The 230,686-nt window shown below is 39.9% G+C and carries 213 protein-coding genes, 1 tRNA gene and 1 pseudogene (2 of these 215 cut by a window edge); 74 read left to right on the plus strand and 141 right to left on the minus strand.

The annotated features are described in order from the left end of the window. From AC4CU0_RS09170 to AC4CU0_RS09210, 9 genes are all read right to left on the minus strand, one after another. On the minus strand, positions 1-1,207 hold the 5' portion of the coding sequence (locus AC4CU0_RS09170; RefSeq protein ID WP_490742992.1) for a M48 family metalloprotease. 683 nt of this gene lie to the left of the window's left edge; 1,207 of the gene's 1,890 nt are visible here — the first part of the coding sequence; the start codon lies at positions 1,205-1,207; its stop codon lies off the left edge, out of view. A gap of 91 nt (positions 1,208-1,298) precedes the next feature. After that, positions 1,299-2,837 carry an amidophosphoribosyltransferase gene (purF, locus tag AC4CU0_RS09175; RefSeq protein WP_078188865.1) on the minus strand — a complete coding sequence of 513 codons (1,539 nt, stop codon included), beginning with the start codon at positions 2,835-2,837 and terminating at the stop codon, positions 1,299-1,301. Between the two features lie 24 nt (positions 2,838-2,861). Next, positions 2,862-3,449, minus strand: a complete 588-nt coding sequence (locus AC4CU0_RS09180) for a CvpA family protein (protein ID WP_078188866.1) — start codon at positions 3,447-3,449, stop codon at positions 2,862-2,864. Between the two features lie 5 nt (positions 3,450-3,454). After that, positions 3,455-4,456 (minus strand): quinone-dependent dihydroorotate dehydrogenase, encoded by a 1,002-nt coding sequence (locus AC4CU0_RS09185; RefSeq protein WP_180003012.1) that lies wholly within the window; start codon positions 4,454-4,456, stop codon positions 3,455-3,457. Between the two features lie 90 nt (positions 4,457-4,546). After that, positions 4,547-5,026 (minus strand): type II secretion system protein M, encoded by a 480-nt coding sequence (locus AC4CU0_RS09190; RefSeq protein WP_078188869.1) that lies wholly within the window; start codon positions 5,024-5,026, stop codon positions 4,547-4,549. Continuing rightward, positions 5,026-6,165: a type II secretion system protein GspL gene (gspL, locus tag AC4CU0_RS09195; protein ID WP_490742993.1), complete on the minus strand. Its 1,140-nt coding sequence runs from the start codon at positions 6,163-6,165 to the stop codon at positions 5,026-5,028. Before gspL ends, AC4CU0_RS09190 begins: the two co-directional genes overlap by 1 nt. Before the next feature lie 27 nt (positions 6,166-6,192). Continuing rightward, positions 6,193-6,648: a SixA phosphatase family protein gene (locus AC4CU0_RS09200; RefSeq protein ID WP_490742994.1), complete on the minus strand. Its 456-nt coding sequence runs from the start codon at positions 6,646-6,648 to the stop codon at positions 6,193-6,195. 79 nt (positions 6,649-6,727) lie between these two features. Continuing rightward, positions 6,728-7,801 carry an NAD(P)H-dependent glycerol-3-phosphate dehydrogenase gene (locus AC4CU0_RS09205; protein ID WP_180023883.1) on the minus strand — a complete coding sequence of 358 codons (1,074 nt, stop codon included), beginning with the start codon at positions 7,799-7,801 and terminating at the stop codon, positions 6,728-6,730. 60 nt (positions 7,802-7,861) lie between these two features. Then, positions 7,862-8,452, minus strand: coding sequence for a nitroreductase family protein (locus tag AC4CU0_RS09210; RefSeq protein WP_171525909.1), 591 nt, complete (start codon positions 8,450-8,452; stop codon positions 7,862-7,864). A 212-nt stretch (positions 8,453-8,664) separates the two neighbouring features. On the opposite strand from AC4CU0_RS09210, the gene AC4CU0_RS09215 reads away from it, so the two are divergent. After that, positions 8,665-9,054 (plus strand): hypothetical protein, encoded by a 390-nt coding sequence (locus AC4CU0_RS09215; protein ID WP_078188876.1) that lies wholly within the window; start codon positions 8,665-8,667, stop codon positions 9,052-9,054. A 98-nt stretch (positions 9,055-9,152) separates the two neighbouring features. Here AC4CU0_RS09215 and rhlB read toward each other — a convergent pair whose 3' ends face one another. Both rhlB and AC4CU0_RS09225 read right to left on the minus strand, forming a co-directional pair. After that, on the minus strand, positions 9,153-10,304 hold the full coding sequence (gene rhlB, locus AC4CU0_RS09220) for an ATP-dependent RNA helicase RhlB (RefSeq protein ID WP_180003018.1): 1,152 nt from the start codon (positions 10,302-10,304) through the stop codon (positions 9,153-9,155). 99 nt (positions 10,305-10,403) lie between these two features. Beyond that, on the minus strand, positions 10,404-10,616 hold the full coding sequence (locus tag AC4CU0_RS09225) for a cold-shock protein (RefSeq protein WP_005014923.1): 213 nt from the start codon (positions 10,614-10,616) through the stop codon (positions 10,404-10,406). Between the two features lie 415 nt (positions 10,617-11,031). Between AC4CU0_RS09225 and AC4CU0_RS09230 the strand changes: the two genes are divergently transcribed. The 6 genes from AC4CU0_RS09230 to AC4CU0_RS09255 all read left to right on the plus strand — a co-directional run bounded on the left by AC4CU0_RS09230 (position 11,032) and on the right by AC4CU0_RS09255 (position 14,583). Next, positions 11,032-11,226: a sulfurtransferase TusA family protein gene (locus AC4CU0_RS09230; protein WP_078189214.1), complete on the plus strand. Its 195-nt coding sequence runs from the start codon at positions 11,032-11,034 to the stop codon at positions 11,224-11,226. 143 nt (positions 11,227-11,369) lie between these two features. After that, positions 11,370-12,239 carry an RNA polymerase sigma factor RpoH gene (rpoH, locus tag AC4CU0_RS09235; RefSeq protein WP_078188879.1) on the plus strand — a complete coding sequence of 290 codons (870 nt, stop codon included), beginning with the start codon at positions 11,370-11,372 and terminating at the stop codon, positions 12,237-12,239. 171 nt (positions 12,240-12,410) lie between these two features. Beyond that, on the plus strand, positions 12,411-12,776 hold the full coding sequence (locus AC4CU0_RS09240; protein ID WP_180010328.1) for a DUF423 domain-containing protein: 366 nt from the start codon (positions 12,411-12,413) through the stop codon (positions 12,774-12,776). A gap of 57 nt (positions 12,777-12,833) precedes the next feature. Beyond that, positions 12,834-13,031, plus strand: coding sequence for a sulfur carrier protein ThiS (gene thiS / locus AC4CU0_RS09245; protein ID WP_180007313.1), 198 nt, complete (start codon positions 12,834-12,836; stop codon positions 13,029-13,031). Positions 13,032-13,043: 12 nt separating this feature from the next. Next, positions 13,044-13,829 carry a thiazole synthase gene (locus tag AC4CU0_RS09250; RefSeq protein ID WP_490742995.1) on the plus strand — a complete coding sequence of 262 codons (786 nt, stop codon included), beginning with the start codon at positions 13,044-13,046 and terminating at the stop codon, positions 13,827-13,829. A 67-nt stretch (positions 13,830-13,896) separates the two neighbouring features. Next, positions 13,897-14,583, plus strand: a complete 687-nt coding sequence (locus tag AC4CU0_RS09255) for a hypothetical protein (protein WP_490742996.1) — start codon at positions 13,897-13,899, stop codon at positions 14,581-14,583. An 80-nt stretch (positions 14,584-14,663) separates the two neighbouring features. Here AC4CU0_RS09255 and AC4CU0_RS09260 read toward each other — a convergent pair whose 3' ends face one another. Further along, positions 14,664-15,275: a glutathione binding-like protein gene (locus AC4CU0_RS09260; RefSeq protein WP_490742997.1), complete on the minus strand. Its 612-nt coding sequence runs from the start codon at positions 15,273-15,275 to the stop codon at positions 14,664-14,666. A 215-nt stretch (positions 15,276-15,490) separates the two neighbouring features. Here AC4CU0_RS09260 and AC4CU0_RS09265 point away from each other — a divergent pair, with 215 nt between their 5' ends. The 3 genes from AC4CU0_RS09265 to trmB all read left to right on the plus strand — a co-directional run bounded on the left by AC4CU0_RS09265 (position 15,491) and on the right by trmB (position 20,055). Further along, positions 15,491-16,933, plus strand: a complete 1,443-nt coding sequence (locus AC4CU0_RS09265) for a SulP family inorganic anion transporter (protein ID WP_490742998.1) — start codon at positions 15,491-15,493, stop codon at positions 16,931-16,933. A gap of 289 nt (positions 16,934-17,222) precedes the next feature. Further along, complete coding sequence (locus tag AC4CU0_RS09270) at positions 17,223-19,163, plus strand: sensor histidine kinase (RefSeq protein ID WP_490742999.1); 1,941 nt, start codon at positions 17,223-17,225, stop codon at positions 19,161-19,163. A gap of 175 nt (positions 19,164-19,338) precedes the next feature. Further along, positions 19,339-20,055, plus strand: coding sequence for a tRNA (guanosine(46)-N7)-methyltransferase TrmB (trmB, locus tag AC4CU0_RS09275; RefSeq protein WP_490743000.1), 717 nt, complete (start codon positions 19,339-19,341; stop codon positions 20,053-20,055). A gap of 104 nt (positions 20,056-20,159) precedes the next feature. On the opposite strand, the pseudogene AC4CU0_RS09280 reads toward trmB, so the two are convergent. The 6 genes and pseudogenes from AC4CU0_RS09280 to AC4CU0_RS09305 form a co-directional block, all read right to left on the minus strand. Further along, a pseudogene (locus AC4CU0_RS09280) lies at positions 20,160-21,762 on the minus strand (GMC family oxidoreductase). Between the two features lie 215 nt (positions 21,763-21,977). After that, complete coding sequence (locus AC4CU0_RS09285; RefSeq protein ID WP_490743001.1) at positions 21,978-22,661, minus strand: class I SAM-dependent methyltransferase; 684 nt, start codon at positions 22,659-22,661, stop codon at positions 21,978-21,980. A gap of 63 nt (positions 22,662-22,724) precedes the next feature. Then, positions 22,725-23,501 carry a Rossmann-like and DUF2520 domain-containing protein gene (locus AC4CU0_RS09290; protein ID WP_490743002.1) on the minus strand — a complete coding sequence of 259 codons (777 nt, stop codon included), beginning with the start codon at positions 23,499-23,501 and terminating at the stop codon, positions 22,725-22,727. A gap of 227 nt (positions 23,502-23,728) precedes the next feature. Continuing rightward, a complete protein-coding gene (locus AC4CU0_RS09295) occupies positions 23,729-23,941 on the minus strand; it encodes a hypothetical protein (RefSeq protein WP_078193638.1) in 213 nt (70 codons plus the stop codon). Between the two features lie 331 nt (positions 23,942-24,272). Beyond that, positions 24,273-26,882 carry an aminopeptidase N gene (gene pepN / locus AC4CU0_RS09300; protein ID WP_490743003.1) on the minus strand — a complete coding sequence of 870 codons (2,610 nt, stop codon included), beginning with the start codon at positions 26,880-26,882 and terminating at the stop codon, positions 24,273-24,275. 354 nt (positions 26,883-27,236) lie between these two features. Further along, a complete protein-coding gene (locus AC4CU0_RS09305) occupies positions 27,237-27,512 on the minus strand; it encodes a hypothetical protein (RefSeq protein ID WP_490743004.1) in 276 nt (91 codons plus the stop codon). Between the two features lie 492 nt (positions 27,513-28,004). Between AC4CU0_RS09305 and AC4CU0_RS09310 the strand changes: the two genes are divergently transcribed. From AC4CU0_RS09310 to thiM, 3 genes are all read left to right on the plus strand, one after another. Next, on the plus strand, positions 28,005-28,268 hold the full coding sequence (locus AC4CU0_RS09310; protein WP_078193641.1) for a hypothetical protein: 264 nt from the start codon (positions 28,005-28,007) through the stop codon (positions 28,266-28,268). 149 nt (positions 28,269-28,417) lie between these two features. Further along, positions 28,418-29,575 carry a hypothetical protein gene (locus AC4CU0_RS09315; protein ID WP_490743005.1) on the plus strand — a complete coding sequence of 386 codons (1,158 nt, stop codon included), beginning with the start codon at positions 28,418-28,420 and terminating at the stop codon, positions 29,573-29,575. Between the two features lie 11 nt (positions 29,576-29,586). Further along, positions 29,587-30,456, plus strand: coding sequence for a hydroxyethylthiazole kinase (gene thiM, locus AC4CU0_RS09320; RefSeq protein ID WP_490743006.1), 870 nt, complete (start codon positions 29,587-29,589; stop codon positions 30,454-30,456). Between the two features lie 100 nt (positions 30,457-30,556). On the opposite strand, the gene AC4CU0_RS09325 is transcribed toward thiM, so the two are convergent. The 3 genes from AC4CU0_RS09325 to AC4CU0_RS09335 all read right to left on the minus strand — a co-directional run bounded on the left by AC4CU0_RS09325 (position 30,557) and on the right by AC4CU0_RS09335 (position 33,758). Then, entirely contained in the window at positions 30,557-31,108 is a 552-nt protein-coding gene (locus tag AC4CU0_RS09325) for a hypothetical protein (protein WP_490743007.1), read from the minus strand. 19 nt (positions 31,109-31,127) lie between these two features. Further along, positions 31,128-31,856, minus strand: coding sequence for a hypothetical protein (locus AC4CU0_RS09330; protein WP_490743008.1), 729 nt, complete (start codon positions 31,854-31,856; stop codon positions 31,128-31,130). Positions 31,857-32,237: 381 nt separating this feature from the next. Then, positions 32,238-33,758, minus strand: a complete 1,521-nt coding sequence (locus AC4CU0_RS09335; protein ID WP_180102689.1) for a TerC family protein — start codon at positions 33,756-33,758, stop codon at positions 32,238-32,240. Positions 33,759-34,375: 617 nt separating this feature from the next. Between AC4CU0_RS09335 and AC4CU0_RS09340 the strand changes: the two genes are divergently transcribed. Then, positions 34,376-34,840, plus strand: coding sequence for a MarR family winged helix-turn-helix transcriptional regulator (locus AC4CU0_RS09340; RefSeq protein ID WP_078193646.1), 465 nt, complete (start codon positions 34,376-34,378; stop codon positions 34,838-34,840). Positions 34,841-34,860: 20 nt separating this feature from the next. On the opposite strand, the gene AC4CU0_RS09345 is transcribed toward AC4CU0_RS09340, so the two are convergent. Next, the gene (locus AC4CU0_RS09345; protein WP_490743009.1) at positions 34,861-35,520 is read right to left on the minus strand and encodes an SOS response-associated peptidase family protein; all 660 of its coding nucleotides are present in this window, start codon (positions 35,518-35,520) and stop codon (positions 34,861-34,863) included. Positions 35,521-35,558: 38 nt separating this feature from the next. Between AC4CU0_RS09345 and AC4CU0_RS09350 the strand changes: the two genes are divergently transcribed. Next, positions 35,559-36,545: a hypothetical protein gene (locus AC4CU0_RS09350; protein ID WP_490743010.1), complete on the plus strand. Its 987-nt coding sequence runs from the start codon at positions 35,559-35,561 to the stop codon at positions 36,543-36,545. Positions 36,546-36,621: 76 nt separating this feature from the next. Here AC4CU0_RS09350 and AC4CU0_RS09355 read toward each other — a convergent pair whose 3' ends face one another. From AC4CU0_RS09355 to AC4CU0_RS09375, 5 genes are all read right to left on the minus strand, one after another. After that, on the minus strand, positions 36,622-38,064 hold the full coding sequence (locus tag AC4CU0_RS09355; protein ID WP_490743491.1) for an aldehyde dehydrogenase family protein: 1,443 nt from the start codon (positions 38,062-38,064) through the stop codon (positions 36,622-36,624). Positions 38,065-38,174: 110 nt separating this feature from the next. After that, positions 38,175-38,651, minus strand: a complete 477-nt coding sequence (locus AC4CU0_RS09360; RefSeq protein ID WP_490743011.1) for a hypothetical protein — start codon at positions 38,649-38,651, stop codon at positions 38,175-38,177. An 88-nt stretch (positions 38,652-38,739) separates the two neighbouring features. Further along, positions 38,740-40,902: a malate synthase G gene (locus AC4CU0_RS09365; RefSeq protein WP_490743012.1), complete on the minus strand. Its 2,163-nt coding sequence runs from the start codon at positions 40,900-40,902 to the stop codon at positions 38,740-38,742. Between the two features lie 525 nt (positions 40,903-41,427). Continuing rightward, positions 41,428-42,579, minus strand: a complete 1,152-nt coding sequence (gene zapE / locus AC4CU0_RS09370) for a cell division protein ZapE (RefSeq protein WP_111885050.1) — start codon at positions 42,577-42,579, stop codon at positions 41,428-41,430. An 84-nt stretch (positions 42,580-42,663) separates the two neighbouring features. Next, positions 42,664-43,671 carry an AraC family transcriptional regulator gene (locus AC4CU0_RS09375; protein WP_111885051.1) on the minus strand — a complete coding sequence of 336 codons (1,008 nt, stop codon included), beginning with the start codon at positions 43,669-43,671 and terminating at the stop codon, positions 42,664-42,666. 157 nt (positions 43,672-43,828) lie between these two features. Here AC4CU0_RS09375 and AC4CU0_RS09380 point away from each other — a divergent pair, with 157 nt between their 5' ends. Both AC4CU0_RS09380 and AC4CU0_RS09385 read left to right on the plus strand, forming a co-directional pair. Next, positions 43,829-45,358, plus strand: coding sequence for a flavin-containing monooxygenase (locus AC4CU0_RS09380; protein ID WP_490743492.1), 1,530 nt, complete (start codon positions 43,829-43,831; stop codon positions 45,356-45,358). Positions 45,359-45,407: 49 nt separating this feature from the next. Further along, complete coding sequence (locus tag AC4CU0_RS09385; RefSeq protein WP_180102906.1) at positions 45,408-46,316, plus strand: LysO family transporter; 909 nt, start codon at positions 45,408-45,410, stop codon at positions 46,314-46,316. A gap of 80 nt (positions 46,317-46,396) precedes the next feature. On the opposite strand, the gene pyrF is transcribed toward AC4CU0_RS09385, so the two are convergent. From pyrF to AC4CU0_RS09525, 28 genes are all read right to left on the minus strand, one after another. Beyond that, entirely contained in the window at positions 46,397-47,077 is a 681-nt protein-coding gene (gene pyrF, locus AC4CU0_RS09390) for an orotidine-5'-phosphate decarboxylase (protein ID WP_180171544.1), read from the minus strand. A 241-nt stretch (positions 47,078-47,318) separates the two neighbouring features. After that, the gene (locus AC4CU0_RS09395) at positions 47,319-47,684 is read right to left on the minus strand and encodes a lipopolysaccharide assembly protein LapA domain-containing protein (RefSeq protein WP_078188931.1); all 366 of its coding nucleotides are present in this window, start codon (positions 47,682-47,684) and stop codon (positions 47,319-47,321) included. Positions 47,685-47,708: 24 nt separating this feature from the next. Then, positions 47,709-48,011, minus strand: coding sequence for an integration host factor subunit beta (locus AC4CU0_RS09400; protein ID WP_067767464.1), 303 nt, complete (start codon positions 48,009-48,011; stop codon positions 47,709-47,711). A 162-nt stretch (positions 48,012-48,173) separates the two neighbouring features. Beyond that, on the minus strand, positions 48,174-49,853 hold the full coding sequence (gene rpsA / locus AC4CU0_RS09405; protein ID WP_168378903.1) for a 30S ribosomal protein S1: 1,680 nt from the start codon (positions 49,851-49,853) through the stop codon (positions 48,174-48,176). Between the two features lie 107 nt (positions 49,854-49,960). Further along, positions 49,961-50,644 (minus strand): (d)CMP kinase, encoded by a 684-nt coding sequence (gene cmk, locus AC4CU0_RS09410; protein ID WP_078193656.1) that lies wholly within the window; start codon positions 50,642-50,644, stop codon positions 49,961-49,963. Positions 50,645-50,661: 17 nt separating this feature from the next. After that, positions 50,662-51,093 carry an SRPBCC family protein gene (locus AC4CU0_RS09415; protein ID WP_249706655.1) on the minus strand — a complete coding sequence of 144 codons (432 nt, stop codon included), beginning with the start codon at positions 51,091-51,093 and terminating at the stop codon, positions 50,662-50,664. Positions 51,094-51,119: 26 nt separating this feature from the next. Next, positions 51,120-51,671 carry a tRNA adenosine(34) deaminase TadA gene (gene tadA / locus AC4CU0_RS09420; RefSeq protein WP_078188939.1) on the minus strand — a complete coding sequence of 184 codons (552 nt, stop codon included), beginning with the start codon at positions 51,669-51,671 and terminating at the stop codon, positions 51,120-51,122. Positions 51,672-51,678: 7 nt separating this feature from the next. Beyond that, complete coding sequence (locus AC4CU0_RS09425; RefSeq protein WP_078188941.1) at positions 51,679-52,800, minus strand: enoyl-CoA hydratase/isomerase family protein; 1,122 nt, start codon at positions 52,798-52,800, stop codon at positions 51,679-51,681. Continuing rightward, positions 52,797-53,510, minus strand: coding sequence for a uracil-DNA glycosylase (gene ung, locus AC4CU0_RS09430; protein WP_490743013.1), 714 nt, complete (start codon positions 53,508-53,510; stop codon positions 52,797-52,799). Before ung ends, AC4CU0_RS09425 begins: the two co-directional genes overlap by 4 nt. 36 nt (positions 53,511-53,546) lie before the next feature. Then, on the minus strand, positions 53,547-54,143 hold the full coding sequence (locus AC4CU0_RS09435; RefSeq protein WP_168378899.1) for a 6-pyruvoyl trahydropterin synthase family protein: 597 nt from the start codon (positions 54,141-54,143) through the stop codon (positions 53,547-53,549). Positions 54,144-54,273: 130 nt separating this feature from the next. Then, entirely contained in the window at positions 54,274-55,221 is a 948-nt protein-coding gene (gene gspK, locus AC4CU0_RS09440) for a type II secretion system minor pseudopilin GspK (protein WP_078193662.1), read from the minus strand. A 39-nt stretch (positions 55,222-55,260) separates the two neighbouring features. Then, complete coding sequence (gene gspJ / locus AC4CU0_RS09445) at positions 55,261-55,890, minus strand: type II secretion system minor pseudopilin GspJ (RefSeq protein WP_180003180.1); 630 nt, start codon at positions 55,888-55,890, stop codon at positions 55,261-55,263. 46 nt (positions 55,891-55,936) lie between these two features. Next, entirely contained in the window at positions 55,937-56,329 is a 393-nt protein-coding gene (gene gspI / locus AC4CU0_RS09450) for a type II secretion system minor pseudopilin GspI (RefSeq protein ID WP_078188947.1), read from the minus strand. Beyond that, the gene (locus tag AC4CU0_RS09455; protein WP_490743014.1) at positions 56,319-56,876 is read right to left on the minus strand and encodes a prepilin-type N-terminal cleavage/methylation domain-containing protein; all 558 of its coding nucleotides are present in this window, start codon (positions 56,874-56,876) and stop codon (positions 56,319-56,321) included. Before AC4CU0_RS09455 ends, gspI begins: the two co-directional genes overlap by 11 nt. Before the next feature lie 18 nt (positions 56,877-56,894). Continuing rightward, positions 56,895-57,500, minus strand: coding sequence for a TetR/AcrR family transcriptional regulator (locus AC4CU0_RS09460; protein ID WP_490743015.1), 606 nt, complete (start codon positions 57,498-57,500; stop codon positions 56,895-56,897). A 42-nt stretch (positions 57,501-57,542) separates the two neighbouring features. Next, positions 57,543-58,316, minus strand: coding sequence for a TatD family hydrolase (locus AC4CU0_RS09465; protein WP_490743016.1), 774 nt, complete (start codon positions 58,314-58,316; stop codon positions 57,543-57,545). A gap of 31 nt (positions 58,317-58,347) precedes the next feature. Further along, positions 58,348-58,689 carry a PilZ domain-containing protein gene (locus AC4CU0_RS09470; RefSeq protein ID WP_111885061.1) on the minus strand — a complete coding sequence of 114 codons (342 nt, stop codon included), beginning with the start codon at positions 58,687-58,689 and terminating at the stop codon, positions 58,348-58,350. Positions 58,690-58,704: 15 nt separating this feature from the next. Next, entirely contained in the window at positions 58,705-59,688 is a 984-nt protein-coding gene (locus AC4CU0_RS09475; RefSeq protein WP_180170781.1) for a DNA polymerase III delta subunit-related protein, read from the minus strand. A 13-nt stretch (positions 59,689-59,701) separates the two neighbouring features. After that, positions 59,702-60,463: a 3-deoxy-manno-octulosonate cytidylyltransferase gene (kdsB, locus tag AC4CU0_RS09480; protein WP_490743017.1), complete on the minus strand. Its 762-nt coding sequence runs from the start codon at positions 60,461-60,463 to the stop codon at positions 59,702-59,704. Between the two features lie 3 nt (positions 60,464-60,466). Next, positions 60,467-61,480: a tetraacyldisaccharide 4'-kinase gene (lpxK, locus tag AC4CU0_RS09485; RefSeq protein WP_490743018.1), complete on the minus strand. Its 1,014-nt coding sequence runs from the start codon at positions 61,478-61,480 to the stop codon at positions 60,467-60,469. Between the two features lie 3 nt (positions 61,481-61,483). Next, on the minus strand, positions 61,484-63,211 hold the full coding sequence (msbA, locus tag AC4CU0_RS09490; protein WP_490743019.1) for a lipid A export permease/ATP-binding protein MsbA: 1,728 nt from the start codon (positions 63,209-63,211) through the stop codon (positions 61,484-61,486). Beyond that, complete coding sequence (locus AC4CU0_RS09495) at positions 63,211-63,633, minus strand: ExbD/TolR family protein (protein WP_078193671.1); 423 nt, start codon at positions 63,631-63,633, stop codon at positions 63,211-63,213. The genes msbA and AC4CU0_RS09495 overlap by 1 nt, the downstream gene beginning before the upstream one ends. A gap of 13 nt (positions 63,634-63,646) precedes the next feature. Continuing rightward, positions 63,647-64,288, minus strand: coding sequence for a MotA/TolQ/ExbB proton channel family protein (locus tag AC4CU0_RS09500; protein WP_078188956.1), 642 nt, complete (start codon positions 64,286-64,288; stop codon positions 63,647-63,649). A gap of 31 nt (positions 64,289-64,319) precedes the next feature. Continuing rightward, positions 64,320-65,207, minus strand: a complete 888-nt coding sequence (locus AC4CU0_RS09505; RefSeq protein ID WP_111885065.1) for a ParB/RepB/Spo0J family partition protein — start codon at positions 65,205-65,207, stop codon at positions 64,320-64,322. Further along, positions 65,204-65,986, minus strand: coding sequence for a ParA family protein (locus AC4CU0_RS09510; RefSeq protein WP_078188958.1), 783 nt, complete (start codon positions 65,984-65,986; stop codon positions 65,204-65,206). Before AC4CU0_RS09510 ends, AC4CU0_RS09505 begins: the two co-directional genes overlap by 4 nt. Positions 65,987-66,010: 24 nt before the next feature. Then, entirely contained in the window at positions 66,011-66,643 is a 633-nt protein-coding gene (gene rsmG, locus AC4CU0_RS09515; RefSeq protein ID WP_168378887.1) for a 16S rRNA (guanine(527)-N(7))-methyltransferase RsmG, read from the minus strand. 84 nt (positions 66,644-66,727) lie between these two features. Continuing rightward, on the minus strand, positions 66,728-67,417 hold the full coding sequence (murU, locus tag AC4CU0_RS09520; protein WP_180054586.1) for an N-acetylmuramate alpha-1-phosphate uridylyltransferase MurU: 690 nt from the start codon (positions 67,415-67,417) through the stop codon (positions 66,728-66,730). Continuing rightward, positions 67,417-68,430: an aminoglycoside phosphotransferase family protein gene (locus AC4CU0_RS09525; protein WP_490743020.1), complete on the minus strand. Its 1,014-nt coding sequence runs from the start codon at positions 68,428-68,430 to the stop codon at positions 67,417-67,419. The genes murU and AC4CU0_RS09525 overlap by 1 nt, the downstream gene beginning before the upstream one ends. Positions 68,431-68,550: 120 nt before the next feature. Here AC4CU0_RS09525 and AC4CU0_RS09530 point away from each other — a divergent pair, with 120 nt between their 5' ends. Both AC4CU0_RS09530 and AC4CU0_RS09535 read left to right on the plus strand, forming a co-directional pair. Beyond that, positions 68,551-71,031, plus strand: coding sequence for an LPS-assembly protein LptD (locus tag AC4CU0_RS09530; RefSeq protein WP_490743021.1), 2,481 nt, complete (start codon positions 68,551-68,553; stop codon positions 71,029-71,031). After that, entirely contained in the window at positions 71,031-72,338 is a 1,308-nt protein-coding gene (locus AC4CU0_RS09535; protein ID WP_180163012.1) for a peptidylprolyl isomerase, read from the plus strand. The genes AC4CU0_RS09530 and AC4CU0_RS09535 overlap by 1 nt, the downstream gene beginning before the upstream one ends. A 154-nt stretch (positions 72,339-72,492) precedes the next feature. On the opposite strand, the gene hfq is transcribed toward AC4CU0_RS09535, so the two are convergent. The 4 genes from hfq to tsaE form a co-directional block, all read right to left on the minus strand. After that, positions 72,493-73,002 (minus strand): RNA chaperone Hfq, encoded by a 510-nt coding sequence (gene hfq, locus AC4CU0_RS09540; protein WP_168378882.1) that lies wholly within the window; start codon positions 73,000-73,002, stop codon positions 72,493-72,495. A gap of 92 nt (positions 73,003-73,094) precedes the next feature. After that, the gene (miaA, locus tag AC4CU0_RS09545) at positions 73,095-74,039 is read right to left on the minus strand and encodes a tRNA (adenosine(37)-N6)-dimethylallyltransferase MiaA (protein ID WP_180007346.1); all 945 of its coding nucleotides are present in this window, start codon (positions 74,037-74,039) and stop codon (positions 73,095-73,097) included. 6 nt (positions 74,040-74,045) lie between these two features. After that, positions 74,046-76,058, minus strand: a complete 2,013-nt coding sequence (mutL, locus tag AC4CU0_RS09550) for a DNA mismatch repair endonuclease MutL (protein ID WP_180026933.1) — start codon at positions 76,056-76,058, stop codon at positions 74,046-74,048. Next, positions 76,048-76,527: a tRNA (adenosine(37)-N6)-threonylcarbamoyltransferase complex ATPase subunit type 1 TsaE gene (tsaE, locus tag AC4CU0_RS09555; protein WP_180007348.1), complete on the minus strand. Its 480-nt coding sequence runs from the start codon at positions 76,525-76,527 to the stop codon at positions 76,048-76,050. The genes mutL and tsaE overlap by 11 nt, the downstream gene beginning before the upstream one ends. 135 nt (positions 76,528-76,662) lie before the next feature. On the opposite strand from tsaE, the gene AC4CU0_RS09560 reads away from it, so the two are divergent. The 3 genes from AC4CU0_RS09560 (at position 76,663) to AC4CU0_RS09570 (ending at position 78,569) form a co-directional block, all read left to right on the plus strand. Continuing rightward, positions 76,663-77,568 carry a pseudouridine synthase gene (locus AC4CU0_RS09560; RefSeq protein WP_490743022.1) on the plus strand — a complete coding sequence of 302 codons (906 nt, stop codon included), beginning with the start codon at positions 76,663-76,665 and terminating at the stop codon, positions 77,566-77,568. A 112-nt stretch (positions 77,569-77,680) separates the two neighbouring features. Then, on the plus strand, positions 77,681-78,028 hold the full coding sequence (locus tag AC4CU0_RS09565; RefSeq protein ID WP_078193683.1) for a type II toxin-antitoxin system RelB/DinJ family antitoxin: 348 nt from the start codon (positions 77,681-77,683) through the stop codon (positions 78,026-78,028). 97 nt (positions 78,029-78,125) lie between these two features. After that, positions 78,126-78,569: a GNAT family N-acetyltransferase gene (locus tag AC4CU0_RS09570; protein WP_490743023.1), complete on the plus strand. Its 444-nt coding sequence runs from the start codon at positions 78,126-78,128 to the stop codon at positions 78,567-78,569. A 139-nt stretch (positions 78,570-78,708) separates the two neighbouring features. On the opposite strand, the gene AC4CU0_RS09575 is transcribed toward AC4CU0_RS09570, so the two are convergent. After that, a complete protein-coding gene (locus AC4CU0_RS09575; protein ID WP_180063144.1) occupies positions 78,709-79,428 on the minus strand; it encodes a pseudouridine synthase in 720 nt (239 codons plus the stop codon). Between the two features lie 151 nt (positions 79,429-79,579). Here AC4CU0_RS09575 and AC4CU0_RS09580 point away from each other — a divergent pair, with 151 nt between their 5' ends. After that, positions 79,580-80,035, plus strand: coding sequence for a DUF441 domain-containing protein (locus AC4CU0_RS09580; RefSeq protein ID WP_180003104.1), 456 nt, complete (start codon positions 79,580-79,582; stop codon positions 80,033-80,035). 32 nt (positions 80,036-80,067) lie between these two features. On the opposite strand, the gene AC4CU0_RS09585 is transcribed toward AC4CU0_RS09580, so the two are convergent. From AC4CU0_RS09585 to hrpA, 9 genes are all read right to left on the minus strand, one after another. Beyond that, complete coding sequence (locus AC4CU0_RS09585) at positions 80,068-81,243, minus strand: MFS transporter (protein ID WP_490747077.1); 1,176 nt, start codon at positions 81,241-81,243, stop codon at positions 80,068-80,070. Positions 81,244-81,539: 296 nt separating this feature from the next. Continuing rightward, positions 81,540-82,550 carry a diguanylate cyclase domain-containing protein gene (locus tag AC4CU0_RS09590; RefSeq protein ID WP_490743025.1) on the minus strand — a complete coding sequence of 337 codons (1,011 nt, stop codon included), beginning with the start codon at positions 82,548-82,550 and terminating at the stop codon, positions 81,540-81,542. Positions 82,551-82,802: 252 nt separating this feature from the next. After that, the gene (locus tag AC4CU0_RS09595; protein WP_180003110.1) at positions 82,803-83,129 is read right to left on the minus strand and encodes a gamma-glutamylcyclotransferase family protein; all 327 of its coding nucleotides are present in this window, start codon (positions 83,127-83,129) and stop codon (positions 82,803-82,805) included. Positions 83,130-83,138: 9 nt separating this feature from the next. Then, entirely contained in the window at positions 83,139-84,059 is a 921-nt protein-coding gene (locus AC4CU0_RS09600) for a LysR family transcriptional regulator (protein WP_078189020.1), read from the minus strand. Between the two features lie 243 nt (positions 84,060-84,302). Then, entirely contained in the window at positions 84,303-86,018 is a 1,716-nt protein-coding gene (locus AC4CU0_RS09605; protein ID WP_111885078.1) for an AAA family ATPase, read from the minus strand. A 96-nt stretch (positions 86,019-86,114) separates the two neighbouring features. Next, on the minus strand, positions 86,115-88,130 hold the full coding sequence (locus AC4CU0_RS09610) for a hypothetical protein (RefSeq protein WP_490743026.1): 2,016 nt from the start codon (positions 88,128-88,130) through the stop codon (positions 86,115-86,117). A 213-nt stretch (positions 88,131-88,343) separates the two neighbouring features. After that, positions 88,344-89,111 (minus strand): 1-acyl-sn-glycerol-3-phosphate acyltransferase, encoded by a 768-nt coding sequence (locus AC4CU0_RS09615; RefSeq protein ID WP_490743027.1) that lies wholly within the window; start codon positions 89,109-89,111, stop codon positions 88,344-88,346. An 11-nt stretch (positions 89,112-89,122) separates the two neighbouring features. After that, positions 89,123-90,238, minus strand: coding sequence for a beta-ketoacyl-ACP synthase III (locus tag AC4CU0_RS09620; protein WP_180026928.1), 1,116 nt, complete (start codon positions 90,236-90,238; stop codon positions 89,123-89,125). 30 nt (positions 90,239-90,268) lie between these two features. After that, a complete protein-coding gene (gene hrpA, locus AC4CU0_RS09625; protein WP_218955630.1) occupies positions 90,269-94,156 on the minus strand; it encodes an ATP-dependent RNA helicase HrpA in 3,888 nt (1,295 codons plus the stop codon). 1,335 nt (positions 94,157-95,491) lie between these two features. Between hrpA and ahpC the strand changes: the two genes are divergently transcribed. The 3 genes from ahpC (at position 95,492) to AC4CU0_RS09640 (ending at position 97,247) form a co-directional block, all read left to right on the plus strand. Then, the gene (gene ahpC, locus AC4CU0_RS09630; RefSeq protein WP_078193727.1) at positions 95,492-96,055 is read left to right on the plus strand and encodes an alkyl hydroperoxide reductase subunit C; all 564 of its coding nucleotides are present in this window, start codon (positions 95,492-95,494) and stop codon (positions 96,053-96,055) included. A gap of 291 nt (positions 96,056-96,346) precedes the next feature. Further along, positions 96,347-96,823, plus strand: a complete 477-nt coding sequence (locus tag AC4CU0_RS09635; RefSeq protein WP_180163000.1) for a hypothetical protein — start codon at positions 96,347-96,349, stop codon at positions 96,821-96,823. 217 nt (positions 96,824-97,040) lie between these two features. Then, complete coding sequence (locus AC4CU0_RS09640) at positions 97,041-97,247, plus strand: KTSC domain-containing protein (protein ID WP_078189026.1); 207 nt, start codon at positions 97,041-97,043, stop codon at positions 97,245-97,247. 84 nt (positions 97,248-97,331) lie between these two features. Here AC4CU0_RS09640 and AC4CU0_RS09645 read toward each other — a convergent pair whose 3' ends face one another. Together AC4CU0_RS09645 and AC4CU0_RS09650 are read right to left on the minus strand one after the other, a co-directional pair. Beyond that, a complete protein-coding gene (locus AC4CU0_RS09645; RefSeq protein WP_180007359.1) occupies positions 97,332-97,925 on the minus strand; it encodes an O-methyltransferase in 594 nt (197 codons plus the stop codon). Between the two features lie 57 nt (positions 97,926-97,982). Then, the gene (locus tag AC4CU0_RS09650; RefSeq protein ID WP_168378866.1) at positions 97,983-98,201 is read right to left on the minus strand and encodes a DUF1653 domain-containing protein; all 219 of its coding nucleotides are present in this window, start codon (positions 98,199-98,201) and stop codon (positions 97,983-97,985) included. Positions 98,202-98,484: 283 nt separating this feature from the next. On the opposite strand from AC4CU0_RS09650, the gene ahpF (AC4CU0_RS09655) reads away from it, so the two are divergent. The 3 genes from ahpF (AC4CU0_RS09655) to AC4CU0_RS09665 all read left to right on the plus strand — a co-directional run bounded on the left by ahpF (AC4CU0_RS09655) (position 98,485) and on the right by AC4CU0_RS09665 (position 100,989). Beyond that, on the plus strand, positions 98,485-100,050 hold the full coding sequence (ahpF, locus tag AC4CU0_RS09655) for an alkyl hydroperoxide reductase subunit F (protein WP_490743028.1): 1,566 nt from the start codon (positions 98,485-98,487) through the stop codon (positions 100,048-100,050). A gap of 266 nt (positions 100,051-100,316) precedes the next feature. Continuing rightward, positions 100,317-100,559, plus strand: a complete 243-nt coding sequence (locus tag AC4CU0_RS09660; RefSeq protein WP_078192893.1) for a hypothetical protein — start codon at positions 100,317-100,319, stop codon at positions 100,557-100,559. A 235-nt stretch (positions 100,560-100,794) separates the two neighbouring features. Then, positions 100,795-100,989 (plus strand): hypothetical protein, encoded by a 195-nt coding sequence (locus tag AC4CU0_RS09665; RefSeq protein WP_180162997.1) that lies wholly within the window; start codon positions 100,795-100,797, stop codon positions 100,987-100,989. Positions 100,990-101,058: 69 nt separating this feature from the next. Here the strand turns inward: AC4CU0_RS09665 and AC4CU0_RS09670 are convergent, their stop codons facing one another. Together AC4CU0_RS09670 and AC4CU0_RS09675 are read right to left on the minus strand one after the other, a co-directional pair. Then, the gene (locus AC4CU0_RS09670; protein WP_490743029.1) at positions 101,059-101,706 is read right to left on the minus strand and encodes a LysE family transporter; all 648 of its coding nucleotides are present in this window, start codon (positions 101,704-101,706) and stop codon (positions 101,059-101,061) included. 144 nt (positions 101,707-101,850) lie between these two features. After that, positions 101,851-102,423, minus strand: coding sequence for an FxsA family protein (locus tag AC4CU0_RS09675; protein ID WP_078192890.1), 573 nt, complete (start codon positions 102,421-102,423; stop codon positions 101,851-101,853). Positions 102,424-102,554: 131 nt separating this feature from the next. Between AC4CU0_RS09675 and ruvC the strand changes: the two genes are divergently transcribed. Beyond that, positions 102,555-103,100: a crossover junction endodeoxyribonuclease RuvC gene (ruvC, locus tag AC4CU0_RS09680; RefSeq protein ID WP_078189034.1), complete on the plus strand. Its 546-nt coding sequence runs from the start codon at positions 102,555-102,557 to the stop codon at positions 103,098-103,100. 70 nt (positions 103,101-103,170) lie between these two features. On the opposite strand, the gene AC4CU0_RS09685 is transcribed toward ruvC, so the two are convergent. Together AC4CU0_RS09685 and AC4CU0_RS09690 are read right to left on the minus strand one after the other, a co-directional pair. Continuing rightward, on the minus strand, positions 103,171-103,446 hold the full coding sequence (locus tag AC4CU0_RS09685) for an acylphosphatase (protein ID WP_078192889.1): 276 nt from the start codon (positions 103,444-103,446) through the stop codon (positions 103,171-103,173). A gap of 1 nt (position 103,447) precedes the next feature. Further along, positions 103,448-104,935: an NAD(P)H-hydrate dehydratase gene (locus AC4CU0_RS09690; RefSeq protein ID WP_180177482.1), complete on the minus strand. Its 1,488-nt coding sequence runs from the start codon at positions 104,933-104,935 to the stop codon at positions 103,448-103,450. Positions 104,936-104,955: 20 nt separating this feature from the next. Between AC4CU0_RS09690 and queG the strand changes: the two genes are divergently transcribed. Together queG and bioB are read left to right on the plus strand one after the other, a co-directional pair. Beyond that, the gene (gene queG / locus AC4CU0_RS09695; RefSeq protein ID WP_111885754.1) at positions 104,956-106,050 is read left to right on the plus strand and encodes a tRNA epoxyqueuosine(34) reductase QueG; all 1,095 of its coding nucleotides are present in this window, start codon (positions 104,956-104,958) and stop codon (positions 106,048-106,050) included. 277 nt (positions 106,051-106,327) lie between these two features. After that, the gene (gene bioB / locus AC4CU0_RS09700) at positions 106,328-107,320 is read left to right on the plus strand and encodes a biotin synthase BioB (protein WP_180077588.1); all 993 of its coding nucleotides are present in this window, start codon (positions 106,328-106,330) and stop codon (positions 107,318-107,320) included. Between the two features lie 125 nt (positions 107,321-107,445). On the opposite strand, the gene AC4CU0_RS09705 is transcribed toward bioB, so the two are convergent. Continuing rightward, entirely contained in the window at positions 107,446-107,670 is a 225-nt protein-coding gene (locus AC4CU0_RS09705; RefSeq protein WP_180007368.1) for a hypothetical protein, read from the minus strand. A gap of 535 nt (positions 107,671-108,205) precedes the next feature. Further along, positions 108,206-110,410, minus strand: coding sequence for an OsmC domain/YcaO domain-containing protein (locus tag AC4CU0_RS09710; RefSeq protein ID WP_490743030.1), 2,205 nt, complete (start codon positions 110,408-110,410; stop codon positions 108,206-108,208). 368 nt (positions 110,411-110,778) lie between these two features. Between AC4CU0_RS09710 and AC4CU0_RS09715 the strand changes: the two genes are divergently transcribed. Next, positions 110,779-110,855 (plus strand) — tRNA-Ile (locus tag AC4CU0_RS09715). A 377-nt stretch (positions 110,856-111,232) separates the two neighbouring features. Here the strand turns inward: AC4CU0_RS09715 and AC4CU0_RS09720 are convergent. The 5 genes from AC4CU0_RS09720 to AC4CU0_RS09740 form a co-directional block, all read right to left on the minus strand. Continuing rightward, positions 111,233-112,165 (minus strand): IS5 family transposase, encoded by a 933-nt coding sequence (locus AC4CU0_RS09720; protein ID WP_490743031.1) that lies wholly within the window; start codon positions 112,163-112,165, stop codon positions 111,233-111,235. A gap of 234 nt (positions 112,166-112,399) precedes the next feature. Continuing rightward, complete coding sequence (locus tag AC4CU0_RS09725) at positions 112,400-113,143, minus strand: tetratricopeptide repeat protein (protein WP_490743032.1); 744 nt, start codon at positions 113,141-113,143, stop codon at positions 112,400-112,402. A gap of 43 nt (positions 113,144-113,186) precedes the next feature. Beyond that, positions 113,187-114,065, minus strand: coding sequence for a tetratricopeptide repeat protein (locus tag AC4CU0_RS09730; RefSeq protein WP_163146125.1), 879 nt, complete (start codon positions 114,063-114,065; stop codon positions 113,187-113,189). 15 nt (positions 114,066-114,080) lie between these two features. After that, complete coding sequence (locus tag AC4CU0_RS09735; protein ID WP_490743033.1) at positions 114,081-118,868, minus strand: RHS repeat-associated core domain-containing protein; 4,788 nt, start codon at positions 118,866-118,868, stop codon at positions 114,081-114,083. Between the two features lie 65 nt (positions 118,869-118,933). Continuing rightward, positions 118,934-122,350 carry a type VI secretion system Vgr family protein gene (locus AC4CU0_RS09740; protein ID WP_490743034.1) on the minus strand — a complete coding sequence of 1,139 codons (3,417 nt, stop codon included), beginning with the start codon at positions 122,348-122,350 and terminating at the stop codon, positions 118,934-118,936. Positions 122,351-123,191: 841 nt separating this feature from the next. Here AC4CU0_RS09740 and AC4CU0_RS09745 point away from each other — a divergent pair. Both AC4CU0_RS09745 and AC4CU0_RS09750 read left to right on the plus strand, forming a co-directional pair. Continuing rightward, a complete protein-coding gene (locus AC4CU0_RS09745) occupies positions 123,192-123,761 on the plus strand; it encodes a 1-acyl-sn-glycerol-3-phosphate acyltransferase (RefSeq protein ID WP_180063164.1) in 570 nt (189 codons plus the stop codon). A gap of 300 nt (positions 123,762-124,061) precedes the next feature. Beyond that, positions 124,062-124,814: a YebC/PmpR family DNA-binding transcriptional regulator gene (locus tag AC4CU0_RS09750; protein ID WP_490743035.1), complete on the plus strand. Its 753-nt coding sequence runs from the start codon at positions 124,062-124,064 to the stop codon at positions 124,812-124,814. Between the two features lie 89 nt (positions 124,815-124,903). Here the strand turns inward: AC4CU0_RS09750 and AC4CU0_RS09755 are convergent, their stop codons facing one another. Beyond that, positions 124,904-125,374 (minus strand): Lrp/AsnC family transcriptional regulator, encoded by a 471-nt coding sequence (locus AC4CU0_RS09755; protein WP_111885999.1) that lies wholly within the window; start codon positions 125,372-125,374, stop codon positions 124,904-124,906. A gap of 482 nt (positions 125,375-125,856) precedes the next feature. On the opposite strand from AC4CU0_RS09755, the gene AC4CU0_RS09760 reads away from it, so the two are divergent. Further along, positions 125,857-127,185: a hypothetical protein gene (locus tag AC4CU0_RS09760; RefSeq protein ID WP_490743036.1), complete on the plus strand. Its 1,329-nt coding sequence runs from the start codon at positions 125,857-125,859 to the stop codon at positions 127,183-127,185. A gap of 81 nt (positions 127,186-127,266) precedes the next feature. On the opposite strand, the gene AC4CU0_RS09765 is transcribed toward AC4CU0_RS09760, so the two are convergent. Continuing rightward, complete coding sequence (locus AC4CU0_RS09765) at positions 127,267-128,031, minus strand: glutathione S-transferase family protein (protein WP_180012150.1); 765 nt, start codon at positions 128,029-128,031, stop codon at positions 127,267-127,269. Positions 128,032-128,300: 269 nt separating this feature from the next. On the opposite strand from AC4CU0_RS09765, the gene ychF reads away from it, so the two are divergent. After that, positions 128,301-129,392, plus strand: a complete 1,092-nt coding sequence (gene ychF / locus AC4CU0_RS09770) for a redox-regulated ATPase YchF (RefSeq protein WP_490743037.1) — start codon at positions 128,301-128,303, stop codon at positions 129,390-129,392. Positions 129,393-129,623: 231 nt separating this feature from the next. Continuing rightward, positions 129,624-130,058: a hypothetical protein gene (locus AC4CU0_RS09775; RefSeq protein WP_490743038.1), complete on the plus strand. Its 435-nt coding sequence runs from the start codon at positions 129,624-129,626 to the stop codon at positions 130,056-130,058. Positions 130,059-130,123: 65 nt separating this feature from the next. Here AC4CU0_RS09775 and AC4CU0_RS09780 read toward each other — a convergent pair whose 3' ends face one another. Beyond that, on the minus strand, positions 130,124-130,663 hold the full coding sequence (locus tag AC4CU0_RS09780; RefSeq protein ID WP_180022557.1) for an Mpo1 family 2-hydroxy fatty acid dioxygenase: 540 nt from the start codon (positions 130,661-130,663) through the stop codon (positions 130,124-130,126). A 100-nt stretch (positions 130,664-130,763) separates the two neighbouring features. On the opposite strand from AC4CU0_RS09780, the gene AC4CU0_RS09785 reads away from it, so the two are divergent. Further along, positions 130,764-131,471, plus strand: coding sequence for a Crp/Fnr family transcriptional regulator (locus tag AC4CU0_RS09785; protein WP_180050076.1), 708 nt, complete (start codon positions 130,764-130,766; stop codon positions 131,469-131,471). Between the two features lie 96 nt (positions 131,472-131,567). On the opposite strand, the gene AC4CU0_RS09790 is transcribed toward AC4CU0_RS09785, so the two are convergent. Further along, positions 131,568-131,726 (minus strand): hypothetical protein, encoded by a 159-nt coding sequence (locus AC4CU0_RS09790; RefSeq protein WP_227591814.1) that lies wholly within the window; start codon positions 131,724-131,726, stop codon positions 131,568-131,570. Positions 131,727-132,161: 435 nt separating this feature from the next. Then, positions 132,162-132,641, minus strand: a complete 480-nt coding sequence (locus AC4CU0_RS09795; RefSeq protein ID WP_078189048.1) for a hypothetical protein — start codon at positions 132,639-132,641, stop codon at positions 132,162-132,164. 103 nt (positions 132,642-132,744) lie between these two features. On the opposite strand from AC4CU0_RS09795, the gene AC4CU0_RS09800 reads away from it, so the two are divergent. The 5 genes from AC4CU0_RS09800 to dapC all read left to right on the plus strand — a co-directional run bounded on the left by AC4CU0_RS09800 (position 132,745) and on the right by dapC (position 139,847). Next, on the plus strand, positions 132,745-133,497 hold the full coding sequence (locus AC4CU0_RS09800) for an AzlC family ABC transporter permease (RefSeq protein ID WP_490743039.1): 753 nt from the start codon (positions 132,745-132,747) through the stop codon (positions 133,495-133,497). Further along, a complete protein-coding gene (gene ygaH, locus AC4CU0_RS09805; RefSeq protein WP_180004109.1) occupies positions 133,494-133,841 on the plus strand; it encodes an L-valine transporter subunit YgaH in 348 nt (115 codons plus the stop codon). Before AC4CU0_RS09800 ends, ygaH begins: the two co-directional genes overlap by 4 nt. Before the next feature lie 901 nt (positions 133,842-134,742). Beyond that, the gene (gene purT / locus AC4CU0_RS09810; protein WP_171263820.1) at positions 134,743-135,957 is read left to right on the plus strand and encodes a formate-dependent phosphoribosylglycinamide formyltransferase; all 1,215 of its coding nucleotides are present in this window, start codon (positions 134,743-134,745) and stop codon (positions 135,955-135,957) included. Positions 135,958-135,986: 29 nt separating this feature from the next. Continuing rightward, the gene (gene glnD / locus AC4CU0_RS09815; protein WP_180027234.1) at positions 135,987-138,653 is read left to right on the plus strand and encodes a [protein-PII] uridylyltransferase; all 2,667 of its coding nucleotides are present in this window, start codon (positions 135,987-135,989) and stop codon (positions 138,651-138,653) included. A gap of 24 nt (positions 138,654-138,677) precedes the next feature. After that, entirely contained in the window at positions 138,678-139,847 is a 1,170-nt protein-coding gene (gene dapC / locus AC4CU0_RS09820) for a succinyldiaminopimelate transaminase (RefSeq protein WP_490743040.1), read from the plus strand. Between the two features lie 142 nt (positions 139,848-139,989). On the opposite strand, the gene AC4CU0_RS09825 is transcribed toward dapC, so the two are convergent. The 4 genes from AC4CU0_RS09825 to msrB all read right to left on the minus strand — a co-directional run bounded on the left by AC4CU0_RS09825 (position 139,990) and on the right by msrB (position 144,026). Next, on the minus strand, positions 139,990-142,179 hold the full coding sequence (locus AC4CU0_RS09825) for a TonB-dependent receptor (RefSeq protein ID WP_490743041.1): 2,190 nt from the start codon (positions 142,177-142,179) through the stop codon (positions 139,990-139,992). Between the two features lie 320 nt (positions 142,180-142,499). Beyond that, on the minus strand, positions 142,500-143,009 hold the full coding sequence (locus AC4CU0_RS09830) for an energy transducer TonB family protein (RefSeq protein ID WP_490743042.1): 510 nt from the start codon (positions 143,007-143,009) through the stop codon (positions 142,500-142,502). Between the two features lie 112 nt (positions 143,010-143,121). Next, positions 143,122-143,610, minus strand: a complete 489-nt coding sequence (locus tag AC4CU0_RS09835) for a glutathione peroxidase (protein WP_490743043.1) — start codon at positions 143,608-143,610, stop codon at positions 143,122-143,124. Continuing rightward, a complete protein-coding gene (msrB, locus tag AC4CU0_RS09840; protein ID WP_078189058.1) occupies positions 143,607-144,026 on the minus strand; it encodes a peptide-methionine (R)-S-oxide reductase MsrB in 420 nt (139 codons plus the stop codon). Before msrB ends, AC4CU0_RS09835 begins: the two co-directional genes overlap by 4 nt. A gap of 228 nt (positions 144,027-144,254) precedes the next feature. Here msrB and AC4CU0_RS09845 point away from each other — a divergent pair, with 228 nt between their 5' ends. Both AC4CU0_RS09845 and AC4CU0_RS09850 read left to right on the plus strand, forming a co-directional pair. After that, positions 144,255-145,685, plus strand: a complete 1,431-nt coding sequence (locus tag AC4CU0_RS09845; protein WP_078189059.1) for a pyridoxal phosphate-dependent aminotransferase — start codon at positions 144,255-144,257, stop codon at positions 145,683-145,685. A 230-nt stretch (positions 145,686-145,915) separates the two neighbouring features. Then, complete coding sequence (locus tag AC4CU0_RS09850; protein WP_490743044.1) at positions 145,916-147,091, plus strand: YbfB/YjiJ family MFS transporter; 1,176 nt, start codon at positions 145,916-145,918, stop codon at positions 147,089-147,091. A gap of 301 nt (positions 147,092-147,392) precedes the next feature. On the opposite strand, the gene AC4CU0_RS09855 is transcribed toward AC4CU0_RS09850, so the two are convergent. Beyond that, a complete protein-coding gene (locus AC4CU0_RS09855) occupies positions 147,393-147,551 on the minus strand; it encodes a hypothetical protein (RefSeq protein ID WP_439736182.1) in 159 nt (52 codons plus the stop codon). A gap of 406 nt (positions 147,552-147,957) precedes the next feature. Continuing rightward, on the minus strand, positions 147,958-149,211 hold the full coding sequence (gene icd, locus AC4CU0_RS09860) for an NADP-dependent isocitrate dehydrogenase (RefSeq protein WP_078189061.1): 1,254 nt from the start codon (positions 149,209-149,211) through the stop codon (positions 147,958-147,960). Positions 149,212-149,399: 188 nt separating this feature from the next. Here icd and AC4CU0_RS09865 point away from each other — a divergent pair, with 188 nt between their 5' ends. Further along, the gene (locus AC4CU0_RS09865; protein ID WP_078194376.1) at positions 149,400-150,188 is read left to right on the plus strand and encodes an rRNA large subunit pseudouridine synthase E; all 789 of its coding nucleotides are present in this window, start codon (positions 149,400-149,402) and stop codon (positions 150,186-150,188) included. An 81-nt stretch (positions 150,189-150,269) separates the two neighbouring features. On the opposite strand, the gene AC4CU0_RS09870 is transcribed toward AC4CU0_RS09865, so the two are convergent. Together AC4CU0_RS09870 and AC4CU0_RS09875 are read right to left on the minus strand one after the other, a co-directional pair. After that, positions 150,270-151,028: a hypothetical protein gene (locus AC4CU0_RS09870; RefSeq protein ID WP_490743045.1), complete on the minus strand. Its 759-nt coding sequence runs from the start codon at positions 151,026-151,028 to the stop codon at positions 150,270-150,272. 61 nt (positions 151,029-151,089) lie between these two features. Continuing rightward, positions 151,090-152,793 (minus strand): M61 family metallopeptidase, encoded by a 1,704-nt coding sequence (locus AC4CU0_RS09875; RefSeq protein WP_490743046.1) that lies wholly within the window; start codon positions 152,791-152,793, stop codon positions 151,090-151,092. A 180-nt stretch (positions 152,794-152,973) separates the two neighbouring features. On the opposite strand from AC4CU0_RS09875, the gene AC4CU0_RS09880 reads away from it, so the two are divergent. The 3 genes from AC4CU0_RS09880 to AC4CU0_RS09890 all read left to right on the plus strand — a co-directional run bounded on the left by AC4CU0_RS09880 (position 152,974) and on the right by AC4CU0_RS09890 (position 156,311). Next, on the plus strand, positions 152,974-154,287 hold the full coding sequence (locus AC4CU0_RS09880) for a D-alanyl-D-alanine carboxypeptidase PBP6B (protein ID WP_490743047.1): 1,314 nt from the start codon (positions 152,974-152,976) through the stop codon (positions 154,285-154,287). Positions 154,288-154,390: 103 nt separating this feature from the next. Further along, positions 154,391-155,692 carry an NAD(P)/FAD-dependent oxidoreductase gene (locus AC4CU0_RS09885; protein WP_490743048.1) on the plus strand — a complete coding sequence of 434 codons (1,302 nt, stop codon included), beginning with the start codon at positions 154,391-154,393 and terminating at the stop codon, positions 155,690-155,692. Positions 155,693-155,828: 136 nt separating this feature from the next. Next, on the plus strand, positions 155,829-156,311 hold the full coding sequence (locus tag AC4CU0_RS09890) for an FKBP-type peptidyl-prolyl cis-trans isomerase (RefSeq protein ID WP_078194383.1): 483 nt from the start codon (positions 155,829-155,831) through the stop codon (positions 156,309-156,311). 156 nt (positions 156,312-156,467) lie between these two features. On the opposite strand, the gene AC4CU0_RS09895 is transcribed toward AC4CU0_RS09890, so the two are convergent. The 6 genes from AC4CU0_RS09895 to AC4CU0_RS09920 form a co-directional block, all read right to left on the minus strand. Then, on the minus strand, positions 156,468-157,247 hold the full coding sequence (locus AC4CU0_RS09895; protein ID WP_111885895.1) for a M48 family metallopeptidase: 780 nt from the start codon (positions 157,245-157,247) through the stop codon (positions 156,468-156,470). Between the two features lie 112 nt (positions 157,248-157,359). Continuing rightward, on the minus strand, positions 157,360-157,668 hold the full coding sequence (locus tag AC4CU0_RS09900) for a hypothetical protein (RefSeq protein ID WP_078194385.1): 309 nt from the start codon (positions 157,666-157,668) through the stop codon (positions 157,360-157,362). A 97-nt stretch (positions 157,669-157,765) separates the two neighbouring features. Then, positions 157,766-158,569 carry a M48 family metallopeptidase gene (locus AC4CU0_RS09905; protein ID WP_180103165.1) on the minus strand — a complete coding sequence of 268 codons (804 nt, stop codon included), beginning with the start codon at positions 158,567-158,569 and terminating at the stop codon, positions 157,766-157,768. A 562-nt stretch (positions 158,570-159,131) separates the two neighbouring features. Beyond that, entirely contained in the window at positions 159,132-160,451 is a 1,320-nt protein-coding gene (locus AC4CU0_RS09910) for an adenylosuccinate synthase (protein WP_490743049.1), read from the minus strand. Between the two features lie 64 nt (positions 160,452-160,515). Continuing rightward, positions 160,516-161,682 carry an ATP phosphoribosyltransferase regulatory subunit gene (locus AC4CU0_RS09915; protein WP_490743050.1) on the minus strand — a complete coding sequence of 389 codons (1,167 nt, stop codon included), beginning with the start codon at positions 161,680-161,682 and terminating at the stop codon, positions 160,516-160,518. 321 nt (positions 161,683-162,003) lie between these two features. Further along, entirely contained in the window at positions 162,004-162,459 is a 456-nt protein-coding gene (locus tag AC4CU0_RS09920) for an Lrp/AsnC family transcriptional regulator (protein ID WP_490743051.1), read from the minus strand. Between the two features lie 142 nt (positions 162,460-162,601). On the opposite strand from AC4CU0_RS09920, the gene AC4CU0_RS09925 reads away from it, so the two are divergent. After that, complete coding sequence (locus tag AC4CU0_RS09925; RefSeq protein ID WP_490743052.1) at positions 162,602-163,348, plus strand: AzlC family ABC transporter permease; 747 nt, start codon at positions 162,602-162,604, stop codon at positions 163,346-163,348. Then, a complete protein-coding gene (locus tag AC4CU0_RS09930; protein ID WP_180012238.1) occupies positions 163,345-163,644 on the plus strand; it encodes an AzlD family protein in 300 nt (99 codons plus the stop codon). The genes AC4CU0_RS09925 and AC4CU0_RS09930 overlap by 4 nt, the downstream gene beginning before the upstream one ends. 163 nt (positions 163,645-163,807) lie before the next feature. On the opposite strand, the gene AC4CU0_RS09935 is transcribed toward AC4CU0_RS09930, so the two are convergent. Together AC4CU0_RS09935 and AC4CU0_RS09940 are read right to left on the minus strand one after the other, a co-directional pair. Beyond that, on the minus strand, positions 163,808-164,110 hold the full coding sequence (locus AC4CU0_RS09935; protein WP_490743493.1) for a hypothetical protein: 303 nt from the start codon (positions 164,108-164,110) through the stop codon (positions 163,808-163,810). A 199-nt stretch (positions 164,111-164,309) separates the two neighbouring features. Then, positions 164,310-165,338: a type I glyceraldehyde-3-phosphate dehydrogenase gene (locus AC4CU0_RS09940; protein ID WP_180023959.1), complete on the minus strand. Its 1,029-nt coding sequence runs from the start codon at positions 165,336-165,338 to the stop codon at positions 164,310-164,312. A 575-nt stretch (positions 165,339-165,913) separates the two neighbouring features. Here AC4CU0_RS09940 and alaS point away from each other — a divergent pair. From alaS to csrA, 3 genes are all read left to right on the plus strand, one after another. After that, a complete protein-coding gene (alaS, locus tag AC4CU0_RS09945) occupies positions 165,914-168,607 on the plus strand; it encodes an alanine--tRNA ligase (RefSeq protein WP_490743053.1) in 2,694 nt (897 codons plus the stop codon). A gap of 346 nt (positions 168,608-168,953) precedes the next feature. Beyond that, a complete protein-coding gene (locus AC4CU0_RS09950; RefSeq protein ID WP_078189079.1) occupies positions 168,954-170,234 on the plus strand; it encodes an aspartate kinase in 1,281 nt (426 codons plus the stop codon). Positions 170,235-170,483: 249 nt separating this feature from the next. Further along, complete coding sequence (csrA, locus tag AC4CU0_RS09955) at positions 170,484-170,738, plus strand: carbon storage regulator CsrA (protein ID WP_078189080.1); 255 nt, start codon at positions 170,484-170,486, stop codon at positions 170,736-170,738. 91 nt (positions 170,739-170,829) lie between these two features. Here csrA and rnhB read toward each other — a convergent pair whose 3' ends face one another. Both rnhB and AC4CU0_RS09965 read right to left on the minus strand, forming a co-directional pair. Beyond that, on the minus strand, positions 170,830-171,399 hold the full coding sequence (gene rnhB / locus AC4CU0_RS09960; RefSeq protein WP_168379347.1) for a ribonuclease HII: 570 nt from the start codon (positions 171,397-171,399) through the stop codon (positions 170,830-170,832). A gap of 93 nt (positions 171,400-171,492) precedes the next feature. Next, positions 171,493-171,882, minus strand: coding sequence for a hypothetical protein (locus tag AC4CU0_RS09965; RefSeq protein WP_078189082.1), 390 nt, complete (start codon positions 171,880-171,882; stop codon positions 171,493-171,495). Between the two features lie 212 nt (positions 171,883-172,094). Here AC4CU0_RS09965 and AC4CU0_RS09970 point away from each other — a divergent pair, with 212 nt between their 5' ends. Beyond that, the gene (locus AC4CU0_RS09970) at positions 172,095-172,652 is read left to right on the plus strand and encodes a cytochrome b (protein ID WP_180042035.1); all 558 of its coding nucleotides are present in this window, start codon (positions 172,095-172,097) and stop codon (positions 172,650-172,652) included. Between the two features lie 50 nt (positions 172,653-172,702). Here the strand turns inward: AC4CU0_RS09970 and AC4CU0_RS09975 are convergent, their stop codons facing one another. From AC4CU0_RS09975 to yaaA, 4 genes are all read right to left on the minus strand, one after another. After that, complete coding sequence (locus AC4CU0_RS09975; protein ID WP_180074068.1) at positions 172,703-173,077, minus strand: hypothetical protein; 375 nt, start codon at positions 173,075-173,077, stop codon at positions 172,703-172,705. A gap of 56 nt (positions 173,078-173,133) precedes the next feature. After that, entirely contained in the window at positions 173,134-174,135 is a 1,002-nt protein-coding gene (locus tag AC4CU0_RS09980) for an adenosine deaminase (protein WP_180113967.1), read from the minus strand. Between the two features lie 66 nt (positions 174,136-174,201). Then, complete coding sequence (locus AC4CU0_RS09985) at positions 174,202-175,524, minus strand: NCS2 family permease (protein ID WP_078189086.1); 1,323 nt, start codon at positions 175,522-175,524, stop codon at positions 174,202-174,204. Between the two features lie 969 nt (positions 175,525-176,493). Further along, positions 176,494-177,264 (minus strand): peroxide stress protein YaaA, encoded by a 771-nt coding sequence (yaaA, locus tag AC4CU0_RS09990; RefSeq protein WP_490743054.1) that lies wholly within the window; start codon positions 177,262-177,264, stop codon positions 176,494-176,496. A gap of 125 nt (positions 177,265-177,389) precedes the next feature. Between yaaA and AC4CU0_RS09995 the strand changes: the two genes are divergently transcribed. Both AC4CU0_RS09995 and AC4CU0_RS10000 read left to right on the plus strand, forming a co-directional pair. Further along, positions 177,390-178,016, plus strand: coding sequence for an alpha/beta hydrolase (locus AC4CU0_RS09995; protein ID WP_111885325.1), 627 nt, complete (start codon positions 177,390-177,392; stop codon positions 178,014-178,016). Between the two features lie 285 nt (positions 178,017-178,301). Next, positions 178,302-178,826, plus strand: coding sequence for a hypothetical protein (locus tag AC4CU0_RS10000; protein WP_180155134.1), 525 nt, complete (start codon positions 178,302-178,304; stop codon positions 178,824-178,826). Between the two features lie 84 nt (positions 178,827-178,910). On the opposite strand, the gene AC4CU0_RS10005 is transcribed toward AC4CU0_RS10000, so the two are convergent. The 4 genes from AC4CU0_RS10005 to pheA all read right to left on the minus strand — a co-directional run bounded on the left by AC4CU0_RS10005 (position 178,911) and on the right by pheA (position 183,918). After that, on the minus strand, positions 178,911-179,282 hold the full coding sequence (locus AC4CU0_RS10005; RefSeq protein ID WP_249683196.1) for a hypothetical protein: 372 nt from the start codon (positions 179,280-179,282) through the stop codon (positions 178,911-178,913). Positions 179,283-179,394: 112 nt separating this feature from the next. Next, on the minus strand, positions 179,395-181,644 hold the full coding sequence (locus tag AC4CU0_RS10010; RefSeq protein ID WP_490743055.1) for a bifunctional prephenate dehydrogenase/3-phosphoshikimate 1-carboxyvinyltransferase: 2,250 nt from the start codon (positions 181,642-181,644) through the stop codon (positions 179,395-179,397). Between the two features lie 3 nt (positions 181,645-181,647). Beyond that, positions 181,648-182,739 (minus strand): histidinol-phosphate transaminase, encoded by a 1,092-nt coding sequence (gene hisC, locus AC4CU0_RS10015; RefSeq protein ID WP_078189092.1) that lies wholly within the window; start codon positions 182,737-182,739, stop codon positions 181,648-181,650. 69 nt (positions 182,740-182,808) lie between these two features. Further along, on the minus strand, positions 182,809-183,918 hold the full coding sequence (gene pheA, locus AC4CU0_RS10020) for a prephenate dehydratase (protein ID WP_180077541.1): 1,110 nt from the start codon (positions 183,916-183,918) through the stop codon (positions 182,809-182,811). Between the two features lie 572 nt (positions 183,919-184,490). On the opposite strand from pheA, the gene AC4CU0_RS10025 reads away from it, so the two are divergent. Then, positions 184,491-185,021, plus strand: coding sequence for a DJ-1/PfpI family protein (locus tag AC4CU0_RS10025; RefSeq protein ID WP_490743056.1), 531 nt, complete (start codon positions 184,491-184,493; stop codon positions 185,019-185,021). A 144-nt stretch (positions 185,022-185,165) separates the two neighbouring features. Here the strand turns inward: AC4CU0_RS10025 and AC4CU0_RS10030 are convergent, their stop codons facing one another. Next, a complete protein-coding gene (locus AC4CU0_RS10030) occupies positions 185,166-186,308 on the minus strand; it encodes an acyl-CoA dehydrogenase family protein (protein ID WP_490743057.1) in 1,143 nt (380 codons plus the stop codon). A 170-nt stretch (positions 186,309-186,478) separates the two neighbouring features. Beyond that, the gene (locus tag AC4CU0_RS10035; RefSeq protein WP_180005246.1) at positions 186,479-187,825 is read right to left on the minus strand and encodes a dicarboxylate/amino acid:cation symporter; all 1,347 of its coding nucleotides are present in this window, start codon (positions 187,823-187,825) and stop codon (positions 186,479-186,481) included. A 408-nt stretch (positions 187,826-188,233) separates the two neighbouring features. Between AC4CU0_RS10035 and AC4CU0_RS10040 the strand changes: the two genes are divergently transcribed. Beyond that, positions 188,234-189,232: a glycosyl transferase family protein gene (locus AC4CU0_RS10040; RefSeq protein ID WP_490743058.1), complete on the plus strand. Its 999-nt coding sequence runs from the start codon at positions 188,234-188,236 to the stop codon at positions 189,230-189,232. A gap of 90 nt (positions 189,233-189,322) precedes the next feature. On the opposite strand, the gene AC4CU0_RS10045 is transcribed toward AC4CU0_RS10040, so the two are convergent. Together AC4CU0_RS10045 and AC4CU0_RS10050 are read right to left on the minus strand one after the other, a co-directional pair. Next, a complete protein-coding gene (locus tag AC4CU0_RS10045) occupies positions 189,323-189,589 on the minus strand; it encodes a YeaC family protein (RefSeq protein ID WP_078189099.1) in 267 nt (88 codons plus the stop codon). A 2-nt stretch (positions 189,590-189,591) separates the two neighbouring features. Next, on the minus strand, positions 189,592-190,530 hold the full coding sequence (locus tag AC4CU0_RS10050) for an NAD(+) kinase (RefSeq protein WP_490743059.1): 939 nt from the start codon (positions 190,528-190,530) through the stop codon (positions 189,592-189,594). Positions 190,531-190,682: 152 nt separating this feature from the next. On the opposite strand from AC4CU0_RS10050, the gene mrcB reads away from it, so the two are divergent. Then, positions 190,683-193,076: a penicillin-binding protein 1B gene (gene mrcB / locus AC4CU0_RS10055; protein ID WP_180005249.1), complete on the plus strand. Its 2,394-nt coding sequence runs from the start codon at positions 190,683-190,685 to the stop codon at positions 193,074-193,076. 37 nt (positions 193,077-193,113) lie between these two features. Beyond that, a complete protein-coding gene (locus tag AC4CU0_RS10060; protein WP_257224301.1) occupies positions 193,114-193,635 on the plus strand; it encodes a tetratricopeptide repeat protein in 522 nt (173 codons plus the stop codon). Positions 193,636-193,776: 141 nt separating this feature from the next. Here the strand turns inward: AC4CU0_RS10060 and AC4CU0_RS10065 are convergent, their stop codons facing one another. Beyond that, complete coding sequence (locus AC4CU0_RS10065) at positions 193,777-194,676, minus strand: NUDIX domain-containing protein (RefSeq protein ID WP_180009489.1); 900 nt, start codon at positions 194,674-194,676, stop codon at positions 193,777-193,779. Between the two features lie 147 nt (positions 194,677-194,823). On the opposite strand from AC4CU0_RS10065, the gene hemP reads away from it, so the two are divergent. Beyond that, entirely contained in the window at positions 194,824-194,994 is a 171-nt protein-coding gene (gene hemP, locus AC4CU0_RS10070; protein WP_078189103.1) for a hemin uptake protein HemP, read from the plus strand. A gap of 197 nt (positions 194,995-195,191) precedes the next feature. Here hemP and AC4CU0_RS10075 read toward each other — a convergent pair whose 3' ends face one another. The 4 genes from AC4CU0_RS10075 to tfpB all read right to left on the minus strand — a co-directional run bounded on the left by AC4CU0_RS10075 (position 195,192) and on the right by tfpB (position 199,541). Continuing rightward, the gene (locus AC4CU0_RS10075) at positions 195,192-196,511 is read right to left on the minus strand and encodes a sensor histidine kinase (RefSeq protein ID WP_490743060.1); all 1,320 of its coding nucleotides are present in this window, start codon (positions 196,509-196,511) and stop codon (positions 195,192-195,194) included. Positions 196,512-196,515: 4 nt separating this feature from the next. Beyond that, positions 196,516-197,184, minus strand: coding sequence for a response regulator transcription factor (locus AC4CU0_RS10080; RefSeq protein ID WP_490743061.1), 669 nt, complete (start codon positions 197,182-197,184; stop codon positions 196,516-196,518). Positions 197,185-197,316: 132 nt separating this feature from the next. Beyond that, positions 197,317-197,679, minus strand: coding sequence for a NirD/YgiW/YdeI family stress tolerance protein (locus AC4CU0_RS10085; RefSeq protein WP_180163605.1), 363 nt, complete (start codon positions 197,677-197,679; stop codon positions 197,317-197,319). Between the two features lie 104 nt (positions 197,680-197,783). Continuing rightward, positions 197,784-199,541, minus strand: coding sequence for a type IV pilus assembly ATPase TfpB (gene tfpB / locus AC4CU0_RS10090; protein WP_180023971.1), 1,758 nt, complete (start codon positions 199,539-199,541; stop codon positions 197,784-197,786). Between the two features lie 210 nt (positions 199,542-199,751). Between tfpB and AC4CU0_RS10095 the strand changes: the two genes are divergently transcribed. After that, complete coding sequence (locus tag AC4CU0_RS10095; protein ID WP_168379329.1) at positions 199,752-200,765, plus strand: hypothetical protein; 1,014 nt, start codon at positions 199,752-199,754, stop codon at positions 200,763-200,765. A 39-nt stretch (positions 200,766-200,804) separates the two neighbouring features. Here the strand turns inward: AC4CU0_RS10095 and tsaA are convergent, their stop codons facing one another. Next, entirely contained in the window at positions 200,805-201,518 is a 714-nt protein-coding gene (gene tsaA / locus AC4CU0_RS10100; protein ID WP_180005251.1) for a tRNA (N6-threonylcarbamoyladenosine(37)-N6)-methyltransferase TrmO, read from the minus strand. A 106-nt stretch (positions 201,519-201,624) separates the two neighbouring features. On the opposite strand from tsaA, the gene AC4CU0_RS10105 reads away from it, so the two are divergent. Further along, positions 201,625-202,404, plus strand: coding sequence for a ferredoxin--NADP reductase (locus tag AC4CU0_RS10105; RefSeq protein WP_078189109.1), 780 nt, complete (start codon positions 201,625-201,627; stop codon positions 202,402-202,404). A 71-nt stretch (positions 202,405-202,475) separates the two neighbouring features. On the opposite strand, the gene AC4CU0_RS10110 is transcribed toward AC4CU0_RS10105, so the two are convergent. From AC4CU0_RS10110 to AC4CU0_RS10150, 9 genes are all read right to left on the minus strand, one after another. Next, positions 202,476-202,916, minus strand: a complete 441-nt coding sequence (locus AC4CU0_RS10110; RefSeq protein ID WP_490743062.1) for a hypothetical protein — start codon at positions 202,914-202,916, stop codon at positions 202,476-202,478. 178 nt (positions 202,917-203,094) lie between these two features. Continuing rightward, positions 203,095-203,943, minus strand: coding sequence for a PoNe immunity protein domain-containing protein (locus AC4CU0_RS10115; protein ID WP_490743063.1), 849 nt, complete (start codon positions 203,941-203,943; stop codon positions 203,095-203,097). Positions 203,944-204,102: 159 nt separating this feature from the next. After that, entirely contained in the window at positions 204,103-205,077 is a 975-nt protein-coding gene (locus tag AC4CU0_RS10120) for a PoNe immunity protein domain-containing protein (protein WP_490747078.1), read from the minus strand. A 32-nt stretch (positions 205,078-205,109) separates the two neighbouring features. Beyond that, complete coding sequence (locus AC4CU0_RS10125; RefSeq protein ID WP_490743065.1) at positions 205,110-206,081, minus strand: PoNe immunity protein domain-containing protein; 972 nt, start codon at positions 206,079-206,081, stop codon at positions 205,110-205,112. A gap of 35 nt (positions 206,082-206,116) precedes the next feature. Next, positions 206,117-207,385, minus strand: a complete 1,269-nt coding sequence (locus AC4CU0_RS10130) for a type VI immunity family protein (protein WP_168379324.1) — start codon at positions 207,383-207,385, stop codon at positions 206,117-206,119. A gap of 26 nt (positions 207,386-207,411) precedes the next feature. Continuing rightward, positions 207,412-208,413 carry a hypothetical protein gene (locus AC4CU0_RS10135; protein ID WP_168379323.1) on the minus strand — a complete coding sequence of 334 codons (1,002 nt, stop codon included), beginning with the start codon at positions 208,411-208,413 and terminating at the stop codon, positions 207,412-207,414. Beyond that, positions 208,413-211,247, minus strand: a complete 2,835-nt coding sequence (locus tag AC4CU0_RS10140) for a type VI secretion system Vgr family protein (RefSeq protein ID WP_490743066.1) — start codon at positions 211,245-211,247, stop codon at positions 208,413-208,415. Before AC4CU0_RS10140 ends, AC4CU0_RS10135 begins: the two co-directional genes overlap by 1 nt. A gap of 689 nt (positions 211,248-211,936) precedes the next feature. Further along, positions 211,937-212,500, minus strand: a complete 564-nt coding sequence (locus AC4CU0_RS10145) for a TetR/AcrR family transcriptional regulator (RefSeq protein ID WP_180042285.1) — start codon at positions 212,498-212,500, stop codon at positions 211,937-211,939. 301 nt (positions 212,501-212,801) lie between these two features. After that, entirely contained in the window at positions 212,802-213,437 is a 636-nt protein-coding gene (locus tag AC4CU0_RS10150) for a cation efflux transmembrane domain-containing protein (RefSeq protein WP_180089095.1), read from the minus strand. Positions 213,438-213,513: 76 nt separating this feature from the next. On the opposite strand from AC4CU0_RS10150, the gene AC4CU0_RS10155 reads away from it, so the two are divergent. The 3 genes from AC4CU0_RS10155 (at position 213,514) to AC4CU0_RS10165 (ending at position 215,669) form a co-directional block, all read left to right on the plus strand. Continuing rightward, complete coding sequence (locus tag AC4CU0_RS10155) at positions 213,514-213,930, plus strand: Cd(II)/Pb(II)-responsive transcriptional regulator (RefSeq protein WP_168379319.1); 417 nt, start codon at positions 213,514-213,516, stop codon at positions 213,928-213,930. Positions 213,931-214,010: 80 nt separating this feature from the next. Continuing rightward, the gene (gene trhP / locus AC4CU0_RS10160; protein WP_490743067.1) at positions 214,011-215,405 is read left to right on the plus strand and encodes a prephenate-dependent tRNA uridine(34) hydroxylase TrhP; all 1,395 of its coding nucleotides are present in this window, start codon (positions 214,011-214,013) and stop codon (positions 215,403-215,405) included. A 9-nt stretch (positions 215,406-215,414) separates the two neighbouring features. Then, on the plus strand, positions 215,415-215,669 hold the full coding sequence (locus AC4CU0_RS10165; RefSeq protein WP_168379317.1) for a YfhL family 4Fe-4S dicluster ferredoxin: 255 nt from the start codon (positions 215,415-215,417) through the stop codon (positions 215,667-215,669). Positions 215,670-215,955: 286 nt separating this feature from the next. Here AC4CU0_RS10165 and ahpF (AC4CU0_RS10170) read toward each other — a convergent pair whose 3' ends face one another. Next, positions 215,956-217,521, minus strand: a complete 1,566-nt coding sequence (gene ahpF / locus AC4CU0_RS10170; protein ID WP_490743068.1) for an alkyl hydroperoxide reductase subunit F — start codon at positions 217,519-217,521, stop codon at positions 215,956-215,958. A 433-nt stretch (positions 217,522-217,954) separates the two neighbouring features. On the opposite strand from ahpF (AC4CU0_RS10170), the gene AC4CU0_RS10175 reads away from it, so the two are divergent. Then, positions 217,955-218,563: a DsbA family protein gene (locus AC4CU0_RS10175; protein WP_490743069.1), complete on the plus strand. Its 609-nt coding sequence runs from the start codon at positions 217,955-217,957 to the stop codon at positions 218,561-218,563. A gap of 85 nt (positions 218,564-218,648) precedes the next feature. Here the strand turns inward: AC4CU0_RS10175 and AC4CU0_RS10180 are convergent, their stop codons facing one another. From AC4CU0_RS10180 to AC4CU0_RS10190, 3 genes are read right to left on the minus strand one after another with little or no spacing between them, the layout of a single operon-like run. Continuing rightward, entirely contained in the window at positions 218,649-219,569 is a 921-nt protein-coding gene (locus tag AC4CU0_RS10180; RefSeq protein ID WP_490743070.1) for a hypothetical protein, read from the minus strand. Positions 219,570-219,610: 41 nt separating this feature from the next. Then, complete coding sequence (locus tag AC4CU0_RS10185) at positions 219,611-220,741, minus strand: toxic anion resistance protein (protein WP_180163520.1); 1,131 nt, start codon at positions 220,739-220,741, stop codon at positions 219,611-219,613. A 16-nt stretch (positions 220,742-220,757) separates the two neighbouring features. Then, the gene (locus tag AC4CU0_RS10190) at positions 220,758-221,549 is read right to left on the minus strand and encodes a tellurium resistance protein (protein WP_078189121.1); all 792 of its coding nucleotides are present in this window, start codon (positions 221,547-221,549) and stop codon (positions 220,758-220,760) included. 327 nt (positions 221,550-221,876) lie between these two features. On the opposite strand from AC4CU0_RS10190, the gene AC4CU0_RS10195 reads away from it, so the two are divergent. After that, a complete protein-coding gene (locus tag AC4CU0_RS10195) occupies positions 221,877-222,365 on the plus strand; it encodes a TIGR00645 family protein (RefSeq protein WP_078189122.1) in 489 nt (162 codons plus the stop codon). A gap of 60 nt (positions 222,366-222,425) precedes the next feature. On the opposite strand, the gene AC4CU0_RS10200 is transcribed toward AC4CU0_RS10195, so the two are convergent. The 5 genes from AC4CU0_RS10200 to AC4CU0_RS10220 form a co-directional block, all read right to left on the minus strand. After that, positions 222,426-223,022: a Crp/Fnr family transcriptional regulator gene (locus AC4CU0_RS10200; RefSeq protein ID WP_490743071.1), complete on the minus strand. Its 597-nt coding sequence runs from the start codon at positions 223,020-223,022 to the stop codon at positions 222,426-222,428. 224 nt (positions 223,023-223,246) lie between these two features. Next, positions 223,247-224,209: a TauD/TfdA dioxygenase family protein gene (locus tag AC4CU0_RS10205; protein ID WP_490743072.1), complete on the minus strand. Its 963-nt coding sequence runs from the start codon at positions 224,207-224,209 to the stop codon at positions 223,247-223,249. A 247-nt stretch (positions 224,210-224,456) separates the two neighbouring features. Beyond that, positions 224,457-224,861 carry a nucleoside diphosphate kinase regulator gene (gene rnk / locus AC4CU0_RS10210; RefSeq protein WP_490743073.1) on the minus strand — a complete coding sequence of 135 codons (405 nt, stop codon included), beginning with the start codon at positions 224,859-224,861 and terminating at the stop codon, positions 224,457-224,459. 160 nt (positions 224,862-225,021) lie between these two features. Continuing rightward, positions 225,022-226,275, minus strand: coding sequence for a serine hydroxymethyltransferase (glyA, locus tag AC4CU0_RS10215; RefSeq protein WP_490743074.1), 1,254 nt, complete (start codon positions 226,273-226,275; stop codon positions 225,022-225,024). Positions 226,276-226,431: 156 nt separating this feature from the next. Further along, a complete protein-coding gene (locus AC4CU0_RS10220; RefSeq protein ID WP_490743075.1) occupies positions 226,432-227,655 on the minus strand; it encodes an alpha/beta fold hydrolase in 1,224 nt (407 codons plus the stop codon). Between the two features lie 627 nt (positions 227,656-228,282). Between AC4CU0_RS10220 and AC4CU0_RS10225 the strand changes: the two genes are divergently transcribed. The 4 genes from AC4CU0_RS10225 to AC4CU0_RS10240 form a co-directional block, all read left to right on the plus strand. Then, positions 228,283-228,981, plus strand: a complete 699-nt coding sequence (locus AC4CU0_RS10225) for an exonuclease domain-containing protein (protein ID WP_180170977.1) — start codon at positions 228,283-228,285, stop codon at positions 228,979-228,981. An 88-nt stretch (positions 228,982-229,069) separates the two neighbouring features. Continuing rightward, positions 229,070-229,789: a hypothetical protein gene (locus AC4CU0_RS10230; protein ID WP_490743076.1), complete on the plus strand. Its 720-nt coding sequence runs from the start codon at positions 229,070-229,072 to the stop codon at positions 229,787-229,789. A 217-nt stretch (positions 229,790-230,006) separates the two neighbouring features. Beyond that, entirely contained in the window at positions 230,007-230,363 is a 357-nt protein-coding gene (locus AC4CU0_RS10235) for a hypothetical protein (protein WP_180008268.1), read from the plus strand. Between the two features lie 166 nt (positions 230,364-230,529). Further along, positions 230,530-230,686: the 5' portion of a hypothetical protein gene (locus AC4CU0_RS10240; protein ID WP_078192906.1), read on the plus strand. It continues 137 nt past the right edge of the window; only the first 157 of its 294 coding nucleotides appear in the window; the start codon lies at positions 230,530-230,532; its stop codon lies beyond the right edge, outside the window.

A 230,686-nucleotide genomic window follows, 5' to 3' on the forward strand; every position in this document is an offset into this window, starting at 1 on the left:
CTGTTTGTAAGGCACGTTGGATTAATTCAGGTCTCTGCCAATTTTCACGAATCTCGGGGTTCAACGGTTTAATTGCATCTCTTATCGCAAAACTAATCGGTGATAAGCGCAGTAAAGGCAATGGTTGTGGCGAATTCCATGGTGTTGCAACATCTGGATTAGCTTCTTCCAGTGAACGGAATAAATAAAATAGCGGTTGGTTTCGCAGTTTTTTTAAATTTTCAAGTTGCAGGTCATGAATGAGCGCTGGATTTAATTCAAAAATGCGCTGTTCAATACTCGGATGAATATTCATCCAGTTTTGCGGACTGAGTGAGTTTGCAAAACACATATGAGAAATCGATTCCGCATATTCACTATGAATTTGCGAACCTGAATGATGCACATAAATCCTTAATAAGGTTTGAATATTGGCATCATTTTGAATCAGACGTTTGGTTTTCTGATCATTGCGATAGGTTCGAGAACCCAAAGAGATATATTTAATAAAGCGGGAAATCAAAACACCCAAGCTTCCGATCAACCAAATGACCGCGCCAATCGCTACAAAGAGGGTTTCAAACTTATTGTCCCGTGCTTGTCCATTTTTATAGAAACCACGTTTTGCAATTTTACTACCCCACTGACTAAAGGTCGTCAAACCGCTATAAAAGATTTTCAAACGGGTATTTTCCGCAGCTTCCCCTGACAAGATTTTATTAAATTCATGGCTCAGCAAACCATACATTTCCATCTCATCTAAGGTTTGTAATGCACCCCAGGTTAAAATGATCGATGTATCTCGAGGGCTAAAACCTGCGGTGAGTGCATTTACACCCACTTCATCGGGTAAGACATAAAGTGCAGGAGTATCGATTAGAAAGGTATCTGCCAATTGCTCTGTCATACGCAGTGCAACACTTTCTTCAGGAATACTTTCTATCAGACTGAGACGACGCGCACCTAACTGTTTGGCAAGTGAATAACCACCTAAGCGAAAGGTGTAAAAATCATAGAGAACTGAAACCAACATATTCAGCAGCACAGCTGCCACTAAAAATGGGCTAAGGACATGCCAATAGATAGACTGAGTGGAATCATAATAATCCACAATTAAACCGACAATTACATTAATAATTGCGACGGTCAAAAACACTGCCGCCATACACATGGTGACAGGCCAAAACATATTTTTGTTTTTTATAAAATCATAACCCACACGTCTCAATGTAATACCCTTAAGCTACATTGTCTTTTGTTTGCTCATCATAAATGAAAAAAGCGGGAAATTCCCGCTTTTTCAGTGTGTTTTCAGCAGATTATTCTTCGCGAACACCTGTTAAATCCACAGAAGCCGCATCAATGTTAACATCAATATAGGCTGGCTTTTCATTTTTTGCAGAGTCATTACGCTTACGCTCTAAAGCTGCCAAATATTCAGCATCAATACCGCCTGCCACATATTTACCATCAAATACCGAGCAATCAAAGTCCTGTAACTCAGGGACTTTCTTGGTGCGAACAGCAGATTTTAGATCTTCCAAGTCTTGGAAAATTAGGCGATCAGCACCAATAATTTCACGAATTTCTTCAACGCTACGTTCAGACGCAATCAGTTCAGATTTGGCAGGCATATCGATACCATACACGTTTGGATATTTCACCATCGGTGCAGCAGATGCAAAGAATACTTTTTTCGCACCTGCATCACGCGCCATTTGAATGATTTCATTACAAGTCGTACCACGTACAATCGAGTCATCGACCAAAAGTACGTTTTTGCCTTGGAACTCTAGCTCTACAGGGTTAAGCTTTTGACGCACAGATTTCTTACGAAGTTGCTGACCCGGCATAATGAAGGTACGACCGATATAACGGTTCTTCATGAAGCCTTCACGGAATTTCACACCTAAAGTATTTGCAAGCTCTAGCGCTGAAGTACGTGAAGTATCAGGAATTGGGATCACGACATCGATATCGTGCTCATCGCCCCATTCACGTAGAATTTTCTGAGCAAGTTTTTCGCCCATTTTCAAACGTGCTTTGTAAACTGAAATACCGTCAATGGTTGCATCTGGACGCGCAAAATATACGTATTCAAAGATACAAGGACGATATTCAGGGGCTACTGCACACTGCTTGGTCGACATCACGCCATCAGCAGTAATATAAATTGCTTCACCCGGTGCAATATCGCGCTCAACCTTAAAGCCGAGCGCGGTAATTGCGACAGATTCAGACGCAATGATATATTCCATACCATTTTCAGTTTCACGAGAACCGTAAATCAATGGACGAATACCATTTGGATCACGAAAACCCACAAGGCCCTGACCGGTGATCATAGCAACAACCGCATAACCACCTTTGCAACGTTCATGCACACGTGAAACCACGTGGAATACATCTTCAGCGCTTGGTGTAAGTTTTGCGCGTTTTTGCAATTCGTGAGCAAATACGTTTAACAATACTTCTGAGTCTGAATCGGTGTTCATGTGACGTAAGTCAGTCGTGAACAAGTCATCATGAATTTCAGCAGCATTGGTTAAGTTACCATTATGTGCAAGCGTGATGCCATAAGGTGAGTTTACATAGAATGGCTGAGCTTCAGCACTGCTTGAAGAACCAGCAGTTGGGTAACGAACATGGCCAATACCATAATTACCCTGTAATGCACGCATATGACGTGTGTGGAACACATCACGTACCATACCCGTATCTTTACGCAGGAATAAACGACCATCCTGACAAGTTACGATCCCGGCTGCATCCTGTCCACGATGTTGTAACATCGTTAACGCATCAAACAACATTTGGTTAACAGGTGATTTACCAGCTATACCAACTACTCCACACATAGCAACCTCGCAGACAAGCTAGGGTTAATAAAAAGGATTATTTGTTGACTCACCCGATCCAGAACGTCCGTGCTTGTTCTGCGACTCAGATGGGAGGTCTGAAGATTTCTGAGCATCTTCAGACTGAATATGATGAAGTGCTTGATTTGCAGCATCTTTGGACAATTCGGTTGCCCAAGGCGCATATGGCAATAATGACTGAACCATTTTAGATTGTTTCCAATGTGGTGAACTTTCTACCCAAGGACCTAGCCCCTGCATAGTGATCAGCACCACCAACAATCCTTTTAAGCTTCCAAAAACACCACCTGCCAGTCGATTTAGAGGACCGAGCTTTAATGTTTTCAAAATACTGTTCAATAACCATGTCGCGACCCAAGTCATGACTACAATCAACAATACAATAAATGCGAACGCGGCAATCTTCTGTACCACTGGATCTGTACTTAAAGATGTCATCGAAGGTGCAAGGACGGTTGCATACTTTGCCGCAATGACAAGTGCAAGAATCCATCCAATGAAGTTCGCAAAGGCTTTTACAAATCCTTGACGCAAACCGTTAAGCCCTCCAATGAGCAAAATAATCAGTATAAAGATATCAATGGTATTCATGATATTTACAATGCGTCTACGCAGTCTTTTACAAGTGTCGGACCTGTATATATGAGGCCACTATACACTTGTACAAGGCTAGCTCCTGCTTTTTGTTTCGCAACAGCATCCGCGCCCGACAAAATACCACCTACACCGATCAATGGAATTTGACCGTTTAATACTTTAGCAAAAGCCGCCAAACATGCCGTACTTTTTTCAAAGACTGGCGCACCGGATAGACCACCTGCTTCATCACCATATGGAAGGCCTTCAACACCTTCACGTGACAAAGTCGTATTGGTAACAATCAGACCATCAATTTTAAATTTTAACAATTGTTGGGCAATAAAATTAATGTCTTCTGGTTCTAGATCTGGTGCAACTTTAAGTACTAAGGGTACATAATGTTGATTTTCATCCGCCAACTCGAGTTGACGTTTCTTGAGTGTCTCTAACAGTTCAGTCAAAGCATCACCGCTTTGTAAGCTGCGAAGATTTTTTGTGTTAGGAGATGAAATATTAACCGTAATATAAGAAGCGTAGTTATAAACTTTTTCTAGACAAATCAGATAATCGTCAACTGCTTTTTCAACAGGTGTGACTGCATTTTTACCGATATTGATCCCAAGTACACCCTTAAATTTTGCAGCTTTGACATTTTCGATCAGCTGATCCACGCCATCATTATTAAAGCCCATACGGTTAATAATGGCTTTTGCTTTCGGTAAACGAAATAAACGCGGTTCAGGGTTACCTGATTGTGGAAGTGGTGTAATTGTACCAATTTCAATAAAGCCGAAGCCCTGGCTCGCCAGCGCATCGATATAAGCACCGTTTTTATCAAGACCGGCTGCTAAACCAACTGGATTCGGAAATTCGATTCCCATACATGTCACTGGTTTAGACGCCACGTTTTGACGCATCATTCCCATCTTGTGAGAAGATTTCAACAGCGATAATGTCAGCTCATGTGCACGCTCTGGTGCTAAAGTAAACAACAAAGGGCGGGCTAGAGAATACAACATATCTATAAAAGTCTACTGCTTTTTAAGTCGGCATATTATAGGCACAGCACAAATAAAACACCATGCTTAGCAGATCTTTATTTTTACCGATTATTGTACACTCGCTGTTAATTTGACCTGTCCCGCTTCAGAACTTAATTCCATCTTTTCAATACTTAAGCCCATTTGAACCAATTGCGTCAAAAAATTGGCCAGAATTGCATAATTTTCATGCATCACTGCAATCTGTATTTGCTCACCGACTTGTTGAGATGCCACGGATAAACCCTGTTGTTGCGATACACGCTGAACTTTTTCCAACGCGCTCAGTTGTGTATCACCTGCTGGTTTCATCGTGACGGCATTACTTTGCATCCAAACAACAGTATCTTTGAGTTCATTCACGCGCTTTTGTTGAAAATTTGCAGCTTTGTTCATATAAAACAGTGCCGAACCAATCGCTGCCACTACAACAAAAATCGTGGTAAAGATCACCATGACTCGTTCACGTGTTGACAGTTGGTCTAAATAATCAGTGATGCGCTCAATTTGCCCATCTATACGTTGCTGTAGGTTTTCCATTTTTGTCATTATTGTATTTTCACCAATCCAATCGCGCCATTGGCACTTGGTTGAATATTCCCTAATTCAACTTTAAAACCTTGTTGTTTTAATTGATTGGTTAGGGTTTGTAGTACTTCTGCCGAATTGGCTTTTAGCTCCATATTCAACATCGAGGCTTCATAACTCACACGATTTGCAGAAATTTGGTTTTGCATTAGAACAGGACCAACACGGCTCAGTAAAGACAAAGCCTGTGCATTGCCCGTTTGACTCTGACGCAATTGTGATTCGAACTGGCTTTTCAGCGTTTGTTCAGTGACAGGATAGCTTTGACCAAACCAATATTTAAACTGATCAATCGCTTGTGCCGCAGTGATATTGGCCACTTTTTTGTATTGATACCAGCGAACTGCATCATAACTAAACTGAGTAATTAGAGCCGCAACCAAAACAGCTGCACATGCTTTCCAATAGCCACTCACACCCGTATTGGCTTTGGCTTTCGGCAAAACATTGAGTGGATGTTGTTTCGGTTTTTTTATATTGGGTAATTCATAATGAAAAGATTCAATGTGATCATGCGTTACAGCGGCTTCAAGACTATGCGTCTGATCTGAACTTAGATTTGAAATCTTATAGTTCGGCTGACCAATTTGATAATCTAAGTACAATGCCAAATCATCAACAGACTGACCGACATATTCACTATTTCGGACCAATAAATGACCACTGACATTTGCCAAAACATGTTGCCCTGCTTCTGGACTTGGCAAGACCAAAAAGTCAGGTAATAACGAAATGACTTTCACAGGGATTAGTGTCAAAGCATGCTGCATCGTTTCGACTGTACTATGCGCAATCCCCATGACCGTTAATTCATCTGGACTTTGAAAATGATGCAATACTTTCATTGCATCCAAAGGCAAAATGACATATTCCTCAAGTAAATATTTTACGCCGTCTGGGCCAAGTTTTTTATATTGGTTTTTTGGAAAATTTTGCTGAATGATTTGTACATCACGACTTGGAAAGAAAACAACCGCTTCCTTTCCCGCATACGGCTGAATTTCCTGAATTAACTGTTCAAGTGTCGATGACTGCTTCCAGAAATCCCCTTCTGACCATTGCCAAACCCCATTGGCTTCGGGCATCCATAAATACAACATTAATTTTTCTGCCGTTTTAATTGGTTTTTATGTTGATGGTATAAACGTTTTTATTTGTGTCGACAATCCTGGAGCAATGACCGCTTGTTCATAAATACGCGCTTCTGCCAAAGCATAGGGATTAAAATATTCTGAGACCAAAACACTGGCCATATGTGCCACAACGTTCATATGACACACCACCACAATAGACTCATACGGTAAATGTGACAACCACTCCACTGCAACTTTGGCATCATCTTCTGGTTTGATGGCATTACAAATGACCACAGGCACATGTGGAAAATGTGTTTGCAAAAATGAAAGTGTTTGCTGCGCACGCAGTAGCGGACTCACTACAAATACGTCCGGTTGAATTAAATCTTTCAAATACGCTGCTGTTTCTGCTGCTTGAGTTTGTCCGCGCGCTGTTAAAGGACGCTTTTCATCATTCCCCATTACTGGCGGAGCAGCTTCGCCATGCCTAACCAATGTCAGTTGCATAAAATTTCCTTATTCTATTCCGCACATTATATACAGCCAGTATGACAAAGCTATGTGTATTGCATATTAATCAGCAAACTTAAACTTGCTGATGTGGCAAGACAAATTCAACGTCACTGCGATGTCCATTTTTCATCAATGACAATGCAATGTTCAGGGCCGGCGCACCTTCAAAAATCACTTCGTACAATGCACTGGTAATTGGCATATACACACCGAGCTCTTCAGAACGTGCGCGTACTTGCACAATCGTATTAATCCCTTCCGCAGTTTGTCCGAGTTCTTTGGTGGCTTGTTCTAAGCTTTTACCACTACCGAGTGCAAAGCCGACTTGGTAATTGCGGCTGAGTGGACTACTACAAGTTGCAAATAAGTCACCGACACCAGATAAACCTAGGAAGGTTAATGGGTTTGCGCCTAATTTCACTGCAAAGCGGCTCATTTCTGCCAAAGCACGTGTCAAAATCATACTCTTGGTATTTTCACCGACACCATAAGCCGCAGCTAGACCCATCGCGACTGCATAGATATTTTTCAGAGCACCGCCCAATTCCACGCCATGCACATCATCACTGGCAAATACACGGAACAACGCACTGTGTAACGCTTGTTGAACTGCATAACGAACCAGCTCAGATTGGCTTGCGATCACTGTTCCTGCTGGTTGTCCTGCAACAATTTCCTTCGCCAAGTTTGGCCCTGAAAGCACACCATAAGGGACTTCAGGAAGTTCTTCACGAATAATATCGCTCATAAAGCTAAAGGTATTGGCTTCAATACCTTTGGTTAAAGACACCACTGCTTGTGACGTGATAAAAGGCTTGATCTGCTGTAAAACACTACGGAAAGAATGGCTCGGAATGGCCACCAAAATAATGTCACGATTACATACTGCTTTTTCTAAATCTGAAACAGCAAGCAAACTTGCTTCTAATTGAAAATCTGGCAAGTAACGTTTATTAATATGTGTTGCATTAATGTCCGCAGCTACCGCCTCATCACGAATCCATATCATGGTGTCACAGCCATTACGTACTGCGGTATTGGCCATCGCAGTACCAAAACTCCCACCACCCAACACCGTAACACGTAGTGCAGTTTTTTGGTCAACTGACACAGGGCTAACAAGACTTGCAAAATCAAGTTCTGACATTGTTCTTTTATCCTAATTTCTTTACTGATCGAACTTCATCAATCGATCTATTTTTCACTTTTATTGGTTTGCTTTATGCCAATGGCTTACAAAGTCAGCAGACTGTATTTCAGCACGAGGTGGAATTGCTTTCACTGCTGTACCGATATAAATAATGCCTGAAATCAAATCGTTTTCCGTTAAGCCTAAGGCTTGTTTAAACAATTTAGATTCAACCACCGCCCCACTACGCCACATGGTTGAAAAGCCCTGTGCTTGTAAAGAGAGCAAAAAGTTTTGTACTGCTGCGCCTGAACTTAAGATTTGTTCGAAATGCGGAACTTTGGGATGATCTTGTAATTGAGTTAAAGCCAAAACCAATAGTGGCGCACGAAATGGATGGTGTTTCACACGTTCCAACTGCGCTTCTTCTGTTTGTCCAGTATCGGCTAAAGCATGTGAAAGCAACTCACCAAATGCTTCACGTTCAGTTTCAGGAATAATCACGAAACGCGTAGGCTTAAGACGATGATGATCTGGCGCCGTTAAAGCGGCTTGAAACGCATTTTCCAATTGCTCAGCATTCGGCGCAGGTTCAATTAAATGACCAATCGACTGACGCTGATGAATATTTTGATGAACTGTATCAACTGCTGATTTTAGAATTGACATCTATACACTGTACTTTAAAACGTTTGCTCAAGATTAGCATATTCTCAATAACTTACTCTAGAATGTTTACATCAGACTCGGTGCTTATTTGTTAAGTCAGCTTTATTCACAGATTTACTATAAAAAAACCGCATAACTTGTACAGCAGTTCCCTGTTCTATAAGAAATTTTATGTTCAAATAAATCAAATTGTTTCTAACTCGGGGCACCGCATGAAAAAATTCAACAAAACTGTTGCCATTGTTAGCACGCTAAGCGCAACTGTGCTTTTAGCTGCATGTACATCTACGCCAACAAAATCTTTAGCGATTCAAAAACCAAATAATCAATATGAAGTGACTGCCGTAGGTAAAACCAGTTTAGCGGCAAAAAATAATGCAATTGCAGCTGCAAATAGTACCTGTGGTAAAAATGCGACCCCTGTCGTGGTGGATGAAAAGCAAGAATACAACGGAGTTTTAAAAGGCGTGGTCGATGAAAAGACAGGTCAAATGATTCAGGCGGCGGCTGGCGTACTTGGCACCATTACTGGAAATAGTGGTAGCATCAGCAAAGATGATGATTACCAAACCGTACTAACCTTTAGTTGCCGTGCAAACTAAAACGCTAGTCTGTGATTTTGTTTTGTCATTAACTCAAAATAAAATAGTCGACATGAAATAAAAAAGCCCGCAAATCTGCAGGCTTTTTAGAAGCAAAATTAGCAATAACCGTCTAAACGGGTTAAAGGTAATTTTTGACCAATGGCTTTTTCAATTTCAGGCAGTGAAAAAGCATCATCTTCAGACAAGAAACTAATACTCACACCACGAGTACCTGCACGACCTGTACGACCGATACGGTGAACATAATCATCAGACTGTTCAGGAAGTGTGAAGTTCACTACATGAGAAACACCATCGACATGGATACCACGACCCGCAACGTCTGTTGCAATCATGATGTTATGTTGACCATTTTTGAACTGATCAAGCATTTTCAAACGCTTATCTTGAGCAATTTCACCTGACAACATCACCACTTTATAACCGTCTTTTTTGAGATGATCATAAAGTTTACGCACTTGATCACGACGGTTGGCAAAGATCATGACCTTTTCAATTGGTTCATCACGTAAGATGTCTTCCAATAATTTATATTTATCAGACTTCGCCACCATGTAGACACGTTGCTCTACATCTGCATTAGTTTTTTTCTCAGGTTCAATTTCAACAGTTACTGGTTCAAACAACCATTGCTGTGCCAAATTTAAAACGTCATAACTAAATGTTGCAGAGAACATTAGCGTTTGGCGTTGTTCTTTACGTGGTGAAAAGCGCACAATACGTTTCACTGAAGGAATAAAGCCCATATCTAAAAGACGGTCAGCTTCATCGATCACTAAAAATTCAATTTGATCGAGCCAAACTTCTTTTTGTTCAACAAAGTCAATTAAGCGACCCGGTGTCGCCACCATAATGTCGACAAAATTACGATTTAATAGATTTTTTTGCTTATCAAAATCTACCCCACCGAGCAAAGTCATGACATTGAGATCAGTGTATTTCACTAATTCTTTTGCATCACTTTCAATTTGCAAAGCAAGTTCGCGCGTTGGTGCAAGAATCAATGCACGCGGTTCACCACGATAACGCTGTTCCTTAATTGGATTATTCAACAAGTCATTGATCACACTGACCAAGAAAGCCGCAGTCTTACCAGTACCAGTTTGAGCACGACCAATAGCGTCATGTCCAGCCAATGTAAATTTTAAAACCTTTTGCTGAATAGGCGTCATATCCTTAAAACCCAAAGCATCAATGGCTTTTTTAAGGTTCGGATGTAAATTTAAGGTTTCAAAACCTGATGACATATAGATGTGCCCTAAATGAATAATCACAAAATTGCTGAAGCATTATAAACAAAAAACGCCCCAATTTACATTGGAGCGTTTTTGAGTACATTCAGACGATTAGTCTAAAGGTTGTACTTCTTCAGCTTGGAAGCCTTTTTGACCTTTAACAACGCTGAATTCTACGCGTTGGCCGTCACGAAGTGAACGGTGGCCTTCGCCCATAATTGCGCGGAAATGAACGAATACGTCGTCGCCGCCGTTACGTTGAATAAAGCCAAAGCCTTTAGTGTCGTTGAACCATTTAACAACGCCTTGTTCACGAGCTGTCATAAGTTAATCCTTATCGTATTTAAAAAAGAAGGACCACCCGGTGTTGCAAACAGCAGACCAAACAAGGTTAAAAAAAATATTTTTATTTCTAAGCTTGTAATCATTCTGTAAAACTATCAACAAAATCCCGGTTACATCCAAATATATCAAGAGTTAAGAGGCTTCACAGCCAACAAAAATCTTAACAACGCAACGAGCTTAACACGGGTTTACCGCAAATAATAGATTTTTTTGATCTATTTTCCTTTTGAATATTCTTATTTTTTCACATCGTTTGAGTTATAAATCACAAAGGATTTTTGCCTATTTTAGGTTGGGATTTGGCACTGTATTTGCTAATATTTCCATTGAAATGTAAACATGTTGGATCTGCTTCGTGAGTGACAGCCAAAATTCGCTTTTAATTGTAGATGCCATGGGTAAACCCTGCCCGATGCCGCTATTGATGCTGAAAAAAGCTTTAAAGAAAAGTCCAGACCAATCTTTATTGTTAAAGTCATCGGATCCGCACAGCCAACAAGATGTATCACGATACTGTCAAATACATCAGTTAAACTGTGAAATGCGCAAAATTTCAGATTCTGAGTTTCATTACTTAATTGAATCTTAAAAAGATTCAGTTAAACTAAATTGCTTCATAATTGAATAAAAGTTTACATTTCTATACCCAATTTTCCATAATTTACGGAAATATTGGATTAAGATGAATCTTAGTTATTGGGCTTACCCATTTTTAGTTCTCAAGGAGAAAACATGAGTGACAGCAGCAATCAATTGATGCCCCTGTCATTATCGGCACCTGGGGTGAATCTTGGTGCTTATATTAGTACTGTTAATCAGATTCCAATTTTATCGGCCGAACAAGAAAAAGAGCTGGCCGAGCGTTATTATTATGACCAAGATTTAGACGCAGCTAAAATGCTAGTAATGTCGCATCTTCGTTTTGTTGTGCATATCGCACGTAGCTATGCAGGCTACGGCTTGCCACAAGGTGACCTGATTCAAGAGGGTAACTTGGGCTTAATGAAAGCGGTAAAACGTTTTGACCCAAACATGGGCGTACGTCTTGTATCTTTTGCTGTGCATTGGATTAAAGCAGAAATTCATGAATATGTGATTCGTAACTGGCGTATTGTCAAAATTGCGACCACTAAAGCGCAGCGTAAATTATTCTTTAATTTACGTAGCTTAAAAAAGTCGTCTAAAAAATTAACTTTGGCTGAAGCACAGTCAATTGCCAATGACTTAAATGTGACACCCGAACAAGTCTTGGAAATGGAAGGCCGTTTAACCGCTTATGATGCTGCATTTGAAGCTCAAGGTGATGATGACGATGAAGGTTCGACTCATGTTGCTCCTGCCCTTTATCTCGAAGATAACCGTTACGACCCTGCGCGTTTAGCGGAAGATGAAGACTACGAAGAACAAAGTACTTCAGCTTTACATGAAGCCATGGATCAGCTGGATGATCGTTCACGTAACATCTTACAACGTCGCTGGTTAGATGACGAAAAGTCGACACTGCATGAATTGGCGGCGGAATATAATGTATCTGCTGAACGTATTCGTCAGTTGGAAAAAAATGCGATGGAAAAAATTAAAGTCGCAATGTCTTCAAACTAAGTTGAAGGCTTTTCCCAGTCATACTAAAAAAGAGCATTTCGATGCTCTTTTTTTTATGCCTGAATATTGTCGAATGACAAACTGCAACACAAAAACTTTGGGCATTTTTGCTTTAACCCAAGGTACTAAATATGCTATGGTTATGCGCAAATTTTGTTAAGGTGAATGCACATGTGGATTGCCATTTCCGCACTTAACTTAGCTTTTGCTGTGATGCTTGGTGCCTTTGGTGCACACGGATTAAAAGCGCGCGCGACTGAAGCCCAATTGGCTTGGTGGCAAACTGCAACGGACTATTTCTTTTATCATGCACTAGGCTTACTTGCCCTCGCGATCTTATCCAAAGTCATTCCCCAACTTCCAATTAAAGCTAGTTTCCTCCTTATACAAGTTGGTATTTTCTTCTTCTGTGGTTCTTTATATGTGATGGCTCTAGGCTTACCACGTGGTCTCGGAGCCATTACCCCGATTGGTGGAGCGCTGATGATTGCTGGATGGCTCATATTGGCATGGAATGCGTTTAAATACGCAAAATAATCAACAGCAGATATTGGTCTTACTCAATAGGTAAGGCAGCAAGAACGGAATCCGCAAATGCAAATCTATTTAAACGGCGAAGCTACACAAACCGAATGTGTCAACCTCTTGCAATTGGTTCAACAATTACAACTGGAAGGCAAACGCTTCGCTGTTGAAAAAAATGAAATGATTATCTCGAAAAGTAAATTGGAACAAACCCCAATTACTGAGCAAGATCATATTGAAATTATTCATGCCGTAGGTGGCGGCTAAAATGGAGCTCCCATGGAAGATACACCCCTTATCATTGGTTCACGTACATTTAATTCACGACTTTTAGTTGGTACAGGTAAGTACAAGGACTTAACGGAAACTGACCAGGCCATTCAAGCCAGTGGTGCTGAAATTGTGACCGTTGCCATTCGCCGTGTGAATATTGGTCAACATCCAGACCAACCAAACTTGCTTTCAGTGGTTCCACCTGAGAAATATACGATTTTGCCAAATACAGCAGGTTGTTTCGATGCGAACAGCGCGATCCGTACTTGCATGTTGGCGCGTGAACTCTTAGATGGTCACAATTTGGTTAAACTTGAGGTTTTAGGGGATGAGAAAACCCTATATCCAAATATTACCGAGACTTTAAAAGCTGCACGTACATTAATTGACGATGGCTTTGAAATCATGGTTTATACCTCAGATGACCCAATTGTGGCACAAGAACTGGAAAGCATGGGCTGTGTAGCCATTATGCCTTTAGGTAGCCTTATTGGCTCAGGTTTAGGCATTCTCAACCCACATACTATTTCGATCATTAAAGACAATGCCAAAGTACCTGTCTTGGTCGATGCTGGTGTCGGTACAGCAAGTGATGCAGCGATAGCGATGGAATTGGGCTGTGATGGCGTATTAATGAATACAGCAATTGCAGCAGCTCAAAACCCTGTTCTGATGGCTTCAGCGATGAAAAAAGCTGTTGAAGCTGGTCGTGAAGCTTTCCTAGCAGGACGTATGCCTCGTAAACGCATGGCAAATGCCAGTTCACCTGAAACCGGATACTTCTTTAAATAAGAACTCATTCACGGTATAAAAGAGGACTCATTTGAGTCCTCTTTTTGATTTTGAAAACCTGATAACAATGAAAAAATCTCATATATTTTGTACTTTGAGTCTTTGTGCCGCATCTAGTTGGCTGTCTGCCCAAGTGCCTAGCACAGCCAAATCACTTGCGCCTCAAGGTTGGAACATTTTGATGACTACGACTGGCGACCTAAACAAAGATCAAATGCAAGATGTTGCGATGATCGTGGAAAAGCAAAAAGTCGATGTAGCGACCTATGATGACGATGGCAAAGTCGTTCATAACCATCCACGAAAACTCATCGTGTTTTTTAAAACCGCAAAGGGATATCAACGTATCGTTGAAAACAATAGCATCCCTGTCGCTCAGCAACCCAATTCATGCTTACTTGACCCACTTGCTGAAGCAGAAGACATCCAAATCAGTAAAGGCAATTTACTCGTTCATTTTAGTTATTTTATGGCTTGTGGTGGCTGGGAATGGCCCCGACATAGTTATACCTTCCGTTGGCAAAATCAACGCTTTGACCTGATTGGTTTTGACTACAGTAGCTTTCACCGAGCTTCTGGTGAAGAAACATCGAAAAGCTATAATTTTTCGACCTTAAAACGTAAGGAAATTGTAGGCGGCAATATGTTTGAAGATGCCAAAACTCAAACCAAATGGTCAACCTTCAAATCACCACAGCAACTGACGCTTAAAAATATTAACTTTGATGATTTCTATACACAGTTCGAGTACTAAGTTGAACCTGAGCAATGCCAATCTAGCAATAAACAAACCGCCAATTTCGGCGGTTTGTTTATTCAATTTCAAAACTTAACTTAAGGAATTAAACCTTCATCACGCATCGCAATTTGAACTGATTGACGCTCTGCAACTTTGTTGCGTAAAGCAATGATATTTTTATATGGCGTTAAATCTTGACCGATGCCATTTGACCAATTTGTCAGTACAAAGAGATAAGCATCTGCTGGGCCAAAGTTATCATCGACCAAATAGTCGTTATCTGATTCACCAATCGCTTTATCGATGTATGTCAATAAACGATCAATTTCTGCATAAGCTTTTTCTTTAGCGTCTGCATCTAGTGGAGCACCAAAGAATACGGCATAAGCATCATGTAATTCTGAGTTCAAATAGCCAAGCCATTCTAAAACTTTGGCACGACCTAAACCTGATGGCGGAATTAAATCTTGTTTTGGATCATGCTGTGCAAGGAACGGTAAAATGGCCACGTTCTCGGTCAGGATCAAACCTGGGTTAATTTCTAATGCAGGTACATAACCTTTTGGGTTGATCTCGTAATAATCCCCCCCTTTTTCTGTTTTATGGTTTTTTAGGTCAACACGGACCAAATCAAAATCGACATTAATTTCATTTAAAATTATATGTGATGCTAATGAACATGCACCTGGAGAATAATAAAGCTTCATATCTGATCCTTGTTATGTACTATTCAATGTTTTAAATCTCTTCTGTCAAACTTTCAAGTGATCAAACCTGTAAATTGCAAAAAAGCGTAAATGCTGAAACACATATACTCATTGACTATTGTCCATAATCAAGAAGATTTCAAGTCAATCTGTTATGCATTTTTATACTCAGTTGTTTTAACATAGCCGCGTTTAAGATTTGATGAAAAGTTACCGTGTTACAACTTAAAAAAGAACAATGGTTTTCCAATATTCGTACCGATGTGCTCGCTGGCTTAGTAGTTGGACTGGCACTAATTCCAGAATCGATCGCCTTTTCAGCTATTGCTGGGGTTGACCCTCAGGTTGGTTTGTACGCTTCGTTTTGTATCGCCGTCACCATTGCCTTATTTGGTGGTCGTACAGCAATGATTTCAGCTGCTACGGGTGCGATGGCCTTACTTATGATCACATTGGTCAAAGATCATGGTTTGCAATACCTTTTGGCTGCCACGGTTTTAACTGGTGTCATACAAATCATTGCTGGCTATTTTAAAGTGGCAAAACTCATGCGCTTTGTCTCGCAGTCAGTGGTGTATGGTTTTTTAAATGCACTCGCGATTTTGATTTTTGTCGCACAGCTTCCTGAAATGTCAAAGATGGATAGTTTAGGCTATGTCTTTATGCTTTTAGGGCTTGCAATAATTTATCTGTTTCCATATCTACCAAAAATTGGCAAAGCCATTCCATCTCCGCTGATTTGCATTATTGTCCTCAGTGGCTTGGCATTATTTTTAGGTGCTGACCTGCGTACTGTCAGTGATTTGGGTAAGTTTCCAGAGACTTTACCCATGTTCTTGATTCCTGAAATTCCTTTCAATCTTGAAACCTTCACGATTATTTTCCCTTATTCCATCACCCTAGCAACAGTTGGCCTATTAGAAACCATGATGACCACGACAGTGATCAATGAAGTCACTGGAACTGAAGGAGATCGTCATCAGGAATGTCGTGGTCAAGGGATTGCCAATATTGTCAGTGGCTTTATGGGCGGCATGGCTGGATGTGCCATGATTGGGCAGTCGATTATTAATGTTAGTTCTGGCGCGCGAACTCGCCTTTCCACTTTGGTTGCAGGTATATTTTTGTTGTGTTTGGTGGTGTTCTTAAAAGACTGGTTGGCCTATGTCCCAATGGCTGCCTTAGTCGCAATTATGGTCATGGTGTCATTCACTACGTTCCAATGGAATTCAGTCAAGCAATTTTCAAAGCATCCAATGTCTTTTAATGTCGTGATGATTACTGTGGTGATCGTGGTGCTTGCAACACATAACTTGGCGCTTGGCGTATTGGTTGGTGTGCTCCTCTCTGCGTTGTTTATTATCAATCAATTAGAAAGTTCGGTAAAAGTCATATCAGAACTTAAAGACAACGTCCGTAGTTACACGGTCTATGGGCAAATTTTCTTTAGTAGCTCTGAGAGTTTTTATCAATTTTTTGATTTTCAGGAGATTGTTAGTCATGTACGAATTGATCTGAGCCATGCCCATATTTGGGATATTACCTCAGTCAATATTTTAAAAAATGTCGTGCAAAAATTTGAGTCAAAACACATTCAAGTAGAGGTCTTTGGCTTAAATGCAGCAAGTAGCACTTTACTTGACCGTGTCAGTGACTAATGGATTTTTGAATATTCACTTTGAATCAAATCAATTTTCAATAAAGTGTGACCTATTGAAACCCTATGCAGGATGTATATAGCAAAGGGTTTCAAAAATCGAAGCTCTGATGTGTAATGACATTACATATAATACTAAGCCTATAAAAAAGAGAAAAATTCACCATTCATTCGATTTAACTGTATAATTCATCTCATAAAATTATAACTATCAAAAATAAAACAAAGATTTGATGTGACTTTCTATATATTTTTTTAAATTGTGGATACACAAAATTGGGGGAATTTTGATGGTTTGGTTTTGGTCACGACACTGCATTCAAGCAAATCGGCTGCTGGTCTTAGCGAGTCTATTTTGCCTGCTATGTTGTATCGCTATACCCAGTTTTGCCAATGCCACCCCACAGATCTCAAGCAGTCATTGTCCTGTTGAAATTACCCATATTGCCACAGCTAAAAGCGCTGTCGAGCAAGAGCGCCCACGTACAGGTTGGCAAAATCTGCAAAAGCTTCCAGACACTTGGAATAAGCGTTGGCCGGATTATCATGGTATCGCTTGGTACAAAATCCAATTTAAGTTGAACTGTAATTTCCATCAGTTAAATCAACCCATTGCTATCGCTATACAAGGCATCACCCAAAGTGGACGGGTTTATATCAACGACGCCCTACTTTGGCAAGATTACATTTCAGCAGAACATTTTTCACGAAGCCAACATCAACCTAGACTATTGAACTTGCCTAGCTCGAGTTTAAAGCAAGGTGTAAATACCATTTGGGTGCAAGTGTATGGTTCAGTGACCCAAAAATCAGGACTCAGTTCAGTTCGAATTGGGGAATACCCGCAAGTCTATGACACCTTTAAAATTTGGTTACTCGAACAACGACAATTAGTCGAACTGAATACGATGATTAATTTCGTCGTGGCTGTGTTCTTTTTTTTAGCATGGCTCGCCAATCCTAATGAAAGAGCTTACTTATGGTTAACCATTACAGGCATGGCTTGGGTGTTTTATAGCCTGTGTATTATTTTTAATGGGCCAATTGCATTTCTAACCACCGTACAGGTCGACCGCCTACAAAATATTATTTTCTGTTTTTATACGGTATTTGGCTGTATTGGTGCGTGGTATTTTGCAAACCATCCCTTCCCGAAAATTCAAAAACTATTATTAAGCCTTGCTACTATCGCAGCGCTCTGTATTGGTTTTGCGCCAGAGGCTTATTTAAAGACCGTCATCCAAATTTGTTTTAGCTTCTTTGTTTTGGTCTTTGTGGCCAAATGTATTAGCTATCCGTACTTGGCGTATAAAGCCAAAATGGCTGAAACCTATTTGCTTGCAACGCTGTATCTGATTTATTTACCGATTGCAGTACATGATGCGCACTTTATGATGACCATGGAAGGCCATGCGCTCTCGCCCTATACCGGGCCAGTGACCACCCTCGTCTTGGGCGGTGTACTGGCTTTGCGTTTAGCTCGACACACCCGTCAAATTGAGCGTTTTAATAAGACCTTAAATGAAAATGTACAACGTGCAGAACTGAAACTCGCCACTTCACTTGGTCAACAACATCAACTCGCACTTGAAAATGCACGACTTCAAGAACGAATTCATTTATCTCATGACTTACATGATGGTTTAGGCGGATCAATTGTCCGTTCAATTTTACTGTTAGAACAAAATGATAAAATTGAAAAACCACAAATCATGTCGATGCTTAAACTGTTCCGAAATGATTTAAGACAAGTTATCGATTCGGGTTCAAGTATAGGGACGAAAGTTCCAGACACTCCGATCGAATGGGCGGCACCGATTCGCCATCGCTTTGTACAGCTCTTTGAAGAATTAGATATGAGCTCGAGCTGGAAAATTGCTGCCGAATGGACTCACTCACCTTCTGCGACCCAATGTCTCAATTTGATTCGCGTTGCAGAAGAAACCCTCACCAATATTTTAAAACACAGTCAAGCAAGTAAAGTTCATTTCAGTTTGTGCCAAACAGAAACTCAGTTGGTATTACGTATTGAAGATAATGGTATAGGCTTCAACCCTAACGATGTTGAACAAGGTCTACATGTTGGTCTACATAGTATGCAAACACGAATCCATCGTATCGGTGGTGAATTTAAAATACAGTCACAGCCGGGTTGTACCGTTATTGAGGCCATTTTGCCATTTAAACCTGATGGTGCTGACAGTGAAGATCTTTATGAAAAAACAGCCTAGATTAATGTTAATTCATGACTTTTGAGCTAAGTAATTCACTGTACATGGCAAATGCGAAGCACGGCTCCAATCGGTAAGATTGAGCAAAAAGCGGATTTATTCACGGTAAAAAATTTGACTTGTGCAACTCAGGACTTAAAATATCGCATTCGAATTTTTTACATTTGCCAAAGTTATGTCGAACGATCAATTAGACCAGCACGCTGTAGATCTGGATAACCTAAACGAACACCGTGAAATCGTGACGTTTATGCGCCGCTCTGCGCCACTTAATACTTCGCAACGTACTGCGCTGGAACAATATGGTCATCTAATTTTGGAATACCCTGTTGGTGATTTGCGTCAGCATTTTGAACACCCTGAACGCCCACTAACTGTCGAAATCGGTTTTGGTATGGGTCGTTCTTTGGTACTAATGGCAAAAGCAAACCCAGAACGTAACTTTGTCGGCATTGAAGTACATGTTCCCGGTATCGCTCAATGTGTGTATGAAACAGGTCTTGCAGGTTTAACTAACCTTCGAGTATTAGATGCTGATGCCATCCAAGTGCTACGTGAAATGCCAGATAACAGTATTAACACTGTGCAATTATACTTCCCAGATCCATGGCAGAAGAAACGTCATTTCAAACGTCGTTTTGTATCTCATGACCGTATGCCATTGGTTGAAGAAAAATTAGAAATCGGCGGCACATTCCACTCAGCGACTGACTGGGAACCGTATGCTGAATGGATGATCGAAGTGCTTGAAGAACGTCCACGTCTGGAAAACCTTGCAGGTAAAGGCAATAGCTACCCTCGTCCAGATTGGCGTCCGCAAACTAAGTTTGAACGTCGCGGAATTGAAGCAGGCCATAAAATTAATGACTTCATCTTCAAAAAAGTAAACTAACTTTGGAATAAAGCAAAAAACCACCGTTAGCGGTGGTTTTTTATTGCTGTTTTTGATCTAAGATTTTTCTGTGTTGTTTCAAATCACAGGAAAACTGCTTACACCTAGGCTACTTGCGCTTGGAGCTGACTTTGACGAATCATATCCAGGGCTTTTTCAGCAATCATCACTGTTGGGGCATTGGTATTGCCATTCACCACAGAAGGCATGATGGAGGCATCGACTACACGAAGGTTTTGAATCCCGTAGACTTTCAATTCAGGGTCAACCACAGACATCTCATCTACGCCCATCTTACAACTACCGACAGGGTGATAAACCGTATCCACACGCTGACGTAAGATTGCACGTATGTCATCATCTGTTTTGACCAGTGAGGTAAATAAATCTTGCTGATAATGACTCGATAAAGACGGCGACATCATTAACTGCTGCGTCAACTTAAAACCTTGTACCAAATCTTCTAAATCCTGCTCATCCCCTAAAAAGTTTGGATCAATCAATAATGGAGCATTTACACTAGAACCACTCAATTTGATCGTACCGCGACTTCTTGGATTGAGCAGACACACATGACACGACAAACCATGACTTGCATGAAATTTCCGTGCATGGTCATCTACTAACGCCACGACAAAGTGTAATTGCAAATTTGGCATTGCTAAATTGGGTGAAGACTTTAGAAAACCACCGCATTCTGCAAAATTTGAAGCAATCATGCCTCGTCGTTCCTTACGATAGCGACCAATCTGCTTAAACATATCAATTGAACCCGGTAAAGATACGCCAAATGTGCCTTGGTATTCTTTGACTTTATAACCAAAAATGAAATCTGGATGATCGTGAAAGTTCTTTCCTACACCCGGTAAATGGTGTTTCACTTCAATGCCATGAGCTTGAAGTTCAGCCTGGTCTCCCACACCCGACAACATTAAAATCTGCGGTGACTGCATCGCTCCAGCACTGAGCAAGACTTCACGTCTGGCTTTTAGGTGTTTCATTTGCCCTGCATGGTGTACTTCTACGCCAGTCGCGACTTGATGTTCTATGGTAATTTTATGCGTTGTTGCTTTGGTCAATACAGTTAAATTTGGCCGATCTAAATGTGGAAATAAATACGCACGTGCCACACTACAACGCTCTCCATTGATATGCGTAACCTGATAAACCCCTAAGCCTTCTTGTTCTGCGCCATTAAAATCATCGAGGACTTTATGGCCTTGTGCACGAGCCGCTTCGGTATAGCGTTGATGGAAAATATTGTCACTTTGTACATCTGTGACGGATAGAGGGCCGTCATTTCCGTGGAATTCATTCTGTATTCGGTTGTTATTTTCTGAGCGAATAAAATATGGCAAGACCTCATCATATGACCAGCCAGTATTGCCCTGTACCGCCCATTGATCATAATCATTTTTATGTCCACGAATATAAATCATGGCATTAATACTGGATGAACCGCCAAGGCATTTTCCACGCGGTTGATAGCCTTTACGACCATTCAAGCCAGCTTGCGGCACAGTTTCAAAGGCCCAATTATTGATTTTAGTCGGTAAGCTCACCACGCATGCAGCTGGAATATTGACCGTCCACTGATCACCTTGCCCACCTGCTTCTAGTAAGCACACAGATATATTCGGATCTTCACTGAGGCCATCCCGCACTTCCGCCACCAATCACGATATAATCAAATTCCATTTTAGACATTATTTTCATCCAATTGATTCTTTTTATAAATGCACAATAAGTGATTTAACGCTGACTGAAAAGTTTCTTTTTTAAAATAATGAGCGTGCTACTGTGCAAAAAGGATGAAACTGTTGATCGAAATTTTGAGGCATACGTTACTCATGCAAGATAGCAACAATATCTATCCAAAATGATCAATGAATTTAATACACCCAATTTTGGACTTTATTATTTTAATCTATAGCCGTTTTAAAAGCACAGTAAGCTACGTAGCTGAAGATTTGGCTAAAACAGTTGATTTGATCAAAGCCTATTTCCGTTAGTAAACTTTGATAGTGCTGCTGGCTAATCAGCTCAAAATCATCCTCTAAACGTTGCATCATTTTTGTCGCTTGCGATGCAGATAAACCCTGCATTTTGCAAAACTCAGGCAGTACATGCTGCTCAAAACGCGAATGAGTTTGCATCAAGTCAAAACTTACAAAAATGCCCTGCGGTTTAAGCAATTCAAAAGCTTTTGCTAAAAAGACCGTTTTCTCTGACAACGCAATGAAATGCGTCACCAAGATACCCAGCACCGCATCAAAACAACTCACTTGCTCAAAAGTTGTATGACTGCCCAAAACAAAATTGACGCGATGCAACTGTCCAGCGGCTTCAACACGTTGCCGTGTTTGATTCAGCATGTTTTCAGACAATTCTGTAACGGTAAATGACCATGTTGGATTCAAGGCCATGAGATACCCCAATTCATAGCCCGTTCCACATCCAATGATCAATATACGGGCATCTTCAGCGACATGGCAATTCAACACCGCCTGAATCTGTTGATGGACAAGTTCATAGCCGGGAATTAATTTTCGTATATGCGCATCATAAATTTCGACCACTTGCGGGCTATTAAAATCTTTTGCCATGTAACATCCTCTTTGACATGCATTTCTAATGCTAATAAATATTCATTGTTCTTTATAGATTGTTTATTTCTGATGATGTCCAAGAATCTGCTGACTCAGCATTTCATAGACAGCTTTCAGATCGACTTGATCAGCTTGCTCAAGCATTTTGGCGTGCATCTGCATGATATTTTGATCCCCACGCATTGCAGGGCCTGTTTGCATGTTACGCGGTTCAGCCTGAGTCGCTTTATTGGCTGTCTCTAAAATCAATGGATAAAGCAAGCTAAAATCGACGTATTTTGCATCGACAACCTGCTTTGCCATGTCATAACAATAATTACTAAAATTACATGCGAACACCGCAGCAAGATGCAGACTTAAACGTTGTGCCGAATCATATTGATAAACCCTTTGGCTAATGCTGTTTGCTAAATCTGTAAGTGTCGTCAAATCTGCAGAGTCGGCCGCTTCTACAAAGATCGGTGTCGACATCCAGTCCACATCTCGATCTAAACTAAAGGTTTGTAAAGGATAAAACACCCCTGCTCGCGAATGCTGTTGGGTCAGTACCGTGATATTGGTGCTACCTGACGTATGCACAATCAAAACTTGTGGCAGATAGGCTTTGACTTGCTGAATAACGGTTGCAATCGATTGGTCGCTCACCGCAATGATCAAAAGATCAATCTCAGCATTCAACTTAGTTGGGGTATGAATAGCTTCTGCACCTACTCTTGCTGCAAGTTTTTCTGCATTATCGAGATTTCGCGCATAAACTTGCACAATGTGATGTTGTGGATGAAGCACATTGAGCAAATGATGTGCAACACGACCTGCACCCACAATACTGATTCGCATATAGTTTTAACTCATTTTGGATGGCTACAGCATGTCAGGAAAATATTGGACGTGCAAATCGAGTTGTATCGATAGAATGATTTATTTTCAATACTTCCCATCAATTTCGCTCAGATAAGCACAAAAAAAGGGATGCGCTTCATCCCTTTTGCTAGATATCAATCTGAGTGTAATTCATATCATATCGCTTTCAATCTAGACAATATCCACGATATACACTTTAGCTTTTACGATTTACCAATGATTTGATTCAGAGTCTGTAGGTATTGTTCTGCATCGCGGCGCGCATTGAATTTCTTTTCAAATACACCTGTGTTTTGCACACTATTGGGTGTGTATTCTACCGAAACAACAAAGGTATCAAGCAAATCTCTATTAATTCGAATTGCAATAATATGATGTGAGTTTAAATAAAAACCTTCATCAACCTTAACTAACATGACCCGCCTCAAAATCTTGCACAATGAAATAGATAAAAAATCTAAACATTCATGAACTTGGATGCCTTACCGCATACAGTCATTCATATGTTAGACCTATTTTATTGTAGCGCCATTATGTGATTTATATTGCAATTATTATGTAATTTAAATAAATGCTCAGAGAAAATTTTTGAGTTTCAGCCATCTAAACATGATTGATTTTCAATTCTAGCTAAAGATTGGATAAAAAGACTGGATATAAAAAAAGCCTGCTGCCATAGCCATGGCAACAGGCTCATTTCAGTACGACTGATTTAACTCAAATCAATCGTACAGAGAGGTTGAATGATTAAACACTTAACATGCTATTTAAGGTTTCTGATACATTCTTCGATTTCACGACAGGTTTAAGCGCTTCAAGTTCGGCTTTGACTTCACTACGCTGCGGCTCTGCCAACGTGTACCAACGGGACAAAATTTGCAGTAACCGTGAACCGACAATTGGATTTTTCTCATCGAGGAGTTTTGCCAATTCAACAATATGCTGCACACCAAAGCTCCAAGTGTTGACAGGATTGCTATTTAAGCCACCAGTAACCGCACGAATACGGTTCGGTACTTTCAAGTCATAGTCAGGATGAGCAGTCAGTGCCTTAATGGTTTCCGCAGTTGCTTTCGGATGTGCCGCTTGCAACATAAACCATTGGTCCATCGACAAAGCTTCATTCTTAAAGCGTGTATAGAAGGTTTCTAAAGCTTGCTGTGCTTGTGGTGCATCATTCCAAACCAATACTTTTAAAGCACCAAGACGTTCAGACATATTGCCTGTAGAGCTGAATTGTTCATAGGCCAATTCAAATACGGATGCATCGCCTTGACGTACCATCATACTCAACATGATGTTTTTCAATGCACGAACACCCATAGCTTGTGAAAATTCTTTCTGCGCATCTGGGTCTAAAGTTGCATAAGTCTCTTTAAAGAAAGCATCTAACTCACGTGCCACACGACTTAAAAGTGCTTCACGCTGTTCTTGCACTTGGGCAGGACTGTAGTCGGCATCAATACGGCTACCTAAATAACCCTCTGTCGGTACATCGAATAAACGTGAAGCAAGTAGTGGATCACGCTCAACCAATGCTGGTAATGTATTTTGAATAGCTTGAACATAGATGTCGGCATCATGGCCATTTAACAAAATACGTTCTAACAAGGTTTGGCTGGCTTGCCATTGGTTAAAACCATTCGGCTCGTACTGCATCAGGAAAGCAAGCTCTTCATCTGAATAGTTAAATTCAAGATTAACAGGTGCAGAGAGATTACGCAGTAAAGACACAACAGGCTGGGTTTTTACACCGCTAAATGTAATGGTTGCAGTATCGGTATCAAATAAATACACACCATCTTTAATGCCATTTTCAACCAATGCATCTGAGCTGAGAACTAACTGTTCACCACTCGTCGCATCAAACAATGCCAAAGCCACAGGAATAGGCACAGCTTTTAAATTTGGATATTTCGGATGCGCTTTTAAGCTTTGTTTCAAGCTTAAAGTATAGGTTTGATTTGCAGCATCATACTCACCTTTTGCTTCAAGTTTTGGTGTACCCGGTTGGTTATACCAAATCAAGAAACTCGATAAATCTACACCTGAACCTGCTGTCAGTGCTGCCACCCAATCTTCAACAGTCACAGCTTGACCATCGTGGCGTTTGAAATATTCGTCAGTACCTGCACGGAATTTTTCTTTGCCCAGGAGTGTCGCCATCATACGGTTAATTTCCGCACCTTTTTCGTACACTGTTGCTGTATAGAAGTTATTAATTTCAACAAAATGATCTGGACGCGGTGGATGTGAAAGCGGGCCTGAATCTTCTGGGAATTGGTGTGCTTTTAACACTGCAACGTCATCGATACGTTGTACCGCAGCAGATTGTAAATCTTCTGAGAACGACTGATCACGGAATACTGTCAAACCTTCTTTTAAACAAAGTTGGAACCAATCACGACAGGTAATACGGTTACCCGTCCAGTTATGGAAGTATTCATGTGCAATCACCGATTGAACGCGCATGATCGCTGCATCAGTTGTATATTCTTCATCAGCAAGCACACAAGAGGTGTTGAAAATATTCAAGCCTTTGTTTTCCATTGCACCCATGTTAAATGCACTGGTTGCCACGATCATATAATTGTCTAAATCATAAGGACGACCATAATGCTCTTCGTCCCAACGCATCGAGTGCTTTAAAGCTTCCATCGCAATATGACATTTTGGAATGTCTTTTTCTTCTGCATAGATTTCTAAAGCAACATTACGACCTTCAGACGTCACATAAGAGTCTTTGAGTACTGCCAAATCACCAATCACACAAGCAAATAGATACGATGGTTTTTTGGTTGGATCTTGCCAAACGGTATAATGACGACCTTCCCCGGTTTCACCCGCTTCAATCAAATTACCATTGGCAAGTAATACAGGGAATTTTTTATCCGCTTCAACACGTGTAGTAAATACCGATAGCACATCAGGACGGTCAGGATAATAGGTAATTTTACGGAAGCCTTCAGGCTCGTTTTGAGTGACGAATAAATCGCCTGCCGCTTGGTATAAGCCTTCGAGCTGAGTATTGCTTTCAGGATGAATCACAACTTCGGTTTCAATGACAACTTGGTCAGGCGCATTTGAAATCACCAGTTGTTCTGCATCGACCACATAGGCATCTGCTGGCAAAACTTGACCATTTAAGCGAATTGATTTGAGTTCCAAATCACGACCCAATAACACCAAATCCCCTGCCGTTTGACGCTGCATCACTAATTTTGCATTTACATTGGTATGGTCATCAAAGACTTGAATATCAAGATCGATACTATCTACGACAAATGATGGTTTTTGATAGTCTTTTAAATAAACAGTTTGGTCTGCTTCGACCACTGGATTTGCCGCAATATTCATATCTCGTCCTATTCCTTAGTTATTGCTTCATCAGCTTTTTGAACACATTGTGAATGACTTGATCATACGACAAGATGCATAAGCTGTCTTCGCATTTACAATGATTTATATATGGGCTCAGCGCATGTTGTTTTCAATCATCTTTATAGAATAATTTAAAGGCTGGCACATATTTTCGCCATGTTTAAGCAAAATAAATGCCTGAGTTGAGTACAGCTATAACAATGTGCAAATTTTTTTATCTACCTAAAATAAATAAAGCGCCTATATACTAGAAAGAGAAAGTACAGGTGCTTAATCCATCTGTACGTTCAAATTATTGCGCTCAAACTTTCCTGCTTAAGACTTAGAGGATTATTGATTTGCGAAAATTAAATCGAGTGCACTGTAGTAGTCTGCTGCAAAGTAAAATTGAAATGCCGTGACTTTTGAGGTGAGGAATTGCTGAATTTCTTCCGTCGCACCCGCCACATAAATTTTAGATACTTGATGTTGCTGAGCCAGGCCCAATAACTCGATCGTCTTTTCTAGTGTTTGATCATGCCCAATAATCAGCGCGCCAACCGTACCCTGTGGCTGCTTATATAATTGCATGCGAGTGATATTGCTGTTTTTAAGTGCGTCTGACATGTGTATTCCATACAAAGAAAGGATAAAAAGATCAAAACCTTTAGAAATCCAGCTGAATCATACTGTGTATCAAGTTCAGTAGATTCCGCTTGGTTTCAATCCTAGAAGCCTAGATCATTAGAATTATAAGCTCAATATATACAAATATACTTTTCAAATCCAATCGCTTAGCTGTTTCCTTCCAAAAAGCACCTAAGCTCTCAAATAATCTCAGTCTTCTCATTTGGATTTGATTGCATACTTCTGTTTAAACCATGCACCAAGATGTTTCTTTTTCAACAGTTTAAGCATTTTGAGAATGCATCTGAGATAGCAATATACATCAATATTATTTTGTTACTTTTCATTTAATGTCTTATTTTCAATATCTTAGAAAATACATATACAGTTTATCTGCTTTAAAATCTCTACTCAAAACATTTGAGCATGCGTTTTGCATCTACTTAATTGCCAAAAGCAAAATATTCAGGCTAAAACAAAAAGAGGTGCATTATGTTTATTAAAGAACACATCATCCGTATTGAAAATATGAAGACCCTGCAAGCGCTTGATGCTGCAAATATCGATCATCAGGTAATTGCAATGTTTATGACCTGCGAAGGGATCCCACTCAAAGCCTTTGAGGTCAGTTCATTACTTAATTCATATAGTGCATTAGGCACTAAAAAAGTCGCGTCTAAAAAAGTGCAAGCTTTAATACAAGCCAAACAACTTGGAGAGGAGGACGAATCGATTCCATGCCCAGCCGCCTATTAATAATCCATTCTGACTAAAAGCTGCATCATCACTATGCAGCTTTTTTTATTTGTCGACATATCGCCTGAGCTGCCGCAACTGAAATTGCAAACCCGTCTTTAAACAGAGATGTGTATAATCAATTTAACCTTTCAAGAAACGCTGGCAACATGTTCAATATTCTACGCAAACAAATGGATGAAAGTACGCAATGCCCGTTGTGTCGTGCATCTATGTATTGGGTAGATGCTGAAAAATTAGATGAGCAAGAATTTAATTTTTACCAGTGTAGCCACTGTCATCATCAAATATTTCCAGAACAGCAATATAACTGCCATTGTGAAAACTGTCAGGCCGCGCGAAAAAAACTACTGAAAGAAACCCGCTTACAAGAACAGCGTAAACTTAAAAATAAAGATATCGTTGAGCGTGAATTAAGTGAACTGAGTTTTTTACAGAAACTTTTTTTGCTGGCTTTATTGGATAATCACGTCCAAGAACATACGGCGCATCAAGAATTTATCGACTGGGACGCTATTAAATACCACAACATCAGCCCGAATTATCTCTTTCAACAGTCACTCAAAAAGCATCTCGTGCATGAGCAAATTTTGATTGTGAAAGATGATGCACTACAAGCTGAACAGTATTATATCAATGTCCGTCTGGATGGATATTCAGAGCCCAGTCTTTTTAGCGTAGCGCAGCAACTCCGTCATTGGTTTTATGAAAATTTAGCCTTGGGTGTTCCCTTTAAAAGTGCTGACGAAGTGAAAGAATGCTTGTATCTCCTACTTTTTCAAGAAATTGTGCAATTCATGCAGTTTTACTGTAAGACATGGGGTATTCAAATTGCAGGGAATAAAAGCTTTCAAGTGTTCTGTTATCGCCTACTCGACCATCTAGCGGTTGGGCAGATTTATTATATGATTCAGTCAGCACTCGAATACCTACATAAACAAAAAGCTCTGCAAGTGCGTAATGAAAATTTCATTAATACCAATCTGTTAAAAAAGACCTTACAGCAATATCGTGAACGTGGCTTAAAGGAAAAATGGGAAACCTTTACTCTCCCTCGTCCGCCACAATTACCGTTTAGTAAAATGAGTGAAATTTTGCTCTTTAACTTTTTAGGACTCGATGAAAGTATCTTTGTGCAACCGATACGTCATGCTTGGAAAAAAATCGAACCTCGCTTAAATTTTTATTCCACAAAGCGTTGCATGTACTGTGGTTCACAAGAACTCTCTGTCGATTATGATGCCGCAGATTATGTGACCCTGTTCTGCCGTAATTGTAAACATCAAGACCATTACTTCACCCGCTAAGGGAGAAAACGATGAATCAATCTGAAAATTTTGAAACGACCATGAACAGTGAATTGACTGACTTAAATAGCCCGCTTTTGCAAAGCGTTATTAATGCGTGGATTGAACTTCAATCCAAACAACCTTTGGTGCATATCATCACTAATGTAGTTGCGAGCAATTATGTGGCCAATGTCCTTTTGGCTGCGGGTGCTTCACCTGCAATGATTGACAATCCCTTTGAAGCGGAAAGCTTTGCCTCGATTGCCAGTGCATTAAATATCAATTTAGGCACGCCAACGTCTGAACAAATGCAAGCCATGCAAATTGCTGCACAAACAGCACAAAATTTAAATAAACCTTGGGTGCTTGACCCTGTCGGTTATGGCCCCGTTTTGCCGTGGCGATCTGAAATGGTTGACCAATTACTCCAGTACAAGCCAAGCATTATCCGTGGCAATGCATCAGAAATCAGTGGTCTTGCAGGGAATCAAGGTGAATCACGCGGTGTCGATAGCACGCTCAATAGTGCAGAAATTTACTTAAATACTGTGCCCTTGTTAGAACACTGTGAATGTGTGGCAATTTCAGGCGAATCGGATTTCATCTTATCGAAAGAAATGAATGCGGTGATACAGGTTAATGGCGGTTCTTACTTACAACCCAAAGTAACGGCTTCGGGCTGCGCTTTAGGTGCATTAACAGCGGCGTATTGCGCCGTAAGTGAAACAGTTACTGCTGGCACGGTCGCTGCACATTTGCACTTTGCGATTGCGGGTCAAAAAGCCTATGAACTAAGTTCAAGCGTCGGCAGTTTTAATGTTGCATTTTTAGATGAAATTTATAATCTCAATGAAGACGATTTCAATCAACTTGCCAACATACAAATTTATGCACTATGAAGCTAAGATAGCTTGAGAAAAACAAAAACAGCTTAAGTAAAGGACTCAAGCTGTTCAGGGATTCATACTGTTTTGTACTAATTAATATGCGACAAAAAATTTACTGTGCCATACTGTCACTTGCAGCATTGGCATCAAACATTTCTGAATCTTCGATAGTTTCTGTTGGATTACTCAAAATCATGTCGAGGTCATAATCATCCGCATAGACGATATTTTTGATTTTTGAACAGTCTCCACCACTCATTTCATAATTTAATACTTTGGCTTCATCACCAATTTTAAACTCAGCGCGAACCACATTTTTATTTTCATCAAAACTCAGTTTAGGTTGAATACCCTTTTTCGAATCTTGCTGCGGATCTTGGCTATCCGTAAAAATATCAAAATCCACATTACACGCTTGTTGCGACTGTTTACAGCTAATTTCCGCTTGCATACGCTCCGCTAACGATGGCTCAAAATAGGCAGCAAGTTGATCTTTACTCAAAGCATGTAATTTCAACTCTTGATCATAGATTTGTTTAACCAGTTTTTCGGGGGCAACACATTTCTGCGATTGTTCCTGTACTTTTTGCTCTGCAGGCTGACAAGCCGTTAAAAAGATTGCCGCACCGAAACCGAATAATCGATATATCGTCATTTGTCGCATAACACATCCATGTCCATCATTAAACTGCCCGCCCAACTGCCAGATTCATACTTGCTTCAAAGATGGTTGAAACATTTAATTTACAAATACACATTAAACCCATGCCATCAAAATAATCTGGCACGTGCTGCATAAAAAATTGAACATGTTCATCAGATTTTTTCCGTAGCCGCACCAACTGCTCAGGCGTCACCTTCGGTAAATCACAACGATGAACAAAAATATCCTCAGCCCGATGCTGCACATCATGCTGACGGATTTTATAACTATTTAAAACATCCATATACTCTGTGGGCATCGGGACACCATGCCTTGGATAAAACTTAACAGAGCGCGAGGCAAATAATGTATATACCTTTGGTTGTGCAAATGTAGCCACAAACCACATCGGAATCGCTGGAAATCGAATCTGATGCTGCATCGCCACTTTAATCGCCGAGTTTAAGGTCAGGTTTTTCCGACGATAATCAACCAATACCCCTGCCCGTGAATTAAAAATAAAAATCGGCCGATTGTTATGCATAATTTTTAATATACGCACAATATTTTGCCCGATCAGTTTATCGTGCTCAAAATACTGAATGATTGGTAATGCAACAATATCGGGGTCATGCATGTATTGATAGAGTTGTTCAATCTTAGAAGTTGGGAAAATACATTGATCAAACTCCCAGAGCCGTTGAAACAACTCATGTTTTTCTTCAGTCGTGAGTTTGCAAAAATCAATGATATTCTCAGTGATCGCCATACCAACACCCATTTTCTTAATGGATTAACTTTGATGTTTTTTCAAAGTCCCTAGTTATAAAGTTTTCCGAAGCGGTATTTAAATGAAATAAAATTATTCATAGATCATCAATGATGATTAAAACCCCAAGTTAAAAATGAATCGCTATTTACCCTCTTGCTTTTTTAAAATCAACCCTATCAATATTTTTTACTTTTGAACCGCTTTAACCCTCTAAAAGCTCAAAAGTTGCAGCGTTTTTTGACTGTTACATCATGTAAATATAATACGTTTTAACATCGTGAATTGCAGCCCTCGTTATATAGGATTTCTTATACTTTCTAGTCATAAAAAAAGACAGCTTCGAAAAGCTGTCTTAGGGTCATTTTTAATATTTGAGCATTAGGCCTGGTAATAGATATCAACCGTTTTAATGCGGTTTTCATCCATTGCCGTGACTTTAAATTGAATGCCTTTAAAATCAACCACAGTACCGACTTCTACATTGCCGTGGGTCTGATCTAAAATAAGACCTGAAACACTGATATAACCATCATCTTCTTCGATCAAATCCAGCATTTCCAATTCAAGTTCTAACTGATACAGATCGAGCATGCCTGAAGCTTTCCAATGTTCATCATCGATTTTAATCAAATCAAGTTGTTCATCCGCATCAGGGAATTCACCAGCAATCGCTTCAAACACATCGAGTGGTGAAATCAGACCTTGTACCGCCCCAAACTCATCCGTAACCAGCACCAAAGAGCCTTTAGAAGTCCGCAAGGTATTAATCGCATCAATCACCTTCATCTTTTGGAAAATAAAGATCGGACGATGACGTTTAATCAATGCTTTTAGATCATCTTCACTGTCTAGAACATCAATAAGTTCTTTCGCGCGGACAATACTAATCACTTTATCCAAGCTACCACGACACACAGGGAATAAACTGTGCGGCACTGAAAGGACTTGCTCACGAATTTGTTCAGGTGTGTCATTTAAATCCACCCAAGAAATTTGATTACGGGGAGTCATGATCGACGCAACTGAACGCTCTGCAAGCGTCAACACCCCCCCAATCATGTAACGCTCTTCGTCTGCAAAGGTTTCTTGCGCCTGATTACCAACTTGATCGGATTCTAAGCGCCCACCCATCAGTTTTAAAATACTGTCCGCAGTACGATGACGTAATGGAATTTTCGCTTCATGTTTTTGAGCATTGCGTTGACTAAACTGGTTAAAGGCTTCGATGACAATCGCAACACCAATACCTGAGTAGATATAGCCTTTCGGAATATGGAAACCAAAACCTTCTGCTATCAAACTAATACCGATAAGCAATAAGAAGCTTAAACATAGGATCACGACGGTCGGATGTCGGTTTACAAAAGCCGTTAGCGGTTTAGATGCAAGTAACATCACTGCCATTGCCACAATCATTGCAGCCATCATGACATAAATGTTGTCGACCATACCGATCGCTGTAATGACAGAGTCTAAAGAGAAAACCGCATCTAAGACAACAATTTGCGCAACTACTGCTGTAAAGCTGGCATATGCCACTTTTGTTGTCACTTGAACTTCTGGTTTACCTTCTAATTTCTCATGCAGCTCTGTGACTGCCTTATAAACTAAGAACAATCCACCGAACAATAATATGAGATCTCGACCAGAGAATGTCCAATCAAAAACGGTAATCAGGGGCTTTGTTAATGTGACCAACCAAGAGATTGCAAATAACAATCCTAATCGCATTAATAATGCGAGTGAAAGACCAAGTACACGAGCTTTGTCACGTTGTTCTGGAGGGAGTTTTTCTGCCAAAATGGCAATAAAGACTAGGTTATCAATCCCTAGTACAATTTCTAAAATAATTAATGTAAGTAAACCAACCCAGATTCCGGGATCTAACAAAAATTCCATTAGCTCTCTTCCTCATTCTGGATTGTGAAAATATCTTCAAGCAGACCAACGCACGGCGACGGATCCATAAATTTAACCTGTGTAACTAGAGACCATTCCATTATGCACAATCTTGCGCATTTGTAATGTATTCAAGCATATTTTTTCGCATCAACTATATGACAAAATGTTAAGAAACGCTGAATGCATTACAAATCGAATGGGCGATATAAAATACACATCTAGATGTTAAAACCTACTTTTTGAGATCTCCTCTTCCACTTTAAAAAAGTATGAATTCACCTGACTTTTAATTAAATGTAATTAAGGACGCTTGTAATAGATTGTATGACAAATCTAATGAATTATTTATTTCTACCTTTTGGTAAAAAATATTAATATTCAATTCAAATTAAAAACTTATTTATTTTCACTACACTATCTCTATACTTAACCTTATTTTTAATTTCTGTTAAGCATTTAGACAGAATATCAATATAATCTATTTAGATAATCTAAAAATGAGATATCTTCTACTTTCTATTTTTTTATTGTGAACTCTTGCTATTACCCTCTATTTTTCAATAGAATGTTAAAACATTAAATAAAATTAAAACAAATATTCAGGGGACTCCTTTATGACAAAAAAGTATTCAAAATTTTTACCATCCACCGATGACTTTAGTTTAGAAAATTTTCCTTTCTACTGGGTTACTCAGGTGCATTCACAATATGTTTTAAACGTCGACCATGCATTGAAAAAGTATGGCGTTGATAATTCACGTCGTCGTATCCTGCTCGCACTCAAGTCTAAACCACATGCTAGCGTTTCAGATTTATCTGAAATGGTCGTATCTAAAATGTCGACCACAACCAAGATCGTTTATCGCTTAAAAGATGAAGGCTTGGTAGATACTTATTCTTGTGAAGATGATGCGCGTATTACCCGCGTCGTGTTAACCGATAAAGGCACTGCTATGACGCAGAAGATTAACGATCTAACGAATGTCGTTCTAGAGCAATCTTTTGAAGGCTTAACACCCCTACAAATTGAAAAAACCATGGAAAGCTTAAAGCATATCTTTAAAAACTTAGCTCGCTAAGCATTTGCATCACCGAAATATCAATCGAAAATATTCAGTTGGGGACTGATTTTTTCGATTTTTATTTTGGGTGCGTGTGCACATTCAAACTCATCAATAGGAAAACCTTGTACAAAACTTTGGATGTTGGGTGATTTCCAACTCAGCCACTCTTCCAACCTCGCATGCGGAATTACAATCACCGAACGTTTTACATTGCCCGGCTCATGAAAGTGCTTCATCATCTCATGCTTAATAGCGTCCATCGTAATCATGGTACTTGAACGTACAATCTCATCACCTTGTCTACAAATGTCATATAAGGCAGCAATATAAAACGCTTCTCCATCTTTGCGCTTAACACTCCAACGCTGCGGCTTATTATCAATATACATTGACTCATAAAACTCAGACACGGGTATTACGCCAAACTTACATTTTGAAATCGCATTAATAAACGTAGGCTTTTGATACAAAGTTTCATTTCGGGCATTATAGGTTTTAAGTGCAATTGATTTGTCTTCGGCCCATTTAGGCACCATGCCAAAACCCACTTTTCGCCACTCTAGCCCTTGCTCAGGCTTAAAGAGTAGCGGCAAATCATAATTTGGATAGACTTCCTCAGGATATTCAAAGCTGATTTCAGGCAAGTTTTGAGACTTTAATTGCGATAAGGTAATCGGTTTGAAATTAGCACACATATTTGCCATAATCCGCAAAAAATCAATCTTTATAATAAATGAAAAATCTAGACCGAAGTCGCTTTATCGTCTTAATTCTAAGTATGTGCCTGTATCCAACCGCACATGCCGCAAAAGTCTCTGTACATACCGTTTCATTTCTACCTTTTAGTCTCGACGCGCTCTATCTCAACGAATATCCATTTAAACAAGACCTAATCAATGAGACTGAGATTCCTGCAGGCAAGTACCGCATTCAGTACAAGCATTTACGCAATCAGCAAATGATCAGTACACATCATTGGGTGACGGTCAAAAATCTTCCCAACACCCAAGAACAACAATTTTCATTGGTCATCCTGCCTGATGGTGAAATGATCAATGTCTCTGATTTTAAAATTACATCTCCAGAGATGTTTCCTGAAATCCGTTTTGCAAAACGTGCTCAAAATAGTTATCGCTTGATGCAAAATCAGCAAAGACAAAGAGATCAGTTTGGCGTGATTTTTCCTGACGTAGATGAAGCCCATACGACGGAATTGGAAGATCAATTTGGCTGGTTTACCTTGAACGAAGATGGAGGGCGTGTCAGGACTAATTGTACAGGCACGTTTAAAATCAATCCTCAAGATGCGCTCCCCTATTTCACTACTGCAAATTCAGCTCTTCAGTTTAATTATCAACAAGGAAACAAAATACATAACGCATATTTAGCGTTTAGTGATAACAATCCGCTTATTCCAATTGCAGATCGAACAATTCATGAGGCAACAGATTACAAAAATGGCTTGAAGTTTGATGTGTATATTCACAATATCCAAAAAATGAAAACCGAATCTATTTCCACTAATCATTCAATCTACAATTACAAGGTTCAGGTCAAGCTGTATATGACGGCCTTGCAGCGTAAACCTATGCTGTTGATGAATCACAAAATGTACTATCAAGATAACTGTTCAAGTCAGGATATTGGCGCTTTTCTGTATTACAAAACACGTTGGAGCCGTTTTTGGGACTATATTCTGCCTGATATTTCATGGAAATAAACTAAAAATGTCCTGCGTAACAGAACCTGCAGTGAAGTCTATTACACAAGATTAAACAGACTTCACTTTGAGTATTTTAAGCAGGGAACGTTTGCCAATGGGTGCGGGTGAATTCCTCAAATATCCACTCACCATTAAAACGACCAAGCCCTGAATTACGTTCACCACCAAAGGGTGCATTAGAATGATCCGCCACACTGATGCCATTGATATGCGTCATGCCTATATCTAGTTTGGCAGCAAACTCTCCGCCGCGCGCTAAGTTTGACGTACATACCGCACTCGATAAACCAAATCGGGTTGAATTCGCCAATTCTAGTACATGTGCTTCATCTCGCGCTTTTAAAATCGGCAAGATTGGCCCAAAGCTTTCTTCCAATGCAATATCAGCGTGTGCATCCACATGGGTAAAAATATGCGGTGCAACCAATTGACCTTCAATGCCGCCTGCATAGGCTAAAATTGCATCTTGCTGAATAGCATTTTGAATAATGGTTTTTAATTTATCAACCTGCGCCTTGTTGATGATAGGCCCTATGAGGGTTTCAGTAGCATTTGGATCACCGACCACAATACTTTTTACCCGCTGAATCAATTTTTCAACATAAGCATCGTGCAAGGATTCATCCACAATCACTCGATTGGTACTCATGCAGATTTGTCCTTGATGCAAAAAACGCCCCATCACGGTCAGTTCAACGGCTAAATCTAAATCGGCATCATCTAAAATCACTAAAGGCGCATTACCGCCAAGTTCTAGCGCTAAACGCTTAATCCGTGAACTTCCTAGTGCTTTCACCCCGACCTGCTGACCCACTTCAGTTGAACCTGTAAATGAAATCATTTTAGGCACAGGATGCTCTACAAAATAGTCGCCAATTTCACTGCCACTACCTGCAACGACATTTAACACGCCATGCGGCAAGCCCGCTTCTTCAAATAATTTTCCGAGCAACGTTCCACCTGTCACTGGCGTGTCACTTGCAGGCTTCAACACCACACTATTACCGCAGGCAATCGCAGTCACCACAGAACGCATCGATAAATGAAATGGAAAATTCCACGGGCTAATCACCGCAATGACACCCAAAGGTTTGCGCAATACAAAACTCTTTCGACTCGGGTCTTTACTCTCTAGCTCCACGGTTTGCATTTTTTTAGGAAAACTCAGCGATTCTTGGATAATGCCAACCGCTGCATCAACTTCAATATTGGCTTTTAAACGTGTACTACCAGATTCATCAATCAGCCATTGAATAATTTCTTCTCTTCGTTGCTGAATGGTATGAGTTAATTTAGTGATGACTTGCTGACGTACTTCAATGGACTTGGTTATTTCTGATTTAAAGGCAGCTTCTGCAGCACTATAAGCACTGTCTACATCGACACTGCTTGCAGCCCGCAATTCAAAAATTTCTGCTTGGCTAAAGGGATTGATATTCTTGATGTGGCGCGTTGACGTCCCTGCCCGCCACTGCCCACCAATATATTGCAAATCTAATGCGGTATAAGCTGACATCGTTTCCATCCCATCTTATCATTCATCCCAATGTAAAGGCTTCAGCATCGAAAAGCTATGAGAAAAACAGGAAGAAACTTTATCAATAATTTATTGTACAGCGCTACAACTTAAACAGGATGATTAATCTGCTGCATGGCTTTATAGATCCGCCAATAAATATAACAGCTAATGATGACTTCAAAACTCAGGTCTTTAACTGTGGTGAGTTGCTCAAGTGCAGCCTCTTCCATGTTTAGGGTCAACATAGGTAACAGCCCTTCGACAACCACAGCGATCAAGATAAAGAGGACTAAACTCTGAATCGTCACCGGCAGATACAATGCAATAAAGCGCTTTAAAAAATCTCGGCCTTGCTCGCCGCCATTGGCTTTAAATATGGCATTCACCCAGCTAATCAGCAGACCAACTTGTAAAACAAACGAAGCCCAAGCTTCTGTAGGTTTGGATTCTGGGGTTAACGTCAGTGCTAAGTAGCTAAAGAAAATCAATATTGAGCTGGCAATATAGTAGTTTTTATAATGGGTTTCTGAGACTTTATTCAGTCTTATATCATCCACCAACCGATTTACATTCCATAAATACATGGCGTTTCCTTTTCATTTTTTATGTCGACATTCTAACTTTCTAAAGTAATAAAAAAAGCCTCCGAAGAGGCTTTTTTTGATTTACAGATTAGTCACCTGTATAACCTTTTAATTTTAAACGGTAAGCATGAAGAAGCGGCTCTGTATAACCAGAAGGCTGCTCGCCACCTTTGAATACTAAGTCATAAGCAGCTTTGTATGCATAACCATCAAAGCTTGGTGCCATTGGCGTGTAAAGTGGATCGTTGGCATTTTGCTCATCCACAACTTTCGCCATGCGCTTAAATACTTCTTCAACCTGCTCAGCAGTTACGATACCGTGACGTAACCAGTTCGCAACGTGTTGAGAAGAAATACGTAAAGTTGCACGGTCTTCCATCAAACCAACATTGTTGATGTCTAGAACTTTTGAACAACCTACACCCAAATCAACCCAACGAACCACATAACCCAAGATACCTTGAAGGTTATTTTCGAGTTCTTTGGTTTTCTCTTCTTCAGACCAGTTTGTATCTGTCGCTAAAGGCGGCGTTAACAAGTCATCTAGAGATAGCGGTTGAGTATTCAACAACTCTTTTTGACGCTCAGAAACATTGCACTGATGGTAGTGAATCGCGTGAATAACAGCGCCAGATGGAGACGGAACCCATGCACAGCTTGCGCCAGCTTCTGGATGCTCAATTTTCGTTTTATACATATCAAGCAACATATCTGGTTTTGGCCACATGCCTTTACCGATTTGCGCTTTACCACGTAAGCCGGCTTGAAGACCGATCATCACGTTACGGTTTTCATATGCAGGGAACCAGATTTGAGACTTCACTTCGCCTTTACGAACGAATGGACCTGCTTCCATGAAAGTATGGATTTCATCACCCGTACGGTCCATGAAACCTGTATTAATAAAGATCGTACGATCTTTCGCTTGCGCGATACAGTTTTTCAAGTTCACAGAAGTACGACGTTCTTCGTCCATGATACCGATTTTCAAAGTCTTCGCAGGTAGACCAAGCGCTTGTTCAGCACGCTCAAATAATTCAACTGCAAATGCAACTTCTTCTGGACCGTGCATTTTTGGCTTAACGATATACATAGAACCTTTACGAGAGTTCTTGTTTTCGTTTTCACCTTTGATGTCTGCAAAGGTCAATAACGGTGTGATCAATGCATCCATGATGCCTTCGTAGATTTCAGCACCATCTACAAGGATCGCAGGGTTTGTCATCAAATGACCTACGTTACGAAGCAACATCAATGAACGACCGTGAAGCGTAGTTTCACCACCGATTAAATTTTTGTGCGTACGATCTTTATTTAATGTACGCGTGATGGTCTTACCATTTTTCTCGATTGACTCAGAAAGTGTACCTTTCATTAAGCCTAACCAGTTACGGTAGCCTTCAACTTTCTCTTCAGCATCAACTGCTGCAATTGAGTCTTCTAAGTCTTGAATTGTGGTTACCGCAGCTTCAAGAACTAAGTCTTTAACGCCAGCAGCATCTGTTGAACCAATTGGGCTCGTCGCATCAACTTCAATGATTACATGTAAACCATTGTTTAAAAGCACGATTTCAGTTGGTGCAGCTTCGTCACCATTAAAACCAACAAACTGAGCTTCTTTCGCTAAAGTTGCAGTTGAGCCATCTTTTAGGCTTACAACTAACTTTTTGCCTTCTACCGCATATTTAGTTGCATCTGCATGCGAACCATTAGCTAGCGGGAAAGTTTCATTTAAGAAGTTTTTAGCAAATTCGATAACTTTTGCGCCACGAGCTGGGTTATAGCCCTTACCTTTTTCCGCGCCGCCTTCTTCAGAGATCACGTCAAAACCGTAAAGCGCATCGTAGAGTGAACCCCAACGTGCGTTCGCAGCGTTTAAGCAGTAACGTGCATTACGCACAGGTACTACCAATTGCGCACCAGCCAATAATGCGATTTCTTCGTCTACATTTTCTGTGCTGATTTGGAAATCTTCTACTTCTGGTAATAAGTAGCCAATTTCAGTAAGGAAAGCTTTGTAAGCTTCGAGTTCAAATTTGTTGTTGCGGTGCCATTCATCAATTTTAGCTTGAATGTCGTCACGCTTAGCCAATAGTGCTTTGTTCTTTGGGCTAAGATCGACAACGACTTGTTCAAAGTTTTTCCAGTAAGTTTCACTGTCTAAACCTGAACCCGGTAGTGCTTCATTTTCGATGAAATCGTAAAGTTCTTTAGCAATCGCTAACTTGCCTTTTTGAATACGTGCAGTCATTGTCTTTCCTGATATTGCTATTTTTTATAACAAGAGATTCTAGTATACCCATTTATACTTTGCTGAATAGTACTATCACATTCCTAAATAATGATCATTTTCTATGTAATGAAATACCCTCATCATTCAACATAATAAAGATCAGAAATACGACGTCATCATCAGCCTGAATACCTTTTTACAGTGTATAAAGTTTTTGAAATGTCGAAATTAGACTTAAGTGCAGAATTTTGTTCTAAAACTGAACAAACAGACCCAAGCGTCAAACAAACTCACTCGATTAAGCCATGAATTGCTGCCGTTGTCGATGCTACAACTTCAACCAATCAGTTTAAATTTAACGCTTTTATCGATGAATTATTAAACAACCCTTCTTCTTATTAAATGATGCTTTTATCTTCCGACCTCGCTTTTAAAGTCGATTGTTCGATCTATACTTTTTCTTATCTACGCATGTAATCTAAAACTAAAAATCAAAAAAAAGAACGCCATCAAGACGTTCTTTTTTCATTCCAACAGAAACGCTTAATTTTCTGCCGTAGATTCTGGTGCATTGATTTGACGGTGAGAGGTATGTAGATAATCATCAGATTGCATTTCCAATAAGCGCGAACGTGTACGCTCAATTTCAAATGCCAATTTTTCACCTTGATATAATTCAATAATCGTATCTTCTGAAGTAAGCAACAACTTCACACCACGGTCATAAAATTCATCGACCAAATAGATAAAACGACGTGTCCCTTCAGACAAATAATCCGTCATGTGCGGCACATTACTTACCAAGACTGTATTATAAATATTGGCAATTTCAATAAAGTCCGCTGGACTACGTGGTTTTAGGCAAAGCTCAGAATATTCACACCACAGCACATCTTCCGTATGACCAATGGTTTCTACAATACGCTGATTAATAATAATTGGCTCTTGTGAAACCGTTTGGGTTTGCGTTAATGCTGTAAAACGCTGTGCCATCCACAACTTATGTTCATGTGTTAAAGGCGACTTAAACAACTGCGCTTGTTTCAATACACGTAAACGATAGTCTACGCCTGAGTCTACATTTAAAATCACACAGTTCTTTTTTACCATTTCGATGGTTGGGATAAAACGGTCACGGTGGATCCCGTTTTTATACAAACCATCTGGTGCGATGTTAGATGTTGCAACAAGGGTGATCCCACGCGTAAATAATTTTTGGAATAGATCACTCAAAATCATCGCATCCGTGACATTGGATACAAAGAATTCATCAAAGCAGATCACGACCGCTTCTTTATAAATTTGGTCGGCAACAAGGTCGAGTGGATTACGCTGACCTGAAAGCTTATTTAATTCACGGTGTACGTACTGCATAAAGTGATGGAAATGCATACGTGTTTTACGTCGAAATGGCACAGAATCATAAAACTGATCCATCAGCCAAGTTTTACCACGTCCTACACCGCCCCACATATACACCCCTTTAGGTGCAGTTTGACGACGGAAACGACGAAACGCTTTTTTAGAAGCCTTAAAACGTTGGATTAATTCTTGCCAAACTCGATCCAACTCATGCACCGCTTGCGCCTGTTCCTGATCTGGTAAAAACTGACCAGATGCTAAGGCTTGAGCATAACGCTCAGCCGGTGAAATCGGAGTAAATGCGGTGTTGTGTGGTGACTGAAAATCTGACATATCATTAAATACTTTTTTGGGCTAAATGAATTATAACGAAGAATAAACTCGAAGATATAACACTTTGGCAGTAAAGCGCATTGGCTATTTATTATATTGTCTCGGACTATGCCCAAACCAACGTTTAAACGCATGATTAAACGCCGCAGGTTCTGAATAACCCAGCAATTCTGCAATCATTTCAATTGAATATTCATTATATTCAATCATACGGAGTGCTTTATCTTTAATAATATCTTCACGAATTTGCTTATAACTGGTATTTAACTGTTGCAATTGATGACGTAAAGTTCTTTCCGGCAAGTTCAATGCTTGAGCAGTTGCTGCCATACTTGGCATCGCACCACTTTGTAATTCCAAATAATCTTGTACCCGTTGAACCAATGATGGCGCATCTTCATCGGCGCTTAAACGTTCTAACTCCGCAATACACTTCGACTCATACAATCGAAACGTAATAATATCAGCGGATGGAATACGAATATCTAGAACATCCTCATCAAACCAAAATGCCGCAAATGGCGCGCCAAAACGAACTTGAGAGCCATAATAATCGGTGAACATTTTTAATTTTTCGGGATCTTTGGGTTCAGCAAACGGCAAATCAATTTGAACTTGTGGCGTAGATAGCCCCATCATTTTGTACAGATCACGGATGAATTTATACGTTCCTGAAATCTCTGACTGTGCTAATAATGCACCCAGTGGCGCATACACATCTTGCGGTTGATAGCATAAAGCCACTTTATGTTGACTGATTTGCAAACTTAAACGCCCAGTTAGATGCGTCAACTGTTGAAAGCGAATCCCCTGATTTAAAGCTTGGCGTAAAGTATCACTAGTAACCAATAACATCAGCAACGGACCATAACCCGCCAACGTATAATGCTGACCAATAAATAACCCTTGCTCAGGTTCTACATCTTTACCAATGACTTTCAGTACATCCCACTCCAAACTCGGATGAATCACCGAAGTAGGATCGAGTGCATCGACACGCAGCCCGATAGTTTGCAAACGTTGATCGACATCTACGCCTGCTTTACGCATTCCTTGTACAAGATACATCAGGCTTAGAATGGATCGTTTCATAAATCGTAAAATGACATTAAATTTCTTCTTTTTTACTACAAATTTGCAATTATGAACATTGCCGTTTCGATCAATTTTTCTGTCATCTCAATCATATTGTTCTGATCATGAACTCAAGTATGCTTAGCTTGTAATCTCGCTTGGAATTAAAAAAATGATGCAGGAAGCGCAAACAAAAACAGTGCAAACCCCAAAAGCCAATTCTGAAATACATACACAAATCGCCATCATTGGCGGTGGTTTTGGTGGTATTGCTATGGCGATACGACTTTTACAACAAGGCAATCAAGATTTTCTGATCCTCGAAAAAGCCAATGATTTTGGTGGAACCTGGCGTGAAAACCGCTACCCTGGCGCTGCGTGTGATGTGCAATCACATATGTATTCGCTTTCTTTTGCACCCAAAACAGATTGGTCAAAACGTTATGCTGAAGCGCCGGAAATATATGACTATATCCAACACGTTACCCGTGAATATAATTTAAAACAATTCTGTCGCTTTAACAGTGAAGTGCTTTCAAGCCAATACAATGAATCAACCTGTGACTGGCATTTAGAACTCAAAGATGGCTTTAAAATTACCGCTCAATATGTGATTTTTGCATCAGGCCCTTTACATGTCCCACAAATTCCACATATTCAAGGCATTGAAAAATTTAAGGGTAAAGTGTTCCATTCTTCTCAATGGGATCATCAATATTCATTAGCAGGTAAAAAGGTCGCATCGATTGGTACAGGCGGCAGTGCCATCCAATACATTCCTGAAATCGCACCACAAACAAAGCAACTGTATGTTTTTCAGCGTACCGCGGCTTGGGTCATTCCACGAGATGAGCGTAGTTATCATGGTTTAGAAAAATTACTATTTAAAAAATATGATTGGTTTCGAAAAATTCACCGTGCTCGCCTGTATTGGACCAACGAATCACGTGTCGTGCCAATTGTTAAGCCGACCACCATGAAGTATGCGCAAAAACTGGCAGAACTGTATATTAAGTATCAAGTGAAAGATGCTGAACTTGCCAAGAAACTAACGCCAAACTACATCATGGGTTGTAAACGCATTTTAATTTCTAATAAATACTTTCCAACCTTTAATCGACCTAATGTGGAATTGGTCAGTGATGCAATACAAGAAATCACTGAAAATGCCATTATTACCAAAGATGGAAAATCCCGTGAAATCGATTGTCTGATCTATGGCACAGGCTTTATTACCGATCCAAGAATTTATTTAAAATCATTTGAATGTATTGGTGAAAATGCTCAAGAACTCAAACAAGTGTGGCAGGCTGGCGCAGAAAGCTTTTATGGCATTTGCACCAAAGGCTTTCCAAATCTGTTCCAATTATTAGGCCCCAATACTGTGCTTGCCCATAATTCAGTGGTATTTATGATTGAGGCACAAGTCGATTACATCTTACAAATGATGCAATTGGTTTCAAAATCTAATGTTCAAGCCATCGCTGTTAAAGATCAGGTTCAAGATCAATTTAACACTCATGTACAAGACATGCTTGATGGTACGGTATGGCAATCAGGCTGCGTGAGTTGGTATCAGCAAAATGGCGGTAAAAATTTTGCACTGTGGCCAACTTATACATGGAAATATTGGCTGGCTACTCGAAAAATAAATCCAGCCGATTTTCGACTCCTCAGTAAAACAAAATCTAGTCATGCAGCTTAAGCAATAACAGGTCATAATAGGCAGGTATTCATTATCTGCCTATTTTTGTATGCAATCTTTCTGGTTGATTTTCCAGCTCTTAGCCTGTTTAGGGCTTGGTTTTATTCTTGCACGTCGCCTACCCACTTGGCTTGAAAAAATCGCCTTTAAACTCCTGCCGTACTTTACTTATATTTTGTTATTTGCGATTGCGATCGAATTTTCTGAAACATTACACACTATTCCAGCACCTCTGCAAATCCTCTCTTCATCAGTACTTATTGCACTATTGACCTCAATGGGTGCTTTTATTTGCTGCTATATTTTGTTTAAGCTTTTAGGCTATAAACCCAGTCATGGCAAAGTGTCCATGCAGTTGGTAACAAGCTCACTCATCAATATTAGCTATGCTTTTATTGCATTAGGTTTAGGTTATGCTTTTGCCGAAATGGCAGCACATTTTAATCTTAAGCCACATATGAGTACTTGGGATCTACTTTTAGTTTTCATGTTTCTGATTGGGCTTGATCTCGCCTACTCACCGCTCGATCGTTCTTGGTTAAATTGGAAAATTCTACTTGTTCCACTCGGCTGTATCGTCGGTTCACTTTTGGGCGCTTTTGCTGCTGCCTATCTATTGCCACAAATCAGCCTGAAAGATTTGATTATGCTGTCACAAGGTTATGGTTTCTATTCGATGACAGGCATCGTCGTGACTGAATTAAAAAATGCGCATCTAGGCAGTATCGCGCTGATGAATGATTTATTCAGAGAAATTTTTGCGATTGTATTTATGTATATTATTGGCTGGCGTTACCCACGCTCTGCAATTTCATCTGCGGGTGCAACAGCTATGGATGTCACCCTACCTATGGTCAAACAAGCCTGTGGTAATGATTTTATTCCACATGCTATGGTCAGCGGCTTTATCCTTTCTGTCCTTGCACCTATATTGGTGAGTATATTGGCGGTGCTTTAACGATTTTAATCTCCCTAAATCCCTCTTTAAAAAAGAGGGACTTTCTCCTCCCTTTTTCAAAGGGAGGTCGGGTGGGATTCTTACAAAGTCGCCAAAATATCTTTTAAAGTCTGACGCATATTATCCGATTTAGTAATTGGACGGCCAATCACCAAATGTGTAGAACCATCAAGCATGGCTTGTTTAGGTGTCACAATTCGTTTTTGATCATCCGCTGCAGAACCCTTAGGACGGATACCCGGTGTTACCAATGCAAAGTCAGCACCCAAAGTTTCACGTAACATTTTCGCTTCTTGTGCCGAACAAACTACACCATCCAAACCACTTTCTTTCGTTAAAGTCGCAAGACGCTTCACATGTTCAAAAGGTTCCACATCTAAGCCTAATTCCGCAAGATCTTCACGACCCATTGATGTCAAAACCGTAACAGCAATTAGCTGAGTATTGTAATTGCCCGCCTTCAGGCGCTCTACACAGGTTTCCATCATTTTACGGCCACCTGATGCATGGACATTGACCATCCACACCCCCATATCCGCAGCTGCACAAACTGCTTGTGCTGTGGTGTTTGGAATATCATGGAATTTAAGATCTAGAAATACTTCAAAACCTTTATCGTGCAATGCTTTAACGATACTTGAACCCTCATGGGTAAATAACTCTTTACCAACCTTAACTCGACATAATGCAGGATCTAACTGCTCTGCAATTGTAAGTGCGTCATATTGGCTTTTAGCATCTAGTGCAACGATGATACTCAAGAGACTTACCCTTCATTTTAACAAAATTAGTGCATTATAGATGGATTCAACTTGATCAGAAAGTCATAAAACTCATGTTAATTGAAATGATTAATTTGAATTTAGCTATCTCATTATTTTATTTAAGATATATGGCTTATTTTTTCAGCCCATAAAAAAACACCCCGATGATCCACCGGAGTGTTAAATACAAAAATTTAAATCTACTCATAAAAGTAGTTAATTTACTTCAAAAACCCAATTACAACGGGTTAGAAGGACGCTCATTTGCATCAATATCTAAAACTGTCTTTTCATGACGCGTATGTGCAGCCGCTTCAGCAGCAGCCAGTTGAGCAGTTTGAATTTGCTCTTTACGTAGGCGGTCAATATCTTTACGTAGACGTTTAATTTCCCAGTTATTTTGAAATACTCGGAATACTTGCACTGCCAATAAAAGACCTAAAACCAAACCTAAAGACAAGGTTAATAGCAATAAAAGCCCTAAACGCATTGCAGGCACTTGTGTAAATAACAAATCGACTGAAAGTTCAGTTCCGTTTTGCAGAACCAAAGCCAATGAGTATCCAAATAGAACCAGTAAAATTACGACCAATACGTAACGCATAAACACCCCTAACAATGTTTTGAATTAGTTTGCAGATTCGTTTACCGCATCACGTAAAGCTTTACCAGGTTTAAAGTGCGGTACAGCTTTTGCTGCAACTTCTACTGATTTACCTGTTTTTGGGTTACGACCCACACGTGGTTCACGGTGATGTAATGCAAAACTACCAAAACCACGGATTTCAATTCGGTTGTCTGTAGATAACGCTTCGATCATTTGATCGATCATTATCTTAACAGCCTCTTCCACTAAGGGTTCAGCTAAGTGTGGGTTTTTAAGAGAAATACGCTCTATTAAGTCAGACTTATTAAGTGCTTCAGTAGTCATCTGCGACCTCTTTAATTATCAAGCTACCTAGGATCAGTTTCCTGATAATAACCTGTTTAAATACAAAACGGTAGCGTAATAATCACTTACTACGCTACCGTTACAGTAATTGTGTAAAATATATTAACTAATTTACATTAATAATACAATTCAAACACTTACTTAGTGGTTCATTTGAGCTTTGATCAAATCACCAATAGTCTTAGGACCATTGTCTGAAGATGCTGTAGCTGTCTTGTTCAAGTTAGCTACTGCTTCTTTTTCTTCAGCTTCGTCTTTCGCTTTGATAGACAAGTTGATAGAACGTGATTTGCGGTCTACGTTGATGATTTTAGCTTCAACCTCTTGACCAACTTCAAGGAACTTAGTTGCATCTTCAACGCGGTCGCGGTTGATTTCAGATGCTTTAAGAGTCGCTTCAACTTCGTCAGCTAACTTAACAGTAGCGCCTTTAGCGTCAACTGCAGTTACAGTACCTTTAACAAGCGCACCGCGTTCGTTAGCAGCTAAGAAATCGTTGAACGGATCGCTGTTCATTTGTTTGATGCCAAGGCTGATACGGTTGCCTTCAGCGTCTACTGAAAGGATAACCGCTTCAACTGTGTCACCTTTCTTGTAACGACGGATAGCTTCTTCGCCTTGTTCGTTCCAAGAAATGTCAGACAAGTGAACTAGACCATCGATACCGCCTGGTAAACCAATGAAGATACCGAAGTCAGTGATTGACTTGATCGTACCTGAAACTTTTTCACCTTTGTCGTGTTCTTTAGCAAACTCTTCCCATGGGTTAGCACGAGTTTGTTTGATACCAAGAGAAATACGACGACGCTCTTCATCAACTTCAAGAACCATAACGTCAACTTCGTCACCGATCTGAACAACTTTAGATGGGTGGATGTTTTTGTTAGTGTGATCCATTTCTGAAACGTGTACTAAGCCTTCAACGCCTTCAGCGATTTCAGCGAAGCAACCGTAGTCAGTTAAGTTAGTTACACGAGCTTTAACGATAGAACCTTTAGGGTAACGGTTCATGATCGCTAACCATGGATCTTCGCCTAATTGTTTAAGGCCTAAAGATACGCGGTTACGTTCGCGGTCGAATTTAAGTACTTTAACAGTAACTTCTTGACCAACTTCAACAACTTCTGAAGGGTGCTTGATACGTTTCCAAGCCATGTCAGTGATGTGAAGAAGACCATCAATACCGCCAAGGTCAACGAACGCGCCGTAGTCAGTAAGATTTTTAATAGTACCAGTAACTGTTTGACCTTCTTCAAGCTGAGCGAGAAGAGCTTCACGGTCAGCTGAAGATTCAGCTTCCATAACAGCACGACGAGATACAACAACGTTGTTACGTTTAGCATCAAGTTTGATTACTTTAAATTCTAACTCTTTACCTTCTAAGTGAGTAGTATCACGAATAGGACGAGTATCAACTAAAGAACCTGGAAGGAACGCACGAACTGGACCGATGTCAACAGTGAAACCGCCTTTAACCTTACCAGAGATAACACCAGTAACGATTTCGCCGTCTTCAAAGATTTTTTCAAGTTTAGTCCAAGTTTCAGCACGTTTAGCTTTTTCACGTGATAAAACTGTTTGACCCATACCGTTGTCAAGAGCTTCAACAACTACGTCAACAGTGTCGCCAACTTGAACTTCAAGTTCACGTTGTTCATTTAAGAATTCAGCGCGGTCAACAATACCTTCTGATTTAAGGCCAGTGTCAACTGTTACCCAGTCAGAGTCGATATTTACTACAACGCCTTGGATGACAGCACCCTTTTCAACGTTGAGGTTTAATTCGCTTTCTTCAAAGAGGGCTGCAAAAGATTCGGTCATGATATACCTAGTAAAGTCAGCGGTCTTGGATCAGACAAGGCCGGTTTAATTAAGCGTCTACATAGTCCGTATAAGACTGATCAAGCTATGCTTCTGCTGAAAATTCTTTAGTTTGCTAATTGCTGATCGATGTAATTCGTCATCAGCGTGAATACTTCATCAATACTCAAAGTTGAACTATCAATGAAGTAAGCATCTGGCGCAGGCTTGAGTGGAGCGACTGCGCGTTCCATATCTCGCTTATCACGCGCTTCGATATTAGCTAAAATGTCGTTTATTTTAACATCCACGCCCATAGCCTGCAACTGATTTACACGGCGCTCCGCACGGGACTGAGCAGAAGCCGTTAAATAAATCTTGGCTTGAGCATTTGGAAAAATCGTAGTTGCCATATCACGGCCGTCTGCAACCAAACCAGGTGCTTGAGCAAAGGCATGCTGACGTTCTAAAAGCGCAGTTCTAAGTGCAGGAATTGCAGCAACTTTTGAAGCAAACTCTCCAACTCTCTCAGTACGGATAACTTTTGAGACATCTTCACCATCTAAAAGCACCGAAACACCTGCTTCATTTGTCACAAATTGTATGTCTAAATTTGTTGCAATTTTTACGCATTCATCGAGCTTTGAGTCTAATGCATCAATTAAGTCTTGCTTATGCAATGACAATCCCAACAGACGATATAACGCACCTGAGTCGAGTAAGTGGAACTGATAATGTGCCGCAATTTTTGCTGCCAATGTTCCTTTACCTGAGCCACTTGGGCCATCAATTGTAATGATTTGAACTGTCATTGCTCTTCCACTTTTGTTTATACGGTTTTTGCAAGTTTTGAAAAACCAATTTTAATCGCTGACTTCAGTTGCGCAAGGATTAATTGACTAACGAATGGCGCACGCGCCTGTAATTCAATCGTATAAGTGACTAAAGTACGCCCGGCATCGATCGCTTCGAATTGAATCACGCCCAAATGATGTTTCACCAGTGGGTTTTTAATAATCTTATATTCAATGCGTTGGTTTGGCTCAAGCAAGGTAATTTGCTCTTGTAACGGCTTCACTGGCCCAAAGCCCATACGACGTACAGAACCTACACCATCAGGACGTTCAGGATCTGCTGAATCTTTAACACGCACCACTTGAATCGGCGCAAAAGCCACGTTGTAGGTCGAATGTTTTGAAAGTAAGTCAAAAACTTGCTCGACCGGTGCATTAAATTCTTTTTTTACTTGAATGGATTTCATGGTGTACCCTATTTTATTTGACAATATTAATTGTCAGTAGAGTTTACTTGATTTTTTAAATTAAGTTCAGTCAAAGTGGCTTTTTCCTGTAACTTCATCAGTCGTTTTTGTTCACGACGCATTTTAAAAAAATCACTTAATTGTTGGGAGCATTGCTCTTGTAGGCAACCATGCTCAAACTCAAAGATATGATTATAGTAGCCTGAATTTAATAATTGACGCGAACTGACCAAAGAACCTGCTTTAGGTTCAGTCGTCGCAAATACCACTCGTTTTATTCTTGAATGTACCAAAGCGCCCACACACATTGTGCATGGTTCCAAAGTTACATATAAGGTTGCATCGTCAGGTAACCGGTAATTATCGATATTTAAACAAGCTTGACGCAAAGCTTGTACTTCCGCATGTGCGGTGGGATCTTTCAGAGAAATCGGCGCATTAAACCCTGCACCTATGACTTGATTTTGACTCACAATGACTGCGCCTACAGGAATTTCTTGCAATTCGGCAGCTTGTGCAGCCTGCTCAAAAGCAAGCTGCATCCAATGTTCATCACTATATAAGTTTGGTTCAGACATCAATTAATTAAATTACACCATACTGTCTTAACAGCGCATTCCAACTGTCAATATTGGTTACAGGAGGCTCATCAGCCAGAATTCCTTTGAGGGAAAGATCTGTACCTTTTTTCCATTCTGGAGATAAGTCTTTATCGACTAGACGGGCGCGCACACCTTCCACAAAGTCTGCATGACGAATTTTCCAATCCGAAATTTGGGTTTCCAGTTCAAACACTTCATTCCAAGAATGCACTTGCTTGCCCCACTGCCACAATAACCATGTTAATGCTGCTGTTGCAGGTGAACCTTTTTGTAGATTTTCACTGGCTTGACGTAGCCAATCACTGCGTGCATCGCTTAAACCAATAATTGATTCATAGTCATGTTCAAAATTATGCCCACGGCACACACTTTGAATCACATCCAAAGAATTTTGTAATGGGCCAGGCCCCACAGGACGATGCATACTATTTAAAGTGTCATCAATGGCACGGAAATCGCCCGCTGGATAATGATCCCAATCAATATTGATGACAGTTTCAAGTACGTTATCACGCTGTGCATCGCAAATATGCGTTGCCCAGCCGATACCATAAGCACCTGCTGCGGTCATAATCGAGCCTGTTAATCCCGTAAACAAACCAATAGCACCACGGTCAGCTAGGAAACGCGTCGCACCTACATCTGGATACAAACCGATATTAATTTCAGGCATTGCTAAACGCGAATAAGGTGTCACCAAACGGAAAGGTGCGGCCATAAATAGACCTAAACCACCACCCATGACATAACCTTCGCCCCAAACCAAAATCGGCTTTGCATAGTTATGCAGCAGCAAATCTAGGGCATATTCTTGTTCAAAGAATTTATTCGCCGTTTCAACTTCATCATTGACCACCAATTGTCGCAATTTGCGTACATCGCCACCTGCACAAAATGCTTTCGGCGTAGTGGAATCCAACCAAATCGCTTTAACAGCATCATCATGTTGAAAGTCCTGAAAGACTTCAAGCAATGCTGTACAGATAGATTCATCTAATGCATGAAGCGATTTTGGGCGATTCAGGCGAACAATGCGCCAGCCCTTTTTCGCTTCTTCCACAATCAGATCTGGGTGATAATTTTTTGAAACGGGAGAATAAGTCATGCGTCCAGCTGCCAGTCTATTGGCTCAATGCCATTTTGTTTAAGATAATTATTACTTTTTGAGAACACCTTACAACCAAAAAAACCACCGCGGTTTGCAGCCAAAGGAGATGGATGCGCGGCTTTTAGCACCAAGTGCTTATTTTGGTCAATGCGTTGTCCCTTACGCTGTGCATATGCCCCCCATAAAATAAAGACAATATGCTCACGTTGCTCATTTAAAACATCAATCACATGGTCTGTAAAATCCTCCCAGCCACGTTTTTGATGTGAAGTTGGTTGCCCAGCCTCAACAGTCAGTACCGCATTTAAAAGCAAAACACCTTGTTCTGCCCAGCGTGTTAAGTCCCCATGTTTTGACACAGGCACCCCAAGGTCGGTATTTAACTCATGGAAAATATTACGTAAAGAAGGTGGTAATGCAACCCCCTTTTGTACCGAAAAACTCAAGCCATGTGCCTGATTTGACCCATGATACGGGTCTTGGCCTAAAATCACCACCTTTACATTCGCCATAGGCGTCGTGTTTAAGGCATTAAAAATCAGCGGATTCGGTGGATAAATCACTTTATCCTGTTTCATTTGTTGTAGCAGAAAGTCTTTTAACTCATCCATGCGGGGGCTAAGCAAAAACTCACTTAGGCCATATTTCCAGCTAGCATCAAGCTGCACTTTAGCGAGTTTTGCTTGTTGCTCTTCTGTTAAAGACATCACTGTTAACCAATCCTAATAAAACCAAATATTTACTTAAATTTTAACTTGTAAATCAACTGCAGGGTTTAAAAATTTTTGACCCTGTTTTAATTTTTCATACATCTGGGAATCGTTCCATTCCGACTGAACCTGTTCGGAAAAGACGATTTGATCTAACTGCAACAGCCCCATTTGTGCGTTGTCGATATCTTCTAAAAAGCTTTGCGCATAACCTGTGTCCGTCTCATGTACGATCACAGAATACACTTCAACATCACCCTCACCATTTTGAGTTTCTGTTGATTTTAGAACTTGTTGTGCCAAGTAAAAGAAGATCCGTGAAAACTGTTCTGCTGAAGGCGATACGGGTAGTTCAACCCAACGTGCGCTGAACTGCTTGCAGGCACGAATATACTCGGCATCATCATGTTGCCAAAAACAAATCGCATGATCAAAACTGTCAAATAAGTCTTTAATAACCCCTTTGAGCAAACCGAAATCGTAAACCATTTGTCCATGGTCAAGTTTCGACGCTTTGAGTAATAGTTCGACTTTATAACTGTGTCCATGAATGGAACGTTTGCAGCGGTCTGACGTGCAATTACGCACGATATGCGCGTTTTCAAACTTAAATAACTTACGAATTAACATATGTCGTAATGCAATCAAATAATCTATGGGTTCTCAGAGATTATAATGCAAAAGTCTAACAAGAGGCATTAATTTTGCTGTTCAGCACAATTGGGAAAAGGCATCATGAAAATTTAGCGATATTTAAGACCTAAAATGGTGCCATACTGCGAAAAGCCACATATACATCTTTATCTTTTCGCACTAACTCACTGGTAAATTGACGCTTTCTTTCATTTAAAATAATTTCAATTTGCGCTTTAAAATAGTTCGACTGCACACCCAATTGTGAGTTTAAAACTTCTCGATTTTCTGTGCTCACCTGTGCAAATGGCTCCATTGCCCATAAATCATTGATATTTTCAAAATGTTCAAATTTGGCAGCTTTTTGTTGCAAAGCTTGTTCGACTGCATTGACATCTAAACGATCATCCATGGTTGCCAACAAAAATGCAGGAGCGGTATTAATGTTTACCGTTGTTTCATGCGAGGGCAAGCTACTCACATAGGGTGCAATCAGTTTATATTGAGCACCTTCAAAACCACGGACTGATTTCAACTCTTCCACACTATGAAATTTTGCATTTGGCGGTAGTGCCGCATTATTTAAACCACGATAGTACGCCAGTTCAGCTCCCATCGGGCCAGAGGTCTCATCATCTTCATCTTGCCAATCGATCACAGCTTGACTTAATTCTGCGGGTAAACCAACACGCTGCAATATTTTTTCAAACCATAACTTTGCTTTGTCATTTACCACACCCTCCTCTGAAACCAAACTATTGAGGTTAAATTTGCCAGATTCATCTTGGAGCACACCTGCAACAGTTCCACCTTCCACTGGAAAAGCAGGCATGGGCTGAGCCCAATTTTCTTGTAAATGATCCACCTGCCCTGCATTTTCAGCATCATTTACCAGAAGTTCGGCAAAAAATGCTTCGGCACTTTTCGCATATAACATCGATTGATTTTGGCGCATCACGTAGGCGGTATTTTCAGAAGTATTGGCTTGTTGTTTTGCGATGCCTGCTGCAACAATGGTTGCCAAAGCCACCATCATCAGGATGGTTAATAAAGCAATGCCGCGTTGCTGTTTCATAAGCAACTCCGAACTTCAAATGACCCCACAACCTGACCGTTAACCATTCTTATTTTTATCCAATAAAAAATCAGTATTTAACAAACTGAATAGCCATTCATAGTCTGTCCCATCGACTGTGAGTTGCATCCTAATGCCGCGTGGTAACAGTTGTATGGTTTTTTCATTATTCATATCTGCAGCTGAATCTGGCCAACTGTCCAACTCATTTGGATTGAGTACCGTGATTTTATATTGTTCAATATTATCCAGTAAAACACTCGAATCTGGCTGATCATGCCCCGTTTGGTTGAGATTTTTAAATTTTAGCCGATACAATTTTTTTTCATCAGCTTTGTATTGATATTCCACTCGCTCGTCAGGTGCAATGCCCTGATTTAATGGATCAGTGACACCTGTCTTACTGAAATTAAATCGGCCATTTTGCAATACTAACGCTGGTTGAATATCTCCATTAATATTGGCAGTTAAGGGCACAGCTTGTACTGTGTCTCTGAGAATTTGCTGATGGGCATCTTGCAACTGACTAAGCCTTGCCTCATGGGTTGCGTTTCGTTCCTTCACTTTCGAGACATAATCAAAAACCTTCCAACCCAAAGCAGACAGCACTGCGAAAATAGCAATCGCAACCAAAAGCTCAACTAAGGTAAATCCTGCTTGATTCTTCATTCCTTGCTGTACAAGCACAGGCATATCTTGAGATGTACGTTTTTTTCTAGTTATTATTTTCATCCAACGGAGCCTTATAGTTAAAGAACACCAAACTGCTAATCCCTGCTTCAACATCGCCTGTTTCAGCATTCATCAAACTCACTTGGATATCAATCCGTTGTACATTTGGACTAATGGTGGCTTGGGCTTTTTTGTCAATTTGCCATTGTTCGCCTTGTTCAGTGACTTGTTTAGATGCAGTACCCGTCATCCATTCACGATTGATTTCCATCTTAGCGATTTCATTCAACGCGACAAATTGTGCTTTATTTCTTAAAATTGCGTGTGCTGTCGACTGTGTATATTGCATCGCAACATTAGACAAAGCCATTGCCGCAGTCGCAAAAATCGCCAATGCCACCATGACTTCAAGTAGCGTAAACCCTTTAGCCCGCATTAACTTTCCCTAAATGATCGATTTCGATTTCATTACCAATGGGACGTTCTTCAAAATAAAACTGTATACGCACAGGCTTTACCTCACCATTGCCCAACCAAATCAACTTGGGTGCATTGGTATTTAACAAATCATCATTATTGGCATTTGCATACTGCTGATCTAAAGGCTGAATCGTAAAAGAGACATTTTCAGGCAATACTCGGGTTTCAAAATCTTTATAGTTTTGCCATTTATTATTCTGATTTAAAATACTATTTTCTACACGTTTTTGTTCTGGTAAATATTCTTGTACCGCATAGCTTTGCGTGTTGACACCCGTTCCAGCGTTTTGCTGTAAGGCCAATATCAAAGCTTGATCATTTGCATCGCGTAAAATTCTTTTCAGATCCATCACAAACACTTCGCGTGCTTGCATGGCTTTGCGTTGATCTGTCCCACCGATATTCAAAAGCACCAATGAGGCCATGATACCCATAATCACAATCACCACCATCAATTCTACGAGGGTGAAGCCACGAACCGATGATGGTGATGCTATTTTCATAAGCAGCCTTTAAGCGAATTAAGCGACCACATGCACTTGTTTTGGTAAGGCCAAGGCTTGATCAATATAAGCAACCCGCAAGGTATCTCTTGAACCCAAATAACGCTGATAAAAACTTGAGTTCAAAATTGCTGCAGCGCCATGTGTAAGTGACCAAATTGAAGCAAGATAATCACGTACTGGCATACTACTTTGAATCGACTCCAAATAACGCTCAGTCATACGGATGATCAATCGTAGGCGCTGTTTGCGCACTTGATAAAGTTCACTAAACAAGTGTTGAATACCCACACCCGTTGTCGATAAACGCTCTTCAATTTGGTGAAACAACACTGTACGTTCTGGGTGATGTAAGTGATGCAACATAAAGAAAGCAAGGTGTTCAGGAAAAGCTTTGTCGGTGTCTTTAATCATTTCCAATAACATGCGTTCATTACGAATAATGAGCAACATATATAGTTCATCTTTACTTTGAAAATGTTTATATAACGTCCCTTTTGCCAAGTCGAGTTCTGCCGCTAGCGCATCTAGTGTCATCCCTGCTTCGCCATTTTCCAATAGCAGCTGCTCTGCCACTTGGAAAATTAATGCCTCTCTTGCTCTAAACTGAGCTTGACGATCCATCTTCACCCTATACTCTCTTACTCTTATATCAATTCAAATTATTTACTTAAGATTGAGGAGATTTTCAAAGTTTTGCATTGTAATGAAAGCCATCTCTTCAATTGACTTATCATATACATCACTTAAGGCTTTGGCTACATAGGGAACGTATTTTGGTTCATTAGACTTTCCTCTATAGGGCATCGGTGCAAGGTATGGACTATCAGTTTCAATCAGCACTCGATCCAGTGGTACTTGCTTGGCCACATCACGCAAATCTTGTCCATTTTTAAAAGAAACAATGCCTGAAAATGACACGTAATATCCACAATCTAAGACAGCTTTTGCCGTTTCCCAATCTTCAGTAAAACAATGCAAAATACCGTGAGTAGATTTCTCTGCACGGATAATATCCACCGTATCATGCTTTGCAGAACGGGTATGAACAACCACTGGTTTTTTTACAGCTTGTGATGCGTGAATATGGCGGGCAAAGCATTCTTTTTGCTCTGCAATAAAGTCTGTACTATGAAAATAATCCAGCCCTGTTTCACCAATCGCCCAAACCTTTTCAGGTTGTGCTAATTCAATGAGATATTCTTCTGTTGCCCGAGCCATCGTTGCAGGATCTTCACATGGGTGTACCCCAACGGAATAACCCACATCGGCATGACGTGAAGCAATTTTTGAAAGTTCGATATGGTCATCTAGATCAACCGAGATACTCATAAATTTTGAGACCCCGGCTTGACGAGCCTGATCCAATGCAAGATCTAAATTACCCTCATAAGGGCTTAAGTCAAGCATGGTTAAATGGCAATGGGTATCTACAAACACAATATGTACCTACAAGTCTTCACTGTTGTAACTACATAGTGTAACTTCTACGCCCCTCAGATTTAAGCCCTGCAAGTAAACGTTCTGCTTCTGTTTTGAAATAAACGCCTTTTTCGCCGCTTAATTGAATTCCAAAGCCTTGTGGTTTAATGCCATTTTGCTTTTGCGAAATCCAAATCACTTTTCCTGTCAAAGGAATTTTTATACTTTGTTCAGGCAAAGTCGCCAATAAGAAAACCTCATCACCCATTTTCACAGCTTGCTTTGATGGCACAAATAAACCGCCACCAACGACATAAGGCATGTAGCTCGCAAAAAGTGTTTCCACATCTGGAATATTAGCGTGAACAATCCCGCCCATACGTGGTTGCATGATGTTTCCCCTTAATTAAACATTCATCAGTTTGATGCAAAGCTCATCTACGACCAGATTCCCCTGTACGTTCTGCTCGATGAACCGCTTAGACTGCTGTAATTCTGTATAAATCCCAAAGAGTGTTTCGAGCGAATATTGCTCTGCCAACACCCCAAAATCCAAATCTATATTTTTTATGGATTGATTTAGCTTGACACAAATTATATCGGACAACAAGTATTCAAACATTTGACTAAAATCACTAAAACTCAGAGCTTTATTCCACTTGGTCGCAATTGCCATCGGCATATTTTTTTGTGTCACAAGTTTTTGCCAATCTTGTAGAAACTCTTGGCGCATATTTAGCCATTCACTACTTGCCAATGAAATCGCTTGTAATGGCATTTGACTAGCTAAGTTCATGAGAACTTTGCGCTGGGTTTCACCACTATCGGGCAAATGCTGCTGTAAATATTGCTGTGATTGTTCCGGTTCAATACGATCCAATGCATAGTGCTGCATTCGACTGCGAATGGTTGCCGGCAATTTCAAATAATGCTCTGCCAATAACATAATCACAATCCGCTCGCCCGGCTCTTCCAATGTTTTCAGCAATGCATTTGATGATGCAATGTTTAATGCTTCAGCAGGCTCAATCAACACAACTCGCCAACCGTCTACGGTTTGCTGTACAAAAGGCAATAAATCACGAATTTTCTCGATTTTAATTTTGGCGTTTTGCTTTTTATTGTCTTCATCTGTACTGATATGGACAAAATTTGGATGTGTATCTGACTTTAACCACTGGCAACTCCCGCACTCACCACACGGCTCAGTTCGCTCATCACGTTTTTGACACAGCACCCATGCAAGAAATTGTTTTGCAAATGCCTCTTTACCACAGCCTTTTTTGCCATACAAAAGCACGCCATGTCCCAATTGCGGAAAACGGCTGGTTAATGTATTCCATGTATTTTTCTGCCAAGGGTACACTTGCGCCACAATTTCATTTTGCATAAATCGTTTAACCTTATTCGAAGTTCGAAACATCCATTTGGTTCAAACGATCAAGGTCAGCTTGAGTATCTACGCCCGGTGGAAGGTTCGCTTCTGCCACAGCAATGGCAATACGGTGACCATTTTCCAAAACGCGTAATTGTTCAAGGCTTTCTAATTTTTCCAGCACACCCATATCCCAAGTGACATATTCTTGTAGGAGTTTTACGCGGTATGCATATAGGCCTAAATGACGATAAGCCTGATCATGCAAGGTTTGTTCAGCTTGCTTTGCACCATCACGGTCATAAGGAATAGTCGCACGGCTAAAATACAGCGCTTGATTGTGCTTTGACATCACCACTTTGACGATACTGTCACGTTGAAACTCATCTAGACTATGAATCGGCTCACAGAGCGTCGACATCGAACATGTCGGTTGATCAACAAGTAATTGTGCAACTTGTTTTACCAATTGAGCGGGAAGCAAAGGTTCATCACCTTGCACATTGACAATAATGTCATCACTCGCCCAACCTTTGATGCATGCAACTTCACTTAAACGATCTGTCCCTGATGGATGCTCTGCAGAGGTCAGTATCACATCAACCCCTTCTGCACGACACACTGCTGCAATACGCTCATCATCTGTAGCGACACAAAGATCATCGAATCCTGCAACTTTTTTGGCTTGATCGACCACACGTAAAATCATCGGACGACCATGAATTTCAAGTAAAGGCTTACCCGGTAAACGTGAACTTGAAAAACGTGCAGGAATAACAATATGTTTCATAAATTAAATGCCTTCGGGAAGTTTCAGACCCAGTTTTTTCAACTGCGCATGCAAAGTTTCATAACACGCAGGTGACAACACTGCATCTACAGGAACAACCCATATTTCTCTTTTAAAATCTGGATTATTTTTGAGGATCGCTAAAATTTTAACTGCATCTTTTTCAGTGGTAATGATGGGATTGGCATCTTCAAATTGCAAATCACTCAGTTCATATTCATAATGATCTGGGAATTCATGACATTGAAATTGATGAATCCCCATGTTTTCTAGGGTTTTATAAAATCGTTGCGGAAAACCGATACCCACTACGGCATAAAAATCTTTATTTGCATCAAATGTCGTCACAAGATCTTTATTGAGCAAATAAGGCTGCGCCGCTTCTAGGTGCATATTCAGTGGAGAACTTGGATCTGCTGAATGCTCAATGACCGTTCCACTGGCAAGACGCTTTTTCGGTTCACGCAAATAACCTTCGGGTAATAATTTTTCATTGCCTAAACCACGGTTATTATCCAGCACGATCCACTCCAACTGACGTTGAAGCGCCCAATGCTGTAAACCATCATCGCAGATAATCAAATCCAATTCATGCTTAGAGAGCAGCAACTCAATGCTTTGCTGGCGGTTTGGACCGACCGCCATTGGCACGCCAGTAGATTGAACAATTAAGCTAGGTTCATCACCCACCATTTCAACCGTCGAGTCTAAATCGACATAAGCCGGAAATGGTCCTTGACCACCATAGCCACGACTGATCACACCAACACGCAGGTTTAAGCTATTTAAATAACTGACCAAGTGAATGAGCAAGGGAGTTTTGCCACTCCCACCCACTGTGATATTTCCAATGACCATGACTGGAATAGGCGCTTTATAGCTTTGCTTAATACCTGATTGATAGAGTTTTTTATTAAGTAAAAATCCGCCACGATAAAGCCATGACAAAGGTCTAAACACAATGAGCCACTTTGCCTGTTCATTCCAAGCATCCTGAATCAATTGTGCAAAAGACATGACTTAATTTTCCTCAAAATTACGCTGATGAAGTTGGTAATATGCACCACGTTGTGCCATCAATTCTGTATGCGAACCTTGTTCAATAATACGCCCTTTATCCATCACTACAATACAGTCTGCATTTTCAATGGTCGATAAACGATGCGCAATCACGATCGTGGTACGATCTTGCATCGCAGCGTCAAATGCTTGCTGAATATAAAATTCAGATTCGTTATCTAGCGCACTAGTCGCTTCATCTAAAATTAAGATCGGTGCATTTTTCAAAATGGCACGTGCAATCGCAATCCGTTGACGTTGACCACCAGATAGATTTAAACCTTGGGCACCCAATGGTGTGTCATAACCTTGCGGTAAATCCATAATAAAATCATGTGCAAATGCAGCTTTGGCAGCAGCAATGACTTGCTCATCTGTTGCATGCTCGAGCTGACCATAAGCGATATTTTCACGTACTGTACGGTTAAACAAAACCACTTGCTGATTGACCATCGAAATCTGAGTACGCAAGCTATTGAGTTCTATGTCGTGAATATCATGCTGATCTAGCAACAATTGTCCTGATGACACCTCTTGGTAACGTACCAACAGATTAACCAGTGAGGTTTTACCTGCACCCGAACGTCCAACCAATGCAACGGTTTGTCCTGCATTGACTTTTAAATTGAAGTCATGAATCGCATGGTGACCATCGGCATAGATCAAGTTGACATTTTTAAATTCGATTTCGCCTTTTAAAGCAGGCTTCAGCGTGCCGTTATTCACCTCTTCTGGCATATCGAGCAATTCAAAAACTGAATAAGCTGCCGCCATGCCTCGTTGCAGTTTTTCATTGACATCCGTTAAGGTTTTAATCGGCTTACTCAACATACCTGCGGCAGTGATATAGGCAACAAACTCACCTGCTGATGTATCTTGTAAAATCTCAGGGCGTAGCGCGATATACATCACGATACTGAGCGCGATCGACATAATCAGCTGAACAATTGGGCTATTGAGTTGTTGCACCACAACCATTTTTAAGCCGCGGCGTAAGTTCTCCATTGAGCTTTCATAAAAACGTTTTTGTTCATAATCTTGCCCTGCAAAGCCCTTCACCACTAGGTTGCCTTGCACAGTCTCTTGCACCACATGGTTAACATCACCCATGGTACTTTGTACTTGCATGGATAATTTACGCATGCGCTTCGACGCTTTACGGATAATCAGCCCAATAATTGGGCCAAAAATCAAAATACACAGAGTTAAACGCCAGTTGGTATACAGCAAATAACCCAATAATGCGATGGTAATCAAACCCTGTTGTACAATCGTTTTTAGTGACTCAGACGATGCCGCCGTCAACTGTTCAACGTTATACATAATTTTTGCAGTGATATGACCGCTCGAATTATCTAAATAATATTGCGAAGGCAAACGCATGAGTTTTGCGAACACTTGCTGACGAATATTAAAGATTAAGTTTCGAGAAATCACTGCGGTAAAATATCCCCCCATGAACAAACCGAGTCCACGGAAGAACATCAATAAAACCACCAAGAGTGGAAATAAGGTTGTAAAGCTTTGATCTTTGTTTTGAATGGCTTCAATAATGCGTTCCAATAATTTTGCGACAGAAACTTCTGTCGCAGCATTAATACCGAAACCAAGCAAAACCAGCAGGCCGATTCCCCAAAAAGGTTTTAAATAACTTAATAGGCGTAAATAGACCTTAAAATCGTGCTTCACTAATAACCTCGAGTTGGAACTTTGGTACTGATGTTGATATTCACAAATCCAAGTTGACCTGCAACATCCATCACCCGAATCACATCCTGATGTGTTGCTTTTGCATCTGCGGCAATCACAAACATTAAATCACGACGATCATTGGCTGTCTGTTTAATTGCAGTATTCAAATCAGAGACTTCTTTACTCGCCAATGACTGACCATTGACAGAATAATGTCCTGTTGAATCCACCACAACTTCAATCTTTTGATCATAGTTTTTAGGTGGAACACCCTGTGCATCTGGCAAAGTCAGGTTCATTCGACTCATCTGGTTAAAGGTGGTCGAGAGCAACAAGAACACCAAAATGAACATCAAACAGTCAATCATCGGTGTGAGGTTGATATGAATATCTTCAACCTGACGACGTTTAAATTTCATGCGCAGTCTCCACTCAGCTGGCTTTCTGAATGTCCTGACTTTCTACTTCAGGTGTTTTTTTATAAAACAAAGCGGCATGAAATAATGTCGACTGCTGTTCTAACTCAGCCACATATTCCTGAACCAAACGTTGGAAATAACGATGCGCAAATAATGCAGGTACAGCAATTAACATACCGGCAGCAGTGGTAATCAAGGCTTTAGAAATACCCGGCATCATCAACACTGGATCACTATTGGTGCCTATATCAATCATTAAGAATGCTTCAATAATACCGATCACCGTACCCAACAAACCTAGTAAAGGTGCAACAGCGCTTAAAGTGCCCAAAAAGTTGATATTTTTTTCTAAATAACCAATTTCTTGTGACGCTGTGACTTCCATTTGCGCACGTGCATATTGCTCGTTTTGATCTTTACTAGCGTAACCTGCGCCCAATACACGACCCAATGTACTTTGTTGTAAAGTTGGACTTTGCTTTAGCTGCTGCACCACATCTTTCACCGATGTGTTTACATTCATCATCAAGTCTTTTGGTAACACCATTGATTTCTTTAAACGAATAAAGCGCTCAATGGTAATGGCTACCGTAAAGATCGAACAAATGACGAGCGGGATCATTAACCACCCGCCCGCTTTGACTAATTCCCACATTTGATTTTCCCCAATAAATCGAATTTAAAAATTATTCAGCTAGACAAATATTTAAAATGCCATCTAGCTCTTCAAGAGTATGGTAGCTAATCACCAGCTTGCCTTTCCCTTGTTTATTATGATCAATTTTCACGTCTGCACTGAAACGATCAGAGAGACGTTGTGTCAGTTGTTGAATGTCTGATGAAACAATTGGTTTAGCTTTTTGTTGTTTTGGTGCATTCAAATCACGAACAAATTGTTCGGTTTGACGTACAGACATACTTTTTTCAATCACCATTTCAGCAACTTTAAGCTGATCTTTGGCTTTTAACGTCAAGATCGCACGTGCATGCCCCATATCGAGCAAACCTTGCTGCATAAAGTCTTTGACTTGATCCGCTAAAGACAAGAGGCGTAGCAAGTTACTAATCGTGGTACGTGCTTTACCGACCGTGTCAGCAATCTCTTGATGACTTAAACCAAATTCGTCATGGAAGCGTTGCAAAGCCATGGCTTGATCGATTGGGTTCAAATCTTGACGTTGAATGTTTTCAATCAATGCCAATGCAATTGCCACTTGATCACTCAAGTCACGAACAATGGCAGGAACTTCGGTTAAACCTGCAAGCTGAGCCGCACGCCAACGACGCTCACCAGCAATAATTTCGTAGGGATGCTTTTCATCTTCGACAGGACGAATCACGATTGGCTGCATGACACCATGCTTTTCAATCGATGCAGCAAGTTCTTGTAAATCTTGTTCTTTAATGAAACGACGCGGTTGATACTCACCACGTTTCAATAAATGCACATCAATTTGTTTTAACTGTCCATGATCTAAAGCTTTTGCTTCAAGCTGTAGTTTTTCTTTTTGGATTGAGCCGAGTAAGGCATCCAGACCACGACCTTTAGCCAGTCCGCGTTTTTTTACGGTCATGCTTTAGTTCCTTTTTTTACTTTGGTTTTTTTTAACATCTCAGCTGCCAAGTTCAAATAAGCAACTGCACCCTTCGAGCTTTTTTCAAAATAAATCACTGGTAAACCGTGCGCAGGCGCTTCAGCCAAACGAATATTACGCGGAATGACCGTGTCATAAAGTTTCTGACCGAAGTATTGTTCAAGCTCAGCAGACACATCACGTGTTAAGGCATTACGCGCATCGTACATGGTACGAAGCACACCCACGATCTCTAGATCTGGGTTTAAAGCTTGCTGAATACGGTCAATGGTTTGGGTTAGGTCAGCCAAACCTTCTAGGGCATAATATTCACACTGCATTGGAATCAGCACAGCACGTACCGCTGCAAGTGCATTGACAGTGATCAAACTTAAACTTGGTGCACAATCGACAATAATATAGTCGAAGTCTTTTTCGACGCTTGCCAATGCTTCACGTAAAATAAACTCACGACCGTCTTGATCTGCAATTGCAAGCTCAACGCCAGCTAAGTCACGGTTTGCACCTAAAACCTTATAGCCCACTTCCGCTTTATAAATAGCGGTTTCAATCGGCACTTCACCAAGTAAGACATCCGTGACTGAATACAACAAATCATTTTTTTGAATGCCCGAACCCATCGTGGCATTGCCTTGTGAATCCATGTCCACAAGTAAAACTCGTTTTTTTAATATGGCTAAAGATGCAGCCAAGTTCACAGCCGTTGTGGTTTTACCTACGCCACCCTTTTGGTTTGCAATCGCAATAATTTGAGCCATGGTAACCCCAGTCCTTTGAAAATTTTAAATACGTTTAAGAAAAATTAAATGACGCTGCTCATCAAGTCGTGGAACTTTTAATGCAACGATATCAATCTTGAAATCACTTTTCAGTGTTTCAACTTCTTCTTCAGGAATTAAGCCTTTCATCGACGCAATAATACTTTGCTCATGCATATACGGTTTAGACGCATCCACAAAATCGGTTAACGATGCAAAAGCACGACTGGTAATCACATCAAACTGACCCAGTTCATTAATGCTGTCTTCATTTTCGACACGTGTTTGTACCGCAATGACATTTTTTAGTTTTAAGTCAGCAATAAATTGTTTTAAGAATCGAATTTTTTTACCGTTGGCATCTAAAAGCACACATTCACGTTCAGGCTGACACAGTGCAATGATCATGCCCGGCATGCCACCACCCGTACCGATATCCAATAAACGACCTGCAGGCAAATCATTTAGGATACTTAAGCTATCCAATAAATGCTTAACCAACATTTCTTTAGGATCACGAATAGCGGTCAAGTTATACGCTTTGTTCCACAGCACTAGGGCATCTTGGTATTTCAGCAATAGATTTAATGCTTCTTCACTCAAATCTAAGCCAAGCTTTTGACTACCTTGCTTTAAGTCTTGAAAAAAAGGATGCATAAAGAAGACATCTCAATAAAAATTAACTGAAGTATACCGATTTCTAAGCCGTGGAACAGTAGCTAACGCTTAGCGAATATGCACTTAATCGTACATGCCTTGGCGAATCTGTAGATCTAGATCACTTAAACGCTCAGGTGTGCCAACATCAACCCACGCAGTTTGCATTTTCTCTGCAGAAATTTTTCCATCCAACATGGCTTGTTTCAATAATGGTGCGAGCGGACGCTTACCCGCTTCCAATCCATCAAACATGTTTGGATGTATAACTGCGATCCCGCTATAGGTGAGTGCCTCGCCTGTATGTTCTTGCTCAAAGGTATAACTACGCCCTGCATCCAAGATAAAATCACCCTTTGGATGTTGCGTTGGGTTAGTCACATAGACCAAGTGTGCCAAGTCATCTTTTAGCTCAACATTGAGCAAGGCTGAAAAATCGTAGGTCGTCCAAACGTCACCATTGACTAAAATAAACGGTTCTGTCCCAAGCAAAGGTAAGGCATTAATAATACCACCGGCTGTTTCCAAGCCTTCTGCTTCACGTGTCCAGCGAATATCCACACCAAACTGCGAGCCATCGCCCAAAGTACCAATCAATATATCTGCAAGCCATGCAGAATTGATGATGATTTCAGTTACGCCAATTTTTTTTAGCTTTTCTATATGCCAAACAATCAGTGGTTTTCCACCCACTTCAAGCAAAGGCTTTGGCTTATACAATGTTAAAGGGCGCATCCGATTTCCGAGACCCGCCGCTAAAATCATGGCTTTCATTATGCAACAACCTCATAAGTGCCGTATTTGGCTTCAAATTTCGGCAATACTTTAGCCTGAATAAATTGCATAAAAGGTTGTAATTCTGCATACGGTTTACTTTCTTCAAGTAAATACCACATCACACGCGGCAAATCTTTGAGATAACCCGATTTACCATCACGCTCAAATAAGCGCACAAAAATACCTAAAATTTTGATATGACGTTGAATCGCCATGAGGTCTGCGTCTTGTTTGAATTGCTCAAAGCTACGATCTTCTTTAGCCGATGAAGGTAGCAAATCATAGAACGTTTTAAACCATGCATAAACGCGATCTGCATTCCACTGCACATAAGCATCACGTGTAATAGAAATCAAATCATAAGTATCTGCACCAATCACAGCATCTTGGAAATCAATCACGCCCTGATCTTGCTCACCATCTAGTACCATCAAATTACGGCTATGAAAATCACGATGCACAATCACTTGAGGCTGAGCCAATGCAGCATTGGCTAAGATAGCAAAGGTACGTTTAATCAGTGCCGATTCTTCTTCAGTAGGCTGCACTTGTAGAGATGGCAATAACCAATCGGTTAACAGCTCCATTTCAGAAATCAGCTTTTCATAGGTATATGCAGGAAAATGAGCAGTACCATCAATTGACTGTAATTGAATCAACTGTTTAAAACTTTGAGCATAATGTGCGTCTACTGTTTGATCATTCAACAACGTGGACAATAAAACATCACCAAAATCCTCTAACAATAAGAAGCCTTGATCAAGGTCTTTGGCCACGATATGTGGTACACGCACGCCATGTGCATCAAAAAATTCATCAATCGACACAAAAGGCACACAATCTTCTTTTTCTGGTGGTGCATCCATCAGCATAAATGTTTTATTATTCAATTTGATTCGTGCATAACGACGGAAACTTGCATCGCCTGCTAGAAAGTTAATTTCAAATTGATCTGAACCAAGTACAGATGAAATCCATGTTTGTATCAATTGTTCACGTTGTGTATTCATTTGCGATAAATTCTAATACAGGCTGAGTTTTTAAAGTGCTAAGTGTAGCTACTTATCAACTTTTTCTCTATGATGCGACAATAATTAATTGCGATTAAGCATACTTGGTTAATGAGACAAATGAAGCAACAGTTTAAATTCAATCCTTTAGCGACTGCGATCTTAACCCTTCTTTGTGGTAGCTCTTTACCAAGCTATGCAGCACCTGTTTCAAACCCGTCCACGGATGACGATACAGAACAACTCAAACAAAGCATTTCAGAAGCTTACCCTGGGCAGCAGTTCTTCGAACAATATTATGTCGATAAATCTGCACCTGAAGCACAGATTCGCAACACCAATCAATTAAGTTCTGCGTTTTGTACAGGCACCTGGATTACCCCAGTTGCTCCAACAACAAAAGCTGTTGCCCCAGAAGACGCAACCTCTACCATTACCGCAGACTATGGTCATTTTGACCCGAATGGCGATTCCATTCTTGAAGGTAATGTTCTGATTGACCAAGAAGGTCGTCAAATTCGTGCCGATCAAATCAAAATTGATAAAACCCAAACCCATGCCAATGCTTCTGGCCGCGTACAAATGGCACAGTCAGGGCTGATTTCTCAAAGTGACTCTATTGATTACAATTTAAAAACCCAACAAGGTGATTTAAATAACAGCTTCTTTATTGCTGAACAGCAGCATGCGCATGGTCGTGCTGAAAAAATTTCGCGTACTTCAACCGAAACCCTTGAATTAGAAAATGCGGTTTATACCACCTGTCCACCCGATGAAAAACCAACGTGGAAAATTCAAGCAGACAAAATTAAGCTGAATCAAGAAACTGGTCGTGGTGAAACCAAAGGAACAACACTTTATGTAAAAGATGTTCCTGTAATGGCTGTGCCCTATTTCAACTTCCCGATTGATGACCGTCGTACCACAGGTATTTTGACCCCAAGCTTTGGTTTTACCAATGACGGTGGTATTGAGCTTGCAGTACCTGTATATTTAAACCTTGCGCCAAACTATGATGCTACGGTAACACCACGTTATATTGCAGACCGTGGCGCAATGATGGAAGGTGAATTCCGTTATTTGACCAAAAACTTTGGTTCAGGGATGGTGTGGGGTGGTTATTTACCATCCGACCAAAAGTATGACGATCAAGATCGTAAAGACTTACATTTCCTCCATAACTGGAAAATTAACGATCAATTCACGACAAATTTAGAATATAACTATGCATCTGATAAAGACTATTTCTCAGATCTCAATAATAATCCAAACTCAAAAACTGACCTGAACTTACGCCGTGCATGGGAACTCAATTATAAAAATGGTATCCCCGGCCTAAAAGCACAGCTTAAAGTTGAAGACTTCCAAACACTGGATAAAACTGTCAGTGATGAAGACCGTCCGTATGCGCGCTTGCCGCAATTCCTACTGAACTACAAGACTGGTAATCCGCTCGGCTTACAGTACGAATTTAACAACGATACAGCATATTTTAAAAAGAATCTGCGTGGCGATAATATTCCGCAAAACAATAGTGATGCGACAATGTATGAGCCAAGTGGTGCACGTATTTATAACGACTTTAGTGTGCGTTATAACTATCGTAACCCATGGTCTTTTGTAATTCCAGAAGTGTCTATTCGTAACGTAAACACGATTTATGATCAAGATACTGTTGATCGTGCCAATACAAATAACAATCACTCTAGTAGTGAAAGTAAATCGGTCATTGTACCGCAATTTACTTTAGATGCGGGTCTTGTGATGGAGCGCGAAGGTCGTTATCTACAAACTTTAACGCCACGTTTCTTCTACGCGTATTCTCCATACAAAAACCAAGACACTAACCCGAACTTTGACTCAACCACAGCGTCAATTAACTATGACCAGTTGTTTAGCCCGCGTCGTTTCTACGGTAATGACCGTTTAGAAGACAACAACTTCGCATCTCTAGGCTTAAGCTATAGTTTATTTGATGATGTAGGTCTTGAGCGTTTAAAAGCTAGCGTTGGTCAAAGTTTCTATTTCGAAGACCGCCGCGTCACGCTAAACAACGTCTCTGATAAATTTGATACCGAACGCCATACCAGCCCTGTCGTGAGCATTTCTAGCCAGCTATCTGACAGCATCAGTGTGAATGCCAATTCTGCATGGATGGCGAATGGTGATAATGCTCAGCGCGATATTCAAATGTATTACACAGGAAATAAAGGCAATTTATACAATGTCGGTTATTTCCATCGTAAAGACATTCCGAACCGCCAAGACAGCTATGACCAAGCAGTAGCATCGTTTATTCAACCTATTCACAATAACTGGCGTCTTATCGGTCATGCACAATATGACCTCGACAACAGTATTGCGCGTGAATATTTACTTGGTGTGAACTACGAGTCATGCTGCTGGGGTGTTTCAGTTTATGGTCGTTCGTACTATAACGATTTAGATGATGTAACATCTTCAGATGTTAAACCAAAACGTGCCATTATGGCGGAGTTCACTCTAAAAGGTTTAGGTGGCTTCAACAATAAATTAACCTCTTTGCTTGAAAACCGAGTGTTGGGTTTTAACAATATTAATCAATCTTGGACAGAACGTTAATGAAGACAAAACAGTTAAAACAAATTTTTAAAGCGTCAGCCTTGGCACTTTGCCTATCAACTTCTGTATCTGTATTTGCTGCTGCGCAACCTAAAGATGAAATTGTAGCTGTCGTTGACAATAGCGTGATTCTACGTAGTGATCTTGATCAAAGCATTGCCGAGATCACTCACCAACTTCAAGTAAAAAAACAAACCGTCCCACCGACTGAATATTTGCAGCAACAAGCTTTAGAACAACTGATTACACGCCAAGCACAGCTTGAACAAGTAAAACGCTATAACGTCAAAGCGGATGAAAAATCGCTCAATGAAGCCGTACTTAAAGTTGCGAAAGATGCCGGCTCTCCAAGCTTAGAAGCATTTCAGCAAAAATTAGATGCTGTTGCGCCAAATACCTATGCTGGTTTACGTGCACGTATCGCTGAAGACATCGCGTTACAACGCCTACGCCAACAGTTGGTCACTTCTCGCATTCAAATCAGTGACCAAGATGTGAAAAACTTCTTAAGCTCACCACAAGGTCAAGCAGCACTAGGTAATCAAGTTCATGTCTTACATGTACGCGTTGCTAGCAGTGATAATGCCGTTAAAATCGCTGAAGACATTCGTAAAGAACTTGCAACAAGCAACGATGTTAAAGCAATTACCAGCAAATACAGCACTAAAGACATTAAAGTTGACGGTGCAGATATGGGCTTCCGCAACTTATCTGATATTCCAGATGAGCTTGCTGCACGTGTAGCACCTTTAAAAGTCGGTCAAACCACTGAACTGATTTCAGTACGTGATGGCGTTCATGTTTTAAAATTAGTCGACCGTAAAGGTGGCGAACAAAAAGCCATTGTTCCTCAATACCAAACTCGCCATATCTTGATTCAACCATCTGAAGTGGTGAGTCCTGAAAACGCAAAACAAATGATCGACAGCTTGTATAACCGCCTGCAAAAAGGTGAAGATTTTGCAGTCTTGGCTTCAACATTCTCGAATGACACAGGTTCTGCTGCCAATGGTGGTAGTTTAGGTTGGGTTAGCCCAGGTGTTATGGTTCCAGAATTTGAAGCGATGATGAAATCAACTGCGAAAGGTGAAATCAGCAAACCCTTCCAATCTCAGTTTGGTTGGCACATCCTGCAAGTGACCGATACACGTCAACAAGACATGACACATGAAGTACAAGAACGTATGGCACGTCAGATTTTAGGTGAGCGTCAATTTGACACTGAACTGGACAGCTGGTTACGTGAAATTCGCAACAATGCCTATGTTGAAATTAAAGACCCTGCTCTAGATCGTAAAAAGAAATAAGTGAATAAACAAAAAACCAGCTTCGGCTGGTTTTTTTATGTCGATTTTTATCATCATTCAGCGCTGTAGTAATTATTAAAAAACCAGTATTTAAACCATCTACTCTTTTTATAGGCAAAAAAAACCTCCCATTTGGGAGGTTTTTTTAATTCAATTAACGATTGTTGTTTTCGTCGTCTTGAGCATCTTCAAATTTAGTTTCGCCATCAAAACCAGCATTTTGACCACCGAAACCACTTTGACCACCGAAGCCACCTTGACCACCAAAGCCACCTTGAGAGCCAAAACCACCTTGACCACCGAAGCCACCTTGGCCACCGAAGCCACCTTGACCACCGAAGCCACCTTGACCACCAAAGCCACCTTGACCACCGAAGCCACCTTGTTGACCGCCGAAGCCGCCTTGTTGACCACCGAAGCCGGCAGCGCCTTGAGCACCAGCAGGAGCACCAGCAGGACGTGGGTTACGTGCTGGAACAACAGTTGAAATAGCGTGTTTGTAAACCATTTGGCTTACAGTATTTTTTAATAAAACAACGTATTGGTCGAAAGATTCAATATGACCTTGCAATTTAATACCGTTTACAAGGAAGATCGACACTGGAATACGTTCTTTACGGAGAGAATTTAAGAACGGATCTTGTAAAGTTTGACCTTTAGACATGTTATAACTCCAAAAAATAATAAAAATCAGCGCAAAAGCTACCTTCACTTTTCAATTAAAAATTATCAAAAAGGTAGTCTGTAAATTTTGCTTTATCCGTAGCACTTTCGCAAGTCTTCTTGAGCCTGCTGCGCAGTTAAATATGTAGTAAATTTATGCGTTTCTTGCAAAGATCTTAACCAAGTATATTGACGTTTTGCAAGTTGTCGTGTTGCAAAAAGTGCCTTATCCTCCATTTCACGCTGTTTTTCGCTACTTTGATCACTATTTTTCAAAAAATCTAAAGCTTGACGATATCCAACTGAGCGCATAGAGGGTAAATTTTCATCTAAATCGTATTTTTCAATGAGAGCTTTCACTTCATTTAAAAATCCAATTTCCCACATTATTTTTAGACGTCGAGCTATACGCTCATGTAATTCTAATCGGTCGGGCAATAATGCGTAATTATGAAAATTGTATCGGTATGGTACGTTTTTAGGTTGCTCAGCTTGTAACTGCGTAATGGGTTTACCGGTTAACTTAAAAACTTCGAGCGCACGAATGATCCGTTGCTTATCACTCGGTTTAAATTTTTCACCTGCCAATGGGTCGACATTGCACAATTCTGCATATACAGCATCCCAACCTTGCGACTCAGCTTTGGCTTCAATTTCAGCACGTACAGCATAGTCTGCACTTGGTAAATTTGAAGACAACCCTTCCAATAAAGCCTTGTAATACAACATCGTACCACCGACTAATATCGGTGTTTTACCTCGTGCATGCATATCATCAATCAGCACACAGGCATCTTCCACAAAGTTCGCTGCCGAATACACTTCTAGCGGACTGATAATATCAATCAAATGATGTGGATATTTCTCCAACTCAGCTTTACTCGGCTTGGCCGTACCAATATCCATATCCTGAAAAACCAAAGCAGAATCGACAGAAATTAATTCGAATCCACCTTGCTCGTATAATTCACATGCCAAGGCGGTTTTACCGCTTGCAGTTGGTCCCATTAAGTTGATGACCGGCAATTGATTTGACATGTAAAACTACTCTCCCCGAGCAAAAAGTTTATCTAGCTGTGCCAATGGAAACGCACGCCACGTCGGACGTCCATGGTTACATTGGCTGGCAAATTCAGTTTGTTCCATCTGACGCAGTAATGCATTCATTTCAGATAGACTTAAAATACGGTGTGCGCGTACAGCGCCGTGACAGGCCATGCCTGCCAATATTTGATCGCGCTTTTGTAGTAACCCTGCAACCTGATCACTTGGGTCTAAATCATTTAATAAATCTGGAATCAGCGCATCAAAGTCTGCTTTATGCAAAATGGCAGGAACACCTCGGACAATAACTTGCTCATCGCCATATTGATCTATTTCTAAACCTAGGCGTGCCAATTGTTCTTTGAGCTCATCGACGCGCATCGCTTGCATCCTACTGATGCTCACGACTTTAGGAATCAGCAATTGCTGCGATGTCCAAAACTCAGGTTTATCCCAAGCAGTTTTCATTTGTTGCAAAACAATGCGCTCATGTGCCGCATGCATATCAACAATGATTAAACCTTCGGTGTTTTGGGCCAAAATATAAATACCATGCAATTGCGCAATGGCAATCCCCAAAGGATGCTCATCGACTTTCTGCTGAATATGTTCAGCCAATGCGGTATCCGGATCATTTAACGACTCAGTTTGACGTAAAGGCGCCAAATAACTTTGCAATGCATTATTGAGCTGTCTGGAACCCGCTAAATTTGACTGATATCCAGCACTATTGTTCGACGCATTTGAATATTGCTGTGTATAAGCTTCCTGCCCTGTTGGCGCATGATTAGAAGCATATTGCACTGTTGCAGGTGAACTAAAGTCAGTGAGTCCGCCTGAGATCTCTGGACTGACAAAATTTGAGCCTTGCTCTGCAACTGGCTGAGATTGATGTAATGAAAATTGTTCCTGATGACGCGGCTGCGGAATAATATTTTCGTGTGCCTGCCCGTCGAGTTTCATTGCAGAAGACAATTCGGCGGTCGCGGTTTGAAATTGCGCTAAAGTCGATTTGGCAAAATGTCGGACAAATTCATGTACTTCACGCTGATTTAGAAAACGTATTTCATGCTTCGTTGGATGCACATTCACATCGATATTTTCAGGATCAACTTCCATAAACAACAAATAAGCCGCATGTTGATGTCCATGCAAAATACCGTCATAGGCCATGCGAAGTGCATGTGAAACGGTCTTGTCTTTTACGATACGTCCATTCACATAGACATATTGCATATCGGCTTGCGCACGTGCATCTGAAGGATGACCTAACCAACCACTAAGACGCATATTGACGCTATCAGCATCCATCCAGTACGCATTTTCTGTGAATTGACGGCCTAATAATTGTTGTACCCGCTGAAAACGGAGCGCACCACTGTCTGCAATAGGCAAGTTCAGCTTAATGCTATTGTTATGCTCAAGGACAAAACGTATATCAAAATGGGTCAGTGCCAAACGACGGACAATTTCTTCGATATGTCCAAACTCAGTCCCCGGTTTTTTGAGGAACTTACGCCGTGCAGGCACATTAAAAAATAAATCTTGCACACGGATGGTGGTGCCTTGCGTCGCTGCCACAGGCTGAATTTCTTGCGAATCAAATGCGGTGCCATTTACTTCGACCTGATAGCCTACACCGTCATCATTTTGGCTACTGGTCAATGTCAAACGAGACACCGCAGCGATCGAAGCCAAGGCTTCCCCACGAAAACCTAGACTTACAATGGCATGCAAATCTTCAGCAGTTTGGATTTTACTTGTGGCATGGCGCATGACCGCCAAAGGTAGATCTTCAGGGTGAATACCCCGACCATTGTCTATTATTTCAATCAGTGTACTGCCGCCTTGTTCAATACGAACAATCAGCTCAGTCGCCCCTGCATCAATGGCATTTTCCAGTAATTCTTTGACCACAGAAGCAGGACGTTCAATCACTTCCCCTGCGGCAATTTGGTTGGCTAAGGCAGGATCAAGCGTTCGAATGCGGCGGGCACTGATTTCATTCAGCATGGTTAAATTTTTGCTCCAAAGCGTTTTGCAAAGTTTCTGAAGAAGAGCTTAAAGTCGCTGTACGGGTGGTTTCATCCGCAGACTTTTCAATATTAATAATTAAATCAGCCTCAGGGATTTCGTCGCCCCCTTTAGATGGCCATTCAAATAAAAATAGGGCGTTCGGCGTTTCTAAATAATCACGGATACCCATAAGTTCAAGCTCATAAGGGTCATTCAGACGATATAAATCAAAATGAAAAATATCTTGTCCTTGAATATTGTAAGGTTCAACCAATGTATAGGTTGGACTTTTTACCGCACCTTGATGACCCAAGTGTTGTAAAAAATAACGTGTTAACGTGGTCTTTCCTGCACCCAAGTCACCAATTAAATACGCTACACCCGTCGTAAAATGCGTCGCCAGTACGGTAGCTAAGTTTTGGGTATCGACTTCACTATTAAGTTCCAGACTGAATGAATACTGCATATTACTCACAACATGTACATAAGAATTAAATATGATAGCATCGCACTGGCTAAAATGGATATGTTCACACTACAGATTGAGCATTTTTCATGATGTGTTCTCTGCTTTATTTGCTCAGTTTTTAGATCTTTCTTCATGCACAGTTTTGAATTTACCCCCCCGATGATCAATGGTGTCAGTGCCAGCAAAGTCTTCCTTGACGGTCAACACACACATGCCTCTACCGTCTATGGATATTTGTGTGAGCAATTTCCTCATATCCTAGCAGCAGAGTGGCAACAACGATTTAAGGATGGATTGGTCTATGCCGCAAATGGTGACGTTTTAACACTAGACAGTCCTTTTGAAGCCAATCGTCATGTTTATTATTATCGATTCTTAGCGCATGAAATCCATGTTCCTTTTGAACATCAGATTTTATTTGAAAATGATCATTTCATTGTGGCCGATAAGCCACATTTTCTCACCATGAGTCCAACCGGTCAGTATGTACAAGAAACCTTATTGGTTCGACTCAAAAAGCAAACGCAGCTTGAACAGCTAACGCCGATTCATCGTTTAGACCGTGAAACTGCAGGCGTGGTGCTGTTTTCCAAATGTGTCGAAAGCCGTGGGCTGTATCAACAGATGTTTGCCACGCGCCAAGTTCAAAAAACTTATCATGCCATTGCAGCTTATCGAGATGAATTAAATTTCCCAATCACAACTCGCTATCGCATGGAAAAAGGTCAACCTTTTTATACAATGCAAATAGTAGATGGTGAACCTAACAGCGAAACCTTCATTCAGCTGATCCAGCAGCATGGAAACCATGCAAAGTATGAATTAAAGCCCCATACCGGCAAGCAACACCAACTTCGTGTACATTTAAATGCTTTGGGCATTCCAATTCAAAATGATCCCTTTTATCCAGTAGTACAACATAAGGCAGATGACGATTTCAGCCAACCTTTACAACTACTTGCGAAACAGCTTGAGTTTATCGATCCTGTGACAGAGCAGGCTTTTCAATTCAGTTCTGCCTATGAATTGACACTGTAAATCGATTGTCATTACATTAAATTGATAAAATACTGCCAAACTTTCTTGAATTTATAACAGTTTTGATTAGAATAAATGCGAAAAGTTAAGTATTTAAAAGCTTTCTAAGAATATGAGAAAAACTGAAGTCTACCAAATCCGTCTCGATTCACAGGAAAAGAAACAGGCCTTTGCCGTGTTTAAACAATTAGGCATTACACCTGCACAGGCTGTACGACTATTCTTTAAACAAGTTGTTTTAACCAAATCGATCCCCTTCTCTATTGAAAACCAAAATATCAATATTGAACAATTGATTAAGTTACGCAAATTAAAACAACAAGAAGCCCAAGCTATTTCAACCATTGAAATTAGCCCTGCTGAATTAGAAATTTTAAATAATGATCCATTATTAGATGATGATCATCTCGACTTGTTTGAAGAGCTCAATGCAATTTTGGGTGAAGGTGACAAAACTTAACACTGTCGCATTTATAAACAATTTATAAATCAACCAATTTCGAAATTTCGATATGCTTCATGCAAGACTGATAAAAATAGCATGGAGTATAGAAAAAATGATCGTTCGACGCGCAACAGAAGCAGACCTTCATCCACTTGCTGTTTTATTTGATGAATATCGCCAATTTTATGGCACCTCTTCTAATCTTGATATTTCATATAAATTTCTAAGACAACGTTTTGAAAATAATGAAAGCGTAATTTTTATTTGCTTAAAAGATGAGGTGATTACTGGGTTTATCTTACTGTATTTAGGCTTTTCATCTGTGGCTTGTTCAACTTACTATATTTTAGATGATGTCTATGTCAGCCCTATATATCGTCGTCAAGGTTCAGCCAAACAATTGATCGATACTGCGGTTCTCTTTGCTCAACATGAAGGCGCGCTTCGAATCAGCCTCGAAACTCAAAAAAATAACTATCACTCACATCAGCTCTATGAATCGATGGGCTTCATTAAAGACGATGAATTTCAAACTTATCATTACTTTATTCGCTAATGCATTGCTCAGCATTAAAATACATCAACAAAGCATGTTGAAAAACGAATCTTTCGATCAGTAGATAGCAGACATATTAAAGGGCTTTAATACCGCACATTCATCCTTCAAATGATGACGTATCAAAGCCCTGTACCTATTACTGTGAATTTAGATTTTCACGAAATTTCGATTGTTCAATTTGCGCTGCATTCAAATAGATCCATTCACCCTCAGCAATATCTTCAAGCTTTAATTGTCCTATTTGAGCACGATGTAATGTTTCAACTTTATTGCCGACAGCCGCCAACATCCGCTTCACTTGATGATATACCCCTTGATGGACAGTCATTTGCAATTGATGTGAAGCCAATAGCTGTACATCGGTTGCAGCGAAAATGCCTTTTTCGTTTCGCAGCTCCACGCCTTGTTGCAATTGTTGCATTTGCTCAGGCGTCACAGGATCTGCGGTATGCATCGAATACACTTTGGCAACATGCTTTTTAGGGTGTGTCAGTGCTTGCAGATATTGACCATCATCCGTAAGCAGCAACAGTCCAGTGGTGTCTTGATCCAGCCGCCCTACGCATTGCAAACCACGATTTAACAGCACATCATCAAATAATTCAAAAACACTAAAATGATGGGTTGCCTGATGCGAACATTCATAACCTTGAGGTTTATTTAACGCAATATATATATGCTCACGATAGGTATAGTCCTGTCCATGCACACTGTAAGTTAAATCATTCAAGTCCAGCTTTTGCTTTGGATTATCTACAATCTCACCGTGTATTTCGACCGCACCATTTTTAATCAACTGTTGGCAATATTTACGCGAACCAAAACCTTGTGATTGCAGCATTTTTTCCAAAAACATAGAACAACCTAATAAACACCATATATTGCTATTTTATACTGAACCACGAGCCAACTTGCAGGAAAAATAGCGGAAATAATCTTGAACGCCAGTTTTTAATGTTTCTGCGCTACACTATTGATTATTTATTGAAGTTTCTCACGAATATCCTATGTCTCAGTTGGATTTAAATCTGATCGTGTTATTGGTGTTATTGGCTTGTGGCATCTTTAGCCACAATACAGCGATCACCATAGCAGCAGGTGTCTTGATTATTTTCCGCATCACGCCTTTAAGTGAATTTTTCCCCTATCTGCAACAATATGGCTTAAACATTGGCATTATTATTTTAACCATTGGCGTACTCACGCCGATCGCTAGCGGAAAAATACCCGGTGATTCGATTTTAAAATCCTTTTTAAGTTGGAAATCCCTCGTCGCAATCGCCATTGGCATCTTTGTCGCATGGCTAGGCGGACGTGGTGTCAAACTGATGTCCAATCAGCCAGATGTGGTTGCCGGACTATTGATTGGGACAGTCGCAGGTGTTGCCATGCTGCGTGGTGTACCTGTCGGCCCACTCATTGCAGCAGGCATCTTGTCGCTACTGATTGGGATTAAACAATAAGGCCGTTGCTGACATAGCGGTTTAACAAAATTTTAATTTGAGCCATGCTGCATTTGAAATAAACGTCGACTAAGCATGATTCCAACGAATGATAATGCTGACATCAAGATCCCCGCCCAAAACCACGCGCCAGTCTGTGAAACCACAGTGGCAATCACAGGTGGCAGAACAAATTGGGAAATTGCAGAACATTGTAAAATCATGCCGACCGTCGTACTAATTGCCGCAGGATAAGGTGCAAAATGCAGTGATTGCGCAAAGACCGTCGCAGCAACCAAGCCTCCAAAAAGCGAAAAACTGAACACCGTTAAATATTGCAGTAAAAACGGTAACACGTCTTTAAAGAGATAAAATCCTAAGGAGCAAATGATCAAGACAGCAAAACCCAGTTGGACTAAAGTTTTAGCTTGAAAACCACGCTGTAATAACAGTCCACACCCCCATGTACCCACTGCATTCGCAACGGCAACACTGGCTGTTAAAGCACCTGCCAATTCAGCTGAAATTTGGTTTTGTGCATAAATCATCGGTAAGAAACCCACCAATGCAAACCACTGCCCTGCATATGTCCCAAAAATGAGCGCCAAAAGCCATGCCGCAGGATGTTTCAGAGTATCCCGAATGAGACCGATGACAGGTGTGGTATTCAGCGCCACATTAGGCTGTGGAATAAACATAGCGATACAGAGTAGTAATGCTGCAGTAATCATAGCGAAACTGAGCCAAACCACACTCCAACCATATTGAGCAATTAGAAATGGCGCAACCAATAAGGCTATGCCCATACCTCCGCCCATATAAGCACTCCACAGTCCCATCTTTGCGCTGATGTGCTGTAGCGGTACAAGCTGACGGATAAATGCAGGCCCTGTGAGTGTCACCAATAAGAAGCCAAATCCTTCTATGACACGCAGTAGCAACAAGACATCAAAGCTTTGTGCAAAGCTCCCCCATGCACTTGCTATCGTCAATAGACTTAAGCCCAATAAGATACACAGTTTAAATCCAATTTTTTGGATATAACTACCAATCAACAATGCAAAGCACATTCCTGCACCCTGTACTAGTGAGAGCAATAAACCAGACTGAATAAAGCTAATGCCGAGTTGCTGTTGTAATACAGGTATTGCGGGCGGTAGTTTCCCGATATGCATTGCAGCAATAAAACCTGCCGCAATAATGAATAAATCTTTTGACATCCCTTTCATTGAATTGTCATGCTCTTTTCGCCATGCAATAGTGCACAGCTTAACAATTCAAAATATTATTTTGAGTCAAAAAACAAATGACCTTAGATGATTTTTCAATTATTTAATCATCTTGCACCGTCACATGCTAAGCGCACTTTGATTTAAATTAAACAATAATATTCCGTGATGTCATCTGCAATTGTTTGAGACAACACGTATTCCCATCAAAAATGTTTTTTCTGATACTTTCAATAATTTGGCGGTAGTGAAGGAATTCACCTGCATAACAATTAGTGAATTATTTAAGCAGTGAGTTATTCAATATTTACTTGTTTCCGTTCACGCTTATTGGCGTACATTTTCAAGTCTGCCATTTCGACCAATTGATCGATGGATTCGGCATCCTCTGGAAATAAAGCCATGCCAATACTGGCACCAATTTTCAAGCTCATTTGCTCGAATGCAAATGGCAGTCCGCAACTTTCTGCGATTCGATTCATCGCCGTTTGCGCACGTTCTAAGTTGGCAATATTGGTTAAAATCACAGCAAATTCATCGCCACCCAAGCGTGCGACCAAGTCATCTTGACGTGTTTCACGCAAAATGCGCTGTGCAATTTCTTTCAGTGCAGCATCCCCAATGCGATGTCCAAACTGATCATTAATCGGCTTCAGACCATCCATATCAATCATCAAGATACCCAGTATTTTTTTCTGCACGCGTGCTTTTTCTATCCCTTGACGTAAAAAGTCGACAAACAAAGCCCGATTGGCTAAGCCGGTTAAGCTATCTTGAGTCGCCAATTTATATAACTCTGTCGCACCGAAACGTGTCGCATGGTACATCGCCGCAGCGATCAACTCTGACATCAAACTCAATATATGTAAATCGGCTTCCTGAAAGGCATCGACTTGGTCAGAGTAAATCTTTAAAACACCGACACCTTCATCACAATGAATCAATGGCACTACTGCCATCGAACGCAATCCAACACGTTGACATGCCACGCGATCTACCCGTGCATCTGTTTCCGAATCTTGGCAATACAGTGTTTGTTTTTGCGCAATACATAGACCTGATAAGCTGTTTTCAATATGAAGTCTTAAACCCAGTAAATGGCTCGCCCCGCCAGACACTGCACGATAGACCATATCACCATCTTCAGCCAACTCTACAACTGCACCTTTAGCATGTGTAATCTGCTGCGCCTGTTCTGCCACTACGGTCATCACTGCATTTAGATCTAAACCCAGTTTGGCAATAGCTGTCTGAGTTTGAATCACAGACATGAGTTGAGTTGGTGAGGGTTCTATAGAATTGGGCATGATTGAGTTCAAACAGGGTTCAATGTGAGATACAGCTCAATTCTAAAAATTATTCATCCACTTGTATAGCGATCTTAAAGTGATTTCTGTGCATTCAAGCACTTTAGATACAACTCTTTTAGATACGGCTCTTTAAAAAATTGCACTCAAGGAAACAACAGAGCAAGCAGAATCATCGATACACATATCGAAGGTTGGGGAAAGTCATGATGTATGGATGGCCCACGTATTTTACGACTCTCCCCCTGGATATTATTTCAATGCATAAATTTCACTCTGCATCCATTCTCCGCCTTCCAGTTGTACATCGACAGCAACACGTTGATATTCAGTACCTTCAAATTCATCTAAAGCAGCCCAATGAGCTGCTAAGTTTTCAGAGATAAAAACATAGCCTTCAATGGCTTGACCTGCCTTCGATAAACGGATGCCCGGACTGCCCATCGCCGCACCCCAGCCTTTATGTTCTAACTCACCCCAAACCACACCTTTCTTCCACTCGCCACCTATGTGCTCCATCACATGAGCATTGGGCTGACCTAGACGTAATGTCCCGCATACAAAAAGACTCTGTGTCATAGATCCTCCTTAGTTGGAATAATATTGATTGCGCTTTTGTGAGAATTTCGCCAACTGTTTTAGGAAGCCTTCAAAATAGCTTTTTTCAGCCTCTTCGGTACGATAACCGGCGTACAAAGTTCGTCTTAAACCTTCAGGTGAAACACAATCTAAACGTCGAGAGGTCACCCAACCTTTTTGTTCATATTCATTCACGACCCAATCAGGTAATGCCGCGATACCACGACCACTTGCAACCAACTGAATCAGCATCTGGGTCAAATCTGTGGTACGGACATGTTTAGGCTGAATATTGGCCGGTAAAAATAATTTCGCCATGATATCTAAACGATGTTTATCAACCGGATAGGTAATCAGCGTTTCTTCTGCTAATTCTTGAACAGTCACATTTGTCGCACGAACCAATGGATGTGTATTGGACAATACCAAACGAGATTCATATTCAAAGATTGGGAAATATTCCACGCCTTTTAAATTGATCGGGTCTGCAGTAATCAGAAGATCAAACTCGCCCGTTTGTAATAGTTCATGCGGATTGGCTTCAAAGCCAGATGCAAAGTCCAAATCTACATCGGGGTATTGCTGACGGTAGACATTCAATAACGGCATCAGCCAGTCAAAGCAACTATGGCATTCTGAAGAAAAAATAATTCGGCCAGTTTGACCATGCACAATACGTGTAATGTCCGATTGCGCAATTTGAACTTGCGGCAAAATGTCATCGGCAAGGCGTAGTAAACGTTGCCCAACATTCGAAAAGGTCACAGGACGTGTCCGTCGGTTCACCACCTCTACCCCATACCAATGATCAAGCTCTTTCAACTGATGTGAAAGCGCAGAAGGCGTTAAACACAGATCATTAGATGCAGCGACCAAAGAACCGTGTTCTCTGAGTGCCAATAAGGTTTTGAGATGGCGTAATTCCAACATGATTGTTCTCAACTAAACTTGGGAGCAACTTTGCAATCGAATAGTTTTCGCAAAGCATTAATGAATTATACTCACCTTATCATTATTTTATTAAGTTTTATTCATTTAAAGTTTTATTTGGAACTTTAATCACCAATTCATCGTTTTTAAGCAGATGCAAAGGATGAAAATAAACACGATGCCCCTTATTAAAAATCCAGATTGATCAATCTGGCTTTAAATGCATGTAATCCAAAGAATGTGTTATTCCACAAATAATAAAGCCAAACGAACTTGGTCATAACCCATGCGTGGACTGGTCAACTCCACAATTGGGCGCAGCTTAACCGTTCCGTCATCATTATAATGTGCTGGGTCTTGTCGCTTCGCCAAGCGTTTATAGATTTTACGCACCTGTTCAACCACGTCTTCTCCCGGATGTGCCACCGAGATATCCAAGCCTTGCTCTTTTTGCAGACGAGCCAAATGATTAATAATCGTAGCTGGCGTTAAACCACGCTCCACTGCAATATCTTGAATTTCATAACCTTCCTCAAACAACTCCCGAGTTTGATCTAAAGTCGCTGTGGCAAAGCTTTGTTTTGCTCCAGTTTTGGCAATTTTCTTTTCATTGCGCTCGATTTCCACTTCATTCAGTGTTCCGCCACAGTGGCGAATAAAGGCTTTGTGTTGTACTGTTAAATCAGCCTCTGCAAAATTGGTTTCCGCTTCATCAGAAAGTTCCTGAAAGCGTCGATCGGCTTTAATCGCCAAACTGTCGAGTTCTAAGGCTTGTTCATTAAAGCCAAGTAAACGCAGACCATCTAATGTTTTTAAACGAGACAATGCCACATAACCCTGACCCTTTTCAAAAGTATGCGTCAAGTTAATTTCAGCCGCTGCAAGGGTCATCCCTTGAGATTTATGAATGGTGATCGCCCAGGCCAAACGCAGTGGAATTTGTTGGAAACTGGCAATGGTTTTACCATCATCATTATCGACAGACCATGTTTCAGGTTCTACCACCAAGGTCGTACCGTCCGTAAGTTTTACTTTAGGCAAGATGCCATATTCATCATCTTCTTCAAAACCTATCACTTCACCGAGGCTGCCATTGATATAGCCCACGTCAAAGTTGTTTTTTACAAACATCACTTTGGCATTTTTCTTTAAGGTCAAAGTTTCCGGCGCACGCACTGAAGATTTTAAGGTTTCGATCAGTTTATCATTACCATCACATTGGGCTTCAAACTGGCGAGATTCTTGCTCAATTTCATTTAGATGTTTATAGTTAATACTATCTACATCCATATTATGGGTATACAAGCGCGTAAAGGTTTCACCTATATTTTGTGAACTTGTCTGCCTTAAAGCATGCAAATGATCGCCCGTAATTTGCTGAGCACGAATCGCATTTAGAATATCATTGAGATAGTCATTACCCTGACGATGTTGTTCGGTCAAATAACACACGCGAAACTTCGCTTCTACCCATGCCTCAGACATAAAGCAAAACTTGTCACGGTTTAATTCACCTTTGCGTCCCACAGGGGGTAACTGGAAGAAGTCACCTGCAACAATGACTTGAATCCCCCCAAAAGCATCTTCACTGTCTTTAAAAAATTTTAAAACTTTATTCACCAAGTTTAATTGCTTGGCATGCAACATCGAAATTTCATCGATGATTAAAACTTGGGCATTTTCCAAATGCTCTTTTAAATATTTACGTTCTTTTAAGCGCTTTAACTCATCTTCGGAAATCGCATCTTTAATCCCAATCCCTGCCCATGTATGAATTGTCATGCCATTCATATGGGTTGCAGCAATCCCTGTAGAAGCCGTAATTGCCACCGGCACTTTGCGCGCTTTCAGATAATTGATGTATTGATTTAAAGTATAAGTTTTACCTGCACCAGCCGAACCTGTTAAAAACACATTTTCGCCTGCTTTGAGCAGCTTGAGTGCAGTTTCTTGTTTCATAAGACCTATACCGTGAAAGAACGGCTATAGCCTAACGATTTTTGACTCAAAAGTTAAGCGCACAACATAGTTTACTAAATCCGTATTTTGCCAATCTTACTTTAAGCTATTGAACCTATTTAAAAATTCTTTGGCGATATTAACTTTTTCTATTTCTGCTTGGGTATTATTTGAATACTCGAGTTGATCAAAAACCAAAATCTGGTTTTGCACATGACAACCCAAAGTCATCGAAACATGCAAAATGGGATGATACATATGAAAAGCTACATATACTCTTGCAATGATACTGGCGCTATAACTTGATGCCAAACAATGTTTAAACTGAATAGATTCATCAATAATTCGATCGATGGTTTTTAACTCTTCAAAGACCCAATCTTGAAAATATATTTTGTCGTCAGTTGTAAACGGCTGCCAGACCGTTGTCGCAAATTGGCGTTTTAATTGAGTTAACACTTCCTGCTTTTGTTGCTTGGCATGCCAATGTACCGCCTGATGAAAGACTCCATTCCAGGTAATATTTTTTGGGACTGTATGACCTGTAGAATAAGTCGCACTGACATAATCACGCACATAGGCATCAAATACAGATACTCTTAAATTAGCATGCTTTAAATAAAATAAATTTCGAAAATCCTGCAGTTGAATTTTATGCTGTCGTAACATACTTAAAAACTGGCGATTTTCTTGGGTTTCTGGACGAATAAAATCCATCAAAGCCTGTGGTAAATGCTGCGTACAACGTACTAAATGTTGCAGATAGGCCTGCATAATACGGCTCAAAGGTAGATAGACTTTTTTTATGGCCTGATCCTCCGCGCCTAACACCTGTCGCATTAAAATCAACCATTCATCTAAATACAAAATCGATGGGCTGATGACAACACGATGGTCATCATGCTGCTGATATTTTCGCTGTAAAACAAACTGTAGATTTTTTTCATGATTAAACCAATCTTGTTCATGCGCAATCGTATGGCAATTTTGAATAAATAAGCGCGCTGCAACAAATTGAAAGTGTTGTAAGGTCGCAAGAATCAATGTTGGATGAATATGCTGCGTATCGACGAAACTCAATGCCGTCACAGCCACACGTACATTACTGTGTTGAAAATTACGACTCAGCCAATCCAACACTTCGGCTGACTGCTTGAACATCCATCGCACTGCACGGTTGTTATCGAGTAAAGGGAGTTTTCCACATTTTTTTTGCCAAATTGCTGTGGCTTGCACAAAATTACTATGGCTTAATATGTCCTGCTCTGCCCAAACATCTCGATGCATCAAACGAATAAAACCCAACAAATTGGGACGCTCATATGCATGGTCGAGCAACAAAATAATATCTTCTATATGTTCATTTAATTCTTGTAAATTGAACCGATCTTCATAACTCAAACTCATGATCCTGTATATGGTCGGATCTAAAAATTGTGCTGTAGCAAAACAAATCTCGTCCAAACTATCCATCAAGAGCTGTATCGGCAATATTTCAGCTTCTGTAAGTGAGTTGAGTGCGAACATCTGCTCAATCTTTTGCATCAACCAATGTGGTAGACAGATTTGGCATTCGATATAGGTTTGTAATAGCGGTGTCTGATAAATCTGCTGCTCTTGCATCAACTGATCAAAAATTTGCGCTTCAACTGCTGTCATCTGTGCTAAAAACTGCTGAACACGCGCTGGCCCATTTAGATGTTGAAAAATCGACTGTAAGATCAATTGTCTAAATTGCTGTGCTTTTTCTCTGAGCAAGAGTGAATGTTGCGGCTTTAGGTCGCCAGTAAAAAAATACAATTCATGAAATAAGAAATCTTCTACTACTTCAATACATGGCACGGTCGAATGCAATTCAACAATTTTGATGGGTCTAAATGGACTTCTAGGAAACTGATAGCCAATCGATTCACGACTTTGTAGCTGTAAGGTCCACAGTCCATTACACAGTTGAATGCGGTGCTGCTCTTGTTCAATTTTAAAGATATTTTGTGAATTGAGTGCTGTAGCAAGATCCATTTGCTCTTGATACAACTGCTTTAAACTTGGAGATATTCGAATAAGTTGCCGAGCAATATGCTCAAGCTGCGGGGTCAAGCTTTTCTTTTCCATCTTCCGCCCTAACGTTCGTTGATTATTTTTCAACCTTCACTATAGTCAAAGTTTAATGCTCCGACTACTGCCATTAATCAGCCAAATAGCTGTACAAAAGGTCAATACAAAGGCATTCAATAAAAAAGTCTAAAAGCTATTGTTGTGACAAAATTCACCATGATTTTGAGCTGTGACGAATAAAAAATGGATGAAGTTGAAGAGTAGTCACTATTATTGATCTGTAGAATGTTGTTCTGAACGGATTTTTTTAAGCTGTTCTATCGCAGTGTAAATATCTTGTTGTAGTGCCTCTCGATAGAGCTTTAAATCTTCCACACTCTGAATATGACTCAAACTTTGACGGGGTAAAAATTGAAAATAGAATGGAATGCGCTTGGGGATAATTCGTTTGGGTAAAGACGGAATCACATCACCATGACGTAATAATTTATCGATTTTTTGTATTTTTAATAGTTGTTTAAACCAACGATGTTCAACAATCACACTGGCATCAAAACCCAGCTCAAAGACTTCATCCCCACCTAAAGCGGCAAAAGGCACGATATCATAATTAAATTCTTGCGCCAGTTTTAAAAAGCCAAAACGTTGCTTCCAGATCAGTTGATAGGCTTCGCCTTTGCGTTTCAAAACCTCTCGACCGCCACCGGGAAAAACTAAAATGGAATAACCTTGTTGCATCACTGTTCTGACATAGTCCTGAATACCTTGGACTGCACCGAACTTTTTGACCATGCCACGCCAACCGGGCAAATAAAAATGGCTATGATCAGCAATACTAACCACAGCCACTTTATGTTCATTGTAGAGATAATCAATAATCACTGGTGAATCGAGTACACCGTAAATTGTGTGATTCCCTACATACATTGCAGGTTTAGATGCATCGATGTATTCAGCGCCTAAAAAAGTTGGCGTGAAATACATGCGGGATAAAGCGCTTAAACGCTTTATCCATTTTGCATCATGTTCAACCTGCAAATGTGCCGACCTTAGGCAGCATCATGTTTTTGAACAAGTACAGAACCTACTGAGTAGCCTGCACCAAATGAGCAAAGTACACCGTATTCGCCATGGTTTACTTCATTCGCTGTACGGTGCAACGCAATAATGACACCTGCTGATGAAGTATTGGCAAATTCATCAAGAATAATTGGCACAAGGTCTGGCTGAGCATGTTCTTTGCCCACAACCAGTTTCAGAATCAATTCATTCATGCTGGCATTTGCTTGGTGTAACCAGAAGCGTTTTACATCTGTTGCCGCAATTTTGTTGTCATCCAATTGCTTGGTGATCATTTTCGCCACTAATGGACACACTTCTTTAAATACTTTACGACCGTCTTGACGGAAACGGTTGTTGTCGATGTCAGCATCGACTTCACTCATATTTAAGTAACCGAAGTTGTTACGAATGTTGTTTGAGAACTGCGTAAACAGGTCAATATCCAACACTTCAAAACCAGCTTTGGTTTCAGTTTCTTCAATGATCGAAGCCGTTGCAACGTCACCAAAGATGAAGTGGCAGTCACGCATACGGAAATCTGTATGACCAGATGTGATCTCAACGTTCACCAATAACACGCGACGAGCGCCTGATTTGATCGCGTCATAAGCTTGTTTGATACCAAAAGTTGCAGCTGAACATGCAACGTTCATATCGTAAGCATAACCTTGGATACCCAACGCAGTTTGAATTTCAATTGAAACGGCTGGATAAGCACGTTGAATATTTGAACAAGACAAAATCACTACATCGATGTCTTCTGCAGTCACTCCTGCATTTTCCATCGCTTGTTTAGCCGCAGCAACACCCCATTCCGCTTGTAGCGAAATTTCATCATTTGGACGTTCATGTAGCACTGGGCGTAAACGTTTTGGATCTAAAATACCGCTTTTTTCAGCAACATAACGTGCTTTCACGCCAGACGCTTTTTCGATAAATTCTGCACTTGAACCACGGCGCGCTTCTAGCTCACCGGCTTCAATTTTTTCAGCATTGTCGCTGTTGTACTGTTCCACATAAGCATTTAAAGCTTCAACTAACTCTTCGTTAGTAATTACGTCTTCTGGATGATAAAGACCTGTACCCGTAATGCGGATGCCCATGTAAAACTCCTTTTAGAAATTACCTATATCTTAACTGATTCCGAGCTTATCCCATACTTTTTGCAAGCGGGATGGAGAAATTGGCATCTTGGTCTTCATTGGTTGAGAGAAAATAGAGATGCGTAACTCCTCAACCATGAAATACAATTCTTTAAGGCGAGTGTCATTTTTAAACTTAAATAATTTTTCCATCCATGGGTCAACTTGATCAATGGCAGAATTGTCCCTTTGTAGGTTATTTGGCAAGCGGTCTAAACGCAAGACTAATGCCTTCAAATATCTTGGAAATTCGAGCCACACATCGGAAGTTTTGCCATAAACAAAATCTGAAAGTTGCATCAAATCGAGCTGATCTTCAATGTCATCAATATTCTTTCCAAACACAGAATCATCTAAAACCAATAATTTCCGACGTATATCCTGCCATTGAATATAGGTTTCAGTTAAAACGGCTAATGCTTGTTGCCCATGGGTTAAGAAAGATTTCTTTACATTTAAAATCAGGTTTTGGTACTCCTGCACATTGACAGGTAGCTCATTTATTGCAAGCTGAAGTGTGGCATAAACTAACATTTGCTCTAGTTTGGCTTTGTCACCTAGCGGTGAATAAGCCAATGCCAAGGGTTTAGATATCTGTTTTTTCAACTGACGAACTAAGTCACCCAACTGCATATGAACCAAACGAATGATCCCTTCGCGGTGTTGTTTGACTGCTTCAAATTGGTCATTGAAAGTCTGAATCACCACACCCGATTCATCTTTGGCATCCAACTCTGCAAAGCCTTTGACTGGAACAAGCGCTTGGTATTGTTTCACCACCACACCCGTGACTTTTTGTGATGCTTCGAACACAAAATTATCAGGGAAGGTTTTAAACTCACCTTTTAACTGTTTGACTGGGCTATGAGTTTCCGTACGACAGCGTGCTTTGAGTTCATCTAGATCACGACCTTGCTCAATCACACGGCCTTTTTCATCAATGACTTTGATTAAAGGCAGCAGATATTGCTCAACGCGCTCCCAAGAAAAGTCCTTATCTGTGATTTGCTCACCACGTAGTTGGAACGCCAAGAAACTAAAAATATGCTCGCGCAAATGCACGGCATCGACACGATCCATTAATTTACGCGCTGTATCTGGTATTGGCACCAAGTGACGGCGTTTATCCTTAGGCAATGCTTTAAGCAAGGCTTCAATCAGGTCTTGTCGCCAACCAGGTATACCCCATGACCAAATATTTTCATCCACTTGCGGCAAAGCTTGAACTGGAATTTTGACCGTTGCACCATCTTCATCATGACTTGGGTCAAAACGATAACTTGCAGCCAAATGCAGTTCACCATTTCGTAGGTAGTCTGGAAATTGCTGGGTCGTTGGACGGTCATTCATCCAAAGCGCATCATCATCGATAAATAAATGCCGTGGATTTTTCGGTTCTACAGTTGCACGCCAGTCTTCAAAACTACGACGACTTGCCACCTCTTCAGGCACTTTTGCAGCATAAAATTGGTAGATGGTTTCTTCATCCACCACCAAATCACGACGACGCAGTTTATCTTCAACACGCTCAACTTCTTCGAGTTTTAATAAATTGTGTTTTAAGAACGGCGGCGTAATACCCAAATGTCCCGTCGTCAACGCATCGCGTAGGAAAATTTCATGCGCCGCCGGATGATCCACTTTTTCATAATTAATCTGACGACGTGGCTCAATAATCAAACCAAATAAAGAAATTTGATCATAAGCATTCACCACACCAGCTTTTTTCGACCAATGCGGCTCAAAATAATAATGCTTCAATAAATCGCCTGCAGCCAATAAAATCCATTCAGGTTCAATTTTCGCCAATGTACGAAGATATACCTGAGAGGTCTCAACCATCTCAAAAGCCATGACCCAAGGTGTATTGGTTTTATGCAAAGTTGATGCAGGGAAAATGCGTGCCTTTTGCTGACGCACTGCCATGAACACATTACGTTCATCGGTTTTGTTGGCAATAAATGAAAGTAAACCCGTTAATAACGCACGGTGCAGATTTTCATAATTGGCCTTCTTTTCATTAAAGGACAGTTTTAAGCCCTGAGCCAAATCCACCAATTGCTCATGGGTTTTTTTCCACTCACGGAGGCGTAACCAACTAAGGAAATGGTTGCGTGCAAAGGTTCGACGCTTATTCTCACTCATGTCACGGTTAGCAACCAAAGCTTCCCATAATTTGATATAGAACAAGAAATCCGAGTCAGCTTCACGGAACAAAGCATGTTTCTGATCGGCCTGCATTTGTTTATCCGCAGGACGTTCACGTGGGTCTTGTACCGCTAAAGCAGCGACAATAATCAAGACTTCATTTAATACGCCAAAATGCGCTCCACCCAAAATCATCCGCGCAAGACGCGGGTCGATTGGCATTTTCGCCATTTGCTGACCAATTTTGGTTAAAGCACCATTTTTATTATTCGCATGTTTTGTGCCTTGTTTTGCTTGGCTATCCGAAGCAACTGGCGATGCATACGCCGATTTTTCTTTTAAAGCACCTAATTCAATTAACAGCTTACGACCATCATTCACCAAACGATGATCTGGCGGCTCAATAAAATCAAAGTCTTCTAATTCACCAAAGCCCAAACTTTGCATTTGCAAAATAACCGAGGCCAAGTTGGTTCGTTTAATCTCAGGCTCAGTAAATTCAGGACGACTCATAAAGTCTTCTTCTGAATATAGTCGAATACAGACACCCGGTGCGATACGACCACAACGACCTTTACGCTGATTTGCTGCCGCCTGCGATACAGCCTCAATCGGTAGACGCTGTACACGTGAGCGATAGTTATAACGGGATATCCGAGCAAAGCCACTATCAATTACGTAGCGAATATTCGGTACGGTTAAAGCCGTTTCTGCCACGTTGGTGGCAATAATAATACGTCGCCCACCACCCGATGGATTAAAGATCTTTTGCTGTTCTGCCAAAGCCAATCGAGCATATAAAGGTAAAACTTCGGTATGACGTGGCCCAAACTTTTGCAGTGTTTCCTGTAACTCACGAATTTCTTGTTCAGTGCTGGCAAAAATCAAAATGTCGGCATGTTCAGGATGACCTTTTTCCTGCGCATCTTGAAAACATTCTTCTACTGCCGAAACCACGGCACGGGGTAAATTTTCTTCAAAATCGTCAAATTCATCATCATCACTGCCGACAATGCTCAGCTCTGAAATCGGACGATAACGCAACTCTACAGGGAAGCTTCGACCTTCCACCTCAAAAATAGGTGCCCCATTGAAGTAATTAGAGAAGCGGTTTACGTCTAATGTCGCGGAAGTAATAATGACTTTGAGATCTTTACGACGTGGCAAGAGCTGTTTGAGATAGCCCATGATGAAGTCGATATTTAGCGAACGTTCATGCGCTTCATCGATAATAATCGTGTCGTATTTATTTAAGAATCGGTCATTGGCCAGTTCAGCCAATAAAATACCGTCAGTCATCAAACGCACGATGGAATCTTGTGAACCTTGTTCATTGAAACGAACTTTAAAGGAGATCGACTCCCCTAGCTTTTCGCCCACTTCTTCGGCAATACGTTGCGAAACGCTACGCGCTGCTAGTCGACGGGGTTGAGTATGGCCAATCAAACCTGTTAAACCACGACCTGCAAGCATGGCAATTTGAGGCAACTGTGTGGTTTTACCCGAACCCGTTTCACCTGCCACAATAATCACTTGATGCTTTTGAATCGCTTCAATTAGTTTGTCCGCATACTGCGTAACAGGTAAGTCTTGATTTAATTTAATATTGGGAATGCGGGCAATCCGTTCGCGCACTTTCGCATTCGACTTTTCAAACAAATCTTGAAATTTTTCAGGATTGGCCTCTTTGCCTTTTTTCAGCCGACTTAAGCGATGGCGATCACGAACCATGACCAATTGATCGACATTTAACTGACTTGGCACAGATGCATTATCCTAATAATTAAAATAGAACCGAATATTTTACGCTGTATGTAAAAATAGTGAAAGATGAATCTATTTTTTGCGTGCCTGAAACCAATAGGTAAAGCCGAACAGAATAAAATGATAAAAAACTAAAATTGCGGCCAATAACCAATAATTGCCACATGCTTCAATACTGCCATGTAATGGCTGATAAAATGACACTGTATAGAATATACTCAATGGCACAATTAAAAACATCAATAAAGTGAAAGTGATGATCAAGAAATAATGAACAGATTTTGCTAAGCACAAAAAAAAATTGAAAATAAAATGCAAATCAACGCAATAAAAATAAATAAAAGAGGTTCATCCGATGAAGAACCATTCATTTCAGCCTAATAATTAATTTGATTCGGGCTAGCACCTTGAAATGAAAGCACATTCTTGATTCATCCAGTACAGAATAATAAAGCCACATGCTGACTAGAATAGGCAACTCAAGCCAATCCATTTGAAAGCTTTATACATTAGTTTCAGTGCCATAGAAAATGTAAACGAAACTAAAAACAATAAATATGCTCTGCCCGATCACCCATGCGAACAACCAACCATTATGACAATAAACAATACTGTCATAGATAATTTTTGAAATTGAAGCAGTTTCTATCATTAAAATGATGATGAATTGAAAAATCGCATATAGCCATAATATAACCACATACCAAGCACGTCTAAATGATAGCAACAGTGGGAAAAAAAAGAAGATTCCAACGATTCCCATGGTACTCAATAGCGTAGGATCATCTGATGAAGTTCCTAATAGTTCATTAAAATAGGTCGCTTTTTGAGGTTGTAAGTATTCATAGATACATAAATTTGTACCTATATCTTCAACTTTAAGAATACATAGTGATGCAAGTGCAAGACTGAGAATGGCAATGATACGAAAAAATTGACTAAGCACTTGATCAAATCTGGAATCATTTTATGTTCATGCCATCTTATATGAACAAATTCTATAATTTGAAATATTTTTTATAACTTTTTTAGAGATCACCCTTGAAATCTTATGCCACAAGCATCATGTTGGTTACAGACTTTGAAAAGATGATTTTGTCATTTTACTTTCAACTTTATATGGCATTGATATGGCTTATATCGAATGAAATAATGATAAATAATCGTTATTGCTGAAATAGTTCTGGAGTGTACTAATTCGGATTTTCCGATATTAGTTATGTAAAAATACTATTTCAGCAATAAGAAAAATTTCTGTACCCTATTGGAAATCAAAAACAAACCTCAATCATGGAGACAATGATGAGCTTAATTAATACTGAAGTTAAACCGTTTAAAGCACAAGCATTCCAAAATGGTCAATTCATCGAAGTAACTGAAGCTGATCTTAAAGGTAAATGGTCTGTTGTATTCTTCTACCCAGCTGACTTCACTTTCGTTTGCCCAACTGAACTTGGTGACCTTGCTGACAACTATGCAGAATTCCAAAAACTAGGTGTTGAAATCTACTCAGTTTCTACTGACACTCATTTCACTCACAAAGCTTGGCACGATTCTTCAGAAGAAATCAAAAAAATCCAATACGTAATGGTTGGTGATGCGAACTGGACTCTTGCTAAAAACTTTGACGTATTAATCGAAGCTGACGGTCTTGCTGATCGTGGTACTTTCGTTATCGATCCAGAAGGTAAAATCCAAATCGTTGAAATCAACGCTGGTGGTATCGGTCGTGATGCTCAAGAACTTCTTCGTAAAGTTAAAGCAGCTCAATACGTACACGCTCACCCAGGCGAAGTTTGCCCAGCTAAATGGAAAGAAGGCGACGCAACTCTTGCTCCTTCAATCGACCTAGTTGGTAAAATCTAATCTGTATTAGATTGAACTGATTTAAAAACCACGCTTTTAGCGTGGTTTTTTTATGCCTATTATCTGCGAGTATATACCTCTATACACCCTACGCAGTTCACACTTTATTCATACAACTTTAACGTACTAGCACTATCCACATATCTGTAGATATTCATCAAGTTAGAACTTACACAAATATAATAAAAATGCGCCGCAAACTTGATTGTCTAGGCTTACATCTTTGCCAGTATTTCAGTATTTTTAACATGAATTTTAGGTCAATTGCTTATTTCAGGAAGATGTAAGCCCATGAAAAAATATTTCGTCTCGATCAGTTTAATTTTATGTTCGTTTACAACTTTTGCTGCCATGAACTGCGAAGGTGAAATTAAAAACCAAAGTATTCGTGAAGATATTAAAGTCAAAAAAAATTGTCAGCTTGAGGGTTTAATTGTTCATGGCAATGTGATTTTAGAAAATGGCGCCAGTGTTGAACTACATGACAACCACATCAAAGGCAATATTGAATCGAATAAAAATTTTACCAAGATCATTGCCAATCATAACAATATCAATGGCAATGTCGATTTTACGACAGGGAAAAACATCCAACTCCTCAATAACCAAATTTCAGGCGACCTGAAATTAAAGAAAAATAACGGCAATATTGTGCTAAATAATAACGAAATCGCAGGTAATTTAATTTGTCTTGAAAATGCTTTTTCAATTAATGGCAGCAACAACCAAGTCAAAGGCAATAAATCAGAACAATGCCGTAGTTTTTAACTCTCTCGACACCAACAAGCGATAATGACGCTTATGGCATTTCTCTGAATTGGCATTATTTTTATCAAATTAGTTGATAAAGAAATGAAAAAAATGTGAGATAAAACATTATTTTTAACAATTCTGCAATACTCCACGCCCTAAATTTGTCTTAATTTCAAATGAGATAAACCTTTAACTGCAGTATGACTATAACAACGCAATAAGGGGGTGGCTTATGACAACAACTGTGGTAACTTCTTGGAAATACAGTTCTTCTTCACGTTACTTAAAAATTTTTTATGCGAATGGTTCTGGGGATCTCTTTTATCCAGTTTCACCTTTTATTTATGATAATTTACTTCGATGTAGTGATAAAACGGCATTTGTCCACAAATATTTAGAATATGATCTACATTTTTCACGAGTAAGCTTACAGGGTTAAACCGCTACAAGCTCAGCGCTATAGCAACAGTATTTTTACTAATTAAAAAAAATTTGATCAAATCAGGGCTGAATGCCCTGATTTTTAGTTGCGCCAAGTCACCATAAAGAGCCCTGCGCCCACATTTAAGGTCGTACTGATAAAACGATCATCCGCTTCAACACGTTGGATAAATTCAGCGACCTCATTGGCATGTGATAGCACATTATCCACGATCAACACGCCATTTTGAACTTGTATCAATTCAGCTAAATATGACCAATACGCCACATACGCATCACGTTCTGCATCTAATAAAATGAAGTCATAACGACGATTTGAATGCTGTAAAAAATGCAGTGCATCGCCATGATGAAATTCGATGTATTCGGATAAAGCTAAATTTTCCGCATGCTGTTTAGCTTTCTCAATGCGCGCTGCATCAATTTCAATGGTTTCGACCCGCCCTTGTGTAGACTGCGCAGCATCTGCTAACCACAGCGTGGAATAGCCTGTAGATGTTCCAATTTCCAAGATCTGTTTGGCTTGTTTTAAGCGAATTTGCATAGCTAAAAACAGTGCAGACTCAGGCTCAATATTTCGGTAACGCGCAAGTCGGTGATTTTGCGCAGCATCGTGAGCGCTAAAGTCTGCATAGAGTTGTTGCATATAGTTTTTAAAATTTGCATCCATGCTCATGATTCTGTCCTTTTACTATTTCATTCATATTTATAAATTGAAGGGCTAAATATCTGCTCAGTGGGTTTCTTGGATCAGCTTAAAACGTGGAATTACTTCACCATCAATTTCAACGGTTTCCATAAACATCTCTAATGGTCTAATCCACATTGAATAGTCGTCATATAAGCACTGATAGACCACAACTTTTTCACGCGTTTCACTATGTGTTGCAACATGAAAGACTTGATACAACTGACCTTTATAATGCTGATAAATCCCTTGCTTGACCTGCATGCCATTTCCCTAAAAAGTTCTCAATACAATAGGGTTGACTCTAGCATTGTCTTGCTTAAAGCGCGATGAATTCATTTATTTTTCCACTATTTAACTTGCATTTCTCGATAATGGCCCAATATTGACTGCATTCACATCGGTATATTCTTATGATTTAGAAAGAAATTTAATCATTTAATTTGTAAAACCGATTAATTTTATAAAAACAAACCGTTTCACCTATTTAATGGTTTGTTCTATCATTCTCTCATCAAATAAATTTACTCCTCTGGAGACGTTAGCAATGTTAGATCAAAATACTTCTGCTCAATTAAAAACCTTACTTGAACGCCTTGAAGGCCCGATTGAAATCGTCGCGACTTTAAACGGCACTGACAAATCAGACAAAATTAAAGAATTAGTAACTGAAGTTGCTGCTTTATCTGATTTAGTGACAGCACGTTTTGACGGTAACAACAGCCGTGCGCCAAGCTTTGGTATTGCAAAAGCAGGTGAAAATCCACGTGTATTCTTCGCAGGTTTGCCTATGGGCCACGAATTCACGTCTTTGATCTTGGCATTGTTACAAACCTCAGGCTATGCACCAAAAGTCTCTGACGAAGTACTGAATACCATTAAAGGTCTAGGTCTTAAAACTGACTTTGATGTGTTCGTATCACTCAGCTGCCATAACTGTCCTGATGTGGTTCAAGCCTTGAACCTGATTGCGATCTACAACCCAGGTACAACTGCAACCATGATTGATGGTGCATTCTTCCAAGACGAAGTCGAAGAACGCAAAATCATGGCTGTACCAATGGTATTCCAAGACGGTGAGCACATTGGTCAAGGTCGTATGACCTTGGAAGAAATCATTGCTAAATTAGACACCAACTCTGCCGCAAAAGATGCTGAAAAGTTAAATGCCAAAGAAGCCTTTGATGTTCTTGTGATTGGTGGCGGCCCTGCGGGGAATACTTCTGCAATCTATGCAGCACGTAAAGGCATTAAAACAGGTATCGTGGCTGAACGCATGGGCGGTCAGGTCATGGATACCATGGACATCGAAAACTTCACGTCGATTCAAAAGACACAAGGTCCTAAGTTTGCTGCTGAAATGGAAGCACATGTACGTGAGTACGGTGTGGACATCATGAACTTGCAACGTGTATCTGACATCAAAGGTGCTGACCAAACAGCCAATGGTCTAGTTGAAGTAACTTTAGAGAATGGTGCAAAACTTGAATCTAAAACAGTGATTCTTTCAACAGGTGCACGCTGGAGAGAGATGAATGTTCCAGGTGAGCAAGAATACCGTACTCGTGGTGTAGCTTACTGCCCACACTGTGACGGTCCATTGTTCAAAGGTAAACGTGTTGCAGTGATCGGTGGTGGTAACTCAGGTGTCGAAGCGGCGATTGACCTTGCAGGTATTGTGGAACATGTAACACTTGTTGAATTTGATACTAAGCTTCGTGCTGACCAAGTCCTTCAAGACAAGTTAAACAGCTTACCAAACACCACTGTGATCATGAATGCATTATCTACAGAAGTAGTCGGTGATGGTTCACAAGTGACTGCATTGAACTACAAAGACCGTGCAACTGATGAAATCAAAACGATTGAATTGGCTGGTATCTTTGTACAAATCGGTTTGTTACCAAACACTGATTTCTTAAAAGAAACAGCAGTTGAACTTTCAAACCGTGGTGAGATCGTAATTAACGAGCGCAACGAAACCAATGTAAAAGGTGTATTTGCTGCTGGTGACTGTACAACAGTACCTTACAAACAAATCATCATTGCGACAGGTGAAGGCGCGAAAGCATCATTGTCTGCTTTTGATTACATCATCCGCTCTGGTCAATAATTCAATTTAGACAGAACAGCAAAAGCCAGTTTTCGAACTGGCTTTTTTTATGTCTGAAAATTAATCTCTTGTTTCATTTATAAATTATTAATAAAACAAATATTTAACTCTATGACGCTTTTCACTTACACAATAATGAGCAAAACAAACCGTTTAAAACTTGTACAGTAGCTTATTTGCACATTAAGATAAAACAATCATCACGGATTGATGGTTGACAATAACAACAAGAATGTTGGTCAAATTCGACTAAATGGAGAAAAGCAATGCACTATCAATATCACTGTGCTTGTTGCAATAAAGTATTGGCTTCAAGCGATAAAGAATGTTCCGAATGTGGCTCGCATAATATCCGTAGCCCATATGGCTTTTGGATATTTTGCATACTCAGTTGTTTGGCTGTTGCCATTCTATTTAAGAGTGTCCAAGTGTATTTGCAACAGCACGATACTGAAGCGACAACCCAACTCAACATCTTTGAAGTACTCAAGCAAGATGGTAAAAATTAAGCTTTTTTACAACAGCCAAATACAGCCCTATGAACAAGCTGGCAATGTGTAAAATTTTAGCTAAGCTGAATTTAAGCACTATTATCCAGTTGCTTTAAAGTCATTCAAAGAGATAAGTTAAAATGATGAAAGCCTGAATGATTTCAGGCTTTTTTATGCGCTAGCATCGCCCTGCTCACTTATCTTCACGAGGAAAATTCTTTAAACTATGGCAATAGCAATGAGGTTCTAGACGATGGTGCAGTTAATCAAAAAAGGTGGTTTGCGTGAACGCGCCAATCGTAGCCGATCATACAAAGGCTCTGAAAATACCGAAACCACCCTCAAACCGAACCGTTATCGTGATCATGCTGAAACTACCGATGATGCACAAGATCCATCAAATACAGCACCATCCAAAGACCAAGATCAAACCAATCCAGAGCAATAAAATTGGCACATAAAAAAAGCCAAGTTCTAATACTTGGCTTTCGCTTTGCTGACAGCAATATGTTTGCAGCTATTGAAGATTGAACATTCTAATTGCGTCGAACCACAGCCAAATCGCAAAAATTAAAAATAACACCCCTGAAACCACATCAATATAACTACCCGAACGTTGGTAGAGTGCTTTAATTTTAGGCAAAGACATAATCATCATAAACAGACTAAACACAATAAAAGTTTGAATCGGAATGATGACAGCAAGCTGTGCTTTTAGGTTACTACTGGCTGATGAACTCAACGCCAGTGAGAACACACTACTAAAATAGATCAGTGTTTTCGGATTGGCTAAATTCGTAAATAAACCTAATAAGAAATAATTTTCAGTATTCTGCTGACTTAAGGCCTGCCCATCTTCTAAATTGGCTGTTTGATTTAAACTTTTAAGCCCACCACTAAACATCGCCCAACCCATTTTCGCCAAGAAAAATCCACCAACAGCCATTAAAACTTGTTGTATCCATGGAAATTGCTCAACCAGAACCGTAAAGCCCAATAAGGTTAAAACGACCCACACCACAATCCCGACAGAGATCCCCGCAATAATTTTTAAGGTATTTGCACGCGTTGTTGATGCTGCACTTTTAGCAATTAATAATACATCTGGACCGGGACTCAACTGCGCAATAAAATGAAGCGCACAGATGGTGAATAACAGTGACATGCAAGCTGATTCATTTGAATTAAAACGTGAAGATTATATCGCTTGTTCAATTTTTTTGTTGGCAACACAAGGTTTATTTTTAGGCCGTATCAAAATTTACGCAAAAAAAGCCGAATACACATTCGGCCTTTCATACTGAGTTAATTATTTTTTATTGACATCTTTCAGTTCAATTTGTTTCGCATCTGGCGTCACTTCACGAGCTTCACCATCAATAACGGATGAATCACGACCTGATTGCTGATTTTGCATATCTTGCATTTGACGCATCATATCTGCAAATGGGTTCTGACCTTGAGCACCGCCCATGCCTCCCATATCGCCCATCATGCCACCCATCATTTTTTCCATCATGGCTTGCTGACGCTTCATCATTGTTTTCATCATGACTGCTTTCATGGCATTTTGTACAGGTGGAATCAAAATAAGTAATGCCATAATATCTGAGATTAGACCCGGTAACAGCAATAAGAAACCAGCCAAAATTTTTGGTAAATTTCCAGTTAAAGCTGGATCATTACTCATTTGACCTGCTTGCATTTGCTGCATTTGAGGCATCAGACCTGATGAATATTTACGGATAATATTCATCCCTATAAAGAAGGCCGCCACGAACCAGAAAAAGACATACCACATGCTGCCGACGAGGTCGCCCACACCGATCCAGACAAACACTTCCAGGATCAAGCCTGCTAAAATCAGAAGAAATAATTTCATGAAAATTAAACAAATCTCAGTAAATTAATTTAAGGTGTTGCGTTCAACTGCTCAATCACTATCAAGCTTTTTTGACACGCTTATGTAACAATATGGGCATATTTTTATTTTTAAAGGGCAAATAGGCAAACATGTCATTAATTATCGGTATTGACCCTGGGTCGCGCTTAACTGGTTACGGCATCATCGAAAAGGATGGTTCTAAACTACGTTTTGTCGATGCTGGCACCATTCGTACCGAAACGACAGAAATGCCTGAACGCTTAAAACGTATTTTTGCTGGTATTGATCGCATCGTAAAGTTTCACGGGCCTACTGAAGCTGCGGTTGAACAAGTATTTATGGCTCAAAACCCTGACTCGGCCTTAAAATTAGGTCAAGCACGCGGTGCTGCCATTGCCGCTTTAACCAATTTAGATTTACAAGTCGCTGAATATACTGCACGTCAAATCAAACAATCTGTGGTCGGCTATGGGGCTGCTGATAAAGAACAAGTCCAAATGATGGTTATGCGCATTCTGAACCTAAGCATCAAACCCCAGCAGGATGCAGCCGATGCTTTGGCTGCCGCAATTTGTCATGCGCATGCGTCTGGTAGTATGAGTAAAATGGCTGTACTGAATGCCTTAGGTGGTATGGCTCGTGGCCGAAGCCGTGTAAGCACTCGACGTCGATAAATATTCGTCAAATCATATAGCTCAGTAATTCAGATTGTTTTCAAAAGCCCACTCAATCTAGTGATCAAACTTAGCGAATCATTTTAAAACCACTATAGTCTAATTCATGCATTGGAATTTCTTGCTGATCGATTTTAGTCACGTCTGCTCGTAAAGGCCCCACCAGACTGTGTTTCAGTATTTTATGAATGGCGTCTTCAGTTCCAATAATCAGCGCTTCAACTTCGCCCGTCGCTAGATTTTTCACATAGCCATTTAAACCAAGTGCAATCGCTTGCTGTTCAAACCAACGACGATAACCAACACCCTGCACTTTACCTTGAATTCGCAATTTAACTGCATGCATTTTAGTCTTCAACTCCTGAATGATTAACCACATGATAAACCGCTTGGGCCATATCCTGTGCTTGCAAACCACGCATCCCCGACTTCGCCAATACATCACCTGCTAAAGCATGCAGGCTTACGATTTCATGCAGATGAATTTGCTGATGAAATTGTGCTTTTAAACTTGCAATCATCCCCGCAAGCACATCTCCCATACCGCCTGTCCCCATTCCTGCATTACCTACGGTGCAAATCCAAAGTTGATCTTCAAGTATCAAGCTGCCTGCCCCTTTAAGCACCCATTGACCTTGAAATTTTTCTTTTAAATGTTGAATTGCTTGTACACGATCCGCTTCAACTTCTGCAGTAGATAGACCCAATAATTTTGCAGCCTCACCCGGATGTGGCGTTGCATAGGTGCGTGTATTCAATTTTTCAGGTGTTTCAGCTAGAAACCACAAGGCATCTGCATCCAAAACAATTTCCAAGGTTGACTGCTGAATCAATGGAAACCATGACTGAAACTGCTGTTGTGCCCAATTGTCACGACCAAGCCCCATGCCAAAGCTAATCGCATCGACATGATCGATCAGTTGCCGAATCGCTTCTGTATTTAAAGCATTGATATCGCGTAGCATAATATTCGGTGCGCGCGCCAAAATTGCGGTGTGATGTCGTGCATCACAAACAACCGTGACCTTACCTGCACCTGCATGGAATGCAGCCTCAGCAGCCATAATCACCGCCCCACCCATTTCAGCATGTCCACCAACAACCAAAACATGGCCATAACTGCCTTTATGACCAAAAGCTTGTCGCTCAGGTAAAGTGATTTTCTGCGGTGACAAATACGCAAGTGGCTCAAGCTTAATATCAGTCGGTATGCATGCTATCACCGAAACTTCACCTGCATATTCCTTCGCTTGGCCTGTAAATAACCCTGCTTTTAGACCCAATGCCGTAAATGTATAATCGGCTTGAAATGCGATGGGTAAAGGCTGCCCTGTATTGGCATGTAATCCGCTTGGAATATCAATCGCAACTTTGAGTCCCATGCATGCATTCAATCGTTGAATAATGGCTTGCCATTCATTAGAAAGTTCACGATTGAGTCCAATACCAAATAATGCGTCGATGTAGACGTCATAATCACGCTGAAAATCAAAATGTGTATAGATCTTGAGCTTGTGATCTAATGCTTCCTGTACTGCACAATGTAAGTCCTTCGATGCTCCAATTTCAGCGGCATAGATATCGACTTGAAAGCCTGCTTGCTGTAGGTATTGCGCTGTAAGATATCCATCACCTGCGTTGTTACCCTGCCCACAACATACGGCAATATTTTTTAAATTTTGCTGCTTTAACATTGGAATGAGTTGCTGAGCAATCGACCATGCGACCTGCTGCATCAGACCATAACTGCTATTGTGCTGAGCAAACCAACGCTGCTCCCAAGCTTGAATACTTTGGCTAAGATAAACAGGGCTATGGTAAACTTGCAGACGCATTGTTTTTCCTTGTTATGATTATGGCCGCTTCAACTCCTGCACAAAAAATTCCTGTCGATCAATATGATCCAGAAACCCTAAAAGCATGGATTAAAGCACAAGCCTTAAATTTAGGTTTTTCTGATTGTGTCATCGCAAAGCCAGATGCTCAAGAGGAACTCCCTCGTTTTAAAGAATATTTAGAACGTGGTTATCACGGCGATATGAAATTCCTAGAGGAAAACCTTGAAAAACGTGCCAATCCAGCACTTTTAGTCCCCGGCACCCGCAGTATCATTTGTGTCCGCATGGATTATTTGGTCGAAACCCCAAAACCACGTTATGTTCCTGATGAGCCAAATGCAGCCATCATTGCACGCTATGCACGAGGTCGTGACTACCACAAAGTCATGCGTGGTCGTTTAAAAACTTTGTCGAATATTATCCGTGAAAAAATCGGAGATTTTGAATCTAGACCCTTTGCCGACTCTGCACCAGTGTTTGAAAAATCCTTAGCTGAAAATGCAGGCATGGGCTGGACAGGCAAACACACCTTACTGATCCATAAAAAATCAGGCTCATTTTTTGTATTAGGTGAGCTGTTTACATCACTCGATTTGCCTTTTGACTCACCCGCAACCAAACATTGTGGTTCATGCACAGCCTGTATTGATATCTGTCCAACTCAGGCCATCGTTGAGCCCTATATGTTAGATGCACGTAAATGCATTGCCTACTTAACCATCGAATATAAAGGCATCATTCCTGAAGAATTACGCCGTGGCATTGGCAACCGTGTGTTTGGCTGTGATGACTGTCAACTTATCTGTCCATGGAATAGCTTTGCGCATAAAACTCAAATTGAGGACTTTTATCCACGTCATGGTCTCGACCAAGTGAGTTTATTAGATCTGTGGCAATGGGATGAAGCCACCTTTTTAAGCTGTACGGAAGGCAGTCCTATCCGACGAACAGGCTATCAAAGCTTTATGCGAAATATCGCTATTGGCTTAGGCAATGCACCATATAGTTCAAATATTGTGCAATCATTAAAAAATTCTCGCGAAAAACATGACGCGATTGTGCAAGTTCATATTGATTGGGCAATTGCAGAACAAAACTCAAAGATGCTTTAATGGATTTGATTCTATATTTTCCAGATCCTTACAAAGTTTTCTTTTAAGCTAAAACTTAGTGACGCAATCAAAGAAAATTAATTTTTTAGTTCAAAATAAACATTGCTGCGATTGTGCTGTCATTTAACACAACTTTGTAAGCATCTTAAATATCAAAAGTTCTTTAAAAAAGTCATTTCAATGCATTTTAGCCAACTTTCAATGTTACAAAATAGTCTTGGAAGTCTGCAAATTTTACGTATGATGATCTGCATCAGGCAGAAAATATGGATCATTTATGAGCTACCGAAATGACTGGACACATCCAGAAATACAAGAGTTGTATCAACAACCATTGATGGATTTATTATTCCAAGCACAGACCATTCACCGTGAATATTTCCAAGCCAATCATATTCAAGTTAGCACCTTACTTTCGATTAAAACCGGTAAGTGCCCTGAAGACTGCAAATATTGCTCTCAGTCTGCACATTATGACTCCGGATTAGAAGCTGAAAAACGTCTGGCTGTGGAAAAAGTCATCAATGAAGCGAAAGCTGCACTTGCCTCAGGTTCTTCACGTTTTTGTATGGGCGCTGCATGGCGCAATCCACATGAACGGGATATGCCCTATGTGCTAGAAATGGTGCGTGAAGTCAAAGCACTGGGACTTGAAACCTGTATGACCCTTGGCATGCTAAATCAATCTCAGGCAGAGCGCCTACATGAGGCAGGCTTAGATTATTACAACCATAACCTCGATACTTCCCGTGAGTATTATCCCAATGTCATTAGCACACGTAGCTATGATGACCGTTTAACGACGCTAGACTATGTGCGCCAATCTGGAATGAAAATCTGTAGCGGCGGAATTGTGGGCTTAGGTGAAAGCCGTGATGACCGTATTGCCTTTTTGATGGAGTTGGCAACGCTGCCGATTCATCCTGAATCCGTGCCGATTAATCTCCTTGTCCCTATTCAAGGTACCCCACTTGCAGAGGTTGAGAAACTCGATGTCATCGAATGGATTCGCACCATTGCAGTCGCACGGATCATTATGCCAAAAAGCTATATTCGACTCTCTGCAGGTCGTGAATCTCTGAGTGATTCAGAACAAGCTTTGGCATTTATGGCAGGTGCAAATTCACTCTTTTCTGGTGAAAAACTGCTGACCACGCCAAATGCAGGCGAAGGCAAAGATCAGCTTTTATTTAGCAAACTCGGTTTAGTGGCTGAACAGCCCAAACCAACTGCTGCACAGCTTTCAACTGATGCCATGCAAATGGCTTAAAATAAGCCCCGAAGTTCGGGGCTTAGTTCAATTGAATGATCAGTGATAGGTATCAAAGTGCAATGCAAGAGATGGTGCGAACAAATGAAATGGCTAAATCACCATGAATAGGGAAAATATATCGTTTACTTAACAAAGTTATGTGCTGTTATTAAAATGCCATAGCCTGCATTTAAATAATCCCCTTCACGAATAATGTCTTGACCATTAGCATGTTGAACCACCAATTGCTGCTGAATCACATCATAATGAAAAGATTCAAAGCAATCCTGATGTTGTAATAACCATGCAATGGTATCTGCCATATTGGCATCGACGGTATAACGTTCGGCTTGAAAATCTTTACTCATATCTGCATAAAAACTGTGAATGTATTTCTATTTTAATGATTTCAATATTGACCGGCATTAAAAAAGTGAGCTTTCGCTCACTTTTTTTCGGCTGAGACTCTGCATTACTTTGTCACACCGCACTTACGACATTCCTTGTGCGAACCGATTTCTTCCATTTGCTCGTATTCGTAAATATGCATGCAAAATAGTTTTCTGAATAATTGAAGCATGTTGTTAAAACTCCCGTTTATTTATTAATGTGCTTCTAAATATTTCGTCCTGAAATATTATGATCATGCCTAAACACGCCATAGCTAATTTATTATCATATTTTTCCAATGAGTCAAATATCTTTACTTTAAAATGACACAATTTCGGATAATCGGTTATTTTTAAGCCTTCCTTATATTCACCTGAGTTATAAGGATTTTTATTAATATCAACATCACAGATATAGATTAATTTTCAGCAAATTTCGCACAAAAAAACTCCCCCTTAGGAGAGTTTTTTCAAATAGATGATCACATGAGTAACGTTATTCACAAGCCCAGATTTAAACGTTCTGGCTGGCAAACTTCGCACGTGCAGCATGCAATTTTTTATAGCTATCAATCAGGCGTAAATGACGATCTAAACCTTCAAGTTGCATATTGGTTTCAGTTAAACCGTAGAAGCGAAGACTGCCATCCATTGAACCAATCACTGCATCCATACGTTCGTCACCAAACATACGACGGAAATTATGTTCATAGTCATTGAGATCTAAGTCATCGTCCAATTCAACTTCTAAAACCACATTCATACATTGATAGAACAAACCACGTTCGACCGTATTGGTGTTGTATTGAAGGAAGGTTTCGACCAACTCTTTTGCTTCTTCAAACTCTTGTAGCGCAATATAGATCAGTAGTTTGAGCTCAAGAACCGTTAATTGACCCCATACGGTATTGTCATCAAACTCAATCCCGATGAGCGTCACAATATCCGTGTAGTCATCCACTTCAAGCTCTTCTAAGCGCTCAACCAATGACACTAACTCGTCTTCATCTAGACGATGAATGTTTAAAATATCCTCACGGAAGTCCAAAGCTTTGTTGGTGTTATCCCAAACCAAGTCTTCAACCAAATACACTTCAGAATAACCCGGAACTAAAATACGACATGCCGTAGCACCAAGATGCTGATAGACCGCCATATACGCTTCTTTGCCCATGTCTTCTAGAATCGCAAACATCGCTGCAGCTTCTTCCGCATTGGCATTTTCACCTTCAGATGTGAAATCCCACTCTACAAAATCATAGTCTGATTGTGCGCTAAAGAATTTCCAAGACACCAAACCACTTGAGTCAATAAAGTGTTCTACAAAGTTATTTGGCTCAGTGACTGCATTTGAGCTAAACGTTGGTTTTGGTAGATCGTTTAGACCTTCAAAGCTACGGCCTTGTAAAAGTTCGGTTAAGCTACGCTCTAAAGCCACTTCGAGTTTAGGGTGCGCACCAAAAGATGCAAATACCCCACCTGTACGTGGGTTCATTAAGGTTACACACATCACAGGGTACTGACCACCAAGTGAAGCATCTTTTACCAATACAGGAAAACCTTGTTCTTCTAAGCCTTGAATACCTGCAACAATACTTGGATATTTGGCTAAAACCTCTTCTGGTACATCTGGTAGAGCCAATTCACCTTCTAAAATCTCACGTTTGACCGCACGCTCAAAGATTTCCGATAAACATTGCACTTGAGCCTCAGCCAAGGTATTCCCTGCACTCATCCCGTTTGACAAGTATAAATTTTCAATCAAGTTTGATGGGAAATACACTGTTTCACCGTCGGACTGACGGACAAATGGAAGAGAGCAAATACCGCGTGCTATATTTCCTGAATTGGTGTCATATAGATGTGTACCTAATAACTCATCTTCTGGGTTATAAATTTCACGTGTATAGTCATCTAAGATTTCAGTAGGTAACTCGCCTTCTGGGCCGGGTTGGAACCATTTTTCATCTGGGTAATGCACAAAGTCAGCATTGGCAATCTCTTCACCCCAGAACTGGTCGTTATAGAAGAAGTTGCAATTGAGACGTTCAATAAATTCACCCAAAGCCGAAGCTAATGCGCTTTCTTTGGTTGAGCCTTTACCATTGGTAAAACACATTGGCGATTGTGCATCACGAATATGTAGAGACCAAACATTCGGCACGATGTTACGCCATGACGCGATTTCAATTTTCATGCCTAAACCAGCCAAAATACCTGACATATTGGCAATGGTTTCTTCTAATGGCAGATCTTTACCCGGAATAAACGTGGTACTGTCTGACGCTAAATTTGGCATAAGTAAAGCTTGTGCATCTGCATCAATGCTTTCTACTTCTTCAATGACAAACTCAGGACCAGTTTGAATCACTTTTTTAACCGTGCAGCGGTCAATTGAACGTAAAATGCCTTGACGGTCTTTTTCAGAAATATCCGCAGGTAGTTCAACTTGAATTTTGAAAATTTGCTTATAGCGGTTTTCAGGATCAACAATATTGTTTTGAGATAAACGAATATTGTCTGTCGGAATGTCTCGCGCCGCACAATACACTTTTACAAAATACGCTGCACATAATGCTGATGACGCTAAAAAGTAGTCGAATGGTCCGGGAGCAGAGCCATCGCCTTTATAGCGAATAGGTTGGTCGGCAATTACCGTGAAGTCATCAAATTTGGCTTCTTGTCGAAGGTTATCGAGATAATTAACCTTAATTTCCATGTGGGCACCTAAATATTCTTATGTGTCAGTGCAACACATAAAAATGAAAACATAAGCCGAATAACTGTAGGACATTGACTTAAAAATGTGAGGCCAGTACCAATCTATGCGCTGTTGAGCACGGTACTGACAAGAATGGGCATTATTATAAGGTTATTTTGACTGTTTGATAACTTTTGTCGTGATTTACATCACGATAGGATTCGACACTTTGTGCATTTTGGTCGAATCCAAGCTCAACTGCTGCAACTACAGCCAATTTGTTGTGTTAGTGTGCAGCCGTGAAGAAAAAGGCTTGTCTTTTAAAAAAATCTTCGCTAGTATGCTTTGCGTCTGAACTTGTTGATAAATAACACATTCAGAATATAGGGCCTATAGCTCAGTTGGTTAGAGCAGCGGACTCATAATCCGTTGGTCCACAGTTCAAGTCTGTGTGGGCCCACCAATTTTTTGTAATCATATGCACAACTTTGCAATGATTTGATATATAAACCCATGAATTGTAATGATTCATGGGTTTTTTATTTCTTTTTTGCAATAAGCTGCACTGTAATATAGAAAGCTTTTCTTTATAGGATTTGTGATCTATATAATTTAACTTCACTTTACTTTTAAATGGCTAAAAATTAAGTATAAAAATCAAGATTTAATAACACGAAAATAAGTATCTAACCGATAAGTCGTAAATGCATCAACGATGTACGGGTCATCTTCCGCGACCTGACATTCATACTCCACACTCTGAAGCCATTTAGGTTGTTTATCAAAAGGGCTTTGTTGCACAAAGATTTGAAATGCAAAGCGCCCCTGATTGAGCCAAATTTAAGGCATAACTTGGGTATGTGGTTGACCTAACTCGGTAAATTTATTTAACACGGCTATACGTGCATGGATCTCATTGACTTGGCTATCAAATTTTCTTGCACTGAGTTTATCCCCCAATAATTTGATGCAATGCATCTTAGTTTCGACCAAACTTCGGCAATGATAGCCGGACCATTTTTTCCATAATGTCCTGCCTAAACGTGTAACTGTTCGAAGTAATTCATTTCGCTCTCGCGAGCTACTCTTTGTATCTTTCCATGGTTTCGCATTTTTTCTAGGTGGAATCACCGCATGCGCTTGCCGATCTGCAATGACCTGACGGCATCGTTTTGTGTCATAAGCACCATCTGTATAAACAGAATCGATTTGTTCATCTAAGGAAATTTGATCGAGTAAATCACCAAGTACCTGTGAATCACTTACATTGTTAGTTGTAAGCTGAACTGCACGTATTTGGAGAGTTTTAGCATCTATACCAATATGTAATTTACGCCATTGACGACGATATTCAGGCTGATGTTTCTTCCTTTTCCATTCACCTTCACCTAAAAACTTTAGACCGGTAGAGTCTACCAGCAAGTTAAGCCCACCACTGCTTTTTTGATAACTAATCGCAATATCAATATGTTTTTGTCTTCTGCAAAGCGTACTGTAATCTGGTGCGGTCCAATTTAATCCACAAAGTTTAATCAGACTTTGCACAAAGCCAGTGACCATACGTAAAGATAGACGGAATAAGGATTTAATCATTAAGCAGCATTGAATAGCAGTATCGGAGTAAGTTTGATTTCGTCCATGTTTGTCTTGTGATTGTGCATACCACTGGGTCTTAGTGTCAAACCAAATTGAAATATTTCCTCGATTTATTAATGCTCGATTATAAGAAGACCAATTGGTGGTACGATAAATTTTAGGTGCAGGCTTGTTCATTTGGAAATTATATTGTGTAATAAGCCCTTAACGATAGGTTTGTGCAACAAAGCCATAAATGACTATAATTGGTAAGAAATAAAAAAACCTGCTAATACTTTTCTCTTTAATTACAAAAACAAGAAAATAATTTTATTTAAAAAACCTATCAAACAGTATCTTTTCATATAACCCCAGAAAATAAAGCTTCATTATGATAAAAATGATTACATAATGAAGCCTTTCCATTTATTTTTATCTAAGAATATTTAAATTATTAATTGCGTTCAAATGTCCTTGCTTAGCTGCTTTTTCATACCAAAACTCAGCTAGCTTTTTATCTTTTTTTACATACACGCCTTGCTCAAAGAAAACCCCTAAATTATATTGTGCTTCAGGATTACCTAGTTCAGCAGCTTTTCCAGAGAAACTAAATGCCTTTTCATAGTTTTCCTGATCCAAGTACATTTTTGACAACCCCTCATATGCCCGTGAAGGATTATCTTGGACTCCTAATAAATACCAACGCTCTGCTTTTTCAAAATCTGGTGATCGACCAAAATCTTTAACTCTATATAGTTCTGCCAAGTTCAATTTAGCATCTTTGTTACCATACCTATTTGCTTCTAAAAAACATTCTTCAGCCTTTTGAAAATCCTTATCTTTTCCTAACCCAGCAAAATAAATCATACCTAATGAATTTATAGCTTCATGGTTATTAGCTTTTGCAGCCTTTTCAAACCAATAGTAAGCTTTATCATAATTAGGTTTGATATTATCTAACCCATTTAGATAGACCCATCCCATTAGATTCTCTTTTTCATCTAAGGATAAATCTTTTAAATTAAGAATTTCACACTGCTTACTACTACTTCCTGCTAATTTACACTCTTCCTCGAGCGTAGGGAACTTGTCTTGTTTATTCAAATTTGTACAAGCAATTAAGCTACATATAACAATGCTTATAGCGGAAATAAACAGAACTTTATTTTTGAGCATTATTATGCTATCTCTTATAAATTACAGAAAATTATTTGAATACTTACTGTTTTATCTTTTCTTTAGCACTTGAGATGCCTTGCTCATATGCTTTATTAAAGTAAAATTGAGATAAACTTTCATTTAACTTATTATAATCTGGAGATGAATATATGACCCCTAAGTTATAAGATGCTTGTCCTTTACTCATTTTACTAGCTAATTCAAAATACTTAATAGCTCGATCCACATCTTTAGTGATACCATTACTATTTATCAAATTAATACCCAAATTTAAAGCAGCCTCAGCATTATTTAATGATGCAGATTTTTCCCAGTAATTATTACAAATTTTATAGTCTTGTTTAACAACCACACCTTCGCAATATATCAACCCTAACTCAAATAATGAAAGAGCATCATTTTTTTCGGCTGCACTTTTTAAATAATTTAACCCTTCTTCAATATTTCCTTCTTCAATATAAATAGAGCCTATAGAGCCCATTGCATCAACATCATTCAACTTAGCAGCTTTAAGATAATATTTTTTTGCATTTTCTATACTTTTTTGAACTCCAGTTCCAGTGTAGTACTTAAAACCAGTATTATACATAGCGGAGACATTTCCATTATCTGCCGATTTTTTTGTCCACTCAAATGATTTTTTAGTATCATAAGTTCCACTCAGCGCTTTAAAATAAATATCTGCCAATATTAGTTGAGCATCACTATTACCCTCTTTTGCCAAGTTTTCATAAATAGGTTCGAGTCTTTTATAATATTCTTTCTTTTCATCAGAGTTTGATGGTGCAGCTTCTGCTTGTGATCTTAACTGCTCAGCTTGTTCAAATGTCATATTTAAATCAGATGATGTATTTGAAGCATTACAAGCAGTAATACATATACTTACAGCTAGACTCACTAATAATTTCTTTTTCAGCATTTTGTACATAACCTCTTAAAAACTCATTTTGTTAAAAATGTCATTAATGTTGACATTATTTGGCGGAATATGTGCATGAGAGCGAGGATCATACTCAGGAATGGTTTTGGGATCGATATATGATCGAGGCTTTGGTTTAGGTACACTTTTTTCACATCTACCATTTCGACCATTACAAATGGGCCCACGTGGGTCATTTGTAAAACAAGCTTCAACCTTATAGCTAGATAAACTAGGTATAACATGTCCACTTGAAACTCCAGCACTAGCAGCGACTCCTCTATCATATGTCGACATTAAGCCATCACTAGATGCTTCACCTAAACCAGTTTTACCAAAACCTATACCTCTAAATAATACAACACTAGCACTTACATCTCCCCACCCACCATTCAATGCGTCTTTATAAACACCATCATATGGGTCATGAAAAGTTACTGATCTACTTCCTGCCGCTCCTAAAGTGCCCCCCCGCCCATATGAGCCACCACCAACAACTATTGATGCGACACCTCTTTCATTATTTAGGCATTGGGATCTTAAATCATATTTAATTCCTGTTCCGGCAAGAACACTAACTTGATAACTTGAACCAGTCCATTCAGTTAACCCCATCGGATCAACCCATTGGGTTGGATCACTTACATAAGCAGAAGTATTCATTCCTCCATTTAACCCAATTGGGTCTTTACTCACATATCTTGCACTATGCGGCTCATAATAACGGTAACGGTTATAATGTAAGCCTGTTTCACTATCGTAATATTGGCCTTGGAAACGAATATTAGTGTCTTCAAGCAATGCATTAGTGGCTTTTATTTCTATAGCTTCACCCCATGCATCCTGTTTTATTTCCCAAACACACTCACCTAATTCATTAGTTAATGTTTGCGGCGTACCCACTTGATCACAGTGATAAAAAAGCACCCGCTCCAATTCAGCTTTATTTTTTCGTGTTTCCTTTTTCCATATCGGATCTTTATAAACTGAATATTCTTCATGCTGAAATTGAGCATAATCTGGAGTTTCTAAAAGCTTGATAAAACCTGTATAGCCCGTTTGCAGCAGCGGTACAAAACTCTGCGGTTCATAGACATAATGCTTAGTGTAGTTTTCTTCAACGTCATTAGATTGCTGTGACTCCCAAATCATCAGGTCACCGTCCCAGCCGAATAAGGTCAGGGTTTGCGCATTTTGATTTTTCTTGTATAAACGCCTTCCAAATACATCATAACCATATTCAGTCGCCTGACCATTAAGCTCACTTTGGATCAAACGGTTCAGGTTATCCCACGTCAGTTTTAATGTTTTACCTGCATGGCTGCTTTCAATCACATTGCCTTGCGCATCGTATTTATAGTTTTTACCCTGATATTGAGCGATCAAATTACTTTTCACTTGAGACGCCTGCGTGGCAATCGGGTCAATTAAATTCCCCGCAGGGTCAAAAGTAAAGCTTTCCGTTTTATGCACACTTTGACTCTGTATCAAACGGCCAACCGCATTATATTGATAATTCAGCTTGCCTATACGGCTGTCGTCCACCTGCGTGAGTAGATAATTTTGATCATAATGATACTGCCGTTCCGCCTGATGCTGTACTCGCCCTAAAGTCTCTTGCTCTGGCTGAATCAGCTGCGAACTGAGTAAACCCACATCATTATAATTTTTGGTTTGAACCAATCCATTGGCGAGCATCCGCGCAGTTTCACGGTGTAAATCATCGCGCTGAAATGCCACCATGTCTTTTTTATTTAACGCAATGCCATAAATATGCCCTGAACCATAACTCAAATTGCTTTGAACCTGTCCATCAGGGCGAATCGTTTGAGTTAAATTTCCCAGCACATCATATTCATAACGCAGCACAGCCGTCAGCGGAGTTAAATGCGGCACTTTATAATGCTGATGCTCACGAACCAATTGGCCAAGCGCGTTGCGATAAAAATCGATTTGACTGTCTTTATTCGTCGCCTTACTCAACTGATGATTCAGGTTGTATTCAAATTCTTCTGTTTGACTTACACGAGTTTGTACATGGGTATAAGTTTTTGAAGCGATTGCACCATCAGCAAAATATGCAAATTGAGTAAACACATTCGGCTGACGGATTTGGAACAGCTGACCGTTTTCATTGTAGCTATAATATTTTTCTTCGCCATCGAAAGCCTGTTCACGTGCCAATTGACCATAACGGTTATATTCAAATAAATATTCTGCATGGTTTTGATTGATCAGCTTTTGAATACGGCCTTGCTGATCCCATTGGTAGCCTATTTGATGACGGTTCGCATCTATACGCTGTTCGAGCAAACCCGCAGCATTATAACGGTACTGCGTGCTTAAACCTTTGGTATCCGTATGCTTGAGCAAGCGCCCTTCTTCATCATGCTCAAATTGTTCTTTTAAACCATCAGGATAGACAATTGCTCTAAGCTGACCTTTGTCTTTACCTTCTGAGCTGTAGATATATTTAATCTGCTGCGCATTAGCAGACTGCTGGGCCGTCAGTGCGCCTTCTTCATCGTATTCCCATGCGCTTTCTTTACCTGAACAATCGCTATATGCGGTCATTTGTCCCAAATCATTGTATTGAATTTTTTTAGCGCCGCCTTTGGCATCAATGATTTCTATAACTTGATTATCGTTGTTGTATTTATATTGCGTGCTATGACCTAAAGGATTAATTTCCTTGGTGACATTACCATCCGCATCGTATTCTTTTTTCCAAATATTCCCTTCTGGATCTTTAGTCTCAGTTAAATTCCCTGCTTTATCATATGCAAAGCGGATCATACCGCCATTCGGCTGTACAATTTTAACCAACTGATCTTGCTCGTTATAAATTTGTTCGGTTTCTAGGCCTGCAAAATCAATTTGACGGGTAATGCGTTTTTGACTGTCACGAGAGAGCCACTTTTCTCGGCCATCAGCTAAGCGTGTGCGATAGGTAAAACCATCTAAATCAAAGTAGTAATAGGTTGGCACATCATAAGCATCGTACACAGCAACTTGGCGCAGTCTCGGGTGCCACTCCAAACGTGTTTTAAAACTACCATCATCTGCCCATTCTGCGATGGCTTTGGCATTCGCCTCTTTTGATTCATAACGGATATTTTGCCCACGACCAGTACGGTCGGTATAGCGAGTCAGTTGATGCGCATCATTATATTCATAGCTGCGTACATGGCCATTTTGATCCACTGCCTGAATTAAATTACCTTGCGTATCATATTTATAGCGTGAAACTGGCTCTGCTTGCTCATCCACAAAGGCAGCAATGATTTTCACTTGTTCATTAAAGGCAAACTTGAGCTGGTGTTTTCCTCGCTTCAGTTGAAAATCAATACTTTGCAGATAAGCCTGCTGTTCAAATAGTAAATAACTTAAAGCAACTTTTTCATCTGTTTCTTCATTGAATTGCTGAATCAACTGATAGTGCTTTCCACCATTGAAACTATGAAAATGAAAACTCCAAGCTGAACCAAAATTTAGGACTAAGTCTTCATTTTCTAAAGGTTCTACCGTAAAGCCCTCATAAGGTACCGTATAAGCTTCATACAGGATTGACTCAGGCAACTGATGCTTGCGCCCATTACTGTCTATAAATAAGTAGCCATTTTTATTTTGGCTAATGACATTCGAAAAAGGCATCATCCAACGCGCGCCCATCATGCTGCCATCAAACTCATGCATTTGCGAATTATATTGACGGCTGAAGCTAAAGCCCACTTTGGGTAAGTAGAAATCAGTATGATTGACTCGTTCTGCGCCAATGGAATAGCTGATACTGTGCTTAGATTGTGAGTCAGCTCCTTGGCAAGGCGGATTATTCAGTGCATCGGCCTGTAAAGTTAAAAACTCTAAAGTATCACCTGTTGTATGCTGCTCATGCTCACCAGTTTGATTTAAAGGAACGCTGGCACTGGCTTTATTGCCTTGTTTTTTGATGGCTTTTAAGGTTTCTTGTATCAACCAAGCAATACTATATTTTGTACCTGTATTTGCTTGTTGCTGAATTAGATTCGGTAAAAGCGATTGTGCTTGTTGTGCTTCCAACTGTAAAGATGTGACCCCTGTTGGCTTTTTAAGTTTCGGTATCAAACTAGCAAGCGCACTGGTTTGTGTCAGATCAATCAGCGGTTTCGTCCAGTTACTAAATTGTTCCGTTGGATCTCGTTTTTCGGCAGTTGCGCCAAAATTAATGGTTGGTGATACCAGTCCTGATTTCGTTTCAGTTGCAAAGGCTGAGAGTATGGATATACCCAATGTGCTTGCACCTGAAAGCAAGGTAGGTAATTTAGCTTGTGTTTCAGTCAGGAATTTTTCTATATCCCCTGCCATTTGCGCATTTAAATGCAAAGACATGCGACGGATATCGGCTTCTTTGACTTTACCATTTTGCGGATATAAACATTCAGCCATGAGTCCCAATAAAGGACGTAAAGCCATTCGTACATGAGCTTCGGCTTTGGGTTCTAAGTATAAACCAATCAAGTTCATACAAAGTAAAGCGCCTTGCTGTACTCCTGACTCACCTTGTTTTTGCTCAGTACAAAACAATAGTAAATCTAAGACTGAACCTGAAAGTGCAAAAATATTGGCAACCGTTGGTACATTAGCAAGACTTTTCAACTGCCCTAAGTTGGTATTACCACATTGCTTTAAATAGTTTTCAATTTGATGTGCAATAAACTTATGATCTTCTGTATGCGTCACACTCTCTAAGTTAAAAATCGCCAGTTCAACTGCTGGCTTAGTTGTTGTCTGTTGTTCTTGTTGAACATTTTGCTCAGTTGTCATGTAAAAACCTATTACTCAAATTCTAAATATTTAAAATTGTGTTTTGCTGTCGCTCTTATGAAGTACTAACCATTGTTCTTTTTCGGTCGTGTGGTTTCACTGTAAGTGAGGTAAGGACTTGAATATTGTTTCCGGTCCACCCAATCATCATCACTAGCAAGGACAGGTATCGCTTTTTCTGGTGCAGCTTCCGCTACTTTTATTTCAGGCACTTTAGGCACTGCGACTGGTGCAGCTGTCACATTCGTAGGCGTTGCAGAGCCTTCTCGAATGGTTTCCGTATAAGTCAATGCGCGTGTGGAATAAGAAATTTTACGGCCCACTATATCCTTATCAATGGTTGCTTGTGAGTTCTGAACTGCGGCAGCAGTTGACCCAGAAACGATGCCGTTACTCATTCCACTTCCACCTAATACGCTGGATAAGCCTTGTGCACCCTGACCCAAACTTGCCATTTGTGAAGCAGAAAGTCCCAAGTTGAGTTTCGATGAAATTGCAGATAGTGCGGAATTGGTGACTTGGTCTTTAAATTGATTTAATGCCTGTCCACCTAGATCTTTTAATGCATTTTTTCCGATATTTTTTAAAGAATCGGCATTTAAATTAAAGAGATTATCTTTTAACTGTGATGTTAAATTTTGCCCCAACGAACCCAATGTATTTTGTAAAAAGTCCGAAGCGCCTGGTACCACTTTTTCCGCCCAATCATAGTTGCGATTAAAGTGACTAGACTGATCCCACGCACTGCGTGGATCTTTATCAAACTCCACTTTCGCGGGTCCCGGTGCAATGCCTGTAACTTGTGCAAAGCCATTGCCATCGAGTTTCCCTGAAACTTGTTTACCTAAAGCATCAATCACTTTAAAACCGGTGCCACTAAAGAAATCTTGCCCCCCATAACTTTTAAGAAGTTCTAAGGCACCTTTCAAAGGGTTTGAAGCAGGAAGTTGTGTAGACTTGCTTGCACTCGATGCAGGTTTAAATAGATGCTGCCCTGCATTTACTTCAAATTTACCGCCTGTCTTAGCAAGAATTCCCGAGCCATTTAAAGTAATTTGGGAAGAAGCTCCTGTGATCACAATCTCTTTAGGACTGCTAATCTCTATTTTGTCTTCAGTAGAAGAAATCGTAATTCCTTTTTTTGCCAAAATATCCAAAGCATCAGACTGTGCCTGAATTTCGACTTTACTTTGCGCTGCTATTGCTTTAATACCACCTTGAGCTGCAAATAAGCTAACCTTACCTAAAGCTTGTCCCACAATATTTTTTTGCGTACTCAGGTTAATGCTATCACCGGCAATCTGATTAATCATACCTGTTGCAGATAAATGAATATCCTCTGGTGTACTAAGTGCAATACCATCCACTGAGTTAAGTAAAAGAATGGCTTTTTTAAATTTAGCGATATCTTTTTCTATTTCACTGGCAAAAGCTTTGAGCTGTTCAACAGATTCAATTTCATCTGTTTTTTGTTGCTTTGCAATATCACTTAAAGACTTACTATTACTATGACTCGTCTCCAGCTGTGTTCTTGCAATCTCTGCATCTAAATGTTCACCATTGGCCTTTTCCTGTTTATAAGTCGACACCAATAAACCTTGTCCAGCTCGTACTGCCCCCCATTGATCGGTCCGCAGCTCAAAACCTTCACCCCGACTTTCACTCTCAACCTTTTCTTTAGGATGACTTAAATGACCTAAATTCAGTTGTGTTGCACCATGGCTACTTTGCAACTGCGTACTAATTTGTCCCGTGGTGTCATCAAAGCGTAATTGACCAAATCCCTCTCCCGCCACTTCTTTAGAACGAATTCCCGCGAGTTTTTTGGTATCTGGTAATTGTCCTTTATTGTCAAATTTAGTGGGACTACGCTGCGCTTCATGAATACGACCCACGACAAAAGGTCGGTCAATGTTGCCATCAAAGAAATCAACGACGACTATTTCACCAATTCGAGGTAAGAAGCGTGCGCCATAACCTTCGCCAGCCCAAGGGGTCAACACATCAACCCAAGCCGAGTCTGTGTCATTATTGTTCGCACCTGCACCACCATCATGGCCATGATCATCAGAACGGGTAAACAGAAAACGGACTTTTATCCGCCCCCATTCATCAACATGGATTTCTTCACCGGCAGGCCCCACAACTTTAGCACGCTGTGGATGTGTTACTGGTCGATGTGTAAGTGGATTAAATTCAGGGACGGTCGTAATATTTCGACGTTGCAAAGTCAAGGTATTGGCTTGGCGTTCATCCGCATCGCTTTGTTTGACTTGCCACTGACTTTGATGGATCAGTTGTGTAACTTGATCGGTTAAGTCTTTGGGTAAATTATTTTGGTTATAAAAAGACTTGGATAAAATCAAAAACTCTTGATCAGCACCACGATGCTGGTCAATCTCTGGATGCTCATCCAATTTGAACCAATAACCAACTTGTGTATCACGCACGGTACTTTTAGCAATAAATTGTTTGGCTTGAGCTGCATAATAATCACTAAAATTTTGATTGAGACGTTCAACTTGAGCACTATTAGAGGCAGTTGCAGCATCTTCACCATTCAGATCTTGCATCCATGCAGGGCTCACATGCCATGCCTGCTCTAAGCTTAAGCTCGCATTATCTTGATTTTGACTATGTAGGTGCTTGCTTTGTACTGCACCACCACCCTCGTCCTGTTCAAGCACATCCGCTTGCCACCGCTGCACATGTACCGACGTCGGTTGCAGACTGCGCTGACCGATAAAACTGGTCATACTGTCATTTTTTTCAGTCGCACTACTGCGATGAAAACGGATATTACGTCGCTCCAAAGCTTGATATTGGCTATTTTCATCAATCAAACGTAGCTTTTGAGCTGCTATGGGTGTCACAGACGATGTTACAAAAGATTGAGCTTCATCAACCAACCAATGAATGCCTTCACTGCGTAGTAAGCGAGTAATAAAATCATAGTCAGTTTCATTACTTTGCATCATGAATGGCCGGACGTCATACTCTTTTTTTAAGCCACTTAAGTCCAAACTTAAACTCGCTGCAAAAAGTGGGCTCTTTTTTTGCCATTCCTTAAAAATAATCTCGACCACATCTTTGACCGATTTATTCATAAACACACGGCTATTACGACGCTTATGCCATAATGCCGTTGCATCTTCTAAGGTCAACTTATATAGCGTTAATGCACCATCACTTTGGCCTTGAAATGCTTCTGTAATGATCCCGGTAATACGAAAAAGTTGACCCGCATCGGTTACCTGATCGATTGCGACTTGTGTACCAATAAATTGTTTGAGTTCTAAGGTGGCAGAAGTTGAGAGACAGATGAGCTGAACATTCAAACCTTCACTTAAGGCATGTTCCCCATCAATACGTTGCAAGAATACTTGTTCATTCAGCGTGGTATTGGAAAATTGAATATGCAAGGCACGTTTTTGTGGACTAATGCCCAATTTTTCAATAGCAGAGTATATATTGTTCAGCATTGTTATTATCAAACATCAATTTTATTTAAATTTCCCGAACATTTAATCAAATTATTCAATATAAGCCAAGCCTACAAAGATAATTTTTTTGTGTTTTTAGTTAGCTTTAAATATCTGAAATAATTAGTCAAAATTTCATAAAAGATGAAATATCGTTTTAATGTTTAATTTATAATTACAAGAACAGAGCAGATTATTTACAACAAGGAATAGCCATTTCTGAAACCTGCTCAAGAATATCTAATATAGAAATTCTAAAAAATATCAAATTAGAATTTTCTCTTAAGATAAAAGGTCGATATTCAAAAACAAAACTACATTAATATCTTTTTACTATTAATTAAATATAATTATTATATAAAATATATGGCATGAATAAATCAACTACGGGGCCTTCAAATTTCGGCAAATATTAAGACTCAACCTGTTCAGGCTTTCTTAAGTCCAAATAAAACTCAACAATTGACCAAATAACAATCAAAGCAAACATAGCAACAGCGAATAACACAGCAGTTAAATAAATCATGCTTGAGTTCTCCGTTAGAAAACGAGTTAAGACCAACAGGTTAAAAGTTTTAACCTACGACAAAAGTCTAATAAGAATTTCTGACGGTGCCTAGCCATATTTAGCAAATTTTTAAGAGTATTTTTATCTATGATGATAGCTTTGCTATATAAAATTTAACCGATTTATTGCTAAAAAGTATAATTTTTCAATCCGCCCTTCTTATTCCGATTTGTAATATATGCACAATTCAGATCAAAGCTCACTTAAATCCTCTTGACTCATGATCCAAACAAGCAGAAATTACACCTTTTTAAAATCACCGTATCACCGACTATGTTGAAAAAGTTTATTGGCGAATCCGCATTTAAATTGGCGGGCTGGAAATACCGCGTAGAACCTGATGTTTTAGAAAATAAACAAGTGATCGTCGGCTTTGAACACACCTCAATGATGGATGCTGTACTTTCATTGGCCCTTTGCCAAATTTATGACATCAAAATTCACACGCTGATTAAAAAAGAACTCTTTAAAGGTCCATTTAAACCTGTTCTTGAAGCGATTGGCGGGATTCCTGTAGACCGTAAAGCCAATAAAGACATCGTGACTCAAATGGTTGAGCATTTTGAAGCCAATGAAAAATTTAATTTAGTCATTGCTCCAGAAGCGACCCGTGCAGTACGTGGTGAAACACGAAAACCAATTCGTACAGGCTTTTGGTATATTGCTAAAGCAGCAGGTGTGCCGATTGTATTAATGTATGCCAACTCAAAAACCAAACAAGGTGGTATTTTTGGCAAGATTTACCCGACTGAGCTCGATCACGATTTAGCTTTAATTAAGCAACTCTATAAAGATAAAGTAGGTTTAGATATCGTGATCCCAGAACCTAAAAATAAAGACTAAGCGCCATTCACGTTTTAACGAACTACGTATTTAAAGATATAAATGTATCGTGCTCCACGCATTGTACATTTATATCTTCCTGTTATAACAGGATCAGACTCCCCCTTTTAGCCCGATTCTCATCATAAGAAAAATTACAGTACGGGCGTTTAGACATTTCGCATTATTTTCTCAAATTTGGATATTTTTTTTTCAACTACTCAATTCATGAAATCCAGTACTTTCACACAAAAAAGCCATTATGGTAGAATTTGCTCAATTTGATAGGCATAAGGCCAATCTACAAGGAGCATATTTCGCATGGCGGGTCATTCCAAGTGGGCTAATACTAAGCATCGTAAAGCAAAACAAGATGCGAGCCGCGCTAAAGTATTCACAAAATTTATCCGTGAAATCGTGACAGCTGCACGCTTAGGCGGCGGTGATGTAGCGTCTAACCCACGTTTACGTGCTGTTGTTGAAAAAGCATTAGTTGCAAACATGACACGTGACACCATTAACCGTGCGATCCAACGTGGTGTGGGCGGTGAAGAAAATACCGATCTAAAAGAAGTAACCTACGAAGGATATGGCGTTGGTGGTGTTGCTGTCATCATTGAAACAATGACGGATAACTTGAACCGTACTGTTCCTGACGTTCGTCATTGCTTCTCGAAAACTGATGGTAATTTAGGTACTGCAGGTTCAGTGGCTTATATGTTTACCAAACGTGGTGAGATTACTTTTGAAGATGTTTCTTTAGAAGATCAAATCATGGACGTCGCTTTAGAAGCGGGTGCTGAAGATATTGAAGTAGATGAAGATGAAATTCTAGTTATCACCACACCTGAAACTTTCGGTGAGGTTCAGGATGCACTTGCAGCAGCAGGTTTAAAATCTGATAACGCCGAAGTGGTCATGAACCCTTCAACTAAAGCGTTAATTTCAGATATCGAACAAGCGAAAAAAATCATCAAAATGATTGATATGTTTGAAGATCTTGACGACGTTCAAAACGTGTATACGAACGTTGAATTCACCGATGAAGTGATGGCTGAGTTAGAAGCTCTATAGTTCAATCGAGTGAAGTATAAAACGCACCCTTCGGTGCGTTTTTTATTGCCTAGCTTTCAACTGTTTGAGTTTATATATGAGGGCTGCATTTAAACCTTATTTAATAAGCCATTACAGTTAAAAACATTATATTGTTTAATTACAAAGCTCGAATGTAATGCAACTACGTGTTCAATTTTACCAATGCGCTTGAGTAAAATTTCACTATAGTTTTCCATATCCCGTGCAACGACTTCCACAATAAAATCGGCAGACTGCCCTGTCACCAAAAATGCATTAATGACTTCTGGAATACTTTCTAATGCTTCTAAAAATTTAGCAAAAGTATCTGTATCATGTTTGCTTAAGGACACCTGTAGCAGCACATGCAAACTAAAGCCCAATTTTTGATAATTAATTTCACGTTTTAGACCACTGATAATATTGTGATCAATCAATTGTTTGATCCGACGATGAACTGAACTGACCGATAAATTCACCCGCTCTGACAGTTCATTTAAGTTGACATCTTCATGGGTCAAAATTTCTAAAATTTGTTTATCAAAACGGTCTAGTTCCATCAGTCTACTCCAGCCATTTTTGAAAACAGTGCTGATGATCCAGATTCATCAAACACCTGTTGTCATTTTCAATGTTATTTTAAGTTTTAAAATCAGCATTTATGTGCAAGTTTTCTCATGTATAGCATGATTTATTAAAAATAATAAAGCTCATATGCATTATGAACATAATAATTTTCATATATATCGTGTTTAAATGAATGTTTTTTCATCAAAGTTTAGTTTTTATATTCTAAATAACGTCTTTAGACAACCTACCAATAAAGCTTCTCGATGTATTCCATTGATCTGAATAAATCAATTTCAGATAAAAGGGAAAGATATTTTATTTATATTTTTCAATTTTTTATTTTTACTTTATTTTTCAATGTGCGCTCTATTTCACATTTCATTTTTTTCACTTATTTACTTGGTTTGGTAATTACATTAAAAAATAGCGGCGGTTCATAAATATACAAAAAAACAAAAACGGAAGAATAAACATGGCAATTAAATCACTGAGTTCACTCAGCTCAAAATTAAGTTCTGTACTAAGTCCTTCCCTACAGCTCAGTACAATTAGCAGCACGGTCAGTAACCTACTTAGCCCACTTAAACCTACAACCAATATCACGGATACACTGACAGGATTATTGGGTAATTTAGGTGGCACAAAGTCTTTTGATTTTAGCGCACTGACTAAATCGCTTCCGCAAGTGATTAGCACGATTCAAAGTCTTACATCCAATAATGGTTCAAATTCGGATGCACTCAAGACATTGATGACAACTCTGCAACCACTCCTACAAAACTTAGGTAGCAACGCTGGCTCAACAGAGATGAATCAGTTGGTTCAATCTTTACCTACCATTGTCAACAGCTTGCAAAGTTTACTGAGTAGCACCAATAACCAAGGCAATCTTCCTGACAATATTAGTAGCGCTGTAAATGCCATAAAACCACTGCTTGCTATGCTTGGAAGCGCAACAGGGTCAACGGATGCAACACAAATTATCAATACACTCAGTCAAGTTTTAGAATATGCGCAACCCATTATTCAGATGATTGGGAGCTCGTCTTCTGGAAACATCGACTTTGGGCAAATTGCACAAGGTGCAACGAGTGCCCTCCTACCTTTATTAGCTTCAATCAATAAAGACAACTCATCTATTGATATGGAACAATTGAGTCATGCTTTACCGACAGTGATTGGAAGTGTGACCAATCTAGTGACCGCCATTTCATCAGCCAACCAAGGCAATATCCCTGAGACCATTTCAGGGGTGATCAAAGGACTTAATCCGCTTCTAGATTTACTGGCAAAAAGCGATGTCATCGATACGGATCAGGCTCAAACCGTCAAAGCGATTTATGATGTATTAAATAGCGTGAGCACCATTTTGGATGTGGTCAACAATCCATCCTTACTGACGCTTTCAACTGATTTAAATCAAGTGATTGATTCATTGAAACCAGTCATTGCTCTGATGGACAGTAATGGTGAAGCGACTCAGTTCCTCGATCAACTGACCATTCCAAATATTGGCGATTTACTTGGCAATCTTGCTCCTGAAAAAATTGATCTTGGTTCTATCACGGATCAGTTCAACCAATTGACTGAAAACCTCACGGGCCAATTACCGAATATTAATGACCTATTGGAAAATTTAGGTTCTGCTCAAGGTGATTTTGATATCTCCACCATCATCCCAAGTATTAAGGATGCGCTAGGCAATATCTTCTACCCTGTTATACCGCTGAATACTTTACAAGCCGATAGTATCAGTCCAGTGCTGAATATTTTGGATATTCAACAACAAAGCTATATTTAAGGATTGAATGTCTGATGAAAAAGCGCGCTGTTAGGCTCGCTTTTTTAAAGCAGTATGACGCAAAGTTTTCATTTAAAGGGCTTATACACCACGCCAATCTACCCGTGCGTTACGTTCTGTTTGGTATATACGTTGCACATATTGACCTAAAGGCAAATCGCTCAAATAGGCTTTGTAAGCTTTAAACTCTTCTGACAGGGTTTCGCCATGCTCTTTTTCCCACGGCGTTCCAACAATCTCTAATATCGGCGCCAACATTGAACACACTGCAATATCAGCCAAACCTAATCGGTCGCCTACAAAATAACGCCCACCTTGTTCGATCAGACGTTGATTTAAATCAACCACAATTTCGTCCAATCGCTCACGTGAAGCCGCAACCTTATCCGTATCTAATTGATAACCTTTAGAAACCAGTGCCTTTATAATGGGCTTGGAATATTTTTCAAACTGACGTAAATAGCCCTTTTCACCAATTAAAATATCAAGTGATTCTTCACTTTCATTTAATACATGTGCCAACCCCCAACGGCGCACATGTTGGCCTAACTCAATGGAGAGTTCATTAATTTCTAAAGCGTCTTCACGCAGTTTGACATCTGGACGGATCAGACTATGTTCGGGGTAGGTCGCATCCAAGTAAAAGGCGATTTGAGTTGAATCTGCAACCCAATGATCTTGATCACGTAAAATCGGTAATTTGTTTTGCCCTGTTTTAAGCTGTGCAAATGCACGATGTACACCCGGCATTAAATTATGAGCCACATAATCCAACTCTTTATGATCGAGTAACCAGCGCGCCTTTTCACAAAAATGTGAGAGTGGAAACTGGTAGAGAGTTCGCATAAATGCTCCAAGTTTTTGTTGTAACTGTAGTTTATAAAACCCAGTAATTTTATAGGGATACTTTAGTCACTGTGTTATTGAAACACAATGTCATTTTTGCACCTATTCTGCATCTGTAGTGCAACTCAAGCATTATTCAGACGTGAATTCATCTCTATCTCTGCGCGATTCAATAAGATATACATTCTCCTGCCCATATCACCTGACTTTATTATGGCTTTCATGTAAAATCATCCACAATTTTTTTATAATACTTTGTGAGTTATTTCATGGGTTTTAACTGTGGTATTGTCGGCCTGCCGAACGTTGGTAAATCAACGCTTTTCAACGCATTAACCAAAGCTGCGATTGCTGCTGAAAACTTCCCATTCTGTACAATTGAGCCAAATACTGGGATCGTACCTGTACCTGACCCACGTATGGATAAACTTGCTGAAATTGTAAACCCACAACGTGTTGTCCCAACCACGATGGAATTTGTGGATATCGCAGGTCTCGTTGCTGGTGCATCTAAAGGTGAAGGCCTTGGTAACCAATTCTTAGCCAACATTCGTGAAACGGATGCTATTGCACATGTTGTACGTTGTTTTGAAGACGAGAATGTCATTCACGTAAATGGCAAAATTGATCCACTTGACGATATCGCAACAATCAACACTGAACTTGCACTTGCTGACTTAGAAGCTGTTTCTAAAGCAATTACACGTCTAACAAAATCTGCAAAAGGTGGCGATAAAGAAGCGATTGCGACCAAAGCTGTTTTAGACAAAATCTTACCTTTACTGGATGAAGGTAAACCTGCGCGTGCAGCTGACCTTGATGAAGATGAACGTAAATTGGTGCGTGGTTATGGCTTCTTAACCCTTAAACCAACCATGTATATTGCCAACGTTGCAGAAGATGGTTTCGAAAATAACCCTCACTTAGAAGCAGTACAAAAATTAGCTGCTGAAGAAAATGCGATTGTGGTTCCACTTTGCAACCAAATCGAAGCAGAAATTTCATTACTTGAAGACGAAGACCGTGCGGAATTCCTTGAAGCTTTAGGCATGGAAGAACCTGGTCTAAACGTAGTTATTCGTGCAGGTTATGGCTTACTCGGCCTTCAAACATACTTCACAGCTGGTGTACAAGAAGTTCGTGCTTGGACAGTAAAAATTGGTGCAACTGCACCTCAAGCTGCAGGTGTGATTCACACTGACTTCGAAAAAGGCTTTATTCGTGCTGAATGTGTTGCCTACAACGACTTCGTTCAATACAACGGTGAAGCCGGCGCTAAAGAAGCAGGTAAATGGCGTTTAGAAGGTAAAACATACATCGTTCAAGATGGCGATGTTTTACACTTCCGTTTTAACGTATAAGACAGTACTCATAAGAAGCCAGCAATTTGCTGGCTTTTTTAATTTCAGGCAAAAGCTCAAGCTAAAAAATAAGCATATTTAAAAACTTAAAACCTACTTAAAAACAAAATTATATCGACACGAATACATGATTTGGTTGCCGAGTCACCACAGTGCAACGACTTAAATCTCTACCGTTCTGCTATAAATTTACTCATAGGCACTAATGCCTATTTTCATAGAACAATAGCAATGAAAAAAATCAGCAAAATTCTAACAGCAGGTATCTTTACAATGCTTAGTGTAACTGCGTTTGCATGTCCACAAGGCACCACACTTACAGGTGGTACAGGTGCAAATCATAAAGATGGTACTTGTGTTTCCATTGCTAAAGATGCAAAACATCAGGACCGTACTGCTACACATGCAGCACAAGTTGCGCAGCATGATGCAAAAGTCGCTCGACACAATACAAAACAAGCCAGCCAATTGGCTCAGAGTAAAGTGAAACATAATCAAAAATTAGCAATACATGATGCAGCTCAAGCACAGCATCTTGCAACACAAGCAAAATCAGAAGCTAAAACTTCAGCCCATGCTGCCAAAGCTGCAAATACTGACGCAAAAGCAAAAATCGCTGCACAAAAGGTCGCAGCGGAACAACATAAAGCTGCTGTGAAATCCTAAACAGTTGAGAATTAACACATAGCACAAAAAAAGCCGGAATTATCCGGCTTTTTTATTCAACTCATTTATGGGTGAGCAATATGTAATGCTTTTGCATCCATCTCTGCGCGCTGTCTTCTTGCTTCTGTCAACATGCGTTGTTCAAGCTCTTTACGAAAGCCGAGTAGAAACACAAACTCAGCTAGAACAAATAAAGGTCCTATTGCCAAGCCAATAACATCATCCATAAACGCAGGCTTTTTCTTTTCATAATAATGACCGATAAATTGGATGATCCAACCCACAACAAAGATCCCCACACTCCAAATCAGCCATGACATAAGGCTCATTTTTGCGATCATTAAGGCTAAGGGATACGTGACGGCAAATACCAAAAGCATAATCAAACCGAAAATTTTATCTAAACTCAGGTAATAAATGACACTGGCAATAATCAACAACAATGCAAGGGTCAGTTCAAAACCTGAAATCATTAGCCCTGCTCGTGCTGTTAGACACATAATCGAAAATACAATAAGCGGAATACCCACAAAATGCGTCAGCACATTTTTTCGATCTAAATGATATGCTGCATATTGGCTTAACAGTCTTTCAAGTTTGCTCATTAACTTACTCCTTGTTCATTCACTCATTTCACTATATAAAAAATGCATCAATAAAGTTGTCAGCTAATAGACAAGTTGGACCAAAAAATAAGGATATGCTGTGCTGGACGCTCAATATGTGCATCAACTCAATAAAAATGTATGGTATTCAGGCTTAAATCTTTCCTTCCAAGACTTTATCTGCCGCCATGCCTTAACCTTAGCTTTCGAAAAAGACGCACGTGTTTTTTTATCAGGACAGCGTTTTAATGGTATGTATGCGGTCTTAGAAGGCGCAGTTCGCTTAGGCTATATTGATATTCATGGCAAAGAAGCGATTGCCGCCATAGCTGAGCCGATTATGTGGTTTGGCGAAATATCCTTGGTTGACCAATTACCACGTTCTCACGATGCCATCTGTACCAAAAAGTCCACATTATTACACCTACCGGCTCAAGCAATTCAGCAATTATTACAACAACACCCTGAGTTTTGGTTTCATATTGCCCAGCTCACCAGTCAAAAGCTTCGCTATGCCTTTATGGAACTCATAGCGTTACAAACGCAAAGTTTAAGTCAACGTCTCGCACAGCGTCTGCTGTTTATTTTAAATGGATATGGAAATCATTTGGAAATTGAGCAACACACCATATACATCTCGCAGGAACAACTTGCGCAACTGATGAATTGCTCACGACAATCAGTCAATCAGGAGCTTCAGCAGTTGGAAAAAATGCAGGTGCTTCGTGTTGCGTTTAAACAAATTGAAATTTTAGATCTAGCGCAGTTACATCAGATTGCTCATGCACTTCCTGTGCATGATGTCTGACATTTGTGATTCAAATAAGTGCATTTAATTGCACCAGAATGATTCTTTATAGTTATTTTGCTTTTATTTGTGGCACTTCGCTTTATCGAGTTTTGATCACGACAATAATTGGCAAACATTTACACTGTCAAAACCATTTGTACATGCTGCAACTTCTTGAGTTGATGCTTCTGATTTGTCTTCAGTCGCTGCTTGTACATTGACCGCTGTAGTCAAAACAGCCAAAACCGATAACTTCATTAATGTTTTTTTCATCTTAATCACCTATTCAACGTCTTTAATTTAACTTACATACTTCATCTTTTACGTAGTAATTTTTACATACTTTATCAAATAATGATAATTTTAATTTTTTATCACATTATCCATACTTTATATTATTAATATTTTAAAGATATTAATTAAAGGGAAGGACAGACGACTGGCGTTCTAAAATGGAGTATTTTTTATCACTGAATCTTTATAAAAAATAATTATGTACTTAATAATCAATGCTTTTTATCTATTTGACTTCAAAAAACAACCATACAATTTGGAATTTAACTCAATACCAAGACAGCAGTCTGATTTAATTTTTATATGAAATAGCGATACTTTGAGGAGGATTTTCCAATCCTCTCTTATAGATTTATTCTTGTTTTTTGATATTTTCCAAAAAAAAAGCAGTGAATCTTCACTGCTTTGATCGGGTTAAACGCCTACTTTTTTCGGATCGGTATTTCCGAGTTCAGGGTTTTCAATCGCACCTTTGCATTGATTTTTATCACGCTCATAATCAGCTTGCTTCTGTGCAACAGTCGAACTCTGATCAATACTTTCACGTGCCCAAATTTCCAGACTTGTTAAAGCCTTACGACACAGTGCATATTTACCTTCAGTCACAGAATCGGTCATTTTGACATTGATACGCCATTCGGTACTCAATTTACGCGCTGGAACACGGACTTTCTCTTCCATCTGATCGACTTGCTTTGCATAAACAATCGGATCAACTTCATTGATAAATGCCCAAGCTTTGGCAGCATACTCCGTTGCATCATTGGTTAATTTTGGTGCTGCTTTAATTTCGACTTGAGCTTGTTCAGCTCCATCATTACCACAGGCCTGTAACAACACCGTGCTGCTCAATAATGAAACAATCAGTATCCCACGCATCTTTAACCTCTGCATATCTGGCTCATTTCAGCAAACATATTCGGCAATATGCTAGTGAATTCGAGTACAATACTCAATCATCATTTGACCTGTTGTTCAACTCTTTCAAAGGTGTGTCGTGTCTGAGCACAAACTTCCTACAGTTCAGCCTGCGGGTTTTTGGCAAGGTGCTAAAGATAGTCAAGCCATTATCTTTACCTATCTTCCTGTTTCTTTTGCATTTGGAGTTTCTGCGACTCAATTTGGTTTCACTGCGTGGGAAGCCTTATTTTTATCATGCTCTATGTATGCAGGTGCCAGTCAGTTTCTCATCGTAGCGTTACTGGGAAGTGGAACATCTATTTGGATGACTGCTCTTACTGTAATTGCCCTCGATATCCGCCATTTACTCTATGGCCCTGCCTTACAAAACTTGATTCAAGATCGACTTAACTTAAAGAAAACGGCAGTTTGGGCTTGGGGTTTAACCGACGAAGTTTTTGCATCAGGTATGATCAAACTGTCGCAACGTCGTCAAGAATGGTCAGAATCTTGGATGTTAGGACTCAGTTTATTTAGTTGGCTGTCTTGGGCAACAGGCTCATTTTTAGGCGGTTTATTTGCCGATCAAGTCAGCAACCTTCCACAATTTTTACAAGCCGCACTCGACTTTCTACTGCCTGCATTGTTTTTAAGCTTTTTACTTGCCGCATTTGAGAAAAAACATACATTTGTGGTCACGGTTACAATTATTGTTTCTGCGATTGCCTGCTACTTTATTGACTTGTCTGCCGCGATTTTTATCGGTATTTCTTCTGGTATTTTTGCCGGTTTATTCAAACATTATGTTTTAAAAAAACCTGATCCTGAGCATATGGGTGAAGCATCATGAATCTAGAAATTATCCTGGTCGGGATCTTGGTCGGAATTGCGAATTTTGCATCACGGTTTGGGCCATTTTTTGTAATTCAGAAATTTCAGCAAGGTTCACAGCAGCGTGGTTCTTTATGGCTAAAAATCGCTTTGGGCTCGATTGGTATCGCTGCAATTAGTTCAATGTTGGTGGTTGCAACCTTACCACCTCTGCTTGAAGCCCCAAATAAAAGCTTTGCCATGTTGGTTGGATTTGCTGTGCTTGCAGGTTTGTATTTCAAGTTTAAGAAAATTGTACCAGCCACGCTCACTGCAGCACTGACTTACGGCTTAGTCTATACCTATATACCTTTTCATCTCTAAAGCCGTGTCAGCGACAATCCAAATAAAATCTCGAGCACATGCTTATTTATCCTGTGCTTTTTAATCTGCAATATTTATGAGATAGTCAGCATATAACATAAAAAATCTAGCGAAACCCCATAGATGGCAAAGTACCATTTTATTCAAGGCAAAATTTATATTCATTCCAGACAACCATCTGAATTGAGTTGGGGACTGCAAAAACCCATCGAAAGTACATATTTTCAATGCTTCATTCAAAGCCAGCTGTTCAGTGGTAATTTCTGCGCTGTACATTGCCAACCAGCAGATCAGATCCGCGCCATTTATATAGAGAAAAATCAGCAACAAAAGATTGTGGGCTTATATAACTGCACACAGCAGATTCTGCACTTACATCCACGTCGCCTGATGTTTTCACACATATCGATGCCCCGCCTATTCAGCAATTTTCCGCAGCTGTCCGGTTTTTTATTGATTTTTCTATTGTGCATTTTCAGCCTCAGTTCATGGCTCAATTCATCATTTCACCTTCTGTCGGTGGCTACAGACGCGCTTCATTTCACTGCCGTTTTAGTTGGAATGATATTTATTTTATGCATATGCGTCGCACCACTGCTCGGATTGCTGTACTGGCCCAATTTCCGCCAAACATCTATACAGCTTTGTGCGCTTCAATGTGCAAATTTGGATATTGAGCCATTCCCTGCATCTGTAAAAAATGCAGGTATATTTAAAGTGAATTTAAATAAAAAACAACTAAATACCACTTTTTAAAGATTTTCACAGGTAAATAATTACACGAACGCACCCCATAAAGATATAAAAAAAATTGTTGGACAATATCATTTATTTATGTGAACACTCGCTTATCTCTCGAACAAGTTCTGCTATGCTTAAATTCCCATAAAATCAAGCATGGATGATTTACATGAGCGTCACTATTGGTACTCCACTTCAGTCTTCAGCGTATAAAGTCTTACTGTTAGGTTCTGGTGAACTCGGTAAAGAAGTTGTGATTTCATTGCAACGTTTGGGTGTAGAAGTTCATGCTGCCGATCGTTATGACCATGCTCCTGCCATGCAAGTTGCGCATTTTTCTCATACTTTAAATATGGCAGATCCTGAGGCACTTAAAGCTTTAATTTCTCAAGTGAAGCCTCATTTGATTGTTCCTGAAATTGAAGCTATTGCGACTCAAGTTTTGGTCGAGATTGAAGAACAAAATATTGCCACTGTCATTCCTTCTGCAAAAGCTGTCAATCTGACGATGAACCGTGAAGGGATTCGCCGTCTAGCTGCCGAAGAGCTTGGACTACCGACTTCAGCCTACCGCTTTGCCAATACCCTTGAAGCGTTTCGTGCTGCATGCGATGACATTGGCTATCCAAATTTTGTTAAGCCTGTCATGTCGTCTTCGGGTAAAGGACAGTCACGTGTAAAAAGCTTTGATGAAGTCGATGCTGCTTGGGAATATGCACAAACAGGTGGACGTGTAAATCAAGGTACTGTGATCGTGGAATCACAAATTGACTTTGACTTTGAAATCACCCTGCTGACTGTTCGTGCAAAAAATGCAGAAACAGGTGAAATTGAAACATCATTTTGCGACCCAATTGGCCACCGCCAAGACGCTGGCGACTATGTAGAAAGTTGGCAGCCACAACTCATGACTGCTCTTGCATTAGAGGAAGCCAAGCGTATTGCCAATAAAGTAACCATTGCATTAGGTGGATGTGGCATTTTTGGGGTGGAACTGTTTGTCAAAGGCGATAAAGTATGGTTTAGTGAGGTATCACCTCGTCCACACGATACAGGCCTTGTCACTCTTGCATCGCAATTCCAAAGCGAATTCGAACTGCATGCACGTGCCATTCTTGGTCTGCCTGTGAATACTGCTCGACACAGTACTGCTGCGAGCGCAGTCATCTATGCAGGCGTGGATGATACCAATTTATCATTTACTGGCTTAAATCTTGCTTTGGCTAATCCAGACACCGATTTACGCCTCTTTGGTAAACCAGAAGGCTTTAAACGTCGCCGTATGGGCGTAGCAACAGCACGTGCTGAAACCACAGATCATGCGCGTGAACTTGCTCAACATGCTGCACAACAAGTCAGTGTTCAACAAAACTAAGTTTGTAACACCTTAACGGACCACTGTTCATGATCAATACGCTTCCTCTGCTGAATTACATTAAAAGTAACCACGACATTCAGGCGATTAACCAATGGCGCTCAGATGTTGAAAATCAGCTACAGGAATGCTTTGAAAATGGACAGTCGATTCGTGATGTGATTTTGGCTCGATCGAATCTAATCGATGAAGCCTTAAAGTTCTTATGGACACATGCTGAACTCGACCAAACCGATCTCGGTTTGTTTGCTGTAGGTGGCTATGGTCGCCGTGAAATGCTGCCATACTCCGACGTCGATATCATGATTTTGTCTGAAGATGAAATCAGCCCAGAACAAGAAAAACTCATCTCCAGCTTTATTTCAACACTTTGGGATGTTGGTAATTTCAAACCGGGCATCAGTGTACGTACTATTAACGATTGTGTTGCTCAAGCCACCAATGATTTAACCGTGGCAACAGCGCTGATCGAAGCACGTTTGATTGTGGGCAATGAACACCTAGCCAAATGGCCACGCCGTATCGTGTCACAGACATGGACGGATAAAACCTTCTATGATGCCAAAATGCAAGAGCAAGCCAAACGCTATGCTCAACATAACAATACCGAAAGCAACTTAGAACCCGATATTAAAAATGCGCCCGGTGGTATCCGCGATATCAACCAAATCGGTTGGATTGCAAAGCGTCATTTCCGTGTCAATCGCATCTATGACCTTGTACATCTAGGTTTTATTTCAGAGTTTGAACTTGGCGTTCTTGAAGAAACAGAAAGCTTTCTTTGGGAAATCCGTCATCATTTACATCGCTTAACCAAGCGCGACGAAAACCGCTTACTGTTTGATTATCAACGTGACATTGCCGCTAAATTTGGCTATCAGCGTGAAGAAGGCAAATCACCGAATTATCCAATCGAACAGTTCATGAAACGTTACTACCGTAGCGCTCAGCAAGTGACGACTTTGAATGAAATGCTTTTGGCTTATTTCAATGAATCGGTCATCACGCCACGCTTGCCTGACTATGAACGTAAGATTGAAGAGATCAATGCCAACTTCAAATTAGTCGATGGCAAATTGGCGGTGCAGCATCATAAAATTTTCTCTGAAAATCCAAGTGCTATTTTAGAAATTTTCTACCTCTTGGCGAATCGTCCAGAAATTGAAGGGATTCGTGCCCGAACTTTACGTCTATTGTCTCTTGCGGCAAAACGTATTGATCAAAACTTCCGTGACAATCCTGCACATCAAGCCTTATTTATGGCGATCATTCGCTCACCCTACCGTTTATACGACACCATGGTGGCGATGAAACGTTATGGCGTGCTCGGCAACTATATTCCTGCCTTTGGGCAAATCATGGGACTCATGCAATACGACTTGTTCCATATTTATACTGTCGATGCCCATACCCTGTTATTACTGCGTAATTTAAACCGTTTTAAAGAGCCTGAATTTGCTAAAGACTTCCCTGTCGTTAGCTCAGTGTTCCAACGACTGGCGCGCCGCGACATTGTGTATTTAGCAGCAATTTTCCATGATATCGCCAAAGGTCGTGGTGGTGACCACAGTGAACTTGGTGCAGCGGATGCAATTGATTTCTGCCGTACCCATGGGTTTACTGAACGTGAGTGCAACCTTGTCGCATGGTTGATTCAAAACCATCTATTGATGTCCGTTACTTCTCAGAAAAAAGACATTTCCGATCCAGATGTGGTGAAAGAATTTGCTGAGAAAATGGGCGATATGGAGCATCTCGACTATCTCTACACCTTAACAGTTGCCGATATCAACGCAACCAATCCGACGCTTTGGAATACATGGCGTGCATCACTCATGCGTCAACTGTATACACAAGCACGTGATGTGATTCGTTCAGGTTTAGGTCGTCCTGTAGACTATCCAATGCTGATTGAAGACACTAAATTTGCGGCCAGCGAACTGTTAGTCAATGATTTTGCGCTCTACGATGTAGAAACTGTTTGGCAAGAACTCGGTGATGAATATTTCCTAAAAGAATCTGCCGATGAAATCGCATGGCATACACGCGCCATTTTAAAACATGGCAATAATGCAGAACCATTGGTGATGATGCGAGCACATCGTAAATTTGCACAAGATGCGGTACAGATCTTTATTTACACTCAAGATCAACCTAACTTGTTTGCGACCACAGTGGCAATTATGGACAGAATGAATCTAGACGTTCAAGATGCTCGGATTATCACAGCATCCACTGCATTTAGTTTGGACACCTATGTTGTACTTGACCGTTTTGGCACCTTATTAACAGATCCTGAACGTGAACAAACCGTTATTGAAGCGCTCAAAAAAGCCTTGAGCCAATCTGACAAGTACCCAGGCCTGATGCAACGTCGTATTCCACGTCAACTGCGTCATTTTGATATTGAAAATACCGTGAGTATTTCTTTTAATGAAGCGCTTCAACAAAATATGGTTGAAATTGCGACACTTGACCATCCGGGCTTACTTGCTAAAGTCGGTGGTTTATTTATGATGCAAGGCCTAGATATTCACTCTGCGAAAATTGCGACGCTCGGTGAACGTGCTGAAGATATTTTCTATGTCACTAAAAAAGATGGCTCACCTATGAGCGATTCAGAAGCAGAAACGTTTGCTGCACAATTAAAGTCAGCACTCGATGAAGCTTCGAATCAGGTTTGTAGTCATCATTAACTTAAATTGATCGGTATCCATTCCATGAACTCCAGTTTGTCATTATTGCACCCTTATCCATTTGAAAAGCTAAATAAGCTATTTCAGGATGTGAAACCCGCAGAGTTGCCTTTGATTCCCCTATCGATTGGTGAGCCAAAGCATCCTGCACCGGAGTTTGTGAAACAGGCCATTATTGATAATTTTCAACACTTATCAACTTACCCAAACAGCAAGGGTTTACCTGAGCTTCGCACAAGTATTGCAAATTGGTTAACCCGTCGCTTTAAACTCAATAGCATCAGTGCAGACACCAACGTCCTGCCTGTATCAGGTACACGTGAAGCGATCTTCTCGTTTGTACAAGCTTTGGTTAAACGTGAAGATGCCCCTTATGTGGTGATGCCAAATCCGTTTTACCAAATCTATGAAGGCGCAACTTTACTTGCGGGTGCAGAGCCTTACTTCATCAACTGTACAGAAGAAAATAACTACCTTGGCGACTTTGACGCTGTACCAGCTGAAGTTTGGGAAAAAACCGCTTTACTGTTTGTCTGCACACCGGGTAATCCTACAGGTGCGGTACTTTCTAAAGAACAGTTTAAAAAACTGATTGCTCTGTCTGACCAATATAATTTTGTGATTGCATCTGATGAATGCTACTCAGAGCTTTGGTTTGATGAAGCGCCTGTTGGTCTGCTTGAAGTTTGTGCTGAAATAGGCCGTGATGACTATAAAAACTGCGTGGTATTCCACTCACTGTCTAAGCGCTCTAACTTACCGGGTATGCGTTCTGGCTTTGTTGCAGGTGATGCTGCGCTTTTAAAACCTTATTTACAATACCGTACTTATCATGGCGCTGCGATGCCTGTTCAACACCAGTTAGCTTCAATTGCAGCTTGGGATGACGAAGCACACGTCGAAGAAAACCGCGTACAGTACCGTGCAAAATTTGAATTATTCCAACGCGAACTGGGTCACCTACTACCATTACAAAAACCTGATGCTGGGTTTTACTACTGGTTAAAAGTCGATAATGATGAAAGCTTTGCCAAAATGCTCATGGAAAAAGCACACGTTAAAGTGCTTCCAGGCCGTTACTTATCGCGTGATACAGCACAAGGTAATCCGGGTGAAAACCATGTCCGTTTAGCCCTTGTTGCCGATATTGCCCAATGTGAAGAAGTGATTCGTCGCTTAAAAACAGTACTTTAATTGATTTAAAGCGTTTTGCTTAAAACAAAAAATGCCCCAAATTTGGGGCATTTTTATTTGAGTCATTTCTTAACAATCATTCAGCGCTAATCATCTAGCAATAATTACTTAGAAACAAGCATTGAGAAATCATTGAACACTATTAGAAATCAAATGTTGCACTCAATTTAAATGTTCGAGGTTCGCTCAGTGACAAATACGTATAATCGTTCACCGAGGCTGAAGCCCAATAGTCTTTATCTAAAACATTGGTCACACTAAAATTCAAACTGGTGGGTACATTCTTGATTTGCGTTTTATAGTTTGCACCCAAATCTATACGTGTCCAATCTTTAAGTTTCAAAGTGTTGGCATTGTTTGCATAAGTTGAACCCGTATATACAACGCGCCCATTTACACTAACATCTTGTTCAATCGGTAGTTTCCAATCCGCTTCGACATTGGCTTGGAACTCCGGCACACTGATCACACGATGTCCATCAAATAAACCTTGGTATGTGTCTTTTTGCTCGGTATCAATCCAAGTTGCACCGCCCAATATCTTGATTGAATCTGTTAATTGACCATAGGCATTAAATTCAAGCCCTTGGTGAATATTCGTCGCTTGACTGATTTGTGCAGTCCCCGAGCTATTCACTGAGGCTTTTTGGCGATCTGTATAGAAATAATTCAATGTTCCACCAATCAAACCATTTTCATATTTCACGCCCAGTTCTTTTTGTTTCGACACAAATGGATCAGCAATAAAGTTATTACCTTCGCTATCCAAAATTGCTTCACCTTGAACCAAAGCTTCGATGTAATTGGCATACATAGACCATTCAGGCGTTAATTTATAACTCACACCCAATGCCGGAGTAAGCTGATTTTTATTAATATTGTATTTATAGGTTCCGTAAGAATATACGTCTTGATCAACTTCCTGATAACGCGCACCCAGCATGAGCGTTAAACGATCATCTAACATCGAAATATTGTCGCCCAAGGCAAAACTTTTCAACGTACTGACACCCGCTTTTGGATAAGTCCCTTCTCCCCCCAACCATTTGTCAATGTTTGAATCTTCGGTGTAAATCGGATCATAAAAATTATCATTCAAACTGGTGGCATATCCATAGCTATAGCGTTTATCTGCACGATATAAAGAACCAGAAGCGACCACTTGATGTTTTAAAGCACCTGTTTCAAATTTAGTTTTCACACCCAGTTCTGCTGAATGATTGCGATCTTTACGTGGAATCATCGATGCAGAAAGTTTTGCTGTTCCTGCTGCGGTATCACTTAATTGCTGGCTTGAGTAAACACCGGCTTCTTCTGATTTGCGGAAACCATATGCGGCATAGGCTGTTGTTGCATCGGTTAAGTCATATTCTGCTCGTACACTTCCGAATAAATCTTCTTCGTTTGAATAAGTCCATGCTTGACCATGATAATTAGCATACTGAGCAGCACTCGGAAGCTGTGTAACTGCATTGGTTAAACGTAAACTTGGTCGATTTTCTGAAAGGCGGTTATTGTTATATCCCAAATCACTAGATAGGCGGAAACGCTCCCCTTTGTAGTCCGCAGCAATCAAAGCCAATCCAAGTGCTTTCTTTTCTTGGTCAATCTCGGTTCCGCCATCATTGTAAGCGGTATTGACCCGCACTCCAAATTGATCACCTGTCCCAAAGCGACGTGATACATCCGATGCCACATAGGCACCATTGAAGTTTGTCCCCACCGTCACACGTGTTAAGGGATCATTACTGGCACGTTTCGGAAGTAAGTTAATTGACCCACCTATGCCTGTTCCACCTGGGATTGCACCATTTAAAAATGCCGAAGCGCCTTTGAAGACTTCTACCCGCTCAAACAGTTCTGTTGGAATATATTGGCGTGGCAATATGCCATACAGGCCGTTATATGCCGTATCATCTGATGCCAATGCAAACCCACGAATAAAATAAGCTTCTTGAAAGTTCCCATAACCTTTGGCTGTACGCACACCTGCATCAGCTTGTAGCACGTCACCAACGCTTTTCGCTTGGCGGTCTTGAATATATTGCTGGGTATAACTGGTGATATTAAATGGTGTTTCTAAATTTTTCTGATTACCGAAAATACCCACTTTACCGCCCGTCGCGACTTGCCCCCCTGCATAAGGCTTCATCAAGCCATTTGCAGAAGCATCCGCACTCACGACCACATTAATAGCTTCTAGCGTTTGAACTTCAGTACTATCCATATTGGCAGCGGGATGTTCCTTTTCAGCGATTTCATTCGCATAAACATATGTGAACCCTTGTGTAGCACACGCCATCATCACACAGAGCTGCTTCATTTTTAACATTGGGAGAGTGATCCTAGAAAATACGCCCACATAATAAATGATAATAATTAGCATTTATTCTTTTATTTCATCTTTTACGATGCTTTTTATTTATTACTTTTTATTTTTTAATTGTAATTTTTTATTAAGCTCAACTTAACGAATTACACTCACCTGATTGCCGAAGAGCGATTTCATTCATCAAATACACAAGGATTAAGTCATTTAATTGCCACTCATGAAACTAATCTGCAAGCTTCATCTATCAGATGTAAACCCGAAAATTACAGATCATTCGGGGAGCTTAGAACAATAATTAACATATGCCTTCTGCTATAGGCTTATTGAGGTGGATGAATAGCAAATTCATGTTCAACGGTATAACTAAGGTTTTTATCAACCATCGGAATAGGTTCAAGTCGCGCAACCAATAGGGATTTTTGTACTTTTTGATCAAAGCTTTTAGAGCCTGAACTTGCAATGAGTTTTGAGCTACCAATATAGCCTGTTGTAGCAATCACAGTGAGCTGTAGTTTGACAGGATGCTTATATGTTTTCATCTCAGACGTAGACAGCACATATTGCGGTGCATTCACCCAAGAGACTTCATACATTTTCGGTTTGACATGTGGATCAATTACATCGGCAACACGCGTAGGTTGGTATTCTTCTACAGGTGTTTTTAATAATTGCAATAATGCATTGACCTGAGCATCTGTCGTGCGGTCTAGATTGCTGACATCAACAGAAGTTTCTGCAGATTCAGAAGCGTTCAAATTGCTATCTGCCCAAGCTGTACCCACACATATAGGTAAAAAAACCGTTAAAACACAAATTCGACGTTTAACCATCTGCCTAAACAATGTTATGACCTTCAAATAAAGAGCCGTCAGTATAAAACATCCAAAAAAAAAAGACGCTTTCGCGCCTTTATATCAACCTCAGTTCCACCAATGATTCACATCATTTAGATTGAGCCAAAGCTTTTTCAATATCTTCATTCAAGGTTTCAGGCTTTGTCGTGGGTGCATAGCGGTTCAAGACCTGACCATTTTTCCCTATTAAAAACTTCGTAAAATTCCACTTAATGCCATTTCCCAATACGCCTTTCGAGTTATTGGTTAAATAACGGAAAATCACATGCGCTTCTGGGCCTTTTACATTCACTTTGGCAAACATCGGGAAAGATACGCCATAGTTTTTTTGACAAAATGCGCCAATTTGATCATTTGAACCCGGATCTTGTCCGCCAAATTGGTTGCATGGAAAACCTAAAACCTCAAAACCTTGATCTTTATACTGTTCGTAAATTTTCTCCAAACCAGCAAATTGAGGAGTAAACCCACATTTACTAGCGGTATTTACAATTAATAAAACCTTGCCTTTATAATCTGCAAAGGATTTATTACTTCCGTCCAGTAATTCTGCTTCAAACTGGTGAATGGTGGTCATGGATAAGTTTCCTCATCATTTTTTTCTTTTGTTTCTAATTCTAAGGATGCCGAATTAATACAATAACGTAATCCAGTCGGCTGTGGGCCATCAGCAAAAACATGCCCTAAATGTGCGTCACAATGATGACAAACAATTTCTGTCCTGACCATACCGTGTGTCGTATCTACATTTTCTTCCACCGCAGCAGGTTCAATCGGCTTATAAAAGCTCGGCCAACCACAACCGCTATCGTATTTTGTTTCAGAAGAAAAAAGCGGTTCCCCGCAACAACGGCATACATAAGTACCAGCTTGTTTAGTATTCCAATATTTTCCAGTGAAAGCTTGCTCCGTGCCTTTCTGACGCGTTATGCGAAACTCTTCTGGTGACAATTCTCTTTGCCATTCTCTTTCTGTTTTATTGAGTTTTCCCATGATGACGTCCCTTTATATCGTGGTATTTAAAATAGGATAATCCTATATTTACGTCATTCATTCTTAAATTTCTAGTCTTTATTCAACAATTTACAAAATCTATATAATGACCAAAAAAGCAAAAGGTAAGCAAATCTAAATCAATGGTAAGCAAAATGCCAAATTAAATGCTTTTTTGTGAGCAACTTTAGTGATAATCTTAGCGCTACTCTTGCTCAGGATTAAAAAATGTCGCAGAAAAAGAGCGTAATTTTTAAAAATCTGCTGCCCGTGATCAAACAATATCAACAGGCAGGGTTTACGCATGAAAAAATAGTTGCTTTACTCAGAGACGAACATCATCTCGATTTAGTAACGACCGAGACATTTAAAAGCTATTTATACCGTTATGCAAAAGTGACCTCCACTCTTTCCGAGAATATAAAAATGCCGAATACGTTTAACACCCCACGCGAAATTAAGAAATCGTCTAAGCTCGAGCATGTTTGCTACGACATTCGCGGACCAGTGTTGCGAGCGGCCAATGAGATGGAAGAGGCAGGCCATAAAATTATTAAATTAAATATTGGTAACCCCGCACCTTTTGGTTTTGAAGCGCCTCAAGAAATTATTAACGACGTGGCATTAAACTTGCCAAATGCAATCGGTTATACCGACTCAAAAGGCATCTTCCCTGCGCGTAAAGCAATTTGTCAGTACTACCAGCAAAAAGGCATTTTAAACATGCACGTCAATGACGTGTATGTCGGAAATGGCGTATCTGAACTGATCGTGATGGCAATGCAAGGCTTGCTCGACGATGGCGACGAAATGCTGGTGCCAATGCCAGATTATCCATTGTGGACTGCAGCAGTTAACCTTTCTGGCGGTACTGCCATTCACTATAAATGTGATGAAGAAAATTTCTGGTATCCAGATATTGCCGACATGGAAAGTAAAATCACCCCGAATACCCGCGGTATCGTGGTGATTAACCCGAACAACCCAACAGGTGCGGTTTACCCACGTCATGTGCTTGAGCAAATTGTGGCTCTTGCGAAGAAATACGACTTAATTTTGTTTGCTGATGAAATTTACGACAAGATCGTTTATGACGGTATTGAACATGTTTCTGTTGCGTCATTGGCAGGTGATCAGTTGTGTATTTCTTTCAATGGCTTATCGAAAGCATACCGAATTGCAGGTTACCGTTCGGGCTGGATGGCAATTACAGGCGATAAATCACGTGCGCTCGACTACATTGAAGGTTTAGACATGTTGGCGTCGATGCGTCTGTGTGCCAACCACCAAGCGCAATATGCGATTCAAACAGCTTTAGGCGGTTATCAATCAATTAATGATCTCATCCGTCCGGGCGGCCGTTTATATGAACAACGTAACATTGCTTGGGAAATGTTGAATGATATTCCAGGTGTATCTTGTGTGAAACCAGAGGGTGCAATGTACTGCTTCCCTAAATTGGATCCTGAAATTTACCCAATTCAAGACGATGAGAAATTCATGTTGGATTTCCTCCGTGCTGAAAAAGTACTTTTGGTTCAAGGTACGGGCTTTAACTGGCCAACACCTGATCACTTCCGTGTGGTGTTCTTGCCTGCTGAAAATGAACTACGTGAAGCACTCACTCGTTTAGGTCGTTTCTTGGCGAAAATGCGTTAATTCATAAGTGCTTTAAAAATAAAAAACCGTACGCCGTGTACGGTTTTTTATTACTGTATCTTTAAATTTGACTTCTTACTGTACTCACACCACAGCTATCTTTTTGAATAGTTAAGTTTTTAATAATTTATTTTGAGCTTAGACCTTAGTCAAAACTTTAAGATCTGTTGATTTTTCTATAGCCTATTCATGTTATTTTTTAACCAATCATAAAAATACATGAGTACAGGATGTTCTCTAACAAAATTAAACTGAGCCTATTTCTCTGTCTAAGCATGTGCCTAGGCATCGGGATATTACGTTTTTCCTATACCGCACTCCTCCCTTCAACCCGTGAAGCATTTGGTTGGAGCCCAAGTTTTGCCAGCATCTTAGGCAGTGCCAATTTGCTCGGCTACTTGATCGGTGCATTTTGGGCCATGAAATTACCCCAAAATAAAAGCATGGTGAATTATATCCAACTCGCAGCTATTGCAGGGACACTCAGTTTACTCAGTTGTGCATTTTCAGGTTTTTCAGAACTTTGGTATAGCACTTGGCGCGTTATTTCAGGGATCAGCGGCGGCTTACTAATGATCCTCTCCCCAAGTGTTGTGGCCCAATGTTCACAGCTTCAAGACCGCTTTAAAATCAACTTTATTGGTTTCAGTGGTATTGGCTTAGGGGTGTTAATGGCAACGCTATTTTTGCCTTACATCCAACAAATGCCGACAAAGTGGGCTTGGTTGATTTTATTTTCTTTTTCAAGCCTGATTTGTATTTTACTCAGCGTGCTTTTAAAAGGTTTTAAATCACAGCTCACAACATTCACCACGATTTCAGCTGCAGAACATAAAGTTGATGGGATATTCTATTGTCTCTTAATCGTGTATAGCACCAGTGCTTTTGCTTACGTGCCCCATTCATTATTTTGGATTGACTATTTAACTCACACCCTACACCTCAGCCCGATCGGGATCAATTTCAATTGGATTTTATATGGTCTAGGGAGTGCTTTAGGGGCATTTGTTGCTTACTGCCTAGCACAAAAACTGGGAAATATTAGCGCTCTTAAAATTTTATATAGCTGTTATGTCTTCGCGATTTTTATAGCGATTATTAATATCCATCCACTTTTTACTTTTTTATCTTCTTTTGCGACAGGCTTGCTCAATCCAGCAGTGGTTTTTCTCACCTCTTATACCATTTTGCAAATCTATGGTAGCGCCTATAAAAAGCTCTGGAGCATTGCAACTCTGTGCTTTGCATCTATTCAATTGATCGGTGGTTTAAGCTTTAGTTTTTTACAGCGAATCGGTATTGATTATTCACAGCAATTTATTTTGGCCGCATGCGTGCTCTTCATTGGAACACTACAACTCTTTTGGTTCACTCGCACTGCAAAATTAAGTAAGCATCTCGTCTAGGTAGATCACAAGACATTCAACTACATCACCAATCATGTATATAAAGAAAAGACCTATTTAAATAGGTCTTTTCTTTTTGATAAATCGTGAATGGACTAAGCTTTTTTCAGCTTTTTCTTTAACTTTTTCAAAGCAGAATTATGCTTTGAAATTTTGTTCAACCTCGCTTTAATTTCCTTTTTAAGTGATTTGGTTTTCTTAGACAAATTCATCTCCTTCTCGTCTACGTATAAAACTTAAATTTCGATCAATTAAAAACCATTCGGCCAAATGAACTTTGATTCACAAAGTCTTTAGCCTACTAATGATGTTGTTGACGCTGATTTCGTTGATGCGGCTGTTGTTTCTGTTTCTTTTGGTCTTGTTGCTGTTGCTGTTGCTGTTGCTGTTGCTGTTGCTGATCATTTTGCTGCTGCTGTTGATCAGTTTGTTGGTTTTGTTGATGCTGTTTACGAGACATTTCATTTCTCCTTATCATCATAAGTGTCACAATGTACTGTTACTAGATGTACATCTACTAAAGGACAGCAACCAATGTACCGCTAATTTTCAAGGATCCAAGCCGATAAATGTTTCGAATTACGTCATTGTAAAATCACTGGCGAATAATTAATTTGAAATCAATCCCCCCTCTATTTTCTGCATTACCTAAGTTCACTCGAATAGTGCTGTTTTAAACTTTTAGTAACATGACAAGCATGCCAGACCATCTGATTGATTGCGTGAAGTCATCTTTTTATCTCGTTCTTTTTAATGGTATTGAGAAGCTATGATTCTATGTTTTTAATTATTCCCCATTAAAAAGGACTGAATCATTCAGTCCTTTTTTCACCTAGCATTTTTTACACTTAGGTTGGCAAATAAACTTAGTCCATATGCTCAATGATGGCTTGTCCAAACTCCGAACAACGCAAGAGTTTTGCACCTTGCATGAGTCGTTCAAAATCATAGGTCACTGTTTTGGCTTCAATCGCCCCCGCAATACCTTTAATAATTAGATCTGCCGCTTCAGTCCAGCCCATATTTCGCAGCATCATTTCTGCAGACAGAATAATAGACCCAGGGTTTACTTTGTCTTGACCCGCATATTTAGGTGCAGTGCCATGTGTCGCTTCATAAACTTGTACCGCGCCACCAATATTGGCACCCGGTGCAATACCAATACCGCCAACTTCAGCCGCCAAGGCATCCGAAATATAGTCACCGTTTAAATTCAGGGTAGCAATGACTGAATAATCGGTCGGACGCATGAGAATTTGTTGTAAAAAAGCGTCTGCGATCGCATCTTTAATCACGATCTCTTTACCCGTTTTCGGATTTTTTATTTTGACCCAAGGACCGCCATCTAGCAATTCACCACCAAAGCGCTCAACTGCGACTTCATAGCCCCACTCTTTAAACGCTCCTTCGGTATATTTCATGATATTACCTTTGTGCACCAAAGTGACATTCGGCTTATCGTTATCAATGGCGAATTGAATGGCCTTACGCACCAAACGCTGAGAACCTTCTTTAGATACAGGCTTAATCCCGATACCGCAATTTTCCTCAAAGCGAATCTTGGTGACGCCCATTTCCTCTTTAAGAAATTTGATCATTTTCTTGGCTTCAGGTGAATCTGCTTTCCATTCGATCCCAGCGTATATATCTTCTGAGTTCTCTCGGAAGATCACCATGTCTGTACGTTCAGGATGCTGAACAGGTGAAGGAACGCCCTTAAACCAACGTACTGGGCGCACACAGACGTAGAGATCTAATTCTTGACGTAATGCAACATTCAGCGAACGAATACCGCCACCGACAGGCGTCGTTAACGGCCCTTTAATTGAAACCACAAATTCGCGTAAAGCCTCAAAGGTTTCTTCGGGCATATAGGTGCCATAAATTTTATTGGCTTTTTCACCACAATAGACTTCCATCCATTCTATGGCACGTTTTCCACCATAAGCTTTTTGTACTGCGGCATTCACCACGGTTTTCATCACTGGAGTGATATCAACACCAATACCATCGCCTTCAATAAATGGAATAATTGGATTATTGGGAACATTGAATGATAAGTCTGAATTTACTGTAATTTTTGTCCCATCCACTGGAACGACGATCTTCTGATAACCCATTTTTATGATCCTCCCTGAGAAGCGAGTGAAAAATAATTGCTGTTTGATAAGACTTTTAATTGCGCTTCACGCATAATACTCTAAAGCAAATCTACCTTTTTTGAGATTTAGATGGGAAATAGCTGCATTTCCCTATTGAATAAATCTTAACCAATTTGAATTATTGTATTTAATAGAAGTTATTTCCTATGAAAATCGTCATCTTAAACAAGCCATATGACGTGCTCTCCCAATTCCGTAAAGACGAAGCGCATATGACCATATCTGACTTCGTGGACGATCCTAGTCTACGTATTGCAGGTCGTTTAGATATGGACTCCGAAGGTTTGGTATTTTTAACCGATCATGGTGGTTTAAATCAGTACATCACCAATCCTGAAAATAAAAAGTTCAAAACCTACTTAGTGCAAGTCGATGGCGACATCACAGAAGAAGCGCTTGAACAATTACGTAAAGGCGTTGAGCTAAAAGATGGTATGACTTTGCCAGCCAAAGCCATTAAAGTGCAACAGCCAGAATGGTTATGGGATCGTGATCCTCCTGTACGTTTCCGTGCAAACATTCCAACCTCTTGGGTTGAAATCCAAATTTGCGAAGGCCGTAACCGTCAAGTTCGTCGTATGACTTCAGCAGTAGGTTTCCCGACTTTACGTTTAATTCGTACACGTATTGGTGCCATCGATTTAGTTCAATTGGGTTTAGAACCAGGTGAAACCAAAGAAATTGAGCCTTTACTGTACCCTGACTTTCAAAATGTACCTGCAGAAGAACCTTACCGTTCGCGCTCTTATGTGAAAAAACCAGGCGGTACAGGTGGTAAGCCAATGGTTCGTAAGAATAAAGATGGCTCAGTGAAAAAGTCAGGTACAAAACGTATCTGGCAAATGGATGAGAGCGAAAAACCAAAACGCCGTACCAATGGTACAACTCGTCCGAATACTAAAGCCCCACGTGGCCGCGGTCGTAACGGACGTTGATATTATTTCTTAAAAATCAGTTTGAAAAAAGCTTACACCAGTGAGCTTTTTTTCAATAAAAATGAATCTTTGAAGCATAATTTATACAACTTTACTTGCTACTAACGAATCTCTCAGTGATGGCTTTAATACTTGAACCTCACCTGTTTCATGTCTTAATATTCTATATGAATAAATATTTTCAGTTTCTAATCCATAAATATTCTGAAATCTCATCTTAAATTTAAAATCCAAATCATTGATTTTTCCTGATAAAAAATCATTAGTATAAGTGTCATTCAAACAATCTAGCCTTAATTTAAATTCAATAGACTCATCAACTAATATTTTCATTTCACGCTGATAAATTGTGTCATCCAAAGTCATTAATAAAACAATTCTTGATTCATTAATTCTCGAATAAACACTAAAAATTAATGAACATAACTTTTCAGGCTTATTAGTTAATAGATCTCTAATATTAAGAATTTCTAATTTTGGAGTGCATAATTCTAAGTAAGGTTGGCATGAATTATGATTCATTCTCAATTGTTCTGACTGTAGCTGAGCAAGATACCCTTGCTGTTTAACGCTCTCCTTCATCTCTTCTATTTGAAGTTTAAGTGCTTTTTCTTGCTGTTCCAAAGCTTTGGTATTTTGATCTAATTGTTTACCTTGCTGGAGATACCCGAGTATTAACCAAAGAAGAGCAACTGGAGCAAATATACCTGCGAGAAAATCCCCTAGTGAATTCAGCTCTCTATTGGTAAATACAAAATTGTTTTGAAAGCAAAACAGTACTATCACTAAGAACCAAATTACAGTTATCGAAATTCCAATTATTAAATTTTTACTATTCATTTTCTTATAAAAAACCCATACCTAAGTATGGGTTTTACATGAAAATTAAATACTTATCAAATTAAGCCTTCAACCACTTCTCAACTTTAGCCTGATCTTCCACTTTAAGTTCAACTTCAGTTAATTCTGAACCTGCCGCTTTCACTTCAAAGCTCATCAGCTCATCACGGCGGAATGCCAACACCGTATAACTGCCATCTTGCTTGGCATATTTTTCTGCCAATTTAACGGTTGCTTTTAGACCATCAATTGCAATAATCACATCGTTCGCAGACAAGCCAGCTTTTGCAGCTGCACCGTCACGGCGAGCAGACTGAACCAACACACCTTCAGGCTTATCAGCCAGTTTTAAACCAAATGGCAATGATTTGTCATTTTTGAGTGTATAGCTTAAGCCAAACTCAGGGAACAACTGATCTAACGGCAATTCATCTGTAGTATTAATCAAGTGATTGATTTGTTCTAACCAATCATCACCCGTTAATTCATTACATAAATTGAAAATAGTCCGTTCATTCACTTGAATGCCATTTTGCGCATTTGCATATAATTTACGCATTAGGGCATCAAGACTTGAACCACGTAGACGTAAGCCAAGATCTAAACATAGCGCCACGAGGCAGCCTTTGTTGTAGTAACTTGTACCTGCATTATTTGAGTTTTCATCCTGACGGTAGAATTTCACCCATGCATCAAAGCTTGACTCAGCAACGGTTTGAATTTCACGACCTGGATTTTGTAAATAGCGATCAATTTGTGCTTTCAAAAGTTTGATATATGAATCCTGATTAATCACACCGCTACGCAGTAAAATCAAATCATCATAATACGATGTAAAACCTTCAAAAATCCAAAGCAAAGAAGTGTAGCCTTCTTTGTTCAAATCATAATTCACAAAGTTTTCTGGACGGATAAATTTTACCAACCATGAGTGGAAATATTCATGGCTGCATAACCCTAAGAAACGTTGATAATCTGCCGATGGCTCTACAGGTTCATTGGCTTTTGGCAAATCATCACGCGGGCTAATTAAACTTGTACTATTTGGATGCTCTAAACCACCATAGCTATTGGCCGTTGCCATGGTCATAAAGGTATAGTCTTTAAATGGTGCTGAACCAAACATGGAAATTTCTGTCGAACAAATTTTTTCGATGTCTTGCTGCATACGCTGCGCGTTCATGGCATGTTTGCCCGAAACCACAAATTCGTGTGGAATGCCGTTGGCTTCAAACCTGAAACGAGTTTGTTCCGCAAGCTCAAACGGTGCATCAATCAACTGAGCATAGTTATCTGCATATAAGGTATAACGACCTTTCACTAAACTTTTTGACTTCAATCCAGTCGCAAGTTGGAAATGTTTTAACTCTGGTGGCAAGAATACTTCAATCTCAATAGCTGTATGTTCTTGGTCAACTAAACCTAAACATGCGCAAGCTGGATTGACATATAAACGGCTTTGATCAACATAAGCACCACGGACCGACAAATCGAAGGCATATACATCATATTCAACCGTGATCAACTCATGATCAGTATTAAATAAACGCCATTTATTTTTTTCAAATTTCTCAATTTGTAACAAACGCCCATCTTCATCATAAGCTCGAACAGCTTCGATATGCTTCGAAAATTCACGAATTAAGTAACTTCCGGGAATCCAAGTTGGCAAAGAAAGCACCTGTGTTGGATTTGCCAAGAAACGTGCAGTGACATGGACTAGATGCTGACGATAATCGTCAAATTCGATTTGATAATGCAACATAATGGGCGATATAAAATTAGTAAAAGATAACTTATCAATTAGATTAACATTTTTTACAACTGAATGCGGAACTGTCGCAATTGTCTACAATTATGACTAGTCAGCAGAAAAAAAAAGGCATAGCATGCCTAAAAATTTTTTCGTTTTACCACCAACGGAATGGTTGGTTAAGGAACCTCATTGAAACACGTGATCTACCTCATCGCGCTGCTTAGTTTTCTATGCTCCACGATAGCAAATGCTGCCCTTTTAAATATTGTCCCTGAAACCGTTGAAGCTGAAGCTTGGACCATTTTAGACCCTCAGTCGGGTCAGGTGATTGCAGAACATAATAGCCATGTTCAGCGTGCCCCTGCTTCACTTACCAAAATGATGGTGGCTTATATTGCTTTAAAGGAAATTAAAGCAGGTCATTTAAAGAAAAATGAAATCCTAACCGCAACCCCAGTTGTACAAGTGGTTCAATGGGATGAATCACAAATGTATCTCAAAGCAGGCGAACAAATTTCAGTTGATCAGCTTTTAGCAGGTCTTGTGGTCATGTCTGCCAATGATGCCGCTGTGACTTTAGCTGAACGCATTTCTAGTGATATTCCAAAATTTATTGAACGCATGAACAAAGAAGCTAAAGCTTTGGGCATGAATGATACCAATTTTCAAAATCCAGCCGGTATTACCATGCCAGAACATTATTCATCGGCGGCTGACCTTGCACGTTTAGGGCAAGCACTTGTTACCGAAACACCTGAGTATTTGAATTATTCTAAACAACAAAGTTTTAGTTATAATCACCGTTTCCACCATGCAACTAATATTTTACTCAAACAAGATCCTACTGTGGATGGTTTAAAAACAGGTTTTACTAAAGCTGCAGGTTATAATTTAGCTTTAACAGCCAACCGTTTGATCGCGAATCCTGACGCGCCAGAACGTCGTTTGATTGTTGTGGTATTAGGGGCAAAAAGTGGATTAAAACGTGCAGAAGTAGCACACAACCTCATGAACTTGGCTTATACCTATACACGTAATGAAGTTGCAATCAAAGATAAGCAATTAATTGCAGAATTACCTGTGGTTAAATCAACCTTAAAAATGTTTAAGGTGGAAACTCAACAACCTAAGCTGATTACTACTTCACTTTATGATCAAGCTTATGCCATCGATTTAAAAGCGTTTGACCTTACGCAGCAACGTATTCTTTTAAATACTGGCAATGGCCAAATTCAAGCCATTGAACCACTTCATGAAACACAGACTAAACTGAGTGTTGAAGTAAATGAAAAAGAACTCACTGCGCCTTTGGCTGAAGTAATGAAATTAGCCACCGTTACTGTTTATCAAAATAATCAGCTGATCAATACCTTTGATATCGAAGATGACGTGCAAATTGAAGAAGCCAATATTTTTGAGCGTTTTATGATGTGGATCAAAGGCCTTTTTAGCATCTTTAATACGGATGCAGCAGAAGTTAAAACCTACCCTTTAGGTCAATGATGTGATTATGTAACTTGTAAGACAATTCGTTATTTGTGCAATAAAGAAGATGGCATACTCGTGCCATCTTCTTTTTTTCAACAATAATAAAATAGGTAATTCAATGAATAACGCTGATGACTCCAAGTTACACCATATTGTCATTGTCGGTGGTGGTGCTGGTGGTTTAGAACTGGTTACGCAACTCGGTGACTTACTCGGGAAAAAAAAGAAAGCGCGCATTACCCTCGTAGATATGAAACTCACGCATGTCTGGAAACCCCTTTTACATGAAATTGCCGCAGGCACGATGTCAGTCAGCGAAGAAGAAATCAACTACTATGCGCATGCTGCGAAGCATCATTATGAGTTTGTCTTGGCTAAGTTTGAAAATGTTCATCCTGCTGAAAAAACCATTCAGCTCAGCAAAGTCCAACAAGGAAAATATGAATCTACTCAAGAACAACTGCAACTGAGTTATGACACCCTTGTTCTTGCTTTAGGCTCAGTTTCCAACGATTTCAATACACCGGGCGTGTATGAACATTGCCACTATTTGGACAGCCTACAACAAGCTGAAATCTTCCAACAAGATCTCTTACAATTATATTTGGATGCACAAAATAGTAATACAGCACGTGAGTTGAAAATTGCCATTATTGGCGCAGGTGCAACGGGGGTTGAACTTTCAGCAGAATTAGTTGAAGCCAAACATAATTTTTATAAATATGGTTTAAATAAAATTCATCCGCAAAGCGTACAGATCAATTTAATTGAAGGTGCTGATCGGATTCTGCCTGCACTGCCTGAAAAAATGGCCGAGCATGCACAGCAGCAATTACAACGCATGAAAATTGAGGTCTTAACCTCTAAACGTGTGGAAAAAGTCGATGCTGAACATGTTTATTTTAATGATGGAAGCAAAATTAAAGCCGAACTAAAAGTTTGGGCGGCAGGCATTAAAACACCAGAAGTAATTTCTAAACTTGAAGGCTTTGAAAAAGACCGCATGGGGCGTTTAAGTGTATATGCAACATTACAAACTAAGGCACACCCAGATATTTTCGCGTTTGGTGATTGTGCACATTGCCAACCGCGTGCAGATGAGCCTGTCCTCGGCCCACGCGCTCAAGTTGCTAGCCAACAAGCGTCATTTCTCGTGGATTGTTTAAAGGCGCGTATCCGTGGTCAACAACTCCCAATGTTCGTATTTTCAGACAAAGGCTCCCTAGTCTCATTAAGCAAGCATAAAGCGGTTGGTGAACTTTTAGGTCAGGTCAATGTTCAAGGCTTTGTTGCCAAATCAATGTACGTATCACTGTATCGAATGCATCAAGCTACAATTTACGGCTATGCACATGCAGGACTATTAACGGCTAAAGATTTTGTTACACGAAAAATTGCGCCTAAAATTAAATTGCATTGAAATTTACAGATTTGCCCCGATTAATGAAAAAATCATCATAAACATTTAAAAATTGCATTTTTTTGATAAATTTAGTCTACAAAAGTGCAATTTCACTTTATGATGTAACCCTTAAAAAATTGAATGGATCAATAACATGACTGCTATTGCAAATAACTCTGTGGTTTCTTTCCACTACACATTGACTAATGCAGAGGGTGAAACTCTCGACCAATCTCAAGGTGAGCCACTAGCATATTTGCACGGCGCTGGTAACATCATTCCAGGTCTTGAAAAAGCTCTTTTAGGCAAAACAGTTGGTGAAAAATTCACTGTAACTGTACCTGCTGCTGAAGGTTATGGCGAATACAATCCTGATCTCGTTCAAGAAGTTCCTGCTCAAATGTTCCAAGGCGTGGACAACATCCAACCAGGTATGCAATTCCAAGCTCAAACTGATGACGGCGTTCAAATCGTGACAGTTAAAGCGGTTGAAGGCGACAACGTTGTTGTTGATGCGAACTTTCCACTTGCTGGTCAAGATTTAACTTTCGAAGTTGAAATCGTTGAAATCCGTGAAGCTTCTGCTGAAGAACTTGAACACGGTCACGTACACGGTGCAGGCGGTCACCACCACTAAGATCTTCTGATCTCTAGTGCAAAAAGGCAAAGTTTTTACTTTGCCTTTTTTATTGCGCCTGATATAGGTATGCCATATAAGAACTTTTCAAACTATTAAATACAAAAAAGCAGGCCACGGCCTGCTTTTTTAAAACGGATAATTAATTCTTATGAATTAACGACGTTGGTTATAAATCTGCTGCGCTGCAGGTAGATTTTTACGCATCGCTTCAATACGTTGTGAGTTTGATGGATGCGTTGATAAGAATGATGAACCTCCCGCACCTTCAAGCTTATTCATTTTTTCCCAAAGCGTAATCGCCGCTTGTGGGTTATAACCTGCACGTGCCATTAACATTAAGCCACCTTGGTCTGCACGGCTTTCCAAAGAACGTGAATAAGGCAGACCTATACCAATTTGACTACCCAACTGCGCGGCCGCAGTACCCAATTGACCGACATTATTACCTGCCGCACTTAAACCAATATTCAATGCAAGATCAGTTAAGGCTTGCGCTCCCAATTTACTTTTTGCATGCTCTTCAAGAGCATGGACCATTTCATGTCCCATAACTGCTGCAATTTCTGCATCGGTTAAATTCAGTTTATTGACGATACCTGTATAAAATACAACTTTACCGCCTGGAGCTACAAAGGCATTGACTTGATCAGATTTCATGACTGCCAATTGCCATTGGAACGCTTGACCCGTTTGGTTCATTTGGTCTGCAAATGGGCGAAGTTTGAGGAATACTGAATTAATTCGTTTATACGTACTTGATGAAGTATCTAACTGATTTTTAGAACGCGCATCCGCCACCATTTTGTTATAACTTTGTGTTGCTTGCGCGTTCAATGTAGCAGTATCCGCTCCTGCCATATCTGCCACTGTCGCACAGCCCGAAATCGTCATTACACCGGCCATACACAGGCTCGTTAGAATTATTTTTTTCATTAAGGATACTCCAGACCATTAAAATATAAGTGAATTTATGGATATTATATTCTTATGGTTTGGAGCTTAAAACGAAGTTATAGCGACTTATAATAGTATTTATGTAATTTTTTTAAGCTGAAAATTGAAGAACCAACCAATAGATTAAGCAAACCACATTCAAGCCCAAATACACATGCATTAATGGCTTAATTTTTTCTTCTAACTGCACATTTTTTCGCTTAAAAAATAGGACAGCATTTTGTATCAAAACTATGGGCACAAGAATACAGGCAATAATCACCGACAACCCAATCAGGGCTTGATAAATTAATTGTGGATCTTGAGTTTGGGCACGAATGATCATCATAGCAATAGTGGGTGCTCCCCCCATCGCAAATAATAAAGAATAAAAAATGGTGGTCGAAATATTCTTTTGCATCCTGCACTTCTCTTCCTAATTCAAATTGCATTTTAGCAACTCAACACAATGTGTATAGCGTACTAAAATGCAACTTTAGTCTTGAAAACAGCCGATATTAACGACGTACACTCGAAGGTGTCGCATTTTTATAATATTGCTGTGCTTCTGGCATCATTTTTTGCATAGCAGCAATACGGTCATTATTGCTTGGGTGTGTAGACATAAATTTGCTCAGTGCATCATTGCCACTGTTGTCATTTGCATTCATTTTTTTCCACAACGAGATCGCTGCTTCTGGGTTGTATCCAGCTTTTGCCATCATCACTAGGCCACCTTTATCCGCGCGGCTTTCCAAATTACGTGAATACGGTAAGCCCACACCGAACTGACTACCCAAATCAAGCAAGGTTGCACCATAGCCGCCTGCAGCATTGCCTACATATTGTGAACCGATACTCACCGCAAGATTGGTCAGTGCTGAAGCGCCAATTTTATTTTTTGCATGTTCTTCTAAAGCATGAACCATTTCGTGACCCATGATTGCTGCGACTTCATCATCCGTCAGTTTGAGGGTTTCGACGATTCCTGTATAGAAAACAACTTTGCCGCCTGGTGCCACATAGGCGTTAATTTCTTTAGACTTGATCACGGCAACTTTCCAATCAAAAACCTGACCCGTTTGATTCATCTGATCTGCAAATGGTTTCATTTTCCAGAAAACACGGTTTACTTTTTGATAAGTCGCAGACTTGGTATCGAGCACTTGTTTGGTCTGTGCGTCTTTCAGCATTGCGTTATAAGACTGTGTTGCCTGTAAGTTCAAAGATGCAGAATCGGCACCTGCAAGATCAGCAATTGTTGTACAACCTGATAAAGAAGCTGCTACGGCAAAGCATGCCAAAGATTTTTTATAATTCATCATGATCTCTAGTTATTTATAAAGAGTGTCAAATATATACAAAAAATTGACTGACTCAATATTTTTATACTTATTTTTTTCAAAATCTTTATTTTTCCATGATTTAAATTTAATATCTGATGTTACTCCGTAAAAATAATTTCACATTTTTTAAATACTTTTAAGTATATTCGACGGAGTCTTACATCTAGAGCTTAAATAAAGGGATTAGCCTTCGGCTGGAGGTACCTCTTACGAAACGTTGTTTCTCATTTGGCAAAATGAGAAGCGTGCTTCGCAAGGAAACCATCTTGCGGTGCAATGCACCTCACCGACAAAACTCGTTCACTAGTGTCAAATTATTCACAGTATTGCAAAAACATTTTTGATTAAAAGTTGTCCTGTCTCAAACACTTGCGGATGACCATACCGCGTATCATTCTTTTATTTGAATCAAATGGCACTTCGGATGTTACTGCGTTTATCAGTTAATAATACCTGTCGGTTTTTGAATTTTTATTCTTCGCCCTATAAAAAAAGCCCCGCTTTCGCGAGGCTTTTGACATCTTAATTCAACAGCACATTATGCGTCGAATGGATGACGTAATACGATTGTTTCATCACGGTCTGGACCAGTTGAAATGATGTCGATTGGACATTCAATCAATTGCTCTAAACGTTTCACATAGTTAATTGCATTTTGTGGCAATTGATCTAGTGATTTCGCACCGAAAGTAGACTCAGACCAACCTGGCATAGTTTCGTAGATCGGTTTTAAAGTTTCAAATGCAAGCGCATCAGAAGAACCTACACAACCAGAATCAGCCGCTTCGTAACCTACACAGATTTTCACTTCTTCTAAACCATCTAGAACGTCTAGTTTAGTTAAGCAAATACCAGAAAGTGAGTTTACTTCTACTGAGCGACGTAGAATTTCAGCATCGAACCAGCCACAACGACGTTGACGGCCAGTAGACGCACCAAACTCAGAACCTACTGTACCCAAGTGTTTACCGATCGCATCACCAACATCGTTAGCAGCATCATAAACAAGTTCAGTTGGGAACGGACCAGCACCTACACGAGTTGTGTACGCTTTAGTAATACCCAATACATAGTCAAGGTGTAATGGACCAAGACCTGAACCTGAGCTTACGCCACCAGCAGTTGTATTTGAAGAAGTCACATACGGGTATGTACCGTGGTCAACGTCAAGAAGTGAACCTTGCGCGCCTTCAAACATGATTTTCTTACCTGCTTTACGGTAAGCATGAAGTTCGCCAGTAACGTCCATCACCATAGGTTCGATGACTTTACGCCATTCGTCACAAAGCGCGATTACGTCTTCTAATTTAACTGCGTCTACGCCGTAGAATTGAGTCAATTGGAAGTTATGGTATTCAAGCAGCTCTTCAAGTTGAGCTTTAAGATGATCACCACCACGTACCAAGTCCGCAACACGTACTGCACGACGAGCCACTTTATCTTCATACGCTGGACCAATACCACGACCTGTAGTACCGATTTTCGCATTACCACGTTTTTTCTCACGCGCTTGGTCAAGTGCGATGTGGTTTGGAAGAATTAAAGGACAGTTTGGAGAAATACGTAAACGTTCTTTAACTGGCACGCCTTCTTTCTCTAAAACATCCATTTCATGGATAAGTGCTTCAGGAGAAAGAACAACACCGTTACCAATTAAGCACAATACGTTTTCACGTAAAATACCAGATGGAATGAGGTGTAATACAGTTTTCTTACCACCAACCACAAGTGTATGACCTGCGTTGTGTCCGCCTTGATAACGAACTACCGCAGCCGCTTGATCTGTGAGCAGGTCGACGATCTTACCTTTACCTTCGTCGCCCCATTGGGTACCAAGTACCACAACATTCTTGCCCATAATAGCCTCATTGCATCATGCTGTTAAAATTGAAAAACGTTTATGTGAGATACACATCACGCGATTAAATTTGTTTGATTGTCCACTCGCCATTTGCATTCACCAATTGATGGCTTGCAGATGAAACTGAGCTTAAATCATCATTACCTAACAATTGAACCACACTGAAACCTTCGTTTCGTGCTGATGCAATTGCATTTAATAAATCTGCGTCAATACCTTTGGGTGCAACCAAAACTTTAGCACTCTGAACTTGACCCGCAGTTAATGCATATAAGTCACAAGAGAAGCCTGTTGCTGGACGTGCACGACCAAAATGTTCACCAATACCATCATAGCGACCACCTTGAGCCAGTGGTGCAGCACGGTTTGGCGCATAAACGGCATACATTAAACCAGTGTGATAATGGTATGAACGAAGTTCTACAACATCGATACCAATATGTAGCTCTGGCCAACGCACCTGAATTGCGGCTTGTGTCGATTTCACTGCATCAAATGCAAGTTTAAATGCTTCGTTATTTAAAACTTCAGCACTTAAATTTGCTTGAAGCGAGTCTAAGTCACTTGAGAAACGACCCAAGGTATAAAAATCTTGACCAAAAGGAAGTGTTTGCGTGAACTCAGCCAACTCAGGCAAAGCTTTACGTTGATACAAGTCAGAAAGCTGACGTTCAATCGCTTTACTTAAACCTGCTTGCTTAACCAAGCTACGGAATAAACCGACATGCCCTAAATCTAGATGGATACCGTCTGAATGACCTGCTGTTTGAAGCAAGTTAATCATGACATCGATCAACTCAACGTCAGCATCAATGCTGTCCGAACCAAAAAGTTCTGCACCTAATTGTAATGGTGCACGTGTGGTATTAAATCCCTGAGGCTTAGTATGTAACACTGTCCCAGCGTAGCAATAACGAGCTACACCTTCGACAGGATGTACATGCGCATCAATACGAGCCACTTGTGGTGTCATATCGGCACGCACACCAAGTAAACGACCAGACAACTGATCGATAACTTTAAAAGTGGCTAAGTCTAAATCTTGATTCGATTCTGAAAGAGAAGATAGAGATTCGATGTATTCAATGAATGGCGTGTACACCAACTGATAACCTCGAGATGCGAGGAAATCTAATGCTTCACGACGCAAAGATTCAATCACTTGCGCCTGTTCTGGCAGTACATCAGCTACACCATCAGGTAATAACCATGTCTCTGAAATGGGCATGTTGTAAACCTAAATTCTTGTCAGCGCGGAACAAATCCGCATAAAAAAATCGGGAGCACACCCGATTTCTCCTAGTTTAGCACGATAGTTTTACGCTTGCACACGACTTTTTCATAAAAGATGCTTCAGCATTCATTACTTCATATACAGCTTTAACTTTTACAACTAAATTGATGTTTATGCTTATATTTTAAAATCCTGTGAACGTTATTTTTTTAACCATTTGATAAAAAATAATAAGCATCCTACTTTCTATAGATGAAGTTTTAAACAAAGTTATAAATATGATCAGGCTCAATAACTTAATTTAAGACACGAACATCAATCCAATGGAAGCGCTGTAGTTTGTTTAACGGCCTGTAAAGGTATCTCTGTTTTTACATTTTGCACACTGGCAATCTGCGTTAAATGATGAATCTGAAACTTTCGATAGGCTTCTAAATCTGCCACGACGATACGTAAGAAAAAGTCACAATCCCCTGCCATGAGTTGACATTCAACGACCTCAGGCATCGTTTGAATCGCTGCGACAAAATCATTCACGGTTTTTGCATCTTGACCTTTTAGCCAAATCCGCGCAAATACCGTTAAACTTAAATTCAATTTTGACTGATTCAGTAAAGCCACATATTTCTCAATATAGCCTTCATCTTCTAGTTGCTTAACCCGTCTCAAACACGGCGAAGGTGATAAACCAACAAGTTGGGCCAATTCATTATTTTGTAGTTTTCCATTTTGCTGTAATGCTTGCAAAATGCGTTTATCTCTCTGATCCATCAATAAAGGCACTAAATTTCACAATAATCTTTATTTTAGTAATTTCATTACACAATAAAAGCAATCTTCCATAAAATAGCTGCCAAATGCTGCTCAGATATCCATAAAATATTGCTTTCGATCTCGCTTCATGGAAAACGTCATGTTGATGTTTAGACAAAGTACACTCAATCACACCCATTCACAGCATTCTATGGAGTTTAAACGAGGTCTAAAAACATCTATTCCAATGCTGCTGGGCATTATTCCTTTTGCATTAGTTTTGGGTGCTCAGGCAACACATAAAGGCTTTTCTAGTTTAGAAGTACCGCTTTTGACTGGTCTTAACTTTGCAGGTGGTTCTGAATTTGCCATTTTGCAAGTTTGGACCAATCCTCCTAATATTCTCATGCTGATGTTTATTACGTTTTTAGTGAATAGTCGGCACCTATTAATGGGGGCGAGCCTTGTCCCGTATTTACGACATCTACCGAATCGTAAGGTTTATACCGCTTTATTTTTTATGTGCGATGAAAGTTGGGCTGTGGGTTTGGCTGATGCGCAAAAAAAATCTAATGTTTTGGGAATTCAGCGCGCCTTTAGTTTGATGTTCTATGCAGGCTTATGCTGTGCTCTATATTTGATGTGGGTTGGCTTTACCACGCTAGGGGCAATGATCGGGCCGATACTTGGCGATATTACTCGACTTGGTTTTGATATGGCCTTCCCTGCTGTATTTCTTGTTTTACTGCGTGGCATGTGGAAAGGCTTTAAAGCGGCGCGTCCATGGCTGGTCAGTTTGATTGCCGCATCTCTGGCGTATTTGTATCTCCCAGCGGGCTGGTATGTTCCGATTGGCGCAGTTACGGGTATTGCTTCTGCATTTTTCCTGATTGGAGATGATGCATGATCCACACTAGCACATTGATCGCAATCCTATTTATAGCCTTAACCACTTACCTGACCCGTATCTTGGGTTATGTGTTACTGAAAAACCGTAGCCTCACCAACAAACAACGTCAAATTATGGAAGTTGTTCCCGGCTGTGTGTTGATCTCAGTGATCGCGCCTTATTTTGTTAAAGATAATCCTGCTGATCTGATCGCGATGGCCATTACCCTATTTGCAGCATCACGTTTTTCGTTATTGCCTACCGTTGTGATTAGCATGCTTTCAGCAGCAGTATTAAGACAAATTTTGATTTAACTAAGTAATACGCGATCATGTTTTGAATAACGAAAGAACTACGATTTAAACCCAATGATGATGAATATTAGGAATCATCTTATTGGATAAAAAATACCCATACCTTGAGATCACATGCTTCATGCAGATATCGAGGTGTGGGCAGTCTTTTGTATTTTTTTGATTAGCTTTGGTCTGTCTTGACCACTTTTGTCAAAAGGTTCACCAACTCTGCATTTTGCAATTCAACTTGCTGTAATTTGTGAGTGGTCTGATCTAAAACTTCTTGCTGGATATGCATTTTCTTTGCAAGGTCTTGCATAATTTCCAAGGTCTTTTTCAAGTTCGCTTCTAGATGCACCACTTTTTCCTCGAGTGGCAAGGTTTCATGCGCGGTAGATTGCGATACGTCACGATTAAACTGTAGCCAAATTAAAAAAATAACCGCCAGCGCCAATAATAAAATAAATCCCCAAAGTAACATCAACATCATGTTCAATACTCTTTATATATTTCTTTGACTTTCATCTTAAACAATAAATCGGCTGTGCTTGAATATTTTTTAAAGTTTTTCAATATTTTCGAGATACATCAACGTCATTACGCATGATTTTTCATCTAATTTTAGAAAATAAAAAACACATACAAGCTAGTAGATGTTTTTTATATCGGATAAGTTTGAATGTTTATAGAGAATGAAAACTTTCACATAAATCGAGTAAGCGGTTCGCATAGCCCCACTCATTGTCATACCATGCGAAAACTTTTGCTTGTTTTCCTACCACCATGGTTTGATTCAAATCAACAATCAATGAATAGGGTGAATGATTAAAATCGCTTGAGACTAAAGGTTCATCGGTTACTGACATAATTTCATGATAATCAAAACGTGCAGCTTTGCTTAACACTGCATTTAACTCATGCTTGGTGATAAGCGATTGGGACACAAAACTTAAATCGATTGCAGCAACATTGATAGTCGGTACACGAATCGAATAGCCATCGATTCGATCTTCCATTTTCGGCATCACCCGTTTCAATGCCCCTAGAGCTGAAGAAGTCGTTGGAATAATATTTTGACCCGAAGCTCGCGCACGACGTAAGTCACGATGTGCATGATCCAATACAGACTGATCCGCAGTCACAGCATGAATTTCTGTCATGAGTGCTGTGTCTATACCAAAGGCATCATCAATAATTTTGACTAAAGGCACCAAAGCCTGCGTGGTACACGACACACTCGAAATAATTTGATCCGTCGCTTTGACTTCATGATGATTAACACCATACACAATCGCAGCATCAACACTGTCAAACGGCGCCGCACCAATAATTACACGTTTGGCACCTGCACCAATATGTTGTGTGGCTGCCTCTCGCGATCTAAATAAACCTGTGCATTCGAGTACCACATCGACATTCAGTTGCTGCCAAGGCAAAAGACTCGGCTGTGCTTCATTTAAAACTTGCACTTTGAGATGCGCTTGAGCACAAGAGATATCTAGAAAAATAGCGCCATCTTGTTCAAGAATTTCGACTTGGCCTGCAAAACGACCATGCGTGGTGTCATATTTAAACAAATGCACCATGGTTTCCACATCAGCGACATCATTTATGGCAACAATTTCATAATGAAATTCTTTTGGATTTTCAAACCAAGCGCGTAATACATTGCGTCCGATTCGACCAAATCCATTAATTGCCACTCGCTGCATGACCAATCCTTCGTTTTGAAACAAAAATAAAGCATCTATATGTTAATGGATTTCAACATGAAAACGTTATCATTTATTCGTTTAATGCTTATTGGGCTTTATTTTTATAAAACTTTAGCACCTGTATAGATCTAAATATTAGCTTCACTAGAAATGTACAGCACCAAGATCAAGTCCAAACACTATGATTAAATTGGATATAAACATTCAATTTTCCCAATGAACTGAAAAATATAAAAGCAATGCACCTTCATGTAGAGCATTCATCAACATGTTGAATTTGAACTTTTAAAGCTTTTCAAGACATATAAATAAAACGCTGCAAACAGTGCTCACAATAGATTATTCAATGAATACATTTAACGTTCCAAAGGTTTAAAAATCTAAAAATATAGGTGCCAAATTTAAAACATATAAAAAGTCATAGAGATAGCCGAAAATCATTGGTCACTACACCTTTTTCCGTTATAATTTAGCGTTTTTAAATTTTATGTCAGCATCTCAAGCCAGCTTTAAAATTTTGTAAGACTTGCTTGATATGCTATTACCAAATCGAAATTAGGAGAGACTTGGTTGTGAGTACTCGTTTTATGACATCAGCTGAAATTCGCGAAGCTTTTTTAAGCTATTTTGAATCGCAAGGGCATACACGTGTCGCGTCGAGTTCTCTGGTACCTGCCAACGACCCAACATTATTGTTCACAAACGCAGGTATGAACCAGTTTAAAGACTGCTTCCTTGGTCTTGAAAAACGTGACTACGTTCGTGCAACTTCTTCACAAAAATGTGTCCGTGCCGGCGGTAAACACAACGACTTAGACAACGTTGGTTATACAGCACGTCACCACACATTCTTTGAAATGTTGGGTAACTTCTCATTTGGTGACTACTTCAAACGTGATGCCATCACATTTGCTTGGGATTTCTTAACCAACGAAAAATGGTTAGGTCTGCCAAAAGATAAACTTTATGCCACTGTTTACCACACAGATGACGAAGCATTTGATATCTGGAACAAAGAAATTGGTCTAGACGCTTCACGTATTATCCGTATTGGTGACAACAAAGGCGAAAAATACGCTTCAGATAACTTCTGGGCAATGGGCGATACAGGTCCTTGCGGTCCATGTTCTGAAATCTTCTTTGACCATGGTGACCACATTTGGGGCGGCTTACCGGGCACTCCTGAAGAAGATGGCGATCGTTTCATCGAAATTTGGAACAACGTATTCATGCAGTTCAACCGTACTGCTGATGGTGTGCTGCATGCCCTTCCTGCACCTTCTGTAGATACAGGTATGGGCCTTGAGCGTATTTCTGCAGTTTTACAGCATGTAAACTCAAACTACGAAATCGATCTATTCCAAAACCTACTTAAAGCTGCTGCTGAAATCATTGGTTTAGATACCACTGAACTTGAAGCAAAAGCTCAAGCAGAAAACAAACCAGTTGAATACCCTGCTTCACTTAAAGTTGTGGCTGACCATGCACGTTCTTGCTGCTTCTTGATTGCAGACGGTGTTAACCCGTCTAACGAAGGCCGTGGCTATGTACTTCGCCGTATTATCCGTCGTGCAGTACGTCATGGTAACAAATTGGGTGCAACAGGTTCATTCTTCCATAAAATGTTGCAACCACTCATCAACGTGATGGGCGCTGCTTATCCTGAGCTTGCTGCACAGCAAGCACGTATCGAAGCTCAGCTTTTGAAAGAAGAAGAACAATTCGCAAAAACTTTAGAGCAAGGTTTGAAATTGCTTGAAGGCGAATTGGCTCAACTTAAAGGTTCAGTGATTCCAGGCGAAACTGTATTTAAACTTTACGATACTTACGGCTTCCCGACTGACTTAACAGCAGACATTGCACGTGAACGTGATTTAACGATTGATGAAGCTGGTTTCGAAGTCGAAATGGCGGCTCAACGTCAACGTGCGCGTGATGCTGGTAAATTTGCTGTCGACTACAACTCAATTGTCAAAGTTGAAGGCGAGACTCAATTTGACGGCTATGACGCAACTCAAGGCCAAGGTCAAATTGTTGCAATCTACAAAGACGGCGAACAAGTTGATGAAGTTTTTGAAGGTGACGAAGCACTAATCGTTCTAAACCAAACTCCGTTCTATGCAGAAAGTGGCGGTCAAGTTGGCGATACAGGTATCTTCAAAAACGAAACTGGTATTTTTGAAGTTCAAGACACCAAAAAATCAGGCGGCGCATTTGTACACCAAGGCATCGTGACCATGGGTAACTTAAAAGCGGCTCAAGCGGTTGAAGCGATTGTTAAAGCAGATATCCGTGCAGCAACATCGCGCAACCACTCTGCGACTCACCTGTTGCATGCAGCGCTGCGCCAAGTTTTGGGTACGCACGTACAGCAAAAAGGCTCATTGGTTGCCAGCGAACTTTTACGTTTTGACTTTGCCAATGATCAGCCTGTTTCATTTGAACAGCTTCAAGAAATTGAACGCATTGTCAATGCCGAAGTGATTGCCAACACTGCTGTTTCAACTGAACTTTTAGACATCGATGCGGCCAAAGAAAAAGGCGCAATGATGTTGTTCGGTGAGAAATACGGTGACGAAGTACGTGTACTTTCAATGGGTACAACCAAAGATGAGAAAAACTTCTCTATCGAACTTTGTGGCGGTATTCATGTAAAACGCACCGGTGATATTGGTCTATTCAAAATCACTTCTGAAGGCGGTGTTGCTGCAGGCGTACGTCGTATTGAAGCCGTTACGGGTACTGAAGCTGTTGAAGCTGCGCAAAAAGCAGATCGTGACATTCATGCAATCAACGATTTGCTGAAAGCGCAAAAAGATCAAACTTTAGAAAAAGTTGAAGCTTTGTCTCACACAGCATCTAGCTTGCAAAAACAAATTGAACAATTGAACCAAAAATTGGCAAGCTTCCAAGCCGCTGAGTTATTGAGTCAAGTTCAAGAGATTGCTGGCCGTAAAACATTAATCACCACGGTTCAAGGTGTAGATGCGAAATCACTTCGCAACTTGCACGATGGTGTGAAATCTAAGTTAGACAATGCTGTGATCGTGATCGCAGCGGTTGATGCCGACAAAGTGAGCCTGATTGCTTCGGTTGCTAAAGAATACACTGCTGCTGTAAAAGCAGGTGACATCATCAAACACCTTGGTCAAGAGCTTGGTGGTAAAGGTGGTGGTAAACCTGATATGGCTCAAGGTGGTGCGCCTTATAGCGACAAACTTGAAGCAGTAATGACTGACCTCGTTGCATGGTTAGCTGCAAAATAAGACCAAAAGTCCTATAGCTCAAAGTGACTCACCTCCTTTGAGCAAATCAACAGGTTTAAGCAGTGTGTTTTTTAATGCTGGATCCTGCTTAAACACTGTTGATGCGTGAAAGCGCAAACTCAATCATCATGTTGAAACCAATATTCAACCTCTGGCTAAATGATGAAAATGGAGTCTAAAAGGCTGGGTTCATGTGAATCCCCTGCAGACACAAAGTATCTATTTGAACTCCTCCTACCTTGGAGTTCATGAGCTACGTGGTATATTAAAATCGCGCTCAAGTGCGGTCTTAAAATATGTGTAAGTGCTTTAAGTCTTTAGACTTATTTACTTGGTAAGGATAGTTATGGCATTAATCGTTCAAAAATATGGCGGTACCTCAATGGGTACTCCAGAGCGCATTTTAAATGTTGCTCGTCGTGTAAAGCGTTGGCATGATCACGGTCACAAAGTTGTGGTTGTTGTATCTGCAATGAGTGGCGAAACCAATCGTCTACTTGCTTTAGCGAAAGCCATTACCGAAACACCTGATCCACGCGAATTAGACCAAATGGTGTCTACGGGTGAACAGGTAACGATTTCTATGTTAGCAATGGCACTTAACTCTATTGGTGTTGAAGCTAAATCACTTACAGGTCGTCAAGTTGGTATTAAAACCGACAGCGCATTTACCAAGGCGCGTATTGAAGCGATTGATACGGATGTATTGACTTCAAACCTTGACGCTGGACGTGTCATTGTTGTGGCAGGTTTCCAAGGCTTTGATGCCGAAGGTAACACAACGACTCTAGGTCGTGGTGGTTCTGACACTTCGGGTGTTGCATTGGCTGCTGCACTTAAAGCTGACGAATGTCAGATTTACACAGACGTTGATGGTGTTTACACCACTGACCCTCGTGTCGCTCCAAAAGCGAAAAAAGTTGATCGTATTTCTTTTGAAGAAATGCTTGAAATGGCATCACTTGGTTCTAAAGTCCTTCAAATTCGCTCTGTAGAATTTGCAGGTAAATACCAAGTGCCTTTACGCGTATTATCAAGTTTTGATAATGACGATGATGGCGCATTCGACGAAAACTTTAAACAAAACGTCGGGACACTAATCACCACTGAAGCGGAAGACAACATGGAACAACCAATCATCTCAGGTATCGCGTTCAACCGTGATGAAGCTAAATTAACTATTCTTGGTGTACCGGATAAACCGGGTATTGCTTCAAACATCCTTTCACCAATTGGTGATGCCAATGTTGAAGTGGATATGATTATCCAAAACGTTGAAGAAGACGGCACAACTGATTTCACATTTACAGTTAACCGCGGTGAATTACCAAAAGCGAAAGCCATTCTTGAAGCGACTGCACAAGAAATTGGTGCACGTGAAGTTGCAACTCGCGCAGACATCGTTAAAGTATCGATCGTTGGTGTTGGTATGCGTTCACACGCTGGCGTAGCAAGCAAAATGTTTACTGCTCTTGCAAAAGAAGGCATTAACATTTTGATGATCTCGACTTCTGAAATCAAAATTTCAGTGATTATCGATGAGAAATACTTAGAGCTTGCTGTACGTGCTCTACACACTGCATTCGGTCTAGACCGTGAAACAGGTGAATCAAGCGCGCGTGCTTAATTAACCTTGCTGTGTGTCAAAATTTGTCATTGTTAGACAGATTTTGAAAAACATCGTAAAAATTCAGAGCCACTATAGTTTTTTTTATAGTGGCTCTGTTATATTAAACCTGAGGATTTTAAAATTTACTCAGTTTGCGACTGTCACAATGATTGTTTCAGATGCACTGCTAAATTTTTTTGCTTTTACAAGTTATGAATTTTACATAACAGATCATTTGCAGGTTTTGCATTTTGCAAGGAGAGAAACATGCTGATTCTGACTCGTCGTGTCGGAGAAACATTAATGATTGGAGACCAAGTTAGCGTGACTGTACTTGGTGTTAAAGGTAATCAGGTTCGTATTGGCGTGAATGCTCCAAAAGAAGTATCTGTTCATCGTGAAGAAATTTACCAACGAATTCAACATGAACGCGCAATGCACGAACATCTCCAAAACATTGATCAAGAATATCAGCCATCTTTTGAAGAAACTGATTATTCACAAAACAACTATAATCGCTAAGATTTAAGTTGTTAAATGATAAAGCGGCTCATTAGGCCGCTTTAAATTTATCTAGAACATGCGTTTACTATATAAGTTCAACTGAGCTTAATTACTGCCCTTCTAGAACTTTACGTACGGGGCCAAAACTGCGGCGATGTTCATCAATCACCCCATACTGTGCAATCGCTTCGAAGTGCGCTTTGGTTGGATAGCCCTTGTGTTTCGCAAAACCATACTGTGGATATTTTGCATCCAGTTCAACCATTTCGTGGTCTCGAGTCACTTTTGCCAAAATACTCGCAGCCGAAATCTCTGGATGAATCGCATCACCGCCCACGATTGCATCACAGCTCATTGCTAAACCGGTTGGGACTTTATTACCATCGACCAACACGTGTTCTGGCTGTACATTGAGTTTTTCCACTGCACGACGCATTGCAAGTAATGATGCTTGCAAAATATTGATCTCATCAATTTCTTGTGCAGAACTTTCAGCAATCGCCCAAGCCAAGGCTTTTTCTTGAATCTCAATAAATAACTTTTCACGTTTTTTTTCAGTGAGTTTTTTAGAATCGTTTAAACCTTCAATCGGGTTATTTGGATCTAAAATGACAGCTGCCGCAACAACCGAACCCACCAATGGACCGCGACCCGCTTCATCTGCACCAGCAATTTTCATATATCTCTCACTCAAAATAAAATACGACCCTTAATTTGGATTTACTGATACTCAGCAAAACCATTGTCTGGGTCGTATAAATTGTTCTAAATCTTAGTTTTTAAATGTTTCGATCACGCAAGCATTTAAAGTATTTGTCACGATTTTAGCCGCAAGATTTGCTTGTGAAGTTTTATCCATTGCTGCTACAACCAAATCCGTTGCAGTCACGCTAGTTGTCGCTTTCTCGCCTACACATGAACACACTTCAGTTTGTAGTTCAGATTTTTGAGTTTCTGTTAATAATTTTGAACCTGTTTTCCAGTAACTGTTGTTATTTAGCTCAGTCACGCATTTCGCTTGAACACCCACTTTAACAGCCATCATTGCCAAGCTGTTTGCTGAAGTTGTACCTGTAGAGGTACTTGTACCAGTTGTACCAGTCGCAGCACATGCAGAAAGAACAAGCGCTAATGGCGCTAGAACAGCAACTAATTTTTTCACGAATATATCCTTTGTTCTGTTAATTAACGCGCATATTGTGCCCCAAATCACACACCATCTGATATGACTATTTAAAATAAATTCGGTAACTGTGTAGTTAATCATCAAAGCCTGTGTTGCATATTCACAACACTGTGTACCGATTTTAAACGACGCATATTTTTGTGGTCTGTATTAGAATCTGCATAAGATTGGACGCTTAAATAATCAACATGAGCAATAACACACAATACTACACTCGAACAGCTCAGGTCTTACATTGGCTGATGGCGATCATATTCATCGTGGCATGGTTAATTGGCTTTTATAGTGGCAATTTTCTCAGTTATGACGTCGATGGCAGCTTTAAAGGACAAGTCATTACCCTCCATAAAAATATTGCGACTACGATTATTTTTTTGGTGGTGATACGAATCTTTTGGCGCTATACCCACCCCGCTCCAGATTTACCTGACAGCATGTCATCCGGCATGAAAACCTTGGCACATTTGGGTCATTTAGCACTGTATTTTGTACTACTAGCTTTACCGATTACAGGTTGCTTATTTAGTTGGAGCGCAGGTCACCCGGCCCCTGTCTTGTATTTGTTTGAAATACCACGCTTGGTACAAGATAATCCTGAATTATTAGCCATCGTGAAACCTCTACATATTTGGATTTCTTGGGCAGCAGGCTTGCTCTTAGTGGGTCATATTTTGGCAGCGTTGAAACATCATTTTATTGATAAAGACCATGTGCTCAAAAGTATGACACGACAACCAAAACCCTAATAAAGACAAAATAAAAGCCACATCATGTGGCTTTTTTTAAGCATTATCTTTTAATTCAGCACTTGCTGAGCACAGCCGCGCATACTATTCAAAACCGCTTTAGAAATCAGTTTATTCTTTTCAGTTTCATTCACAGCAGCAGTCATCAGATCTTTCGCACCGATATCATCCATGGCATGTTCACTCACGCACTGACAAATCGCAGCTTGATTGTCTTTTTTCTGTTGAGCACTCATAAACAACGCAGCACCTTTCCAAATTTTAGAAGTATTTAATTCTTGCGAGCATTGATATTCAATCACGGGCTTTAGCATACGCTGACTTAAACTTGATTTATCTGCAATAGCAGCGGATGAAATCAATACTGAGGCTAAAAATGTAATCGATGAGGCAAATATAGAGCGATTTGAATGAGAGAAAAGCATGATTTAAACATAAAAAAGGCAGTGAATATTCACTGCCTGAGATTATACGCTGATTATTAATTCAACGCTTCAATCTTTTTAATCCAAGCTTGTTTTTCAGCATCTGAAATAAATGATGCTTCAAAAGAGTTAATTGCCAATTGCTTTAACTCTGCGTTGCTTAGATCAAGTGCTTTGGTGATCGCAATGAAGTTATCATTCATATAACCACCAAAGTACGATGGATCATCTGAATTCACAGTGACATGCACACCTTGTTGCAATAGACGGCGAATATTATGCTCAGCCATATCATTGACCACGCAGAGCTTTAAATTGCTTAGCGGGCAAACGGTTAATGGCATTTTTTCTGCAATTAAACGCTGCATCAAAGCAGGATCTTCTTCTGAACGTACACCATGGTCAACACGATTTACTTTCAGCAAATCCAAGGCTTCCCATACGTATTCTGCTGGACCTTCTTCCCCTGCATGCGCAACGATAAGAAAACCTGCTTCACGGGCTTTTGCAAAAACACGTTCGAATTTTGATGGTGGATGACCCACTTCACTCGAATCTAAACCAACACCAATAATTTGATCTTTATATGGTAAAGCTTGTTCTAATGTTGCAAATGCTGCGTCTTCAGATAAATGACGCAAGAAGCACATAATCAGATGTGAGCTAATGCCAAGTTTTGCTTTGGCATCATCACAAGCACGCTGTAAACCATTCAAGACAGTTTCAAAAGCAACACCACGGTCTGTATGGGTTTGTGGGTCGAAGAACATTTCGGTATGAACCACATGATCTTCTGCACATTTTTCAAAATATGCCCATGCCAAATCATAAAAATCTTGCTCATGAATCAGTACATTTGCACCTGCATAATAAATGTCTAAAAAAGACTGTAAATTATGAAAGTTATACGCTTCTTTTAATTCTTCGACTGATTGATAAGGGATTGCAATATTGTTGCGTTGGGCAATTGCAAACATGAGTTCAGGCTCAAATGTCCCTTCAATATGCACATGTAGCTCTGCTTTTGGCAAAGCTCGAATCAGCTCAAGTTGATCCATCTCTTATCCTCATAAAAATAAAAAAGGGTGCAAACTGAGTTTACACCCTTTCGCTGTTTGACAGTATTAACCGCCAAATGCAGCAAATTTCAATGCCCAAAGTACAGCAATAATCCAGACCATATACGGTACAGTTTTCGCTTTACCTGTAAGCAATTTAACTAATGCATAGCTAATGAAGCCCATTGCAATACCGTCTGCAATTGAATACGTGAACGGCATAAACACAATTGTTAAAAATGCAGGGACTGCTTCAGTAATATCATCCCACTCAATATGAACGATACCTTGAATCATCAACACACCAACAAACAACAATGCTGGCGCAGTGGCAAAACCCGGTACAGACTGAGCAAGTGGTGCTAAGAACAATGCCAAAATAAACAATACAGCAACCACAACCGCAGTTAAACCTGTACGACCACCGGCAGCAACACCTGCTGATGATTCGATATAAGGCGTAGTCGAAGACGTACCCAATGCCGCACCCGCAACAATTGCAGATGAGTCAGCAAATAATGCTTTCTTCAAACGTGGTAATTTACCGTCTTTTAATAAGCCTGCACGGTGTGATACACCGACCAATGTACCTGTAGAATCAAATAAATCGACCAAGAAGAATACAAAGATCACGCCAATCAAACTTGCGGTGAATAGACCTTCAAAGTTCATTTGCATGAATGTTGGAGCGATTGAAGGAATAGCACCTACAACACCTTTAAATTCGTTGAAGCCCAACAGGGTTGAAATTGCAGTAATCACCAAAATACTGATGATGATTGCACCACGTACTTTGAAGTGATGCATAACCACAACCATCAAGAAGCCAAGTAAAGCCAACAAGACAGACGGCTGTTTTAAATCACCCAGACTAACCAATGTTGCAGGGTTATCAACAATAATGCCGGCATTTTTCAAAGAAACCAGTGCAAGGAACAAACCAATACCACCGCCAATCGCCAGTTTAAGCGACATTGGAATCGCATTGACAATCGCTTCACGGATTTTGAACATGCTGATAGCGATAAAAACAAGGCCAGAGACAAAAACAGCTGCTAAAGCAGTTTGCCATTCCACGCCCATACCCAAACATACAGAATAGGTAAAGTAAGCGTTTAAGCCCATACCGGGTGCTAAGGCAATTGGATAGTTAGCAACAAGCCCCATCACCAAACAGCCAATGGCTGCTGCTAGACAGGTTGCGACAAAAACAGCGCCATGATCCATACCCGTTTCGGACAAAATCATTGGATTGACAATAATGATGTAACACATTGTCAAGAAAGTAGTTACACCTGCAATGACTTCTGTTTTGAAACTGGTTTTGTTTTCGCTCAGTTTAAACAGACGTTCAAGCATGTTCTCGGAAGATGGATTAGGAGTCGTCATGACCTAGCCCCTATGAAGTAAACTTTATGCATATAAGCATTCCACAAAATTAATCATGTCATGTATTCATCATTAATTTTGTGTATGCCTAAGCAACGAATATGCCAATTCGGCAGATTGTAGGCTTTAAAAAATCCTATTTTCAACAGCATACAACACAGTACAAATGTTGAAATTTGCAAACAAAAAAGCTGCATAAACCTATGCAGCTCCTCTATTTATGTCATTTAATTCGTATTTAATATCAATAAATACTGATCAAATTAATTTCGGCAAATTATAACACATTGATTTTTTAATGTTTCCACATTTTCATCGCTTTTCAATTTAGTAAATTTAAGACATTGTTTTATTTATAAAGTTTCAAATTATTATATGTAAAAATAAAATATCAATATTTAGACGAACTCTTCAAGATCATGCTTGAGCTCAATTCAAAAGCAGCAAGATTGATTTTTTTTAGCGCATATAAGGTGATGCGTTCAAATCATCATTGAACACCTGATTAATTTCTTGCTGTCGCTTTAACTCTGCATTTTTATAAACACTAAACCCTAAGAACACAATGCTAAGTATAAAAATTGGTATCAGTATTTTTTTCATAACAAAATTTTATTCATGTTTAAATATTTGGCTATAATAACAAAAAACTTAAACAAAAAAGTGACGTATTTCACAATTTTATATCTTATTAAGTCATTTAATAAGCTATTTGTTCGATCAATGTTAACTTTGTAATATATTTTAGACTGATAGACAAGATAATCGCTGAATGTTTTTTTAAATCCTTTTCCTCAAAAAGCCTCAAATTGTAGATCATTTCATATACGAAATTTAAAGCACGATCAATTTCACAGACCCACCGTTATATCCCGAGTGAAGAAGATAAAAAAGCCGCTGACTTAAAAACAGCGGCTATTCATATTTTTTACAGATTCAAAATTTTGAATCTTGAACTTAAGCAGCTTGTTACTCATCTCGCTTAAAGACCAATTCGCCCTTTAAGCTACTCTCAGCATCGAAATAATATCCATCGGTATTAAACGACTTGATATCTTCAATACGTTCAATTTTATTTTCCAACAAATATCGCGCCATTAGGCCACGTGCTTTTTTGGCATAGAAGCTGATGACTTTATATTTGCCGTTCTTTTGATCGAGAAAAACTGGCTTGATGATTTCGGCTTTAATTTTTGATTCTTTGACCGACTTATAATATTCATCTGAAGCGATGTTGACCAAAAGTTCAGAGCCGGCTTTTTCCAAATCGTCATTGATGAGATTGGTGATTGTATTATCCCAAAACTCGTATAGGTTATGTCCACGTGAGTTTTGTAACTTGGTCCCCATCTCTAAACGATATGGCATCATTAAATCAAGCGGACGCAATAAACCATAGAGACCCGAGAGCATACGCAAATGGGTTTGTGCATATTCAAGGTCTGAGTTTGTAAGTTTATAAGCATCTAAACCGGTATATACATCACCTTTAAAGGCAAAGATTGCTTGGCGTGCATTGGCAAAATCAAAATCAGGCTGCCAATCTCGGAAGCGCTCAACATTTAAAGTCGCAATTTTCTCACTGACACTCATCAAGCTTGAAATTTCACTTACCGACAATTTACGTGCGACTGAGATTAATTCTTCAGAATGATCTAATAGCCGTGGTTGAGTGAATTTTTCAGTCGGTAAAGCGGTTTCGTAATCTAAAGTTTTTGCTGGAGAAATTAAAGCGAGCATAAACATCCTGATTAATTTTTAATTAAACAAACTATAACAGTAGAGTATTTTCAAATCCAATCTGTGTTTTTGATAAACATAATCTGTAAACTATGCGACTCTCCCGCTTTCACATTTTAGTCATTATGTCAGAACAACTGTTCATTCAAGGGCCTGTTGGTCAGCTTGAAATTTTTGTTGATTATCCACAGGGTGAAGTGAAAGGATTCGCGGTAGTTACACACCCTCACCCATTGCAAGGTGGCACACCACAGCACAAAGTACCTGTGCTTTTAGCGCAAATGTTCTTAGAACGTGGCTATGTTGTCTATCGCCCAAGTTTCCGCGGCTCTGGCCAAAGTGCAGGAATACATGACGAAGGCAATGGTGAAACTAAAGACACTATGCAAGTCATTGAATTTGCTCGCAACCAACATCCGAACCTGCCATTTTATGCAGGCGGTTTTAGTTTTGGTGCAAATGTCATGACTAAATGCTATGCCCTTTTGCCTGTAGAATTACAGCCTGTACAGACTATTTTATGCGGCTTACCAACCACAACAGTTGCAGGTGTACGTCACTATGTGACACCGCATATTAAGGGTGATATTTTATTTATTCATGGTGAAGAAGATAATGTCACACTGTTATCTGACTTGATTCAGTGGGCCAAACCACAGCGCCATTTAATCACGGTTTTGCCAGGTGCAAACCACTTCTTTACGGGTTATCTCAAACAGCTTCGTATTGCGATTTCACGCTTTTTAGTATAAACAATACCAAATATGAGTCAGCTTAACTGGCTCATTTTTTTTTGTCTAGTGACCGCTCTATTCCCCACCAATATTTCAGATAAATTCACCTACAGCACTTCGATTTATCCATCTTTTTAGTGCATTGGCCATCATTACCTATTCAACATGTAATGACCTAATTCGTCGCTAGTTTAATTTTTATTACGCAACATTTTTTTATCGAAAAACCAATTATTTACTTGTTTATATGACCGACTGCAGAAATAATACCCAGAAAAATGAACATAAAATTTAGAGGGAAAAATGAAATTTATTGTTGCTGTGATTTTAAGTCTAGGCATTGCAGCTTTGGTTTATTATTTTAATTCAACCCCATCCACAACGACAAATTTGCCAGCGTCTACGGTTGCTGTGAACGATGGTCCCAAAGCCTATTTGACTGCATCATACAAGATGAATGTCGATGGTCGTGATTTTAGCTTAAAGATGGTCTATGACTTTCCCAACAGCCAAGTGTGTGAAGCCCAACTTAACAGTACTGACACCATGAATATGATTTCAACCTTTAAGCAACGCTGTTCGAGTGACTCGGTATGTAAAGAAGCAGATATTTCGTCTTGTTCATCTTTTACCGATCAAAAATATAAAGATATGCTCGATAAAAACTATCATGACACCCATTATATTTATTTAAGCGATAGCAAATTGACTGATCAACGTGGTGTGATCGTGTTTTGGGGACTCAATGAACAAGAGTCAGAAAAAATGTGTGACTATGTGAAAAAGAGCAATCGAACTATTAATCCTATCAATATTGAATGTCTATAACGTTGTTCGATACATTCCGTTAAAAAATAAAAAAGCAGCACTATGCTGCTTTTTTATAGATGATTTTTAATTCAATTTTTCAGTTCATTTCGTCATTTGTTTCCATTGAAACTCACTATACGAGTCTTCTTCTTTTAAACTGTTTTCGACCGCTTGAGCCAATTGGTTCAATAGACTTTGCTCAGTAATACGATCTAACCAATCTTGGTCTTCATCTGGATAAGAGGTAATTTCACAGACTAGACGACCTGATTCATCCTGCCCCTGACATGTCACTGAAAGTGGCAATTCATGTTGATCGACACTGACTGCAATCTGATCACCACTTTGCGATAACGTTTGAAAGCCATAACGCTCTAATTTATTTGCCAATAATTCAGCAACCTGAGTTTGCGTATCAGCACTGCTTTCAACTCGATTTGACTCGCTATGCGCGGTGAATTGTAGTTTTCTCATGTATCTATCCAAAGACATTCTTGTTGTATGGTTTTAGCATAAGCAATTAAAACCAAACAGCCAAGCATTTGCTTGGCTGTTGTTGAATAAATATACAATTTTGGTGAATTATTTATTCACTTACGGCAATCGTTAAACCGGCCTGAGTGGCTAGCTCTGTAAATGTCGGGAAGCTGGTCGCAACGGTTTCTGTACCCACGATATTAATTTCACCCGAAGTACGTAAACCTGCCATTGAGAAGCTCATTGCAATACGGTGGTCATGATGTGACTCAATTTGACCACCTGTGAAGATTGCACCCCACTCACCCGTTTTACCTTGACCTTCAATAATGATGCCGTCATCAGTAGGCGTGCAGTCAATACCCATAATTTTTAGGCCATCTGCCATCACTTGAATACGATCCGACTCTTTCACTCGAAGTTCAGCTGCACCGGTCAAAATGGTTTGACCTTCTGCACATGCCGCTGCAATAAACAGTGCTGGAAATTCATCAATCGCCAATGGCACTTGATCTTCTGGCATATGAATGCCTTTAAGCGTGCGTGAACCACGAATACGAATATCTGCAATCGGCTCACCACCAGCGATACGCTCATTTTCAACAGTCAGGTCAGCACCCATCTGTTTTAAAATTTCGATCACACCTGTACGTGTTGGATTAATGCCAACCGCTTCGAGTGTGACATCTGAACCTTCAGTAATCGCTGCACCCACCATAAAGAATGCTGCAGATGAAATGTCAGAGGGTACTTGAATGTCTGTACCGACTAACTTGCCGCCACCTTGAAGTGAAATGCGGTTGCCTTCTGTTTTCACGTCATAACCAAATGCACGAAGCATACGCTCTGAATGGTCACGTGTTGGTTCCGGCTCAGTGACAACAGTTTCACCTTCCGCCCAAAGACCAGCCAACAAAATACCGGATTTTACTTGTGCAGATGCCATTGGTAAGTCGTAATGAATACCTTTCAGGTTTTGACTTCCGGAAATAGACACGGGCGGCGTACCACGCTCACCTGTAGTTTGAATTTGCGCACCCATTTCACGTAATGGTTTGGCAATACGTTCCATTGGACGTTTTGATAATGACGCATCACCCGTCATCACCGAATCAAACTTTTGTGCCGACAACATGCCTGAAAGCAAACGCATTGAAGTGCCTGAGTTACCCATATACAAAGCGCCAGCAGGTGCTTTTAAACCATGCATGCCTACACCATGAATGGTGACTTCGCCGTTTTTAGGGCCTTCAATACTCACCCCCATATCGCGGAATGCTTGGAGGGTTGCCAAGGCATCTTCACCTTCAAGGAAACCAGTGACATGCGTTGTGCCTTCTGCAATAGCACCAAACATGATAGAGCGATGTGACACAGATTTATCACCTGGCACAGTAAATTTACCTTGGAATTGCTTTGAACCCGGTAAAATTTTGAATTGCTGTGTCGTCACTTTATTTTTCTCCATCAGTGGTTTCTTTGCGAGCATGTGATTGAAATGTTGGCGTGCCGCTTGTGCATGCCCCAACAGTCCCATCAACGCTTGTGAGTTTTCATCTTCAATCAGTTTGCGAAGAATAGCCAATTGTTTTTCAAAGCCATCTACCGCATTTAAAATTGCCTTTTTATTGGCAAAAAAGATGTCATGCCACATATGTGGGTCGCTTGCAGCAATACGTGAAAAATCACGAAAACCGCCAGCGGCATAACGGAAAATATCTAAATTGTCTTCTCGGTTCGCAAGTTGCTCAACCAAGTTAAATGCCATCAAATGCGGAAGATGACTGGTATGGGCCAACACTTCGTCGTGTTTTTCCACATCCATGCAAATCACTTCCGCTTTGGCAGCTTGCCACAATTGAATCAGTTTCTCTACAGCCCAATCTGCACTGCTAGGTAAAGGTGTCAAAATCACTTTGTGATTAGCAAATAAATCTACTTTACCGGCATGCACACCTGTCAGTTCAGCCCCAGCAATCGGATGCCCCGGTACAAAACCAGCAGGTAATTGCTCACCATAGACTGCTTTCGCTGCATCAACGACATTGCCTTTGGTACTCCCAACATCGGTAATAATCGTCTGTTCGGATAGATAAGGCTTGATCGCTTCAAGGACTTTTTGTGTCGCACGTACAGGCAAAGCCAAGACAACGAGATCTGCACCTTTGACCGCTTCGGCAGGATCACTATAACCTTGCTGAATAAGTCCTAAAGCTTTTGCATCTTCTAAAGTTTTTTGTGAACGCGTAGACGCCACAATTTCTTTAGCCAAATCTTCAGCAATCATGACACGAGCTAGGCTTGAGCCAATCAGCCCAAGCCCAATAAAAGCAACTTTTTCAAATAGTGGCACAGACATGACTTAAGCTTTAGCCTCTAAGCCCAAAACTTTAGCCAATGCCGCTAAGAATTTAGCATTTTCAGCTTCAGTCCCAATTGATACACGTAAATGCTCGGGGATACCAACTGGACGAACAATCACACCTTCTTTTAATAAAGCATTGAAAGTCTGTGCAGGATCTGCTTTTACATTTACTAAAATGAAGTTGGCACGTGAAGGCACATACGCTAAACCTAAAGCATCAAAGCCTGACTCAAGTTGAGCCATACCCGCTTTGTTCACTACGCGTGATTTTTCAATAAACGCTTCATCTTTAAGTGCAGCAACTGCAGCCACCATCGCAAGATGGTTCACGTTAAATGGTTGACGAATACGATTGAGGAAATCCGTCACTTCAACTGAAGCCAAAGCAAAACCAACACGTAGCGCAGCCAAGCCATAGCATTTTGACATGGTACGGCTAACGATTAAGTTTGCGTATTGATCTAAGAATTTTAAGCTGTTGAAGTTTTCTGGGAAATATTCCACATAAGCTTCATCTAAAACCACGATCACATTTGCAGGTACTTTTTGCATGAACGCTTCAAATTCAGCTTCTTCAAACCATGTACCTGTTGGATTATTTGGGTTCGCAATAAAAATCAATTTAGTATTGTCTTTAATTGCCGCAGCCATTGCATCTAGGTCATGTGAAAAACCTTTTGCAGGCACTTCAATCGCTTCAGCATTAATCGCTTGAGTCACCAGACCATACACAGCAAATGCGTGTTGGCTATACACCACAGAGTCTTGCTCTGAAACAAAAGCACGAGCGAAAATTTCTAGAAGATCGTTTGAACCATTACCCAACGTAATGCGGTCATGTGCAATACCAAATTGTTTTTCAACTTGGTCTTTCAAAATAAAACCGCCACCATCCGGATATCGACCAATTTCTGCAAGTTCAGCAGCAACCGCTTCTTTCACTTTGTCAGAACAACCCAATGGGTTTTCATTTGATGCGAGTTTTACGATATCTGTAATACCCAACTCACGCTCAAGTTCACTAATTGGTTTACCTGGTTGGTAAGGCTTTAGCTTTGCAATGCCTTCATTGGCTGGGACAAACGTCATTTTACACTTCCAGTTTTTTCAAATGATGAAGGTGATCAACTCGTGATGGAATTGATCACAGTTGTGATCTTAAAGAACAGCAATCGGATATGAACCCAATACACGAATTTCTTTAACCAATGGACGAATTTCTTCAATCGCTGCTTTGACATTGTCTTGTTCTACATGGCCTTCAAGGTCAACAAAGAAAACATAGGCCCATTTTTCAGGCAAGGCAGGACGTGTTTCAATACTGGTCAAACTGATATTGTGTTTTGCAAATGGTGCAAGAATTTCAAGCAACGCCCCTGCACGGTCATGCGCAGAAATCAACAATGAAGTTTTATCATTGCCCGATTGCGGTACTTTCTCACGACCAATCACCAAGAAACGAGTAGTATTTTCAGGATTGTCTTCAATATTGCTATGCAAAATTTCAAGGTTGTAAATGTTCGCAGCGACTTCAGAAGCAATTGCTGCTGAGTGCCATTCATTGCGAATACGGCGTGCAGCTTCTGCATTTGAACTGAGTGCAACACGTTCTACACCTGGATAATGAGCATCTAACCAACCACGGCATTGCGCCAAAGTTTGTTGATGAGCATAAATTTGTTTAATGCTGTCTTTACGTGTGTTTTCAGACACTAGGAACTGGTGATGAATACGCAGCTCAACTTCACCAATAACATTCAGATGTGAAGATTTGAAGCAATCTAGGGTGTGGTTCACTACACCTTCAGATGAGTTCTCTACAGGCACAAGACCATAGTGCGCACTGCCTGCTTCTACTTCGCGGAATACTTCATCAATCGTTGGAAGAGGGCGAACAACAGCGTCTTGACCAAAGTGTTTCAACACCGCCGAATGTGTATATGTCCCAACTGGACCTAAGAACGCAATACTTTGCGGTGCTTCAAGGGCTAAACAAGCCGACATGATCTCACGGAATAAACGTGCCATTGTCACATCAGACAATGGGCCTTCGTTACGATCCATAACTTTACGTAAAACTTGCGCTTCACGTTCAGGACGATAAAACAATGGATTCTCTTCTGCAGCAAATTTTGCTTTTGCCACAGCTTCAGCTAGTTTCGCACGACGATTGATAAGTTGTTGAATCTGCATATCAACAGAGTCGATATCTTCACGAATTTGAGCTAAGTCCAGAGAAGTCGGAGTGTTTTGATCATCGTTGATCATTGCTATGTCGCCCTTCAAAAAAATTTTGCAAACAGTATAACAATAGTTAGCTTTCAAATGTTGCGCAATACGACTTTGATGGTTTCAGCCTTAAAAACATACAGTTGATTAAAGCTTCATCAGCTTAACTTAAGAGCCAAAACAGCCAAACTGATAGGTAAAGCCATAATTAAGGCAAATCTTACCTTTTGACGGCTTTATTGATCATTCATCTTGAGCAGCACAATAAATAAACCTTCTCTTTTCCTCCAAATTTGCATCAGATCCATCTCCTTGTATAAGCCCATCAATCAATTTGTTTCATTGGTCATTTCATTTTTAAATTTTGCTCTCAATACCTGCAGCAAAATAAAAAATTCAAAACTTGGCTTTCATGGCATAGAAATAATTTGAAACTTAAAGATGATCTGTATAAACACTTGGTCATTGATCGTTTTTTCAGTGACTTAATAGGCACTTTCATCTAGTGTTTACAGTCATTGACGCATTTATTACAAAAGACACAGGTAATTTTTATCATTGCTTTGTAGTCTAAATATCAGAAAAAAAATAACAGACCCATAGGTACAAGTATGCACAAGAAAATTGCAGTGTTAGTGACCTACGATTTTGAAGATATTGAGTATCTTGAGCCTGTAGAGGCATTTCGAGCCGCTCGGCACAGCATTATCAATATCGAAGATCAGGTTGGAAAAATCGTTCACGGCATTAAACGCCGTTCCCAGATCACCATTGACCGAAGTATCGACGACGCCTCTGTGAATGATTTTGATGCCTTGTTTATTCCCGGCGGTTATTCCCCAGAGAAACTCGCTTTAGATGACCGTTTTATCTATTTTGTACGTAATTTTGCAGATAGCCAAAAGCCGATCTTGAGCAGTTGCCATGGTCCACAGTTGTTATTAGAAGCTGGTGTCATACAAGGTCGCCATTTCGCCCAATCTGAAACGCTGAAATCTGCTTTACTAAACGCAGGTGTGGTGGTGTCGGATCAATCGGTCGTGAATGATAATAACCTGTATATATCGTCTCGCAGTACTTTAGATACCCCTGAATTTATTGAAGTCTGTCTGCAAGTTTTGGGGCAACCGTCATTATCATAGGTCTCAATATATTCACTTACACTCAACCGCATAATCTAATTCAAACACGCAAATCTGTAGAAATACATCGTCTCTATAAAAATACATTGTCAAAAAAAAGCGAAGTCTTCACTTCGCTATTTTAATTTCAGCCTGATAAATTGTTTATCGACCTAAAATACTTCGTGCCACGATTTCTTTCATAATTTCATTGGTGCCACCGTAGATTTGCTGAATACGTGCATCGACAAAAAAGCGTGAAATTGGATATTCGGTCATATAACCATAGCCACCAAATAATTGAAGTAGATTATGGGCCACTTTCATTTGCATATCGGTAGAGAAGGTCTTGAGGGCTGCTGCAGTTTCAACATCAAGTTTGCCTTGCATATAAAGCTCAACATTTTGATTATAAAATGCCGCTGTAGCCAATTCGTCAATCTTAGCCTGTGCCAAGACAAAACGAGTATTTTGGAACTGTCCGATCGCCTGTCCGAACGCTTGTCGCTCTTTAACATACTGCGTTGCCACATCAATGGAACCGCGAATCGCACCAATTGCAGTCGAGGCAATTGCGGTACGTTCACGCGGTAACTCTTGCATCAAGTAAGCAAAGCCTTGTCCAGCTTGACCCAAAAGTTGCTCTTTTGGCACTTTGACGTTGTCATAAAACAACTCTGAAGTGTCTTGCGCATGCAGACCAATTTTGTCGAGGTTGGTACCTTTCTTAAATCCATCCAAATGTGTATCGACTAAAAGTAATGACACACCTTTGGCACGTGCTTGTGGATCAGTTTTCGCAGCCAATACCACAAGGTCTGCATGTTGACCATTTGAAATAAAAGTTTTCGAGCCATTGAGCAGATAATGATCACCCTGCAAAATTGCACTACTGCGCATAGACTGCAAGTCCGAACCTGCTCCCGGCTCTGTCATACCAATAGCACCGACCACCTCACCTGTGACCATTTTCGGTAACCAATATTGTTTTTGTTCTTCTGAACCAATGTGCAAAATATAAGGCGCTGCAATTTCAGAATGGCATGAAATACCTGTCGATAATGCACTAAAACCTGCGCGAGCAGATTCTTCAACTAACATCAGTGAATAATGCGTTGGGACGCCATAGCCGCCATATTCTTCAGGCACATCGACACATAAAAAGCCATTTTCACCCAAGGCATTCCATACTGATCGCGGCATAATGCCTTCACGTTCCCATTGCTCATAATGTGGTGCGACATGCTCTGCCATAAAACGGCGAAAGTTATCTCGAAATAATTCTAAGTCTGCATCATAAGCCAGCATGTGTTTCTTCCTTGGTTAAGTTTGTTGTTTTGTTGAACTCCATCCTATTGCAGTTTAGAACAGCCGTCATGCCTAAAAACTAAAGCGTTCAAATTTGGCTTTGGGCTTACATAAAAAAAGGAAGCCGAAGCTTCCTTTTTAATTACATCTTTTACATCACAGCATCAGCGTTATGCATGATGTGCATTGCCTTCTTCTTGCATCTGACGGTCAATTTCTTCAGGATTTGCTAAAGCAAAATCTAGTTTTTCTTTGTCTAATTGACCCACCCATTTCGCAACCACAATCGTTGCCAATGAGTTACCTACAAGGTTCGTTAATGCACGTGCTTCTGACATGAAACGGTCAATACCAAGAATTAATGCCAAACCTGCTACAGGAATATGACCCACAGCAGACAATGTTGCAGCCATAACAATAAAGCCTGAACCCGTCACACCCGCAGCACCCTTAGATGAAATGAGTAGAACCAATAACAATGTGATCTGATGCGAAATATCAAGCGGTGTATTGGTCGCTTGTGCAATAAAGATTGCTGCCATGGTTAGGTAAATAGACGTACCATCTAGGTTAAATGAATAACCTGTTGGAATAACAAGACCCACTACAGATTTTTCTGCACCTGCAAGTTCGAGTTTTTTCAACATACGTGGCAGTACAGATTCTGAAGATGACGTACCTAGTACGATCAAGAGTTCTTCGCGAATCATACGAATCATTTTGAGGATACTGAAACCGCAAATACGTGCAATTGAGCCAAGTACAAGGAAAATAAACAGCAAACAGGTAATATAGAAGCAGATGATCAACTGACCCAATTGCGCCAAACTACCGATACCATATTTACCAATGGTATAAGCCATCGCACCGAAGGCACCAATTGGCGCAAGCTTCATGATCATGTTTACAATGTTAAAGAATACATGTGCAATTTGATCAATAAACTTCAATACAGGCTTACCTGCATCACCAAGTTTATGCAATGCAAAACCAAATAATAAGGCAAATAATAGAACTTGAAGAATCTCACCCTCAGCAAACGCACCAACAACGGTGTTTGGGATGATATTCATAAAAAATTCTTGGGTAGATTGTGCTGCACCAGATTCAACATATTTAGAAATACCTGCAGTATCTAAAGATGCTGGATCTACGTTCATGCCTACACCAGGTTTTGCAATATTAATCACTGCAAGACCGATAATGAGTGCGATGGTCGAAACGATTTCGAAGTATAGTAAAGCGACCCCACCTGTCTTACCCACAGATTTCATGCTTTCCATACCTGCAATACCACTTACCACGGTACAGAAGATCACAGGTGCAATAATCATTTTAATCAGCTTGATGAAACCTTGTCCTAGTGGATAGAACAATTCACCCCAGCCTTTTACGTATTGCTCGGTACCATTGATAATTTGCGTGCCACTTGGTGAGAAATGACCCACCAATACACCCGCAATAATGGCAACGATCACTTGAAAATATAGTGACTTATAAATTGGTTTTTTAGCCATGACATTACTTCACGATATATTTCTGCTTCAAAGAAATATTCAGTTTTTGTCTATTTTCAAAAAATAAACAGCCCAAAACCCCTTTGTCTTCGACAAAAGAGCACCAAAGGTATTTGACTTAGCCAAATACAGAAAAACGAAATATGTATGGTGATTAAATAATCACATCAGGACCTGATATAAAATCAGCGCATTGATCAGGAGATGAAACACATACTAAAGTAGGTTAAATTTTACCTGTTTTTTAAAGGCTTGTTCTGCCACAAATGTTAATTTCGGTTAAATAATAGACCGAGTTTATTAGACGATAGTCTAAAGACATCCTTTTTTAAACCTGTTATCAGGCTGAAAAATACCAACTATAGAAGTAAACTATCCTTAAGTCCTAATTTTAAGCCCAGTATTTGCATGAACAATAAACGAAATATTTACAAAGATTTTGAACATCCTTTTGCGCAATTTGTCCGTATCGTGGGTAAAGGTAAAAATGGCGCACGTTCTCTCACTTATGATGAAGCCTACCAAGCGTTCAGCATGATCTTAAAAGATGAGGTTTTAGACGTTCAATTGGGCGCTTTCTTGATGTTATTGCGTGTAAAAGAAGAATCTGTCGATGAACTGACAGGCTTTGTCCAAGCCACACGTGATCAGCTCAAGTTTAAAAAGCTTGATGTCGATTTAGATTGGTCATCTTATGCAGGTAAACGCAAACATTATCCTTGGTTTTTATTGGCCGCATTAACGCTGGCAAAACACGGCTACAATGTCGTAATGCATGGCGCTTCAGGTCATACCATTAACCGCCTTTATACAGAACAAGTATTAGAGTATTTGGGTTTTCCTATTTGCCAAAATGATACAGATGTGGAACAGCAGCTTATACAACGTCATTTTGCTTATATTCCGCTCGACGTGATTTCACCAATACTCAGTGATTTAATTTCACTACGCAATGTCATGGGCTTACGTTCCCCAATTCACACCCTTGCGCGTCTGATAAATCCATTTAATGCCAAAGCCACCATGCAAGCGATTTTCCATCCGGCCTATCGTGGATCACACCAACGTGCGGCATTCCAATTGGGTTATCAAAATAGTGCTGTCATTAAGGGTGAAGGTGGTGAATTCGAACGTAACCCCGATGCAAAAACCTTAATTTGTGGCATCAAAGAGGGTGAAATGTATGAACATGAGTTGCCTAAACTGACGGACAACCGCAGTCCAGTCGAAGAAGAACTCGATTTGGCCGTTTTTAAAGCCGTTTGGGACGGTCAGCAGACACATGAATATGGTGAAATCGCGGTCACCGAAACCATGGGAATCGCACTGTATACCATGGGCGCCGTCGCAAGTTTTGATGATGCAATGCAAACTGCCAAAACCATGTGGGCAAATCGTCACGTTTAAATAAGCAGTATGAAGCAAAAAATTTAGGCATGCATCAAGCCAATAAAAAGCCAGCATTAAGCTGGCTTTTTCAATCAGAAAGAAAATAGATTAAACGAAACGAATCGGCTTGAACTCAGGTTCTTCCACATGCGAGTCACAATGCTCATCTTCTTCTTTGGTCCCACGGTCGATATAACCACTACGCTCATCTTCTGGCAAATGTTTAATTTCCCATGCATACACCGCTTGCATACAAATTTGACGTTGTTCTTGAGTCAGCGCTACGCCATTTGGCCATTTACCAATTTCAATTGCCGTTTTTAATCGACCAACAATTTCAGGATCGAGTACGGCAAGCATCTGTTCAATATTCATAATTAATCCTGCTTTAATGAGTCAAAATCTTGGTTCCAGCCTAGCTTGGTACGACATGCCATATAGAAGTCATAACCAGGTGGATGTAATAAGTTGAGCTTAAATGGATGTTTGCGGATATGTAAACTATCGCCTACACCCAATGATACACTGTGTTGACCATCGGCACTGACCATTGGTAGAACACGATTTTCACGAATCAAAATTTTAATTTCGCTTTGTCCACCTACGACAATCGGCCGTGACGACAAAGTATGTGGATGCATTGGCACTAAGGCAATCGCATCCATACTTGGGTGGACAATCGGCCCACCGCCAGATAATGCATAAGCTGTTGAACCGGTTGGCGTGGAAACAATTAAACCGTCACTGTGTTGGCGGTACACATATTGGCCATCGATATTCAGTTCAAAGTCGATCATATGTACCGATTTACCTGAATGCAGCACAATATCATTTAAAGCCACGGCATCATAAATCGACTCACCTTTCGAGCGAATTTCCATTTCTAGCAAGAAACGTCGGTCTAGCTGAAACTCACCTTTGAGCACTTGATCTAACTTGAAAATCACTTCTGTCGGTTTGATATCGGTCAGGAAGCCCAAACGACCACGGTTCACCCCAATCACAGGGGTATTATATTTCACCAAGGCACGTGCGGCATGAAGCAATGAACCATCACCTCCGACAACGATCACCAAATCGACAACTTCACCCAATAAATTACGGCTGACCGTCTGAGTATTATTGTTGGGAACCAGCTGCGCTGTTTGCGTATCAAATACAGGATGTAATCCCAAACTCAAAATATGATCGTGGATCAAACATAGGGTTTCGATCACTGATGATTTGTCTGGACGACCAATCAACCCAATGTTTCGAAATGATTTATGTGAAATTTGCACCTGCGCTTTTGCTCCGCTTCGCCTCATTGGTATCATATCACTAACAGAAATGATTTAAAAAAACTTTAAAGTTTCGACTTTAGTGAAGTAACTTCCAATATTTTGCATACATATAACAGTTTAAATATTGCAAAATACTGAAAAGCTTCGCATGATTAGCAAAATTTCTCAGGGTCTTATCACTATTTATGAAGTCTGAACGTGGCATAGGCATAATTGCACTGATTTTTTCGCTGTTGATTATCGGCGGATTTCTCGTGTTCAGCATTTATCTTATTCGTCTAGATAATATTGTACGGGACAAATTCGAAGGTCAACGTTGGGATATTCCAGCCAAGGTATTTGCACGTCCTTTAGAAATTTATACCAATGCGCCTGTAAGCCAAGCAGACCTCAACCAAGAACTGAAACTTTTGGGCTATAACGCTCAAGATAGCTATGCGAAAACAGGGAGTTACGTTACTTCTGGCAATGTGACCTATATCCATACGCGTGGTTTTGACTTTGGTGATAGTGTCGACCCGGAACAAGTCCTTAAAGTGACCTTTGGTGAAGATCAAATCACTGAAGTAAGTGCGACTAAACCTTCAAGTAGTGGTATTGCCCGTTTAGAGCCGATGTTAATTGGTGGTATTTATCCTCAGCACAATGAAGACCGTGTGCTGATCAAACTTGATAAAGTGCCTAAGCCTTTAATCCAAGCTTTAATTGCTACCGAAGACCGCAATTTCTATCAACATCATGGTATTTCGATTCGTGGTACAGCACGTGCCATTGTGAGTAATGTCACAGGCGGAAAACGTCAAGGTGGTTCGACCCTCACTCAGCAATTGGTGAAAAATTTTTATTTATCGCCTGAGAGAACCATTAAGCGTAAGGCCAACGAAGCCTTAATGGCCATGCTGATTGAACTTCACTATGACAAAGATGAAATTCTTGAAGCTTATTTAAACGAAGTGAACTTAGGTCAAAACGGTAACTATTCCATCAATGGTTATGGTTTAGCCTCACAATTCTATTTTGGTTTACCCCTACGTGAACTAAATATTGCTCAGCAGGCGTATTTAGTCGGTTTGGTTCAAGGTCCAACTCTATTTAATCCGTGGAAAAACCCTGAAAGTGCGATTAAACGCCGTAATATTGTGTTGAACAATATGGTGGTGATGGGCTATTTAACTCAGGAACAATATGAAACTGAGTCTGCACGTCCATTAAATGTCATTACAAAACCAACATTGGGCCCTTCTCGCTTCCCAGACTATATGGATATCGTGCGTCGTCAACTGCGTACTGAATACCAAGAAAGCGATTTGACCAATCAAGGTCTGCGTATTTTCACCGCGATGGACCCGATTGCACAAACCCGTGTACAAACTGCATTTAAAGAATCTGTGGCACGTTTAAGTAATGCCAATCCAGCACGCTTGAAAGAATTACAAGGCGCGGTACTGGTGTCTCATCCTGAAAATGGTGAATTGGTTTCAGCAGTCGGTTCAACGCAGGACTTTACTGGCTTTAACCGTACAATGGATGCTAAACGTCAAGTCGGTTCATTGCTAAAACCTGTGATTTACCTCAGTGCGATAGAATCAAACCGTTATAACTGGGCGAGTCAAATCGAAGACAGTCCTATCAGCATTCAAAGTGATGGCAAAGCTTGGACACCGAAAAACTATAGTGGTGGTGCACATGGTGTCGTACCAATGGTCGATGCCCTATCAAACTCTTATAACCTCTCTGCGGTACGCTTAGGTCAAGAGTTCGGTATGTCGACTTTTATTAACCATCTGAAAAAGTTTGGTGTGACTTCTAATATTCCAAGCTACCCTTCGATTTACCTTGGTGCTATCGATATGTCACCGATGGAAGTGATGAGTGTGTATGGCAACTTTGCAACCGGTGGCTTCAAATATCCAGTGAAAGCTATTCGTTCAGTGGTCGATGCCAATGGTCGTTTATTAGATCGTTATAGCTTAACGGTACAACCGACTATTGCACCTGATGCAGCCTTTATCTTGAACTATGGTTTACAACAAGTCATGAGTTCAGGGACAGGCCGTTCTGCTTATGCATCATTACCAGCTTCACTCAAACTTGCAGGTAAATCAGGGACAACCAATGATACGCGTGACTCATGGTTTGCAGGTTATTCAGGTAATTATTTAAGTGTGGTTTGGTTAGGTTTAGACAACAACAAAGTTACAGGCTTAACTGGTTCGTCAGGAGCACTTCCGGTTTGGACCAATGTGATGAAGCAGTTACGTCAAAAGCCAGTTAATTTACGTCAACCAGACAGCGTACAGTGGCATTGGTTAGACCGTTATTCAGGTAATTTATCTGCACAGCATTGTACAGGTGCGATGTATATTCCTCTGTCGCGCAACTCTATTCCAAATCAAGCGACGGCATGTGGTTCGACACAATATGAAGTAGAACCTTACACAGTTGATACTGAAGAGACGCAGCCAACTCAGGAACAAAATGATAGTTTAGGTGACTACATTCGTGAAAGTGATGTCGATAATGATCAGGGTTCATCTGATCAACCTCGCATCATCTCAAGTGGAGAGTATACAAATTAAATTGCAAAACATTAAAGTTTTAAAAACGTTCAGTATTCTGAGCGTTTTGACGATCATTTTGGCTGGTTGCCAAACCATAGTCGAACCTGAGCAAAAGCCGCCTGCTCCACCTGAAAAAAAGGCAGATATCCATGACTCTTCTGGGGTCATTATTACGCCATATGACCATCCAGAAATTAAACGTCAACGCATCGTTATTCCTGAGCAGAAAACCCAAATTCAAAAGTTTGATGATGGTCGTGACTTACCTGCATTCAAAAAATTGATGCAAACTACGCAAACCGCTTATGCCAATGGAAAATGGAATGAAGCTGAAAGTGCTGCAACTCAAGCACAGCGTTTGGCACCACAATCTGCGGAAACTTTTTTATATTTGGCAATGATCGCCAATCGAAAAAATCAACCTGCGAATGCAGAATCGTTGGCACTGCGTGGATTAAGCTATGCTCAAACCAAGCCGATGAAACAACAGCTTTGGAATGTTGTTTTAAAAGCTGGTCAAATGCAAAAGAAAAGCAGCACCATTCAAAAAGCACAACAAGCAATTAAAGCTCTTTAAGCACCCCGTAAAAAAGCTTGATCTTAATTGAGATCAGGCTTTTTTATTTAAAACATACTAAAAGTAAGCTTATTTCCAATAGTTACTTTAAGTCTAAAATATCGACTTTAAATACAAATTTAATTCAATACACACTTTAATTTAAAAACTGCGAATACCTGCCACCCCATAAGCATGATGTTGCTGTGAAATAGACAATAATTCAGGACGCATGCCACCTAAAGCAAAAACAGGGATTTCTATGCCTCGTGCAATCTCAGAAAAATGCGCCCATCCCATACCTTGCGCCTCTGGATGACTTTGTGTCGCCAGAACTGGGCTCATAAAAATAGCCTCACAGCCAATTTTTTGCGCATGCAGCGCAGAAACTTGATCATGACAAGCTGCGATATAGCGCTTCCCAAGCTGTAAATCACCTTTATTTTTTTTCAGCAATTGGTGCTGCTTAAGATGTAAAGCCGAAATATGTGCTTGCACCTCTGTAGAGAGTAATGACCATAGATCTTCATTAATTATCAGTTGTTTTAAAATCACGGTAGGTAATTGATTTAATGCCTCTGCATTTTCTGCGCTGGCATCGACTCGCCAATAATACAACAGCGTCTCTTTAAGCGTTTCAAGTGTTGGTAAATCGGCGGTGATTTTGATCTGTTGCTGCCAATATAAACGCTGCAAAATAGCTTGATTGGCCTTTGGAAAATTCAAACTCATGAGTTGTTGACGCGAATACCAGGCCCATGGCTTTTGGATTTCATTCAGCAACGCATGCGGGACGGTGGCATGAAATAAATGTAATTTCACAATGACATCATCATATTCATGTTGAATAAAATCAAAAGCATGCCAGTCATGTAAACCAATTCCAACCTCTTCAAAAATTTCACGACGACAAGCCTGTTCAGGACTTTCACCCTGCTCGACTTTACCGCCCGGAAACTCATGTTTATTGCCCTGATGTTGTTTTGCTTCACGCCAACCCACCAGTACTTTGTCTTGATGCAATAAAATCGCAATGGCGACATCGATTTGCGGTTTAGACATAGTTCCCTGCTCTCTACTCTGTTCCAATTGATATCTAAGTGTAAGCAAATTTATCTTTTTTATAAAATCCTAAAATTACCGTTGACAGGCCTATTCGATAATGATTATCATTTAAACCATTCAGAAATACACCACGGAGTCGACGGAATGAACGCACCATTTAGCCTTTTTACTCGTAGCAATGAAGCACACCACTCACTGCCAATGCTACATTCAAACAACCTTTTTGCTTTAGGACGTGAAATTCGCATTATGCATGCAGGTGAAGAATATCGACTACGTTTAACACGAAATAATCGCCTTATTTTGACCAAATAATTTCTGATAAAAATAATAATTATCAGCGCAATAAAAATAATCGTGGACACAAGCAGTAAGCCATTCGCTTACTGCTTTTTTAAGTTTTGTACTTAGTTAAATTAAGTTTTATAGCTACTCAAACTTAATTTAAATCGCAACACTCATCTTCCTCTCACAACACTCTTTCGCTAAATTCCTTAGAGCAAATCGTGTTTTTAACGGATTGGAAAAGTGAGTTGTACCTTTAAGCCACCAAGTTCAGATGCATCCACATTTAAATGGCCTTGATGTAACTGTACAATTTTTTGGGCAATTGAAATACCTAAACCTGAACCTTGCGTCTTCGTTCCCAATACGCGGTAAAACCGCTCGCCAATACGTTGCAATTCTGCGGCTGTCAGTCCTGCACCTTGATTTTCAATCGTCCAAACCGCCTGCTGTGCTGTTACCGTTAAATCAATCTTGACCTGTCCTTGCGTAGGACTATAGCGAATAGCGTTATCGACTAAATTGCGTAGACAGCTAAACATCAACTCTGCGTTCATCTCAAACTGTACAGACTGGGTCTGTAGCTTCAATTCGATCTGCTTTTCTTCAATAAAAGGCTGTAAAGCGTCAAGGACTTGTAAACTCAGCTGTTCTAAGTCGTCTTGTTTTTTATCTAATTGCTCCGATTGCGTCGGGTCGAGCCGTGCCAAAATTAGTAGATTTTCCAACACGCGTGTTCCTCGATTAACATCGTGCTGTATGCTCAATAAATCCTGCTGAATGTCGGGATATTTTCGTTTTAATACCTGAAGTCGCATTTGAATCGCAGACAGCGGTGAGCGTAATTCATGTGAGGCATCGGAGGTAAAGCGTTGTTCCGCCTCTAAGGCTTGATCTAATCGGTTTAATAAAAAATTCAGCTGTGTTTGGATCGGCTCTATTTCCTGTAATACAGGTTCAGGTAAGACGATGGCTTGTAAGTCATCTACATTTTTTTCAGCGATTTGTTTTGAAAAAAGCTGTAAAACTTTCAATTGACGTTTAATCAAAATATGCAGTAAGAGCCATTGGATCAACCAGACAATCAACAGAATCCCTGCATAGCCTAGTACGCTTTGCAGCGTTTCCCTCAGCCGTGTTTTCATCGGTTGAATGATTTGTACGCTTAATCCATCGTCCTGAAGTGCATAGCTACGCCAAAGCGCGCCTTCTCTCCATTGATAATGCAACCCTTGTTTTAAATTGGGCTGATGTTCAAATGCTGTGTGTTGTTCCGATGTGGTTAAGACTTGCGACCCTTGCATGAGTTGATATTGCATATCAAACTCTTCACTCAGCTCATCTATTTGTTCGTCTTGCTTCAGCGTTAGATCAGTAGCAGTAAGCATATCTGCCACTTCGTCCATCAGGGCATCGTGTACATTCATGATGTGATAAAGACCAAATCCCAACATCAGACACAAGGAGATTGCTCCCGCCCAAATTGCACTGAGCAGTGAGGTTTTAATCAGTTGCGACTGTAAGGAAATGCTTTTTTTATCACTCATAGACTTAGCTTTGTTGCGGAAGATTCATGCGATAACCCAAACCTCTTAAGGTTTTAATGTAATCACTGCCAATCTTCTTACGCAATTGGTAAATAAAAACTTCGATCGCATTACTTTCAACTTCATCGCCCCAAGCATAGAGTGATTCTTCGAGTTGGCTACGCGTCATAATATGCTCAGGATTCAACATCATCTTATGCAAGATTTGATATTCACGCGATGTCAGCGTAATCAATTCCGCATTTTTACGCAGCGTTTTGGCTTGTACATCTAAACTTAAATCCCCGAAAGTCAGAGAATTATCACGCTGTTGATGATGCAAGCGTAATTGGGTACGTACCCTTGCTGACAACTCTTCCAAGCTAAAGGGTTTCACCAAATAATCATGGGCTCCCAGATCTAAACCTTCAACACGATCTGCAATACTGTCCCGAGCAGTAATAAATAAAACTGGTGTAAGCGGATGCAACTGTACGATACGTTTTAAAATTTCATCACCAGTTACTTTTGGTAAGCCACGATCTAAAAGTATGCAATTATATTGATGTTGTTCTAAAGCCAAAATAGCGTGATCGCCGCGATCAACCCAATCGACACTATAGCCATCCATTTCAAGCCATGTTTTTATACTGTCGGCTTGGGATGCATCATCTTCTGCCAATAAAATTCGCATCTTACCTACCCTATTTCTATAGTTCCGACTTCAGTGTATCGAACTTTTGCTCATATCTACTCATATCATAAAAAAACCACAGCAAGCCGTGGTTTTTTTATGGAGCAGCACTGAAATGAATAACAGGCTAAATTAAAATTTTACTTGATCGACATCAACTTCAACGCGTTTCGTCGGTTTGTAATCAATGTCGATTTCTCCAATGAGCGTTACCGGTGTTTTAGCTGAAATCGCTTTGCCTTGCCAAAGTTCATCATCAATATCCACTGTAATGCTGCCTGTGCTATCGCGGAACTGATATTTTTCATCGCCCATCGATTTCACAACATAACCTTTCAATTGAACTTTACTATCATCTTTTAAGCCTAAGGCATGTTTCACCGATGTGGTTTTCATCGGTGCAACTGCAGCCTGATTGACTGCTGTATTCGCGACTGCAACCGATGCCACACCTGCAAATGCTAAAACACATACCAATTGAGTGAATGTTGTCATCTTCGGTCTCTCTTACTTTGTCTATTTCGATAGCACTATTTAAACAAAGCAAGATGAGTCGAATCTTAAGCTGCAAAGACGTTTTTATTTATTTGATCGAACCATTAGTTGAGCGGTACGACACGCAGAACTTCCTCTAAAGTCGTCACCCCTGCAAGTACTTTACGCGCACCTGCAATTCGTAATGGCTCGACATGCTCTTTACGTGCCTGTGTACGTAATTGGGTTAGATCTGCATTGGCACCAATCAATTGCTTGGTTTCAATACTGAGTGGCATAAATTCATAAATCCCCACACGGCCTTTATAACCCGTTTGACGGCATTCATCACAGCCCACCGCCTCGTAGACAAAATCAGGCATTTGAATCGTGTAATCAAAGGTCAGATGTTTCCACTCTTGTTCATTGATAAAAGTCTCACGCTTGCAGTGTGGACACAGTTGACGAACTAGACGTTGTGCCAAAACCCCTAAAATAGTCGCTGCCGTTAAAAAAGGCTGAATACCCAAATCATGTAATCGCGTCAAACTCGATGGTGCATCATTGGTATGTAAAGTTGAAAGCACCAAATGACCTGTTAATGCAGCTTGGATTGCCATATTTGCCGTATCATGATCTCGGATCTCCCCGACCATGATAATGTCAGGGTCTTGACGCATTAAAGCCCGTACACCATCGGCAAAGCCTAGATCAATCCCTGTATTCACCTGCATTTGGTTAAAACTTGGCTCTAACATCTCAATCGGGTCTTCAATGGTGCAGACATTCACTTCTTCGGTTGCCAATTGTTTGAGTGATGAATAAAGCGTGGTGGTTTTACCCGAACCCGTCGGACCGGTCACTAAAATAATACCGTGACTATGACTGGTTAAGGCCTTCCAATCATCCAACAGACGCCCTTCAAAACCGAGCTGTTGGAAACTACGTACCAAGACTTCAGGGTCAAAAATACGCATGACTAACTTTTCACCAAAGGCTGTTGGCAGCGTCGATAAACGTAGCTCTGTTTCTTGGCCTTTGGGTGTACGGGTTTTTAAACGTCCATCTTGCGGCTTACGCTTTTCCGCCACATTCATCCGTCCTAAGATCTTAATTCGTGAAACCACAGCTGTCAGTGTATTTGCTGGCATGTTGTAGATGGTATGCAATACGCCATCGATACGAAAACGCACCTTTCCTGTATCTTTACGCGGCTCGAGGTGAATATCACTTGCACCTTGTTCGAAGGCAAACTGTAAGACCCAATCCACAAGCTTCACAATATGCTGATCATTGGCATCTGGATTTTGTGTATCACCTAATTGTAATAGTGCTTCAACGCCTTTATTTTCACGGTCATAACTCGATGATTTTTGCGAATTACTGACCGCACGACTCACTTGGTAATATTCAACCAAGTAACGCTGTAGTTGGTCTGGACTGAGTAATACACGCTGAATCTTGCGTGGTAATACCGTTCTCTCTAAATTGGCAATCCATTCATTTTTATAAGGTTGATCCGTTGCAATCAGCACATGCTCATTTTGTAATTCAACCGCTAAAATGCGATTTCGTACTGCAAATTCCTGAGACATAATGGCTGTCAAAGCAGGCACATCAGCTTTTAGAGGATCGATAATATAAAACGGTACTCCAGACTTTTCTGCCAACCATTGGCAAAGTCTATTCAATGTTAAGGTAGACTGCGGATGACTCTGATCGACTAAATTAAAATTGGCAATCCATTGTAGAGGATGCCATTTCAACTGCTCACGCTGACGGTGCGTGGTTTGAATCAGTATTTTGTCCCGTTCAGTAATACGTCCATCTTTTTGTAATTGGTCTAAACACCAAGAAGTGTCAATTTCAAAATTAAAAGTCATTGTTCTATGTTCCCCAAACATAGGTTCACTATAACAAAACCAGCTGATTAAAACGCAATATTTTTTACTTAAATTATTAAGAAAAATTTAACTTAAATCATTAATTTTAATTAGTTAATTTTTAACATTCCCTTTTTTATGTTTTTCTATACTATATGCAACAGTCACAAATAATAGTGACGTAATTCATAATTTATTAAAGAGGGTAACATGAAATTTAAAATTTTAAGCCTAGCCATTTTTAGTTCCTTAATTCTAAGCGCTTGCGGCGGCGGCTCTTCAGACAATAGTTCTACTTCATCTGAAACTGGATCAGGAAATGGAGCTGAAACTAGTTCCGAAAATAATAAATGGTCAATCTACTCATCATCATATTGGGATGGAAGCGACAATTTATTCGAAAAAACACATTTCAATATTCAAAATAATACTATTTATTTCAATGTTGATTATTTAAGCAATAACAATGAAAATTATGACTTGAAATGGATAATTTCTGATTATTTAACAGACGAAGGCCTTTATACACCAGTGCTGAACAAAACCGAATATGGTTATAAATTTGCCAATTTAATTTCTAAAAATGATAGCCAATGGATTTTCACACCAGCATCTAGTCAAAACTTCAATGGTCTGAAACTGACTCAAAATTTCGAAGTGGTAAATTTAACAGGTAAAGAAATTGGCTATTACGTAGACACATTTAATTATCTTTCAGGTGCAGATACTACGTTAGCAACGAAGTTGGGCACATTCCCTAGTTTCTATTATTCAAAATTAAAAGGAAAAACTTTTCCTCAAGGTTCAACTTGCTTAAGACTGAAAACATCATCAAGTTCAAAAAATTATGTTGAACTCCTTGGTGACAACATTAATGGTTTTGATCCTACTGAATATTTAGATGACGGTTATACCATCCAAAACATAGCTTCTTATCCAGTTTATATTTCGAAAAATCAACCTGTAAATTATGATTTTGATGCTTATGTGCAGTTTAATCAAAATTATCGTTATGGCTCATACTATAAATCAGGGACCACTTACACATTGGCTAATGATATTAAAGACTATCAAGCTGACTTAGATGAGGCGATTCAAAATTATGGAAAGGATAGCCTGGAAGCAAAAGTTGAAACTAACTATGTAGAAGCAATCAAAAATGAATGCTCGCTATTTAACAATATCGCTAGTACTGAAATTGATAAATACTCTAAATTAAAGTAATTCGATTTCAAAAAAGATCAGGTTTAAAACCTGATCTTTTTAACTACTTAGAATTTCGTGTACGACTATTTTATTAGTGTCTACGCAAAAACGCACATTACAACCGCCAAACAACATGCCATATATACGTTCAACATCATGCTGATAAGCAGGACGTGGATCTAAACTCAATACTTGTTCCAGTTCTGCTGTTAATTGTTCGGTTAAATTGCCATTATTCAAAAATACCTGTTTTTGTTGCTCAGCGTGCTCTGACCAAATCACAGATTTTCTTTCTGGCTCATCCTGCGCATAACCGCTTTGCGCATCCATAACTGCATCTGAATATTGAATATAGGGTTTGATATCTAAAATTGGTGTTCCATCCAACAAATCACTACCGACAACATAGACACGTACCGATTTTCCGACTTTTTTCACCCCTTTGAGCTGCACAACCGACAAGCCCATAGGTGACGGTCGGTACATACTTCGTGTCGCAAATACCCCGATTTTTTGATTACCACCTAAACGCGGAGGACGAACTTGCGGACGAAATTTTGTCGAATCTGCATTTTTATTTTCATGAAACTGCCAAATCAGCCAAAGATGACTAAAATCATCAATCCCTTCGAAAGCCAATAAATCGTTATAAGGTTCCACCATTTCAATATAAGATTCGACTTGCACCAAATTCGGCTGACGTGGAATACCAAATTTTTCTCGGTAGGGAGATTTCATATACCCGATAATTGGCATTTTAAGCTCAGACATAATCACTTTTTCTGATAAGTTCAATTAAATATATTCAGTTTATCGAGAATGATTTTAGATTAGAATAGTAAGCTGTTCTAATTTGATAATTTTATTGAGACCTTTAATGGCTGCTTTTAACGTCGAAAAGATTACTCACGTCCACCATTGGAATGACACTTTATTCTCTTTTAAAACCACTCGCGATACTGCGTTACGTTTTAAAAACGGTCAATTTGTGATGATCGGCCTTGAAGTAAATGGTAAGCCTTTAATGCGCGCTTATTCTATTGCAAGCGCAAACTATGAAGAAGAATTAGAGTTTTTCTCTATTAAAGTTCCAGATGGTCCTTTAACGTCTATTTTACAAAAAGTAAAAGTTGGCGATGAAATTTTAGTATCTAAAAAACCTACAGGTACGTTGGTTCTAGATGACTTAAACCCTGGTAAAAACTTATACCTACTTTCTTCAGGTACAGGTCTTGCACCGTTCCTTTCTGTAATTCGTGACCCTGAAACTTACGAACGTTTTGAAAAAATCATCGTTGTACATGGTACACGTTTCATTTCGGAATTGGCTTATCAAGATTTAATCTTAGATGAAATTCCTAACCACGAATTCTTTGGTGAATTAGGCGCGAAAGAAAAATTGGTTTACTACCCTACGGTAACTCGTGAAGAATTCCATACTCAGGGCCGTGTAACTACTGCCATTGAATCTGGTCAACTTTTCGAAAAAATTGGTCTTCCACGTTTCAACCCTGAAACTGACCGCGCAATGCTTTGCGGTTCACCTGCATTCCTAGACGACGTTGCTGCCCTGCTTGACCAGCACGGTCTGAAAGAATCTCCTAAGATGGGCGTTCTAGGCGACTACGTGATCGAACGTGCATTCGTTGAAAAATAATTAGATGTAAATTAAAAGCGCATGTCATCATGCGCTTTTTTTTATCTATATGCCACTCATGACTGATACAGCTATTTTTCTTCTTTTTCCTTCAAGTCATCAATAATTTTTGCTCTCCACTCTAAACCTTTATTTGTAGCACGAGGTAATTCATTTGAAAGAGTAATTTCAACACTATCATCTGGGTATAAATGTACTGCTAAATATTTATTATCTTTTAAGTCTTTAGAAATTAATAAAGGAACATTTATAGCTTTATGTTTACGCGAACTGTTTGTTTCACCCCATTTTACATATTGGGACCCTGTTAACACTGCTGATCTTTTCGTTCCACTACCAAATCCGCCACCCAACTCTTCACCATTTAATTCAACAATATAAGGAATATAACTTGCATCATAACCATAAGATGTTGTCGTCAACACATAAGTTTTTGTTGAATGAGTATTACACCCTATTAAACTCATTGCTGAAAGCATAATAAGCATTAAATTCGTTTTTAAAACTTTCATCATTATCCTTTTAAAAATATTGGGTTTTAATTTATTTAATTAAAAATAATAATCAAAGAAAATTAAAAATATTATCCATTAGAAACGAATAACCAAAAGGAAAATTTATCCTATTTATCACCAGCAAACTGCCAATATACATTCGCATCCATTTCAAAATGCCCCGAATGGCATCTACTTATTCAGTCAGATACCAAATCGTTAAACCCCAAGGGTTATCTTTAATCTCAGGCATAACATCACCCTGTTTAAAATGACGTTTTTCCATGTTATTCGCAGTACTATACCATTCACCTGTTTTAGGGCAAATTTGTCCTGCTTCGCTTCTTAGCGTTTTTGCACATGGGTTACTTATATCATTTTCGGAAGGTACAAATTCTCGGGCAAATTTAACCAAATCTTTTGGATAAATCATATGTGTTATTTCGCTATCATCTAAATCTAACAGATAAACGTAAGCAGCAGCTTCTATAGCCCAATAGCCAAAATAACCTCCATTTTCCATTTTATGTAAGTCATACCATGGAGCACTTTCAAATGCTGGATACCATAATTTCAAATATTCCTGTATATCTTGAATACTCTCTTCTTTAGTATCTCTATATTTACTAAAAATTAATGGGCGATATGGATTATCAAAAAACCATTGATCTACATCATATCTATCTGCCAACTCAAATGATAAAAAGTCCTCATACAGCGTATCTAATTGTTCTGTTTGCTCATGGTAAATTTTGTCTTGCATCGCTGCAATACGTGGTAATAAGTCTCTTCTGTGTAATAGATAACACAGTCCTATCAACTGCATACATCTTTCGTACTCATCTATTGCTGTAAAGTAAAATGGTGCCCAATCATTATCATTTTCATACTCTCTTAAAGCAAAAGTATATGCTTCATATCTCTCAATTATTATTTCTAAAAAATACCTTATTTTAGAAATATCATGACCTGCTGTATATTCTAATGAAAAAAATTGATATGTTTCGCTTGCCAAGAATAGTGAAAGACGACTTTGATCTTCCAAGATACCACTATATTATTGTTTTTTAATTTCAATTTTTTTAGAAATTTCAAAGAAATATCCATGCAAGCGATCATAAATATTTTCTGTTAAGAAAACTTGCCTAATCTTCTTATTAAATTCCATATTTATTCCAATAATAATGCCCCGAAGGGCATCTACTTATTCGGTCAGATACCAAATCGTTAAACCCCAAGGGTTATCTTTAATCTCAGGCATAACATCACCCTGTCTAAAATAACGTTTTTCCATGTTATTCGCAGGACTATACCACTCACCTGTATTAGGGCAAATTTGTCCTGCTTCGCATCTTAGAGTTTTTGTACTTGGATTACTTATATCTTTCTCGGAAGGTATAAATTCTCTGGCAAATTTAACCAAATCTTTTGGATAAATCATATGTGTTATTTCGCTATCATCTAAATCTAGCAAATAAACGTAAGCAGCAGCTTCTATAGCCCAATAGCCAAAGTACAAACCTTCATCCATTTTATGGGTATCATGCCAAGCTGCACTTTCAAATGCGGGATACCATAATTTCAAATATTCCTGTATATCTTGAATACTCTCTTCTTTAGTATCTCTATATTTACTAAAAATTAATGGGCGATATGGATTATCAAAAAACCATTGATCCACATCATATCTATCCGTCAACTCAAATGATAAAAAATCCTCATACAGCGTATCTAATTGTTCTGTTTGCTCATGGTAAATTTTGTCTTGCATCGCTGCAATACGTGGTAATAAGTCTCTTCTGTGTAATAGATAACACAGTCCTATCAACTGCATACATCTTTCGTACTCATCTATAGCTGTAAAATAAAATGGTGCCCAATCTTCATCCTCCTCGTCTTTGCGCAAGGCTATTGTATATTCTTCATATTTCGTAATTATATTTTCTAATTCTATTCTGAGAGGTTGAATCGACTTACCAATTGTATAATGTAAACTAAATAATTGATAAGCTTCTTCAGCGATATAATAATTTAACCGTCTTAGATCATTTAAGGATCCATTATACTCAATTTTTTTTTGAACCAATCTATGATAAGAGTTTAATAAGTACTTCGTGATTTCAATATAAGTATTTTCAGTTAGAAAAATTTGTCGAATTTGTTTTTTATAGACGTCCATATCCATTCCAAAATGCCCCGAATGCCATCTACTTATTCAGTCAGATACCAAATCGTTAGACCCCAAGGGTTATCTTTAATCTCAGGCATAACATCACCCTGTTTAAAATAACGTTTTTCCATGTTATTCGCAGGACTATACCATTCACCTGTTTGAGGGCAAATTTGGCCTGCTTCGCATCTTAGAGTTTTTGTACTAGGATTACTTATATCCTTCTCGGAAGGTACAAATTCTCGGGCAAATTTAACCAAATCTTTTGGATAAATCATATGCGTTATTTCGCTATCATCTAAATCTAACAAATAAACATAAGCAGCAGCTTCTATAGCCCAATAGCCAAAGTACAAACCTTCATCCATTTTATGGGTATCATGCCAAGCTGCACTTTCAAATGCGGGATACCATAATTTCAAATATTCCTGTATATCTTGAATACTCTCTTCTTTAGTATCTCTATATTTACTAAAAATTAATGGGCGATATGGATTATCAAAAAACCATTGATCTACATCATATCTATCCGTCAACTCAAATGATAAAAAGTCCTCATACAGTGTATCTAATTGGTCTGTTTGCTCATGGTAAATTTTGTCCTGCATCGCTGCAATACGAGGTAATAAGTCCCTTCTGTGTAATAGATAACACAGTCCTATCAACTGCATACATCTTTCGTACTCATCTATAGCTGTAAAATAAAATGGTGCCCAATCTTCATCCTCCTCGTCTTTGCGCAAGGCTATTGTATATTCTTCATATTTCGTAATTACATCTTCTAATTGAATTCTAAGTGTAGAAATATCAAACCCAGCAGTAAAATTTAGACTTAATAAATCATAAGAATGTAGTGATAAGTAATAATCTAATCTTCTTATATCAGATGGACTGTCTTCATATATTTTTTTACTTTCTAAAATTTCAATGGGTAATTCTTTTAAAAATATATTTACTCTATTGTAAACTTCATCTGTTAAAAATAATTGTCTTTTCTTTTTATCAAAAATCATTCTTATTCCAAAAATAATGCCCCGAAGGGCATAAATCATTCTTCACCATCAAACTGCCAGTACACATCACCCCAATCACTTTCAAAATCAGGGAATATATCACCTTGTTTAAAATATTGACGTGAGTTTTCTTTAGCAAAAGTATACCAATATCCTGCGTGAGGACATGGGCTACCGGCAATAACAATATCTATTCTTTCTGGTTCTTGAACTTCAACTTTCACTCGTTTTAATTCAGGCCAAGTGCTGTCTTCATCAAATCGTGCAATCCATTGCTTTGAACTTACGGCATCAAAACGTGGATTTGGATCATCTGACCACGCATCTAAAGTGGTCAGTTTTAAGTTATCACAACGTATCGGTTTAATTAGTTCATTTGCCATCACCAATAAATCAGGAACACCTTCTTCAACTGGATAAAGTGAAAGCTCTCCCAAACGTATCCATAAGCTGTATTTTGTTGAATCTTCTAGGTCTATAATTTTAGTAATTTCAATTCGTGGATCATCCAGTTTTTCACGAATTTGTTCTTCACTCAAGCCTAGTTTCTCTAGCCAGTAGGGAGAAAGTAAAAAGCACCATGTTGGGGTACGAATACCGCCACCTAAACCATCCCGATCTTCTGCAATAAACATATTTTCATGAGAAAACTCCATACCAGGATGATCAATATCGAGCCCGTAAAAATAATCCGTGAAAGTCCGTTCAACTGTTTCAAATTCAGGAGAAACAAATGCAAATTGACTTGTGTTTCCAATTTCATATCCACTATATGCTTGAATTGGGTTAAGCATTTCTAGACATTTTTGAACAAATGAGTACCAAATATCTTTATTGGATCTATACCATTGATCACCAAAAGTTAATTTTAGACTAGAATAGCGCTCACTAGAGTCTCTAATCTTTGCACTTAAAGCCCAACGTGGACTTTGATCTTGAGATTGTGCAGATGTTGCACCTAAATAGTAAATGAAATATTTTTTATAAATTTTTGCCATTTCAGCTGATATTTCTTCACGACTTCTAATCCATGAAATTGCCTTTTTCCAAACTTCAGTATCACATCGAAATCTTAAATGAAATGGCTTATCAATTATTTCGAATTCAAATTTCTCATAAATATCAATTACTTTTATCAAAAATTCTTGCGCATTTGTTTTTTTTTGATCAATATAAAATGTAATATAAGGGCAAACTCCGAACTCTTTTTTTTCTTCCCCATAAATTATTGATGTATCAAGAGGAATATCTCGAACTAATTCTTCTATTTCTTGATCAGTCAAAAATAAAGTTGATGTGCTCATCTATAAATCCTAATTATTTAAGCTATTTAATTTCTTCCACGACGATTATTAGATGAATTACCTTGTGATTTATCATCGTTAGATTCTGGTGACTTGTCTTCAGGATACCGAAATAATGATAGTTTAAAACCCTCACTAACCGTGACTCCACTTACCCTTTTTGCTTCTTTAGATTGATTATTTAATTTTCCATATTCATCAAATTGCTTTTGTTGAATTGTATCTCCTTGAAATTTAATTTCTACCAAAGCAAAAATATTCGTCAGCGAAAGTGGTTCAGCTCTGTATTCTGGAATTGCAATATCCGCACTAATTGTGCCACGTGCACGACTTGGCATAGGCCAAAATGGATTAATATCACTACCAGCGCGTTTTAAACGTGTTGCCATATCCATAGGTGGATTTTGAAATTTATTCATTCTTGCATTAAAAGGAAAGCAAACTTCAGCTTTTAAAGGCCCCCGCCATGTCAGTAGTTCATCCATACATTCAATCATGAAATTAACAGCCAATTGTTTTAATCGAACAATGGTAAATTCTTCAATTGAAACATCGGCAAACTCTTCAGCAGTCATACTGAGTAGTTTAGCAACAACATCTACTTTACTTTTTGGAATAACATCCTTAAATTTTTGCCCCCGCTTTGCACGTAATTGCACCATTGGTAATTGATCAGCTGTTTCACATACTTTACTAATTACAGGTCTAAAAGGAATTTTTTGCATAATGGCCGCAGGAATACCAGCTACACTTGCACCTCGACCTGAAGGATTTTTTGTAACTGGACGTTGTTTATCTGATCCTGTTATAGCATTAAGTTGAGCTAATTCTGTTCTTTTATCAATATTATCTGAAATCTCCAAATCTAAAGATTTCATCATTTTTTTCATTTCATCTTTAGCTTTATTAATATTATCTTTATATGCTTCAACTTCTGTATATATATTCATTCCTACATGATAAAGCTCATAGGCTGCAATCGCATAGCCAGCAATTTTAATAATCCCCAAGATAACAGGAACTGCCATTAATCTTCCCCTGTACGTTTAGCCATCGAGTCTAATTTAATTTCCCAATTTTCTGTAATACGTTCACTTTCTCTCATAATTGATTTATATGCTTCAATTTTTGTACTTATTTCAGTTACAACTTGATCAGTAAAACCTTGATCATCAGTTATGCCTTCTTTTAAAACATTCCCACTCTTATCTTTAATAGAATATTTGTAACCTTCGAAATTTCGGCCATTTGTTTTAAAAAGCTGAAACCTCCCAGAGAAAGGGCCTTGAGCAAGGACTAATTGGGGTAGTTTCGGTAATTGTAATGCTTGCTTTGCTCCACCTACAAACTTATGCTGCCCCGCCTTTACTTCAAACTTTGCCGCAGTCGTTGAGAATATCCCGGCACTAGTAATTTTAAGTTGTGACCCACCAGCGGTAAGAATAATTTCCTTTGGACTTTTTATATCAACATTTTCTTCCGTGGAAATAATTTGAATACCTTTTCGGGCAATCAGATCTGCCCCATCTCCTTGGGCTTGGATTTCAACTTTGCCTTTGCCCGCATACGCACGTAAGCCTTCTTGTGCTGCAAATAGACTGATCTTGTTTTGTGCATGGGCAATCAAGGATTTTTGGCTACTGAGGTTGATGCTATCGCCTGCACTTTGGCTGATCTGCCCATCCGCTGAAAGATGAATATCTTCCTGACTACTCACAGCAATGGAGTTTGGTGCAGATAAAATCATTAAGGCTTGTTTAAAGGCATCAGCTTTTTCTTTACTGCCTTTTTCGATTTGGCCAAGGAAGTTTTTCAGATTATCTAAGACTTCAAGTGGGTCAGTTTGTTGGTTTTTCGCCACTTCACTTAAGGCTTTACTGCTGTTTAAGTTGGCTTCGATTTGTTCTTTCGCCGCTTGTGCGTCGAGGTGCATTGCTGCTGCTTGTTGTTGTCGGTGTGTGCTAACAAGGAGCCCCTGTCCTGCACGTACTGCGCCCCACTGGTCGGTTCTCAGTTCAAAGCCTTCCCCTCGTCCTGCACTTGCTGCGGTTTCTTTGGGATGACTGAGGTTACCGAGGTTGAGCTGGGTAGCACCATGGGTACTTTGTAATTGTGTCGAAATTTGTCCTGTGGTGTCATCAAAGCGCAGTTGTCCAAAGCCTTCACCTTGGACTTCCTTACTTTTTATTCCAGCCAGTTTTTTGGTGTCTGGCAGTTTACCTTTACTATCAAATTGGGTCGGACTGCGCTGTGCTTCATGTATGCGCCCCACCACAAATGGTCGGTCGATATTGCCGTCAAAGAAATCGATGACCACGATTTCATTAATACGTGGTAAGAAACGTGCACCATAGCCTTCACCTGCCCATGGAGTCAGTACATCTACCCATGCAGAGTCCGTATCATTGTCATTGCTGCCTGCACCGCCATCATGGCTGTGGTCATCACCACGGGTAAATAAGAAGCGGACTTTGATACGCCCCCATTCATCGACATGTATTTCTTCACCACTTGGCCCGACAACTTTAGCGCGTTGCGGATGGGTGCTTGGACGGTGTTCGAGTGGATTATATGCAGGAACCGTCGCAATATTGCGGCGTTGTAATGTGAGCTGATTGGCCTGACGCTCGGCCTGTTCATGGATGGGTTTAATGTTCCACTGACTTTGTTCAATCAGTTGATTGACTTGTTCAGAGAGGTCTTTAGGTAAGTTATTTTGGTTATAGAATTTTTTTTCTGTGATTAAAAATTGTTTGTCTGCACCACTGTGTTGATCGATTTCTGGGTGTTCATTCAATTCAAACCAATAACCCACTTGGGTATCACGCACGGTCGATTGTGCATTGAATTTTTTCGATTGTAGCTCGTGATAGCGCGTTAGGTTTTGATTCAATTTTTCAATCTGGCTGTTAGATGAAGCCGTAGCTTGGTCTTCGCCTTTTAAGTCTTGCATCCATGCAGGGCTGACATGCCATGCTTGCTCTAGACTTAAGCTGGCATTGTCTTGGCTTTGGCTATGCTGATGTTTGCTTTGAACTGAACCTGCGCCTTCTTCTTGGCTCAGTCCATCGGCTTGCCAGCGCTGCACATGGACCGCAGTCGGTTGAATGCTACGTTCACCGATCAAGCTGGTGATGCTGTCTTGTTTTTCTGTGGCACTAGAGCGATGAAAGCGGATACTACGACGGCTGAGTGCTTGATATTGGCTATTGTCATCAATCAGGCGGAGTTTTTGTTTTTCAATTGGCGCTGAGGAATGCGGCACTTTCAACTGTGCTTCATCGATGAGCCAGTTAATGCCTTCACTGCGCCAAAGTCGCGTTAAAAAGTCATAATCGCTTTCATTCGACTGCATGATGAAAGGTCGTACATCATAGTTCTGACTTAAACCGCTTAGATCTAGCGTTAGACTGGCAGCAAAGAGCGGACTTTTGCTTTGCCATTCTTTAAAGAGAGTTTCACTGACATCGCGCACCGATTTGTTCATAAATACGCGGCTGTTGCGGCGCTTATGCCACAGCGATGTTGCATCTTCTAAAGTGAGTTTATATAGCGTGAGTGAACCGTCACTCTGCCCTTGGGTGGCTTCGGTAATAATACCCGTGGTGCGGAAGAGTTCGCCCTGATCGGTCACTTGATCAACGGCAACTTGTGCGCCAATAAATTGTTTTAGTGGAATAAGGGCATTAGTAGATAGGCAAATCAAAGTCGCTTGCACGCCTTGGTTTAAAACATGCTCTCCATCAATACGTTGAATAAAAAGCTCGTCATTCAACGCAGGGTTGGAAAATTGCACATGAATGGCACGTTTTTGGGCGGATAGACCCAATTGTTCTAATACAGCAAATATTTTGCCTAACATAATAAAAATTCTAAATTGTAATCATGGAAATAATTTTGCTGCTAGTTTAGTCAAATTCTTTAATAAAATTAATGCTTAAAACCATAGAAGATGTTTCGTTATGTAAAATCCACGATTCAAAAATTCACTTAAAAATAAAAAGCTGAGAACCCACTCACTAAATACTTTTTGCATATAAAATATTCACAAAATGGTCTTAGACCATGCTCTTGCATCCAACGAGCAGCGTCATGCACACAAGTGTAAAAATAGTTTTATCATCTAATTTACATCGAGCTTAATGATCAAATTTTTAATATTATCTTTAAAAATAGTGGATTAATTTAAACTTAAGCCAGATTAAAAAACATACAATCCTTTCTTTCCTGTCTTGTAATTCACCTAAGATCCCCTATAATTCAAAAAAACAGACAAGTCTGTCTATTTTGCTGCAAAAACCGAATGAATTTAGCATTCAGAGGGTAAAAATATAAAGGAGAGAAAACGTATAAAACGTTCGAAAATCAAATCATTGACTTAAGCTAACAAAGTGAATGATTTGAACGCACAATTGTCAGCAAAGCGCGATTACCCCAAATAATCGCGCTTTTTATTTTCTTAGAATCTTAAGTCATGTGAAAAAAAATTGATTGTTAATCAATACAAATAAGTCGTCGCTAGATTTTATACCTAGATGCCTACAAACAAATTTAAGCGGTCAACTCCAAACGAATTAAGGTTTCAACTCGCTTCCAATAATCTGCTAAATGCACTTGGTTGGGGTCAATTTGGGCTTGGATGGTCATGCCATCCAAAATACTACTCAAAAATGCAGCGAGTTGTTCAGTTTGCTGAATGCCCAGATTTTGCAAGGCAGTACTTAGTTTTGATTTAAGCCACTCTTTATAGTCGATCGCAGGTTGCAATGACGAAGGATAAACTTTAGATATTTCTTCTACTGCTTTTTGAAACATACAACCATTAAAATCTGCAGTATGAAACCAAGCATCGTACCAAGCAAAAATAGTTTTAATATGCGAAAGATGGTCTTCTGGATCACATTTTGCAATAGCAGCTTCAAGTGATTCCTGTAAATTAAGATTTCGAATCACGAGACATTCTTCAATTAATTTGGCTTTAGAGGGGAAATATTTATAAAACGTCATTTTAGCAACGCCCGATTCCCCAATAATTCGATCTATACCAATCGAGTTATAGCTATAAGAATTGAAGAGTTGGAGCGCAACGTTAATGATGTCTTGCTTTTTCGACATTTAATTTACCTGATGCACCAATGGGGCCTAAACATAAAGCTTTTAAGGTAGAAAACCTAATTTTTAAACATGATTTTCGCGCGCTATTGTAAAGCATAACTTAATTGGAGTCTGTAGATAAAACCTCAGCATCCCATTAAATACAGTCTGATTTCAGAAGATTTATCAAATTAGCAGTCAGGGAATTTTAGTATAAAACTGACTGCTAATTTTATTTCAACTAGCGACTTAACGACCACTTATCTGCGTTTAAAACCTTGCTGAAATGAATGCCATTAACGGTGAATTTAAGAGGAATAATTTAAGAGCAAGGGGTACTCAGAATATCTTTTTGCTTACGCTCTTGCAGTGCTTTTCGAATCACCTGATAACCACCCGTTAAACCTAAGATCGCCATGATTACAGCCACAATCAAATCTGGCCATAGACTGCCTGTACCAAATACCCCAACAGCCGCCAAGATCACTGCGACATTACCAATGGCATCATTACGGCTACATAGCCAAACGGATTGCATATTGGAGTCACCTTCTCGGAAGGCATATAAAACATATGCACAAATGACATTAGCAACTAGCGCCAAAATACCAATCACACCCATGGTAATCGGTTCAGGAGCGATCCCATTGGCATAGGCATAGAGCACTTTGGCAATCACCACGATCCCAAACGCTGCCATGACAAAACCTTTAACCAAGGCAACTGTTGCACGCCAATATAAACTGGCGCCTAGCACGGCTAATGAAACTCCATAATTAACAGCATCACCAAAGAAATCCAGCGAGTCCGCCCAAAGCGCAGAAGAATGTGCATAAGCCCCACCAATCAGCTCCACCAAAAACATCATGGCGTTAATGATTAAGGCAATCCAAAGTGCGATACGAAATTTACTGTTGGGTTTGTTTGGTGCTGGCTCATGACTACATGTACATGCCATAAATGTGCTCCAATTTTAAAATCAATGGATTTGTATTACTCTTATTCAAAACTATGGACTCACTCCAAGGTCAAGCATGAACGTACAAAAACATTATTTGATTAAAGAATTGTCCACCAAATCTGGGGTAAGCATTGACAGTATTCGCTTTTATGAAAAGAAAAAACTGCTGAAACCTAGCTTCCGCGCAGACAACAATTATCGCTATTATGATGAAGAAATGTACAAACGTTTGGTTTTTATTAAGCGCTGTCGAAACCTCGATATTTCTCTCACCGAGATTCAAACCCTGCTTGAACTTGAGCAATCCCCTACGCAAAGCTGTCATGCTGTGAATGAATTAATTGATAATCACATTCGTCAAGTTTCTGAAAAAATTAAAGAATTAGAAAATTTTAAAATACAGTTAAGTAAGCTCCGTGCTAGCTGTAATGAAACCAGTCAAATTAATGATTGCCAAATTTTAAAACATTTGGAAAACGGAATATCTTGAAAACCCAACTAAAATACTTGGTTGAATCCTTTTTTTAGATCACTACAATAAAGCCATAAATTTTTTATGCCTTTATTGACATGACGATTCAACACGTAACCGAACTCCTCTCACCTGCTGGCTCTTTAAAAAATATGCGCTACGCTTTTGCTTATGGCGCAGATGCCGTGTATGCAGGTCAGCCGCGATATAGCTTACGTGTGCGCAATAATGCTTTCGACCATGACAATTTAAAAATTGGCATTGAAGAAGCTCATGCCTTAGGGAAAAAGTTTTATGTGGTGGTAAACATCCAACCGCATAACTCAAAACTGAAAAATTTCATCCGTGACCTTGAACCTGTGGTTGCCATGAATCCTGATGCACTGATCATGTCTGACCCTGGTCTAATCATGATGGTGCGTGAACATTTTCCAGAAGTGTCCATTCATTTGTCTGTCCAAGCCAATGCGGTGAACTGGGCAACGGTTAAATTTTGGAAAAATATGGGACTGACACGTGTCATTCTGTCACGTGAATTATCAATCGAAGAAATTGAAGAAATTAAACACAATGTACCTGATATGGAAATTGAAGTTTTCGTACATGGTGCATTATGTATGGCTTACTCCGGTCGTTGCTTACTTTCTGGCTATATGAATAAACGTGATGCAAACCAAGGTGCATGTACCAATGCATGCCGATGGGATTATAAAATTCACGATGCAGTTGAAGATGAAACTGGTGATGTTATTCCCGTCACACAAATTAAAGAATCATCATGCTGCAATAATAAAGATGCCGATGAGCAACACGCCCTAGAACAACACCAATTCGGCGAGCCGGTTTTATTACAACGCAATGAAGAAGACATGTTTGCTGCCGAAGAAGATGAACATGGCACTTATTTCATGAACTCGAAAGACTTGCGTGCTGTACAGCATGTAGACCGTTTAACCAAAATGGGCATTCATTCTTTAAAAATTGAAGGCCGTACCAAGTCTTATTTCTACTGTGCGCGTACCGCTCAAATTTATCGTAAAGCCATAGATGATGCCCTTTCTGGTAAACCATTTGACCCTGCTCTCATGTCTCAGCTTGAAGGTCTTGCGAACCGTGGTTATACCGAAGGTTTTCTACGCCGCCATGTACATAGTGAATATCAAAACTATGAAACCGGCTCTTCACGTTTTGATCATCAACAGTTTGTAGGTGAAGTCTTAGAACGCAATGGTGACTCTCTTAAAATCGAAGTGAAAAACCGTTTTGTTGTAGGTGATTCTTTAGAACTGATGACCACTTCAGGCAACATCACCTTCGTTTTAACTGAAATGAAAGATAAAAAAGGTAATCTAATTGACGATGCCAAAGGTTCAGGTCATATCGTGGATATTCCTGTACCTGCCGATGTGGATATGCGATACGCCTTACTGATTCGTAACTTACCCAATTCGACAGTGGATATTTCGGCTTCAACTTTAGCTTATCAGGCTTGAGTTTACTTTATGGCTTTGTTGATTACAGACAAATGCATCAATTGTGACATGTGTCTACCTGAATGTCCCAATGATGCCATTTATGAAGGCTCAAAGATTTATGAAATCGATGTCGCACGTTGTACTGAATGCGTCGGTTTCTATGCGCACCAAACTTGTGTTTCAGTTTGTCCGATTGAGTGCATTGTGCCTCATCCTGAATACATGGAGACAGATGAGCAGTTAATGGAGAAGTTTAAAGGTTTGAATTTATTTAAATCTTAAATTCGTGATGTGATTGGTATATTAATTGCATACTCCGCTTTATATTTTATAGAGAAACAACCTTGGGGAAAGTATAAAAATAAGGTTGTAAAACAAAAATAGCTGGGCAACGAATAGGATTCAAAATGTGTGGGGACATTTTTGAATCCTAATTTTGCAGACAAAAAAAGGAACTCCGGTGTTAGCATCCAAAGTTCCTGTAAAACGAGAATATTAAGAAAAATAATATTCAAATGACAACATTCAGCGCGGCCAGCGTGTTTCTCGAAACACACTGGCCTTTCTTTTATTGACCCGAACGGATGATGTAATCAAAAGCAGACAATGAAGCTTTCGCGCCTTCACCTGTTGCAATGATGATTTGTTTGTACGGTACTGTTGTACAGTCACCAGCAGCAAATACACCTTTTACATTGGTTTCATTGCGGTCGTTAATTACGATCTCACCACGGTTTGAAAGTTCTACAGCTGTTTCTTTTAAGAAATCAGTGTTTGGTAACAAACCAATTTGTACAAAGATACCTGCCAATTCAATCGTTTTGATTTCATCTGTTGCACGGTCTTTGTAGTTCAATGCAGTCACTTGTGAACCATCACCGACTACTTCTGTAGATAATGCATTCATGATCACAGTGGTGTTTGGTAAGCTGTTTAACTTGTCTTGAAGGACTTGGTCAGCACGAAGCTTAGTATCAAATTCAACAAGTGTTACATGTTCCACAATACCTGCAAGGTCAATCGCCGCTTCGACACCTGAGTTACCACCACCGATCACTGCAACACGTTTACCTTTGAACAATGGACCGTCACAGTGTGGGCAGTAAGCTACACCACGAGTACGGTATTCTTGCTCACCTGGAACATTCATCTCTCTCCAGCGTGCACCTGTTGAAAGAATCACTGTTTTAGATTCAAGTTTTGCACCATTCTCTAAAGTTACTTCAACTAGACCATTGGCTGTTTGGTCAGCACCTTTGATGTCAGATACACGTTGCAAGTTCATGATGTCCACACCGTACTCACGTACATGTGCTTCCATTTCAGCAGCAAACTTAGGACCTTGTGTCTTTTGAATCGACGTGAAGTTTTCGATGTCCATGGTATCCATGACCTGACCGCCCATGCGTTCAGCCACGATACCTGTTTTAATGCCTTTACGTGCTGCATAGATTGCAGAAGTATTCCCCGCAGGGCCGCCACCAATCACAAGAACATCAAAGGCTTCTTTGGCATTTAACTTTTCAGCATCTTTTGCGGCAGAGTTGGTGTCTAATTTAGCAATGATTTCTTCCAAGGTCATACGACCTTGACCAATGTGCTCACCGTCTTGGAATACCATTGGTACAGCCATGATTTTGCGTTCTTCGACTTCGTCTTGGAAGAATGCACCATCAATCATGGTTGCAGTTGTACCTGGGTTATAGATCGCAATTAGGTTCAAGGCTTGAACCACGTCAGGACAGTTATGGCAGCTGAGTGATACGAACACATCAAAGTCAGTTTTAAGACCTAAACCTTTAATGGTATTCAGTACTTCGTCAGAAACTTTCGGTGCATAACCAGAGGTTTGTAACAATGCCAAAATCAAAGAAGTGAATTCGTGGCCCATCGGTAGACCTGCGAAGAATACACGTGGTGTTTCACCTGCTTTTGCAATACCAAAGCTTGGCGCACGGCTGTTGTTACCGTCAAAACGTGCAGTCACTAAATCAGATAAGGCAGCAACTTCAGTTACCAATTCTTTAATTTTGTCTGATTTGTCAGTGCCGTTTAAAGTCGCGACGATTTCAATCGGGCCTTCAAGGCGTTCAAGTAAGGTTTTTAATTGAGCAGAAGTATTTTGATCTAACATTGCTAACGTCTCCAGAGGAGTAAATTTATTTGATGAGAGAATGATAGAACAAACCATTAAATAGGTGAAACGGTTTGTTTTTATAAAATTAATCGGTTTTTCAAATTAAATGATTAAATTTCTTTCTAAATCATAAATATATGGGCCTATATTAACATTAAAATGATTTATTTCGTACATATATATCGTGATAAATCCCTCATTTTTTTCTTTTTTATTGAAATTACACCAAGCCTATGCAAGACATACGCACGACCTGATCAATTACAAAACCTTTATAAAGCTTTAAGTTTCATTTCAGCAAGTCGGCTTTAAATCAAATGAAATATCAGATGATTTGACTGCTTTAAAGAGCCATCGATACAGCAGCAATCTATCCCTTGCATTAATCAGCCATCGATCTACATGTATAAAATCAATAGTGAGCAGAATAATGAAAATTGAATTTGTCTTTGATATTGTTTATCCCATGAGTTATGTCGCATTTCAAAAGTTAAAACAAAACTGGAATGAACATACAGCAACCCGTGTAGAGCTATTACCGATTCAACGCGTTCCAGAAATTCCTGAACAAGGCTTAGATGTGCTGCAGTATTTAACCGATAAGTATGGTGCGAGTGCAGCAAAGCGAAAACTCGAAATGACGAAGTTCGCCGCTTATAGCGAAGACGTGATTGTCAATATTGAGTACATGAAACGTATGCCAAACAGTCAACTGGCTCATCAAGCTATATTGGCCTTGGACAATATTCTGGATCAATATGCCCTGACTCAAGCCCTATTCCATGCATTATTTGCACACGGTCAAAATATTGCTGATATTCAGGTTTTAAAAAGCATCATTGAAGGCATTGGTTTAGATGGCTCAAAAGTACTGCGCTCAATTCAACATAAAGATATTGCAGACCGTCAGCATGAAATTACACAATATGTAAAATCAAAGGGACAGCACCCCATTCCTTTTTACCTTGTGGATGGCGAAGTGAATGATCAGACTTTTTCTACACAGGAACTTCGACAACTGTTTCATCGCGCAAGTTAATCTACCCAAGATCAAAAATCCCCATACAATGTGATGGGGATTTTTATTCTGAGCAATGCAATGATCTAAAAAGAAAATAGGCCTGTTAATGAAGTCCCTGCTCAATTCGATTAATCCGTGATTTGAAATGCTGAGATAGTAGATACAAAATTAAGCTCAAAACCAGCGTGAGTACCATCACGGCGATCAACACCCAACGTACAACAACTTCTACTACATTGGCTTGCTGAACTTGTTTTTCCACGCTTTGCGCCATCGGTGTCATGGTTTTATCAAATAGCTGATTTTGCATTGCCCAGAGCTGTTCAGGCTGAAAACCGTATTCACGGAATTTTGCTGGATTTTGTTGCTCGGCATTGATTAAGGATTGCACCAAAGGAATTGCTGTCGCACGATCTACAGGCTTATGCATCAAAGCAGCTTGTGCAAGTAAATAGGCTTGCACGGGTTTTGCCAATTGTGCATCTTCCATCTCGAAAGCCAGCTGGCTTTCTTGAATATTTTTTTCATAATGTACCAATTTTTGATCTGCTGCACGGTCATCATGATTAAGGTCATATTGCACATAAGTTAAGCCTGACCAAAGCACGATAAACGATAAAATCCAGCCGACAAATTTCAATACAAATGATTGGAAGCGAATTCTAAAAAATTGAAATTTCCTTAGAAATCCAACCAAGAAAAATGCGCCAATAAATGAAACGATGAGTTTGAGAAATAACCAACCAATAAAGGATAAAAAGTTTAAAAAATAGTCGGAGGACTCACCAAGTTGATATGTCAAATCACCTGCACTGACGGGAATATGCAGTTGCTGTACGCTAGAACTTAGGCCAAAAAAGCTATAAACCATATCATGCTGAATAAACAACATCACAGCTGAAACGATCAGCACAGAAACACTGGTTAAGGTCAATAACGTTAAATTACGTTGACGCTTCTTAATGGTTTGAAGCCCTGTTTCCAGTTGCTGCGGATTTAGCGCATATTCATCAATGGGAGGCAAAGACATACTCCTTCAGATTATATTTTCACCTCCCTCACCGTTTATGAAGAAGGGTTTGAACCACTCGATTCAATTACTAAATGATTCAAATTGTTTTGTAAGGCACGAATACGTGTCGTCGCTTCTTCACGCTTTTGTACACCTTCTTTCTGAATTTGAATCACATCATTAACGGTTTTAATGAGGGTATTTTGCACATGTTCAAGTGTGTCAATATCAATCACTGAACGCTGATTGGCTTTCGCTGTATCGACAGAGTTTTGATGCAACAAATCTGCATTGCGTTTTAACAGGTCATTGGTCGCATCATCAATGCTATTTGCCAATTGCACGCTGTTCTTTTGTTCTTGCAATGAAATCGCCAAGCTAATTTGGTTTTTCCAAGCCGGTAAGGTGATATTTTTAATAGCATAAAATTTATCAACCAACATCAAATTGTTGGATTGAATAATACGAATCATCGGCAAGGTCTGCATCGCAGACTGTTGCAAGATCTGTAAATCACTCACACGTTTTTCAAGATTATTGGCCAAATGGTTGAGGTCATAAACTTTTTGCGTAGTCGTTTGATCTTGAACTTGTGTCGTTAAGCTCGCAATTTCCTGTTGAATTTCCTGCTCTTTCAACTTACCTGCGGCAATATACACCCCTAATTGTTTATATTCGTCTTGCACGCCTTCAAACATTTTATCTAAGGTATTTACACGCGCTTTTAAGCCATTTTGCGAAGTTTCAATTTCTTTGACCAAAGCATCAATTTGCTCTTTGGTGGTATTAAAGTGCTGATCAAAACTTTGCTTGGCACCTTTAAATTTACTCAGTAAACCACCAAAAAATCCTGAGCTTTTAGATTTATTTAAAATGCTCGTGGTATTCAATTGCTGTGCGACTTGTACCACCTGATTGAGCTTTTGACCTGTCGCATCTAGATCTTTATTTTGCACCAAATTTAATAATTCATCGGTATAGGTCGACGTCTTGGTGGCAATGTTTTTACCATATTCAGCAACACTATTATGACTTAAATCTGCCAATTCCTTACGTGCAGCTTCGACTTCGTGAAAATCGGAAGTTTGTAAGCCAATTTCCTGCAAATTGAGTTGCTGAAATTTTTCTTCAGTCAATTCTTTGCTTACTTCAACGGGTAAATTTTTGGCATCTAAATCGGTCATAACTCACCTTATATTTCTAAGACTTAGAGGAATTCTCTAATGATTTTTTTAAAGTTTTAATCAAATTTTCACGGCTATTATCAAGCTTTTCCAATGAACTTGTCGAGTTACTTTGACGACTTTGTTTCACATGATATTGCCATGCTGGAATCAACACCTGCTGAGCTTCCTTATATCGATCTAATAATCCAAAAGAAAGCTGCTGAGAAAGCTGCATTTGCGTAATGGCAATATCATTACTGGCTTGTAAGGTTTGCAAGGTATTCACCTTTTTCGATAAACGTTCAGCAAAGTTATCAAGCGGATGCTGATTTTTCACAAACTGAGGGTATTCCAGCAAGAACTCTTCAGCCGCGACGATATAGCGCGCCATTTGCTCACGTAAGCCTTGTAGTTGATTAAAACGTGCTTGGGACTTTTGAATTTCTAACTGTAGTTTTTGGCTCAGATGATTTGCCCGATCAAGTAATTGATCTAGATTTTTATAATATTCAACTTGTCCTGAACCATATTCCAAATCGATGCCTAACCATTTTTGCAAGGCATTAAATTTGCGTGTTTTTAAATATTTTTTTGAATTGGCTAGAGCTTGAATCAACTGCTCAATGGTTTGACTAAGTTGTTTCGTCAACTGAGGGTCAACACCATCTAGCAGCACCGACTGTGCTTGAATTAATTGATCTGCATAATGATTTAGACGATATTGATCGGTCAGTAATGGCACAAGGTCATTCCGCTTAATCGAAAGCACTTCCGCCCGATCTACCGTAATATCCTTTAACGGCACCAATACATCAATTTGTGACATAGCCAATTAAACTCAATAAAATCATTTTTATACTACAAGTTTTGCCATAAAAGTCTTGTAGTATTTTGCAAAAAATACATCTATTTCATCAGTCAAATTTCGTCATTAAATTCAACCGTCGCATATAGATCCGCCTATGCAGCCATACGGCATTATTTCAATGGATATGATGACCTACACTGATGAATTCAAGCTTAAGACACCCAAAGATTCAATCTAGATTTAAATTAAACAACTGACTCTACATGAATTATTATCAAAATTATCGTAAAATTTAATTCATATACCTTAGAACCAAATATTAGATCAATAATTTTAGAGGCTTAAATGGAACGTTTTTTCCATAACACAATGTATGCAGCACGTTGGATTCTGGCTCCCGTGTACTTTGGTTTATCCTTTGCACTGCTACTGCTCGCGATTAAATTTTTCCAAGAAGTCATTCATGTCCTTCCGCATATTTTAGAATATTCAGAAGCTGACCTGATTTTAGTCATCCTCTCTTTGGTCGATATGACTATGGTGGGCGGACTGATTGTGATGGTGATGTTTTCTGGCTATGAAAACTTTGTTTCCCAACTGAAAATAAATGAATCGACCAATCGCTTGAACTGGCTAGGCACCATGGATGCCAATTCATTAAAACTCAAAGTTGCAGCGTCAATCGTGGCAATTTCTTCGATTCATTTATTACGTATCTTTATGGATGCGAAAAACATCCCCAATGACAAAATCATGTGGTACATCATCATGCATTTAACCTTTGTTTTTTCTGCTTTTATGATGGGATATTTGGATAAAATCAGTAAGCACTAATCTAGGTAAGGTTAATGAAGCCATTTGCGATCATGGCTTCTCGTCAAATTTTAAATCTAGTTATTCATCAAGTTCACTCATTCGCCTTAAACGCTCAAGATCCAAGATCACGATTTGTCCATAATTCCACGCGATCACCTGTGTTTGAACAAATTGCTGTAAATGTTTATTCAACGTTTGGCGTGAAATATTAAAAGACTCTGCAAATTCCTGCTGACTGAGTTTCAGGGGAATTTCCTGCCGACAGCCATATTGCTCATAAAGTCGAATCAAATGTCTAGCAATACGCTGCTCTAGCGTTGCCGTTCTCAAATAACGATTATGCTCAAACATCAAATACATACGTCGACTGAGAGATTGCACGACATTCCAAAGCGCCTGTGGGTCACGCTGTAAAACCGCTAAAAACGTTGTTCCAGAAATGATTGCCACCTCAACATGTGTCGCAGCAAAATAATCATAATTCAAAGGCTTTTGTTGTAAGACTGCGACAAAATTAAATACCGACTGGCGACGGATATAGTCATTGACAATCAATTCACCATTATTTTGCAACCAACCAATTTGTAGCGTACCTGAAAGCAAAATATTAATATCTTGCACGATTTGTTGTTGTTTTAAGATGTGCTGCTGTGCATGAAAACGTGAATATTTCACCTGTTGTACAAGCTGTTCTAAAGTCTGATCGCTAAAGCCTTGAAAGATGTCTTCATTACTAAAATTTGCAACAAATGCTGTTGGGCTGTGTTCTTTTGATCGCTCACGTCTATAAAAAAATGCCTAAGATCTCATCGATTTTAGGCAAGTGCTGAAAAATGTAAAACCATTGTTTTTCGCATTATTTATCTATTTTTATGCTGTTTTAAATGACGCTCTCATACTTAAGATGCTTTCTCATAAATACGGCCAGCTTCAGAACGCAAGTTTGAAATGTCGGTGTTTTGAATGTTTTTCAACACCGTACTCGGCTGACCATTTACATCGACAGGTACATCACCCTCAATGGTGACACGTGATGCAATACGTAGCTCATCGCCATAGTCATTGATGGCACGGTGCTGCGTTGCACGATTATCCCAAATCGCAACATCACCAACCGCCCAGCGCCAACGCACAATATTTTCCCATTGCACGATTTGCTCTTGAAACAATTCAAATAAGCGTCGTGACTGTGCCGGACTATATCCACTAAAGCGTTTAAAGAAGTGCCCCAAAACCAAACTTCTTTCACCTGTTTCAGGATGTACACGCACCAAAGGATGCTCGGTTTCTACTTCTACCGCTGTACGGAATAAGTGGCGACCTTCTTCATTGTACTGACCTTTCGGCGTCGCATAGTCATAACTGTTGCTATGCACCGCGCGTAATTGTTCCGCCAGTTTTTGCAGCTCCGGACTTAAATCTTCATAAGCCGTCACGGTATTGGCCCAAACTGTATCGCCACCATGTTCAGGTGCAACTACATTTCTTAAAATTGTGGCTTTGGGATAATTGGGTAAAAATGTAATGTCAGTATGCCACGAATCTGCACGCCCACCACGTGAGTCAATTGACAACGTATGTGCTGTACCATCTTTGAGCGGCACACTTGGGTGATTCAACGGATTACCTAAGAGTCGTGCAAAGGCTTCTTGTTCTAAATCTGTGAGATCTTGCTGTCCACGCACAAATACAACTTTATATTTTAATAGTGCATGATTAAATTCATCGACCACGCTTTTGTCTAAATTTCCAGACAACTGAATGCCAGAAATTTCGGCACCAATACGACCGGTTACGGGTTTTACTTCAATATGCTGATATTGATAGTCTGGATTGTAATGATTCGATTCTAATTGTGTCATAGGGCTCTACCTTATTCTTCAAATTATTAAGCAACGATGGTGTTGTTGAAATAAAGTGTGCCGACTTCGTGCCCATGACTCTGTCAATTATTTGACAGTTTTCCCAAGTTAAACTGCTATGGTTGTAATGAAATCTGCTTAACAACATTTGCACATTTCATATCTAAAAATGCAATAAAGAAAAAATAAAAAAGCCATCGGTATCGATGGCTTTGTGTGCGGATTATATCTGTTTATCACAGCGGAATTATAGATAATTCCCTTCACGCTCAGGTTGATAGAGCACTTTAATGATTTTGACTTTCATGGTGTGACCATCAGGCTGCGGCCATTCTATTTCCTGCCCTTCAGCCAAACCTAAAATGGCAGCGCCCACTGGAGCCAAAACATTGACTTGACCTTTATCGCCACGAAAATCATGTGGATAGACCAGTGTAATTTCGGTTGCTTCTGTGGCAGGTGCAATGTTAATGAGAACTTTGGCATTCATACTCACCACATTGGCAGGGACATCTTGTGGAGCAACCACGTCAGCGCGCGCCATCTCATCTTCCAAATGCTCCATCGTCGGCGTCAACTTAGACTGATGCTCCAACATGGTTTCTAAGCGATGTAAATCTTGTTCTGAAAGAATAATATTGGGTTTTTTCATATAAAGTTCCTTTGCGACCTTGCCAGCAGATCTATAGCGATGGGCAAATTTTTTGTTATCTCTTATTCCGTTATATCAGAAATATAAATGTTTAGATAACTTTTGAATTTTTCTGATGACATAAAAAAAGCCCCCTTGAGGGGGCTTTCTCAAGTCAGACTTATTTTGCGTAAACTGGGAATTTAGCGCAAACAGCAGCAACTTTTTCTTTCACTGTAGCAATCACAGCTTCGTCACCTTTGTTGTCTAGAACGTCAGCGATCCAGCCTGCAAGGTCACGTACTTCAGCTTCACCAAAACCACGTGTTGTTACAGCAGGAGTACCGATACGGATACCAGAAGTCACGAATGGAGAACGTGGATCGTTTGGTACTGAGTTTTTGTTCACAGTAATGTGAGCAGCACCTAACCAAGCATCGGCATCTTTACCAGTAATGTCTTGTTTAATTAAAGATAATAAGAACAAATGGTTCTTAGTACCGCCAGAAACAACATCATAACCACGTTCGATTAGAACTTCAGCCATTGCTTGCGCATTCTTAACAACTTGTTGTTGGTAAGCTTTATATTCAGGCGCCATTGCTTCTTTGAAGCAGATCGCTTTAGCCGCTACAGCGTGAACTAAAGGACCACCTTGGTTACCTGGGAATACAGCTGATTGTAATTTTTTCTCGATTTCTTCGTTTGCTTTCGCAAGGATTAAACCAGAACGTGGACCACGAAGTGTTTTATGAGTAGTCGTTGTTGTTACGTCAGCAATTTGTACTGGGCTTGGGTAAACGCCAGCAGCAACTAGACCAGCTACGTGAGCCATATCTACAAATAGGTAAGCGCCAACTTTGTCCGCGATATCACGGAAACGCTGCCAATCAACAACTTGGCTGTACGCAGAGAAACCAGCAACGATCATTTTTGGTTTGTGTTCTTCAGCTAAACGTTCAACTTCTTCGTAGTCGATTTCGCCAGTTTCTGGGTTTAAACCGTATTGAATTGCGTTGTAAGTTTTACCAGAGAAGCTAACTTTAGCACCGTGAGTCAAGTGACCACCGTGAGCCAAGCTCATACCTAAAACTGTATCGCCTGGGTTAAGTAGCGCAAGGTAAACTGCAGAGTTTGCTTGTGAGCCAGCGTGTGGTTGAACGTTTGCATAATCAGCACCAAACAATTCTTTAGCACGGTCAATGGCCAATTGTTCGATCACGTCTACATACTCGCAACCGCCGTAGTAGCGTTTGCCAGGGTAGCCTTCTGCATATTTGTTAGTAAGTTTTGAACCTTGAGCTTCCATTACTGCAGGTGAACAGTAGTTTTCTGAAGCGATTAACTCAATGTGCGCTTCTTGGCGAGCATCTTCATTCGAGATCGCTTGAGCTAATTCAGGGTCAAATTGAGCAATAGAGGTGTTGGCAAACATTAGCGAGGTCCTATTAAATTAGGGCTTTTAAGCCGTGCTAAGATTGGCGCGTATTGTAGCATGAAGTTTTAGAAATGAGAGAGGGAAGTTTGTGCTGTTTTTAAATAAATAATGCCCGTGTTGAATCTGCACGAGCACTATTTAAGTCAAATCAACTTATTGATTTGGCATGAGAGTCTCTACATCTTGCACAAAATTTGCCAGATTATCGGTATAAATACTAATATGATCTGCTGTCGCTTGCTCACGATAGTCAATCGATGTTCCCGGCTTAGCAAGGCTAATCATAAATTTAGTCGCATCTGCTGGAATGGTCTGATCGGCTTTACCTTGATAAATGATGATCGGCGTTTTCACCGCTGTCGTTAAAGGCTGTGAACCTTCACTCATAAAGTTTTGGATTGGCTTTAAAGTTAAGAAATCAGACTGCGTGCGTCCATAGTTATCCAAAGTCGTGTTCTGACTCGCATAACTGAGCATGTCATCTTGAATTAACTTGGTTAACTCGCCTGAACACACTGTTTCAGCCTGAGGTGCAATCGCAGCCAGATGTCCACTAAATACTTTTGAATAATCCACACTGTTTTTATGCCCTTGCATACCCGCAATGATCTGCGCAGTAAAACTGTCTAAAGGTGCATAAATCATACTTTGCACGGTTGCAGGTTTACCTACAGCTAACTTCTCGCCTGCGTCAAGAATGAGCGCAAGATTATTTGCAGGTGCTATGGCAATCGTTCCCTTATAATTTAAGTCAGCACGCGATGCGAATTCAGCTGCACCTAATACGGCTTGACCACCTTGAGAATGTCCGATCGAAAGCCAATCCTTCGACACCGTTTTACCTTGACTGGTTAAGTAACTTCGAGCAGCGACAACGGCATCGGTAATCGAAAAGGCTTCACTTTTTAGATTCAGATAAGGATGGTTTTCACGTCCACTAGGTTCACCTAATCCCTCATAATCGGGTGCCACAACGACATAACCCTTTGCCAATAACATTTGCAATAAGTATTCAGTACCTTGCAAACCTTGTCGGCTCGGAGCGCATTTATCAGCCACACCGGTCGTTCCATGTGCCCAAGCCACAATTTTCCAACCACCTGCCGGAGCAACTGTTTTTGGGGTAAAGACTAAGGCTGTGGCTTGAACAACTTTGCCATCTACTCCTAGCATTTTATAGGTCATCAATCGGCTGTCTGCACTCACAGCAGGCATATTGTCTTGACTATAGGCAGTTGTAGTTACCACTGGATTTTTGATCTGATTGAGATCAGCGTTTGTTTCAGGATTACTAAATTGTTGGTCATTACTATCATTACCGCAGGCTGCTAAAAATAGCGCACTGCTGACAAAAACCGTTAAACGCAGCATTTTCATTCCATGATCCTTTTGTTTGTTGTTTTAAAGTCAATTTTTCATTGAAGATGAATCATTAAATACATGGAACAAACTTTTGTTCAAGCCTAATTTTTAAGCAATTACTCTTATTTTAATTGATCAAATTAATATAGAACTAAAACTTTGTTTTAGCTCGATATATATTAATAGCATTCAAATACATCAGCCACCCCGATCTCAGAAAAATGGCTGAACTTATATTTCTGATCATTGGATACAGATTGGGCTATTTTATTCGTAGGTTAAAGCAAAATGTAAAATCAACAAAAATGCTGTACCCCCTGCCAACTACACAAACATATGCACAAAAGTAAAGCCGAAAAACCACCATGCCATTGATCGTGAACATACTCTAGTGCTTAATCCACTTAGCGACATTTTTGGATATCACGATGGACAAAAGCCTTTAAAATAAGTCGATTTAGAAGATGGTTTAGCTTTATCCCGCTGTAAAGGTTTTATTTCGGCAGATGCGATAAAAGCAGATTATTTAAACACTGCGCAGCCATCTTCATAATATTCCTACAAATAATCACAGCATGGGTTTGTCAGTGTGGATGTGATCATGTACATTCATAAACATTATTCAACATGCTGGAACTGGACATGCAAGCCATCATTCTCGACACAGAAACCCATACACTAAATGGACAACCCATCGAGATTGCCTATGCTCCAATTCAGGTGGCAGATGCCAAAATTACCCTAGATAAATCTAAAATTTTTGATCAACTATATCGTTGTGATGAAGCTATTTCTTTTGCAGCGATGGCTGTACATCATATTTTAGAATCAGATCTTGAAGGTCAGCCCCACTACAGCAGTTTTGAACTTCCAACCGAGACGACATATATCATTGGGCATAATATTGACTACGATATTCGAGCGCTCGAAAAATGCGGTGTAGATAGTTCAAAAATTAAAGCCATTTGTACCCTTGCCCTAGCTCGTCGAGTATGGCCTGATGCAGAAGCGCATAATATTTCTGCCTTGATATATATGATCACCAAAGGCAGTGAAAAAGCCCGTGAAATGATCCGTAAAGCTCACCGCGCAGATATGGATATTATTTTAACTGCCAATATTTTGATGCATATTGTGCATCACTTAAAAATCAACAGCATCGAAGAATTATACGAAGCTTCGGAAGATGCTCGCATTCCACGCAGTATTAATTTTGGTAAACACCGTGGTACCGCAATTGCAGAATTACCTGCGGACTATGTGCAATGGCTATTACGTCAAGATGACTTAGACCCATATTTACGCAAAGCTTTAGAAAACTCTGCTGTCATTACTCTATAAATCATTGATTATTTAATATTTTCTTAATATTACTGTCATTATCACTGCATAGGATTGCCTTAATTCTTTTGAGCTATGGAATTAAGGCATGTTCAACTATCAAAAAACTGAGCTGGGTTTTCAAACTTTAAAAGACCGACAGCTCGCATTAAATGCTAGACAACGTCGTCTGCTACTCTTAATTGGTAGTGATGACTTTAACCAAATGCCAGTGCATTATCAGCAGCGGATTGCTGAAGTGTCCTTGCTCGAGCAACTGATGGAACTTGGGCTGATTCAGCCAATTACAGCACATGATCATCAACGCCTTCAAAGCTCAGATTTTTCTGCTTTTAATACACCTAAAATAGCGTCAACAAAGACATCTGATAGCATAGCGCAAGAAAATGTCACACTTGATAAAATTTCAATGCCAACGATGGAAGTTCCTCATACTCATTCACAGCACGAAATAACTGACTCCCTGCCAATGGATGCAATGGGCTTTATACCCCATCAATTTAATCAAGCTATACCTGAAAACATAACATCAAACAACCCTGTATTAGCAGAACAAATCATTGATTTCATCGAGCACGATTTTGATGAGTTACAGAATTTTATGTGCAGTTACTTACAGCGTTATTGTGGGCTGATGGCAAAAAAATTAATGCTTAATATTCAACAGGCCACGGACATTGCAGAATTAAAAGCCTGTCAGATGCAATGGATCACCTGTCTAAATGAATCCAATATTCAACCTAAACTCTTACAACATGCATTACAGCAAATTAATTACAGTATAAAAAATCTGCAACAACTGGTTTGACTTAGAGACTTTTCCTCACTTCTCATTCAAAAAACAACTTAATGAGGTGAGTTATTCTTCACACATATCAATATAAAGAATTGAATTTTATTAACTTTATCGATTCACTTTTTTCTTTTATGGTTTTAACTGCTGTTTTATACGACCTTCCCCTAATGTCAATCAACAGTAAAAAATCGCAAGAATAAAACCGACCTCCTAGCGTTTGAGCATGTCAATGTCACAACAGTTTTGTTTAGAATTTGATTCTTTCGATAATCCTATGCAACTCAGCAAAATTGGCAATTGGGTATTTACCTTCTTAACCTCACAAGACGAATTGCCTAATGTTCAATTGGCCATTACCTATGTCATGCCACGAAAAATTAGTGATGAATTACAGCCTAGACGTGTGGTCATTCAAAATACAGCCATTGAAACAATTTGGCGTATAGAACAAGTTGAATGCTTCAACAGTCAAACGAACCAAGAACTCACCTTTACAGCAGCGGAACCTCAAGCTCAATTGGTTTTAAACAGTATCATTGAAGAATTTGCCCGTTACGATGTCCCATTGGTATTCAAGCCTCTTTAATTTAAAGCGAATTCCAACTTATTTTTCATAAAGATTTAAGCTATCTCAATGATTTAAACAAAGTCACCTAGATAGACATTAAATGAAAAATAATCCATACAGATTATTGTTGCTCAATTCATATACACTATTCCTGCTCAATAATTTTTGACCATGGATAATAAAAATGAATTTAGCCAATTATTCTAATGATCAGGCACTCATCCTTTTCAACCTATATAGCAGCCTTGAACAATGTCTAGATGCGATTGGACATCTGCACCTTGGACCCAAACTAGTGCTGACCGACCATGATGTATCAAAAGATCATATGATCGTGCAAC

The organism is Acinetobacter sp. LipI_15 (assembly GCF_058242865.1).

Bases quoted from the DNA above. Each gene is read 5' to 3' on its own strand.
- purF (WP_078188865.1), bottom strand. From the start codon at position 2,837: ATGTGTGGAGTAGTTGGTATAGCTGGTAAATCACCTGTTAACCAAATG.
- AC4CU0_RS09180 (WP_078188866.1), bottom strand. From the start codon at position 3,449: ATGAATACCATTGATATCTTTATACTGATTATTTTGCTCATTGGAGGG.
- AC4CU0_RS09185 (WP_180003012.1), bottom strand. From the start codon at position 4,456: ATGTTGTATTCTCTAGCCCGCCCTTTGTTGTTTACTTTAGCACCAGAG.
- AC4CU0_RS09190 (WP_078188869.1), bottom strand. From the start codon at position 5,026: ATGACAAAAATGGAAAACCTACAGCAACGTATAGATGGGCAAATTGAG.
- gspL (WP_490742993.1), bottom strand. From the start codon at position 6,165: ATGTTGTATTTATGGATGCCCGAAGCCAATGGGGTTTGGCAATGGTCA.
- AC4CU0_RS09200 (WP_490742994.1), bottom strand. From the start codon at position 6,648: ATGCAACTGACATTGGTTAGGCATGGCGAAGCTGCTCCGCCAGTAATG.
- AC4CU0_RS09205 (WP_180023883.1), bottom strand. From the start codon at position 7,801: ATGTCAGAACTTGATTTTGCAAGTCTTGTTAGCCCTGTGTCAGTTGAC.
- AC4CU0_RS09210 (WP_171525909.1), bottom strand. From the start codon at position 8,452: ATGTCAATTCTAAAATCAGCAGTTGATACAGTTCATCAAAATATTCAT.
- AC4CU0_RS09215 (WP_078188876.1), top strand. From the start codon at position 8,665: ATGAAAAAATTCAACAAAACTGTTGCCATTGTTAGCACGCTAAGCGCA.
- rhlB (WP_180003018.1), bottom strand. From the start codon at position 10,304: ATGTCATCAGGTTTTGAAACCTTAAATTTACATCCGAACCTTAAAAAA.
- AC4CU0_RS09225 (WP_005014923.1), bottom strand. From the start codon at position 10,616: ATGACAGCTCGTGAACAAGGCGTTGTTAAATGGTTCAACGACACTAAA.
- AC4CU0_RS09230 (WP_078189214.1), top strand. From the start codon at position 11,032: ATGGGTAAACCCTGCCCGATGCCGCTATTGATGCTGAAAAAAGCTTTA.
- rpoH (WP_078188879.1), top strand. From the start codon at position 11,370: ATGAGTGACAGCAGCAATCAATTGATGCCCCTGTCATTATCGGCACCT.
- AC4CU0_RS09240 (WP_180010328.1), top strand. From the start codon at position 12,411: ATGTGGATTGCCATTTCCGCACTTAACTTAGCTTTTGCTGTGATGCTT.
- thiS (WP_180007313.1), top strand. From the start codon at position 12,834: ATGCAAATCTATTTAAACGGCGAAGCTACACAAACCGAATGTGTCAAC.
- AC4CU0_RS09250 (WP_490742995.1), top strand. From the start codon at position 13,044: ATGGAAGATACACCCCTTATCATTGGTTCACGTACATTTAATTCACGA.
- AC4CU0_RS09255 (WP_490742996.1), top strand. From the start codon at position 13,897: ATGAAAAAATCTCATATATTTTGTACTTTGAGTCTTTGTGCCGCATCT.
- AC4CU0_RS09260 (WP_490742997.1), bottom strand. From the start codon at position 15,275: ATGAAGCTTTATTATTCTCCAGGTGCATGTTCATTAGCATCACATATA.
- AC4CU0_RS09270 (WP_490742999.1), top strand. From the start codon at position 17,223: ATGGTTTGGTTTTGGTCACGACACTGCATTCAAGCAAATCGGCTGCTG.
- trmB (WP_490743000.1), top strand. From the start codon at position 19,339: ATGTCGAACGATCAATTAGACCAGCACGCTGTAGATCTGGATAACCTA.
- AC4CU0_RS09285 (WP_490743001.1), bottom strand. From the start codon at position 22,661: ATGGCAAAAGATTTTAATAGCCCGCAAGTGGTCGAAATTTATGATGCG.
- AC4CU0_RS09290 (WP_490743002.1), bottom strand. From the start codon at position 23,501: ATGCGAATCAGTATTGTGGGTGCAGGTCGTGTTGCACATCATTTGCTC.
- AC4CU0_RS09295 (WP_078193638.1), bottom strand. From the start codon at position 23,941: ATGTTAGTTAAGGTTGATGAAGGTTTTTATTTAAACTCACATCATATT.
- pepN (WP_490743003.1), bottom strand. From the start codon at position 26,882: ATGAATATTGCGGCAAATCCAGTGGTCGAAGCAGACCAAACTGTTTAT.
- AC4CU0_RS09305 (WP_490743004.1), bottom strand. From the start codon at position 27,512: ATGTCAGACGCACTTAAAAACAGCAATATCACTCGCATGCAATTATAT.
- AC4CU0_RS09310 (WP_078193641.1), top strand. From the start codon at position 28,005: ATGTTTATTAAAGAACACATCATCCGTATTGAAAATATGAAGACCCTG.
- AC4CU0_RS09315 (WP_490743005.1), top strand. From the start codon at position 28,418: ATGTTCAATATTCTACGCAAACAAATGGATGAAAGTACGCAATGCCCG.
- thiM (WP_490743006.1), top strand. From the start codon at position 29,587: ATGAATCAATCTGAAAATTTTGAAACGACCATGAACAGTGAATTGACT.
- AC4CU0_RS09325 (WP_490743007.1), bottom strand. From the start codon at position 31,108: ATGCGACAAATGACGATATATCGATTATTCGGTTTCGGTGCGGCAATC.
- AC4CU0_RS09330 (WP_490743008.1), bottom strand. From the start codon at position 31,856: ATGGCGATCACTGAGAATATCATTGATTTTTGCAAACTCACGACTGAA.
- AC4CU0_RS09335 (WP_180102689.1), bottom strand. From the start codon at position 33,758: ATGGAATTTTTGTTAGATCCCGGAATCTGGGTTGGTTTACTTACATTA.
- AC4CU0_RS09340 (WP_078193646.1), top strand. From the start codon at position 34,376: ATGACAAAAAAGTATTCAAAATTTTTACCATCCACCGATGACTTTAGT.
- AC4CU0_RS09345 (WP_490743009.1), bottom strand. From the start codon at position 35,520: ATGTGTGCTAATTTCAAACCGATTACCTTATCGCAATTAAAGTCTCAA.
- AC4CU0_RS09350 (WP_490743010.1), top strand. From the start codon at position 35,559: ATGAAAAATCTAGACCGAAGTCGCTTTATCGTCTTAATTCTAAGTATG.
- AC4CU0_RS09355 (WP_490743491.1), bottom strand. From the start codon at position 38,064: ATGTCAGCTTATACCGCATTAGATTTGCAATATATTGGTGGGCAGTGG.
- AC4CU0_RS09360 (WP_490743011.1), bottom strand. From the start codon at position 38,651: ATGTATTTATGGAATGTAAATCGGTTGGTGGATGATATAAGACTGAAT.
- AC4CU0_RS09365 (WP_490743012.1), bottom strand. From the start codon at position 40,902: ATGACTGCACGTATTCAAAAAGGCAAGTTAGCGATTGCTAAAGAACTT.
- zapE (WP_111885050.1), bottom strand. From the start codon at position 42,579: ATGTCAGATTTTCAGTCACCACACAACACCGCATTTACTCCGATTTCA.
- AC4CU0_RS09375 (WP_111885051.1), bottom strand. From the start codon at position 43,671: ATGAAACGATCCATTCTAAGCCTGATGTATCTTGTACAAGGAATGCGT.
- AC4CU0_RS09380 (WP_490743492.1), top strand. From the start codon at position 43,829: ATGCAGGAAGCGCAAACAAAAACAGTGCAAACCCCAAAAGCCAATTCT.
- AC4CU0_RS09385 (WP_180102906.1), top strand. From the start codon at position 45,408: ATGCAATCTTTCTGGTTGATTTTCCAGCTCTTAGCCTGTTTAGGGCTT.
- AC4CU0_RS09395 (WP_078188931.1), bottom strand. From the start codon at position 47,684: ATGCGTTACGTATTGGTCGTAATTTTACTGGTTCTATTTGGATACTCA.
- AC4CU0_RS09400 (WP_067767464.1), bottom strand. From the start codon at position 48,011: ATGACTACTGAAGCACTTAATAAGTCTGACTTAATAGAGCGTATTTCT.
- rpsA (WP_168378903.1), bottom strand. From the start codon at position 49,853: ATGACCGAATCTTTTGCAGCCCTCTTTGAAGAAAGCGAATTAAACCTC.
- cmk (WP_078193656.1), bottom strand. From the start codon at position 50,644: ATGACAGTTCAAATCATTACAATTGATGGCCCAAGTGGCTCAGGTAAA.
- AC4CU0_RS09415 (WP_249706655.1), bottom strand. From the start codon at position 51,093: ATGAAATCCATTCAAGTAAAAAAAGAATTTAATGCACCGGTCGAGCAA.
- tadA (WP_078188939.1), bottom strand. From the start codon at position 51,671: ATGTCTGAACCAAACTTATATAGTGATGAACATTGGATGCAGCTTGCT.
- AC4CU0_RS09425 (WP_078188941.1), bottom strand. From the start codon at position 52,800: ATGACTTATTCTCCCGTTTCAAAAAATTATCACCCAGATCTGATTGTG.
- ung (WP_490743013.1), bottom strand. From the start codon at position 53,510: ATGTCTTTAACAGAAGAGCAACAAGCAAAACTCGCTAAAGTGCAGCTT.
- AC4CU0_RS09435 (WP_168378899.1), bottom strand. From the start codon at position 54,143: ATGTTAATTCGTAAGTTATTTAAGTTTGAAAACGCGCATATCGTGCGT.
- gspK (WP_078193662.1), bottom strand. From the start codon at position 55,221: ATGAAACAGCAACGCGGCATTGCTTTATTAACCATCCTGATGATGGTG.
- gspJ (WP_180003180.1), bottom strand. From the start codon at position 55,890: ATGAAGAATCAAGCAGGATTTACCTTAGTTGAGCTTTTGGTTGCGATT.
- gspI (WP_078188947.1), bottom strand. From the start codon at position 56,329: ATGCGGGCTAAAGGGTTTACGCTACTTGAAGTCATGGTGGCATTGGCG.
- AC4CU0_RS09455 (WP_490743014.1), bottom strand. From the start codon at position 56,876: ATGAAAATAGCATCACCATCATCGGTTCGTGGCTTCACCCTCGTAGAA.
- AC4CU0_RS09460 (WP_490743015.1), bottom strand. From the start codon at position 57,500: ATGGATCGTCAAGCTCAGTTTAGAGCAAGAGAGGCATTAATTTTCCAA.
- AC4CU0_RS09470 (WP_111885061.1), bottom strand. From the start codon at position 58,689: ATGCAACCACGTATGGGCGGGATTGTTCACGCTAATATTCCAGATGTG.
- AC4CU0_RS09475 (WP_180170781.1), bottom strand. From the start codon at position 59,688: ATGCAAAATGAAATTGTGGCGCAAGTGTACCCTTGGCAGAAAAATACA.
- kdsB (WP_490743017.1), bottom strand. From the start codon at position 60,463: ATGAAACATATTGTTATTCCTGCACGTTTTTCAAGTTCACGTTTACCG.
- lpxK (WP_490743018.1), bottom strand. From the start codon at position 61,480: ATGTCTTTTGCACAATTGATTCAGGATGCTTGGAATGAACAGGCAAAG.
- AC4CU0_RS09495 (WP_078193671.1), bottom strand. From the start codon at position 63,633: ATGAAATTTAAACGTCGTCAGGTTGAAGATATTCATATCAACCTCACA.
- AC4CU0_RS09500 (WP_078188956.1), bottom strand. From the start codon at position 64,288: ATGTGGGAATTAGTCAAAGCGGGCGGGTGGTTAATGATCCCGCTCGTC.
- AC4CU0_RS09505 (WP_111885065.1), bottom strand. From the start codon at position 65,207: ATGACCGTAAAAAAACGCGGACTGGCTAAAGGTCGTGGTCTGGATGCC.
- AC4CU0_RS09510 (WP_078188958.1), bottom strand. From the start codon at position 65,986: ATGGCTCAAATTATTGCGATTGCAAACCAAAAGGGTGGCGTAGGTAAA.
- rsmG (WP_168378887.1), bottom strand. From the start codon at position 66,643: ATGCATCCTTTTTTTCAAGACTTAAAGCAAGGTAGTCAAAAGCTTGGC.
- murU (WP_180054586.1), bottom strand. From the start codon at position 67,417: ATGAAAGCCATGATTTTAGCGGCGGGTCTCGGAAATCGGATGCGCCCT.
- AC4CU0_RS09525 (WP_490743020.1), bottom strand. From the start codon at position 68,430: ATGAATACACAACGTGAACAATTGATACAAACATGGATTTCATCTGTA.
- AC4CU0_RS09530 (WP_490743021.1), top strand. From the start codon at position 68,551: ATGAAGCAACAGTTTAAATTCAATCCTTTAGCGACTGCGATCTTAACC.
- AC4CU0_RS09535 (WP_180163012.1), top strand. From the start codon at position 71,031: ATGAAGACAAAACAGTTAAAACAAATTTTTAAAGCGTCAGCCTTGGCA.
- hfq (WP_168378882.1), bottom strand. From the start codon at position 73,002: ATGTCTAAAGGTCAAACTTTACAAGATCCGTTCTTAAATTCTCTCCGT.
- miaA (WP_180007346.1), bottom strand. From the start codon at position 74,039: ATGTCAAATCAATTGCCGGTCATCAACTTAATGGGACCAACTGCAAGC.
- mutL (WP_180026933.1), bottom strand. From the start codon at position 76,058: ATGCTGAATGAAATCAGTGCCCGCCGCATTCGAACGCTTGATCCTGCC.
- tsaE (WP_180007348.1), bottom strand. From the start codon at position 76,527: ATGCAGTATTCATTCAGTCTGGAACTTAATAGTGAAGTCGATACCCAA.
- AC4CU0_RS09560 (WP_490743022.1), top strand. From the start codon at position 76,663: ATGCACAGTTTTGAATTTACCCCCCCGATGATCAATGGTGTCAGTGCC.
- AC4CU0_RS09565 (WP_078193683.1), top strand. From the start codon at position 77,681: ATGAGAAAAACTGAAGTCTACCAAATCCGTCTCGATTCACAGGAAAAG.
- AC4CU0_RS09570 (WP_490743023.1), top strand. From the start codon at position 78,126: ATGATCGTTCGACGCGCAACAGAAGCAGACCTTCATCCACTTGCTGTT.
- AC4CU0_RS09575 (WP_180063144.1), bottom strand. From the start codon at position 79,428: ATGTTTTTGGAAAAAATGCTGCAATCACAAGGTTTTGGTTCGCGTAAA.
- AC4CU0_RS09580 (WP_180003104.1), top strand. From the start codon at position 79,580: ATGTCTCAGTTGGATTTAAATCTGATCGTGTTATTGGTGTTATTGGCT.
- AC4CU0_RS09585 (WP_490747077.1), bottom strand. From the start codon at position 81,243: ATGAAAGGGATGTCAAAAGATTTATTCATTATTGCGGCAGGTTTTATT.
- AC4CU0_RS09590 (WP_490743025.1), bottom strand. From the start codon at position 82,550: ATGCCCAATTCTATAGAACCCTCACCAACTCAACTCATGTCTGTGATT.
- AC4CU0_RS09595 (WP_180003110.1), bottom strand. From the start codon at position 83,129: ATGACACAGAGTCTTTTTGTATGCGGGACATTACGTCTAGGTCAGCCC.
- AC4CU0_RS09600 (WP_078189020.1), bottom strand. From the start codon at position 84,059: ATGTTGGAATTACGCCATCTCAAAACCTTATTGGCACTCAGAGAACAC.
- AC4CU0_RS09605 (WP_111885078.1), bottom strand. From the start codon at position 86,018: ATGAAACAAGAAACTGCACTCAAGCTGCTCAAAGCAGGCGAAAATGTG.
- AC4CU0_RS09610 (WP_490743026.1), bottom strand. From the start codon at position 88,130: ATGGAAAAGAAAAGCTTGACCCCGCAGCTTGAGCATATTGCTCGGCAA.
- AC4CU0_RS09620 (WP_180026928.1), bottom strand. From the start codon at position 90,238: ATGGGCATCCGCATTACGGGTACAGGTCTTTATCATCCAGAAGACGTA.
- hrpA (WP_218955630.1), bottom strand. From the start codon at position 94,156: ATGGTTCGTGATCGCCATCGCTTAAGTCGGCTGAAAAAAGGCAAAGAG.
- ahpC (WP_078193727.1), top strand. From the start codon at position 95,492: ATGAGCTTAATTAATACTGAAGTTAAACCGTTTAAAGCACAAGCATTC.
- AC4CU0_RS09635 (WP_180163000.1), top strand. From the start codon at position 96,347: ATGAAAAAATATTTCGTCTCGATCAGTTTAATTTTATGTTCGTTTACA.
- AC4CU0_RS09640 (WP_078189026.1), top strand. From the start codon at position 97,041: ATGACAACAACTGTGGTAACTTCTTGGAAATACAGTTCTTCTTCACGT.
- AC4CU0_RS09645 (WP_180007359.1), bottom strand. From the start codon at position 97,925: ATGAGCATGGATGCAAATTTTAAAAACTATATGCAACAACTCTATGCA.
- AC4CU0_RS09650 (WP_168378866.1), bottom strand. From the start codon at position 98,201: ATGCAGGTCAAGCAAGGGATTTATCAGCATTATAAAGGTCAGTTGTAT.
- ahpF (WP_490743028.1), top strand. From the start codon at position 98,485: ATGTTAGATCAAAATACTTCTGCTCAATTAAAAACCTTACTTGAACGC.
- AC4CU0_RS09660 (WP_078192893.1), top strand. From the start codon at position 100,317: ATGCACTATCAATATCACTGTGCTTGTTGCAATAAAGTATTGGCTTCA.
- AC4CU0_RS09665 (WP_180162997.1), top strand. From the start codon at position 100,795: ATGGTGCAGTTAATCAAAAAAGGTGGTTTGCGTGAACGCGCCAATCGT.
- AC4CU0_RS09670 (WP_490743029.1), bottom strand. From the start codon at position 101,706: ATGTCACTGTTATTCACCATCTGTGCGCTTCATTTTATTGCGCAGTTG.
- AC4CU0_RS09675 (WP_078192890.1), bottom strand. From the start codon at position 102,423: ATGAAATTATTTCTTCTGATTTTAGCAGGCTTGATCCTGGAAGTGTTT.
- ruvC (WP_078189034.1), top strand. From the start codon at position 102,555: ATGTCATTAATTATCGGTATTGACCCTGGGTCGCGCTTAACTGGTTAC.
- AC4CU0_RS09685 (WP_078192889.1), bottom strand. From the start codon at position 103,446: ATGCATGCAGTTAAATTGCGAATTCAAGGTAAAGTGCAGGGTGTTGGT.
- AC4CU0_RS09690 (WP_180177482.1), bottom strand. From the start codon at position 104,935: ATGCGTCTGCAAGTTTACCATAGCCCTGTTTATCTTAGCCAAAGTATT.
- queG (WP_111885754.1), top strand. From the start codon at position 104,956: ATGGCCGCTTCAACTCCTGCACAAAAAATTCCTGTCGATCAATATGAT.
- bioB (WP_180077588.1), top strand. From the start codon at position 106,328: ATGAGCTACCGAAATGACTGGACACATCCAGAAATACAAGAGTTGTAT.
- AC4CU0_RS09705 (WP_180007368.1), bottom strand. From the start codon at position 107,670: ATGAGTAAAGATTTTCAAGCCGAACGTTATACCGTCGATGCCAATATG.
- AC4CU0_RS09710 (WP_490743030.1), bottom strand. From the start codon at position 110,410: ATGGAAATTAAGGTTAATTATCTCGATAACCTTCGACAAGAAGCCAAA.
- AC4CU0_RS09720 (WP_490743031.1), bottom strand. From the start codon at position 112,165: ATGAACAAGCCTGCACCTAAAATTTATCGTACCACCAATTGGTCTTCT.
- AC4CU0_RS09725 (WP_490743032.1), bottom strand. From the start codon at position 113,143: ATGCTCAAAAATAAAGTTCTGTTTATTTCCGCTATAAGCATTGTTATA.
- AC4CU0_RS09730 (WP_163146125.1), bottom strand. From the start codon at position 114,065: ATGCTGAAAAAGAAATTATTAGTGAGTCTAGCTGTAAGTATATGTATT.
- AC4CU0_RS09735 (WP_490743033.1), bottom strand. From the start codon at position 118,868: ATGACAACTGAGCAAAATGTTCAACAAGAACAACAGACAACAACTAAG.
- AC4CU0_RS09740 (WP_490743034.1), bottom strand. From the start codon at position 122,350: ATGCTGAACAATATATACTCTGCTATTGAAAAATTGGGCATTAGTCCA.
- AC4CU0_RS09745 (WP_180063164.1), top strand. From the start codon at position 123,192: ATGTTGAAAAAGTTTATTGGCGAATCCGCATTTAAATTGGCGGGCTGG.
- AC4CU0_RS09750 (WP_490743035.1), top strand. From the start codon at position 124,062: ATGGCGGGTCATTCCAAGTGGGCTAATACTAAGCATCGTAAAGCAAAA.
- AC4CU0_RS09755 (WP_111885999.1), bottom strand. From the start codon at position 125,374: ATGGAACTAGACCGTTTTGATAAACAAATTTTAGAAATTTTGACCCAT.
- AC4CU0_RS09760 (WP_490743036.1), top strand. From the start codon at position 125,857: ATGGCAATTAAATCACTGAGTTCACTCAGCTCAAAATTAAGTTCTGTA.
- AC4CU0_RS09765 (WP_180012150.1), bottom strand. From the start codon at position 128,031: ATGCGAACTCTCTACCAGTTTCCACTCTCACATTTTTGTGAAAAGGCG.
- ychF (WP_490743037.1), top strand. From the start codon at position 128,301: ATGGGTTTTAACTGTGGTATTGTCGGCCTGCCGAACGTTGGTAAATCA.
- AC4CU0_RS09775 (WP_490743038.1), top strand. From the start codon at position 129,624: ATGAAAAAAATCAGCAAAATTCTAACAGCAGGTATCTTTACAATGCTT.
- AC4CU0_RS09780 (WP_180022557.1), bottom strand. From the start codon at position 130,663: ATGAGCAAACTTGAAAGACTGTTAAGCCAATATGCAGCATATCATTTA.
- AC4CU0_RS09790 (WP_227591814.1), bottom strand. From the start codon at position 131,726: ATGAAAAAAACATTAATGAAGTTATCGGTTTTGGCTGTTTTGACTACA.
- AC4CU0_RS09795 (WP_078189048.1), bottom strand. From the start codon at position 132,641: ATGCAGAGGTTAAAGATGCGTGGGATACTGATTGTTTCATTATTGAGC.
- ygaH (WP_180004109.1), top strand. From the start codon at position 133,494: ATGAATCTAGAAATTATCCTGGTCGGGATCTTGGTCGGAATTGCGAAT.
- purT (WP_171263820.1), top strand. From the start codon at position 134,743: ATGATTTACATGAGCGTCACTATTGGTACTCCACTTCAGTCTTCAGCG.
- glnD (WP_180027234.1), top strand. From the start codon at position 135,987: ATGATCAATACGCTTCCTCTGCTGAATTACATTAAAAGTAACCACGAC.
- dapC (WP_490743040.1), top strand. From the start codon at position 138,678: ATGAACTCCAGTTTGTCATTATTGCACCCTTATCCATTTGAAAAGCTA.
- AC4CU0_RS09825 (WP_490743041.1), bottom strand. From the start codon at position 142,179: ATGTTAAAAATGAAGCAGCTCTGTGTGATGATGGCGTGTGCTACACAA.
- AC4CU0_RS09830 (WP_490743042.1), bottom strand. From the start codon at position 143,009: ATGGTTAAACGTCGAATTTGTGTTTTAACGGTTTTTTTACCTATATGT.
- AC4CU0_RS09835 (WP_490743043.1), bottom strand. From the start codon at position 143,610: ATGACCACCATTCACCAGTTTGAAGCAGAATTACTGGACGGAAGTAAT.
- msrB (WP_078189058.1), bottom strand. From the start codon at position 144,026: ATGGGAAAACTCAATAAAACAGAAAGAGAATGGCAAAGAGAATTGTCA.
- AC4CU0_RS09845 (WP_078189059.1), top strand. From the start codon at position 144,255: ATGTCGCAGAAAAAGAGCGTAATTTTTAAAAATCTGCTGCCCGTGATC.
- AC4CU0_RS09850 (WP_490743044.1), top strand. From the start codon at position 145,916: ATGTTCTCTAACAAAATTAAACTGAGCCTATTTCTCTGTCTAAGCATG.
- AC4CU0_RS09855 (WP_439736182.1), bottom strand. From the start codon at position 147,551: ATGTCTCGTAAACAGCATCAACAAAACCAACAAACTGATCAACAGCAG.
- icd (WP_078189061.1), bottom strand. From the start codon at position 149,211: ATGGGTTATCAGAAGATCGTCGTTCCAGTGGATGGGACAAAAATTACA.
- AC4CU0_RS09865 (WP_078194376.1), top strand. From the start codon at position 149,400: ATGAAAATCGTCATCTTAAACAAGCCATATGACGTGCTCTCCCAATTC.
- AC4CU0_RS09870 (WP_490743045.1), bottom strand. From the start codon at position 151,028: ATGAATAGTAAAAATTTAATAATTGGAATTTCGATAACTGTAATTTGG.
- AC4CU0_RS09875 (WP_490743046.1), bottom strand. From the start codon at position 152,793: ATGTTGCATTATCAAATCGAATTTGACGATTATCGTCAGCATCTAGTC.
- AC4CU0_RS09885 (WP_490743048.1), top strand. From the start codon at position 154,391: ATGAATAACGCTGATGACTCCAAGTTACACCATATTGTCATTGTCGGT.
- AC4CU0_RS09890 (WP_078194383.1), top strand. From the start codon at position 155,829: ATGACTGCTATTGCAAATAACTCTGTGGTTTCTTTCCACTACACATTG.
- AC4CU0_RS09895 (WP_111885895.1), bottom strand. From the start codon at position 157,247: ATGAAAAAAATAATTCTAACGAGCCTGTGTATGGCCGGTGTAATGACG.
- AC4CU0_RS09900 (WP_078194385.1), bottom strand. From the start codon at position 157,668: ATGCAAAAGAATATTTCGACCACCATTTTTTATTCTTTATTATTTGCG.
- AC4CU0_RS09905 (WP_180103165.1), bottom strand. From the start codon at position 158,569: ATGAATTATAAAAAATCTTTGGCATGCTTTGCCGTAGCAGCTTCTTTA.
- AC4CU0_RS09910 (WP_490743049.1), bottom strand. From the start codon at position 160,451: ATGGGCAAGAATGTTGTGGTACTTGGTACCCAATGGGGCGACGAAGGT.
- AC4CU0_RS09915 (WP_490743050.1), bottom strand. From the start codon at position 161,682: ATGCCCATTTCAGAGACATGGTTATTACCTGATGGTGTAGCTGATGTA.
- AC4CU0_RS09920 (WP_490743051.1), bottom strand. From the start codon at position 162,459: ATGGATCAGAGAGATAAACGCATTTTGCAAGCATTACAGCAAAATGGA.
- AC4CU0_RS09925 (WP_490743052.1), top strand. From the start codon at position 162,602: ATGTTGATGTTTAGACAAAGTACACTCAATCACACCCATTCACAGCAT.
- AC4CU0_RS09930 (WP_180012238.1), top strand. From the start codon at position 163,345: ATGATCCACACTAGCACATTGATCGCAATCCTATTTATAGCCTTAACC.
- AC4CU0_RS09940 (WP_180023959.1), bottom strand. From the start codon at position 165,338: ATGCAGCGAGTGGCAATTAATGGATTTGGTCGAATCGGACGCAATGTA.
- AC4CU0_RS09950 (WP_078189079.1), top strand. From the start codon at position 168,954: ATGGCATTAATCGTTCAAAAATATGGCGGTACCTCAATGGGTACTCCA.
- csrA (WP_078189080.1), top strand. From the start codon at position 170,484: ATGCTGATTCTGACTCGTCGTGTCGGAGAAACATTAATGATTGGAGAC.
- rnhB (WP_168379347.1), bottom strand. From the start codon at position 171,399: ATGAAAATTGCTGGTGCAGATGAAGCGGGTCGCGGTCCATTGGTGGGT.
- AC4CU0_RS09970 (WP_180042035.1), top strand. From the start codon at position 172,095: ATGAGCAATAACACACAATACTACACTCGAACAGCTCAGGTCTTACAT.
- AC4CU0_RS09975 (WP_180074068.1), bottom strand. From the start codon at position 173,077: ATGCTTTTCTCTCATTCAAATCGCTCTATATTTGCCTCATCGATTACA.
- AC4CU0_RS09980 (WP_180113967.1), bottom strand. From the start codon at position 174,135: ATGGATCAACTTGAGCTGATTCGAGCTTTGCCAAAAGCAGAGCTACAT.
- AC4CU0_RS09985 (WP_078189086.1), bottom strand. From the start codon at position 175,524: ATGACGACTCCTAATCCATCTTCCGAGAACATGCTTGAACGTCTGTTT.
- yaaA (WP_490743054.1), bottom strand. From the start codon at position 177,264: ATGCTCGCTTTAATTTCTCCAGCAAAAACTTTAGATTACGAAACCGCT.
- AC4CU0_RS09995 (WP_111885325.1), top strand. From the start codon at position 177,390: ATGTCAGAACAACTGTTCATTCAAGGGCCTGTTGGTCAGCTTGAAATT.
- AC4CU0_RS10000 (WP_180155134.1), top strand. From the start codon at position 178,302: ATGAAATTTATTGTTGCTGTGATTTTAAGTCTAGGCATTGCAGCTTTG.
- AC4CU0_RS10005 (WP_249683196.1), bottom strand. From the start codon at position 179,282: ATGAGAAAACTACAATTCACCGCGCATAGCGAGTCAAATCGAGTTGAA.
- AC4CU0_RS10010 (WP_490743055.1), bottom strand. From the start codon at position 181,644: ATGTCTGTGCCACTATTTGAAAAAGTTGCTTTTATTGGGCTTGGGCTG.
- hisC (WP_078189092.1), bottom strand. From the start codon at position 182,739: ATGACGTTTGTCCCAGCCAATGAAGGCATTGCAAAGCTAAAGCCTTAC.
- pheA (WP_180077541.1), bottom strand. From the start codon at position 183,918: ATGATCAACGATGATCAAAACACTCCGACTTCTCTGGACTTAGCTCAA.
- AC4CU0_RS10025 (WP_490743056.1), top strand. From the start codon at position 184,491: ATGCACAAGAAAATTGCAGTGTTAGTGACCTACGATTTTGAAGATATT.
- AC4CU0_RS10030 (WP_490743057.1), bottom strand. From the start codon at position 186,308: ATGCTGGCTTATGATGCAGACTTAGAATTATTTCGAGATAACTTTCGC.
- AC4CU0_RS10035 (WP_180005246.1), bottom strand. From the start codon at position 187,825: ATGGCTAAAAAACCAATTTATAAGTCACTATATTTTCAAGTGATCGTT.
- AC4CU0_RS10040 (WP_490743058.1), top strand. From the start codon at position 188,234: ATGAACAATAAACGAAATATTTACAAAGATTTTGAACATCCTTTTGCG.
- AC4CU0_RS10045 (WP_078189099.1), bottom strand. From the start codon at position 189,589: ATGAATATTGAACAGATGCTTGCCGTACTCGATCCTGAAATTGTTGGT.
- AC4CU0_RS10050 (WP_490743059.1), bottom strand. From the start codon at position 190,530: ATGATACCAATGAGGCGAAGCGGAGCAAAAGCGCAGGTGCAAATTTCA.
- mrcB (WP_180005249.1), top strand. From the start codon at position 190,683: ATGAAGTCTGAACGTGGCATAGGCATAATTGCACTGATTTTTTCGCTG.
- AC4CU0_RS10065 (WP_180009489.1), bottom strand. From the start codon at position 194,676: ATGTCTAAACCGCAAATCGATGTCGCCATTGCGATTTTATTGCATCAA.
- hemP (WP_078189103.1), top strand. From the start codon at position 194,824: ATGAACGCACCATTTAGCCTTTTTACTCGTAGCAATGAAGCACACCAC.
- AC4CU0_RS10075 (WP_490743060.1), bottom strand. From the start codon at position 196,511: ATGAGTGATAAAAAAAGCATTTCCTTACAGTCGCAACTGATTAAAACC.
- AC4CU0_RS10080 (WP_490743061.1), bottom strand. From the start codon at position 197,184: ATGCGAATTTTATTGGCAGAAGATGATGCATCCCAAGCCGACAGTATA.
- AC4CU0_RS10085 (WP_180163605.1), bottom strand. From the start codon at position 197,679: ATGACAACATTCACTCAATTGGTATGTGTTTTAGCATTTGCAGGTGTG.
- tfpB (WP_180023971.1), bottom strand. From the start codon at position 199,541: ATGACTTTTAATTTTGAAATTGACACTTCTTGGTGTTTAGACCAATTA.
- AC4CU0_RS10095 (WP_168379329.1), top strand. From the start codon at position 199,752: ATGAAATTTAAAATTTTAAGCCTAGCCATTTTTAGTTCCTTAATTCTA.
- tsaA (WP_180005251.1), bottom strand. From the start codon at position 201,518: ATGTCTGAGCTTAAAATGCCAATTATCGGGTATATGAAATCTCCCTAC.
- AC4CU0_RS10105 (WP_078189109.1), top strand. From the start codon at position 201,625: ATGGCTGCTTTTAACGTCGAAAAGATTACTCACGTCCACCATTGGAAT.
- AC4CU0_RS10110 (WP_490743062.1), bottom strand. From the start codon at position 202,916: ATGAAAGTTTTAAAAACGAATTTAATGCTTATTATGCTTTCAGCAATG.
- AC4CU0_RS10120 (WP_490747078.1), bottom strand. From the start codon at position 205,077: ATGGACGTCTATAAAAAACAAATTCGACAAATTTTTCTAACTGAAAAT.
- AC4CU0_RS10125 (WP_490743065.1), bottom strand. From the start codon at position 206,081: ATGATTTTTGATAAAAAGAAAAGACAATTATTTTTAACAGATGAAGTT.
- AC4CU0_RS10130 (WP_168379324.1), bottom strand. From the start codon at position 207,385: ATGAGCACATCAACTTTATTTTTGACTGATCAAGAAATAGAAGAATTA.
- AC4CU0_RS10135 (WP_168379323.1), bottom strand. From the start codon at position 208,413: ATGGCAGTTCCTGTTATCTTGGGGATTATTAAAATTGCTGGCTATGCG.
- AC4CU0_RS10140 (WP_490743066.1), bottom strand. From the start codon at position 211,247: ATGTTAGGCAAAATATTTGCTGTATTAGAACAATTGGGTCTATCCGCC.
- AC4CU0_RS10145 (WP_180042285.1), bottom strand. From the start codon at position 212,500: ATGTCGAAAAAGCAAGACATCATTAACGTTGCGCTCCAACTCTTCAAT.
- AC4CU0_RS10150 (WP_180089095.1), bottom strand. From the start codon at position 213,437: ATGGCATGTACATGTAGTCATGAGCCAGCACCAAACAAACCCAACAGT.
- AC4CU0_RS10155 (WP_168379319.1), top strand. From the start codon at position 213,514: ATGAACGTACAAAAACATTATTTGATTAAAGAATTGTCCACCAAATCT.
- trhP (WP_490743067.1), top strand. From the start codon at position 214,011: ATGACGATTCAACACGTAACCGAACTCCTCTCACCTGCTGGCTCTTTA.
- AC4CU0_RS10165 (WP_168379317.1), top strand. From the start codon at position 215,415: ATGGCTTTGTTGATTACAGACAAATGCATCAATTGTGACATGTGTCTA.
- ahpF (WP_490743068.1), bottom strand. From the start codon at position 217,521: ATGTTAGATCAAAATACTTCTGCTCAATTAAAAACCTTACTTGAACGC.
- AC4CU0_RS10175 (WP_490743069.1), top strand. From the start codon at position 217,955: ATGAAAATTGAATTTGTCTTTGATATTGTTTATCCCATGAGTTATGTC.
- AC4CU0_RS10185 (WP_180163520.1), bottom strand. From the start codon at position 220,741: ATGACCGATTTAGATGCCAAAAATTTACCCGTTGAAGTAAGCAAAGAA.
- AC4CU0_RS10190 (WP_078189121.1), bottom strand. From the start codon at position 221,549: ATGTCACAAATTGATGTATTGGTGCCGTTAAAGGATATTACGGTAGAT.
- AC4CU0_RS10195 (WP_078189122.1), top strand. From the start codon at position 221,877: ATGGAACGTTTTTTCCATAACACAATGTATGCAGCACGTTGGATTCTG.
- AC4CU0_RS10205 (WP_490743072.1), bottom strand. From the start codon at position 224,209: ATGACACAATTAGAATCGAATCATTACAATCCAGACTATCAATATCAG.
- rnk (WP_490743073.1), bottom strand. From the start codon at position 224,861: ATGAAAAAACCCAATATTATTCTTTCAGAACAAGATTTACATCGCTTA.
- glyA (WP_490743074.1), bottom strand. From the start codon at position 226,275: ATGTTTGCCAACACCTCTATTGCTCAATTTGACCCTGAATTAGCTCAA.
- AC4CU0_RS10220 (WP_490743075.1), bottom strand. From the start codon at position 227,655: ATGAAAATGCTGCGTTTAACGGTTTTTGTCAGCAGTGCGCTATTTTTA.
- AC4CU0_RS10225 (WP_180170977.1), top strand. From the start codon at position 228,283: ATGCAAGCCATCATTCTCGACACAGAAACCCATACACTAAATGGACAA.
- AC4CU0_RS10230 (WP_490743076.1), top strand. From the start codon at position 229,070: ATGTTCAACTATCAAAAAACTGAGCTGGGTTTTCAAACTTTAAAAGAC.
- AC4CU0_RS10235 (WP_180008268.1), top strand. From the start codon at position 230,007: ATGTCACAACAGTTTTGTTTAGAATTTGATTCTTTCGATAATCCTATG.